This window comes from Paraburkholderia sp. (assembly GCF_028283785.1).
GTDB lineage: Bacteria > Pseudomonadota > Gammaproteobacteria > Burkholderiales > Burkholderiaceae > Paraburkholderia.
The window spans coordinates 692,058-856,049 of record NZ_JAPWKB010000005.1; the positions used below are offsets into that span (position 1 = coordinate 692,058).

Below are 163,992 nucleotides of genomic sequence, written 5' to 3' on the forward strand. Positions count from 1 at the left end.
GAAGGCACGATCGGCCAGATTCCGGGCAAAGTGCTGCTGGTTCAGAGCGAAGCCGAAGTGTCGACGCTCGACCTTCCCGTCGATACGCCGCTCGCGTACGTCACGCAGACCACGTTGTCGGTGGACGATACGCGCGGCATCATCGATGCGTTGCTGCGCCGCTTCACCAACATCGTCGGTCCTGACACGCGCGACATCTGTTACGCAACGCAAAATCGCCAGGCCGCCGTGCGCGAACTGAGCAAGCAGGTCGACGTGCTGCTGGTCGTTGGTGCGACGAATAGCTCGAACTCGAACCGGCTGCGCGAAATCGGCGGCGAAACGGGCGTGCCGAGTTATCTGGTCGCCGATGGTTCGGAAGTGAAGCCGGAATGGGTCGCGCATGCGGAAACCATCGGCATCACGGCGGGTGCGTCGGCACCGGAAGAAATGGTCAAGAACGTCATCGATGCGCTGCGCGCATTGGGAACCGTCGACGTCACGACCATGGCAGGCCGTGAAGAGAAAGTGGAATTCAAGCTGCCGGCAAAGCTGACACAGGCGCTCGCCGCACGCGCGGTGTGATCCTGTAGAGGTCGACGGAAAAAGGGCGACGGGTTAAACCGTTGCCCTTTTTTTATGGCGCGGGGGTTTATGGTGCCGCCACGGTTCTCGCCGCAGCTTTAGTTTTCATAAGCCTGCCAGCCGCCGAAGGCGAGAGACAACGAGCGGAACCCGGATTTGATCCATCGGATCAGGACGGAAGTGCCCGGGTAACGCATCGACGAAACGTCGATCGGCAAGCAGATCATCGAACTCCTCTCTCAGAAACGCGCGCAGGTGCGCCGGAACGGCGTCGACCTCATCCGCAAGCGACTCCCGGCCATCGATCACATTGACGATGTCTTCGATATCGTGATGCAAATAGTCGCCTTCGCCTCGTGCATAGAACGACTCCAGTTTCGTAGCGAGAAAAGCGGGTGCAGAAACGTGTCGAATGACCAGGCCATTACGCAGTGAGCGCGTCATCGCGGTTTGTACGGCGACGCCGTACCAGCGGTTGGAAAACCCAAGTACTGTTTCATCGACAGGCATGACGTCGATGATCAATCCCTCTCGTTCCCACCGGCAGATCAGGTCTGTGCTTTCGCGAAAACCAAGACCACGCAACCGGTCGCAGAACGGGTAATAGTTCGTCTTTGGGGCGACCTCCGTCACCAGGTCAACATCGATCGTTTGACGAATCGGAGGACGTGCAAGGTCGGTTATCAGCAGCCCAACCGCGCAACCGCCAACCAGCACCAGTTCGTCGAGTAGCGGACGAAGCGCGTCCGCCGCCTGCTCGAGAATCACCGCATTCGGATCAAAGGTGCCCGTCATAGATGTATTCCTTCAACGCCGCCGCAGCTGCTTCACGCTCTCGTGCGGCGCCGCCCCTTAACGCGTCGATCAACGCAAGTATTTCGTATAGACGCCGGTCAAGACGTGCGGCGGCCGGAACCGACGGGTACAACGGCACGAAGCTGATACCGCGGACCGTACCGTCCGCGTCCGGCCAAACGGGTGCCAGGTCCACCGTCTGATCGAATTGCTGGGCAAGTGGAGGAGCGGCTACGCCCGTCGGCATTCCTCTCGTCATCGGTCCCGTTTGCGCCGGGAATGCGTACTTGATTCCGTAGAGCAGGAATTCTTCAAAAGCTGCGCGTGAAACCGCGAGGCCTTCCTCGTCGTTGATGACAAGTTGCGAGCTTCGCGCGCGCTGAGCGGCAGCATGGACCTCAGACGCCGACATATACAACTCGCGCCCTAATTCCGCGAACGTGTACCACCGCTCACTGTTTGCAGACAGCTTTGCACACAAGACGACATCTTGTGGTTTAAGGACAGGCTGCCGTCCTCCAATTTTAGGCATATCACCCTTCATTCGTGATTCGCGAATCCAGAATTCTATCGCGTTTGCAGAAATTCCCCATGCATTCGCAATTCGCGAATTGTGAATAGTATCTGGAAAAGATTGATTCTAGCCATTTGAGCACGTAAATTCGGTCTCAAAAAATTTATGCTTTCCGGAAAGCTAAATTCCATCTACCGAGCACATGCTAAACTGATTCTGCAAACCGACTACTTCGCATTACGGAGGCTTGATGAACGAAGTCCCACGGAAAAAAAGCCCTCGGGCACCGTCACTCGCTCTCGACGAAGCGCTCGACCGCGCACTGAAAGCATATGGAAAGGAGCGGTTGCACGCCGCCCCGGCCGACGTCGTCGCGCAAAATATCGGCTACAAGAGCGCAAACAGCGGAGCCGCGCTCAGCGCGCTTGCATCGCTGCGCTACTACGGTCTACTCGCGCGCCCCAAAGAAGGCTCGTTGGCGGTAAGTAGAGAGGTGGAGTCCTACAAATTCGCGCCGGAAGAAGCCCTAAGACGCACGCTTCTGATCCGTTTTCTGCGTTGTCCGTCCCTTTACGCAGACTTGCTAGACAAATATGCGTCAGGTCTCCCTTCAGACGCGAATCTCAAATACGATTTGATCCAACGCGGGTTTATCGATCAGGCTGCGGACAACGCAATCAGTGTTTTCAAGCGGTCCGTAGACTTCGTTGATTATTTCAAAGAGGACAATCAGATCGCGGCGGAAGACACTTCGTTCGACCCAGTGGAGGATGCCGACGCAACATTCCGTTCGATGCCGGCAGACGTGCAGTCCAACACCAGCGATAACAATCGTCCGACTGCTTCCTTTGTGACTGACAGCGCTGACAATACCGAGCGCGAGCTGGACCGCATTCCGGTTCGACTTCCCGGCTCGCGTCGAGCCTGGCTCCTGATCCCGACGCCCTTTTACGCATCAGACAAAACCAGGCTCAAAGCCCAGATCGATCTCCTTCTGACAGAAGAAGACGAAAACGGTTAACACTCGTCGATCTACACGGGACGATATCGAATTCGATCCTCCGGCTAACGTTCCCCCATGAAACTCAAGGCGAAGATATTCCTGCTCGCGATCGTGCCGTTTCTGGTCGCGATCGCAGGCATCGGCATCGGCGTGCGCGAACAGGCCAAGGCGCTGGCCGACACGCAGCACGCCACGATGGAAGCCGCGTATCTCGCCAGCAAGGAACTGGAGTTGCGCCACTACGTCGATCTCGCCACGAGCGCCATCGCGCCGCTTTACGACGCGTCGCGCGACCGTCCGCAAGACGACGCCGCGTTGCGTGCACAGGCGCTCGATATGCTGGAGAAAATGGACTTCGGCAAAGACGGCTACTTCTTCGTGTACGACATGCATGGCCGCTCGCTGATGCATCCGCGCGAGCCTGCGCTGGTTGGGCAGGATCTGTGGTCGCTGCGCGATCCGCAAGGCGCGCTGACCATCCAGCAACTGATCGCGGCGGCATCGCGCGGCGGCGGCTATGTGCGCTACACCTGGCATCGGCCGTCCACGGGCAAGCTCGCGCCGAAGCTCGGCTATGTCGTGCCGCTCGGACGGTGGGGATGGATGATCGGCACCGGCATCTACCTCGACGACGTCGATACCGCGCTCGCCGGCATCGATCAGCGTGCCTCCGCGAACATCGATCGCACGATGATGTGGATCGCTGCCATCGCGCTGGCGGGGTTGGGCGTGATCGCACTGTGCGCGCTGGTGCTGAACGTCAGCGAATATCGCAGCGCCGACGCCAAGCTGAAACGTCTCGCGCAGCAAGTGGTGGAATCGCAGGAAAACGAACGCGCGCGTTTGTCGCGCGAACTGCACGACGGCATCAGTCAGATGATGGTGTCGGTCAAGCTGCTGCTCGAATCGGCGCTGACCCGCTTCGAACGCGGCGAGACCCGTGTGCCCGCCGCCGAAGCCGCGCTGTCCACCAGCCTCACGCGGCTGGGCGACACCTTGCGCGAAGTCCGTCGCATCTCGCACGCGCTGCGTCCGTCGATGCTCGACGATCTCGGTCTCGCGGCGGCGCTCGAACAACTGTCGCGCGAAATGGGCGAGCAGTCCGGTATCGAAATCGGCTTTACGCAGATCGCGCACACGTATGCCGCCGCGCTGCCCGACGCGGTCAACACGGTACTGTTCCGGATCGCGCAGGAAGCACTGACGAACATCGTCCGGCACGCGCAGGCCGATCGCGCGGCGTTGTCGCTGGAAGTGTCGAAAAACGAAGTCACGCTCGCCATCGCCGACAACGGACGCGGCTTCGATGTCGCGCGCGTGCAGGCCGATCCGCGCGCGGGCGTCGGCTTGCGCAACATGCGTGAGCGGCTCGACACCCTCGGCGGCGATCTGGCGTTAAGCTCGCAGCCGGGTCATACGATCGTCACCGCGCGTGTGCCGGTCAGGACGTCCGGCTCGCAACCGGCAAACGTGACGAAAGCGGCGAAATTGCAGGGAAGCGGACGATGAACGATATAACGCCAGGCGCGGCCCGGCTGATTCTGGTCGACGACCATCCGTTGGTGCGCGACGGTTTGCGCGCGCGGCTCGAAGCGGTGCCGCGGCTGACGGTCGTCGGCGAGGCGGGTAACGCGGACGAAGCGCTCGATCTCGCCGCGCGTCACGAACCCGACCTCGCGCTGATGGACGTCGGCATGAACGGGATGAACGGCATCGCGCTCGCCGGTCTGTTTCACGAACGTTTTCCGGCGATTCGCGTCCTCATGCTGTCGATGCACGACAACATCGAATACGTGACGCAAGCGGTGCGCGCGGGCGCGAGCGGGTACGTGCTGAAGGATTCGCCGTCGGCGGAAATCGTGCATGCCATTTCCGCCGTGCTCGACGGCCGCACGTTTTTCAGCGCGGGACTCGGCGCGCGGATCGTTCACGCATCCACGGTTCAGGCGCCGATCGAACGGCTGACACCACGCGAACGCGACGTGCTCGACGCGCTCGCCGAAGGTCTATCGAGCAAACAGATCGCGCAACGCAATGGCTTATCGGTGCGGACGGTGGAGACGCACCGGCTGAACATCAAGCGGAAACTCGATATCGAAGGACAGGCCGAACTGATCAAGTTCGCGGTCGAACATCGGCGCAGATAAAAGACAACGCGGCGCGATGGCAAAAAGCCATCGCGCCGCGCGGGTCAAACAGGAAAGAGCGGGAGAAGCGGGTAAAACGCGAGCCGACGTGCCCGCGATTCACGCGCTTAAACGCAGCCTCGATCAGCTACGCGCATTGTGCTCGGTCAGGAACTTGATCAGGCCGTCGATGCCGCCCTTGGCCAGCACGTCGGCGAATTGCGTCTGATACACCTGAATCAGCCACGCGCCCATCATGTTGATGTCGTAGATCTTCCAGCCGTTCGCCGACTTCGTCAGCCGGTAGCCGATCGCGTCGTCGCCGCCGTTGCTGATCACGTGCGATTGCACGACCACGTCTTTCGCGCCTGCGGCGGCGTCGGACGGCAGGAACTTGAACTTGACGTCCTGATCGCGCAATTGCGACAGCGAAGCCGCGTAGGTCTTTACCAGCAACAGCTGGAACTGCTCGTACAGCTGCTTTTGCTGATCGGGCGTGGCGGTGGTCCACGCCTTGCCGACCGCGATGCGCGTGGTGCGCTGGAAGTCGGTGGCGGGGACGAACTTCGTTTCCACCACCTGGGTAATCTTGGCCATATCGCCGCCGCGTGCTGCCGGATCGGCCTTCATCGCGGTGACCGTGCCTTCCACGGCATTTTTCACGATCGCGTCCGGCGCGCTCTGCGCGTAAGCCGTCGTGGAGAGGGCCGTGGACACCACGGCTGCCGCGATAAAAGCAGACAAGTAACGTTTCATACGCTCACCAAAACAGAAAGTTTCAACATTGGACCCGGCGCAAAAATTGCGCCGATCACGCGCCAGTCGCTCGACAGACAACCACCTGGTGAGCGGGAAGATGTCGCGGGGGCCACGCTGAAGGTCAGTATACCGGCTTTGTCCCCGTGGACCGCGTGGCCCGGACCACGCCCGGAGCGGCTCCGGCGGCCTGCCGGTGCGTGCGGAATGAGCCTGTTCACGCGGCGTCGGTATACTCACGGTCTTCTCCCAAAAATGCCATTCGTGACAAGGGCTCCCCCGCGTACATGCTGAAGTCATCTATCGTCCGCCTCGTCGCCCGTTCAGTGCGCCATCCATTGCAAGTCATCGGGATTTCTCTCGTGCTTGCCGTGTTGAGCGGCTACTACGTCGCGCACCATTTCAAGATCAACACCGATATCAGCCGCCTGATCGAGACGGACGCCAAATGGTCGTCGCTGTCCAGTGCGATGGATCGTGCGTTCCCGCAACGCGGACAAACCGTGCTGGTGGTCGTCGAAGCACGCGCGCCCGAATTCGCCGACGCCGCCGCGAACGCGCTGGCCAAAGGTCTGCAAGCCGATCCGAAGGAATTCGTCGGGGTCACGCAACCGGCCGGCGGCGAATTCTTCGAGAAGAATGGTCTGATGTATCTGTCGCTGGACGGCGTGCAGTCCACCACCGGACAACTCGTTCAGTCGCGCCCGCTGGTCAACGCGCTCGCCAAAGATCCGAGCCTGACCGGCCTGTCCAGCACGTTGACGACGAGTCTGCTGCTGCCGCTGCAGATCGGTCAGGTGAAGCTCGGCGACATGAGCAAGCTGCTGACGAAAAGCGCGGACACGCTCGACCAAGTGCTCGCCAACAAACCCGCGGCATTTTCGTGGCGCGGTCTGGTCGACAAGGACGCCGCGAAGCAACCCGCGCGCGCATTCGTCACCGTGCAACCGGTGGTCGATTACAACGCGCTCGAACCGGGCGCGCGTGCGTCGCAGGCGATCCGCGACGAAGCCGTCAAACTCGATATCGCCGGACGCTTCGGCGCCGACGTGCGCCTGACGGGCGAACAACCGCTCGCCGACGAAGAATTCGCGTCGGTGAAGCAGGATGCCGCGTGGACCGGCCTCGGCACGATCGTCGTCGTGCTGGTGATCCTGTGGCTCGCGCTGCGTTCCGGCCGGATGATCTTCGCGGTGTTCGTCACGCTGTTCGTCGGCCTCGCCATCACTGCCGCGCTCGGCCTGATGATGACCGGCGCGCTGAACATGATTTCGGTCGCGTTCATGGTGCTGTTCGTCGGGCTGGGCGTCGATTTCGGCGTGCAGTTCGGCGTCAAGTATCGCGAGGAACGTCATCGCGACGACCGTCTGGCCGCCGCGCTCGTCAACACCGCGCACAGCATCGGCGTGCCGCTGACGCTGGCCGCCGTCGCTGTCGCGGAAAGCTTCTTCTCGTTCATGCCGACCGCGTACAAGGGCGTGTCCGAACTCGGCCAGATCGCCGGGGTCGGCATGTTCATCGCGTACTTCACCAGCATGACGCTGCTGCCGGCGCTGCTGAAGGTGCTGAACCCGCCGGGCGAAGCAAGCTCGCCGGGCTTCAAGCAACTCGCACCCGTCGACGATTTTCTCGACCGCAATCGCAAGCCGGTGCTGATCACGACGCTGGTGATCGTGGTCGGCGCGCTGCCGCTGTTGACGCATCTGCGCTTCGACTTCAATCCGCTGCATCTGAAAGACCCGCATACGGAGTCGATGGCGACGCTGATGTCGCTGAACGACTCGCCGGTCGCCGCCGTGAATAACGTGCACGTGCTGGCATCGTCCCCGGCGGACGCGCAGCGAATCGCGACGCATCTGAAGACCTTGCCGGAAGTGGGCGACGTCACGACGCTGAACACGCTGATTCCGGCCGATCAGACGCAAAAGCTGGTGTTGATCAACGGCGCCGCGCAGCAATTGCTGCCCGCGCTGACGCAAGAACCCGCACCTGCCGCCACCGACGCGATCCGCGTCGCTGCGTTGAAGCGCGCCGCGAACCAGCTGGAACTGGCATCGGAAGATCATCCGGGACCGGGCGCGGCCGAAGCGAAGCGCTTGTCGGGCACGCTGAACAAGCTCGCCAGCGCCGACGTCGCGACCCGCGACCGCGCCGAAACCGCGATGTCGGCCACGCTGCGCATCGCGCTCGGCCAGCTCGCCGCGCTGCTGCAACCCGGCGAGATCACGCAAGCGTCGCTGCCGCCGGGCATGGTCCGCGACTGGCTCGCGCCGGACGGCCACGCACTCGTCGATATTTCGCCGAAGGTCGCGCCGGGCGCCGATCCGGGCGACGACGTGATGCTGCGCCACTTCGCGCGCGCGGTGAAAGCCGCCGAACCCGGCGCGATCGGCGGTCCGATTTCGATCCTCCATTCCGCCGACACGATCATCAAGGCGTTCCTGCAAGCCGCAGGCTGGGCGCTGCTGTCGATCACGATTCTGCTGTGGATTGCACTGCGCCGTTTCGGCGACGTGTTGCGCACGCTGATCCCGCTGCTGGTGTCGGCGGTCGTGACGCTGGAACTGTGCGTGGTCTTCGGCATGCCGCTGAACTTCGCGAATATCATCGCGCTGCCGCTGATGCTCGGCGTCGGCGTGGCGTTCAAGATTTACTTCGTGATGGCGTGGCGCAACGGCCAGACCGGCCTGCTGCAATCGAGTCTCACACACGCGGTGATGTTCAGCGCCGCAACGACCGCGACCGCGTTCGGCAGTTTGTGGCTGTCGCATCATCCGGGTACGTCCAGCATGGGACGCCTGCTCGCGCTTGCGCTGTTCTGCACGCTGATCGGCGCAGTCGTTTTTCAACCTGTTCTAATGGGCAAGCCGCGCCCAAAGCGCGCTAACAAGAAAATCCAAGGGATTGACCGATGATCAAGCGAACTGCCGCATTGGCACTCGTGACCGCCAGCCTCGTTTCCGGCTGTGCGAGCGGACCCGACCGCAAACCCGGCGATCCGCTGGAACCGATGAACCGCACGATCTTCAAGTTCAACGATGCGGTAGACCGGACGATCGCCGTACCGGTCGCGAAGGGATATCAGAAGGTGACGCCGCAGCCGCTGCGCACCGCGATCAGCAACTTCTTCTCGAACCTCGGCGATCTGGGCAACGCCGCGAACAACCTGCTGCAACTGAACATCACCGACGCCACCGAAGACCTGATGCGCTTCGCGATGAATTCGACCTTCGGGATCGGCGGTTTGCTGGACTTCGCGACGCCGGCCGGGCTGCCGAAGCACCATCAGGATTTCGGTCTGACGATGGGCCGTTGGGGTGTGCCGGCAGGGCCGTATCTGGTATTGCCGCTGTTCGGGCCGAGTTCGGTGCGCGACGGACTGGGACGCGTGGTGGACGTGCGTTTCAACGCGCTGAACTACATCGAACCGGCATGGCGTAATCCGTTGTACGTGTTGCAGTTCGTCAGCGTGCGATCGGATTTGCTCGGCGCAACCGACCTGTTGCAAGCGGCGGCGCTCGATCCGTATTCGTTCGTGCGTGACGCTTACACCCAGCAGCGTAAATCGCTGTTGCGCGGCAAGAGCGGCGGCACGAACGCGCCGCTGCCGGATTACGGCGACCCGGGCGCCGACGGCGACAACGCGCCGTCGGGCGCAACCGGTGCGTCCGGCGCGGCTGCGGCAGGCGTGCCGGATTACTCCGATCCGGGCGATGCGGCAGCGGCACCGGCACCGGCTGGCGCAGGGGCTGGCGCAGCCGCCGCAGGCGGTACGGCGGCGGCAACGACCGCTCCCGCAACGGCAGCGCCCGCGTCGTCGGCGCAAGGCACGAAAGCCGCGCCGGCGCCCGACGCTTCGGCACCGGCAGCGCAATAAACCCGTCCGTGCGAGCGCCCAGGCGCTCACGCAAAAAAGGCCCGGCAAGCTTCGCTTGCCGGGCCTTTTTCATTCCCCGCTATGTCGACACACGCCCGACAACGCAGCTCAGTGCATCGTGTCGGCTTCTTCGTTGACGACGTCCGCTTGCGGCACCGGCAACGACGTTGCGCGATAACGCTCGAACGCTTCGTCGGCGTAACGGATGCGCGTGCGGCCATGCGGCGCCGGCTCGCCGTTCGCGTCCGAGATTGACGAACACCATCTTCTCGACCGTCAGAATGCTCTTGCGCGTGATCTTGTTGCGGACTTCGCAACGCAGCGTGATCGACGTACGGCCGAAGTGCGTCGCGGTCATGCCCAGCTCGATGATGTCGCCCTGACGCGCCGAGCTGACGAAATTGATTTCCGACATGAACTTGGTCACCACGCGCTGGTTGTCCAGCTGGCAAATTGCATAAATGGCCGCTTCTTCGTCGATCCAGCGCAGCAGGCTGCCGCCAAATAACGTGCCATTCGGGTTCAAATCTTCGGGTTTAACCCATTTTCTGGTGTGAAAGTTCATTTTGGTTATGTCCTTGAGCGTGTGCGCGGTCCGAAGTCTTATATAAGAGCTAGGGTTAACGCTGACATTGTACCAAATAAGGGTTTTCCCCAATATTTCAACCGCACAAAAATTTTAGGTACGGCGGACGTGCCAATGCATCCGGCGCGCAACGCGCGTCCGGAGCATCTCGAACGGAGTTCAGGAAATTAAGCGGGGGAGAAACGCAAAGCGCCTGCGCGGCCGAGCGCGCGGCGCGCCGCCAGCAGCGTCTGGTTAGCCGAGCGGGCGTCGCCGGCAAGCTGGATCAGCGGCACGATCTGCGACGGCTGACGCAGCAATTCGCGAAGAATTGGCAGGATCGCCGTGCGGCCGTCGTCCTGCAAACCCGCTGTCGCCGCCGACGGCAACGAGCGCCACGCCGGATCGACGATCGCACGGCAGACGGCAAACGGCACGCCCAGTTCAGCGGCAACCGTCGCGGCCAGATGCGACTCCATATCGACCGCCAGCGCGCCCGTCGCGCGGTGAAGCGCGGCCTTGTCGTCCGCGCCGGTCAACGGCACGGCGACCGCTGCGATCGCGCCGCGTCGCAGCTTCGGCTTCAACGCAGGAAACGACGAACAGGCGTTCGCGATCCGCTCGGTCCATGCGGGATCGGTCGGAACGCGTCCTGCGGGACCCTCGACCGCGTCGGCGACGATCAGCGCGCCCGGCAGCAGATCGGGCGCAAGACCGCCCGCCGTGCCGAAACTGACGATGCCCGCGCAGCCGCGCGCGGCCAGCGCACGCAGCGCCGGTTCGAGCAACGCGCGACGCGCCGCAAAAACCGTCTCGACGCCGTCACGATCGGCGCCCTCGCCGGCTGCAATCCGCGCCTCGAACGCCATCCCGGTCACGAAGATCACCGGATGCCGTCCGTCCGCGCGCGCCGTCGTGCCACGCCCGGATGCAGCCATCACGCTGTCGCTCACGTCAAATCCCGACCGTGACGCGCTTCACGCCGTCACGCGTCATGTTGCGGTAGCGCGCAAGCGCCCACAGCGGGAAGAACTTGCGGTAGCCGTGGTAGCGCAGATAGAACACGCGCGGAAAACCGGTTGCCGTGAACAGCGTTTCGTCCCACAAACCGTGCTCTTTCTGTTCCCGCTGAAGATAAGCGACACCCCGCGCGACCGCCGGATGATTCACTTCGCCGGTCGCCATCAGACCCAGCAACGCCCATGCGGTTTGCGACGCCGTGCTGGCCGCCTGCTCGTAGCCGCGATACTCGAGCTTGTAGCTTTCGCCCGCTTCGCCCCAGCCGCCATCGACGTTCTGGATCGACAGCAGCCACTGCGCGGCGCGCTTCATACGCGGATCGTCATGCGGCAGACCTGCGGCGTTCAGCGAACACACCGCCGTCCACGTGCCGTACACGTAGTTCATGCCCCAGCGGCCGTACCAGCTGCCGTCGGCTTCCTGTTCCTTCAGCATGTAGTCGAACGCCCGGCGAGCTGGTTCGCTGTTCGACGGCATTTCGCCCAGTTGGGCGAGCATCGACAGACACCGGCCGGACACGTCGGCGGTCGGCGGATCGAGCAACGCGCCGTGATCGGAGAACGGAATGTTGTTCAGGTAGTACTGGGTGTTTTCGGGTTCGAACGCGCCCCAGCCGCCGTCGCTGCTCTGCATGCCGACCACCCATTCGCGCGCGCGGGCAATCGCCTCGCTATCGGCCGTGGACTGCGTCAGGCCCGCCGCGCGGTTCATCGCCATCGCGACGACAGCCGTGTCGTCGACGTCCGGGTAATGCGGGTTTGCGTACTGGAACGCCCAGCCGCCAGGACGCACGTTCGGGCGACGCGAGATCCAGTCGCCGCGCACATCGAGAATCTGCAACGGACGCAGCCAGTCGAGACCGCGCACCGCCGCGTCCTGCGCACGCGGGTCGCCGGTTTCGAGCAACGCGTGCGCGGCCAGCGATGTATCCCAGACAGGCGAAAGACACGGCTGGCAATAGGCTTCGTCGTCACCGATCACCAGCAGCTTTTCGATCGACTGACGCGCGATTGCGCGGTTCGGGTGATCGGCCGGATAGCCGAGCACGTCGTACATCATCACGGCGTTCGCCATCGCCGGGTAGATCGCGCCGAGACCGTCTTCGCCGTTCAGACGCTCATCGACGAACGCAACCGCCGAATCGATCGCGCGTTTGCGGGTGGCTTTCGGGAACAGTCCGTCGATTGCGCGCAGCACCACGTCGACACCACGGAAAAACGCGAACCAGTTCTTGTCCTGATGCTCGGCGCGCGCGTTCAGGCCCATGTTGACCGGAGCGGCACGGAATACTTCGTCGATCCGCACGCGACGCGGATTTCGCCCAACCGGGCGTTTCGCGTTCAGCACCAGCAGCGGCACGATCACCGTGCGCGCCCAGTACGACACCTTCGACAGATGGAACGGGAACCACTGCGGCAGCAGCATGATTTCGACCGGCATCATCGGCACCGCGCGCCACGTGGTCGCGCCGAACAGCGCGAGCTGGATACGCGTGAACACGTTGACGTTCTCCGCGCCGCCGACCGCGAGAATGGCGTCGCGCGCGCGGATCATGTGCGGCGCGTCGGCCGGATCGCCGATCATCTTCAGCGCGAAATAGGCCTTCACGCTCGCCGACACGTTCATCGCGCCGTCGGTGAACAGCGGCCAGCCGCCTTCCGGCAACTGGATGCGGCGCAGATAGCGCGCAATTTTCTGTTCGAGTTCGAGGTTCGGCTCCTCACCGAGGTAATGCACGAGCAGCACGTATTCGGCGGGAATCGTGGCGTCCGCTTCGAGTTCGTACACCCAGTGACCGTCCGGCTGCTGCGCGTCGAGAATCGCCTCGGTTGCGCGCGCGACGGCGGCGTCGAGCGCGGCTTGCGGCGCAGCATCGGCGGCATCCGGCGACATCGCGTTCAGCAGATCGGCCTGAGCGCGATCGATCAGGTCGGCGGGCGTGGCGATCGGCGTGACGCCATCAAGCGGCGGGGTATGGGATAAGTCGTTCATCAGCGTTCCATCGGTTCATTCAGCAGCGCGTCGACGGCCTTCTGGCCGGAGCGGATCGCGCCTTCAATCGTTGCGGGCAGGCCGGTGGCCGTCCAGTCTCCCGCGAGCATCAAGTTGTTCCAGCGCGTGCGCGTGCCGGGGCGGCGCATTTCCTGATCGGGCACGGCCGCGAATCCGGCGTGCCGGTCGATCTCGATCTGCCATGACGGCATCGGCTCGACCGGCAGATTCGCCGCTTTCGCGACGTCGGCCCAGATCGTTTTCGCGAGTGTTTCGCGCGGCGTATCGATCAGCCGTTCGGCCGCACCGACCGTCGCCGACAACCGTCCATCGAACGAGAACAGCCAGTCGGCGGTGCCGTTCAGCAAGCCGGTTACCGTCGGCAAGACCATCGGCGGATCGATTGCGAAATGCGCGCTGACGGTGGTTGTCGATCGGTTCGGCGCGGTCAATCCCGGCACCAGCGTTTGTGCGACATCGCCCGGCACGGCCAGCACGACCGCTTCGCCGGGTTCCAGCACGATCCGTTCGTCGCCGGCATGCAAGGCCGCGACGCGGCCGTTGTCGGCGAATTCAAGCTGCTTCAGCGGCGACTCGAGCCGGATCACCGCGCCGCCGTGCTGCAACAGCCGCAACGCGGGATCGATGAAAGCGCTGCTCAGGCCGTTACGCGCGACCAGCGGCCGGCACGCCTGGCCGCCCATCGACAGCGTGTCGCGAAATACCGCTGCGATCAATTCCGCCGTCGCGTCGCGCGGCTCGACATTGACCAGCGCGAGCAGAAACGGTCTCAGCAGACGATCCCACACCGGCCCGTTGCAGCGCATCGTCTCGGCGACCGTGCGGCCGGTTTTCGCGAACGGCAACGGCGCGAGCGCCAGGTAATCCGTGGGCAGCGTATTCGGCACGCGCACCGACGCATCGAAAATCCACCACGGAAAGCGCCCCGGCGACAGCTTGATGGTCCAGCGCGCGTTCGTGGCGAGATCCACGAACGGATAAACCGCCTGATCCGGGCCGGTCAGTTCATCGCCCGATCCGATGATCCGCGTGAAATTCAGCGTCGCCGAATTGCCCGACAACATCAGATGATTGCCGCTATCGATCGTCGCGCCGAGCGCGCGGTCGTAATACGTGCGGCACCGTCCACCCGCCTGCGAACCCGCCTCGTGAAGCACGACCTGCGCGCCACGCCGCTGCAGTTGCACTGCGGCGGACAGGCCGGCCAGTCCCGCGCCGATCACGTGGACGCGGCGCGGCATCAGAAGAACGCGTGCCGGGCGACGATCCACAACATCCGGACGCGCGGCTTGCGGACCTTCGTGCGCGGCAGATCGAAGCCACGATCGACCGTTTTCTCCAGCAGACAGCGATACACGCCGGACATGATGCGCGGCGCGCGCACATGCGCACGCGAGGCGGCGTCCATGATCCGGTCGGCGGCGGCGAAATGCTCGCGCGCCCGTTCGACCAGCGTCGCGCACACGCGCGGCAGCGACGGGTCGTCGGCGATTTCGGTTGGACTCGTCGTGGCGATGCCTTCGCGGGCCAGCAATTCGCGCGGCAGATAGCAGCGGTTGATACCGGCGTCTTCGTCGATATCGCGCAGGATATTGGTCAGTTGCAACGCGCGACCGAGATGATGCGCGAGCGCAATGCCCGGCGCCTCTTCCATCCCGAATATCCTCACCGACAGACGGCCCGCCGAACTCGCGACGCGGTCGCAATACAGGTCGAGCGTGGCTTCGTCGGGCGCGCAAATGTCTTCGGTGGCGTCCATCGCCATGCCGTCGATCATCGCGTGGAAATCGTCACGCTTCAGCTGAAACGTGTGAATGTGCCGCGTCAACGCGCGCAGCGACGCGCGCGGCGCACCGGCGTAGCACGCGTCGATGTCGGCGCGCCAGCGATCGAGCGCAGCGTGGCGTTCGGCGCGCGGCAGCTCGCTGTCGGCGATGTCGTCGACAGCGCGGCAAAACGCGTAAACCTCGTACATCGCATCGCGCTGCGCGGCCGGCAAAATGCGCATCGCGAGATAAAACGAGCTGCCCGAAGTGGCGGCAGCTGCGTCGGTGTCGGTATGTGTATCGTCCACGACAAGATTGGGAACAGCCAAGACGATCTCCGCTTAAGGCGTTGGGAAGCGGTCTGGAGTCATGCCTACGCAAGGCAGGCCGCCCGCGCGCGCGGCACGCGCGAAAAGACCGGCAGGGATGCCGGAAACGGCCAAAAGTATAACAATCTTTGCGAGACAGCGTCGATTTGGGGGCAGTTCTGCGCCTGATCCGTCGACGTTAAGCGGCGTTTCGCCCCGATCGCGACGGGCGTCGGATCGGGCGAAACGCGGTGCGAAAACTCAGGAAAACGCGACCGAGCGGTTGCGCCCTTGCCGTTTCGCGCTGTAAAGCGCAGCGTCGGCTTCGTTGATGAGCACGTCGTAGGCGGGCATGCCGGTGCGCGCGGACGCCGCGCCGACGCTGGCCGTCACCGGCACTTTCGCGTCCTGCACTTCGACCGGCAGCCCGCCGATGGTTTGACGGATCTTTTCCGCCACCAGCATCGCGTCGTCGAGCGGCGTGCACGGCAGCAGCAGCGCGAATTCCTCGCCGCCGAAGCGGCCGAACACATCCTGCGCGCGCACCACTTCCGCGACCCGCTGCGCCATCACGCGCAACACGGCATCGCCGACCAGGTGGCCGAATTGATCGTTGATCTTCTTGAAATGGTCGAGATCGAACAGCAAAACCGACAGATCGCCGCCGTAACGCTCCCAGCGAATATATTCGTCGCGCAGTCGCGCTTCGAAAAATCGGCGGTTCGCAATGCCGGTCAGGCCGTCGCGGTCGGCGTATTCCTGCAGCTTCGCGACCGCTTCCTCACGCTCGCGCTGAACGATGCTGACATGCGTCACGTCGCAAATCGTCACGCAAACGGCGACTACTTCGCGCTCGCGCGTCAGCGGCATGAAGGTGCAATCCTGCTGCATGAAATCGACGCCGCCGGTGATGGGCCGGTCGTGATCGAACTTGAACAGGTACGGACGCTGTTCCCACGAACTGAACGCGAAGCTGCCCAGCGTGAACACGCTCTCGATCTTGCGGGCCAACCACACGCGCGGCAGTTCCGGAAAACTCGCGAAGATCGACTTGCCGACCACCTGTTCCGGCGACAGGCCGCTGTGATCCTGCATGAAGCGGTTCCACATCACCACGTTCATATCGCGATCGAGCACGAAAATCCCAAAACCGACCCGCTCGACCACCAGATCGCTCAACGACGCTGAACCGACATTCATAGGCTGACTACTTCTCCATCAGATGCTGGCGAGCAGCGCGTCGAGCGCGCCGTTCATATGGCGGATCGATTCCTCGGCCATCAGCATCACGAGATGCGCGCGGAAGGTTTGATCTTCCAGCGCAAAATTGACTTCGACCAGCAGCGCGACTTCCCATGCAAGCACGCCCGGCTGGAACACTTCTTCGAGCGACATCTCCGAGCCCAGCAGACCCGGCGCCGAAAACACCGGCGTGCGGCCCAGCTGGTCGAGAATGCACGACACGCACGCGCCGGTCAGGATGTTCGCGACGTCGTAGATCAGTTCCTGCTCGTTGACGGCGTTGTAAGCCGAACCGGCATACGGATCGTTCACGAGCGCGCACAACTGGCCGATGCCGTCACTGCGGCAGATCACCAGCGCCTCGCCCTTGATATCCGAGCGAAACCCCTGTCGCACCGCGCTGACATTCTCGCGAATACCGGTCATTTCGCGCAGCGCCTGCGCCGCGCCGTCCACCGGCACGACCCGCACGCGCGGCACCGACAGTTCGATGAAAGTATCGAGCAGTTGTGCAAGCCGCGTCGCCGCCTGGCCCATCGCAAGATTCGCGACTTCCTGGAGCGCGTCGCGCTGATCTTCCGTCAGATTTGCCTCAGACATACAACCCGTACTCCTTGAGAATGGGCAGTACCGCCTCGGGAGTGACCGGCTTGCCGATAAACGCGGCAGCGCCGAGCGCGCGCACGCGCTCCTGCGCGATCGGCTGGACATCCGCCGACACGACGATCACGAACGTGTTGAGATCCTCGTGCTGCATCGCTTCCAGGACCTGAAAACCGGTCATGCCGGGCATCGTCAGGTCGAGGAACATTACCGACGCCTTGCCTTGCCGGTACAGCGCAAGCGCCTCGTTGCCGTTCTGCGCATACGAGATCTCGACATCCCAATCGGCCGGCAGCGCTTTGGTGAGCACCTTGCGGGCAAGCAGCGAATCGTCGGCGATCACAATGGGCAGGGGCATGAGCATTCGGTAAACGGAGTGGTCTCGTTCAGGTTAACGGCGGGGTTTCTGGAAACTTGAATGCGCGTCAGCAACTTTCCGTGCGAATTGTGGAAACGGCCAGGTCGACCGGCTGACGAGACGATGTGCGCGGGGAAAGCCGCATCGGCGGGAATGCGTATTGCAGGCGAGCGGACGGCGCGCGCACTGCGGTGCGAGCAATGACAACACTGGACGGGCGCGACGGCGCGCGTGTCCGTTGAACGATGATGACCGGCATATTCAAAACCTACCCCGTAGGTGAATCTGCGCGGCAATGACGCTGGTGACGTCTGCTGCCGCCGCGGCTCGATTCCGCGAACGGCGACTCCATCGCACATCGCGTGCGTTACTGGGTGGCCCTCGCGGCAGATACGTCCGGGCATCGCGGACGCAATATTTGTCGTGCGAGCGATTTTCAAAGCAAACAATCGAAAAGGCAATCCGCCAAAACTGTATCGATGAATAAAAAAACACCTCATTGTTAATCATAGCGAGAGAATTTAATCCAACTATCTGGATCGAATTATGTTTTTATCCTTTTGTGTACGTTTGCGCTACCTGATTTGTCGCTACTTTGCCGCCACTGACGGGAATAACTACCGCAGGAGAGAAGTCCGCCGCACACGCATCGCAAACGTTACGGCCCCTGGCGTGTCGTATGATGGTCGAACGCAGCTTTTTCCGTTCCAGACGATCGCAGCGGCATTTAAATGACACCTGAACGGTCCGAATCACTCCAATCGAGCCGCCTTGCTTCCGCCCGCCAGGACGAGGCGCTGTTCCCGGTCGTGCCGGAACAGAACTTTCACGTGCGCCGCATCACGCTGGTCGCGTTGCTGATCGCGGCGGTCGTGTTGCCTTGCGTGTACGTCGCGGCGATGGCGTTCACCGATCTGCGCGCCCGCGAAGCCGACGCCACCGATATGACCTTGCGCACCGTCCGCGTCGCCGAAGAGCACGCGCTCAAGGTGTTCGACATGAACGAAGCGCTCGACGCGCGCGTGGTCGATCTGGTCCAGAACTACGACGACGACGGCATTCGCGCGCAGGAAGGCTTTATCCACGACAAGCTGCGGCAGATGGGCGGCGGCTATCCGCAGGTCGCGGCGGTGTCCGTGTTCAGTCACGATGGCGTGCTGATCGCCAGCAGCCGGTTTTATCCGGCGCCCGCCGTGTCGATTGCGGAGCGCGACGACTTCACGGGCATTCGCGACGGCAAGGTGCTCGAACATGTGTCGAAAGTGATGGTCGGACACGTCGCCGGCGAACTCGTCTTCAATACCGGCGTGCCGCGTCGCGCGAACGACGGCTCGTTCAACGGCATCGTGTCGGTCGCGCTGCGTCCCAGTTATTTCAACGCGTTCTATCGCGAACTCCTCGGCGGCACCGAGTCGCCGATGACGATGAGCCTGACACGCACCGACGGCGCGTTTCTCGCGCATTACCCGTCCGCGCCCAATCAACCTACGATGGTCGACGCCCATTCGCCGTTCGCCGACGCGCTGGCGCAAGGGCGTCGCGCGGGCGTGGTCAGGCAGCGCTCCACATTCGACGGCGAAAACATGATCGTCGCGTTCCGGCGTGTCGGTTCGTATCCGGTCTACGTCGCGACGGGTTATCGCACGTCGGCGATCTGGGCCGGCTGGTACCGTCATCTGAGCGTGCTGATTCTCTCCATGTTCACGCCGTCGATCGTCCTGTGGTGCGTGATCTGGCTGTCGATGCGCCGTCTCGGCGCGGAAGAGGAAGCATGGGAACGCTGGCAGGCGGAAGCGTCGATGCGACGCTCGATCGAATCCGCATACCGCCAGTCGCGCAAGATGGAAGCGCTCGGCAATCTGGTCGGCAGCGTCGCGCACGACTTCAACAATCTGCTGATGATCGTCTCGACCAACGTGCAGATCGCGCGACGGCGCGGCGCGCCCGGCCTCGACCGCGAACTCTCGGCAATCGAACGGGCACTGAAGAACGGCCAGTCGCTGACGCGGCAACTGCTTGGCGTCGCGCGCAAACAGCCGCTACGCAACGAAACCGTCGCGGTCGAACGCTGGTTGCCGGGCTGCCGCGAATTGCTGCGCGCGTCGCTCGGCGCAAAAATTTCGCTCGTGATGGATCTCGGCACCGAAATGTGGTCGATGCGGATCGACGTCGCCGAACTCGAACTGTCGCTGATCAACATCGCCGTCAACGCACGCGACGCGATGCCGAACGGCGGCCGCTTCACCGTGCGCGCGAGCAACATCACGTTCCGCCATGAAGACGGCTTTCCGCTGACGGGCGATTTCGTCCAGCTTTCGCTCGAAGATACCGGCGTCGGCATGCCGCCGGACGTGCTGGCGCGAGCGTTCGAGCCACTTTTCACGACCAAGCCGAAGGGCATGGGCACAGGCCTCGGTTTGCCGCAGGTGTTTGCGTTCTGCGAGCGTTCCGGCGGCCTTGCCGCGATCGACAGCGCGATCGGCGCGGGCACGTCAGTGAGGATGTATCTGCCGCGCGCGGCCGGCGTGCCCGATGCCGAATTGCCCGCCGAACCGAACGTCGAGGACAACGCGCAACCGAACGGCCTGCGCATCATGCTGGTCGAGGACAACGACGAAGTCGCGGCGGGCACCGAAGCGTTGTTGCAGATGATGGGCCATCACGTCACGTGCATCTTCAACGCGGACACGGCGATGCGGATTTTCGACGACGCGCACGCGAAGCAGGCGCTGACCGGCGAGCCGCTGGGGTTCGACCTCGTGATCTCCGACATCCACATGCCGGGCATGATGAACGGCATCGATCTCGCGGAAGCGATCGAATCGTTCGAAAACCGGCTGCCGGTGATTCTCGTCACCGGTTATGCGGAAGAACTGGAACGCGCGCGCCACGTCGATGCGCGCGTGCTGTCCAAACCGTTCGATATCGCGTTGCTCGACAAGTTATTGCAGGGCATCCAGCGCGATCTTTCGCAAGCCAGCACGCATCCGGCGAGCTGAACGACGCTTTCCACACGTCGGCAACCCTCGTCATTTTGTAAAAGTGCGCCGTTCTGGTGCGTCTCCGACGCGAAAGCACGTCCGACAAACCCTGTTTTACAACGAAAGCGCTGACTGGCGGCGTTCGCGGCAAGCCCTGTCCGGCCGGGCGTCGCGCGGATTTTCGACGACGCGGCACGATCGTTGCGCGGGTGTTGTGCATGGAAGGCGGCGCGCCGTGCCCCGCCAGGCCAGCACAACGGAGACAGCCATGCGACACACCGTAATCGGTCTTTTCGACACGTACTCCCAAGCGGACGAAGCGCGCGACACGCTGGTTCAAACCGGCTTCGGGCGCGACACCATTGAATTGCAGGCCAACCCGGCGCACGCCGCTGGGACGATGCACGATCCGGCCGAACATGCCGGCGTCTGGGCGAATATCGAGCGTTTCATCTCCAGTCTGTTCGCACGTGAAACGCGCGTCGACGATGCCCGCCGTTATACCGATGCCGTGCGCGCCGGTGCGGTGCTGGTCTGCGTCAACGCGACCAGCGAAGCGCACGCGGAGCTCGCGCGGGACACGCTGCAACGTCTCGGCGCATCGGACATCGGCGAACGTCTGCCGGGCTGGGATGCGCCCGTCGAAGCGACACGCGAGCATTCGTTGCTCGATGAGCTGGGCTTGGGTGCGGTCACGCCGGTGCCGGGTGCAGCCACGCCGAGCGTGGTGCCGAACGAACCGCTGCAAGCCAGCCGTCCCGTGGACGCAGATCCGATGCTCGATGACGATCTGCTGAGCGGCGACCGTCTTGGATCGCGTCCGATGACAGCCAGCGAGCCGATCTCGCCGTCGAGGATCGACGACCCGATGGCCACGTCGCCGTTGATGGCCGACCCGCTGCGCGATCCGCTGGCGCCGATGACCGAACCGCTCGCCTCACGGCCCGCTGAGCCGGTTCCCGACGCCACTCCGGTCATCACGCCTGTGTCGCCCCTCGGCGATCCGCTGGTGGACCCGTACGCGCCCCGGATGGCGACCAACAATCCCGCTGCCGACGCAATTGCTGCCGGCAGCGTGCTGGGTGGCGGCGCGGTGATGCCGCCGCCGGTCGAAACCGTCCGCGAGACAGATCGTCCTTCGATGTCGATGGGATCGGCGAGCGCCGCGCGGATGGCAAACGCCGACACAATGCCGCCCGCCAGCACCGCGCCGAGCGGACGCGGCGCGACCTTGCCGGATGAATATCTGGAATACGAGGAAGACTTCCGCGGCCACTTCGACGATGCGTATGCCGCCGAAGGCTCGCGTTACGAAGACTACGTGCCCGCCTATCACTACGGCGCATCGATGGGCCACGACGCACGCTATAGCGACCGCGCGTGGGACGACGTCGAATCGGATGCTCGTCGCGACTGGGAAACCCGCGATGCAATGGGCACGGCTGGAGGCTCGTCGTGGGAACGCTTCAAGCTGGCCGTTCAGCACGGCTGGGAACGCGTGACCGGTCATCATCATCACGTGTAACGAAAACGCGGCGGCGTCCGACTGAAACCGGAAGCCGCCGCGTGGCACGTGCTTACTGCTTCGGACTCAAGCCGCCGTATGCATCTTGACCCAGGCCACGTATTTGTCGACGAAACCTTGCAGGAATTTGCGGGTGTCGTCGTTGATGATTTTGCCGGACGCGTCGATCGCGTCGGGATTGTGCTTGATGAACATCTCGGGCTGACCCAGCGTCGGCACATCGAGATAGGCGAGCACGTTGCGCAGATGCGACTGCGACAACGCCGTGCCGACCGCGCCGACCGACGTCCCCGCAACCGCGCCGGGCTTGCCACCCCATGCGCTTTGCCCCCACGGACGCGAACCCCAATCGATCGCGTTTTTCAGCACGCCGGGCATCGAACGGTTGTATTCGGGGGTTACGAACAGCAGGCCGTCGGCGGCGGCGATGCGCGCCTTGAAATTCAGCGCCACTTCCGGATAGTCGGCATCGTAGTCCTGGCTGTACAGCGGCAAGCTGCCGATGTCGAGAAACTCAAACGAGAAATCCGCCGGCGCGAGCGAGATCAGCGCCTGGGCAAGTTGCCGGTTGAACGAGTCGCGGCGCAGGCTGCCGACGACGACGGCGATGTGATAAGCCATGGTTCGTGTCCTCTGGTTGGGCGCGTGGCGCGCAGAAAGTACCGCCCGTTCATCATAGGCAATCGACACCAAATGCGCCCGTTCGCTGCTCGTGACGCGCCTGCGAGCCTTGATGCATGGGCCGCGGAGGCCGAACGGTGGATAACTTGCCCGATGCCAAAGTTATCCACAATTTTTCTGAATAACCTTGTGGATAAGTGGGAAATTTGTCTTGTCTATCAACACTGTTGTCGCAATTACGAGATTGTGAGCAATCGTCTGTTGGATAGCGCTCAAAAGCCACGACGGAAAGCGCTCCGCGCAATGCGTGGTTTTGCACTGAAGGAGGTGTGACGATGAACGATCCGAAAACCACTGGACGCACGCCCGACCACGCCGGGAAGGCACAGGACGAACGATTCGGCGCGCGCACGGGTGAAACACCGCGCTCGCTGGAGCCGCCCGGCGGAGAAATGGCGAAAGAAGGTACGCAAGCCGACGCGTCGCACGGCTCGGGCGAACTGTCCGCGCGTGGCAAGGAGGTCTGGCGAAAAGGTGCAGGACTCGACGGCGGCGGTCGCGAGAACGAGCGCAAGAAGTGACGGTAACGATGCGAGGTTTCGCGTGATTTTCAGCACGCGCAACCGCGTTTGACGCCGGTCGTTGCGCCGGAGTCCAAAGCAAAAAAGGGCGCCTCAGGCGCCCTTTTTCATGATGCTTTCGCTGCTGTTGATTCGGTTTGCTTAGTTACCGAAAAACACGTTGCAGTACGAAGCCGGGCCCGAGCACTTGTTCGAGTCGGCGGCGTGAGCGACGCCCGACACAGCGGCAAACAGGGCGGCGGTAGCGATCAGGGCGGTCAGAATGCGTTTCATGGTGTTGTCCTCAATTCGGCGTTTGTCTGCGATCGGTGTCGATCGGATGGGCGAAGAATACCGATCCGATGTGCTGACAAACATAGCGAAGTGCGGAAGACATCATCTCAATCGACGCAATAATGGTTTTCTCACCAGTTTTGCCTCGATCGCTACGGGCGAACGTACGTAGTAGCGTTGCCCGATATCCGCCGATCGGCGAATTTTTCATCTATATCGAAAATCGCAATAATGATTTACGCAAATCACGGCTAATCGCCGTGAGTACGGTTTATCGTTCGCCGGGCGGCGTCGAACGATAGCGCTCGAAAAACGATGCGTGCGACGAATCGTCGACGCCCTCGTGCGGCGTGGTACTGGCGGGATGTTTGGCGAGTTGCGCTCGCGGGCGGATCGGGCGTGACTGGAAGTTGCCGCCGCAATTCGGGCACACATTGCGCAAGCGCGTCAGCGCGCAAACCTCGCAAAAAGTGCATTCGTACGTGCAGATCATCGCGTCGGGCGCGTTCGGCGGAAGCGGCTTGCTGCACGCTTCGCACGACGGTCTCAGTTCAAGCATCACAGGCTCCGTGCAGGGTGACGCGCGCGGATGCGCGCGTCGGCTGAGCCAGTGTAATCAGACGGCGCGTCGCCGGGATGCCAGGTTGGCATCAATCCGTGCCAGCGCGCCGCTGCGACCTGCGGCGCTCAGGTGAGCATGCCCCACAGCACCAGCGTCAGCCCAAGTCCGACGACCGAAACAATGGTCTGCAAGATCGACCACACGAAAACCGTCTGCTTCAGTTGCAGCCCGAAGTATTCGCGGACCATCCAGAAGCCCGCGTCGTTGACGTGGCAGAAGAACACCGAGCCTGCGCCGATCGCGAGCGCCATCAGCGAGTTATGCGTCGTGCTCAATCCGGCGACGACCGGCGCGACGATACCGGCGGTCGTGGTGGTGGCGACCGTTGCCGAACCCGTCGCCTGACGCAACGCGACGGCGATCAGCCAGGCGAGCAGGATCAACGGCAGATGCGAACCGACGGCGATCTTGCCGATGGTGCCGCTGATGCCGGCGATCACCAGCGTCTGCTTCAGGCCGCCGCCCGCGCCGATCGTCAGCAGCAGCGCGGCGATCGGCGGCAAGCTCTTGCGCAGAATGCCGCCGACGCGATCGCGCGCCATCCCGCGCGACCAGCCCAGCGCGACGATCGCGAACAACACGGTCAAACCCAGTGCGATCAACGGTTCGCCGAGGAAGTTGAGCGCGTCGAACGCGAAGGTTTCCGGCTTCAGCGCCAGTTTCGCGACCGTGCGACCCAGCATCAACACGACGGGCAGCAGAATCGTAATCAACGAAATGGCAAAGCCGGGCGGCTCGGCGGCGTCGTCTTGCGTCGAAAACAGCTTCGACATTTCTTCCGGTTCGACCACGTGCATCCGCTTCGACAACCACATGCCGTACAGCGGCCCGGCGAGAATCACAGCGGGAATCGCGACCAGCAAACCGAGTCCGAGCGTCAGGCCGAGATCGGCATGCAATGCGCTGACAGCGATCAGCGGACCCGGATGCGGCGGCAGCAGTGCATGCAGCGTCGTCATCCCGGCCAGCGCGGGAATCGCGATGCGCAAAATGGGCTGTTTCGAGCGGCGCGCCATCACGAAGATGATCGGCACCATCATCACCAGACCCACTTCGAAGAACAGCGGCATGCCGATGATGATCGCGACCAGCGCCATCATCCACGGCAAGGTGCGAGGCGTCGAATGATCGAGGATGGTCGAGACGAGCCGGTCGGCCGCGCCGGATTCGGCCATCAGCGCACCGAGCATCGCGCCGAGCGCGATGATGATGCCGACGTCGCCCAGCAGCGCGCCCGCACCTTTGCTGAATGCGCCCGCGACCGCTTCGAGCGGCAATCCGGCAGCGAACCCGGCGGCGAACGTGCCGACCAGAATCGACAGGAACGGCGCAAGTTTCAGCGCACTGATCGCGACGATGATGATCACGAGTCCGAGGACGCACGACAGGATCAGTTGCGTGTCGTGGGGCGCCCACGGCATGAGTGTGGTGGTTGGATGCACGATGTTGTTTCGGTCCTTCTGTTCTGTTCGGGTGGCGAGCGCACGTCTCCCGCGCGCGGGTGCGGCAGATTGTAGCGGTGGCGGCGGCTCCGGCGCAGCGACATGAGCAAGCGGCCTCGCGAAACAACGTAGTCGAGCGTGATTTGCTTATGCGAATTTATCGGTTCGCGACACTGTGGCAGCGGCTTATCGTTCGATTCAACCGGTCCGCTCTAGCGACCGATCTTCTTTTATAGCTGCCACCATGTCCGATACTTTTACGTTGAATCGCCGTTCGTTCCTCGCGCTCGCGAGTGCTTCATTCGCCGCGCTCGCGGTGCCGTCGCTGCCGGCATTTGCCGCGTCCGATCCGACTTCGCGTCCGAAGGAATTGCGGATCGGGTATCAGAAAGCCGCCAGCACGCTGGTTCTACTGAAGGCGCACGGCACGCTGGAGAAGCGGCTTGCGCCGCTCGGGATCGCGGTTAAGTGGACGGAGTTTCCCGCTGGTCCGCAATTGCTCGAAGGGCTGAATGTCGGCGCGATCGATTTTGGCTACGTCGGCGAAGCACCGCCGGTGATCGCGCAGGCGGCCGGCGCGAATTTCGTCTACACCGCCTATGAAATTCCGACGCCGCACGCCGAAGGCATCCTCGTGCCACAGAATTCGCCGATCAAAAGCGTCGCCGATCTGAAGGGCAAGAAGATTGCGCTGAACCGAGGATCGGATGTGCACTGGTTCGTGGTCGCCGCGCTCGAAAAAGCCGGCGTTCAATACGCCGACGTTCATCCGGTATTTTTGCCGCCGGCCGATGCGCGCGCGGCGTTTGAAAGCGGATCGATCGATGCGTGGGCCGTGTGGGATCCGTTCCTCGAAGCGGCGAAACGACAGACCCAGGCGCGGCTGCTGACCGACGCAGAGGGTATCGCGAGTCATCATCAGTTCTTTCTGAGCGCGCGACCGTACGCGGAAAAATATGGCGACGTGCTGGCTGTGGTGATCGACGAGGTCGGCAGGGAAGGGGCGTGGGTTCGCGGGCATTACAGCGAAGCCGCCGCGCAACTGGCGCCGATTCAGGGTTTGGACGCGAGTGTGATCGAGACGGGCTTGCGACATTACGCGCACATCTACAAACCGGTCGATGCGACCGTGCTCGCGGAGCAGCAGCGAATCGCGGATGCGTTCGTGAATCTGCGGATCATCCCCGCGAAGATCGTGACGAAGGATGCGGTGCTGGTGGCGAAGGGGTGAGGGTGCTTTTTTGAGGCTGTTTTTACGCGCGCGCCTTTGACGACGCGGGCGCGTTGATGCGTTGCTTTGTGCGTTACGCGAAGAGCGCGTCGACGTTTTCCGGCGGCCGACCGATCACCGCACGTCCGTTGCGCACGACGATCGGTCGCTGCATCAGGATGGGATGACTGGCGATGGCTTCGTAGATTTCGGCGTCGGTGAGTTTCGGATTCGACAGGCCGAGTTCCACGTAGACGGTTTCAGTGTCGCGCACCATCTCGCGAACGGAACAGCCGAGAAGCGCGTTCAACGCTTCGAGTTGTGTAACGGTCAGCGGATGCTTCAGGTATTCGATGACTTCGACGGGCTCGTTGGCCTTGTTGTGTGAGGCGATGACGTCGAGTGCCCCGCGCGATTTCGAGCAGCGGGGGTTGTGGTAGAGGGTGATCATTTTTTGGTGGGTGCGGTTGGAGGTGTTTTGGGGATTGTAGCGGCGGGGGAGGGTGGATGTGGTGTGCGGTTTGATTGGGGGAGGGGCTGGGGTGATGTTTCTTATATATTTTTGTTTTTTGTGATGGTTTTTATGGTTTTTTTGATGAAGGGAGTGGGGGAGAGGATGTGTTGGTGGGTTTAGCGGGTGTGGGGCTCGGCGCCCGCGGGGGAGTGTGAGGATCTGTTCCAACGCCTGTCGAAACCTCAAGTTTGGTGGGTCAACGATGAGGCGGGCGAGTGTGGTCGGGGTTGTTGACGATGCCGATGGGTGCCTCGGAGCTTGTGTTGGTCCCGATCACGTAGTCTCTTGATTGCCGGGTTTTCAGTGTGAGGTCGAGGTGGCATCGGTGTGCTGATCGGCGGTAGCGTTAAACGAAGTCGCAGGCGGAGATTGAACCGGAGGCTCGGCGCCGGGAGGCGTGCGGTTAAGCAAGCACGCCGAATGCACGGACGGTTTATGAGCTGGCACCGCGTCCTATCGTAGCCGCGCTACTGTCGAATCGGCATCAGATCAACTTGTGATCGTTTGAACGCCTGAGTCCCAATGCGATCCGCTGTTGCCGCTGTTGCCGCTGTTGCCGCTGTTGCCGCTGTTGCCGCTGTTGCCGCTGTTGCCGCTGTTGCCGCTGTTGCCGCTGTTGCCGCTGTTGCCGCTGTTGCCGCTGTTGCCGCTGTTGCCGCTGTTGCCGCTGTTGCCGCTGTTCGAGCGCCCGGTCGCGCCCGGGGCGGGGCGCTCAGTTTATGCGCATAAAGACCACCTCACCTTCGGTTGGCAGCGAAGTGAATGTAGCGCAGGTCACGCCGTCACCCCCAAGTCCCAAAATTCAAAAAAACCGGGTGCCCAGACTCGGCGAGCCCAGATTTCCAAGAAAGAGATCGCTTCGCCGAATCCCGAGGCATAGCACGCAGGGCAAGTCCACGTTACAGCGCGTCGCACATCTTGCCGCGAACCACACCGTCAGCATTCAATGGATTGAGCTCATCGCCAGCATCCTCATCTGACTCAATAAGCGCGCACGCGCCTTATCTCCTTTCCCCTGCGCTCCCGCCCAGCTCACCACTCAAGCACCTTTATGCGCATAAACCTTAGCCGAACGGTCTAATTTAAACGCAAAGAAGACAATTCAATTGAATTTCAAATTCAGCAAGGTAAAATCCAGCAGCGGATAAAAAGAGGAGGTGAAACTTGGCTGCAGAAATCATCGCGGTAACGCAACAGAAGGGCGGGGTAGGGAAGAGCACGATCGCGATGCATCTCGGCGCCGCTTTTCACGAGCGCGGAAAACGCGTTCTGGTTGTCGACGCCGATGGCCAAAACACCTTGGTACATTGGGCCAGCGCGTCGTCGGACGGAGATTCGGGGATTCCGTTTCCTGTCGTCAATCTCTCCGAGGCTGGCGGCCAGATCCATCGCGAAATCAAGAAGTTCGTCGGGGACTATGACATCATCGTCGTCGACTGCCCGCCGTCTATCACCGAGAAGGTGTCAGGTGTTGTGTTACTCGCCGCAACCGTTGCCGTGATTCCGACGTCCTCGTCGCCCGCCGACTACTGGTCGAGCATAGGACTGGTGAAACTTGTTCAGCAAGCACAGGTCATGAACGAAGACCTTCGGGCCGTATTCCTTCTCAACAAAACGGAAGAGAAGCGCATGCTGACACGCGAACTTAAGCGCGCCCTCGAAGAACTCGGCTTCCCGCTTCTCAAAACCCAGATTCCCACGCGCGAAGCGTACAAGCAGGCGATGGCTCTCGGCCAGACCGTTTTGCAGATGAACGATCGCGGCGCGAAGCTGGCGAGTCTCGAAATTCGCGCGTGCGCGGAAGAGATCGCAGCCTTGCTCCCATGAATTTATGCGCATAAAGATAGGCCCCTGAATGAAACCCTCTCAATTTGCCAAAGGCTTCCAGGCGCGTCCGGACACCACGAGTAGCGAGAAGCGCACGGCGCTAGACCGCCTGAATGCCATCGATGGACTAGTTAAAGATGCGCCCGCACGCGCAGAGCCTACCGGCCGTTCCAGTCAGCCGGCGGAGCAAACCTCGGCACCGGAAAGCGATGCGCTCGATCTGCCGAACGAATCCGCTGAATATCGCGCGTGGCGTATCGAACATGGATATCGTCCCGGGCAGGTGATCGAACTTCCACTGAAGACCATTAAGGCAAGCCCGTTCAATCCGCGCCACTTTTACCTGAAATCGTCGATTGCCGAACTCGCGGTGAACCTCGCGAAGCAAGGCCAGCAGCAGGCGATTCACGTCATTCCCGATTACGAAAACCCGGGCACCTACTTCGTCAGCGACGGCGGCCGACGTGTCCGCGCGTTGAAGGAAGCCAACAACGAAACCGTCAAGGCGATCGTTATCGATCTTCCGATCGGTCTTCAGAGTTACAAGCTCGGCTACGACCTGAACGTCCAGCGCGATTCGCAGACGGTTTTCGATAACGCCGTCGTCTGGAAACGATTCCTCGAGGAGCGCCATTTCCAGAGCCAGAAGGAACTGGCCGAGCACCTTGGCCTCGATGAATCGACCGTCGCCGTTGCGATGTCCATCGCGAAGTTGCCTGAAACGGTGATGCAGGAAATGGTCGCTCGCACCGATCGATTCGGCTCGAACATGGCGTATCAGGTGGGCCGTTATCATTCGGCGCGCGGCGCCGACGCCACGCTACGGCTGATCAACAAGATCGTCTCCGACGATTTGAGCACACGCCAGGTCGCCGATATCGTCAAAGGCCGGGTAAGCGCGCAGGAAAGCGTCAAACCGGTTGGGCGTCAGCGTTACGCCCAACGCCTCGACATCAAGATAGAAGGGGTGTCGGTTGGTGATTTGAAGTCTTACGGCGATGACCGCATCGAACTGCGGTTGAAAGGACTGTCTCGCGACAAACGCGACGACATTCTGCGCCAGATCGAAAAGATGCTTTTGCCGAAGTAACGTTGCCAAAACAGGTCGGCGCCCATTGCAGGCGCCGACTTTCAACCGATTCAGACTGCGCGCGACTGGCTCAACGTGAACGAGAGCAGATCGCCGTCAGTCGGTTCACCCCACGTCTTCCGGGCCAGCCAGTCGAAGAATGCCGTTTCGGCCAACTTCGAATCAAGCCCGCGACGGCGCCAGTCATCGCGCATATGCGCGCCCAGATCCGGCAGTTCGTCTTCTTCGAACGATTGACGCGCCACATCGCGCTCTGCGTCGCCCTGTTCCTCATACAACGCGCGCGCCTCTTTGCGCCGATACGCCGAGTACTCGCCCAAAAGCCGCGCTTTCAGATCGTCGGCGGGCGCCGCCGGCGCACCGACTCGCGCGGCACCCGGTGCGGCAGGCAACGCTTCGACCGGCGGTGCGTAGCCCTTCTTCAGCGCGTCCTTGAACAACGCCGGCGCGCTTCTGACCGGCGGCAACGACGTGCTGCGCATCCGTTGCTCGGTCATCTGCAGCGCCGCGCGGATGCGATTCTCCTCACTGTCCGCGTAGAGCGTCTGCGCCTCTTTCAGCGGAATGCCGATCTTGACCATACGGTCGACCAGCGTGCTGTCGAACACGTTCGGATGCTCGTCGAGGGCGAGCATCGGCTGCTTGCGCTCAGTGACGCGAAACTGGATTTCAGCGACACGTCGACCTTCGCGATGCTCGATCAATTCGACGAAAATATTCGTCACCGCGTTCACTTCGGCGATCGCCGGACGCAAGTAATCGCGCTTGAAATATTTATATTCGCGCTTCGCTTCGTCGCCGGCTTCAGTGTCGGGCGTGCCGGACAGAATCGGGCGCCACCATTCCCACGCCTCGCGCATCGTCAGATGACTCGGATTGGTCAGGTATCGCACGCAGATTTCGTATAGCGCGAGGCCGGCGCTACTGCGCAGCTGGCTTTGAAACTGGAGGCTCAACCGCGCGTATTGGACCGGATCGAGCAACTTCTTTTTGATCTTCGGCGCGAACGAAAACTCCACCCAAACGCGGCGAGTGGTCGGATCTTCGAGAATTTCGGCGTCGGCGATCAGCGTGGAAATGCCCCACTTGCGCCCGGGTTTCTGGCTCGACGTGCCGGTACTCCACTCCACCTGGACCGACACCATGCGTCGCAAGTGTTCTTTGACGAGGGCCGTGTCGTTCGAATCGAACGCGGAGTTCGCGACGATGTCCGACAGAAGTGCTCTATAGGTGTCGCCGGATTCATCCGCCTGCTGCGCGACCGCCAGCAGCACGTTGAACAATTTCCGGGTCAACAATGTGATTTTGCCGCTCTTCGGCTGAATCGCAATCGCCTCGACGGCTTTGCGCAATTCAGCGGTGCTTGGCGTCACCACATCGGTTTTCTTTGCGCGTTTAGTAGCCATGCGTCAGGTCGAGGATGGATTTCGCGAAAGGATACCGGCTGCGGTGAAGCGCGTCTATAGCGTGGATCTCACCATCGCCGGTGATTGCGACTGACGAATCCCAGCTCACCTCCACTGACTCCCGAAAACCCTCACCCGTCATGTTTTACGCCAGGTTCGCGGCATCGTTGCCCATCGCGGGACACCCCAAAATGCCCCGATTTTGACGGCGCAGTTAACGGGGAGCTAAGTCTCCCGAATTCCCTCACCTTAAAAATTCCGATTTTCAGGACGTTTGATCGACGAAAGGACCCGACGTGGTCCGCGATGTCGATTTTTGCTCGTACGGAACATCGAAGGGCCGATCGGCGCTTGCTACATTGCCCCAATCCCAAACCAGGGATCTGGCGACTACGCGCAACAGCGTTTTCCTGGCAGCCGGGTCCTTCGACGCTCGGATCGGCTAGATCAGGGCCACAGCCAGCCCGCTAGCCTCTTGCATGACGATCCACAAGGCACGAACAGGGCCGAGCCGCCGCCGGCAGGTACACCGCCTCCGCACGCACGCCCATTGGGGGCACTCGATCTGCAGAATCCGAGTTCGCCGCTGTTCCAAGGGATCGCTGAGCCGCCACCAAACTACATGAGCGCGGTCACCCGAGATCATCCGGCGCATCGCGCCGTTCCGCTGAAGCCACTATTGGTCCCGAAAAGTCTCACCTTCGACGTCCACCAAGGCCCGTCCGACCATTGCTCAAGCCAATCCAGCCCGAAATCCGCCCGTTTTTCGTTCCCGAAAACCCTCACCTTTACCCCTCGAACCGCCTCGAGATCCTGTCCACAACGGGCGACCAACGCCTCCCGAAAACCCTCACCATTCGAATTCAACATGAGAATATCCAATCGTTTCAGCCACTTGGAAGGCACATCTCAAGCAGTGCGCAAAAAGATATGTCCCGAATTCTCTCACCTTAATGTCTGATCGATCGTCAGGTGAGTGTCCCTCACACGCGTTTCGCACTCTCCCGAATATCCTCACCTTCAGTCGCAGTTCCATTTGGTGTCTTCGGGCGGAGCGGCCCTAACCACGGGCGTTTCCGGGCAGCTGGAAGCTGAACCAACGCCAATTCACCCCGCAAAACGCTGCCAAAAACCTTCCGAATACGCTCCTGAAAAAGCTCACCTGAGGCATTCAAATGTCCCATCGAAGCCCGAATTCGTCGTCAGCAACCGCATCTCCCGAATTCCCTCACCTCATCACTTCGGGGCCAACCCCTCGCGCCGCACCCGCTACCGCGCGCCACTCAAGACAGACCTCAGCTCCCGAAAAACCTCACCTCAACCCATCGATATCGCCAAAACGTCGATAAAACGGCACTCGTGCCCCGAAAAACCTCACCTTCGAATGTCATTTCGTCCCGAGATCGCTCACCAATGCTCAAAAAAGCATCACTCCGACCGCCAAAACCACCTCAAAAGCCCTTCCCGAACCCTCTCACCCGCTCCGATTCATTGCCTGTCCCCCAAATCCCGCGTTCTCGGGGCTTAGCGCGACGCGAAGCCCCGAAAAACCTCACCTTTGCCAGGAGGGACTTTTTCAGCGGCTCCCGAACCCGCTCACGTTCTGTCCTGCACCCACTCACCGACGCCCCCGAACCCCATCACTGCACCATCCCGCACAATCTCACCACCCCTCCCGTAAACCTTCACCTGACCGCCCGGAATCCCTTACCAGGTAAGGCTGAGCGGTGGCGTTAACGTTTTTAACCTAGGTTCAAAGGTGTTTACTTTTACTACTCTCTACACGCGCCCCGCGAGCTCTCCGAGAAAAGCTCTCCACCCCCACCCATCTCTCCACCTCTCTTCGTGAAACAACTGCCAAAATTTGCTCACCAGCAAAAACTGCTTTGCAACCAGTTACTTACGTGCCATTCTTCGCTTTGTTTCACGAACGTTTGTCGCTTTGAACAGCTACGAGCGACGAAATCACCCCATGCGGCATCAATCCAGAACACGTCGCATCTGATTTCGATAAAACGTAGTATTTGATACGTAAATTGTTATGATTCGCCCAACTACGATCCGTATGAGGGAAAAATGAACCTGGACGATGAACGCCGCGCCATTCGGCAAGAACTCGAAGTCATGCGCGAAAACGGCGCGCGTCGACAGGAACTGTCGCAACACGCGTGCAAGCGCCTGTTTTTCGACCTCGGTATTCGTCCGTCGATGGCTGCGGTTCGCGATCTCACCCAAACCGGTAGCGCGAGCGACATTCCTAAAGACATCGACAATTTTTGGGAACGGATCCGCACCGCGTCGCGCGTAAGAATCGGCGCGGGAAATATTCCCAAAGTACTGGAAGACCGCGCGGGCGAATTGCTGGGTGCGTTGTTCGAGGAAGCGCTGAACCACGCGCGCACGACCTTCGACGACGACCGGTCGGATATGCAAAGACTCGTCGCCTCAGCCGACGAAGAAAAACGCGAAGCCGCGATCCGTCTTGAAGCATCGGATGAAGCGATCCGGCGCAGCGACGCGCGCGCCGACGCTGCGTGGGAAAAAGTCCGCCAGCTGGAAACCGAACTTGCGTCGATCCAGACTCACGGTTCGGCGCACCACGACGGCTTGCAAGCCAGCGTTCGTCGACTCGAGGCCGACAACGAGGCGCTGCGCAAGCGTTTGGATACCGAACAGGCGACCAATGCGACGCTGCGCGACCGGATCGACGGCTTGCACACGGAAATGCGCAAAGGCGCCGAACACTATGCGCAGCAGATCAAGGACGCCGTCGCCGAAGCCGAACGGCGCGTGAAGCCGATGCTTGTCGAACTGGATTCGTTGCGTGGTATGGCCGCGACCTATCAGTCGGGCGTGCGTGACGCGAGCCGCAAGGAATTCGACTTTATTCAGCAACTTGCCGCAGCGAAAGCGCGCGGCGATCGTCTGGATGCGCTGAACCGCGAGCAATCGGATGAACTCGACGCGCTGAGCAAGGAAGTCGTCGAACTGCGCGAGCAACAAGGCGTCGATCCGGACATCGCTACGCTGTTGTGCGAGTTGGCAGGATCTGGCCGCCTGAAACCGGACGAGTTGTCCGCGATCGGGACGACGCTCGACGGCCATGTCACGTTGCCGCTGCGGTGTCCGAAGTGTGAGGAAGGTGAGCCGGAGCTATCGACGGTCGATCACCAGTTTGAATTGCAATGTCCGGAATGCGAGCATTCGTCGGGCGCCGGGCAATCACGGCTGGAGGCTGTCACGCGTTTCCTGTCATCGCAGACCGCGTCTGCAACAGCGTAAAGACGTTTTGGCTTGCCGCATCATCAGACAGAATGCGGTGAGCCGATGCAGGATCACGAAGGTGAGTGTTTTCGGGGGGTGAATTGATCGCGTTTGCCGCCCGTCAACGCTGTGCGGGTTACGCGATGCCAGCGTTGAGATCTTCTTCCTCGGTCAGATCCTGCTGATCGTTCCAGGTTTTCCACGCCCGATGCAAGCGGTTCGACGACACGGGCTGAACGAATCCCAACCACTGTCCAACCTGTTCCGGTTCGACACCGTTCTCGAACAACTCGGCCGCAAATGTGTTGCGCAGTGTTTGCGGACTGGCGCGAGATTCCCGCAATTTCGTGACACCGGCTGCATCGACGAGCGCGTCGATTGAGCGAAGCATCGTTGCCTTGTGCATCGGACGACCGGACGGCGCTGCGGGAAAAACCAGATTGCCCGCCAGTTCGGTCAAACGACGTTCGGCCAGCCATGCATCCATGATCGCAATCGCAAATTGCGACAGTCGGGTCCGACGCGTCAACGCGGGATTCGCCGATTCCACCGTCACCCAAGCCGAACCCGGATTCAAGCAACTAACCGAGATCGACGCCGCTTCGCCGGTTTTCAAACCGCCGCCTAAAAAGACAGCAATCAGTGCACGGTCACGACGTTCGCGCCAACGTTGGCCGGGCGAAAGATTCGTCACGGGCGAGAACAGATGCGCGACCAGCAACGCGCGTTCGGCGCTAGTCAGAAAGCCGGTTGGCTCATTATCGCGAGCGTTGCGCCACGCGGCTTCGCCGTCTTGCGCGATAAAACGCGCGGGATTCGTCGACGCAAGTTCAATCTCGCGAACGTGATCGAGCACCCGCTCGATCAAGCGCAAGTATCTGACCCGTTGCGGTTTTTTTATCTCCAGTCCGCTGACGAAATCGGCGATCGTCGGCATGTCGACGCTGATCAGATGCTTGTTTCTCAGGGTTAGCCAATCGAGAAACTGACCCCACTGCGCGCGATAGACATCGGCGGACGATTGACGAAAACTCTGTTTCGAGAGCCAGGCGTCGAACGCGATGCGAGGATCGCGTCGCCAGTCTTCCCGTTCGCGATCGAACAGGTCGCCAGCGGTCGAAGTGGGCCCGGCAGGATTGGACGTGGACATCGGCATTTTCCCCGTTAGTTGCGACTAACGATTGTACTATCCGCCCCAGGCGCGCAGGCGACGTTCACCGCGATGACGCGAAGCAGCGTCCGATGCCGTGCGCGACGCAGCGGCCGCAGCAGCAATCTGCGCATCTTCATATGCGGATGCCGCGAACGAAAAAACCGCAGGCAGCGCATTCGACGCGCCGAAATCCACGAGCTCGTCCGTTTCCGGATAAGGAAGCGCCGAAGGCCGCTGAAACAGGCCGAGCATCGACGCTTCGTAGCGGCTGGCAAAGCCGAGATCCGCGAGTGCTTCGGCCTCGATTGCGTGCAGCAGACGCCAGGTCAGCGGAACCTGCTGCGAGATATAACGCCCGGCAATATCGCGGACAATTTGCTGCAGATCGCGCGCAGCGGTTTGGAAACGCCGCGCGGCAAGCGCCCGGTCGAGGGTCGGTTCGTACACGTTCGGCTCCGGTTTTGATCTGCGTATACTGTACAAACATACAGTGTTTGACGCAACCTCGTCCGTTCGGCCTACGTGCCGTTCATCGACGCTTCAGCCGTGAATCACCACCAGTAACGCCCGCGCTTCGCCTTTGCCCACATTGCGGATCGCATGCGGCTCGTCGGCGACATAGCGTGCGGTGTCCGCGGCTTTCAGACGCTTCGTCGTGCCGGCCGCCTCGACTTCGATCGATCCTTGCAGCACCGTCAGATGTTCACGCGTGCCCGGCTCGTGCGCGTTGGAGACCAGCGCGCCACCCGCCTGCAAGGTCAATTCGTACCATTCGAACTTGCCCGCCAGTTCGATCGGCCCCCACACGCGCAACTGATACTTGGCATCGTGTCCGCTCAAGGTCGGAATTTCGTGCGGCCCGGCGACGGCAATCGCTTCCGGCGCCTTTTGCGGCGCGAACAACGAATCGAGACTGACGCCGAGCGCATTCGTCAGTCGCCATGCCACCGCAATGGTCGGGTTCGCCTTGTCACGTTCGATCTCGGACAGCATCGACTTGGACACGCCCGCCGCGCGCGACAGATCGTCGAGCGTCATCTTGCGTTCGCTACGCAAGCGTTGAATCTGCTCGCCCACGCGCGGCGGCGCCGCCACTGCCGGCGTTACGATAGACGCAGCGCTTGCCGCGCCACGCCGGTTTTGTGAACTTGCCATTTCTCGACCCATCGTTTAGAGTTGTTCGTTATATCGAAATAACGTTCGATAAATCGAATAAATTCAATAAAACTGACAGCCGACTATAGCAGGCCGCCGCACCCCAAGCGAGGCGTCATGCGGGCCGGTCACTCACCTGGAGTGTGATTCATGCGTGATTCCTACCTCGCTCATCTGCGCGGCACGCTCGACCAGATTCGCGCAGACGGCTTCTACAAGACCGAACGCGTGATCGCGAGCCCGCAGTCGGCTGGCGTGCAACTGTCGAGCGGTGCAAACGTGCTCAACTTTTGCGCGAACAACTATCTCGGACTCGCGGACGATCGACGTCTGATCGACGCCGCGAAAGACGGTCTCGATCGCGATGGATTCGGCATGGCGTCGGTGCGCTTCATCTGCGGCACGCAGACAGTTCACAAGCAACTCGAAACCGCGTTGGCCGACTTCCTTCAGATGGAAGACTGCATTCTGTATTCAAGCTGTTTCGATGCGAACGGCGGTTTGTTCGAAACCTTGCTCGACGACGCCGACGCCATCATCAGCGACGAGCTGAATCACGCCAGCATCATCGACGGCGTGCGGCTGTCGAAAGCGAAGCGTTTTCGCTACAAGAACAACGATCTGGCCGATCTCGAAGCCAGGCTCAAGGAAGCGGACGCAGCCGGCGCGCGCTTCAAGCTGATCGCCACGGACGGCGTGTTTTCGATGGACGGCATCATCGCCAATCTCGCGGGCATCTGCGATCTCGCCGACCGCTACGGCGCGCTCGTGATGGTCGACGATTCGCATGCGGTGGGTTTTATCGGCGAACACGGACGCGGCACGCCGGAACATTGCGGCGTGCTGTCGCGCATCGACATTCTGACGGGCACGCTCGGCAAGGCGCTCGGCGGCGCATCGGGCGGTTATATCGCTGCTCGCAAGGAAGTGATCGAGCTGCTGCGCCAGCGCTCGCGTCCGTATCTGTTCTCGAACACGCTGGCCCCGAGCATTGCTGCGGCCACGCTGAAAGTGCTCGAACTCCTCGCCAGTGACGAAGGCGCGCAATTGCGCACTCGCGTCCGCGAGAATGGCGCACGCTTTCGCGACGCGATGAGCGCGCTCGGTTTCACGCTGGTTCCGGGTGAGCATCCGATCATTCCGGTGATGCTCGGCGACGCGCAACTTGCATCGAAAATGGCCGACGCGTTGCTTGCGGAAGGCGTCTACGTGATCGGTTTTTCGTTCCCTGTCGTGCCTAAAGGCCGCGCGCGTATTCGCACGCAAATGAGCGCCGCGCACACCGCGGAGCAGATCGATCGCGCGGTCGATGCGTTTGCGCGCGTCGGCCGAACACTTGGCGTGATCTGAACGGAGACGCAGATGAAAGCATTGGCAAAACTCGAACGTGCACCCGGCCTCACGCTGACCGATGTACCGAAGCCGGAAGTCGGCCATAACGACGTGATGATCCGCATCACGCGCACCGCGATTTGCGGCACCGATATCCACATCTGGAAATGGGACGACTGGGCGCAAAAGACCATTCCCGTGCCGATGCATGTCGGCCATGAATACGTCGGCGAGATCGTCGAAATGGGCCAGGAAGTGCGTGGCTTTGCGATCGGCGACCGCGTGTCCGGCGAAGGACACATCACCTGCGGATTTTGTCGCAACTGTCGTGCGGGACGTCGTCATTTGTGCCGCAATACCGTCGGCGTCGGTGTGAATCGCGAAGGCGCGTTCGCCGAATATCTGGTCATTCCCGCGTTCAACGCATTCAAGATTCCGCCCGAGATTTCCGACGATCTCGCCGCGATTTTCGATCCGTTCGGCAACGCGACGCATACGGCGCTGTCGTTCAACCTCGTCGGCGAAGACGTGTTGATTACCGGCGCGGGACCGATCGGCATCATGGCCGTGGCGATCGCGAAACACGTCGGTGCGCGCAATGTCGTGATCACCGACGTCAACGACTATCGCCTCGAACTCGCGCGCAAGATGGGCGCGACGCGGGCGGTCAACGTCTCGCGCGAATCGTTGCGCGACGTGATGGCCGATCTGCACATGACGGAAGGCTTCGATGTGGGCCTTGAAATGTCAGGCGTACCGAGCGCATTCACCGGCATGCTCGAAGCGATGAATCACGGCGGAAAGATTGCATTGCTCGGTATTCCACCGTCGCAAACCGCCATCGACTGGACTCAGGTGATCTTCAAAGGCCTTGAAATCAAGGGGATTTACGGTCGCGAGATGTTCGAGACCTGGTACAAGATGGTCGCCATGCTGCAAAGCGGGTTGGACTTGTCGCCGATACTCACGCACCACTTCAAGGTCGACGATTATCAAGCTGCGTTTGCAACCATGCTTTCCGGCGAAAGCGGAAAGGTGATTCTCGATTGGACCGTCTGATTCAGGTCGTATCCGAATTGATCAGGATGTCGGAATAAAAGGCGAAGCGCATGCTTCGCCTTTTTTATTGGCCGATCGCGAACATTACTGGGCCGCGCGCGGCTTGACGAATTCGGCTTGAATCCGGACGTGAACGTCGTCGCCGACCGCTGGAAACCACGTCGACAATCCAAATTTCGCGCGACTAAACGTGCCTTCGGCGGAAAAGCCCAAGGTGTCCTGCTTCGTCAACGGATCGGGTGCGAAACCGTTGAAGGTCACGTCAAGCGTGACCGGCCGCGTCACGTCGCGAATCGTCAGATTGCCGGTGAGCGTGCCGCGTGCGTTGCCAGTGCGTTGAAAACCGGTACTCACAAACCGCATTTGCGGATGGCGCTCGACGTCGAACATGTCCGCGCCTTTGACCAGCTTGTCGAGAATCGGCACATTGGTATCGACGCTCGCGGCATCGATCGCGACGGTGACCGTGCTGTTCTCCATGCCGCCCGCTTGCCAGCCGAGTTGTGCGGTCGCGCGATCGAAGCGCATCGTGAAGCGCGAATACTTCAGATGATCGACATCGAACACGATGCTCCAGTGATGCGGATCGAGCGTGTAACGCGCGGCCGGCACGCGCGCTTCATTCGCGTTGACGGAATGCGTGACCACGCGCAACGGCGTGCACGCGGCCGCCGTCAACACGAGCGTCAAACACGCCGCGCGCGCGACGCGTCGATGTAGTGCAATTGTCCTCATGTACGGCTCCATAAACGCGATTGACGAGACGATACCGCATGTGCCGGACGAACAACCGCTTCGTCGGGCGGCACGTTCGCGTTTGAGCGCGCGCCAATGCACCTGGAAAATAAATTTGACGGAGGAGAATGATCGTTCTACCATCGGCGGATGACTTCCTCCACTGACACGTCGTCGCCGGCCGGCGCGCGCGAACGTCTGCTCGACGCAGCCGAGGCGCTGATCTACGCAGGCGGGATTCACGCAACGGGCGTCGATGCGATCGTTCGCGAATCGGGTACGGCACGCAAGAGCTTTTATACGCACTTCGGTTCGAAAGACGCGCTGATCGCAGCCGCGCTCGAACGACGCGACGAACGCTGGATGAACTGGTTTATCGACGGCACGCACACGCGTGGCAAGACACCTCGTACGCGTCTGCTGGCGATGTTCGACACGCTGCGCGAATGGTTCGAATCCGCCGACTTTCACGGCTGCGCATTTCTCAATGCGTCCGGTGAAATTGCCGATCCGAACGATCCCGTTCGCGCGGTGGCGCGTTATCACAAGGAACGGTTGCTCGCGTTCGTGCTCGAGCAATGCAAGGAATTTGCCGCGACGAGCGGAGCCACGCGCGTTAATCCGGCGCGCACCGAACGGCTTGCACGGCAATGGTTGATCCTGATCGACGGCGCGATCGGCGTTGCGCTGGTCAGCGGCGACGCGCATGCCGCCGACGACGCGCGCCATGCCGCCGAGCAGCTGCTGTCCACTCATCCGGCGCACGCGCCAGACGCGGGCCATGTGAAACCCCGCCGCGCCGTCACCCGAAGCCGAACCTAGGAGTCTTGCCATGACCGATGCAGTCGAAACCCGTCCGCCGTTGCCGCCGTTCACGCGCGAAACCGCGATCCAGAAAGTGCGCGGCGCCGAAGACGGCTGGAACACGCGCGATCCCGCGCGCGTATCGCTCGCGTACACGCCGCAAAGCGTGTGGCGCAACCGTGCGGAATTCGTCACGGGCCGCGACGCGATCGTCGGTCTGTTGCAGCGCAAGTGGGCACGCGAACTCGACTACCGCCTGATCAAGGAACTCTGGGCGTTCACCGACAATCGCATCGCCGTCCGTTTTGCGTATGAATGGCACGACGATTCGGGACACTGGTTCCGTTCCTATGGCAACGAGAACTGGGAGTTCGACGAAAACGGTCTGATGGCGCGTCGTCACGCGAGCATCAACGACTTGCCGATCCACGAATCTGACCGGTTGTATCACTGGCCGTTGGGTCGTCGTCCGGACGATCATCCCGGCTTGTCCGATCTGGGGTTGTAAGCGCACAACACGCGCGCGCCGTGTCACGCAAAAGCCCGGATACGCGCTCCACAATGACGATGCCGCTTGAGGTACAGTGCCCGACGGGCGGCACTGCCTATTCAATCGTCATTCATTACACCGGCGCTCGACCGGTGACGGAGCGGACATGGCTTTACAACAGAACAAGACGATCCGGCGCGCGTTGACGGCCGGCGCAGTGCTGGTTGCCGGCATGAGCATCGCACCGGTTGCGCAGGCCGGATGGTGCGACGGCGGCGTCTGGGGCGATGCGATGCTCGCGTCGTATCACATCAACGCCGACGCCGATAAGCACTTCAACCAGTTCAATCCGGGCCTCGGTGTCGAATGCTGGATCAACGGGCAATGGGCGCTGACAGTCGGCGGCTTTCGCAATTCGCTCGACCGTCCGTCGTACTACGGCGGTGGCGTGTGGGCACCGGAATTCGCGCATTTCGGCGTGATCCGTATCGCGGCCATCGCCGGGATTATCTCGGGCTACAACTACGGCAACTGGGGACTCGGCAAGAATCACACAATCGGTCCCGTTGCCGCGCCGATCGTGATGTTCGAATACAAACGCGTCGGTGCAAACCTGATCGTGATCCCGCCCATTCCTTCCGACGATCTCCCGTTCACCATTGGTTTTCAGGTGAAGTACAAGTTCTAGCCGCACGCACCGACCGTCCAAGGTGAGCCTTCCCAGGATGGTGAGGAATTCCAGGAGATCACGCTCGCCGGTTCGAAGGTGAGGTGATCCAGGAGACGACACCGTTTACGTCAAAGGTGAGTTGTTCCAGGAGAACTCTGCGTGGGCTCGCAAGGTGAGCCGTTCCAGGAGACGCACTCACCTCAGCGGGCGGTGAGCGTTTCCAGGAGACTGCGCAGTCGCCACGCAACTTGTATCCTTCCTGCGATCCCTTTACCGACGATGCGCATCCAAGGAGCCGATTCCGTGGCAAATCTCGAACTCGACAATCCCTTTCTCGAAGACCTCGGCGCGTCGCTGACCGAATGGCGCGCGGGCTACGCCGAAGTCGCGTTGCCGATCAAACCATCGCATATGAACCGTCAGCGCATCCTGCAAGGTGGCGTCGTCGCGACCTTGCTCGATGCCGCATGCGGCTACGCGGGTCTGTTCAGCGAGTCGGACGAAAAAATTCATGGCTTCACGCTGTCGCTGACCGTCAATTATCTGGATCGCGGGATCGGCGATACGGTGGTCGCGAAAGGCTTTATCGAGCGTCAGGGCAAGTCGGTGTTCTTCTGTCGGGGGGAAGCGTGGATCGACGGCCGGTTGCTGATCGCCAGCGCGCAAGGCACCTTCAAATACGCCAGATCGCGTTGATATCGCATCGACGGTGAGCTTTTGCGGGAGCGACGCCGTCGACCGTTTCTGGCTTGCAAAGCGCTTACCACCGCTTACTGTGCATTTCACTTTGTGTGGTTTGCGCACGCCGCGGCGCCGCTCATATTCTCCGTAATCCCCGTCTGATAAGGCTTCGCGTACATCGAACGCGATCCGGCCCGCTACGACTTTTGTCGTCTTTGTAACCAGCCAGTTAAACGTCGATCGTCAGCCCTTGCTAAGGTGCCGCTAACGAACGGGCGATGGCCCGTTTGCAAAACCTGAGAAGGAGGATGCATGAAGAAGATCGCGATGCTGGCAGTGTTTGCCGCGCTGAGTGCTACGTTGAGCGGATGCTGGTGGGGTCCGCCGCCGGGTTGGGGTGGCGGTGGTGGCGGTGGCGGCGGTCCCGGTGGTGGCGGTGGTGGTGGCCCCGGCGGTGGCCCGCGCGGCGACGTGGTCGTCCCGCACAACACGGCTCAAGGCTGATCGACCGCTGATCCGGTTGTTCGCCGCTTGTCAAAACGCCCGCCTTGCGCGGGCGTTTTTTATTGTCGACCGACTTCGACCGACCGGCTGCCGGACTGCACCAGAAGTGCGTCCCGTCGCCGGGTAAGGTGAGGATATTCGGGAGCATCCAGATCGGTGTTGGCGGGTGGGTCGATGCAATCCGCCCGCCGTGTGGGCGATTCACGCCGCTTTGCGCGTCCAAAGGTGAGGTTTTTCGGGAGCCAGGACCGGTGATGCGCAACCACGACGTCCACGCACCGAAGCAGTGCCGTTCCACTGCGCCGCTCATTTGAAGCGGATATGTTCCATATAAATCAATGATTTAGATGGAATGTCGTAGGCGCATAACCGACGCCCGTGAACACACGCGCAGACCCACGCGATCAAAGGTGAGGGTTTTCAGGAGAGTGCGGACGGGTGCTGGATTGGTGAGAGACCGCATCACCTTCAGGGTGTTTTACCGCTGATTTGGCCGGATCGACGTCCTGATGCGGTTTCCAGCGATGTCCAAAAGACCGGATTGCGCCGCGCCCGAAGTCTCAAAGGTGAGGATTTTCGGGAGCGGTTCGGAAGCGCGACGACGCGTCGAACGGCGGCCGCGCGACGTGTCGGATATCACTTCGCCGGTACGACTTCCCGAATATCGGCAACGGGCGTGTCGCCGAATGCGTCGCTCATCGCATACGCAATCAGGTTCGCGGCGGTCTGTTCCGCAGTCGCGAGCTGACCGTTCTGCTTAAGTTGCTCGAAGCGTTCGCGCATCGGAAACGCGTCGATGCCGCTGCCGCGAATTTCCGCCTGCATGCCCGTATCGATGACGCCCGGCGCGAGGCTGCAGATGCGCAACGCGCGATTGGCGTCGAGCGCCACGGCACGCGCGTGATGATCGAGCGCGGCCTTGGTCGCGCAATAGATGCTCCAGCCGGCCATTGCGTTGCGGGCCGCGCCGCTCGAAATATGCACGATGCGGCGGTCGGTAGCATCGACGGCGGCTTGTGTTACGGCGCTGGCCAGCATCAGCGGCGCAGCGACGTTGAGCGCGACCGCGCTTGCGATCGCAACCGCGTCCTGGATCTCGAGCGGACCGACTGGTTGCACGATGCCCGCATTGTTGAACAGCACGACCGTCGCCGCGCCGCCGACGAAGCGGCTCAGCGCATCGGTGGCGATCCATTGCGCGAGGCTGGCGGTGTCGGCGAGATCGAGTTCGGTCTCTGTCAACGTGTCGGCGAAACGTTCGGCGAGCGCGGGATTGCGGGTGCGGCCGAGTCCGAGCACCGCGATGCCTTGCGACAGGAACTGTTCGGCGAGCGCTGCGCCGACGCCGCGCGAATGGCCGGTAACGATGACGCGAGTGGTAGACGTGGTCATGGCGATGAGCTCGTGAAAGGGTGTGAAAGAGGCGGGCATTTTCGCACGACGTGCAAAAATAGCCGTTCCCGACTTCGCCCACCCGGCATCCGGCGGTCCACGATGGTTCTGAAAAACCTGCTGCGACGACTCGATCTGACGACGCTGCATCTGTTCCTCGCGGTTCACGAGGAAGGCACGCTGACACGCGCCGCCGAGCGCGAAGCGATTGCCGTGTCGGCGGCGAGCAAGCGGCTGCTCGAACTCGAACAGGCGGTCGGCGCGACGCTGTTTCAGCGCACCGCACGCGGCATGACGCTGACGCCTGCCGGTGAAACGTTGCTGCATCACGCGCGGCGCGTGTTGCGCGATATCGAAAGCATCGGCATCGAACTGGCCGGGCACGCGAGCGGCGTGCGCGGCTACGTGCGGATGATGGCGAACCTGTCCGCGATCGTCGAATTTCTGCCCGAAGATTTGCGCGCGTTCCAGCACGACAACGAACGCGTGAAGCTCGATCTCGAAGAGCGTCCGAGCGGCGGCGTCGTCGAGGCGATTGCCGACAGTCTCGCGGACATCGGCATCTGCTCCGGCGATACCGACACCCGCGATCTGCACGTCGCGCATTACCGTCGCGACGCGCTCGTCGTCGTGATGCGCGACGACGATCCGCTGGCCGTGCGCGAGCATGTGATGTTCGCCGACACGCTCGATAGCGATCACGTCGGCTTGCACGCGGCCAGCACGATCAACATGCGCATTCACCTGGCCGCGCGCGAGGCCGGACGTTCGCTGCGCCTGCGCATCCACGTGCCCGGTTTCGACGCTGTCTGCCGGATGGTGCAGGCGGGGATGGGCGTCGGCGTGGTGCCGCGCAAGGTCTATCAGTTGATGGGCCGTCCGCTCGGACTGACGGCCGCCACGCTCGGCGACGACTGGGCGCAGCGCGACCTGATCCTCGTGGTGCGCGACGTCGACGCGTTGTCGCCCGTCAGCCGGCTTCTGTACGATCATTTGCGGCTGGCCGAAGCCGCTGAAGCCGCGGAATCGCCGGTCTCGCCGACGCCGTAAAGCGCGAGACCCGACGTCCGGCGAGCGTTCGTCAAACGCGAACGCCCGTTGGCGAATTGCGGTTGGACGCTGCCCCGACCCGCCTCATAAGCTGTCTCCAATACGAAACAGAGATGGAGACAGCACCATGAGTGGACCTCTTCAGGGCATTCGCGTGATCGAGATCGGCACGTTGATCGCCGCGCCGTTCGCCGCGCGGCTGATGGCCGAGTTCGGCGCCGACGTAATCAAGATCGAAGCGCCCGAAACCGGCGACCCGCTGCGCAAATGGCGCAAATTGCACGAGGGCACGTCGCTCTGGTGGTATCTGCAATCGCGCAACAAGAAGTCGATCTGCATCAATCTGAAGTCGCCGGAAGGCGTGGAGATCGTGAAGAAACTCGCCGCCGACGCCGACGTCGTCATCGAAAATCTGCGTCCCGGCGCGCTCGAAAAGCTCGGCATCGGCTGGGACGTCCTCCACGCGATCAATCCCAAACTGACGATGGTGCGCATCTCCGGTTACGGCCAGTCCGGCCCGTATCGCGACCGGCCCGGCTTCGGCGCGATCGGCGAAGCGATGGGCGGGATTCGCTACACGACCGGCGAAGTGGACGGCGCCCCGGCGCGCGTCGGCGTCAGCCTCGGCGATTCGCTTGCGTCGTTGCACGGCGTGATCGGCGCGTTGATGTCGCTGCTGCGCGTCAAGACCGGACAAGGCGACGGTCAGGTGGTGGACGTGTCGCTGGTCGAAAGCGTCTTCAACCTGATGGAAAGCCTCGTCCCCGAATACGACCTGCTCGGCCACGTGCGCGAACGCAGCGGCGGCGCATTGCCGGGCATCGCGCCGTCGAACACCTATCCGACCGAGGATCACGGCTACGTCGTGATTGCGGGCAATAGCGACCCGATCTTCCGTCGCCTGATGCAGGTGATCGGCCGCGCGGATCTCGCCGACGATCCCGCGCTGGCCCGCAACGACGGCCGCGCCGCGCAAAGCGCGATGCTCGACGCGGCGATTGCCGCGTGGACCTCGCATCATTCCACCGACGACGTGCTCGCCGCGCTCGAACGTGCGGAAGTACCTGCGGGACGCATCTATTCGGTTGCCGATATCGTCGGCGATCCGCATTACCAGGCGCGCGACATGTTGCTGAACGCGGATTTGCCGGGCGGAAAGTCGGTGAAGATGCCGGGCATCGTGCCGAAGCTGTCGGACACGCCGGGTCAAGTGATGTGGCAAGGACCGGAACTGGGCGCGCATACGGCGAGCGTGCTGACCGAACTCGGTTTCGCCGCCGACGATATCGCGCGGCTGCGCCGCGAAGGAGCCGTGCAATGAGCGTATTCGATCAAACCCAGCCGTACGACGCATTGCTCGTTCAGGAAGTCTCGCCGCGCGACGGCTTGCAGATCGAACCGACCTGGGTCGAAACCGCCGACAAGATCGCGCTGATCGATCAGCTGTCGACGTTCGGTTTTTCGCGTATCGAAGCGGGTTCGTTCGTGTCGCCGAAAGCGATTCCCGCACTGCGCGACGGCGAAGCCGTGTTCCAGCAGATCGCGCGCGATCCGGGCGTGATTTACGTCGCGCTCGTGCCGAATCTGAAGGGCGCGGAACGCGCGCTCGCGTCGCGCGCCGACGAGTTGAATCTCGTGATGTCGGCCAGTCAGACCCACAACCGCGCAAATATGCGGATGAGTTGCGAGGCGTCGCTCGCGGCGTTCGGCGACATCGTGCGTCACGTGCACGCCGGGGATTCGACGCACGACGGCGCGGTAGCAAAATCCGTCACGTTGAATGCATCGGTGGCGACTGCGTTCGGCTGTCCGTTCGAAGGCGCGATCGAAGAAGACCGCGTGATCGCGATCGTCGATGCGTATCTCGAAACGGGAATTCAGGGCATCACGCTCGCCGACACGACCGGCATGGCGAACCCGCGACAGGTCGCACGGCTCGTCAGGCGCACGCTGGAGCGGCTGCCGTCGAACGCGTTGACGCTGCACTTCCACAACACGCGCGGCCTCGGTCTCGCCAACGTGCTGGCCGCTTACGAAGCAGGCGCGCGACGCTTCGATGCCGCGCTCGGCGGACTGGGCGGCTGCCCGTTCGCGCCGGGCGCATCGGGCAACATCTGCACCGAAGACCTCGTCAACCTGTGCGACGAAATGGGCATTCCGACCGGCATTGATCTGGCGCGCCTGATCGCGCTGTCGCGCACCTTGCCCGCGTTGCTCGGTCACGAACTGCCGAGCCAGATCGCCAAGGCCGGGCGCAATGCCGACCTGCATCCGGTGCCCGGGTACGTGCGCGCGCTGTGATGCCCAAGGCGTGCTGAATCGCGTCTAAACCTCAAACCGAAACATACGACCGGACGGCACCGCCAGTCCGGCATGGAGACAATCATGAGCAACCTGAGCGCCGTCGCAGGCAGCACGCCGGATTCGACCGGCCACGCCAATCCTGCCGAAGCTGGCGAAGCCGATATGCGCGCGATCATTCGCAAGGTCGCGTGGCGGCTGATGCCGCTGATCATGCTGTGTTATCTGTTCGCGTTCTTCGACCGGATCAACATCAGCTTCGCGAAATTCCAGCTACAAAGCGACCTTGGATTTTCCGATACCGCGTACGGACTCGGCGCGAGTCTGTTCGTGATCGGCTACGTGCTGTTCGAGGTGCCGAGCAACCTGTTTCTGTACAAGGTCGGCGCGCGTCGATGGATCGCGAGGATCATGATTTCGTGGGGACTCGCGACGGCCGCGATGGTGTTCGTCAACAACGAATGGCAGTTCTACGGGCTGCGCTTCGTGATCGGCGCGATGGAAGCGGGCTTTGCGCCCGGCGTGCTGTATTACCTGACGCTGTGGTTCCCGGCCAGTTTTCGCGGACGGGTGACGTCGCTGCTGTTTCTCGCGTCGGCGTTCTCGGGCTTGGTCGGTGCGCCGCTGTCGGGTCTCGTGCTCGGTCATATGAACGGCGTGATGGGCATGCCCGGCTGGCACTGGCTGTTTCTGCTCGGCGGCTTGCCGTGCGTGCTGCTGGGAATTCTGGTGCTGCGTGTGCTGAAAGATCGCATCGAAGACGCCGGTTGGCTGACGAGCACCGAGAAAGCGACGCTCGCCAGTCAGATCACCCGTCAGACGCAACACACCGAGCATGGTCATTCGCTGCTCGGCGCAATCAGAACGCCGGGTTTTCTGACGCTCGGGCTGGTGTACTTCCTGATCCAGGTCGCGTCGTACGGGCTCAACTTCTGGGCGCCGCATCTGATTCGCGCCGCGGGCACGCAGAATCCGACGGTGATCGGTTTGCTGACGGCGGTTCCCTACATCACAGGCGCGATTTGCATGGTTGTCGTCGGGCGTCTGTCGGATGCGACGGGTGAGCGTCGCAAGTTCGTCTGCGGGTTGCTGGTGATGGCGGCGATCGGCTTCTTCGCGGCGGGTTTCTTCGACAAGCAAACCACGCTGCTGATCGTCGCGCTGGCGGTGATGGGGGCGGGCGTGGTCGCGTCGATCCCGGCGTTCTGGGCGTTGCCGCCGAAACTCGTGACGGGCGCCGGTGCGGCGGGCGGCATTGCGTTGATCAACACGTTGGGGCAACTGGGCGGCATCGTCAGTCCGGTGATGGTTGGGCGGGTGCGCGACCTCACCGGCAGCACGACGCCGGCGCTGTACGCGATCGGCGTCACGACCCTAATCTGCGCGGCGATCGTGCTGTACGGCTTGCCGGCCGCGTTGCGGCAGAAGGATGCGGCGGCCTGATCCGGGCCGATTGCAGCCAGAACATTGCGTGGCGCAGAGACGCAATCCGGACGCCGGCGAAAGCCGGCGTTTTGCATGGGCGGCGGCAATTGCGTGAAAGGTGAGGGTTTTCGGGATCGGTTGTGTCGCGCTAGGGAGGGGCGTCGGATTTAGCCAGAATCGTGCCAAAAGTGGCGGTTTTCGCCAGGATCGCCGCCTGGTTTGCGGTTCGCGACGGTGCTTTTTCGCGAGTGCGCGCCCGAAAGGTGAGGATATTCGGGGGTGACGGATTGTGCGAGACGGTGAGTGATGCGAGCGTCGTCGACTAACCGTGTGCGTGCCCAATTCCGGCCGTCAGTCGTATATGCGTTTTATTTCAAGCACTTGCCGCAGATCTGCTGTGGTTGTCCACAGACTTGCGAACAAAAACTGGGGATAAGTCGCGCGACTAAAACGGTTCGAATCGGCTGTCCGATGAGACGGCAGCGATGCCTGCCGCGAAACCCTTGCTGCATAACGCTGTCGGCTCAATGACTTGCGGTAGGTGCAAGCGGGTTGTCCACAGGCTTTCGCACAAAAACTGGGGATAAGTTCGAGATCGTTGCCCGCACGTGCACCCGTCGAAGATAAGCGTGTGCGCTCAAGCACTTGGCCAACGTGTGAGCCGCTTATCAACAGGCTTGCGAACAAAAACTGGGGATAAGTCGAGCCTGTGAAACCGGAACAAGGTCGCGCCTCGATGCGTGCATCGCCGTGCACCGCGACCCCATAAACCAAACAGATCAATGACTTATCCCGCTTGATCGATCGTTGTCCACAGCCTTGACCACAAAATATGGGGATAACCTCGGGATTTCGCGGGCGTCGAAAGCGCGCAAATCTCGCCGAACGCCTTTATCTGCACCGCGCACGACAATCCGTGCTGCGTCAGTGACTTGCCGCGTCTGTGCGCAGCTTCTCCACAGGCTTGGTCCCAAAAACTGGGGACAACTTTCGGGCTGACGCTCAACTCTCGAGCGTTCCCGCCGACGCATCTTCACGCGCCTGCACTTGCAGGACAGCATCGCGTTTATCGAGCAGATGCTGACGCAGAATCGACGACAGCCGTTTGCCGTCGCGTGCCTCCAGCGCTTTTAGCATTTCCTCGTGATCGTGGACTGCGCGATCCCACTTCGGCGTCTGAAAGTTCGAGCGGAACCGCAGCGCCTGCAAGCGTCGGTTGACGGCGATATAGGTTTGCCGCAACGCCGAATTGCGCGCTGCTTCGTTGATCTTGTCGTGGATCGCCTGATTGCGGCTGTAGTAGCCGGCGAGATCCTGTTGCACGCGGCACGCGAGCATTGCGTAATGCAGCGCCTTGATGTCGGCCAGTTCAGCGGCCGTGATGCGCTCGCACGCCAGCTCGCCCGCGAACGCTTCGAGGCCGCTCATCAACTCGAACGTCTCGCGCAATTCCGCCTCCGACATCTTCGATACCGATGCGCCGCGATTCGGCTCGATATCGATCAATCCTTCCGCCGCGAGCACTTTCAGCGCCTCACGCAACGGCGTGCGCGAAATGCCGAGCGTTTCGCACAACTCGCGCTCGTTCAGCTTCTTGCCCGGCGCGAGCACGCCCTCGACGATAAAGCGCCGGATGTGTTCCACCACCGTGTCGTGCAACCGCTGACGCTCGACCTTCGGCATCAATGTCGACGGCGCACCTGCGTCGAAGTCCGCATTTTGCATTCAAAAATCCTCCATAGCTCACGCTAATGAGTTTATCGGATGACCAAACGACCGGCTCTGTAGGGTGAATACGAGCGGGTAAACACCGGTCGTTTTCGGTCTTGGGATCGCCGTCGTTCGCTGATATAGTTTTTTGCATGCAAAATTCAATCGGAGAACGCGCAATGCTGAAACTCGATTTTCACCCCGCCGGCCGACACTTCCTGCAGATTCCCGGCCCGAGCCCGGTGCCCGATCGAATTTTGCGAGCGATGAGCTATCCGACCATCGATCACCGTGGTCCCGAATTCGGCGAACTCGGCCTGAAAGTACTCGACGGCATCAAGAAGATCTTCAAGACGCAGCAGCCCGTCGTGATTTACCCGGCGTCCGGAACCGGCGCATGGGAAGCGGCGCTGTCGAACACGCTCAGCCCCGGCGATGCGGTGCTGATGTTCGAAACCGGCCACTTCGCGACGCTGTGGAAGAAGATGGCGGAAAGCCTCGGTCTGAAGCCCGAGTTTCTCGGCTTGCCTGGCATCGAAGGCTGGCGGCGCGGCGTTCAACCGCAGATGATCGAAGCGCGTCTGCGCGACGACACCCAACACGCGATCAAAGCCGTCTGCGTGGTCCACAACGAGACATCGACGGGCGTGACGTCCGACATCGCCGCCGTGCGGCGCGCGATCGACGCTGCGGGTCACCCGGCGCTGCTGCTGGTCGACACGATTTCAGGACTCGCGTGCGCCGATTATCGCCACGACGAATGGGGTGTCGACGTAACCGTGTCCGGCTCGCAAAAAGGCTTGATGCTGCCGCCGGGCATCAGCTTCAACGCGATTTCGCCCAAGGCGATCGCGGCGAGCAAGCAGGCGACCTTGCCGCGCGCGTTCTGGGATTGGACCGACATCATCGAGATGAACAAAACCGGCTACTGGCCGTACACGCCGAATACGAATCTGCTCTACGGTCTGCACGAAGCGCTCGAGATGATCCTGGGAGAAGGGCTCGACAACGTGTTCGCCCGACACGAGCGACTCGCCGAAGCATGCCGGCGCGCGGTCACCGCGTGGGGACTAGAGATTCAATGCGCGGACCCGGCGGTCTATAGCCCGGTGTTGACCGGCGTGATGATGCCCGACGGCATCGATGCCGACGCCGTGCGCAAAGTCATCTACGAACGTTTCGACATGTCGCTCGGCACGGGCCTCGGCAAGATGAAAGGGCGCATGTTCCGCATCGGCCACCTCGGCGATTGCAACGACCTGACCTTGATCGCGACGCTCGCCGGCTGCGAAATGGGACTGCAACTCGCGGGCGTGCCGCTCGCCGGCAGCGGGTTGCCGGCGGCTATGGCGCACCTGAAAACGCAGGCATCGGAAGCCGGTCTGAAAGCGGCCGCCTGAGTTTGTGCCGATGTTTGACCGGTGTTGTGCGAGCGTTCGTGCGCAGCTGCAGGCTCGGACGCCCGACACCGGATCGCCCCGATCGGCGCTGAAACCGGCGACGACACCCGCAACAGCGGAAGCAACGAATTAGATGACGAAGTGAGTGGCGCAAAGAACGCCGCAGCGCATCTCGCGCACGACAAAAAGCATCACCGTGACACGCAGAATCACGCGGAACGAGGCAGAAAGCCCGACGTAGAGCCGGGTGGAGACACACGTAGCGGCAAGCGACAACGACATACAACAAACGCCACACGACCATACGAAGACACGCCCAGGTAGCGACGCACGACGCGCCATCGGCTGGCACGCCGGCGACATCATGCAACGGAGACTCACGATGAAGCGGTTCCGTATCAGCAGTGCGACCAGTATCGTCCTAGTGATGCTGTGCATCATGTACTTCATCACCTATCTTGATCGCGTCAACGTCAGTACAGCGGCGGCCGGATTCGGCAAGGAATTCCATCTTTCGCATACGCAAATCGGACTCGTGTTTTCCGCTTTTGCCTATCCGTATCTGATTTTTCAAATTATTGGCGGCTGGGTCAGCGACCGGTTCGGCGCGAAGCGCACGCTGATCGTATGCGGAGCGATCTGGGCCGTTGCGACCTTGCTGACCGGCTTCGCGGGCGGCCTGTTCTCGCTGCTCGCCGCGCGGGTGTTGCTCGGTTTCGGCGAAGGCGCGACGTTCCCCGCTGCGACCGCCGCCATGTCGCGCTGGGTCGCCAAAGAACAGCGTGGTTTTGCGCAAGGCATCACGCACGCGGCGTCGCGGATCGGCAATGCCGTTGCGCCAGGCGTGATCGTGCTGGTGATGGCGACCTGGGGCTGGCGCGAATCGTTTTATATCTGCGGCGTGCTCAGCCTTGTCTGGGTCGGCATCTGGTCGCTGACCTTCACTGAAAATCCGAAGGACCATCCGCGCATTACCCGCGAAGAACTCGAATCGCTGCCCACGCCGAAGCCCAAAGTCGCGAACGTGCCGTGGAAGCCGCTGTTCCGCCGGATGTGGCCGGTCACGATCGTCTACTTCTGTTATGGCTGGACGTTGTGGCTGTTTCTCAGCTGGATTCCGCAATACTTTTTGCACAGCTATCACCTCGAATTGCAGAAGTCCGCGATGTTCGCGTCCGTGGTTTTCTTTGCCGGCGTGATCGGCGATACGTTGGGCGGCATTGTCACGGATCGCATTTTCACGCGCACTCGCAGCCTGAAACGCGCACGTAGCTGGATGGTGTCGGTGTGCATGGCGTTCTGCCTCGCATCGCTGATTCCGTTGATGTTCACGCACAATCTCTATCTGTCGATGGCCTGCCTCGCGTCCGGCTTCTTCTTCGCCGAAATGACGATCGGCCCGATGTGGGCGATACCGATGGACATCGCGCCGGAATACTCGGGCACCGCGAGCGGCATGATGAACACCGGCTCGGCGGCGGCGGCGATCGTGTCGCCGGTGGTCGGCGGGTTCCTGATCGATTACTTCGGTAGCTGGGAGTTGCCGTTCGTCGGCAGCATGATCCTGATGGCCATTGGCGTCGTGCTCGCGTTTCGCATGCAACCCGAAAGCAAGTTCGCTCTCGACGAGACGCCGGACGCCGCCGCCGCGCCGAGTTTTCGCGCATAAACTCTCGCGCGCATCGGCGAGCGTCCGGATGGCGGCGCCGTTGCGCATCGCCATTCCGCCTGTTCATCCGCTTTTTCGCTGATTGATCTATGACCGACACCGTTAGCGCCACTTCCGAACTGAGCCGCCGTCTGGTTGACGCACAACGCACGAACCAGTTGCTCGACACATTGCCGCCCGAACAGATTCCCGCAGACGGCGACGCGGCCTACGCGATCCAGCATGAAATCCTGACGATGTCCGGCGCGCAGATCGGCGGCTGGAAGATCGGCGCGAAATCGGCTGATGGTCCGATCCAGGGCGCGCCGTTGCCTGCGAGCGGCGTTCACGCGGACGGCGTCAGCTTGCCGCGCAACGTGTTCTCGCCGCTGGGTCTCGAACTGGAGATCGCGTTCCGCTTCGGCCGACGCTTCGAGCCATCGAGCGAGCCTTATCTGGAAGCCGACGTGTTTGCCGGGATCGATGCGATCGGCGCGACCATCGAGATCGTCGCGAGCCGCTATGCCGCATGGCCTGACGTCGACAAACGCGCGCAACTCGCGGATCTGCAAAACCACGGTGCGCTGATCTGCGGCGAGTTCACACCGTATCGCAGCGAGTTTCCGTTCGTCGCACCGGCGTTGCGTTTCAGCTTCGACGGCCGTGACATCACTCCGACCGAACCCAGCGGCCGTGGGACCAATCCTGCCGGCGATCCACGCCGCTTGTTGACCTGGTTCGTGAACCATTGCACGCAGTATTGCGGCATCGCCGTGACGCCCGATCTGATCGTGACGGCCGGTTCCTACACCGGCATGTTTTTCCCGCAGACTGCCGGCACGGCCAGCGGCCGGATTGAAGGCCTCGCGCCCGTCAGCGTGACGCTGTTCTAGCACTTCGAAGGTGGACGAGATGGCGAATGCAGCGAGTGGTTCGGCGATGCTGGTCAAACCGATCCATCTGGTGCCGTCCGGCGCGCGACTCGCGACGCCGCTCGCGCAGCGATTGCGTCGGGAAATACGCGGCGACGTGTTGTTCGATGCGGCGAGTCGCGGACGTTATGCGACCGATGCGTCGATCTATCAAATCACGCCGATCGGCGTCGTCGTGCCGCGCGACCAGGATGATTTGCGCATTGCGCTGGAGGTTGCACGCAGCGAGCGCGTGCCGTTGCTCGCGCGCGGCGCGGGCACCAGCCAGTGTGGGCAGACGGTCGGCGACGCATTGATCGTCGATACGAGCAAATGGCTGAACAACATCGTGTCGTTCGATCCGGTCGCGCAGACCGTAACGGTCGAACCCGGCGTCGTGCTCGATCACCTGAACGCGTGGCTGAAAGCGCACGGCCTGTGGTTTCCTGTCGATGTCTCGACGGCGGCGCAGTGCACGATCGGCGGGATGGCGGGCAACAATTCGTGCGGCTCGCGGTCGATCGAATACGGCAACATGGTTCACAACGTCGACGCGATCGATGCGACGCTTGCGGACGGCACCGAAGCGCGCTTCGGCTCGCTGGTCACCGCGAATGCGTTGCCGGGTTCGAATCAGCGGCTGACCGATATCGTCGATGGCGTAAAGCGCATTGCGCTTCGCGAGCGCGACCAGATCATCGAACGCGTTCCGAAAGTCTTGCGGCGCGTCGCCGGTTACAACATCGATCTATTCGATTGTCAGAATCCGCGCGCGTATACCGACGACGGCAGCGCGAATCTCGCGCATCTGCTGGTTGGGTCGGAAGGGACGCTGGCGTTTAGCCGTCAGTTGACACTGAAGCTCGCGCCGCTGCCCGCGCATAAGACCTTGGGCGTCGTCAACTTTCCGACCTTCTGGCAGGCGATGGATCTGACGCAGCACATCGTCAAGCTAAAGCCGGTGGCGGTGGAACTGGTCGATCGCACGATGATCGATCTCGCGATCGGCAATCCCGCATTCAAACCGGTGATCGAGAAAGCGCTGGTCGGCACGCCGCAGGCGATTCTTCTGGTCGAGTTCGCCGGCGACAACCGCTACGCGACGCTCGGCGCGCTCAAGCAACTGAGTGAACTGATGGCGGATCTCGGCTTGCCGGATTCCGTCGTCGAAATGCCGGATGCGAACGAGCAGAAAGCGTTGTGGGAAGTGCGGAAGGCCGGTCTGAATATCATGATGAGCATGAAGGGCGACGGGAAACCGGTGTCCTTCATCGAAGATTGCGCGGTGCCGCTCGAACATCTGGCCGAGTACACCAGCCAACTCACCGAGGTGTTTCATCGACACGGCACCGAGGGCACCTGGTACGCGCACGCCAGTGTCGGCACGCTGCACGTTCGGCCGATTCTGGATATGCGTCGCGACGGCGCGCAAAAAATGCGCGCGATTGCCGAAGAAGCGGCTGCGCTCGTTCGGCAATACAAAGGCGCGTATTCGGGCGAACATGGTGACGGATTGTGTCGCGGCGAGTGGGTTGCGTGGCAGTACGGGCCGCGGCTGAATCAGGCGTTCAGTGAGATCAAGGCATTGTTCGATCCGGACAATCGCTTCAACCCTGACAAGATCGTGCGGCCACCGAAGATGGACGACACGCGCAACTTCCGGTTTGCGCCGGGCTATCGGGAGCGCGCGGTCGAAACGTCGCTCGACTGGTCGGCATGGAATGTCGAGCGCGATCCGTTGACGGGTCTCGAAACCGTGCCGGGTTCGGGTAACGATCTGAGCGGCGGTCTCGCGAAAGCCGTCGAAATGTGCAACAACAACGGGCATTGCCGGAAGTTCGACGCAGGGACGATGTGCCCGAGTTATCGGGTGACGAAAGACGAACAACACGTCACGCGAGGGCGCGCGAACACATTGCGGCTGGCGATCTCCGGTCAACTCGGCGACGAAGGCCTCGCCAGCGACGACGTGAAAAACACGCTGGATCTATGCGTGTCGTGCAAGGGCTGCAAACGCGATTGCCCGACCGGCGTTGACATGGCGAAGTTCAAGATCGAAGCGCGGGCGGCGCGCGTGAAAAAGCACGGCTTGCGGATGCGTGACCGTTTGGTGGCCTACATGCCGCGCTACGCCGCCATCGTGGAACGGGTGCCGGGATGGCGTGGCCTCGCCGCGTGGGTCGACAGCACGCCGATGGTGTCCGCGTGGTTCAAACGCGCAGTCGGATTCGCGCCGCAGCGATCGTTGCCGCGATTCGACAAGCCGTTTTTGTCCGGCGTCAGACAGCCGGAGAGCGGCTCGGGATTGAGCGCCAGTGCGAACGCCAGGCACGTGCTGCTGTTTGTCGATACCTTCAACAACAATATGGAGCCCGAGAACGCGCGTGCCGCGCAGCGGGTGCTCGAAGCGGCCGGTTACACCGTGCATTTCAATACGCGTTCGGGCGAGCGACCGGTCTGTTGCGGACGGACTTTCCTCGCCGCCGGTCTCGTGGACGAAGCGAAGCACGAGGCGCGGCGGATGCTGGCGTTTTTCAAACCGTTTGTAGATAACGGTGTGCCGATTGTGGGCCTGGAGCCGTCGTGTCTGTTGTACGTTGCGCGACGAGTTTTTGCAATACGGCTTCGGCGACGACGCGTTGCGTGTGTCGAAGCAGACATTTCTGTTCGAAGAGTTTCTGGTGCGCGAGGAAAAGGCCGGTCGTCTGACACTCGCATTGAAACCGTTGAAGACGCAAAAAGCGCTGGTTCACGGGCACTGTCATCAAAAGGCGTTCGACGCGTTCAAACCGGTGCAAACCGTGCTCGGATGGATTCCGGATTTGCAGGTCACGACGATCGAATCGTCGTGTTGCGGGATGGCGGGGAGTTTCGGCTACGAAGCCGAGCACTACGCAACCTCGCAAGCGATGGCGGAATTGTCGTTGCTGCCCGCCGTGCGCAAAGCGGACGACACAACGATTACGGTGGCCGACGGGACGAGTTGCCGACATCAGATTCACGATGGCGCGGCCGTTGAAGCGCTGCATGTCGCACGGGTTTTGGCGCAGGCTTTGTAGGAATTCGGCGTGGCTAATGTCAGGCATGCGACGACCTACTCGCTGAAGTAAGTGGTCGAGCGGGCGATGACGCGATTCGTGCCGCTCGAACAGTCGCACATCACGATATCGCCGTCGCAAACGCCGCGCGCATTGCCGAATCCAAGACCATGCGCGGTACCGAAAATCGGACCATTTTTGCCGCAATGTCCGCACGATGCCCGGTCCATATGGCGGGCGAGCGGTTGGCCATCGTCGAGCATCGACATGTCACCGGCAAGAACGACGCCGCCCGTTGTGGTTCGATTCCCTTTGATCGCGAGCATTTTCATCATTCAGGCGCGGTCGCGCGCGGCTTTTAGCAAGGTCAGGCGAGTGCGTCCGTCAGGCATGAAATGCGTGCCGAATCGCACCAACCCGGCGCGATAAAGTTGGCAGTCCAGCGTGAATGTCAGCAACATGCCCGGTTCAGTGGCCTCGATGACGATATCGATCGATTTGATGCGAGGTTCGTACTTCAGCAATGTCATCTCGATCTCGCGTCGCAATTGATGGGCGGACGACGGCAAATGCCGATAAATCTCCGACAGGTCGCCGAGCCCGTAGTCGGGCACATGCGCAAGCCCGCACCGACGGCTGTTCAAAATGCGTTGCAGATTGTCCTGCACGGACAGAAACATCTGCGTAGCCGCATCGAAACTATCGATCGACGCGCCGTTTGCAAAATGGCCGGTGATGGCTTCGAACAGACCCGGACCGTAGTCGGCGTCATCGGAAAAAGGCGAGTGATGCATACAGGCCTCGCGGTTCATTTGACGCACTCCATGCAGCGAAAACCGCGCTCGGATGGGTGACGCGAAGCGACCGGAACTGCACGTGGAGAACCGGTGCGTGGCGACTCGCGTAACCAGTTCCGGCAATCAGGTTGTTGAAACCTTCGCAATGCATCGATCACGCGCGTTCGTTCCAGCTATCCGCGTGGATGATGTTGCCGTCCTTGTACGACCACGTGATTTTTTCGTAGCGCAGTTCGATCTCTTCGAGATGGTTGTGCCGGTCGTAGGCGGGGTTCTTGATATCGAGCATCCGCGGCTTGACGGCGACCACCTTGACGTTGTCGAGCCGCGTGTTGAAGTACTCCTTCTCCTTTCCGGCATCGTCGATCCGGTACCACCGAATTTCCACCGACTGTAGCGTCTGGCCGCTCGTCACCGCTTTGTACAGATACGGCGTGGACGCGTCGGTCTCTTTGGTGAACGTGATCGGTTTGTGCACGCGCGCGCCCGTCAGTTTGCCGGTGTTGGCATCGGTCGGGATGCTCACGCCGTGATCCAGCGCAATGACTTCGACGCTGCCCTCGCGTCCGTTCACTGTGACCGAACCTTTGATGTCGGCGCCGCCGTCGTCCTTGATCCACATATAAGCCGGAATTGCCATGCTGATGCTCCTTGAAAGCGCTGCTTACTCGAATGAGCAGGGCGACGGGCCCTGCGAAATAGTGGCTACGTTGACGCTGGACGTTCCGTCGAGTCCGACGCGGCAGTCGGGTACGAGCGTGATCTCGACCCGACGGTTTTCAGCGCGACCCGCGACTGTGTTGTTGGATGCTTTCGGACGTGTGTCCCCGTAACCCTGAATGGCGAACCGTGCCGACTCGATTCCAGCGGACTGGACGAGCCAGTTCCGCACCGCTTCTGCGCGTGTCGTGGACAGCGCCAGATTGGCGACGGGGTCGCCGGTGGTGTCGCTGTGACCGGCGATCACAACGCGCTTGCCGGGATGGGTGTCGATCAGACGCAATACCTCGATGAGACCGCGCGCGGAACCCGGATTCAACGTTGCGCTGCCGGGCGCGAATAACAATGGACTGTCGAGTTCGATCGTCGACATTTGCGCTTCCGGCGGTTGGTAGTTTGCGATTGCCGCATGGAGCGGCGGCAGCAAGGCTGCGCCGCGATAAAAGCCCATGCCGAGCCGTGGCGGCACGCCCGACACCGCATACCGTTCGAGTTCGTCGCGATCACGCTGGACGGCACGAAGCGCATCGGCACGCGTCGTGGGTGGAAGCGCAGGGAGCGTATCGATGCGCCGGATATGACGCGTGATCTGATCGACGAGCGCGCGATTCTGTATCGCGGAAGCCGCCGATGCCGCGCAGAGGAACGCGGCAAGCAACGCGAGCGCATGACCGGTTGCACGCGCCCCAATGCGCGGCGGCGCTTGAAGCGGGATGCCGTCGAGCAGGTGCTGCGGTAGTGGTAGCGATAACGGCAGCGGCAGCGGCTGCGCGTGCGGTGAATGCATTTTGGCTTGGCGGGTTTGGTGTAGCCCCGTGGTGGTTCTGACGAACTGCGCGAACGCGGACGTTAGTGGCGGTGACTCGTTTATCAGTGTGACGCTGAATGCGTGAAGCAAGACGGAAGGCTGAGTGTTTCCGTGCGCCGGTCGCAGCAGGATCGGGAGCACGGAATCACGGCTCCATCGCGTAAGCGCGTCGAGAAATGCCGCCTGCAAACCGTAGTGTGCAAAGTGTGCTGCGATCGATGACGGCAGCATGTCGAGCCGAAGCGGAACGTCACCGCCGATGCTCGCCGACGACCGCTCGACTGACGCAAATGGACCCGCCTGCGCGACTCGCATCGCAACACACACCGGCACCGTATAGCCGAGCGCGCGATTGGTTTCGCGGATGGCCGAGTGCCAGTGTTGCAGCGATGCTTGCAACGTCTCGGGACTCGCATCGGCATCGATCGCGCAGACGATCGCGTCCGGTCCGCAGCCGTTGCGCCATCGCCGAAGCGCGTCTGCGAGGTGCGCCAGACGGGCAGGGTGGTCATATCGAATCCAGATCGCGTGATGGGTGGCCGTGGCCGATGCCGTGCCGAACATCGCCTCTGGCAGCGGCGAGGCGTTATCGCTTCCACCGGCGATACGCTCGCCCGTGCCATCGCCGACGACGATTACCATCGGCGTGTTTCTACGGTCTGCCGCAGGAATGGCGTCGAGCGTCTTTGAGATAGCTGGCAACACTTTCAACGATGCGCGTTCACCGGCGCGAATGGCCCGGGTCGCGCAAACCCATGCAAGCGATATGGCGAACACAGTCAACAGCGCGGCGACGACGTTCCACCCGCTCGTCCAGGGCGACCACCCTCCAAGCCATGCCAACGCGAGCAGCGTGATCCAGAGCAATTGCGTTCGATAGGGATATCGGGTCATACGCACCTTTGCTCAATGCGCCACGGAGATCACGTGTGCGATCTGCTCTAACTGAGCGATTTGCGCGTCTAGCCATAATTCGAGCGCGCAATAGATGAGCAGCGAGACGATGCTCGCAATCGCGACCCATCCTGCCAGCGTCGGATCGAACCACTTTCGATGTTGCGACTTTTGCGTGACCAGCCACGGCGTGCCACGGACGCTGTGATGCGCGTTTTCAGCGATTGGTTCGATGCCGAGACGGCTTTGGATCGCGTGCATCAGGGCAATGCGCGGCGCGGGTCCATCGAGAGCGAACCTACCTTTGAACCCGAGCGCGAGCACAGCGGAAAAGATCGCGAGCAGCGGCTCGACAGGCCGCGATGCAGCGACGCGTCGCTCGATACGCGCGATGAGTTCTTCTCCCGCGTTATGTGTTTGAAAATGCAAAACCTGCAACGGCTCGTGCTCCCACGCGGCGCGGTCGAACTCTGTCAGATGTTGAAGCGCTGCTTCGTCGAGCAATGCACATTGGGCGTAGGCCGCGTCTTCGATCACGTCGGGCGGATGTCCGGCCGCTGCCAACTCGCGACGAAGGCGAACGATCTGGTCGTCGCATTGCTGTCGGAACGTGTCGAAATCAGCGGGCGATGCGCTCGTCGCGAGGCTGGCGACGGTCAGCGCGGTGTCGCGGAGCGCCAACGGAAGCTCGACCGGTTCCGCTCCGCGTCGCGAGCGAGTAGGCGACTCAGTCGCCTTGCGATTCCACCACGGAAGGCGCGGCATCATTCCGGCAGCACCGCGTAAAGTTCCAGCGACGCATCGACAATCGACGCCGGCACGTAGATCTGACAAGCTCGCGCCGCGACCATCCGTGTGAAGGCGGCATGCGTGTTATCCAGCGCGAAGAAGTGGTCTTCGACCCGAACCGGGATAGCCGCCGGCAATCGAGGATGTGCGCGCAGTGGAATACCGGGTAGCGCGGAATTGACGATTTGTTCGACGTCGTCGGGCGCGCCCGCTTTGCACAGTCGCGGCAATTGGTCGGCCAACGTTTGCGCCGTTACCGATGCCCGGACCGACAGATAGAAGTCCGCACCTTCCGCGAGGCGTTCGTCGTTGATGAGACCCAGCCACATCGTCGGCCGCACACGTTCGAGCGCGACGGGTACGACGCGGGACGGAATCACGGTGTCGAGTAACGTCCTGATCAACGTTTCCAACGCCGCGAACACAGGTCCCGGCGATACGTGATCGTAGGCGGGGATGGACTGAAGCGTTTCCGTCGTTGAGAAAGTCAGCAGGGAGCCGGCCAGCCGCGAGAGCGCTCGGTACAAGTGATCGGGGTGCTGGTCCGGCGCGTTGCATAAGTGCGCTAACTCCGGCCATGCGCTATTGACGCTGTGCAACAACCAGAACAAGGAGACGTCCGACACCGCGTAGTCGGCGATCTGGTCGGCCCGCTCGCGTCGGCGCGCGGCAAGGCTTGTGCTCTTTGCGCCAAGAATGCTCGTGAGACGGTCCATCTGGGCGATCAGCGTTTCACTGGCCGAGAGCAACAGGCACGGTGGCACGAACTCCGGATCGACCTCGAAGCGTCCTTGAACGTTGCGGGCCAATCGCGCAATCGGGCATGTCACGAAAGCGTTCAAGTCTTCAAACTCAAATAGCAGCATGAGCGCATGTCGTTCGACGCTAAGTTCTTCTTCGCCTTCCCCGAGCAGATCGGTCACCTTCGAATATTCCCGGACAAAGCGCCGCGGCCGCGTTGGCGAGTCGTCCGGTTCCGCGCAATTGCCGCCTTGTGCGTCCATCAGCGGCAAGCCGATATGCACGATTAGCGAGTCAGCAATGTGTGCCGCGCTGGACATATCGCGCGCGGGCGGGAGACGGTCGGCGACGCGAGCGTCGATTGGCGTGCCGTCTGCGAAAACCATCGCCAGGTCGAGCAGTTGAAGACGCCCGATTGATAGCGACGACAAGTCGAAACTCACCCGACTGATTCCCCAAGGCTCCGAACTCCCGATTCGCGCAATAGGGTCGCGTGCAAACCGCTCCCAGAGCGATTGCTGTTGAAAGTGTTGGGGCGTCATGAAAATGCCCTGTGCCCATAGCGGCTTCGAAATTTTCATGGTGTCGGCGTTTAGGACGGTTGGAGATTCACGGATGAAAGTGACGGATAGGTGTTAGCTCTTCGCTTTAGGCATTTGCGACACCAGCGACAGGTTGACGTCCATTCCTTCCACCTGAAAATGCGGCACCACGAACAGCTTGATTCGAAAAAATCCGGGGTTGTCATTGATGTCTTCAACCGTGACCTTTGCTTCGCGCAACGGATGCGATGCCTGGAGATCATCACCAGGATCGGTCATCTCCGTGACCAGCGACTTGATCCAGCCGTTCAACTCAAGTTCGAGCAGCCGACGATCTTTCGTCATGCCGATGTTTTCGCGCTGAATCAACTTTAGATAGTGAGCAACACGTGAAAGCAAAAATATGTACGGCAGCCTTGCGTTGATCCGACTGTTCGCGCTCGCTTCTTTCGTGTCGAACATCACTGGTTTTTGGGCCGAATGCGCGGAGAAGAAGCACGCGTAATCGTGATTCTTGTAGTAGGACAGCGGTATGAATCCCAGATTGGCAAACTCGAATTCACGCGTTTCGGGGATCAGCACTTCGGTCGGAATCTTTGCCTGATTGCCGGTACCAAGGTCGTACAGATGGATTGGCATGTCTTCGACGAGACCGCCCGCCTGCGGTCCGCGAATCTGGACGCACCAACCATTGCGAATAAAGCTCTGGACGATGTTCACCGCGAACGCAAACGACGCATTCGCCCATAAATAGCGGCTGTGGTCCGGACCTTTGACGGCTTCGACGTAGTTGAAGCTGCGCACGGGCGTGGTCTCCGGCCCGTACGGAAGGCGCGCCAGAAAGCGCGGCAACGTCAGGCCGATGTAGCGGGCATCGTCCGTATTGCGGAAAGACTTCCATTTCAGGTATTCGGCACGGTCGAAGTAGTTGCCGATGTCCCGGATGCTCGCGACTTCCTCCATCGTTTCCTTGCCAAAAAACGCAGGCGACACAGCGCCAATAAAGGGCATATGCGCTGCCGCCGATACCTTGGCGAGATTGCGTAGCAGCGCGATGTCTTGCGGACCTCGATCGAACCAGAAATTCGAAATGATTGCGCCGATGGGTTGACCGCCCGGCGTGTCGTATTCCTGAATATAGGTGTGGTGATAAAGACCGCTTTGAATGAGTTCGGGCGCGTCGTCGAAGTCTTGTCGCAATGCGTCTTTAGAAACGTCGAGCACCTCTATTCTCACGTTCTGACGGAAATCGGTGCGATCGACAAGGAATTTCAGTCCGCGCCACGCCGATTCAATCTGTTGAAAAGTCTCGTGATGCATGATTGCGTCGAGCTGACGACTAATCTGCTGGTCGAGCCGATCAATATGAAAGTCGAGCAGGCTTTTATCGAGTCGATCCACCGGCTGCGATGATTCACCAATCATCTTTAGAAACACGTTCATTGCTTGAGTCACGCGTTCGCTGAATGATGACTCCGCGAGCGCATCGATACTCTGAAATGACGCGACAGGCCGTGCGACCGTAACAGGTGTCAGGTTAATTTTTGCGCATAAAGATTCATAGACACTGTGTGGCGGAGAATCGACAAGCATCGTGTCACTCTCGAATGAATCATCAATGTGCATTTCACTATTAGTCATTAAGCTGGCATCCGGTGTATAGCGATCAAACGTTGCGGGAAACTTCGGAACACGTGTCTGCGGCTTGTTCTAATAAATGAAGATCGGCGCTGAGACGCTTCGACAGCAATGCGTCTTTTAGAATGCTCTCAAGTTCTCTACGGAAAGTTGCGTTATCGAGCAGATTTGATTTCAGGTCGCGTATTAGATTGCGTGCGGCCACCAATGCACGCAATTCCGGGACAGCTGCCGCGATGGCCTCTGGCGTGAAATCGCTCATTGACTTGAATTCGAGATGCACTGGGAGCTCGCTACCATCGCCTGCCAAGGTGTTTTCAACGGCGAGCCGGGCTGTAGGCTGGTAGTCGGCCAACACTGAATCAAAATTGTGCCGGTTGATATTGAGCTTCTCTCGTTCGCCCACCAAACGCGTATCGCGACCATTGCTATAGTCGCCCACGACGAGCAGTTTCAGAGGCAGTTCTATCTTTTTCTGTGCACCACCGGTATGTAGATCAAGTTTTATGTTGATCCGGGCCTTGGGCACTTCGTTTTGAAAGCTCTCGGACATCGTGGATTTCCTCTTCAGGGACGGCACATTGGTATGACGAACGCCGTATGCAATTAGTATCACGAAGGGTATTGAGAATGGAATGAGACGATTCTAGTTTTCGTCCTAATCTGCTCTTATTTTTAAATTGGCCGTTTGGGGGAGTTCACAGCACTCCAAAATATGTTTACTGTGCGGCTTCGTCGTTGAAACGATTGGATCGCGAAGAGGCTGGCGGCAATGGAATATTTTATCGATAGACGGACTGAAAAAACTGAGCACATCAAGCTAAATGGTCGGCAATCTTATTTTGTAGATATGCCGTCCAATGAGTCCGCTAAATCGTGTTCCGTGATTTCTTTCGAGGTTGTCGAAAAAATAGGTGAGCCGTATCGCGTCACGATCCAGTTGAGCCATTCGCACGCTCTGCGCGGTGAAGATTATCTTGGTAAAGACGCTGCATTCGTTATCGCGTCGCCGCTGGACGACGTCTCGCATAGGCCACGGCGATTTTCCGGTTGCGTCACCTCATTTTCGAGAACCGCGGTCACGCGGGACGAAAGCCGCTACGAACTTGTGATCGAAGCGCACCTTGCTCGCCTGACGCTCACGCGCGCAAGCCGGATTTATCAGCATCAAAGCGCGCCGCAGATCATCGAGGCAATCTTGCGTCGGCACGGGTTCAACGGGCATCAGTTCGTCTTTCGGCTGCGACGCGACTATCCGCAGCACGCTTTCCGGCTCCAGTATCAGATCACCGACTGGGACTACATTCGCGTTCTGATGCAACAGGAAGGGCTGTTCAGTTACATCGTGCCGGGTGAGTCGGTCGGTGATGGCGATGTCGTCACCTTCGCCGACGATGTCGATCACTACCTGTATCAACCTGCGTTGTCGGCACCGTATCGTGAGCCGTCTGGCCTCGACGCGCACGTCGAGGCGATCCACTCGTTGCGGACCCAGAGTCGCACGGTCACCGCGTCGCAAGTGGTTGCGGATGTCAATCCTGATTTTGCGCATGAACGCATTAAAGGCGCGGCGGGTGAGTTGTCCGATGCGAGCGGATACGGCGCATCGTATGTGTATGGCACACATCATCGGGACCAACAGGGCGCACAGTGGGAGGCGTTGCTTCGTCACGAGGCTGCGGTCGCCATGCAAACGGTTCACGCGGGTGCCAGCAGTATTCGCGAACTGAAGCCGGCCCGCGTATTCCGCATAGACGATCCAGTTGACGGCTCTGATGACGGTCTGCTCATTGTCGAGGTCACGCATCGTGGCGCGCGCGACCAACCGTACCAGAACCATTTCAAGGCAATTCCCGCGAACCGGCGCTTCCGGTTGGCGATAGACGATCAATCGTGGCCGCGCGTCAACGGCACGTTGAGTGCGCGTGTGACGTCGCCGGGCGGTTACCGCTACGCCTATCTGACAAGTGACGGACGCTACACGGTACGTTTCGACCTTGATTTCGACACGTGGAATCCCGGTGGCGAGAGTGTGCCGCTGCGGCTCGCCAAACCCTTTGCCGGAAGCGGCAAGACGGGGTTCCATTTTCCGGCTCTCGACGGTACCGAGGCCGTGATTGCGTTTGAAAACGGTGACCCGAACCGGCCATATATTGCACAGTTTCATCACAACAGCCAGCAGCCCGACCTGATCGACAACCAGCAGCGGTGGTTGTCGCGCAACGTGGTCCGGACGCAGGGCAATAACAAACTTCGTTTTGAGGACTGGGCGGGAGAAGAGGGCATCAAGCTGTCCACCGGTCATTCCAGCAAGAGTCAGTTGAACCTCGGCTACCTCGTCGATGCAGAGCGGCGGAAACGCGGTGAAGGCTTCGAATTGCGAACATCGGACAAGGGGGCGATCCGCGCGGGCAAGGGCATTTTCATCTCTGCACATGATCAGCCACAAGCAGCAGGCGACCAGCTCGACATGCAGACGACCATCACGCAACTCGAAGACGCGCTGGCGCTTGCGCGCTCGCTTGCTGCATCGGCGGAGACGGCGCGAGGTATTCCCATTGACACGGCAGCGCAGCGGAAAACGCTCGAAGAACTGAAGGGTTTGGAGACGGCTTCCCTGCTTTTCAGCGCGCCCGCGTCGGTAGGTGTTGTCGCGGGGCATGGCGTTCAAATCGCTGCTCGGGACAGCATTTCTGCGGTAGCTGGCGGCAGCGCTGAAATCACGACGGCCCACGACTTCACGGTGGCTGCGGGCGATGCGGTATCGCTGTTCGCTCGAAAGCAAGGCATTGGCATTGTCGCGGGTGGCGGCGCCATCGACGTGCGGGCAAATAACGACGGCATGTCGCTGCGTGCATCGAAAGACTTAACGGTATCGAGCGAGAACGGTGTCGTGCGCGTCAAGGCCGCCCGGGAACTCGTCCTCGAGTGCGGCGGTGCCTTTATCCGCCTCGCGGACGGCAATGTGACGATTGGCGGTCCGCGCAATCTGTTGATAAAGACGATAGCCATGCAGAAGCAGGGCCCGGCGAGCGTCCAACTCGAGCAACAGAAATTTTTCGAGAGTCAGGCCGAGCGTGAATTCAGCGAGCAAGTGCGCGTTGACGAGGCGTTGTATTCGCTCGCCGCGCAGGCCGGCTCGGCGCTTCGCTACGAGGTCTGGGGCGAAGGTGGCACGCGGATCGGCGGCGGCGTGCTCGATGACAGCGGCAAGACGCTTCGGGCGTTCACCGACAAGCCCGAAGCGCTCACTACGGTGGTTGATCTCCATGAGGGCAAGTGGACTGCGCTGCATTTCGACGCGCCGTATCGCATGACAGGAAACATCAGCAACAACGACCTTGCGGGCGTTTTCGATTATCCGGATCACGACTCGCGTCCCGACGATGATGCGCGCGACGAAGCGCATAACGACATCACCGAAGAGGTGAGCGAATGAGCTGGCAACGCGTTGTTTCAATCACGTTGTTCGCGTTGCTTGGTGTGTTTGCAATACCGTCCGCGTCCTCGTCTTCATCGGGCGCCGGGACCACGCGCGAAGCCACGGATGTGCCGCTTCGCACGGCGGAGGGATTCGTTCCGAATTCGATTGGTCGACCGGTCGACGGGCGTTATTGCATTGCGGGCGCTGTTGTAGATGACGACGCAAGGAAAACGGCGGTCGTCATGATGGTTGATACGAGGCGACCGCGGCTCGAGTGGATGACGCCGATCAAACCGTCTCCGGACTACGCGGGCAATACCGCGATTCGTTGCGTCACGATTGGTGGCGACATCTATGCGGTACTGCAAGAGCACTCGCATACACAAGCCAGCCTCGATCAGACCCGCGTGGTCGCGGTGCGGTTGTCGTCCACCGGCAAGCTCGTGAAGCAACGTCCGTTGGCGGTAGGCTTCGACGAATGGTCATATCAGATCGACGCTAATGCAACGTCGGTGTCGATCGTTGGTGGAACGAATAGTGAACTCGACCGATCGGGTCATTCCAGTACGTTCGTCGCGCAGTTCGATCGTAGTTTGGCGCGCACCGCAACACTGAGGCAGCCTCAAGGCGCCTTCTGGACCGGGACGCAAGCGCGAGTCGATGGGGGTTACCTGCTTGTCGGCGGTCAATTCATGCCGAACGTGAATGGCTCGGGCGGCCGGGCGGCGTTCGCCGTGTCGAAGATCGATCTTGTCCGCGACAAGTACGTGTGGTCGAGCTATCCGCCGCCCGCCGACGCGCGGTCGAGCATGGCGGCGTTCGCGCCAGATGGTTCATCGTACGTTGCTGCAGTCGGCCCGGCTCATCTTGTGATCTCACATATCGATCCGGCCGGATCGCTGACCGACAGCTACGCGATCGAAAAATCCATGTGCCGTGTCAGCGCGGTGACGATCAATTCTTCCGTGTTCGGTATCTTGGGTGCGGCGTGTGAAGACCCTTCACTCGTTGTCGCGGTATTGATCGACGTCGCGAAAAAAGGCGTCGTCTCAACGCAGCCCATCGGACGCGGCATCAAAAGTCCAACTTTCGACGGGGACGGCTGGGCGGGCATTCAGCAAAGCGAAACCGGCGGCGTTGCCTTTAGACGCGGAACGCTGAAGGGGCTGCGATGACGTATAGCTACGAACAGAAAATAGCATTCATCAAAGGCCTGTATTGCCCGGCCCGTCAGGTTTCGGATGAATCCGGTTGTTCGTGGGAATTGATCCTCGCTCAGGCCGCGCAAGAGACCGGTTGGGGCGAGAAAGTCCTGCAAGGCACGAACAATGTTTTCAACATCAAGGCAGATGCGAGTTGGACCGGCGAATCTAAGGTGTTTCGTGTGTGGGAGAAAGTCGGTGGGAAAAAAGTGTGGGTGGATGCGGCGTTTCGTGTGTACGACTCCGTGCTCGACAGTCTGCGTGACCGTCAGGCCTTCCTTCGCGACAATTCGCGATACACGAAGGCAGGATTGTTCCGCGCCGACGTCAAGGGAAACCTGGTAAGGGAAGCGCTTGCGTTGCAAGACGCGCACTACGCGACCGATGAAGACTACGCAGACAATCTGGCGATCGTATTCAACGGGAAGTCGATGCGACGTGCTATTGCCGAGGCAAAGGCGGACGGTTGCAAGGGATGCTTGCCGATCGCCAATTTATATCTGCTCGACGCGGCACGGGTGCCGCTTGCGCGGGCCAAAGTCAAAGCGTCACAGGCGGCGACCACGGTTGAACTGGTGACGGATGCCGACGGGCATGTGCAAGTGCAGGCAGCGCTGTCGCGTGGGCCTGTGTCGCTGTCGATCTGGTCTGCGCACGATCGCCGGTGGATCGCTATTCCGTATCAGGTGACGCCCGCTTTGCCAGCGGTTGCCATCACGTTAATTGCACCGACGTTGTCGATCCATGGCTCGACGACGCTGCACCGCGTGCAAGATGACGAGAACGTATCGCCACCTTCAAGCACTTCGACGCCAGTTCAGTCGGTGCGGATGAATGCAGATACCTACACGATCAAGAAGGGCGATTCGCTATCCCGGATTGCCCGACTACATGGAACGAACTACCAGGCAATTGCGCATCTGAACGGCATTGCGTCGCCTTACTTTATTCAACCTGGTCAGGTGATCGCCGTCCCGAAGCGCCAATCCAATCGCGCAGTCGCGACACACCAGCGTGTTCAGCCGCCGCCGACGCAGCATGCTGCGTCAACGCCGCCGCCCACGTCAGCAACCCGGCAGTCGGGCGTGCACGCGATCCGTTTCCGCAACGATGCCGATCATCCGCAGACCGACGTTCACAGTGTTGGGCACGCGCCGTGGATGACCGTGGCAGAGCGGGAGTTTCGGTCCGGCGTGAAACGGCACGGCGGCGCGCATCCGGATGCGCATGTGATGGAGTACTTCAGCGCGACGTCGCTCGGGCGACAGAGCACCGATCAACTCGCGTACTGCGCGGCTTTCGTGAACTGGTGCCTGACGCGCGCGGGGTATCGCGGTAACAACAGCGCGATGGCCCGAAGCCTGGCTGCATGGGGGCGACCAACGGAGGGGAATCGGCCTGCGTACGGTGCGGTGGCGGTCGTGCGTTTTCCGGGAGGCGGGTTCCATGTGACTTTCGTGAATGGCGCGGCGGCGTTCGACGATGACGGATCGGTTCCTCGTCTGGCCACACTCGGCGGCAATCAGGGTTATGGGCACGAGGTGAGCCGGAGTTCGGTTCCGATTGGATGGGTGACGCATTTCCGCTTTCCAGCGCAGTACGAAGAGGTCGCCGACGATTACGCATTGAAACGGGTAGTGGTTGATGGCGCCCAGATGACTCACAGATCAACACATTGAAGATACCTGTCCACATTAAGGAGAAGCAGTGCCGGTTTATTTAAGACGTTTGTCTACATGGGTTGCATTGACGGCGTGCCTTTTTCCCGTTTCGCGCGCGGTGGCCGTAGATGGCGGAGCCACATTGACCACGCACAGCAAAAACCTGAAAGGGTCCATAACGTTGTCGGATGCCGGAAGAGATCGACACGGAATGAAGAAATACGCTTACCGGATCGAACTGTCATCGCCAACGTGTCGTTCCACGTTCACGGGATTTGCCGATTTTTTCAAAAGAAGCGGAGAGCTGACCGATTCAACGTATTTGCAAAATGGAAAAATTGTGAAAACCACGCTTTTCAAAGATTCAAACGCTGTGGGCACCGTCATCCTTGAGATAGACACCGATTCGCCTAAACCCGGATTCGCCGGTGCGAGCTTTTATACGCCGAAGCCTGTTCCGGGTTCCTGTGTAAAGGGTGAGGGCGGCGGTATCGACTTTTACACATGGTGACGGGATGACGGTGACGACTCCTAGCCTTGTCCTGCCTATCTACTGAAAAAGCGCTCTTACTATGCCGTGGCCAATTCCGACTCTAACCACCATCGCACGTCCGCATCCCATTTCATTTCGGAAATGGATCGCGGGCTTGCTGGTTCTGGTTGGAGCAAACGCGGCTGTCGTTCTGACAACTTGGCCAAAGGAGCAATCCACACATGTCATGTGGTTCTGGATAAAACTGATCGGTGTGCCCATCGGTATTTTCACGCTACTGATCGGCATGCGAATTCGACGCTGGACGTCTCAACGCGTGATCGCCGAAGAAAGCGAACGTGAGAAAGGACGAATCCAGGCGCTTTGGAAATCGTGGTGTTGCCGCAGCGTTTCTGTTTCCAGTGCTTTCGCGCTTTTGCCAATTGATATTTCCGCCGTAGAGCTTGCTGAAAGCAGTCTGGATCATCCGGTTAGCAGACAGCAATCGCTCACGTTTCAATGGGCCCATCACATGTCGTTCGACGCGAAGCGCGGGCGGATCGCACAACGTCTCACGGAGCGGCTTGCGAGTGGTGTTGTCGGTGAACGCTATTTGCAAATCGCGCTCGTGATCGACGCCACGTCGTCTTCAGACGAAGCGGCGTGGAAATCGGTGATGGACCGCGCATTGAAAACAGCGGCTCCGGAATTGAAGTTCAACATAATAGGGGGTCGTCCGCGAGAAAGCGCAACTTGGGTCGAATCGATCATCGATTCTGATTCGCCCTCAGGATGTGACGCGTGTGCGGTTATCGCTGTTCAACTTCAACCCGACGACACTCGCGTTATTGCAGACGATCAAGACGAACTGCTAGCGAGCAGCGAATGCGCCGCTGTCATCATCTTCGGTGGGAAAGATCCGGCCAAAGCCCGCGCATCCCTTCACCGGCCATTGTCATTTGACGGGGACTCGGTGGCGCGCAACCTGATACAGCTACGAAACACGCAGCTTACAGCGAATAACCCGTCCCACATCTGGCTAACGGGGTGCGACGACGCGTTTTCGTTTGACGTCCTCCAGGTATTCAATGGCGACGCGCATCGCGGATTGATCGAGCGCGATATCGATCATCTGATCGGCTTGCCGGGACCCGTCAGTCACTGGATTGCGCTTGCTATTGCAATTGAAAATGCCGCGCAAGCCACGACGTCGCAGATAGTCGCCTGGCGTGAAACCTCAACCTCGCAATATCACGTCTGCGTCGTCGCACCGGCAGAAAAGGCGGCGACGTGAAAGCGCGAGCGTGGGCTAATGGGTTGATCGTCGTGGCCATTCTGTCGGGAGTCGTCGCTTTCGTCGTTATGACCGTGGATAGCGGCCGTCTGCGTGAGTGGTCGATCGAGCATCGCTTTGCACTTGTCTGCGGTGGACTGGCGCTCTTGATTGCGATGGCTTTAATGGTTCCATTTCGGAAGCAGGCGCGGCTGATGTTCGAGCGTGGATCGAAAGAGAACGGCCTTGAGCCACCGGAACCGGGGCGTTGGCACAGCGTCGTCGCCTCGTCGACAAGCATGCGAGGCTTTGCGAACGATCTGCGTGACACGTTACGTCAAACGCGACGCATCGGCTGGGCTTACGATCGTCCGTGGTTGCTGCTTACCGGAGACGCAAAGGCGATGGCCGCGATTGCGTCGGTCTTTCCCGCGTTGGCCCAAACACCGTGGCTCGTTACACCTGATGTTGTGTTGCTGACGGATCGACTCGGCGGAGAGGCAATACACAACCCGCTTTGGATGAAGGCGCTGCGTCGGTTGCGCTGGCGGAAACCCGTTGACGCGTTGGTCTGGTTGCATAACGGCCGAAGCGACGCCACAAAAGTCTCCCGTGACATGTCCAGCGCGACTCTCGACCTCGCGCGAATCGGCGATGCGCTTCGATACGCGGCGCCGCTGTTCGTATTGACGGTGGGCGCGGCAGATTGCGGGGCTTTCCGCGATTCTCCACTGGCTGGTTGCGAATTGCCTTGTCACGCAGATGTCGCCGTCGTCGAACGCGCGTTGGCAGGCTTGCGCGATCGCCTCGCGGCTTATGGTGTCGCAGATCTCGCGCGTGACACAACTAACCGCTACGCGGCCGAACTATCGGCTTCGCTCGATCCAACTATTCGATCGCTCTCTGCGTGGCTTGCGCCGTTGTGCGCGAAGCGGCGTAGTCATCAGCCATTAAGCGCGGTGTTGTTCGCGCCGGGAACGCCGCCGCGCACAGACAGCGCACTCGACGCGCAGTCTCCAATCGCGTTGCGACACGGCGCATGGCGGTATATTGGCGTGGCGTCGATGCTGGCGCCGAGCCGTCGAATGCTCAGTCATCCGTTGCATGTGATGTTGATTGCCACGTTGTTCGTGGTTGGATTGTGGACAACGCTTCTGTCTGTTTCAGGTATCGCGGCCACGCGAGATCTGGCGCGTTCTGTTCGTGTCGTGCGTGAGTTGCGGGCCGCAGCGAACGCGACTGTCAGGATTCGTTCGCTATTGGCGTTACAACGCGAGATCGTGCATGGCGAATCGAACGTCGGATCGTCAAGATGGTCGGATTACGTTGGACTGAATCACGACCGTCGAACGCTGGCCGCGTTATGGCCAGCCTATGCAAATACGAGTCGCCGCGAGGTGATCGCGCCCATCCAGCAGTCGCTTGAACGCGAACTGACGGCGCTTATTTCGCCGCAACCGCGTCAGGCCGATAACCAATCCGTGCAACGTATCGCGGGTAATCGCGACACGCTCAAGTCGTATTTGATGATGGCGGAGCCAGCGCGCGTCGATGCTTCCTATCTCGCCTCATCTCTCGCAGCGCGTTGGCGCACCCAGGCGCAATTGACGGATGGCGAAAAGGCCGACATCGCGAATCGACTTGCGGATTTTTACGCGAATCACCTGTCGGTTCACGCAGAACTTCGGATCGAACCACGCGCGTCACTGATCGCGACGGCGCGTCAAACCTTGCTGCTCGCGATGGGTGCGCAGACTTCCGAGGACACGATTTATGCGCGCGTCCTCGATTCGGTCAACGGGCAGTATCCCGATGAAACACTCGTCTCTTTGACATCAGGCACTGATCCGCGCGGTGTGTTGCACGCGTCGTCTACGGTGCCTGGAAACTTCACGCGGCGCGCCTACGAAGAACGGATCGCAACGGCGATCGAAGCGGCGTCGCGGCACGACGCGCCTGTCACGGATTGGGTGTTGAACGGCACACGCCGCGCGAACGCCAGCGAAATGCGGACCGGTCAGGAATCCATTCAGGCGGTACTGACCGCGCGCTATTTCACCGACTACGCGCAGCATTGGCAACACTTCATGAACACGTTGCAATGGGACGCGGCCGCTACGTTGCCCATCGCAATCGCTCAACTCAAGCTGATTTCCGACGCCCAACAATCGCCGGTGATTGCGTTGTTGAAGTCGCTCGAGTATCAGGGCGGCGCGGGGCGCTCGCGGGAATCGCTGTCCGACACGCTCGTGACGAAGGCGCAAAACCTGTTCGGCGCGAAGCAGAGGCGCTCGGACGGCTTGACCGAGACGTCGCGCTATGCCACCAGTGGACCGCTCGATGCAACATTCGGGCCGGTCTTGCGGTTGATCGCACAAGACGACGCGGCCTTGTCCGCGAATGGCGACGTGAGTTTGTCTCGCTTCATCGAACGTGTCACTGCATTGCGGTTGACGCTGCAACAGATCACCGACGGTCCCGACGCCGATGCGAACGCGCGTCGGATTGCGCAGGCGTGGTTTCAGGGCAGAAGCTCGCCGCTGGCCGAGTCGCAAACCTACGCGCAACTCGTCGCTGCGAGCGTGGGTGCGCAATGGTCGGGCATGGGTGATGCGCTATTCGTGCATCCCGTCGCGCGCGCGGCGCAACTGGCGCTTCAGCCCGCGCAGGCGAGTCTGAACGATGCGTGGCGGCGCACCATATTGAGCGCGTGGAACCGGGCGTTCGTCGGCCGCTATCCGTTCTCGCCGACAGCCAACGATGCGTCGCTACCGGAGCTCGCGCGCTTCATTCGTCCTCAAGGCGGCGTGATTGCGACGTTTCTTGCCACGCAGTTGGCTGGTGTTATCGAATTGCAGGGCGATCAGTGGCTACCTGTAGCTGGCGACGCAACGCTCGCGTTCGATCCGGCTTTTCTGAAAGCCGTCAACACGCTGCAACGGGTGTCCGCGCATCTGCTCGCGCAAGGCGAGCCGATATACCGTTTCGAGTTGCGGCCCGTGCCGACGCCCGGCGTGACCGACACGCTGCTGACGCTCGATGGGCAAACCCTTCACCACTACAACCAGCCGGAAACATGGCATTCGCTGACGTGGCCATCGCGCGATCTTCAGACGCCGGGCACGCGGCTCCAGTGGCAAACCGAGCACGCCGGCACCAGCAAGAATGTCGAATACGCAGGGCGCTGGGCATTCGTGCGGATGCTGGAACGGGCGCGCGTCGAGCCGATCGACGGCGCGACGTATCAACTTACGTGGCAAGCGTCGCCGGACACGCCCGGTCACCCTTTCCACGACGAACTCGCGCCGCAATCCACTGAAGGCCAGATCGAATCCGCCGAGCCTGACGACGTTCCATTGATTGCACGCGGACCACTCGCGACGGCGCCCACTGAACTAGCGTTTCCGTTGACTTATCTGATGCGCACCGAGGTCGGTCAAGGGCCGCTCGAATTGCTTGCGCTAAGGGGGTTCGTGATGCCGTCGAGGATTTTTTCGACCGCGTCCAACGGGTCCAATGCGTCGGAAGCGCGACCAGGAGAGCGCACGCAAACAGCAGGGCCGCCGCCGCTGCCGAAAGCCGTCATCGACGCAGCGCGACACATCGATGTGCCGCTTCCCGCAGGCCAGCCACTTTGATCGACCGCAGACGCCCATGCTGAGTGAATTCCTGAACACCGTGTTGACGCCGCATGTCGATCCCGCGCGTGCGAGCGAAACCGACTTGAACGTCCACCCGCAATCGATCAGGTCAGACTGGTCGGATTGGTGTGCGCCTGTTTCGACGGAATCGCCGTGTGGTGCCGATTGCTCGTACGACGACGACTTTCTCGGGTTGAAAGACGAGGTGGCCAAACTTTCCGATATCGACGAGACCTTGATTATCGATACGGCTGACCGGTTGCTGCGTGACGTCACGAAAGACGTGCGCGTCGCGGTCTACTACGTCTATGGACGCATGCGTCGCGATGGCGCGGCGGGCGTGTCGGATGCAATCGAGAGACTCGCTGCGCTGGTCGAACGGTTTGGCGACGCGTTGCTGCCCGCGCGTGCCGAGACGCGCAAGGCCGCGTTCGAATGGCTATCGGGCGCGACTTTCGGTGCGCGGTTCGAAACCGTTCAGGATCAGTCCGGGAAGCATCTGGCGCAAATGCGGGCGGCGCTCGCGAGAATCGTCGCTGCCGTCGAAACGTGGCCGGATAGCGCGCGGCCTGATATGTCGGCACTCTTTCGACGCGTTGATCTGCGCGAGCAAGCGGCCGACGGATCGATCGTCGCGGCGTCCGGTGTGTCACCTGCAAATGAAAACCGCGCATCTGTTGCGGCAGAAGCGAAAGCGGAAGCGGCTGCGTCGGAATCCATCGCGTCGAATGCGGACCTGCTCGAACGCAGCCGTCAACTCGCGCAGTACTTGCGCTCACGGCCCGATGGCACGCTCGCCGCATCGCGCTTGCTGCGCTGCGTCCGCTGGGACACGTTGACAGTTCCGCCGCCGCACGACACGACCGGACGCACGCGGCTCGCTGCACCGCGCGACGAATTGCGCACGCAGTTATCGCGGCTGGCAGCGCAGCGGCAATGGTCCGAATTGACCGGGCGCGTCGAAGCGGCGTTCGCGGAGGGCGCAAACCATTTCTGGCTGGATTTGCAACGTTACGCATTTCTCGCGTGGCAGGCTGAATCGGCGGGGGCGTTGTGCGAGCGGCTCGCCAACGACTGCGCATTGCTGATGGATCGCGTGCCCGATCTCGATCGCCTGTCGTTCAGCGACGGTACGCCGTTCGCCGACGCGGCTACCCGCGAATGGATCGCCACGCATGCCAGCGTCCGCGATGTCGAACGCGGTGCCGAATGGGCGCCGGTTGCCGTGGCGTCGCCGGTCACGGATTGGGCGGAAGCCGAAGCGCAGGCGCAGGCATTGGCCACGCACGACAGCATCGACGCGGCGCTCGGCTGGCTTCAGCGCTTGTCCGTGCCCGATGGCGAGCGTGAGCGCTTTGTCCGGTATCTGCTGATGGCGCGTGTCGCCGAGCGGGCCGGACGCGCGGATACCGCGTTGCATCTGCTGACGCGGCTCGACTCCGACGCCCGCCGCTTCGACCTTGCCGCGTGGGAGCCGTCGCTCGCGTTCGAGGCGTGGCATCAACTGCTGCGGTTGTTGCGCTGGCGTGCCGGTCGGAAGGATGCGGATCGCGTGGCGCTCGCCGTCCGTATCGACGGCTTGTTATGCGACCTGACTTCGCTCGACCCGACGCGCGCGTTCACGCTCGCTGCGTCCTGACGAAACGTGTCCCTTTCTCCATTCCGCACACGCCAGATGACTCAACCGACACGTGACAACGACATTCTTCGTTACTACGAAGCCGAGATGCGCTATCTGAGCGAGGCGGGTGAGGAATTCGCGCGCGCGTTTCCCGATCGCGCGCGTCGGCTTGGAATGAATGGCCCGGGCGAGCGCGATCCGCACGTCGAACGGTTGTTTCGAAGGGTTTGCGTTTCTGATGGCGCGTTTGCGGCACAAACTCGACGACGAATTGCCCGAGTTGACCGAAGGCGTCGTCAGCATGCTGTGGCCGCACTATTTGCGCATGATTCCGTCACTCTCGATCCTCGAAATCACGCCGGCGAGCGGGGCGCTTCAGTGCCACGAACGCTTGCCGGCCGGACTGGAAGCGCTGTCGGCGCCGCACGGCGAGACGCCGCGATCCACTCGCGGCGAGCGTGCCGAAGCGCACATCGAATGTGTTTATCGGACTACGCAACCGGTCGATCTGTATCCGTTGAGCCTCGACGAAGCGAAGGTCTTTGTTCGTGACGACGGTCGCCCGGTGCTACGAATCCGTTTTCAGTGGCAGCCGCAGGCGCGTCGCGAGCAACTGAACGTGCCGCGTTTGCGGATCTATCTGCATGGCGAGCGCCCCGTTTCGCGCGCGCTATACGGGGCGCTGGTGGCGTCGCCGGTTGCGATCCATGTGCGGGTGCCGGATAGCGCTCCGGACCTCGCCAGTGCGCCGCTGGTGTTGTCCGGATTGCGGATCGAGCCTGCCGGTTTCTCCGCCGATGAGCGCTTGTGGCCCAAGCCCGATAACGCGTTCGGCGGCTATCAACTGTTGCTCGAATATTTCACGTTCGCCGAAAAGTTTATGTTCGTCGATCTGCTCGGACTCGATCTGCGCGAGATAGCAGCCGCTGCGCCGGGCGTGTCGCGCTTCGATGTGGAAATTGCGCTGGCGCACGCGTTGCCCGACGGCATGCAGATCTCCGCGGACAACTTGAGACTGTTCTGCACGCCGGTCATCAACCTGTTTGCATTGGAGGCCGATCCGGTTTCCGTCACGCAATTCGAAACGGAATACCGCGTGCAGACTGGCTTGCATGGCGGTCATGCGCTCGAAACGTATTCGGTGGATGCGGTGCACGGCTTCGAGTCGGCTACCGGCAAGCGTTTCGAGTATGTGCCGTTCGCGGCGTTCCGGCATCGTGGCGGCATGCTGCGTCATGAGACGCCGGAGCGCTATTTTCATACGCGAGCGCGGCGTGGACCGTCCGGGCGGATCGACACCTGGCTGGTGCTTGGCGGCCGGCGCTGGGAATCGTCGCAGGCGCAAGCGCAAACGCGGCATCCGGAAGATCAAGCGTTCGCATCGGCCGCGCTCCCGCGCGAGACGTTGTCGCTGACGGTGACGGGCACTCACGGCATGCTGCCGCGAAAGGCGTTGCGCGATCAGTCGATCGCGCGAATGCGCAGCGGCTTCGCCAACGTCGCGTCGATCCGCAATCTGACCGCGCCGACTTCGCCGGTTTATCCACCCACCGGCGACCGGTTTCACTGGCGTGTGCTGTCGCACCTTGCGCCCAATTATCTGTCCTTGCTCGATGCCGACATCTTGCGCGGCACGCTCGCGTTGTACGACTGGACCGACGACCTGTTAAACCGCCGGAAGATCGACGCGATTCGCGGCGTGCGGCATCGTCCGGTGAAAACGCTGACGAAAGGCTGCGTGCTGCGAGGGGTCGAGATCGAAGTCACGCTCGACGCGACGCAGTTCGCCGGAGACGGTGACATCGAGTTATTCGGCGCGGTGTTGAACCGCTTCATGGCCATGTACGCAACGTTGAACGTGTACACGAAGCTGATCATCGTCACGCAGCCCGACGGCAGGCGAATCGCGTGGCCCGAAGCGAAAGCGGAAGGAGCGCCATTTTGACCGCCACGCTATCCGCTTTGCTCAACGAGGCGCAGGACTTCAATTTTTTCCGGTTTTGCGAGTTGCTCGAACTGGCTTCGCCGGAGCGTCCGCCGCTCGGTTCGACGGATTCGCACGCCGACGATCCGCTGCGTTTTCGCTCGACCGGGCAACTGGGTTTTCCGGCGCGCGAGCTTGGCGCGATCGAATACGATCAACGGCATCCGCGCACACCGCCGACGGTGCGCACCGCATTTCTCGGCTTGTATGGCGTCGATGCACGTCTGCCATCCTATTTCGGAGATGAGATTGCGCAGCACCGCGATGGCGCGGAGCCGCTGGCCGCGTTTCTCGATCTGTTCCATCACCGAACCGTCACGCAGTACTACCGCGTCTGGCGAAAATACCGGTATCCGGTCGGTTTTCGCGCTGACGGAACGGACCCGATGTCTCGCTATCTGTTGAGCCTGGCGGGATTGGGAATCGGCGGCGGCGCGACGACACGGGCGTTGCGTCCGCGAAGCGTGTTGTCGATGCTGGGTCTCGTGAGTCAGAAGACACGAACGGCCGAAGGTCTCGCCGGTGTGTTGCGGCATGCCGTGGCGGACGCTCACATCGAGGTAAGCGAGTTTTATCCCGTGTGGATTCGACTCGATCCCGATCAGCGGTTGCGCGCGGGTGGGTCCGGCAATCCGTTGGGCGACGCTTGCGTGCTTGGGCGCGGCTTTTTCGACCGAAGCCACGCGGTATGCGTCGTGATCAAGCCGGATACGCGCGAAGAGTTGAACGAACTTTTACCAGGCGCGTCGATGCACGGCGAACTGATGTCGATCTTGCGTTTTTATCTCGGCTATAGCGCGTTCGCATGTCTGGCGTTGAGTGTGCGGCGCGATCTGATGCCGCCGCCCGTTCTCCGCACGGGGCAGACACGGCTTGGACTGACGTCTGTCTTATTCCACCGGAACGTGAGCGGGACGGCGAAGCGGTCGCACAACGTGCGCGTGCGAATCGGCGCATGGAACGGTCACGACATATCCGGTCACTCGATATGATCGCGGCGATCCGGTTGACGTCGCGTCTGCGCGCGCTGGTGGCACTGGTCGCATGTGTGTGCGTGTCGGGATGCGGCGTCGCGCATGCGATCAAACAGAGCGCGAACGACGTCGCGCGATGGACTTTTATCAAGCCGGTTTCGACGATGAATATCGATCTTGCCGGTCGTGCGTCGTTGAATCCAACCGGCTCGGGGCAATCGCTTTCCACAGTGGTGCGTCTCTATCAGCTGAAATCGACGCAGACATTCGATCAACTCGACTATGCGCAACTTCAGCGCAACGACGTGGCGTCGTTGAAGCCGGATCTGCTGGCAACGTTCGACGCCGTGTTGCGCCCCGACGAACGCGCGAGCATCAGCCAGCCAATGGAGCGGGAGACGAGTTATGTAGGCGTAGTCGCGTTTTTCCGCGATCCGGCGCAGGACGGATGGAAGGTGGTCGTGCCGCGTCAGCAGTGGCGCAGCTCGGACCCCGTGCGGATAGAACTACGCGGCAATACGCTCGAAGTGACCGGTCTGCGGGCGGGGCCGTAGACCGGGGATGCGCGAATGCCCGAACGCAATTTCACTGTCCGAATTTGCGCAAAAACGCCGATACGCGGATCAGCCCGGCATCGAGCACGTCGGGATTATTCGCGTAGCCGATGCGAACGTAGCCTTCCATATCGAGCGCGCTGCCGGGCGTGAACATCACGCCGGTCTTTTCCAGCAACGCGACACAAAAGTCGCGGGAACTGACCGCTGTGTCGATGCGGACGAGCGCGGTGGTCCCTGACGCCGGTTTGACGTAAGACAGCGCGGGCTCGCTTTGAATCCATGCGTCGAGGCGCGCGAGATTGGTGCGGAGGATCCCGTGGTTGCGTTGCAGGATGGCGTCGCGATGTTCGAGCGCCAGCGACGCAAACAGGTCGTTGAGCAGACCGACGCTGATGGTGTTGTAGTCGCGATGCACGCGAACCCGTTGCAACAACTCGCCCGCCGCGACGATCCAGCCGACCCGCAAACCGGCGAGCGACCACGTCTTCGACATGCTGCCCGTGCTGATGCCTTTTTCGTAGAGATCGGCGACGGACGCGGTAAAGCCGTCGCCGTGTTGATCGGTGCCGCGATACACCTCGTCGCAGAGAATCCACGCGCCGCATGCGCGCGCAATCTCGACGAGCCGTGCGAGATACGCGCTGTCCATCAACGAGCCGGTTGGATTATTCGGATTGTTGATCGCGATCAGGTGAGTTTTGTCCGTGACGATTCGCTTGAGTTCATCGAGATCGGGAAGGAAGCCGTTCTGTTCGCGCAACCACAGCACATCGACATTCGCGCCGTAGCTTTCGGGAATCGAATAGTGCTGTTGATAGGTGGGCAGCACCGAAACCACGTGGTCGCCGGGTTCGACGAGCGTTTCGTAGACGAGCGCATTCGCGCTGATGGCGCCGTGCGTGATCAGCACGTTCTCCGGCGTTTGCGCGGTATAGAGCGACGCGACGTTCGCGCGAAGGCGCTCCGATCCATCGATCGCGCCGTAGGTCAGTTTGATCGGCAACAACTCGCTGAGAATGGTGTCCTGCTGGCCTGCGAGCGTGAGCAGTTGCGCGACCGTCAACGACTCGACGCATGTTTCAGCGAGATTGAGCTCGCAATGGTCCTCGTAAAGATCCATCCACCGCTCGACGCCGAATTCCCGAATCTTCATAGCTACCTCTCACAAAAGCGCGCTCAACGAGCCTAAAGCCAGCCAGCGCTTAGTCAGCGAATGTGTTTCATTATAGACTTATTTGTCTCGTTTGGACTGTTGTTGTTCGGGCCGCCGAAACCATTCCGCCCACTTCTGCCCGTTAAGGTGAGTGTTTTCGGGAGCATGGGAATTGGCCACCTGGATCGCATCTCATATCGACCGGACTGAACGTGCAACGACACCCGGCAGTCAAACGGAAAAGCCTGCAAACATAAGGCTGCGCGGGAAGTTTGCCGCGCGCCGGAGCGTTGATGTGAGGTAATAGATCGACATCATTCGAGCGAGGCGGCGCGTCGTTTTAGCCCGTAAGGTGAGGATTTTCGGGAGACTTGCGATGGGTCGACCCGGCGCATGGACGATCGGTGTCGATCGGTATATAACATCATTACAGTCTCATTCATGGCCTGACCGGGCCACACGATTTCAACCCGCTACACACGGAGAGATTGTCGATCATGACGCGAGATGTATCGCAGGAAAAGCAGGAACCGGAGCAGCAATTTGGCGAGACGGGCAGTGTCCGTCCCGATCTTGCGCATCTGGACGCAGCCGTCAGTCACGTCGATCAGATGGTGACGTCCGGCAGCATCGCGACAAGCGCCGCGAAGGGCATTCTGTATAGCTTGATCGAGACGCTGGGCGCATTCGTCGGTGATCCGGATTTGCCGGAACATGCGCGCTCGGGCTACGAGGGTTTGCTCGAAAGCGCGCGGGAATTGCGGGCGCGGATCGATCGGTGAAAGCGAGGGGGAAGGCCGACGGCGTTCGACAGTGAGTCGATTCACCGCCTAATCGACTCAAATCATGAGTCGATACCGGTCCACCCTTTCCAGCTCAGGCCGACGACCCACCCGACATCAAACAAAAAAGCCCCTGTCAGACTTTCACCGACAGGGGCTCATGCAGAATCCAAAACTCGTCTCAACCAAACCTCTCACGCACCCAGCGCCATCACCTCGCCGGGGTGGTCGGCATGCTCGGCAATGAACTGGTGGATCTGCGACACCACCGCAGCGCCTTCGCCAACGGCCGCAGCAACCCGCTTCGTCGAACCCGCTCTCGCGTCGCCGATAGCGAATACGCCTTCGACCGTCGTGGCCAGGTCGCATGTCGACGAATGACCGCTTCCGGAACCGGTCAGCACAAAACCCTTTGAATCGAGTTCGACGCCGCATGTGTCGAGCCATCCGGTGTTCGGGTCGGCGCCGGTGAACAGGAACAGATGCCGCGCGTCGAGCTTGGTCGTGCCATCCGGTAACGGCGCTTTCAGGACGACGGACGACAACACGCCGTCTTCGCCTTCGAGGCGTTTGATCTCCGAATGCGGATGCACGAATACATTGGGCAACGACGCGATCCGGTCGATCAGATAGCGCGACATCGTCGATTCGAAGCCGCTTCGGCGGATCAGCACGTGAACGTTGCGCGCGTGCGTCGCGAGATAGACGATGGCCTGGCCTGCAGAATTGCCGCCGCCGACCAGCACGATGTCCTCGCTCTTGCACAGTTTGGCTTCGACGGGAGACGCCCAGTAATAGACGCCGCGTCCATCGAAGCGGTCGAGTCCTTCAATTGCCGGACGCCGGTAGACCGCGCCGCTGGCGATCACGATGGTCCGTGCGCTGACGCTGCCGCCGTTCATCAGTTCGAGCCGGTTCGGCGACTCGCCGCAATGCAGGCGCTTGACCTTCACCGGAATCGCGACGTGCGCGCCGAATTTTTGCGCCTGCACGAACGCGCGACCCGCCAATGCCTGCCCGGAAATGCCGGTCGGGAAGCCGAGATAGTTTTCGATCCGCGAACTCGCGCCCGCTTGACCGCCAGGCGCGCGCGCATCGAGCACGATCACCGACAAGCCTTCCGACGCCGCATACACGGCCGTCGCGAGACCTGCCGGGCCCGCGCCGACCACCGCGATGTCGTACACGCGCGACGCGTCGAGATCGGGCAGCAAGCCGAGACAGGTCGCCAGTTCGGCGTCGCACGGATGGCGCAGTACCGTGCCGTCCGGACAGATCACCAGCGGCAGGTCTTCCGGCTTCGCGCTGAACTGCTCGATCACCCGCAACATATCTTCGTCACGTTCATCCAGCACCGAATGAGGATGACCATTTCGCGACAAAAACCCTTGCAGCCGAACCAGCCGCGAATCCGTGCTCTTGCCGACCAGAATCGGGCCGCCCGCGCCCTTTTCGATCAGCCCGACGCGCCGCAGAATCAGCGCGCGCATGATGCGCTCGCCCAGTTCGGCTTCGGCGACGAGCAAGGCACGCAACCGGTCGGGCGGAATCAGCAGCGATTCGACCGCTTCCATGGCCATGCCGGACACGAGCGCCGGCCGGCCGGAGAGTTGCCCGACCTCCGCCAGAAAATGCCCCGCGCCGTGCTCGACGACCAGCAACTCGCGACCGAGGCCGTCACGCTGATACACCTGCACGCGTCCCTTCAAGGTCACGAACATCCCCGGGCCGGGACGGCCCGCCTGGAACAGCAACTCACCGGCCTCGAACTGGCGGACCTCGCCGAACCGGCGCAGCCGTTCGATTTCCTCTTTCGTCAGTTCGGGGAACATCTGATGTTGCCGCGTCGAGAGCGACGAATACGGCGCGTCCGCCACGATGACCTGCTGTTGTCCTTCGACATCCTGGGTTGAAGCCATCTACACGCTCCTTCTTGCAATTCGAAAATCGGCAATCTGGCAATGCGGAAACTGGCAGTCCGGCGATGCGGAAAACACGCATTCAACGGACGGTGGACGATTCATCGCGCAATCACACCGCGTTCGGTGCAATGCCCATATCCACGATCTGACCGGATTCGACCGGCAGTTTTTCGACCTGACGCCCCGCTTCGCGCCAGGCATCGAGGCCGCCGCGCAACGGCAGCACATCGGCAAAACCGGCTTCGCTGAGCTTGCCCGCCATCCATACCGCCGAAATCTCGTTCGGACACGAGCAGTAAATCACCAGTTTTTGCGTCGGCGGATACGACGCGATGATCTGGTCGAGCTGCCGTTCGTCGGCGGAAATCGAGCCGGGAATGGCTTCGGGGTCGAGCTTGCGCTTTTCGTCCGAACGGATGTCAAACACGACCGGCGAATGATTTTCGGCCATCAGCGTCGCGAGTTCTTCCACTTCGATGCGCGCCGTGTCGAGCTTCTTGATCAGTTGACGACGCCGATACCAACGATACGTCGCATACAGCAACAGCAGCGCGACGACCACCACGGCAGCCGTGCGGCCGAGGCGGCTCGCGGCCGCGAACAGCATGTCGATCTGCTGCGCGAACAGCGCGCCGACGATCAGCCCGGTGCCCGCCCACAACGCCGCGCCGATGCCGTCGTAAGTGAGGAAGTTGCGATACGGCGTGCGCATCGCGCCGGCCATCGGGATCGAGACGATCGACAGGCCCGGCACGAACTTGGCGACGGCGAGCACGCGCACGCCCCAGCGCCCAAAAAAACGCTCGGTCTTTTTCACGCAGCTATCGCGCGATAGCGACAGTTTGCAGATAGTTTTCAGCGTATTGCCGCCGTATATGCGCCCGGCGAAATACCAGGCGCTATCGCCGATCAACGTGGCGAATACCGACAGCACCAGCACCGGCGCAATCTGCGAGCCGACCGAGCCCGGATGCATCGCGGCCATCGCGCCGAACAGTACGAGCGACGGCAGCGCCGGCACCGGCAGCCCAAGCGACGCGGCGAGCACATTGGCGAAGATCAGCGCAGGCCCGTAATGCGCGACGAGATCATGTAGCATCGGCTTACTTGCGCAGCCGTTTCCGGCGGCAAGCGGGTAGGGAAGTCAATGATTATGGACGCATTTTCAAGACGTGCAAGCGTCCGGAAAGGCGATGCGGGGCACCTCGCGACGACGAATCGAACGCGTTGACACCGCCTGCCGCGGAAGCTGCTTACATGGTGTCGGGCGCGGCGGTTTCAAGCGCCAGGTAGAAGCGCGGGATGCCTAACGATACCTGCTGCGGCGCGACCACGCTGGGACGACGGCCGAAGCGTCGAACCCGATCGAACGGCAACGCGCGAACGGCGGGCCATTTGCGCGACTATCTGGGACATCGTGCTTCGACAGGGCGGCCACGTGAGGCACGGCGATGGACGCCGCGAGCCGCAAAAGCAGAACCGGCGGCCACGGACGAAAGCCGTGCCGCCGGTTCGAGGCATCACATCAGGTGCGATGCGTATGCGTGGTGTGATTGTGGTTGTGCTGTTCACCCGGCAGCTCTGCGCCGTGCGCGCGGATTGCCGCGATCAGCTCGGCCGGTGTGATTTCGTAACGCACTTCGCGGTGAATCCCCGGCTTGCGTTCATCGACTTCGATCAGAAGTATGCCTTTACCGTCTTCTGTCGATTCGAGGCGCAGCGAGCGGAGTTCGCGCGCCGTTGCGTCGTCGTATTCGGTGAGCAGGGCCATTGACCCGGAAGACCCGGTAGTGCGCATCGAAGTTGTCCTCGTTTCGTTGTTCATGACCATTGTACGGGCAGTGCGCGCGCCGTGTTTTCGCGCAACGCGAACCGGCGGCATTCGCCCGAGAGGCGCATGCAGCGCCAGCCTTGCCGTCCGATATCAGTCAGTTTAACGCGAGTCAGTGTTTCGCCGAGGGCATTTTTCGCACGTCGCGCACGACTTTTGTCGTGTCTTTCCGACGCCACGCGTTGTCATGGGCGTGTCACGCCGATGCGCTGTACCGCATGCCCGTTATGCCGCACGATCGTGCGTAAAAACAGGCTATTTTGACCGGTGACTGGAAGCGACCAAGGTATTTTTTGCCGCGAAGGGCAGATGTCGAATGACGATGGAAGAAATGCAAACTGCACACGTCGCGCGGCTTCAAGGGAAGTCGCGCGACGTGTCCCCGGCGGGCTGCAAAAAAGTAGCCCGTCCATCAGAATGGCCGGGCTGCTAAACGCCGTTGTTACTCGGGTCAGCCAGCCCACACAAACGGGCGGTGACGGAATTTATGTTGGGCTGACGCGCCCGCTTTGTCGAGGTGGGAGTAACGCCGATTTATCTGACGATCAGATGACTTCGGCTTCGCTGTCCCGTTCGACGCGTTGGGTGGCAGACGTCTTGTGCGTGTCGTAAGACGGCGCAATGGCAGCCGCGCCCGCATCGACACGCGCGGTCGCACGAACCGGCTTCGCGCGACGCATCGGTTCGCCGTTCGCCACCGTGAACAGACGCACGGCTTCGTCGAGCACATCGGCCTGTTCGGCGAGGCGTTGCGCCGTGGCGGCGGCCTGCTCGACCAGCGCCGCATTCTGCTGCGTCGCGCCGTCCAGATGCGAGACCGCCTGATTCACCTGGCGAATGCCTTCGGCCTGCTCGCTGCTGGCGTTCGCCACTTCGACGATGATCGACGACACGCGGCCCACCGCAGCGTCGATCGAACGCATTTGCGCGGTCGTGCGCGACACGAGTTCGGTGCCTTGCTGCACTTCGGTGACGGTCGCCTCGACCACGGTCTTGATCTCTTTCGCCGACGCCGCGCAGCGTTGCGCGAGCATCCGCACTTCGCCCGCGACCACCGCGAACGAGCGGCCGGCTTCGCCTGCGCGGGCAGCCTCGACGGCTGCGTTCAGCGCAAGGATATTGGTCTGGAAAGCAATCCCGTCGATCACGCCGACGATATCGGTGATCCGTCGCGATGCCGTGGTGATGCCGGCCATCGTCTGTTCGACCTGTCCGACGATATTGCCGCCGACCGCCGCCGCTTCCTGCGCGTCTTTCGCGAGGTCGAGCGCGCGTACCGATGCGTCGGCGTTGGCCTGCACGGTGGTCGTCAGTTCTTCCATCGTCGCGGCGGTTTCTTCGAGCGAGGCCGCCTGCATTTCGGTGCGGCGGGCCAGATCGACGTTGCCGCTCGAAATCTCGCGGGCTGCGTCGAGCATGCCGGTGATCTGCGAGCGCACGTCGGAGACGATCGCGGCGAGATTCGCCTTCAGTTGGTTCAGCGCCTGCAAGACGTCGCCGAGATCGTCGTGACGCACGATCGTGAGATCGGCGGTCAGGTCGCCGGCCGCCATTCGCGTCGCGAACGCCGACATATCGCCGATCGGGCCGGCCATCTGACGCGACATCATCGCCCACGACACCGCGCTGATCGCAGCGGTGACGCCGAACGCGAGCCAGAACGGCGCGGGCGGCGTGCCGCCCCATGCAGCCAGACCGGTTGCCAGCAGCGCCAGCGGCGTCGCCGCGTAACCGAACGCCGCGCGCGTCCCAACCGGCAGACGCATGACAGCCTGCAAGCGTCCGGCGAGACCCGTGCGCACGACCACACCGCGACGCAACTTGTACGCGTGCGACGTGCCTTCACGCAGTTGCGCATACAGCGCGTCGGCGTGGCGCACTTCGTCGCGCGACGGCTTCACGCGCACGCTCAGATAACCGACCACCGTGCCGCGTTCGACGACCGGCGTCACGTTTGCACGCACCCAGTAGTGATCCCCGTTCTTGCGCCGGTTCTTCACCAGCGCCGTCCACGGACGACCTTCGCGGACCGTGTTCCACAAGTCGGCGAACGCCTCACGCGGCATATCCGGATGACGGATCACGTTGTGCGGCTGGCCGATCAGCTCTTCTTTCGAAAAGCCGGACACGGCGATGAAGGCCGGATTGCAGTACTGGATGCGGCCGGTGAGATCGGTCGCCGACACCAGCATCTGGGCCGACGAATATTCGTATTCCTGCTGTGAAACGGGCTGATTGTTACGCATGGCATTCCTTGCTGGCAGGCGCTCGAATGATGCGCGCCCCTCTATTTCCTCCACGCATAACGGCATCCAGATCAAAAAGCTTTAGGGTTTCCCCAGTATTCCACTCAGGTTTGCGGTCCAATTTGCCGTTAATGCAGAGTTTTGCCGACGCGCCCGATAACTGTTCAGCAAAGGAAAACGCGCCGCGCGACTATGCGAAAAATGTGCGGTGCAAGCGTCGGCGCAGCGTCGGAAGATGCATTTCACGGCGTTACACTGAGCCGATCGCCGCTTTCTTTTTAAAACGAAGCCGACCGATGCAGACACCTCTCGATCACACGCAGGCGTCGCTGTCTCAGGCTTTTGCGACGCTCGCGGAGAACACCCGGCGGCAGCGCGTCGTTTATCTCGTGACCATCGCGTCGTTGATGGCGGTCGTCGCGATTGCGGCGCTGCTGCTTGTCGTGCTTACCGCATCGACTCATCTCGACTATCGCGCCGCGCTGGTCAATCAATACGCGTCCGACGTGGCGCTGAAGCTGAATCTCCAGGTGTCGTTCCTGCGCCGCACGGCGCTCAGTCTCGCGCACGAGCGCGAGCACGGCGGCGTGTCGCGCGATACCGGCTGGCCGCCTGCTAGCGTTGAAGCCGCGATCCGTCGGACCGGCGCAGCCAGCGTCGATACGGCCACCGGCGCGGCGCGTTTCGATCTGCTGATCGGGCCGTCCACGCAGCGCGAGTGGAGCCCGTCGCTGCGACCGCAGTTGCAGCGGCTGGTGGACGTCGGCGAGTCGGCGGTCGAAACCCAGCGCGCGTTCAATCTCAACTATCGCGCGACGATCGTGGGCTTGACCGAGGATTACGCACTGTTGACGCCGTCGGTGGGCATGTCGTTCGACGCCGCGCAAACCATCGAGAGCCTGCGCGGCACCTTGCTGCGCGAGTTCCTGAAGCAAACCGGCCGACGCGTGCCCCGGCCCGGCGAATATGTATCGCTGGGCCCTTATATCGATCCGCTGCTGAAGGTGCCGGTGATGACGGCGGTCACTGCGGATTACGGCAACGACGACGGCAATCCTGATGGCCAACCCGTCGCCCACGGCGAGCCGCTCGCGCTCGTCGCGATGACGATTCCGGTCAGCGTGTTTGCCGCACAGCTATCGCGCCCCGCATCGGGCGGGAGCCTGTTGTTGATCGCGCCGTCGCAGCGTCTTGCGCTGAGTTCGCCGCCGCTCGCGCCCGACGTCGAACGCCGTTTGCTCGCCAACGCGCTGGATGCGCACGCCACCACGAGTCAGTCGCGCAGTCATCGCTATACGCGCGACGGCGCCATGCAGATCGCTCCGCTCGCGCCCGGTTTCGGCGCGCTGGCGGGCGTGCTGCCGTGGCCCGCGCTGTTCGCCGCGCTCGCGTGGCAGCTGGCGGTGATCGGCGCGCTGGCGCTGTGTCTGCTGATGGCAATCGTGGTGATGGCGCGCGTGTGGGGGTTGCGTCTGCTGCATCGAACCCACGACGAAACCGCGCGCGCGCTCGAAAGCGAGACGATCAATCATGTGCTGGTCAGCGCGACGCCGATCGGTTTGTGCATCGTGCGGCGGCGCGATTATTCGGTGCTGACCGCGAACGCGAATGCCCGTGCGCTGTTGCATCTCGGGCCCGACGCGCAACGCCTTCCCGCGCATATCGTGGGCGCGCTCGAAGGCCAGTTGCCGTCCGCCGACGACGCGTCCGCGCTGGCGAAAATCGCGGTGGCGACCGTGCGTGCGCTGCCCGATTCGCCGGTCGCAGAGACTCCGGGTCTTCCGTCCCGCGAGGCCGCGAGCACCATCGCCGATGCGCAATATCTGCAACTGACCTGCGCCGTCGCGCGTCATGCGGGCGAAGACGTGCTGTTCTGCGCGATTCTCGACATCAGCGCACAGCACGCGCTGGAGCAAAGCCTGCGCGATGCGCGTGCGGGCGCGGAAACGATGATCCGGGTGCGCTCGACGTTTTTCGCGGCGATGAGCCATGAAATCCGCACGCCGCTGAACGCGCTGCTCGGCAATCTGGAACTGCTGCAACGCGCGCCCGGCCTCGACGCGCACGAAACGCGGCTGCGTTCGCTCGGCGTTGCGGCGGATGCGCTGAGGCGCATCGTCAACGACATACTCGATTTTTCGAAGATCGACGCGGGCGAAATGAAGCTGATCGACGAGACGTTCCGTCCGATCGACGAACTGGAAAACCTCGCGCTGTCGTATGCGCCGATGTCGGCGGACCGGCCGGTGCGGTTCTACGCGCACTTGTCGCCGACGCTCGACAGTGCGGTGCGCGGCGACCGGACGCGAATCGCGCAGATCGTCAACAACCTGTTGAGCAACGCATTCAAATTCACGCCGACCGGCAAGATCACGCTGAACGCCGAGCTAGCGCCCGGCGTTGGCGGACGGGCCGTGCTGACGTGTCGGGTGCGCGATACGGGAATCGGGATGGACCCGCCGCTGGTCGCGCGCATCTTCCGGCCTTTCGTGCAGGGCGACAGCGTCAAAAGCGGCGACGATGCGTCGGGCGATGCGGCGCAAGCTGTGCCGCGAATCGGCGGCACGGGACTGGGCTTGTCGATTTGCGCGCGATTGAGCGAACTGATGGGCGGCCGGATCGACGTGGAGAGCGTCGCGGGTGTCGGCAGCGCGTTTATCGCGTCGATTCCGCTCGATCTCGCCAGCGCGTCAGACAACGCTTCGGACAACGCTTCGGACAACACGTCCGACGCCTCCGTTGCGCCGCTTGAATCGTCGCCGCAGACGCGCGGTCGTGTGCTCGCGCTGTGTCAGGAGCGCGAATCGGGTCAGATACTCGCGGCGTGGCTGAGTCGCGCAGGCTGGCGTGTCGATGGCGTCGGCACGCCGGACGCGGCATCGGAGCGGTTGCGCGTCGGCCGTCCGGATGCGTTGGTCGTCACCGGCGAATTTCCGCTCGATGTCGTGACCGGCTTGCGCGAAGCGGGCGCGGTCGGCGCGGTCTGGATCACGCGCAACGGACCGCTGCGTCCGGCGGCGTGCCGCGACGGCGTGTGGGAAACCGGCGAATTCAGCCATCGCGCGATTCTGTCTGCGGTCGATCTGGCTGCGTCGGGCGCGGGTCCGTCTACGGCCGCAGCGTTGCCGGAAAGCGAGCGGCGCAGCGACGCAACCGCCATCCCAACCCCGGCCGCGACCGACGATAGCGCATCGTTGCCGCTGCGCGGCCTCGCGGTGCTGGTCGCCGAGGACAATCCGCTGAATCAGGCGTTGATCGCCGAGCAACTGGCGGCGCTCGGTTGCGAATCCACGGTGGTCGGCGATGGACAGCAGGCGCTCGTCGCGCTGGAACGGATCGAAGTGGATCTCGTGCTGACCGATGTCCACATGCCGGTGATGAACGGCTACGCGTTGCTCGACGCATTGCGCGACACGCATCCCGGTTTGCCCGTGTTCGCGTATAGCGCCGTCAGCGATCATCTTCAGCCGGGCGAATGGCGTCAGCGGGGATTTTCCGGCTATGTCGCGAAGCCGGCGTCGCTGAAGGAACTGGAGAACGCGCTCGGCGCGCTCGCGCTCGACGCCGACAGCGGCGATCCAGGCGACGTGGAAAACGTGGAAAACACCGCGCAAGCGCCCGACGCAAAACCTGCGCCGCCGATCGTCGCGGACAAGGCGCGCTATGTCGAGATGCTGAAAGCGCATCTGACCACCGACCTGCCGAGGCTGTCCGGCATCATCGACGCGCACGACCGTGCGGCGTTACGCGATTGGGCGCACAGCGCGGGCGGCGCGTTCCTGATCGTCGATGAGCCGGATTTCGCGCGACGGTGCCGCGATCTGCAACGCCTGAGTCAGACCAGCACGCAATGGAGCACCGCGATCGAAGCCGATGCGGTCGGATTGCACGACGCCTTGCGCGCGCATTTCAGCATCGACACCGCGTCGCTCGATTGATTGCTCATACGAAAAGCCACGCCCGTTGTGGGTTTGCGCCAGGCATCGGTAAGCCTTGCGCTATAAACAAAACCCGCTGATCGTCCGTAAACCCATGAAGCAGCGCTGTGGGACCGCTTTGGACAATTTCGCCCCGGCGCATGCGGCAACATGAACGGCAGGACTTTTTTTCATCACGCGATTCTCGCGACGCCGGCTGTCGGCGACATCGGGATGACGCCGGCTATCCGCGCGTCGCTGTTGTCACGGCTGTTCGAAGACCGGCAATCGCTGATCATGGCGGCGGCTGCGAGCGCGTTCGTCTCGCTGATCGCGCTGATCCGTCTGCATCAAGCGTGGGCGGCAGCGTGGTTCGCGATCGATGTCGGCTTGACGGCGGCGCGGCTCGGACTCGTGCACGCGTATTGGGAACAACGCGCGCAATCGGGCGCAGAGCAGGCGGCCACGAGTGCCGCGCGCTATGCGCCGCTCGCGCTGGCGGCAACCGTGTTGCTGGGCCTGGGTGCGTGCGCGTGCGTGATGTCCGGCGATTCCGGACTCGACACGGTCGCGATCATGGTCGCGGCCGGCACGTTGGGCGGCATCGCGTCGAAAAACGCGGCGTTGCCGCGTCTCGCGAAGACGCAGATTTGCCTCGGCGCGATCCCGATCGCGCTCGGCGCACTGTTCGCGCCGCACACCACCTACTGGATTCTGGTGCCCCCGTTGTTTCTGTACGTCGCCGGAATGGTGTCGATCGTGCGACGGCATTACGAAAGCCTGGTCGCGCTGATGACCGCCGAGCAGAAGCACGCGCGACTCGCCGCGCAGTTCGACGCCGCGCTGACGCATATGCCGCAAGGCTTGTGCACCGTCGACGAAAGCGGCTACGTGCAGATCGCCAACTCGCGCACGGCCGAACTGTTCGGCGCGAGATCCGACGCGATGCGGCTGAACACGCGTTTCCCCGAATTCATCGGACAGCTCGCGCGGACCACACTGGGCGGTACGCTGCGATTGCAACTCGTCGCGCGATGCGCGGCCTGGCTCAGCGGACGGTTCGCGCCGCTCGACGTGCAGCTCGACGACGAGCGCCAACTGGAAATGACGCGCAATCCGGTGCCGGACGGCAGCACGGTGATCATCATCGAGGATGTCACCGAGCGGCGGCGGGCAGAACAGAAAATGTTGCACTGGGCACGGCACGATCCGCTGACCGGCCTGCCGAACCGGCGCGACTTGAGGGGACGCGTCGAGCGTTTGTTGTCGCTGGAGGCGGCGCACTACGATCCGCAACTCGCGTTGATGTATCTCGACCTCGACGGCTTCAAGAACGTCAACGACACACTCGGCCACTATGCCGGCGACGAGGTGCTGAAAAGCGTCGCGGGGCGTTTGGCGAAGACATTGCGCAAGGACACGACCGCCGCGCGGATCGGTGGCGACGAACTCGCTGTGGCGATGGAGCAGGCCACCGGACAGGCGTGCATCGCGCTGGCCGAGCGGATCATCGCGCGGTTGTCGGCGTCGTACACGCTGTCGGATGGCGCGACGGCGCGAATCGGCGTCAGTATCGGGATTGCGTTCGCGACGCGCGGCGAGTCGTTCGAATCGCTGCTGAAGCGGGCCGACGAAGCGTTGTATGCAGCAAAAGCGGCAGGAAAGGGCACCTACCGGTTCGCATCGTCGGAGGCGTTGGACGAAGCGGACGAACCAAGACTTCCATAAGATCAAAAGCATGAAAATGAACCTGGGGCGCCTCAAACATCTGTTCGACGATGCGTCGACGGGCGGCGCGCGATCGTCGAATCGCGACGCGCCGCGCAATCGCCGTTTCCTCGCTTTCTTCGTCAACTGGTATGCGGGCGGCCGTTCGATCGGCACGCTCGGCGCGGTGCTGACGGCGTCCGGCGCGTTCGTTGCGGGCGCGCTGTGCGTCTGGCTGCAACTGTGGACGAAGTTTCCATCGACCGTGCCGCACGGCGTGCGCGTCACCGGCATCGCGGTGCTCGCAGCGGGCACTTTTCTGGCGGCCTATTACCGGCATGTCGGCGAACGGATTCGTCGTACCGCCGCGATGACGCTCGCGAGCGCGCTGCTCGACACCAACCGCGAATGCATGAAGCTGCTCGATCTCGACGGCCGGATGCTGCGCATTTCCGAGCACGGCGCGAAGCTGATGGATGTGGCGTCGCCGCAAGACATCACGGGCGCCGACTGGCTGGGTTTCTGGCACGGCGTGGACAGCGTCGCCGCGCACGCGGCGTTCAACGGCGCGCTGGCTGGCGAGCGCACCGCGTTTCGCGGCGTCTGTCAGACCATGCGCGGCACCGCCAAAACGTGGGAGTCGCGTCTGAGCCCGATCGAGGACGAAAACGGCACGGTGATCGCGGTCGTGTGCGCGTCGTCGGATGTGTCGGCGCAGGCCGCGCTGATCGACCAGTTGCGCTCCAAAAGCGAGTTGATGTGCGAAATGGAATTGCACATGCCGGTGGTGTTCTATTCGTACAGCGCGAACTACGATCACTTCCACTACATCACCGCCGGCTGCGAGCGCCTGTTCGGACTCACGCAAAAGGTGTTTCAAACGACGCCGTCGGCGTGGCTCGATCTGGTGATGCCGGACAGCGTGTCGCCGGTTTTGCGCGAAATGCACCGGATCGTCGCGGAAGGCACCGACGGCAAGGTGCAGTACTGGATCAAACGTGACGGCGAGGAACGCTGTCTGCGCAGCACGGGTTTTCCGATTCGCGATGCAGCGGGCAAGGTGCTGCGCGTGGTCGGTATCACGCAGGACGTGACGGGCGAGCAGCAGCGGATCATCGAGCTGGACCGGCTTGCCTATACGGATTCGCTGACAGGACTGGCGAATCGCGCCGCGCTGTTGCGCGATATCGAGCGGCGCTGCGCCGCCGGGATTCCGTTCGGTTTGCTGTTCGTCGATCTCGACCGCTTCAAGGTGTTGAACGACACGCTCGGTCACGTGGCCGCCGATCATCTGCTGAGGAAGGTCGGCGACGTGATCAAGGCCGCGCTGCCTGCCGATGCGTTTATCGCACGGCTCGGCGGCGACGAATTCGCCGTGCTGGTCGATTCCGCGACCGATCGGCCCGGCTTCGAGCAGATTGCGCAGACCTTGCTCGCGGAACTCGCGCGCACCCGTCTCGAAGACCGGACGGGTGTGTACATGACGGCGTCGATCGGGATTTCGCAATATCCGGAACACGGCGCCGATCACGAAGCGTTGCTGAGCAGCGCCGATGTCGCGATGTACGCAGCGAAGAAAAACGGCCGCAACGGCTTTCGTTTCGCGGGCAAGGAAGCGGCCGAAACCATCGGCGATTTCGAACTCGAACGCGACTTGCCGGAAGCGCTCAATTCGAACCAGTTCCTGTTGCACTTCCAGACGATCCACGAGACCGGATCGCTGTGCGTGCAAGGCACCGAGGCGCTGATCCGCTGGAATCATCCGACTCGCGGGCTGATTCCGCCCGGCGTGTTCATTCCGATTCTCGAAGAGACCGGCTTCGTCGCGGATGTGGGCGTGTGGGTGCTGAACAGCGCGTTGCAGCAACTGGCGGCGTGGCGGCGCGCGGGCGCGATGGAACTGGGCATTTCGGTGAACGTGTCGGCGCGGCAACTCGGCGGCGACATGATCGTGCGACAGGTCGAACGTGCGTTGCACAAGCACGGCATTCCGCCCGGCAAGCTGGAAATCGAACTGACCGAAACGGCGCTGATGCAAAACCCGCAGGAAGCGCGCAAGGCGATCGTTGCGCTGAAACGGCTTGGCGTGCGGATCGCCATCGACGATTTCGGCACCGGCTATTCGAGTCTCAAATATCTCGCGGATTTTGCGCCGCATACGCTGAAGATCGACCGGCATTTCACGTCGAAAGTCGCGCACGATGCGGCGACCCAGTCGATCGTCGAAGGCATCGTCGGACTGTCGCACCGTCTGGAGATCAAGGTGATCGCCGAAGGCGTCGAGGAAGAGGCGCAACTCGACATCTTGCGCAAGGTAAATTGCGACTATGTGCAGGGTTATCTGCTGAACCGGCCGCAACCGGCCGCGCATCTCGACGAACTGATCGTCGCGCGCGATTACGCGGGCCTGCTGACGCGCCGGGATTGAGCCCGGACAGGCGGCGTTGCGGCGGCGCGGCCTGCGCGTGAGCGAAGTTCGCGAAACAGGAAGCCGCTATGATGTCACTGCGGCAAGCGCGGCAATTCGACGCGCATGCCGCGATCCGATAACCGGCCCGACGCGCGATCTGTGAGCAGGAAGGCGTCTCGGGCTTTCGTGCATGGCCAGACAATGAACACTGATTTTGATGCAGTCTCGATTCAGCAACTGATGCTCGCAGACGTTGCGCAACTCGATGAACTGCCTTTCGGCGTGATCGGATTTGCACCGGACGCGATCGTGACCGTCTACAACGCGACGGAATCGAAGAACGCGGGCTTGAGTCAGTCGCGCGTGGTCGGCAAGCACTTCTTCGACGAAGTCGCGCCTTGCATGAACAACTTCATGGTCGCCCAGCGTTTCGACGACGAACCCACCATCGACGCGGTGATCCCGTACGTGCTGACGCTGCGTATGCGACCCACGCCGGTGCGTCTGCGTCTGCTGAAAGCACCGGACGCCGGCACGCGCTACGTGCTGGTCGAGCGGCGGGTGGCAGGGTGAGCGAGTCGGCGGCCGAAGCGGACGGCATCGACGGCGAGTCGGATTACGAGTCGCTGCTGTCGTTTATGTATCTGTCGCCGGTCGGCATCGTGCGCAGCAACCGCGCGGGTCAGATCGACATGATGAATCCGCTCGCCGCGCAGTTGCTGATGCCCATCGCAAGAGCCGGCAACATCCTGAACCTGTTCGACGGGCTGGCGTCGGTCGCGCCGGAATTGCGCAATCTCGTCGATAGCTTCGGCGCGCCGCGTGGCCGGATCTGTCAGAACCATCGCGTCTATGTGACGCCGGACGAGCGTCGCGTGTCGGTGCTCGCGTGCTCGATCATCAAGATCAACGCCGACATGCTGATGACGGTGCTGACCGATATTTCCGAAGAAGTCGCGGCCGAGCGGCGCGCCCGTCAGACCGAATCGTGGCTGTCGGGCATCTACGCGACCGTCAACGATTTCGCCTTTTTCACGCTCGACGCGAACGGCTGCATCGATACCTGGAACGTGTCTGTCTCGCGGATGACCGGCTTTACCGAAGCCGACGTGATCGGCCAGTCGCTGAACCGGTTTTACGTGCCGGAAGAGGCGGCGCAACATCCGTTGCCCGAGCATATGGCGCTGACGCGTGACGAAGGCTGGCACGTCGAGGAATGCTGGTGCGAAACCAAAGGCGGACGGCGTTACTGGGCGCAGATTCTCGTGTCGGTGCTGAGCGAGGACGACGACGATTTCTCCGGTTATTCGGTGGTGATTCGCGATGTCACCGAGCGCAAGGTCACGAGCGACAACCTCGCGCGGCTGTTGAGCACCGATCATCTGACCGGCGCGCGCAATCGCGCGCATTTCTTCGAGACAGCCGAAGCCGAAGTGGCGCGTGCGCGGCGGCGTGACCGGCCGCTATCGGTGGTGATGTTCGACGCCGACCACTTCAAGCGCATCAACGACACGGCCGGGCATCAAGCCGGCGACGACGTGCTGAAGCGGATCGTCGCCGAGGCGAAAGGCGTGCTGCGCGCGTCGGATATGGTCGCGCGGCTGGGCGGCGAGGAGTTCGTGCTGTTGCTGCCGGGCACCACGGTCGGCGAGGCGGCGGTGATCGCCGGACGGCTGCGGGCGGCGATCCACCATGCGCAGTTCGAAACGGCCGCGGGACCGCAACGGGTGACGATCAGCGCGGGCGTGTCGACGCTGCGCGGCGAGCGGATGACGGTGGAAGGCATGCTGGCGGCCGCCGATCGCGCGCTGTACGACGCGAAGCGCGCGGGGCGCAATTGCGTGCGGATCGGGAGCGATGACGCGGGCGATGCGCGGTAGCGTGCGTGGTTGCGGTTGCGCTGTGCGTGACGATCGCGGCTGCGGGTATCGGCGTTATTGCGACGGCGACTGGCTCGACGGCTGAAGCGACGGCCCGCTGCAAATGATTGCGGTCATCAGAAGCGGGGTGACTTCGCGCGTGTCGGCATCGATGCCGGCTGATTTCACCCGCTGCGTCACCTTGTCCATCGACCCCGACACCACCACGCCATAGACCGGATGCGAGAGCGGCTCGCCCGAGCCGGGTTTGAACATGTCGTCGCCCTGTTCGTAACCGACGACCGCATACACACGAAATCCGAACGCGGTCAGCTTCGTGCCGCGCACCGGCCGGAATGCATTCACCGAGTTCTTTTCGACGCGCATCGGTTTGGGCTCGATCACCGCGTCGGTCAGCAGCGAGGAAATGAACGTGTGCGCGTTGGATTTGCAATCGAGATGGGCGTCGAGTTCCTGGGCGTCTGCAGCGGCAGGACACGTGCCGAGGCCGATGAGCGCGGCCGCCGCGAGCGTGGAGGGGAGGCGTTTTTTCATGGCGTTGGCCGGCGGCCGCTCCGGACGGAAGGCTGTGATGTGGCGAGGCGGCGGGATGCATGCCGGGGGAGCTGGGTTAATCGTAGCAGAGGTGGAGGTGGGGTGTTTGCTGGATGTTCGGGCCAGGTTAAGTGTTCTGTTGGGAACGGTTTTAAGATTTAAATGTTCTAATCGGACCGGTTAGAGCTTATTTAATTGATTGCCTGAAATGTTGCCTATAATCATTCTTATGGGAACGAAATCAACAGATAATCGTGCTGAACAGACCGTTCAGAAACCTGAAACGCGTGCTTCGTTCGACGCGCCGCTGCCGGTGGCTCGCGCTATGTCCAAGCTTGGCGCTGATCTGTCGCTCGCGCGTCGGCGACGCCGCATCTCGCAGGCGTCGATGGCGGCCCGAATGGGGGCCTCGGTTTCAACGGTCCGACGGATGGAAAAGGGAGATCCGCGTATCCCGGTTCATTTCATCGCGCGCGCGTTGTACGTGCTTGGCGAAATCGACTCCCTCGCGGGCTTACTCGATACGACACGTGACGAAATAGGACTGACCTTGATGGACGAACAGGTTCCAAAGCGCGCACGTCGCAAGAAGCCCAAAGGCGACGACACACCAGGTGCGTTATGACGGCGACGAAGCCCACGCGAGCCGCGCAAGGGGCAGTCTCGGTCCAGGTGGCGGTATCGTTGGGGCAGGCGGGCATTCCGGTGGGACAGCTCTCGTACGTCAAACAGAACGCGCGTGAACATACGAGCTTCGTCTACGAGACGACGTGGCTCAACGACACCGGCCGCTTCGAGATTTCGCCCGACTTGCCGCTCACACCGGACCGTCGGTTTCGCAAAGCGCCGACGAAAGCCGATTCCCCGTTTCCATTCGCGCTCGCCGATACCGAACCCGATGCGTGGGGGCGACGGGTCATCATGCGGGCGCACGCGAAGCGTCGCAAGAAAGACGCGACGCTTGCCGCGCTCAACGCGCTTGATTTTCTGCTGGCGGTCGACGACTTCAGCCGACTCGGCGCGCTCCGGCTTCACAACGGCAAGGGCAGCTACTACCAGACCATCGAGGAAGGCCGGCGCAAGACACCGCCCATCGTCGAACTGGAGAAAATGTATGTGGCCACGCGAGCCGTCGAGAAAGGCGAGGAGTCCGAGCAGGACCTCAAGTATCTGATGGGCAAGGGCACATCGCTCGGCGGAATGCGGCCCAAATGCACGCTGCTGGATATCGACGGCACGCTCGCGTTGGGCAAATTTCCGAGCGTGACGGACGAGCGCGATGTAACCCGCGGTGAAGTGCTTGCGCTCAAGCTGGCGAAAGCGGCGAGCATCACCACGGCCGAGGCGCGGATCGTCGAACTCGATTCGACGCCGGTGGCGGTTATCACGCGTTTCGATCGCGGCGTCAAAAATGGACGAATTCCCTATTTGTCGGCGAGCTCGATGCTCCAGGCATCGCGCCATGACGAGCATAGTTATTTCGAAATCGTCGACGCTATCCGGGCACGCGGCGTCCGGCCCGTAGAGGACATCGTGGAGCTATGGCGCCGGTTGGTGTTCAATCTGCTGATCACCAATACGGACGACCACCTGAATAACCTGGGTTTCCTGCACGTCGCAGATGGACTGTGGCGGCTCGCCCCCGCATTCGACGTCAATCCATTTCCCGACCGTGATCGGGAATCCAGGACGTGGTTATCCGAGGAAACCGGCCCGATCACCGATGTCGACATGTTGCTCGACCATGCCCAGTATTTCGGCCTCACCAATGAAGCCGCGCGCGCGATCCTCGGCGAAGTGCGGCAGGCGGTCCGGAATTGGCGTGCTGTCGCGTTGGGCCCCGAAGTGGGTATGTCGCACAGGCAGCTTGCCGCGTTCGCACCCGCCTTCGAGCACGACCAAACGTAACGCGGCCCGGCTTTTATCCCAAAGCCGGGCCGCGTCGTGACTGCTCAACACTTCGTTACGTCACCAGCGTCAAACAATCCCGGTCGCGTAATACACACCAATCACAAAGAACACCGCCATCGTCTTGATCACCGTCACCGCGAAAATATCGCGGTACGACTCGCGGTGCGTCAATCCCGTCACCGCCAGCAACGTAATCACCGCGCCGTTGTGCGGCAGCGTATCCATCCCGCCGCTGGCCATCGCGACCACGCGGTGCAGCACTTCCAGCGGGATATGCGCGGCATCCGCGCCTTTGATGAACAGGTCCGACATCGCCGCCAGCGCGATACTCATGCCGCCCGACGCCGAGCCGGTAATCCCCGCGAGCGAGCTCACCGAGACAGCCGCATTGACGAGCGGATTCGGAATGCTCTTCAACGCATCGCTGACGACGATAAAGCCCGGCAGCGCGGCAATCACGCCGCCAAAACCATATTCCGACGCCGTATTCAGCGACGCCAGCAACGCGCCGCCGACCGCCGCTTTCGTGCCCACGGCAAAACGCTCGCGCACACGACCGAAGGCCGTCAGCACCACCAGCACGATACCGAGCAGCAACGCGCCTTCGACGGCCCAGATCGCGACCACGGTTTTGATCGGCGTCGTGACCGGCGCATGGATGCCGGGCAAGACGTCGGACGATACCGTGTACGACGCGCCGTACCAGACGGGAATCATTCGGGTCAGCACGAAATTCGCGACCCCGACCAGAATCAACGGTGCGACCGCCAGCAGCGGATGCGGCAGATTCGTCGATGCGACGCGCTCCGGTTCGTTCACCAGCGACGTGCCGTAGCCTTCACCGGTAGCCATCGCCCGGCGACGTCGCCATTCGAGAAACGTCAGGCCGACCACGATGATAAACACCGAACCGATCACGCCCAACCACGGCGCGGCCCATGACGTCGTCTTGAAAAACGTCGTCGGGATGATGTTCTGGATTTGCGGCGTGCCCGGCAACGAATCCATCGTGAACGAGAACGCGCCGAGTGCGATCGCGCCCGGCATCAGCCGCTTCGGAATGCCGCTCTGGCGATACAGCTCCGCAGCGAACGGATATACCGCGAACACCACGACGAACAACGACACGCCGCCGTAGGTCAGCAACGCGCACACCGCGACGATCACCGCGTTCGCCCGCGAGCGTCCGATATAACGGATCGCAGCCGCGACGATCGACTCGGAAAAGCCCGACAGTTCGATCACCTTGCCGAAGACCGCGCCGAGCAGAAACACCGGGAAATACAGCTTCACGAATCCGACCATCTTGTCCATGAAGATGCCGGAAAACACCGGCGCAACCGCCGACGGCTCCGTGAGCAACACCGCGCCGAGCGCGGCGAGCGGCGCGACCAGAATCACGCTGTAGCCGCGATACGCGGCCAGCATTAGAAACGCCAGGGCGGCGAGGACGATGACAAATGACATTGAGTCTCCATGCTTGGTTGTTCTACGTTGTCCCTACGTTGCAGCAGTGCTGCGGCGGCATGTCTTATGTTTAGCTCGCGCTGCGAACGATTGTACATAAATGTCTCAATAACGGGACGAGCGACGCTTCGCATTCCATCATAACTAGAGAAAACCCCTACGTTTCAAGGCTGATTTGACGTGTCGAACGTCTCCACATTGAGATAAGCTGTCTACAAAACGAGACAACACCATAACGATAAAACGGAGACGAAGTCAGGATGATGAATGACTGGGCGGGGCTGCCTGCCGCTTACAGCGACGTGCTGCGGCGCGCGATGGATTCGTTGTTTCGAACGTTCGAGAATTTCAGCGAAGGCACATTCATCGTCGATGCGGATGCGCGCGTCGTGTGGATCAATAAACGCTATGCAGCGCGTTTCGGTTTCGCCGATCCGCAGCAGGCGATCGGTCGAGATTGCGAAGCGGTCATTCCAAACAGTCTGATGCGCGAAGTCGTCAAAAGCGGCAAGCCCATTTTGCTCGACATCATGGAAACGGATCGCGAACCGCTGGTCGTCACGCGTCTGCCGCTGAAAGACGATGCGGGCGCGACGGTCGGCGCGGTCGGCTTCGCGTTGTTCGATGAACTGAAAGCGCTGACGCCGCTGTTTTCCCACTATTCGCGCGTGCAGCAGGAATTGATCGCGACGCGGCAATCGCTTGCGCAGGCGCGTCGGCCGGGGAAATCGTTCGCGAGTTTCGTCGGCACCAGCGCAGCGAGCCTCGAAGTAAAACGCCAGGCGCGACGCGCGGCGCAACTCGATTCGCCGGTCCTGCTATCGGGCGAAACCGGCACCGGCAAGGAATTGCTGGCACACGCGATTCACGGCGCGTCGTCGCGCGCAACGCAGCCGCTCGTCGTCGTCAATCTCGGGACGATTCCCGAGGCATCGCTCGAAGCGGAGTTGTTCGGCACGGCGTCGGGCGCGCTCGACAGTGCCGCGCGAATCGGCAAGTTCGAACGCGCAGCGGGCGGCACGCTGTTTATCGATGAAATCTCCGACATGTCGTTGCCGTTGCAAGGGAAACTACTGCGCGTCCTGAACGACGGCGAATTCGAATTGCCGGACTCGAACCGGCGCGTTCGCGTGGACGTGCGGATCATCGCGGCCACCACCGTCGATCTCCACGCACGCGTCGCCGACGGACGTTTTCGCGCGGATCTGTTCTATCGTTTGAATGTGTTGACGATTCACGCGCCGCCATTGCGCGAACGCCTCGCCGATATCGAATCCCTCGCTTACGCGACGCTCGAAGAGCTGGCCGCGCGCTCCGGCGTCAACAGTCATGTCGAATTGCAGGATGACGCGGTGCGTTTGCTGTGTGCCTATTCGTGGCCGGGCAACGTCCGCGAGTTGCGTAACACGCTGGAACGGGCGGTGATGTTGTCCGATAGCGAGCGGATCGACGCCAGGGCGTTGGCCACGTTTATCGGACCCACGCGAGGCGCCGCGCGCGATGCGGTGCTGGCGGCCGCGCGGCGCGGCGAGCTCAATCCCGGCGCAGAGGGTGACGCTCTCGTTACCAGTTTCGCTCACGCTCCCGCTGGGACGATGAGCGCGTCGGCGGCGTTGGACGATGCGAGACCGGTCGAGGTCGATTCGCCGCAATCGTGGTCGGATGCGATGGCGGCGTTCGAAAAACGCTTTATCGACGATGCGTTGCGGGCGTGTGGCGGACGCGTTGTCGAAGCGGCGGCGCGCATCGGCATGGGACGTGCGACGCTTTATAAGAAGATCGCTGCATACGGAATCGAAGTCTGATTCGCGATGCGGCGCGGTTTTCGTCGGAGGCGACGCATGAAAACCTGGGCGATAGCGGGCGTGCTGCTGGTGGCGAGCGCGGGAGTTTATGCGCAACAACTCGCGGCGGGGGCGGGGACGGGGGCGGCTCCGGCTTCTGCTTCGGCTTCTACGGCGGTCGAGCGCAAGAACTGGTTCAACGATCCATTCTTCGCTGTGTCGCGCGATATCGCGGGTTGTCCGGTGCCGCTCGGGCCATTGATGACCAAGGCGCAAATGGACGACGACGCGCACTATCGCGTCGAACGCGGCACTACGTGCTGGCTCGCGCATGAGTGCTCGAAGCCGAATTCGTATCTGTACGACGCGCCCATCGCCGACGCGATCCGCGCGCACTTCGACGCACAACATGCATTCGCCGGCACCAGTCTATGGATCACCATCCAGCGACGATTCGTCTACGTGGAAGGCTGCGCGCCCAAAGCCTTCGATCAGGCCGAACTGCACCGTCAACTCGAAGCGATTCCGGACGTCGAGCAGATTTTTATCCGCATCACCGACGATCCGCATGGCGGCGCCGGCAAGCCGCTGCCCTATAAAACGCTGGCCGCGCCCGATTGAGCGCGGCGCGACTGCGCTATTGCTTTGGTCGTTCAAACGCCGCGTGTACGTCCGTTGACTGCCCGTAAGGCGAGCGTGGCACAATCGCTTTCGTCGAAAAAACAAGAAAGCGATCGGGGTATTCAATGAAACGCAGTTATTCCTTCGCCTTGCGCACGGGCTTCGTGGCGCGATCTTTCGCGGTTGCCGCACTGGCGGCAATGGGTGCATGCAGCAGTGCGCCGCCGCTGTTTCTGCCGGACGGCCGGGCGACCACGCTCGTCCAGTGCCCGAACGGATCCGATTCCTGTCAGCAACAGGCGCGCGCCAAATGCGGCGGCGATTATGACGTTATTCAGCAATCGACTGAAAATGGCACGATCAGTCTTATTTACGCCTGCCGCGCAAAATAAGATTATCCGGCTGAATTATCGGCTAAATAGTCAGCGTAATAGAAATGGCGTTCGGCTCTGCTGAACGCCATTATTATTTGTGGTGCATCTGCTCCATAGCTCGCGCGCAGAAAATGCCCATTTCCGATCGTCGTTTGATGCGCGTTTGAACAGCAATTCATCTGATGAAACGACACGCAGTATTTGATAAATGGCTGCAGCGTTTTACGATTTATCGTACTCGCCGTTTATTTAATTGAAAGCCCCGTGGCGCAAGGCTGCGCGGCCTGTCGGTGCGCTGGCACACAGACAGCATGTTGCACTGGCTTTACCGTGTCACTCGCGATGTAACTAAGTTTATCGGAGTATGAAAAATTTTCCGAAGCAACAGTTATAATCAAGTGCGCAGGCAATAATTTCCCATAATAAAATGACCGCACATTAGCGGCACGATTTATGCTTTTCAACAAGCTCAAATGCGCGTTTCCCGGGGAGACTGATGAATCACCATCAACTGGAAAAAGATATTGAACATCTGGAACACGTAATCTCGCATCTCAGCGCTGAAGACCGTATTCCTTTGTCGTATTGGCGTGGGCGGATTGAATCCGTGCAAGGCGCGAGTCTGGTGCCGTCGCAGGCGCAACGCGTCAAACGTCTGAATGAAGCTTTGCGGGCGCTCGAAGCCACCCGCAGTCGTAGTCCAGTCAGCATGGGCGTCCGGTAACGTTCGGGCTTTAGTGTTCGCACGTTACGTAGCATCGCTGCTAGTGGTATTGGGGCTGCGCGTAAGTCGTCTATGGCCGTCGGCAGGTGCCGGCGGTCGTGAGTGTTGCGAGCCGGCATTCGTCGGCGTGACTGGACCCTGCACGCCACCCTCAGGACAACCGATGCAGACAGCAGGCTTCTCGCCGACGCGGCTCACCGCGTTGAATCATGCAATGCAACGCTATGTCGATAGCGGCGCGGTATCCGGTGTCGTGACGCTGGCCTGGCGGCGCGGCGAGATCGGCCATTTCGACGCGCTCGGCTGGCGCGACGATATCGAACGTCTGCCGATGGCGCGCGACACGCTGTTTCGCATCGCGTCGATGACCAAGCCGGTCACCAGCGCCGCCACGATGATGCTGATCGAGGCAGACAAACTCGCGCTCGACACGCCCATCGCACAATGGCTGCCCGAACTCGCGTCGTTGCGCGTGCTGAAAGAGCCGGCCGGCCCGCTCGATCAAACCGAGCCGGTGCGCGTGCCGCCGACCATTCTCGATCTGCTCACACATCGCGCCGGTTTCGCCTACCACTTCACGTCAACCGGACCGATCGCCGAAGCGTATTCGGCGACCTTCAACGGCATCGAATCCGACGGCGGCAACGACGCGTGGCTGCAACGCGTCGCGGCGTTGCCGCTGTTGTTCCAGCCCGGTTCGCGCTGGCACTACGGCATTGCAACCGACGTGCTCGGTCTGTTGATCGAGCGCGTCAGTGGATTGTCGCTGGGCGAGTTTTTCCGCACGCGCATTTTCGAACCGCTCGGTATGCGCGACACCGCGTTCTGGGTGCCGTCCACGCATCTTTCGCGGCTGGCCACCGCGTACGGCATCGCGCCCGGCACCGAACGGCGCGTCATCGAAGACCATCCCGCGCAGAGTCGCTGGGCGAATCCGGCGCGCTTCCAAAGCGGCGGCGGTGGACTCGTATCCACGGCGTACGACTATCTACAATTTGCGCAGATGTTGCTCGGGCGCGGTCGGGTCGGCGCGGCGCGATTGCTGTCGCATCGCTCGGTCGACCTGATGCGCACCAACTTCCTGAGCGCCCGCCATCGCCGCGTGCCGGCGTTCGGGTACAGAGTGTGGGCCGGCCAGGGTTTCGGACTCGGACTGTCGATCGTCGACGATCCCGCGCAGCAGTTGCCGCTCGGTTACCGGTCGATGGGATCGTTTGGATGGCCGGGCGTCTTCGGCACGAGCTGGTTCGCGGACCCGGTCGAGCAGATGATCGGATTGATGATGATCCAGCGCCGCTCGATCGAACCGTTTCCGATGGCGCGCGATTTCGAACGGCGTCTATACGATGCCATTGACGACTAGGCCGCAATGAATCAGACCACCCAACCGATCTCCGAGCCCATGCCGGTCCCCACAGCACTTTTCGAAACTGTCCTGGAGACACCATCTATGGCCACTTACAAGCAATTGACCGCGCAGCTTGAAAAGCTGCAAAAGGAGATGGCGTCGGCACGCGAACGCGAGGTCGCGCAGGCGATCGCCGACATTCGCCAGCAAATCGATGAATACGGCATCACGGCCGAAGAACTCGGCTTTGTCGAGAAACGTCCGGCGCCGCGCCGGGCGGTGTTGCCGCCGAAGTACCGGAATCCGAAAACGGGCGAGACATGGAGCGGGCGAGGCCGCGCGCCCGGCTGGCTGGCGGGCAAGAATCGCGAGCGGTATCTGATCAATGGCTCGGGCGAGCAGTGAATCGAGTAGCTGGGCGGCGCGTGCAACGCGCGTCGTTCCGGGTATCGGTGATGCCGCGCATGTGATGCTGGGCACCGTTGGCCGGGCTCCCGAAAATGCTCACCTTTGACGCCGAACGTGACGTTCGGATCGCTCGTTGCGCCCGATCCCCGTCGTGAGTGGTTCGATTGTCGAGATCCGCTGAAGATGCCTTCCGACGCTTGCGCCGACAGAGGCATCGCAACCTGGTGCGACGTCCACGGGGTTGCCGCGTTATCGAAAAACCCTTTGTAGACAAGGCCTGCGCTGCGCAGCGGGCCGGACTGTCAGCCCCTTTAGTTCGCTCGCGTGAACCAGACGCGATCCATTGCCCGACGCATCGATGCCCTTCCGCTTCCGTTCATCGACGGCTGAACGCGCGAGCGTATTCGGCTCGTCGGCGCATTTGAAACCCTGCTCCTGAAAACCCTCACCTTTGATTCCGCACAGCATCAATGCTGTGCCGGTCATGCTTCCGCGCGCTCCCGACGAACGCCAGATCGGTCTTCATTTCGATAATCGAAATCCTCAATGGCAGTCGGAAAACCCCTACGCATTTAAGACTCATCCTAAGGACCGCGGAAGATGGGGTTACTAGTATTTAAGCGTGTCCTGAACGTTGTATGAGCCTCTCGAAACGGGCGACTGGTTATCGAATGCGTCTGGCATTCGAATAGCCACGGACACACGACGTTCGGTGAATTGACCGAGTCGTCGTCCACATTGAACAGCATTTTTTTGATACGGAGCAATCACTATGAAGTCTCTTTTCCCCTCGATCGCTGTCGTTGGTTTGATGAGCCTTGCGTCGGTTGCGGCGCATGCGTCAGACGGCACGATCACTATTACTGGCACGGTGTCGGATTCGACGTGCTCGATCAATGGCATAGCGAGCGGTGACCATTCCGACAAGACGGTCGTTCTGCCGACGGTTACCGCTGGTTCTCTGGCATCGGCTGGCGCGGTTGCCGGTAAGTCGGGCCCATCCGATATCGTGTTTTCGCTAAGCGGCTGTACCGGTTCGGCAACCAAGGCCGTTGCACGTTTCGAGAACGGTCCCACTGTCGATCAAGGATCGGGCTATCTGAACAATCAGGCAGAGACGGGTGGCGCGAAGAATGTGCAAGTGAGTTTGCTGAATGCGTCGATGCGACCGATCAACATCGCGACCGGCGAGAACAACGACCTCGCTTCGAACGGCGCGACCATCACCGGCGGCGCCGCTGAGGTGAAATATTTTGCCCAGTACTACGCAACCGGCAAGGCCGAAGCCGGCGCAGTCGAAACATGGGCTCAATACTCGATGCAATACCAGTAATCAGCAGTCTGAGGCGTTCGCTCGGGCGAACGCCTCTTAAACGGCCGTATTTCTAGAATGGAATAAAAGGTGGATGTCATGAAGGTGCTTGGACGAATGGCGGTAAGTGTTGGTTTTGCATGTGCGCTGCTGGTCGGCAACGCACATGCAAGCGTGACGATCGGCGCAACGCGTGTTGTCTACCCCCTCGACCAGCGGGAAGTGACGATCAAACTGAATAACGATAGCCGGGAGCCGTCGCTGGTGCAGGTCTGGATGGACGAAGGCAACGCCGATGCGAAGCCAGGCGAAGTGAAGGTGCCGTTCGTGATCACGCCGCCGATTTTCCGAATGGAGGCGCAGAAATCGCAGACATTGCGCGTGATTTACAGCGGCGAAGCCGTACCGCAGGATCGCGAATCGGTTTACTGGCTGAACGTGCTCGACATTCCGCCGAAGGCTGCGGCAAAGGCTGAAGTCAACACGCTGCAGATGGCGTTTCGCACGCGGATCAAAGTATTCGTGCGGCCGGCGAAGTTGCCCGGCAAGCCTGAAGAGGCACCGTCGCGGCTCAGCTGGAAGATCGTGCCGTCGCCGGACGGCAACGGGCATGCGCTGAGCGTAACGAATCCCACGGCTTATCACGTTTCGTTTAGCGAAGTCGATGTAGTCGGTAGCGCGAACACATTCCGGAACGAAAAGGGTGGAATGGTCGCGCCGCACGCGACGGAAATCATTCCGGTCGCCACATTGACGACCGTCCCGCAAGGCGCGACGGTGCATTACACCGCCATCAGCGACTACGGCGGCCAACTGGCCGGCGACGCACCTCTCGGTCAATAGCGGACACACCCTCACGGGTCAGTTTCAGGGCCGCTGCGCCCTGTCCGTCTCTCCCTCAACGCCCTCCCGCGCGCGTCGCTTTCGCCACGCGCTGGGCCAAGTCGCGCCTGCTGTTCGTCCACGAGAAACCGGTCGGATCATGAAACGCTCAACTGAAGTCCTCACGCACCGTCGAGCCAGTAGTCAGGCTTTATCGTGCGGACTGAGTCCTGTGTCCCTCGTTGTCATGGCGGCTTTCGGCACGATGGGCGGTGTGCACGCGGCGGAGATCGCGCCACAAACGGCGCCTGTTGCGTTCAATACGACGTTCTTGCAGACCAGCGGCGTGGGGAGCGTCGATTTCGCGCGGTTTGCACGCGGGAATGTCGTCTCGCCGGGTGTCTATCCGGTGGATATCTGGCTGAATGGCGTGCGCGTTGCGCAAGAGGACATCCGCTTTGTCGCGCCGCGTGAAGGCGAATCCGCCCGGGCCTGTTTGCCGGATGCGCTGCTGAGGCGTCTCGGCGTGGATTTCGCGAAAGTATCGCTGGACAGCCCGCAGGCGGCGGCAGATCGCACGACGCGCCACGATGTTGAAAACGGGGCGAACCGACGCGATGCCGACCTTGCCGGCAGCGCATGCGTCGATCTGACTTCGGTTGTGCCGGACGCATCGGTCGACTTCGACTTCGGCGAGCAGAAGCTCAACCTCAGCGTGCCGCAAAAGTACATGACCACGGCTGCCCGTGGTTACGTGCCGCCGGAAATGTGGCAAGACGGCGTGAATGCGGGCTTTATCAGCTACAACGCGAACGCCTATCGTACGGCAGGGGCCGGCGTTCATTCGACGAACAGCTATCTCGGCTTGAACGCGGGCCTGAATCTCGGCGCGTGGCATTTTCGGCATCAATCGTCGGTGTCGGCGGGGACTGGCCAGAAGACGCAGACCGACAATATCGCGACGTATCTCCAGCACGATCTGACGAAGCTGCGTTCGCAGGCAACGCTGGGCTATGCGAACACCACCGGCGATGTCTTCGACAGCGTGGCGTTTCGCGGTGCTCAGATTGCCACCGACGATCGTATGCTGCCGGAGTCGTTGCGTGGCTATGCACCGATCGTGCGTGGCGTCGCGGAATCGAACGCACGCGTCACGGTTCGTCAGAATGGCCAGGTGATCTACGAAACGAGCGTGTCGCCGGGTCCATTCGAAATCAAGGATCTTTACGCAACCGGTTATAACGGCAACCTCAACGTCACTATCACCGAGGCGGATGGCCGCACGAAGACGTTCAGCGTACCGTACGCGTCGGTGGCGCAGTCGCTGCGCCCGGGCACCACCCGTTTCTCGGTGACGGCCGGTCAGTTACGCAATCAGAACCTCGAAGACAATCCAAACTTCACGCAGTTCACCATCCAGCGCGGCCTCACCAATCTGTTGACAGGGTACGGCGGCGCGGTCGCAGCGAACGGTTACATGGCCGCCAACCTCGGCGTTGCCTTGAATACACGATACGGCGCATTTTCGACGGACGTGACCGGCGCGCAAACGCAAGTGCCGGAACACGGCTCGATGCGCGGTACGAGTCTGCGAATCGGTTACAGCAAGTTCATCGATCCGACCAATACGAACGTGGCGATCGCTGCGTACCGGTTCTCCACGGCCGGTTACCTGAACCTCGCGGACGCGGCGTCGGTACGCGACATCGCGAAGCGCGGCGGCGACATCGATTCCGTGTTTCGCGAGCGTGCCCGCGTTCAGATAACGGTCAATCAAAACTTCAAATCCGCGGGAACGGTGTTTCTGTCCGCGTCGACACGGCAGTACTGGAATCGCGGCGGGAGCGACACGTTTTATCAGGCCGGGTACACGAACAGTTTCAAATACGGCACTTACAGCCTGACCGCGAGCCGCACGCGCGACATGAACGGTCGGCCGTCGAGCGAATACTTCGTCAGCACGACGATTCCGCTAGGCCACAGCCAACACGCACCGCTGTTGACGACCACTCTGTCGCACAGCACGAACGGCAGCAGCACTGCTCAGGCAAACGTCAGCGGTTCGCTCGGCGCCGACAATCAGTTCTCTTACAACGGCTACGGCTCGTACGCGCACAGCGGCGGCGATAGCGGCAATATGGGTGTGAGCGGCGTGTATCGATCGCCGTATGCGCAACTGAGCGCGTCTGCAAGCGGCGGCTCGGGATCGAGCCAGGTGTCGGTTGGTGTCAGCGGGAGCGTAGTCGCCCATCCGGGCGGCGTGACTTTCTCGCAGACCGTCGGCGATACGTTCGGCATCGTGGAGGCGCCGGGTGCAGCGGGCGCGAAGATCAGCAGCGCGGCGGGGGTGAAGGTGGACGGCCGGGGTTATGCGGTAGTGCCCTATCTGACTCCTTACGGGATGAATACCGTCGACATCGACCCCAAGGGCACGTCGACGGACGTGGAGTTCGTGTCGACGTCGGAGCAGGCCGTGCCGCGTCTCGGCTCGGTGGTGCTGCTCAAGTACAAAATGGTGAGCGGTCGCGCCGCGCTGGTTCGCGCGCCGTTGCTGGGCGACCAGGCGCTGCCGTTCGGCGCCGACGTGACTGACGAAGCGGGTCATACCGTCGGCGTGGTCGCGCAGGATAGCCGGATCTTCGCGCGCGGGCTGGAAAACAAGGGCTCGCTATTCGTGACGTGGGGCGAGGCGGCGTCGGAGCAATGCAGGATCGATTACGTGATGCCCCGGAAAGCCGCGAACGCCGCCGACGTCTATACGTCGATTGAAGGACACTGTCTGACGGGCGACGCCGCCCACGCCGTGAGCCCCGCAGGTTCCAGCCAGGCTGATGACGCTTCGCGGGCACGCGCAAATTAGGGCGCGGACGGGGAGGGGCCGCGACGCGTCGGTCCAGGCGTGCCGCTCGAAGTGGCTCGCCGCCGCCGACGCCACCTTTTTCGCCGTACGTCGGCGATCCGGATTGCCCGAGCGCAGCGGGGATTGCTCAGGATTCAACGGTCAACGGTTTCCGACGACTGTCCCCATGACGTGTATCATTCGTGTCCTGCGCTGTTCTGCGCCGGCAATTCCCGCTTTTTCGAACGCTTGTGCGTAACCTGCTCCTCGCGTGGCGCCGCCACTGCCTCAGCCGGGTTCACGTTGCGATCCTGCAATTCGCCGTCGCTTCGCGCCACGCGCGGTCAACTGGAACACGCCGTTCCGCCGATCGCCCGATCCTCTATTCGTGACCGCCAGTATCGATGTCAGTTTCCGAACTCAAACGCCGCCGCACGTTCGCGGTCATTTCCCACCCGGACGCGGGCAAAACCACGCTTACTGAAAAGCTGCTGCTGTTCTCGGGCGCGATTCAGATCGCCGGTACCGTGAAGGGCCGCAAGAGCAACCGCTACGCGACGTCCGACTGGATGGAGATCGAAAAGCAGCGCGGCATTTCCGTGGCCAGTTCGGTGATGCAGTTCGAATACGGCAACGCGGTGATCAACCTGCTCGACACGCCGGGCCACGAAGACTTTTCCGAAGACACGTACCGCGTGTTGACGGCGGTCGATGCCGCCGTGATGGTGATCGACGGCGGCAACGGCGTCGAAGCGCAAACGCTCAAGCTGCTCGAAGTGTGCCGCAGCCGCAAGACGCCGATCGTCACCTTCATCAACAAGCTCGACCGCGAAGTGCGCGAACCGCTCGATCTGCTCGACGAAATCGAACAGCATCTGGGCGTGGCCGCGATTCCGTTCACGTGGCCGATCGGCATGGGCAAGGACTTCCAGGGCGTCTACGACATCCAGCGCGACCAGGTTCGCGTGTTCCGCGCCGGTCAGGACACCGCTGGCGGCGAGGTCGAAACGCTGCACGCGTTGACCGACGAGGAAGGCGAGCGCCGTTTCGGTCCGGCCTGGGTCAAGGCGAAGGAAGAGATCGACCTGATCACGGGCGCCACGCCGGCATTCGATCGCGACCAGTTCCTCGCGGGTCAGCAATCGCCGGTGCTGTTCGGCTCGGCAATCAACAACTTCGGCGTGAAGGAAATTCTCGACGCGCTGGTCGATCTCGCGCCGCCGCCGTCGGCGCGCATGACCGTTCAGCGTCCGGTATTGCCGGAAGAGCCGAAATTCACCGGCGTCGTGTTCAAGGTCCAGGCCAACATGGACCTCGCGCACCGCGACCGCGTTGCGTTTATCCGCGTGTGCTCGGGCCATTTCGAGCGCGGCATGGCGCTGAAAGTCACGCGTTCGAACAAGACGTTCCGCGCAAACAACGTCGTGACGTTCCTGTCGCAGCGCCGTGAAACGGTCAGCGAGGCGTATCCGGGCGACATCATCGGTATTCCGAATCACGGCACGCTGAGCCTCGGCGACACGCTGACCGAAGGCGAACTGCTGCAATTCGTCGGTCTGCCGTTCTTCGCGCCGGAAATTTTCCAGACGGTCGAAGTGGTCGATCCGATGCGCTCCAAGCAACTCGGCGAAGCGCTGAAGCAACTCGGCGAAGAAGGCGCGATTCAGGTATTCCGCCCGGACGGCGGCGGCCTGACGATTCTCGGCGCAGTCGGTCAACTGCAGTTCGAAGTCGTGTCGCACCGGCTTTCGACCGAATACAAGGTCGACGTGCGCATGGCGTCCGCCCGCTACCGCATGTCGCGCTGGGTCACCTGCGACGACGCAGGCGAATTGCGCCGCTTCCTGAACTCGTACGCCGCGCGTATCGCGTTCGACGCGTCCGACGCGCCGACGTACCTCGCGTCGCACGTTTCGGAAATCGAAGTCGCCCAGAAAGCGTGGCCGAAGATCGTCTTCAACGAGTTGCGCGAGCATTCCGGCGCGCCGTTCAAGAAAGCCATGTAAGCGACAGGACGCGCGAGCTGCGACTCGCCGTGCGTATCGTGTTTGACGAAAGGCCGCGTTGAAAAACGCGGCCTTTTGCGTTTTCGGGCTTACGTCTGTCGCGCGTTTCTCCAACCTGACATCCGCAGACGCATCCGCCCGCCATTCAGCCTTCCGTCGATGCCGCCGACGCCTCCGTCAACGCGACCGCATCCGTCATCCGCATCACTTCTTCGCGCAACCACGCGGCGAGCGCCTGGACCGGCTCGAACGCGACGTGCCGCGGCGCGATGTCGAGCCAGTAGCCGTAAGGCCCCGTCACCTCGATGTCCGACATTCTCGCCAGCGAGCCGTCCGCCAGTTCGTCGACGATCATGTTGCGGTCCACCACGGCCAGCCCGACGCCTTTGCGCGCCGCATGGATAGCCTGTTCGAGCGTGGAGAACTCGATGCCGTTGTCCGCGTATCGGGCAGGCAGACCGGCAGTGGCGAGCCAGTTCGGCCACAGATCGAGCCGCGCGTTGTCATGCAGCACGTGCAACGCGGGCATCCGTTCGAGCAGGTTGTCCAGCGGACGATCGCGCAGGCGCGGCGCACCCACGAGCGTGTGCCGCTCGATCATCAGCAGCTCCGAATGTCCGTCCGTCAACGCTTCCCGGCCGAAGCGAACCGTGCAATGACATTCCTCGGTGGACAGCGTGCGGACCGACAACTCGACATCCGGCAACTCGATGGCCAGCGAGCCCAGCCGCGCCGAAAACCATTGCGTTGCGAAGGTGGGCGGCACGGCCAGCACGAGCCGCCGACGCCCATGCGAGGCGGCAATCTGCCGCGTGCCGCGCTCGATCATGTCCAGCGCGTCCGACAGACACGGCAGCAACTGCGCACCCGCCTGCGTCAGCCGCACGCCCTTGTGGTCGCGCTCGAACAGCTTCGCGCCGAGTGCTTCCTCGAGGATCCTGATCTGTCGGCTGACCGCGCCCTGCGTCACGCACAGCGCGATCGCCGCGCGGTTGAAACTCATGTGTCTCGCCGCCTCTTCGAAGAAGCGCAATGCAATCAACGATGGCAGGCGACGCATATCTTTACCTTCAGAATTTCTAACTTGAGCGAGCTTCGATTGTCGCATTTGCCCTGCGTTTGAACAGCTAGCCAGATGGCCTAGGGCAAACGCTTAAAGGCAAACCCGGAGTTGAGCTGGACTCATACCCGAGATGACGAATCGTCGTTTCTGCCTTTCGGATCCCAACTTGCACAATCGGTCATCCACTCTCAACTCCAGCTGGAACAGACCATGAGCGACTCGTCAGGCAAGCAACTTTTCATCGGTGAAGGTTTTGAAGGGCCGGGTGTGAATCTGGCGCATATCAACGTGCTGGTCGGTCCGCGTAGCGGTCCGGCCGGTCAGGCGTTCGCCACAGCGCTGGCCACGCCGTCCACCGGTCATGCACCGTTCGTCGTGATCGCACAGCCAGGCGTGCCCACCAAGCCGCTTACCCTCTACGTGAACAAGGCTCAGATCGACGGCGAGTTCCACGGCAATGCAACGTGGGGCGCATCACAAGCGGGCATTGCAAGAGCGGTCGCGGAGTCATTGGAAAACGGCACCTTGCCGCCTGAAGCGGAGAACGATTGGGTCGTCGTATCGGCCAACTGGGTCAACCCCAAAACCGACAACCTCGACGCCGTTTATCTGAATAACTATCGCGCATGCAAGAACGCCATCGTCGCGGCCATGAAGGGTCTGCCGCATCGCGACGAAGTGTTTGCCGCCGCGCGCGAGGTATTCAACCCGTTCTACACGCCGAAGCAACGCTGAGCGTCGTCGCTGCACATCAACCGCGCCGCAATCAGGAGACAAACACAATGGAATACGTTCGCCTCGGCCAATCCGGTCTGAAGGTTTCGCGACTGTGCCTCGGCACGATGAACATGGGCACGCCGCAGTGGAAGCCGTGGATTTTCGACGAGGCGCAAAGCGAGCCGATCGTCCGCCATGCGCTGGAAGCCGGTGTCAATTTCATCGACCTGGCCGACTTCTACTCGACCGGCGTCGGGGAGGAAGTGGTCGGGCGCATCCTGAAGCGGCTCGCGCGGCGGGAGGAAATCGTCGTCACCACCAAAGTGGGTTACGACATGGGTGCTTATCAGAACGCGGGCGGTCACTCGCGCAAACACGTCATGGACAGCATCGACGCATCGTTGAAGCGGCTGGGCATGGATTACGTCGATATCTACATGCTGCATTTCTTCGACGTCAACACACCGGTCGAAGAAACGATGGGCGCGCTCAACGACATCGTCTGTTCAGGCAAAGCGCGTTATATCGCCGTGTCCACGATGTACACGTGGCAGTTCGCCAGGATCATCCAGGTCTGTGAGCGGAACGGCTGGCACAAACCGGTGAACATGCAGCTTCAATTGAATCTCGCGTATCGGGAAGAAGAACGCGAAATGATTCCGTATTGCCAGGATCAGGGCGTTGGCGTGTCGGTATTCAGTCCGCTGGCGCGCGGGTTGTTGACCTGCGAGCCCAAATCTACGCGCAACCAGACCGACGTTTTCACCGCGCAGATGTACGGCGACGCGGCATCGTATGAAATCGCGGCATCGGTGGCGCGGGTTGCAGCACGACGCGGCGTGTCCGCGGCCCAGATTGCGCAAGCGTGGGTGCTGAATCACGGCGGTGTCGCCAGCATGCTGGTCGGCGCGGATACGCCGGCGCAGTTCGATAGCGCCCTCGCCGCACTGGGCACGCGGTTAAGCGAAGACGAAATGCACGAGTTGGAGCGCAACTACACGCCGTGCGATTTGATCAACGACTACACATCGGGCAAGCGCGTCGCCCGTGAGGCTCGCGCGGCGCAAGGCGTGTTCGTCGATCCCCAAATGAACCTGGAAAAAGCAGCATGAGCGAATTCTTGCGCACCGGACATTACATCGCCGGAGAGTGGTATGAAGACTCGCGCGGCGAGACCTATGCCGTCGTCAATCCGGCGACGGGCGAGGTCGTCGCTAATGTCGCAAAGGGTGGCGACGCGGAAGCCGCACACGCCATCGACGCTGCCGCACGCGCTTTCCCCGCGTGGCGGGCGTTGACCGCGAAAGAACGGAGCGCGCGGGTCAGGCGGTGGGGCGAACTGATGCTCGAAAACCGCGATGCACTCGCCGAGTTATTGACCCGCGAGCAAGGCAAACCGCTCGCCGAAGCGCGGGGGGAAGTGGCCTACGCGGCAAGTTTCCTCGAATGGTTTGCGGAAGAAGCAAAGCGTAACTACGGCGATGTGATTCCAAGTCCCAAGCCGGATACGAAGATCATCGTGACGCGCGAGCCGGTTGGTGTGGTGGCGGCCATTACACCGTGGAACTTCCCATTGGCCATGATCACGCGTAAAGCCGGACCTGCGCTCGCCGCTGGTTGCACGATGGTGCTGAAGCCATCGGAAGAGACGCCGCTGTCGGCGTTTGCACTGGCGGTGCTTGCCGGGCAAGCGGGCATTCCTCCGGGCGTGTTCAACGTCGTGTCGGGTGATGCGGTGGCAATCGGCAACGCGTTGACCGCCTCGCCCGTCGTGCGCAAGCTGTCCTTCACGGGATCCACGCGAGTGGGCAAATTGCTCGCGAAGCAATCCGCCGATACCTTGAAAAAGCTGTCGTTGGAATTGGGTGGAAACGCGCCGTTTATCGTATTCGACGACGCAGATATCCACGCGGCCGTCCAGGGTGCACTGGCGTCGAAGTTCCGCAACACCGGGCAAACCTGCGTTTGCGTGAATCGTTTCTACGTCCAGGACGGTATCTACGACACGTTCACCGCCGCGCTTACGGAGGCGGTTAAAAAGATGCGCGTCGGCAACGCGCTAACCGGCGATGTCGATCAAGGGCCGTTGATCAACGCGACCGCGTTGCAAAAGGTACAGCGTCATGTGGCGGACGCCGTCGAAAAGGGCGCTTCCGTGCTGACGGGTGGCAAGCCGCACGCGTTGGGCGGCACGTTCTACGAGCCGACTGTCCTTGGCAACGCAACAAGCGCAATGGACATTGCAGAAGAGGAGACCTTTGGGCCGGTCGCCGCCTGCTTCCGCTTCAAAACGGAAGAAGACGTGATTCTGGCCGCTAACAACACGCCCTTCGGCCTGTCCGCGTATCTGTACACGCGCGATCTGGGCCGAGCATGGCGCGTCGCCGACGCGTTGGAGAGCGGCATGGTCGGCATCAACGAAGGAATTATCTCCACAGAAGTCGCGCCGTTTGGCGGCGTCAAACAATCGGGGCTGGGACGTGAAGGCTCGAAGTACGGCCTTGATGAATATGTCGAAATGAAATACATGATGATGGCCGGCCTTGCGCGTTGATGTGCTGACCATCGTTTGACGTGATCCGCGCTGCATGTGCGGCGTGGGTATAGCAGCCGCTGTGCGACCTGGCGAGACAGCCAGTGCACAGCGTCAAATCGCTGCCTTGGCGACAGAGGAGACACCATGAACAATCAGGACACCGAGACCGCCGCGCTGCGGCTGGCGTTGCCGCGGACACCTTCTGGCGTGCGCACCGGCGCGCCGTCGGCCCACGGTCCGATTCCTTTGGACGACGTTCCGTTGAATGCGTTTCACATCAAGATTGCCGGGCTGACTTTCGGTGCGCACTTCACTGAGGGTTATGCGCTCGGCACGATTGGCTACGCGCTCGCGTCGTTGAATCAGCAGATGCCGCTCGACGCGTTCTGGATGGGCATGGTCGGCAGTTCCGCGTTGTTGGGCATTTTTATCGGCAGTCTGATTTTTGGGTGCCTGTCCGATCGCCTCGGGCGGCAGAAGATTTTCCTGTTGAGCTTCGTCATCATCACGCTGGCGGCTTTCGCGCAATTTTTTATTACCTCACCGTTTGAACTATGTCTGCTGCGTGTGTTGATCGGTGTCGGGATGGGTGGCGATTTTGCGGTTGGGCATGCCATTCTCGCGGAGTTTTCGCCACGTAAGCATCGCGGCACCTTGCTCGGCTCGTTCAGCGTCGTTTGGACAGTCGGCTATGTCGTCGCAAACCTGCTCGGCATGCATTACGGTAGCGCGTCGCCGGATGCGTGGCGCTGGTTGCTGGCGTCGGCGGGCGTGCCCGCGCTGGTCGTTTTGCTACTGCGCGTGGGTACACCTGAATCGCCGCGCTGGCTTTACGGCAAGGGTCGAATTGCGGAGGCGAAGGCTATCGTGCTGCGCCACTTCGGGCCGAATGTATCGTTGGAGGGCGGTGATGACGAGCATGTGGCAAACTCGAAGCGAGGTGGGTTTGCCCGCCTGTTTAAGCCGGATCTGATCACGCGGACATTGTTCAACTGCCTGTTCTTTGTCTGCCTCGTGATTCCCTATTTTGCGATCTACACCTTCCTGCCGACAATTCTCAAAGCGATCCATTTGAGCGATGGTTCGGGCGCGGATTTTCTGCTGAACGGCTTTCTGGTGTTGGGTGCGCTGATTGGTATCTGGTTGACCATCAAGTTACCGCGTCGCACTTTCCTGATCGGCTCTTTTGCGGTGACGTGTCTGTCGTTGGTGGCGCTGAGTATGCTTCCTGATTCGGCGGTCATGCCGATCATCGTAGCGTTTGCCATTTTCACGCTAACCATGTCTGCGTTCTCGAATCTGGTCGGCGTGTTTCCACCGGAATGCTTTCCCACGGAAGTGCGTGCGAGCGGTGTTGGTTTGGCAATCGCATGCAGCCGGCTGGGTTCGGCGGTGGGTACGTTTCTGTTACCACTTGGCATCGTCGGAATCGGCTTTCATTCGACGATGATGGCGTTGGCGGGCGTGTTGCTGGTGGGGATGGTGGTGTCGATCGCCTGGGCGCCAGAGACGAAACATCTGACGCTGAACCAGGCGAGTCGGGGGTAGCGCGGCATGCTTACTGATACGACATGGTGAATGTCGCGAGTACTTTCACTTGTCCGGGGGAAACAGTGCCAGTCCGGATATATCTTGCGGTCAGTGGGATTTCGATGGTGCCGTTCGGTGCATCGCCGATCACCCAATGATTTGCGTTATTGGGATTCGCAGAGTCCGCCCCGAATAAGACGGGGGAACCCGTGCTGTTTAGAACCTGCACGCCGATCCCAGTGGTCGTTGAATCGTGTGTCACTGTGAGCCGGTCCGTCCTGTTTGACGGATCGACCGCGTCGGTGAGCGTGATCAGAATTTTGGCTCCGCTCACGCAACTGAGTGACAGGGAGAAAGCTTGCGGCGCTGCGACCGCTCCGATGCCGGATTGAAATGCGCGTGTGTCGGCGGTAGGAAGCGATACAACGATATTCGATTGATTGACGGAGCAGGTCGCGCGAACCAGTGTTCCACTCGCACTGCCTGTATAGAGCGGTTCTTGTTGCCAATAACCTGATCCGCCATCCGACGTCGCATATCCGATCGTGATTTTCGGCGTTGTGATTAACGACGACGCTCCTGCTGCAATCGCGGCTGTTACGACGAAAGTTGCAGTGACGGTCACGTCTCTATAGATGTATGAGCCGCCCAACGGACCCGCGTACGGACAACTCAATCGTATGAGACCATTTGCCATAATGGCATTCGCTGCCGAGCAACCCGATGAATTAAAGGTATAGCGAATGCCGAGACCCGCAATGTTGGTTTTGTAGACGTCGTTAAATCCAGGAGCGAGCGCTGTTGTTGTTGCAAAGTCGCTGTACAGCGTGGCTGACGTTGTGTGAGTGCCGCTGTTTGGAAAGAAGCAGGGAAGCTGAAATGACTCAGGGGGAAGTGTCGCGACTGTAGTCCCCGCCTGAGCGGCCGCAGGTACTGAGATCGTTGCGGCGGTGAGCGTTTTGTTGACGTTGGACGTCGTGCATGACAAGTTTGCACGTGCCGAGACGGGTAACAGAATCAAAACAAGTAGCAGCATTACGACGCGAGCTACGAGTGACAGATGGCACCGGTCACTTTGCTGTTTTGGTTGGAGCACTGATGACCGGCGATAGCTTGGCGCAGCACAAACCACGCAAGATGTTTGCGGAGTATGAAGTGTTTTTTTCATGGAGGTTCTCACCATGTCTGTACAACCGTTGCTCGAAAGTATCTGGGCGAAATAATGGAGAGCAGTTCATCGCGAGGACGAATATTTCTGTGTCCCGTCGTATTGCGACGTACGTAAAGAACGACGTTGTTGCGGCTAGTGCTCGTGCCACTTTCACGTAAAACTTTGTCAATCATTGGGTCGTTGCTGTCATGATTAAATCGGAAAATTCCGAATTGAATTCAGAATTTCCTCGTCTTGATTGCAAGCGATTCCCCGAATGAAAAAGATGAACGCCACGTTCATTCACGAACGCTAGTCTTGAAAGGTGGAACGTTTTTGGAAATAAATCGAAGACGCATTGTGGTGCAGTGTTTCGATTGAGTTGTCCGTGCGCCGGTCATGTCCACCCGGTGTGGTCTATTCTGCGAAGGCACGTTGATTTACCGAACTTCTCATCTCACATCCACGGAGCCACCATGACCGTTCGCAACCTCGACGCGCTGTTTCGCCCCACATCCGTCGCCGTGGTCGGTGCTTCAAAGCGTCCTGGCAGCATCGGCGCAATGGTCTGGGCGCGGGTCAGCGAAGGCGGTTTCAAGGGCGCGCTCTATCCGGTCAACCCAAAATACGACGTGCTCGACGGCCACGCGGTAGTCCGCGATCCGGGGGACTTGCCGGAAGCGCCCACCGTCGCGGTGATTTGCACGCCGCCCGACACGTGGCCGTCCATCGTCCACAAGCTCGGCGGGTTGGGAACGCGCGCGGCGATCATCGTCGGTGAGGTGCGGAGCGACGAAGATCGCGTGCATGTGCGGCATGCGTTGTCGGCAGCCCGGCCGCATTTGCTGCGGATCGTCGGGCCGGGCAGCCTTGGCGTCGTGTCGCCGGCGCTGAACGCCCATCTTGGCGCGCCGTCGTGCACGGTGAAGGCGGGCGGCGTCGCGTGGGTGTCGCAGTCGAACGCGTTGACGAACGCGGTTTTGGGATGGGCCCACGCACGCGGCCTCGGTTTTTCGCATGCGATAGCGCTCGGCGACGAAGCCGATGTCGATGCCGGCGATGTGCTGGATTACCTCGCCGGTGATCCCAGTACGCGGGCGATTTTGCTTGAGCTGGATACGGTGCGTTCGGCGCGCAAATTTATGTCGGCGGCGCGGGCGGCCGCGCGCAACAAGCCGGTGCTGGCGTTGCGCTCGAACCGTGCCGATCCGGCCGACGCGCTTTACACCGCGGCTTTCCGGCGCGCGGGGATGGTCCGGGTCGACGCTTTGGACGACCTGCTCGACGAGATCGAAACGCTCGGCGTCGGTCGGGTGGCGGCAGGGGCTACCGCTACATTGATCACGAGCGATCGTGGTGTGGCGACGTTGGCTTGCGACGCGTTCGCGGCAGCGGGCGGCACGCTTGCGCAATGGCCGCAGGCGGCTGTGGAGAGCATCGGGCAGGCGTTACCGCACGCCGTGCCGGGCAATCCGCTGCTGCTTGGCGACGACGCCAGACCGGAGCATTTCGGCGCGGCGCTGCAAGCGCTGGCCGCGCATCGCGATACGGGAACGGCGTTCGTCGTGCATGCGTCCACTCACAACGCCCCGGTCGGTGAAGTCGCGCAAGCGCTGATCGCGCATCAGCGATTTGCGTATCGCGGCTTGCTGGCGTGTTTCTTCGGCGGAGTCGATTCGGCGACGCGCGACGCGTTGCACGCGCACGGCATTCCCGTCCACACGACGCCGCAGCGGCTGGCACGCGGATTCGCGCGCCTGGTCGATTACCGGCTCGGACGCGAATTGCTGATGCAGACGCCCGAGGGATTGCCGGCGCGCGTGCCCGAATCGATCGACGCCGCGCAGGCGCAAGCGCGCGCCGCACTTGCCGCCGGTGAGTCGCAACTCACCGGCATCGCGGCGGCGCAACTGTTTGCGCACTACGGCCTGACGACGATCGATGTACAGCAGGCGTTGGAAGACGCTGCCGACGCCGTCGTCGATTTCACGGTCGAGTTACACGACGATGAGAATTTCGGCCCCGTGTTTCGATTTACGGCACCGTCATTCGACGGTGTGGCTGCGCCGCTGCGCCTTTACGGGTTGCCGCCGCTGAATGCGATGCTCGCGCGCGACCTTATCGCGAGTTCGCCGTATTCGCGGCGTGTCGAGCCTGAGCCGGCGCTGGCTGCGTTGACGGCGCTCTCGCAGGTGGTGTGTGACGTGCGCGAGATTGTCGGCATGTCGCTGAGCGTGCGTGTGTGGCGGGATCGCGTCGCGTTGGTTGGGCCGCGTTTGACGCTCGGCGCGAATCGCAGCCGTCTCGCGATCATGCCGTATCCGCGACGGTTCGAAGAGACGCTCGACTGGCACGGGCAACGCATTACGGTGCGTCCCATTCGTCCCGAGGACGAGACCGCGCATCACGATTTCGTCACCGCCATGACGCCTGAAGATTTGCGTTTGCGTTTTTTCGGAGCAGTCGGCGCGTTCGATCACTCGCAACTGGCGCGGATGACGCAGATCGATTACGACCGCGAGATGGCGCTGATCGCGACCGCCGTCGATGAGCAGGGCGCGACGCGCACGCTGGGCGTCGTCCGCGCGATTGCCGATCCTGACAATGACACCGCCGAATTTGCGGTCGCCGTGCGGTCGGATCAGAAGGGGCGTCGATTGGGGCGTCTGTTGATGGAGAAGATCATCGCTTATGCGCGGGCGCGAGGCACACGCTGGCTGGTTGGCGAGGCGTTGCGCGAGAACGCGCCAATGATTGCGCTCGCAAAACTGTGCGGCTTTACGGTCAGTACGACGGAAGACCCGGGCGTGGTCGGATTCAGGTTGGCGCTGGAGGCGTCGGCGGAGTGAGGATGTTGCCGAGGCTTGCGCGTTGTCGCGGGCACTTCGTCGGACTCGGACTTCGGGCGCGTCGCAGAGAATACGGCGGTTTTTTGCGTGGGTGTTGGACGGGGATTTGCGTGTCGGCGCGATGCGGGATGTGCGTGCGCCGACACAAAAGCGGAACGGCGAAGCCGTTTCGCTGACAGTGGCCGCTATAGCGCGTAGCGGCTGGCCTTAGGCCGGCAGTTTTGCCAATGCTTCTTCGACCATGGTTCGCGTGAGGGACAGTTCTTCGAGCCACGCGTCCGCGTAGACCGTACCCGTTTCGCGTTCGAGGCGTGCGATCGTATTAGCGCAGCGGATTGCGTCTTTCGGCGTCGCGATGAACGACTTGACGGATTGTCCGGCGGTGAACGCGTCGAACAGCGGCACGCGGATATCGTCGGGCAGCGCGCGGGTCCATTGATACGGCTTGCCGTTGAACGTGAACGACGGGGGCAGCACGCGTTCTTTCTTGGCAGCGGGAATCAAGCCGAACGTGCGGGCGGCTTCGGCGATCTGTTCCGACGAGAACAGCTCATCGGGCGTGATACCGAATTGCTGGATATGCGTCTCGATGGATTGCATCGCGGCGGCGCGGTCGTCGCGTTTTTGCTGCGCGCGGGCGACGATATCGCGGAGTTCGTCGGCTTCTTCGGTGGTGATGGTGAAGCTTGCCTGCTTCTGTTGGAGTTCAGAAAAACGCTGGAATTCGGAATCGGTCAGAAGTTTAGCCATAAGGGTCGGAGCTGCGCGCCAGGCGGGTGTGGGTCGCCTGGCGGCTAATTGGGAGGGGGCGTATTTTAGCTGATTTTGCTTTTGGTGGTTTCGGGGTGGTTGGGTTGGTTTGGTCTGGTTGTCCCGTTTTCATGCTGGTCTGCCTGGATCGTCCCTGTGCGGGACCGCACCTACTTTTCTTTGCTCGCGCAAAGAAAAGTAGGCAAAAGAAAGCGCGTTTACCTCGCGCTTCGTAGCGAGTGGCGTCTAGTATTTTTCGGGTAGTGGACCGCGCACGTTTTGAGCGACCGGTCGGTTTGGCGTGGTGGCCCGCATCCGCACATCCCGCCCGCTGCGCGGCGGTAACCTACTTCAAAGCCTCGTTTGCGCCACGGCATTCGCTCGCCGTTTCGACGGTTCCGACGTTCGGCCCGAAGTGCGGTTGACGTCACAGCATCCGCTCGTCCGTGGGACGGTTCCGACGCCCGGTCCAATGTGAGGCTTGCGCCACAGCATCCGCCCGCTCCTGGGACGGTTCTGACGTCCGGCCCAAAGTGCGGTTTGTGCCATAGCATCCGCCCGTCCCTGGGACGGTTCTGACGTTCGGACCAAAGCGCGGTTTGCACCACAGCTTCCGCCTGTCCGTACGACCGTTCCGGCGTCGGGTCAAAGTCCGGTTTCCGTCGCGGCATTCATCCGCTTTCGCGATGGTTTCGGCGCTCTGCGTGATCTAGAGTTTTGCGCGCAAGGTCAGACCGGCGCATGCCAGGAAAGTGGGTATTGTGACGAACGGAGTGCAGCGCGCGAAGAGCGCCAAGAGATAAAGACGGGGCTGTGCCCGACGGCTGTCGCGGAGCGAACAGCCGGAACGACTGACTGCCTTGTCACCAAGGCAAGCGGCGCGGCAACTCAAATCGTGCGCGGTCCACTACCCGAAAAATACTAGACGCCACTCGCTACGAAGCGCGAGGTAAACGCGCTTTCTTTTGCCTACTTTTCTTTGCGCGAGCAAAGAAAAGTAGGTGCGGTCCCGCACAGGGACGATCCAGGCAGACCGACGTGAAAACGGGACAACCACAACAAACCACAACAACCCAACCCAAGCAAACCCAAGCAAACCCAAACCCCATTCATCTCCCCTGATACAAAGTCCTCCCCCCCACCCGAATCGCATCCGCCAGCAACATCGCCGCAGGCGACAACAACCTGTCCGTACGAGTAATAATCCCAAAGTCATCCATATGACAGGGCAACGGCAGCGGCAAAACCGCCACCATCCCATACGAAGCGTAATACTGCGCAACATCGGAAGTCAGCACTGCCAGCATATCCGTTTGCGTCAACATCCGCGTCACCACCAATAATGCCGCCGTCTCAACAACATTAGTCGGTGGCATTAAACTTTCACGCTGAAACATCAAATCAAACCGATGCCGCAACACGCTGCCCGCCGGCGGCACAATCCACGCCGAATGCTCGACATCGCGTAACGTCAATCCCGGCATATTCATTAACGGATGCCCCGGCCGCGCAACCGCACAAACCGGTTCGCCCGATAACGGCTCATATCGCAATTGCAATTTGTCATGCTCGGCGAATAACCGGGCAATCACGAGATCCAGTTTGTTTTGCGCAAGTCGCTCCAGCAAAACATTACTGTTCTCAATCTCTACCGAAACCCGCAATCCAGGATTCTCCAGCTTCAATTGCGCGACCGTAGCGGGCACTAACTTCACGCCAGGCGACGTGATCGCGCCAATCGCCACATGCCCCGCGCGCCCGGCCCGGATCGCCAGTACCTCTTCGCGCGCCTGATCGAGGCTTCCCAGCGCCGCGCGCGCGTGCCGGATCATTGCCAGGCCGTACGGCGTTGGACGCATCCCGCGAGGCAGGCGCTCAAATAGCGAGACGTCGAGCATCTCCTCCAGCTCTCGCAGCAAGCGCGACGCAGCCGGCTGCGTCATGCTCAGCAGTTCCGCGACGCGGTGAATATTGCCCTCTTCCGCCAATGCGACGAGCAGCAGCAATTGACGGGTTTTCAACCGCGTCCGGATATACCACGGGCTCGCGTCGGACATAGGGAACACGCTGATATTGAAATTGGTATCGAAACTAGCGGATTCGGTTCACGGTGTATATCGGCATTAGCGCTACGCAATCGGGTCGGCGAAAGCAAGCAAAGGCGAAGCACCTGATTCGCCGGACTGCGAAGCGTCGAGTGGCGGGTTATTACCTATACCAGGAACGGTATCACCCGCCCGAAATTATTGATTGGACCGGCATGCCAAGCCGCGTTAGTCTTCAGTTCGATACGTCACCCAATTGACGTAGCCGAGCGCGGACTTCGAACCGCGCCAGACAATGAGACAGGAGACAGTTATGAATAACGCTCGACGCACGGCGCTCGGTGCAATTGTCGGTTCCGCTCTACTCGTCGCTTTCGGTATGAATGCACATGCCGAGGACAAGAAAATCACGCTAGGGTTTGCCCAGGTCGGCGCGGAAAGCGCTTGGCGTACCGCGAATACCGTGTCCGTGAAAAGCGCTGCCAAAGATGCCGGTATCAATCTGAAATTCTCGGACGCGCAGCAAAAGCAGGAAAACCAGATCAAGGCGATCCGTTCATATATTGCACAAAAGGTGGATGTAATCGCGTTCTCGCCCGTCGTCGAGTCGGGTTGGGAACCGGTTTTGACCGAAGCGAAAAACGCCAAAATCCCCGTGATCCTGACGGACCGCAACATCGACGTGAAAGACAAGTCGCTTTACGTGACCATGATCGGCTCGGACTTCCTCGAAGAAGGCCGTCGCGCGGGCAAGTGGCTCGAAGATCACTACAAGAACGACAAAGGCCCGATCAATATCGTCGAACTGCAAGGCACGGTCGGTTCGGCACCCGCCAACGACCGTCACGGCGGTCTGATGGAAGTCATCAAGAACGACCCGAAGTTCAAGATCATCGCGTCGCAAAGCGGCGACTTCACGCTCGCTGGCGGCAAACAGGTGATGGAAGCGTTCGCGAAGACCTACGGCAAGCAGATCAACGTGGTCTACGCGCATAACGACGATATGGCGCTCGGCGCGATCCAGGCTATGGAAGAAGCCGGTATCAAGCCCGGTAAGGACGTCAGCGTGGTGTCGTTCGACGCAACCAAGGGCGGCTTCGAAGCGATGGTCGCGGGCAAGATCAATGTGGACGTCGAATGCAGCCCGTTGCTCGGACCGCAACTGATGACCGCGGTGAAGGACGTCGTAGCCGGCAAGCAACTGCCCAAGCGCATCGTGACCGACGAAACCGTGTTCCCGATGAGCGTCGCGGCCCAAGTGCTGCCGCAACGTAAATACTGACCCATGAGCGGCGCTCCGATCCTCGAAACGCTCGGTATCAGCAAATCGTTTCCTGGCGTCAATGCGCTTCAGCGCGTGGATTTTCGGCTGTTTCCGGGCGAAATCCACACGCTGATGGGGCAGAACGGCGCGGGTAAATCGACGCTGATCAATGTGCTGACCGGTGTACATACGCACGATGCCGGCGAGATCCGTCTCGGCGGCGAGCCGGTCAATTTCGCGGCGCCGCTCGATGCGGAAGCTGCCGGCATTCGCACGCTGTATCAGGAAGTGAATCTGTGTCCGAACCTGTCGGTCGCGGAGAACGTGTTCGCCGGGCGACAGCCCAAAAAGCGCGGCGCGATCGACTGGAAAACCATCCACGCGAAAGCCGCCGACGCGCTCGCCGAACTGAACGTGTCGCTCGACGTCACGAAATCGCTCGACGCCTATCCGATCGCGGTCCAGCAAATGGTCGCGATCGCCCGTGCGGTGTCGGTCGATGCACGCGTGCTGATCCTCGACGAACCGACATCGAGCCTCGACGACGGCGAGGTCGCGCGGCTGTTCGACGTGCTGCGCAACCTGAAGGCACGCGGCATCGCAATCCTGTTCGTCACGCACTTTCTGGAACAGACCTACGCCGTGTCGGACCGGATCACCGTGATGCGCAACGGCGAGCGCGAAGGCGAATATCTCGCCAACGATTTGCCGGTCGAATTGCTGGTGTCGAAGATGGTCGGTCATGAGCGGATGACCGAGCGTCTGAAGCGCGCGGCGAGCGAACCGCCCGCGCAGAAAGCGGCGGTGCCGCCGTTCGTGGAAATGCGCGGCGTCGGTCGGCGCGGCGTGATGAATCCCGTCGATATCGACGTGCAGCCGGGCCAGATTCTCGGCCTCGCCGGTTTGCTCGGCTCGGGGCGCACGGAAACCGCGCGTCTGCTGTTCGGCGCGGAGCGCGCGGACGAGGGCGCGATGCAGATCGACGGTAAGCCGGTCAAGATGCGGTCGCCGCGCGACGCGGTGCGGCAAGGCATCGGTTATTGCCCGGAAGACCGCAAGAAGGAAGGAATCGTCGCCGATCTGTCGATCCGCGAAAACATCATTCTGGCCTTGCAGGCGCGGCGCGGCTGGTGGCGCGTGATCGGCAAGGCGCGGCAACGCGAGATGGCCGACAGCTATATCAAGTTGCTCGGCATCAAGGCGCGCGACGCCGAACAGCCTATCGGCTTACTGTCCGGCGGCAATCAGCAGAAGGCATTGCTGGCGCGCTGGCTCGCGACCGAACCCAAAATGCTGATCCTCGACGAACCGACGCGCGGCATCGACGTCGCCGCGAAGTTCGAGATCATGGACCGCGTGCTCGCGCTGTGCGCGAAAGGGCTCGGCATCCTGTTCATTTCGTCGGAAGTCAGCGAAGTGGTGCGCGTGAGTCATCGGATCGCCGTCTTGCGCGACCGTCGGAAAGTGGCCGAAGTGGCGGGCAACGCGGCGTCGGAAGATCAGGTGTACAAGCTCATCGCGGGAGGCGGCCCATGACAACGGAAGCGACCGATTCGACTCAGGCGCTGTCGCCGTCGCCATTGAAAACGGCGTTGCAGCATCCGTTGATCTGGCCGGCGCTGACGCTGGTTCTGCTGATCCTGCTCGACCTCACGCACAACCCGCACTTTCTGTCGATCACCACGCTCGACGGCCACCTGTTCGGCGCGCCGATCGACATCCTGAATCGCGCGGCGCCGCTGGTGCTCGCGTCGCTCGGCATGACGCTGGTGATTGCGACGCGCGGCATCGATATTTCGGTCGGCGCGATCGTAGCGATTGCGGGCGCGGCAGCGGCGACGATCCTCGCCGACAACCCGTCGAACGTCGGTCTGGCGATCGGCGCGGCGTTAGGTGTCGGCGTGCTGGCGGGCATGTGGAATGGCTTGCTGGTGGCGTTCGTCGGCATGCAGCCGATCATCGCGACGTTGATCCTGATGGTCGCGGGACGCGGCGTCGCGCAGTTGCTGACGGGCGGCCAGATCATCCCGATCGGCTCGCCGGGCTATCTGTTCGTCGGCGGCGGTTATCTTGCGAAGGTTCCGTGTTCGGTGTGGGTCGCGGCCGGTGTCGCGCTGGCGACGGCCTTGCTGATGAACCGAACCGCGCTCGGCCTGTTCATTCGCTCGATCGGGATCAATCCGGTTGCGACGCGGCTGGTCGGCTTGCGCTCCAGCGCGATCGTGTTCAGCGTCTATGTGTTCTCGGGTTTCACGGCGTCGATTGCCGGCGTGCTCGCCAGTTCGAACGTGCGCAGCGCGGACGGCAACAACGCTGGCCTGCTGCTCGAACTCGACGCGATTCTCGCCGTCACGCTCGGCGGCACGTCGTTGCTCGGCGGACGCTTCAGTCTCGCGGGCACGGTGCTCGGCGCGCTGATCATCCAGACCTTGACGTACACGACGTATTCGATCGGCGTGCCGCCCGAAGCGACGCTGGTCGTGAAAGCCGCCGTGGTGTTGCTGGTCAGCGTGATCCAGTCCGCGACAGCGCGCGCCATGCTGATGCGCAACCTGAAACGGGTGTTGCCGTCGGCGAATCCGAAGTCACTCAGCGGGGCTGTCAAATGAGAAACCTGTTCGGCCGTCTGGTCGATCCTCGCACGCTGCCGATCGTCGTCACCGTCGTGCTGTTCGCCGCGTTGTTCGGATTCGGTTCGGTGATGTACACCGGCTTCTTTTCGTTGCAGGTGGCAATCGGTTTGCTGGTGGACAACGCGTTCCTGCTGATCGTCGCCATCGGGATGACCTTCGTGATCGTATCCGGCGGGATCGATCTGTCGGTCGGGTCGGTGGTGGCGTTGACCACGATTCTGTGCGCGGTCGGTGCGGAGCGTCTGCACTGGCCGGTCTGGGTGATCGTGCCGCTGGTGCTCGCGTTCGGCGCGCTGTACGGCGCGGCGATGGGCGCGCTGATCCACTTCTTCCGGCTGCAGCCGTTCATCGTCACGCTGGCCGGAATGTTCCTCGCCCGCGGCGCGTGCTTTCTGATCACCACGCAATCCATCACGATCAACGAACCGGTGTTTCACGCGATCGCCGCGTTCAGCATTCCGGTGGGCGGCGGCACGCTGAACGCCGGGTCGTTGATCGCGCTGCTGACGCTGGCCGTCGCGATCTTCGTCGCGCATTTCACGCGCTTCGGGCGCAACGTGTACGCAGTCGGCGGCAACGAGCGGTCGGCGTTGCTGATGGGTTTGCCGGTCGCACGGACGAAAGTCGGCGTGTACGCGCTGAGCGGGTTCTGTTCGGCACTCGGCGGCGTCGTGTTCACGTTGTACGTGTTGTCGGGATACGGTCTGCAAGGGCAGGGCATGGAACTGGACGCGATCGCCGCGACGGTGATCGGCGGGACGTTGCTGACAGGCGGCGTCGGGTATGTGATCGGATCGGTGTTCGGCGTCGGCATTCTCGGCACGATCCAGACGCTGATTACCTTCGACGGCACGCTCAGTTCCTGGTGGACGCGGATCGTGATCGGCGCGTTGCTGTGTGCGTTCTGTCTGCTTCAACGCGTGATCGAACGTCATGCGGCTCGCCGGAAGTCGAACGGTACCGGCATGGGCGCAGGCGTCAAGCCGGCGAAGCGTCGCCCGTTGACCGACGATCCCGCGCTCAAGACGCTACGCAACGCCGACGGCCCGGTCGCCGGCAGCGGCGCGGGTCATGCGTCCACCTTCGGACGCTGATCGTCGCAGGCGCGAACCTCTGGCAGGTCTAGCGGGAATACCGGTTGCTGCTCTCCTGACGAACCTGTCAGGAGAGCGACCATGACCCCGAACCAGAATACGATGGATGAGCCCGGCGGCCCGGAACAGACCGGGCCGGATGCATCCCAGGCCAAGCCGGCCAGCGACGACAGCAAGCCGGAATCGCGCCCGCCGCCCGCGCCTCAAGGCATCGACCCCGACTTCAAACCGCCGATCGAAACCGATACGTCGAAGCGGTGACCGTACGCGTGCCGTGCCCGAGTTTCATGCCTGAACAGCCGGACTGCCGATGCTAGGTCGGCTGTCCGGCATCGTATTGCTCGCGACGATTGCAGCGGCACTCGTATTCACGTGGCTGGTCGCGAATGAACGCGTATCTATTCCCGAGCGATGGAATCCCTTCACGCCGCTCGACGTGCAGGCGCCGCCGGGACCGTTGACGTCATGGAAACTATGGCGTGTAACCCGCGATCCGGCTGCGTGCAAACTCGCGCTGAAGACCGCCGATCTCACCTATACGAACGTGCCCGACAGCAACGCCGCTGGCAATTGCGCGCTGACCAATGCCGTACGCGTGCAGCGTTTCGCGGATATGCGCGTGAGCAGCAGCTTTGTCGCGAGTTGTCCGCTGGCACTCGGCCTTGCGATGTTCGAGCGTCACGCGTTACAACCGACCGCGCAATCCATCTACGGCGAACGCGTACGTGAACTCGATCACGTCGGCAGCTACGCGTGTCGCAACGTCAATCACTCGTCGGACGGCGCGCTGAGCCAGCACGCGTCTGCAAACGCGATCGATATCGAAGCCTTCGTGCTCACAGACGGCACGCGCATCTCGATTGCGCGCGACTGGTCCGCCGATTCTCGCGCGGGCCGCTTTCTCGAACAAACGCGCGACGGCGCGTGCGGCCTTTTTCACGCGGTGCTCGGCCCGGACTACAACGCGCTGCATCGCGCGCATTTTCATCTCGACATGGGCCCGTACAACGTGTGCCGCTAGTCACATCTGACGCCTAGCCGTCTTCGCCGACTTCCGTCGGATCGGGCAATTCTGGCAAGTCTTTCTGCGACGGCTTTTGCGGTTGCACGGGCTCGCGCGGCGCGTCGTGTTTGATGTCGTCGTCGGATGCAGCGTTGCTCATCGCGGAAGTCACATTCATCACGAATCTCCTAAATAGTGAAACGCCTGAAACTACGTGGTCCAAAACACACGCGCAGGTCGTGTGCCTGCCCGGCGCCGCGACATTTTTAGTGAAGCTTTGGCATACTGCGAGCTTGCCGTGCTTCGCCGCAGCGCCGTTCGTCGAACCCGTCGACGCTCATGCGCGCATCGCACGCCGCTGTTGCCAGCCGCTGCATACGCGTCGAATCGCTCGCGATGCATGCAGTCAGCCATCCTCTCGCGCCCCGATGAATTCTCGATTCGCCAGTCTCTCGCGCATTCCGTCGTTCATGCCGCTGGCCGCCGCGACCCTGATGCTAGGTGTCGCGATGTCGTTCACGGCTCCCTATCTCTCACTATTCGGCGTCGAACAGGCCGGCATGACGCCGCTTCGGCTTGGGCTCTTCATGACGTTGATCGCCGCGAGCGGCGTCGGCGCGAGTGCGTGGGCAGGTAAATGGTCCGACCGGCACGGCCATCACCGCACGCTATTGCTGGCCGCATTGATTGCGGCCGCGCTCGGCTTCGTGTGTCTATGCTTTGTCCGCGATTACCGTTTGCTGCTGGTGATCGGCGTGCTGTTTCTCGGCGCGGGCGGCTCGGCGATCTCGCTGGTGTTTTCGTTTGGACGTGCGGCCTTGCTCGTCAAGGACGAAGCGGAACGCGCGTTCGCGACGGCGTCGTTGCGGACGGTGCTGTCGGTAGCGTGGGTGTTCGGGCCGTCGGTCGGTGCGCTGGTGCTGGCCGCGTCCGGCTTCTACGGATTGTTCCTGTTCGCCGCGGCAAGTTTCGCCGCATGCGGCGCGATCATCTGGCGCATGCACGAAGCGCCGGGCGGCGCGATGCACAGCGCGCCGACCCACGTTGCCGGCGATCCCGCGTCGCCGCTCGAAGTGACGACCGTCACCGAACCCGAAACGCCGGTTCCACATCCGGCGCTCGCTACGCCTACGCCGCAGCGTTTGATCTGGCGCGCGATTGCCGCGTTGACGCTGCTCGGCCTCGCGGCCAATGCAACCATGATCGTGTTGCCCTTGTACGTCGTACATGGCTTGCAAGGCACGCGAATCGACGTATCGATCATGCTCGGCCTCGGCGCTTTCCTCGAAATTCCGATGATGCTGGCGCTCGGCGCACGCGGCGCGCAGCTGACGAAATCGCGCTGGCTCGCCGCGAGCGCGGCGGTGCATATGGCGTATTTCATCGGCGTGGCGGCGGTGAATTCCGTCAACGTGCTGATCCCGATGCAGGCATTGAACGCGTTCGTGGTGGCGGTGACATCGTGCCTCGGCATGGTCTATATCCAAGATCTGATGCCGCGCGCGCCGGGTGCCGCGACCGCGCTGTTTTTCAATTCGGCACGGGTCGGCTCGATCCTGTCGGGCGTGTTGTCCGGCTTGCTGGTCGCAGGTGTCGGCTATAAAGGCACGTTTCTGTTTTGCGGTTGCCTCGCGCTCGGCGCGTTGATTCTGTTCGCCGATCCACCGTGGACGAAGATGTATCGCGGCACGCGGGCCTGGTGGGAGAACCGTTAGCCGCCCGCGCTTCGCTCAGGTTTGTGTTTCGACTTCGCGTTCGACGACCGCCTGTTTGCCGGGCACCGCCAGCCCGGCCTTGGCGAGCGCATCGCGCGCATGGCTGCGAAGATCGTTCGACGCATGCGGTGCATCCGGCTCGCGCACCCATGCGGCAATCCGCAGCCGGACACCACCCGCGCCCGGATAATCCGCCACCGACACCACCGGCGACAGCGTATTGCCCGTCAGCACGCGCGGCTCGTCGGCGATCATTTTCTTCAGTTCGGCAATCGCGGCATCCACGTCTTTGCGCTGCGAGATATCCACTTCGAGTTCGACGCGCTGCGTGCCGCCGCTGCTGTAGTTGATCACCGGATTGCTCCAGATCTGGCTATTCGGCACGAACACGGCATTGCCGTCGCTGCGTTCGATCCGCGTCGTGAACAGGCCCACTTCGCGGACGATCCCCGCTGCCGCGCCGCTGCCTTCAATCACATCGCCCGCACGAAATGGTCGAAGCATCAGCAGCATGATGCCCGCCGCGATATTTTGCAGCGTGCCCTGCAACGCGAGTCCGATCGCGAGACCGGCGGCGCCCAATGCCGCGAGCACACTCGCCGTCGCGATACCCACCTCGCTCAGCGCTGCGACGATCACCAGCACGCGCACCGCCCATGCGCCGAACGCGGCGAGCATCGGTGCGAGCGTCGGGTCCGCGTGCGTCCGCGCCAGCGTTCTGGCAAACAGCATCCCGATCTTGTTGGAAATCCACCAGCCGACAACGAGAATCAGCGCAGCGACGACCAGATGCACGACGTCATGCGTGACAGTTGCGAGCAGCGATGGTTGAAGGTGAAGCACACGGTTGAAAAAGTCATCCATCGTGAGAGCGTCCGGCAAATGAGAATGTCTCTGTGCCAGCAGGACGCGTGCCGCCGTGACCCGTCAATGCTGATGGAACGGGTTTTGCGTGCCTTAGTGACTTTGCATGCGCTGTGCGCATGCATCGACGCTCGCATGCGCACAGCGCATGGCCGGTGCGTTGCCCGCGCGCAGGGTGCTTATTTGCGCACTGAATCGCTTACGTATTCGCTCAATACCCGCCGCGTGCTGCGGGTGCAACTGGGACGGATGCCGCCTGTTCCTTGACGCGTGCGGCGAGGTCGGCGGCGGCGCGACTCAGCAGACCGGTATCGGTGCCTACCGCGACAAAGCTGGCGCCCGCAGCCAGATAGTCGTTTGCGATGGCCAGATCGGGCGCGAGCACGCCGCTCGCCTTGCCCGCATCGCGGACGATCGCCATGCCTGCGCGGATTGCATCGCGGACCACTTGCGCGCCTGGCTGACCCAGATAACCCATCGACGCACTCAGATCGGACGGCCCGAAAAACACGCCGTCCACGCCGTCGACTGCGGTAATTCCTGCAAGATTCTCCAGCCCGATTGCACTTTCGACCTGCACGAGCACGCACAATTCGTCTTCGGCGGTGGTCAGATAATCGCCGATCCGGTTCCAGCGCGACGCCCGCGCGAGGCCGCTTCCGACGCCGCGAATGCCGCGCGGCGGATAGCGCGTAGCGGCGACGGCTTCGATGGCCTGTTCGACGGTATCGATCATCGGCAACAGCAGCGTTTGCGCGCCGATATCGAGCAACTGCTTGATCAGCGCCGCATCGCTTTTGACGGGCCGCACGATCGGATGCGACAGATAGGGTGCGACCGCTTGCAATTGCGCGAGCGTGCTGCGGACATCGTTCGGCGCATGTTCGCCGTCGATCAGCAACCAGTCGAAGCCCGCTGTGGCCAGCAGTTCCGTGACATACGGATCGGCCAGCGCGGCCCATAAGCCGAATTGCCGCCGATTCTCAGCGATCGCGTGTTTGAAAGGATTGCGCGGCGTAGGCATATCGGGTTGTCCGTGTGGTGTCGGGGGGATTCAAACGAAGTTCAGCGCGATACCGCCGAGCGGTCCGTAGTCGACGTGGAACGTATCGCCGGCGCGTGCGGGAATCGGCGCGGTGAACGAGCCGCTCAGAATCACGTCTTTCGCGTTCAACGATTCGTCGTAAGGCGCGATCTTGTTCGCAAGCCACGCGACGCCCGTTGCCGGATGATTCAGCACGGCGGCCGCGAGACCGCTTTCTTCGACGGCGCCGTTCTTGTAGAGCAACGCGCCGACCCATCGCAAATCGACGTCATGCGGCCGCACCGGCCGACCGCCGAGCACGATGCCCGCGTTCGCCGCGAAGTCCGAAATCGTGTCGAATACTTTTCGCGGCGCTTTGGTTTCGCGATCGAACTGCTCGATTCGCGCGTCGATGATTTCGACGGCGGGCGTCACGTAAGCGGTCGCGTCGAGCACATCGAACAATGTCACGCCCGGGCCTTTCAGCGGCTTCGCGAGCACGAACGCGAGCTCCACTTCCACACGCGGTGCGATAAAGCGATCCGCGCGAATATCCTGCCCGGCTTCGATAAACATGCTGTCCAGCAGCGGCGCGTAATCGGGTTCGTCGATCTGTGACGAACGCTGCATGGCGCGCGACGTCAGCCCGATCTTGCGCCCCTTGATCACGTGTCCTTCGGCGAGTTTCAGCTTGACCCATTCACGCTGGATCGCGTAACCGTCCTGCACCGTCATCTGCGGATACGCTTTCGAAAAATGCCGTAGCTGCTTGCGGGTTTTTTCGGCGTGATCGAGTTGTGCGGCGAGATCGCGGATGATCTGTTCGTCGAGCATGATCAGCCTTCCTTCTTCAGACGCGCATGCAGATTGTTGTGCTTCAACGCACCGGCGTCGCTGAACTCGTTGACTTCGAGCGACAACGCCAGACCGTTCGCTTCGAAATACGCCGCAAAATGCGCCTTTATTGCATCGAATAGCGCGTTGGCCGCCGCGGTCTTGACGGCTTCCGGGCGGCCTGCGGCGATCCTCACGTTCGCGTGCAGGAACGCGGCGTCGGCGCGGCCGTCGGCGATGCAGTACGCATCGCAGCGCACTGCGCGCACGCGAATGCCGCCAATCGGAAACACATGCTGCGCGTTGTCGCCGGTGCCGTCGCGTTGGGCGTCGAGACACTTCGCGAGCGTGTTGCACAGGCGCTGGATGCTGTCGCCTTCGTCGAGATTGGCGCTGTATTCAAGGGTGATATGCGGCACGGTGTGTACTCCGGAAATCGTCAAAGACTCAAACGGTCAGCGGTGTGACCGGGAAAATGGCGTTGATCTGGCCCGTTCCCGAACTGCCGAAATACGGCGTGACGACTTCGGCTTTTCCTTCATAACGGTCCCAGCCTAACGCGCCGAGCAGCATCGCCGTGTCGTGCATGCCGCCTTCGCCCCAACATTTTTCGTTATACAGCGGCAGCATTTCGCAGAACGTGGACCAGTCGCCCGCTTCCCACAATTCGACGACCTTGCGATCCACCTGTTCGAGAAACGGGCTCCAGACCTTGTGCATGAATTGCTCGGCGGTGCCGTTATCGGCGAAGTGATGACTCAGCGAACCGCTTGCGAAGATCGCGACTGTTCCGTCGTAACGTTCTTCGATCGCTTTGCGCACTGCCAGTCCGAAGCGCGCGCTGGTTGCGAGGTCGTGCCACATGCACCAGCCGGAAACCGAAACCGTCTTGAAGTGCTGATCGGCGTTCATGTAGCGCATCGGCACCAGTGTGCCGTATTCGAGTTCGAGTGTGGTCTCGCTGTGCGCGCGGCTTTTGACACCCATTTCATTCGCGACTTCCGCGATCAGATGTCCGAGTCCGACGTTGCCGGGATACGCATACGGCATGTTCTTGATGAAGTGCGGCAGTTCGTTGCTGGTGTAGACACCTTCGAAATGCGGCGCGCAATTGATGTGGTACTCGCTGTTGACGAGCCAGTGCACGTCGAAAACGACGATCGTATCGACGCCGAGTTCGCGGCAGCGCCGGCCGATTTCACGGTGTCCGTCGATGGCGGCTTGCCGGCAGCCTTTGTGCGGACCGTCGAGTTCGGACAGATACATCGACGGCACATGAGTGATTTTTGCTGCCAGCGCGAGCGTGCCCATCGCGGTCTCCTGAAGTGTTTTGATTCCTTACGGAAGGGGTTTTCTGCGCGTCGGGCCCGCGGTCAGACACCCCACCGCGGGATATGATGCGAGCCCATCGACACGCAGACGTTCTTCGGTTCGAGAAACACTTCGTAGCTCCACGTGCCGCCTTCGCGTCCCACACCCGAGGCTTTCGTGCCACCGAACGGTTGTCGCAGATCACGCACGTTCTGGCTGTTGACGAAGCACATGCCGGCCTCGACCGCCGCGGCGACACGCAACGCGCGACCGGTGTTTTCGGTCCAGATATAGCTGGAAAGACCGTATGAAATGTCGTTTGCGAGTTTGATTGCGTCGGCTTCGTCGTCGAACGGAATCAGGCAGGCGACTGGCCCGAAAATCTCTTCCTGTGCGATGCGCATCCGGTTGTCCACATTGACGAAAACGGTCGGCGTCACGAAGTTGCCTTTGCGCAATGCGTCCGGCAAAGCGGGCATATCGAGTCCGCCGCACGCGAGGGTCGCGCCTTCCTTCGGCCCGAGTTCGATATAGCTGCGCACTTTCGCGAGATGATCGCGGCTGATCATCGGGCCGACGATCGTGCTGTCGCTCAATGGATCGCCGACACTCAGATTTTTAGCGCGTGCGATGAACCGCTCGGCGAATCGTGCGTAGATCGTTCGTTGGACGAGGATCCGCGAACCGGCCGTGCAGCGCTCGCCGTTGTTCGAGAAGATCATGAAAACGGCGGCGTCGAGCGCGCGTTCGAAGTCGGCGTCGTCGAAGATCACGAACGGCGATTTACCGCCCAGTTCCATCGAAAACTTTTTGAGTCCGGCTGTCTGCACGATGCGATTGCCGGTTGCCGTGGATCCGGTGAACGACACCGCGTGCACATCCGGATGCGCGACGAGCGGTTCGCCGGTTTCTTTGCCGAAGCCATGCACGACATTGAGCACGCCTGCCGGAATGCCCGCTTCGAGCGCGAGATTGCCGAGCATCGATGCGGTCAGCGGCGACAGTTCGCTCATCTTCAGCACCGCCGTATTGCCGAATGCGAGGCACGGCGCGACCTTCCATGTGGCTGTCATGAACGGCACGTTCCACGGCGAAATCAGCGCGCATACGCCGACCGGATGAAACAGCGTGTAGTTCAGATGTGTGTCTGTGGGATACGTGTGACCGTCCACGCGCGTGCACATTTCCGCGAAATAGCTGAAGTTGTCGGCGGCGCGCGGCACGAGTTGCTTGCGCGTTTGCGAGATCGTCTGACCGGTATCGTTGGTTTCGGCTTCGGAGATTTCCGGTACATGCTTCGCGATCAGCTCGCCGAGCTTGCGGATACGTTTTGCGCGGTCCGCAGCGGGCGTTGCGGCCCACGCCGGGAATGCATCTTTCGCGGCGCGCACGGCTTCGTTGATGTCGTCGGCGGTGCCGCGCGCGACTTCTGCAAGCACGTCCTGGTTCGCGGGGTTGACGGTTTCGAAGTAGTCGCGTGCCGCGCTGGATTTGCCGTTGATCAGATGGTCGATTCGCATTGCATGTGCCTTTACCGATGTTTGAGCGCGTCCGTGATCGGGGTGTGTCGATCCGGTTGGGGTGGTCGCGGATAGTCGTGGGTCGTCAGGCGCGTCCGAAATCCGCGTCGGTGCCGATGGTGTTGACGAGTCGTCCGAGGCCGTCGATCTCGCAGACCACTTCGTCGCCGGCGTTCACGTTGACGACGCCTTCGGGCGTGCCGGTGAGGATCACGTCGCCGGGTGCGAGCGTCATGAAGCTGCTCAGGTATTCGATCAAGGCGGGGATGTCGGTGACGAGATCGCGGGTGTTGCCGTGTTGATGCAGCGTGCCGTTCACGAAGGTGCGCAATTCGAGTTGCGTCACATCGGCCACATCCGATGCATCCACGAACCACGGACCGAGCACGGTGCCGCCGTCGCGATTCTTCACGCGCAGATTCGGGCGATAGTAGTTTTCGAGGTAGTCGCGAATCGCGTAGTCGTTGGCGATCGTGTAGCCGGCGACGTATGACATTGCGTCGTCACGCGAAACGTCTTTCGCGTGACGTCCGATCACCACGGCGAGTTCGCATTCGTAGTGCATGAAGGTCACGTCGGCGGGACGTCGCGTGACGCCGCGATGCCCGATCACCGCACCGCTGCCTTTGAGGAAGACGAGCGGTTCTTCCTGCTTCGAGAATTGCAGTTCTTTGGCGTGTTCGGCGTAGTTCAGACCGAGCGCGAAGATCGTGCCGAGATCGAACGGCGCGAGCCATACGACGTCTTCTTCGCGATAGAGGCGTCCGTCGGCGAGACGCACGCCGCGCGGGTCCGGATAGGCTTCGTGGATCGCGCCGGAACAGGCAACGCGGGCGCGCATCATCGTGTTTCTCCTGCGGTTTTTGCCGTGCCGACGAACGAGATATGCAGCGGCTCGAACGTGCCGATTGCAATGCGAACTTCATCGCCGACGTGAGCAACCGGCGAGCCGTGCGGCACGCCGAGCGTGAGCACGTCACCTGCCGAGAGCGTCATAAAGTCGGTGACGTCTGCGATCAGTTGCGCGACGTTGCGCATCGTCGTGGACGTGTTTGCATCGAACGGCGCGCGACCTGCGATCTGCACGTTGATGGGCAGATCGTCCGGATGTTCGACATGACGACGCGCGACGATCGTCGGTCCGACGACGCAAAAACCGTCCCTCGCGCGATACCGCACCGACGGACGATAGACGCTTTCATGCGGCACGCAGAGATCCGCGACGATCGTGAAGCCCGCGACGAAATCGAGCGCGCGTTCGACGCTGACGCGCGTTGCCGTGCGTCCGAAAACGATACCCAGTGACGCGCCGACCTGCACGCCGTCACGATCGTCCGGCACGTCGATACGCGCGCGATGACCCGCGAGCGTGTTGCGTGGTTTGACGTAGAGAATGGGGGCTTTCGGCGGGGCTTTATACGGTGGCGCGTTGACTGCATCGCCAAGTGCGGCGAGCGCGGCGCGGTCGTTCAGCAGACAGCCGTAGACCATGCCGGAAACCGGCGCGCGGCACGCGGCACCGGACGTTAGCAACGCGCTTGCAGCGGATGCGGAAAGATCGCGCGGCAACGGTTCGGCTTCGAGATGAATCAGGTGATCGGCAAGTGCAAACATGAATTTGGCAACGCTCGACTAAATCACTAACATGTGAGTAGTATTGCGCTGTCGAAGATTCACGGTCAAGAGTGCATCGGTGGGATCGCGGGTAATCCCCTAAAAGCTTTACCGATGGGTTTTCGTTTCGATGGGTCCACGTTACTTTGGTTTTGACATGTCTACACCAGCTGCCACACGAGTGTTACACCGCAATCTGCCGATGCTGTTGCTGCGAGCGCGGGAGAAGATGATGGAGCGGTTTCGTCCGTTGATTACTGCGCACGGTTTGACTGAGCAGCAGTGGCGGGTGATACGCGCGTTGAACGAGCATGGTCCGATGGAGCCGCGTCACATCTCCGATATTTGTACGATATCGAGTCCGAGCATGGCGGGCGTGCTGGCGAGGATGGAGAGTATGGATCTCGTGACGAAGGAGCGGTTCGCGGAGGATCAGCGTCGGGTGTTGGTGTCGTTGACTCAGAGCAGCGGGGAGTTGGTGAGGGTGATTTCGCGGGAGCTGGAGGCGCATTATCGTGCGCTGGAGAAGAAGGTTGGGGTGGAGATTGTGGAGAGGGTTTATCGGGCGGTGGATGATTTGATAGCGGGGTTGGAGGAGTGATTGGTTTTGGGTTTCTTGTTGCGGTTTGTTTTGGTTTGTTGTGGTTGTCCCGGTTTCGCGGTGGTTTGCCTGGATCGTCCCTGTGCGGGACCGCACCTACTTTTCTTTGCTCGCGCAAAGAAAAGTAGGCAAAAGAAAGCGCGTTTACCTCGCGCTTCGTAGCGAGTGGCGTCTAGTAATTAACGGGTAGTGGACCGCGCACGTTTTGAGTGGTCGGTCGGTTTTTCGTGGTGGTCCGCGCCCGCACATCCCGCCCGCTTCGCGGCGGTAGCCTGCTTCAAAAACCCATTTTCGCCACGTCACTTGCATACCGTTTCGACGGTTCCGGTGTCCGGACCAAAGGCCGGTTTTCGCCACGCCATTCGCCCGCGTTCACGACCGTTCCAGAGTCCGACTCAACGCCCGGTTTGCGCCACGGCATTCAACCGGCTTGACGCTGGTTTCGACGTTCCGAGTGGCCAGGAATTTTGCGCGCGAGAACCGGCCAGCGCATGCCAGGGAAATGGGTGTTGTGACGGACAGAGTGCAGCGCGCGAAGGGCGCCGAGAGAAAAAGACGGGGCTGTGCCCGTCGGCTGTAGCGGAGCGAACAGCCGGAACGAATGACTGCGTTGTCACCAAGATATGCGGTGCGGCAACTCAAATCGTGCGCGGACCACTACCCGAAAAATACTAGACGCCACTCGCTACGGAGTGGCGGTGTAAACGCGCTTTCTTTTGCCTACTTTTCTTTGCGCGAGCAAAGAAAAGTAGGTGCGGTCCCGCACAGGGACGATCCAGGCAAACCACCGTGAAAACGGGACAACCACAACAAACCAGCCAAAACCAAAAACCAAAAAAACCAAAACCAAGCAAAAACCTTTTATACCCCCACCCTCCGCATCTTCCCCAACGGCAAAGCCGGAATAACCATCGCCGACCCCAACACCGCCACCGCGACCACAAAAATCGCCACAAACGTCGCATGCAGCGACTGATGCAACGCCAACCGGATCGCGTCCGCGCCAGCAACCGCAACGCTGCCAGGCGTCCCCTCCAGCAACGGCTTCAACTCATCGAGCGTCACAACGCCAAGATGCTTCGAATGCGTCAGCCCATAATTCAACACCGCGCCAAACACCGTCGCCCCCAACGTGCTTCCCAGATTCCGCGAGAAAAGATTGGACGCGGTCGCGCTGCCTCGCTGCGAAGGATCGACCAGCTCCTGAATCAGCACCAGCGAACTCACGCTCGCCATCCCCATCCCAAGCCCCATGAACAACGATCCCATCGCCGCAACCACCGGCGAACTCTCCGGATTCAGCACCACGAATAAAATCGCCGCAACCGGGATCACGCCGCTACCGGTCACGAGAATGCGCCGCAATGTGAAACGATGGAAGTTGCGCGCCGATAACGTCGCGCCAAGCGGCCAGCCGACCATCATCATCGTCAGCGCAAGTCCGGCAACCACCGGCGTGCGATGCAGCACGCCCTGCACGTACATCGGCAGAAACGTCGTCAATCCCATCAACGCCATGCCGGAAAAGACGGTCGCGGCATTGGCCGCGGCAATCGGACGATGACCCCACAGCGAGAACGAAATCATCGGGTCGGGCGCGCGGCGCTCCTGTAGCACGAATAGCACCGACGACACCACGAACACGCCGAACGCAATCCATGCCGACGTCTGATGCGCGGTGCCGATGTCGGTCAGCGCGAACATCAACGCGCCGATCGCAAGCGTGAACAACGCCGCGCCGGGGATGTCGATCGACGGCTGTGAATGGCGCTCCTGCTCGTGCAGGAACGAGATGAACCCCGCCGCCGATGCCAGCCCGATCGGTATGTTGATCCAGAAAATCCACGCCCACGACAGGTCGCGAATGATCAGGCCACCCGCCATTGGACCCACCACTGCGGAAATCGCCCACACGCTCGCCAGATAGCCCTGGATCTTGCCGCGCTCCTTCGCCGGATACAGATCGCCGACGATGGTCAGCGTCACCGGCTGGATCGCGCCCGCACCAATGCCCTGAATCAGACGGAACACGATCATCGCGGGCATCGACCACGCAAAGCCCGCCAGCACCGAACCCACCAGAAAGATTGCAATGCCGGCCAGGATGACCGGCTTGCGCCCATAGAGATCCGCTAGTTTGCCGAACACCACCGTCATCGCGGTCTGCGCAAGCAGGAACGACGAGAAAACCCAGCTATACAGCGTCAACCCGCCAAGCTGGGTGACGATTTGCGGCATCGCGGTAGATACGATCGTCGCCTCGATTGCGACCATTGCCATCGACGCCATCACCGATGCGATCACAAGCGGGCGTCTTGTTTTTGGATGTGTAGACATGGAAGGTGTTCTTGAAGGGAAGCGGCATTATCGACCTGCTCACGAAACCGTGCTCACATTGAATGGTCGTCGCACCATTCGATCGCCCAGCTTCGCGCACAGGCAATGGCGTCGGATTCGCTGACGAACGAGTCGATCTCGCCGGAATCGTGACAACGAAAATGCGCTTCGCCCGACGGCACGACGGTGATGCGTGCTTGTGCGCAATAACGGCCGTCTTCGTCATGGTGCGCGCGACAATCGATGTGATAGGTCTTGTAGTCGAACTGCATGGCGTCTCCTCATCAATACGGAAATCATACCGCGCTAAAACGCGCTATGCTGTCAGGTCTTTCCGGCGCAAATCCGCGTCGTCCTTCGCTTACGCGTCATCGGCCGCACGTGCGGCCAGCAGTTCCAGCCATGTCCAATAGCCGATTCATTCCCAGTATTCCCGCGAAATCGGAAGACGATTTCGATGTGTCCGCCGCGTCGAAACTCGCGGGTTATCGCCGTTACTACGGCGTGTTGAAGGTCGTGCGCCGCACCGACGGACGCCTGCTGTTCCCGTTCGACGGCGCGCCCGAACTCGGCCCGTTCGAAACCCGCATCGAAGCCATTGCCGCCGCGCAGGTCTACGGCGAACAACTGGTTGCCGGTGATCTCGCGCATCCGGAGATGTAAGACCGCAGTGCCCATGACAGTCTCCGTGGTGGTGTTTAACCTCATACCGCCGCGAGACAGGGTATTGAAGAATGTCCGTTAGACGTTTGCAAGCGTCGGCGGCGTGACGCATTCCTGTGATTGCGCGATCCTCGTGCCGCTTTGTCCAGTTCCGTCGAATGCGTTTAAGCGGGACATATCACGCAAGGGAAAGGGTGCGAGTCGTTGTCTGACGGCTGATTGACCCGCCGGCCCGGCATCGCTCGCGAACAATGTGTCGCACACGCGGCCCGAGAGCCGTGCGCCAGCCAGGTCAGGAGACGTCATGGAATCGAATCCGCATTCAACCGGTGCAAGCGATGCCGCAGGTGCCGACGCACTGCACCATCGCACCCAGACAAAAAAAGCGACCGCCAGCGGCTGGATCGGCTCCGCGCTCGAGTACTACGACTTCTTCATCTACGCGCAAGCCGCGGCACTGATTTTCCCTCAGCTGTTCTTCCCATCCGGCAATCCGAAAGTGGCGATCGTCGCGTCGCTGGCGACTTACGGTGTCGGCTATGTCGCGAGACCGATCGGCGCATTCGTGCTCGGTCACTGGGGCGACACGCACGGCCGCAAAACCGTGCTCGTGCTGTGCATGTTCCTGATGGGTTTCTCGACGATGGCCGTCGGCCTGCTGCCCACTTATCACCAGGTCGGCATGCTCGCGCCGACATTGCTGGTGGTCCTGCGACTGGTCCAGGGCTTTGCGGTCGCCGGCGAAATCTCGGGCGCGAGTTCGATGATTCTCGAGCACGCGCCGTTCGGGCGACGCGGCTACTACGCCAGTTTTACCTTGCAAGGCGTGCAGGCCGGTCAGATTTTCGCGGCTGCGATCTTCTTGCCGCTGGCCTATTACATGCCGGAAGACGCGTTCAATGCGTGGGGCTGGCGCATTCCGTTCCTGCTGAGCGCCCTCGTGCTGGTCGCGGGTTACATCATCCGCCGCGAAGTGCATGAAACGCCCGCGTTTGCCGTCGAAGGCGAGCACAAGGACGTGCCGCGCTCGCCGATCGTCGATGCCTTCAAGTACAGCTGGCGGCAAATGCTGATCGTCATCTGCTGCGCGCTGATGAACGTGATTCCGGTCGTCACGACGATTTTCGGCGCGGCGTATGCGGTGCAGAAGTCGTACGGGATCGGCTTCCATAAATCGGTGTATCTGTGGATACCGGTAGCGGGGAATATCCTCGCCGTGCTGGTGATTCCGTTGGTCGGCAATCTGTCGGACAAGATCGGGCGCAAGACGCCGATCATCATCGGCGCACTCGGCGCGGGCGCGTTGTCGTACTTCTATCTGTATGCAATCAGCATTCAGAACGTGGCGCTTGCGATCTTCGTGTCGCTGCTGATGTGGGGCGTCGTCTATCAGGGCTATAACGCGATCTTCCCGAGCTTCTATCCGGAACTGTTCCCGACCCGGATGCGCGTGTCGGCGATGGCGATCGCACAGAACATCGGTACGACGATTACCGCATTGCTGCCCGCGTTGTTCGCCACGGTGGCGCCGCCGGGATCGTCGAATATTCCGCTGACCATCGGCGCAATCACGTTCGGCGTGACGATCATCGCGGCGGTCGCGGCGGCGTTCGCGCGAGAGACGTATCGCGTCAGGCTCGACGATCTCGGCGATCCGAACGCGGTGCCGGTGGCGAAACCCGAGTACGAGCAACTGCGCGCGCAAACCTTCCAGGACGACCGGACCGCGCGGGCATCGGCGATGTGATCCTGCGCGTCTTGCGCACGCGGCGGCTGACGGGGGAGTGCACTTGAACACGACACGCATCGCGGTGGCCGGCGCGGGCTACATCGGACTTGCGCATATCGGCGTATTGCAGACCAGCCCGACCTGTACGCTCAGCGCAATCGTCGATCCGTCGCCCTCCGCCGATGCCGTCGCGGCAAAGGCGGGCGTGCCGCTGTACCGGTCGCTGGACGAACTGTTCGCGCGCGATCGTCCCGATGGCGTCGTGCTCGCGACGCCGAACCCGATGCACGTCGCCCACGCGCTGCGCTGCATCGACGCGAAGCTGCCGATCCTGCTGGAAAAGCCGGTTGCGCCCACGGTGGCCGACGCGCAGATCATCGCGGCCGCTGCGGCGCGCGCGGGCGCGACGATCCTGATCGGCCATCATCGCGCGCACAGCCCGATCATGGCGCGCGCAAAGCAGCTGATCGACGAAGACCAGATCGGCAAGATCGTCGCGGTGATGGGCAGCGCCGTGTTCTTCAAACCCGATGCGTATTACATCGACGCGCCGTGGCGCAAGGAACCCGGCGCCGGTCCCGTCTTGCTGAACATGATTCACGAAGTGCACAATCTGCGGATGCTGTGCGGCGATATCGTCGCGGTGCAGGCGTTCGCGTCGCACGCCGCGCGCGGCTTCCCGGTCGAAGATACGGTGGCGATCAATTTGCGCTTCGCAAACGGCGCGCTCGGCAGCTTCATGTTGTCGGACACGGCGGCGTGTGCGCGAAGCTGGGAGCAGACGTCGCGGGAAAATCCGGCGTATCCGAGCTATCCCGACGAAGATTGCTACGTGATCGCCGGGACATTCGGCTCGCTGTCGGTGCCGACGATGCGGCTCAAGACCTATGCGCGGCCGGAAGATCGTTCATGGTGGAAACCGTTCGACGTTGCCGTCGCCGAGACTGCGCATGCCGACCCGCTGGCGCGCCAGATCGAGCATTTCGGCGAGGTGGTGCGCGGTGAAGCGATGCCGCTGGTCAGCCTCGACGACGGCCTGCAGAACCTGCGAATCACCGAGGCAATCGTGACCGCGGCCAGGAGCGGCGCTATAGTCGATACGACGCCGACGTGAATCGCGCCAGGAACCGCGCCCGATTACGCTGCATGGATGTTTAGCTTCGACCTGTTTATCCGTTTAACCGAGGACCTGCATGAAAAAGATTGTTGTGCTTCACGGCGTTAACCTGAACATGTTCGGCAAGCGCGATCCGAAGCAATACGGCACCGCCACGCTCGACCAGATCGACTCGCAACTGAAAGCGCTCGGTCAGGAACTGGGCGCCGACGTGGAAAGCTATCAGACCAACCTCGAAGGCGAGATGTGCGAGCGTATTCATCGCGCGTTCACCGAAAAAGCCGACGCGATCGTGATCAACGCGGGTGCGTGGACGCACTACAGCTATGGCATCCGCGACGCACTCGCGATCCTCACCGTGCCGATCATCGAAGTGCATATGTCGAACGTGCATGCACGCGAAACCTTCCGCCATACGTCGGTATTCGCGGAAGTCGTCAAGGGGCAAATCTGCGGTTTCGGCGTGGACAGCTATCTGCTCGGCCTGCGCGCCGCGATGTCCGCCATCCAGTGAGCATCGGCGCGTGACGCCTGGCTGTCTGTCTGTCACGCGCACCGTAACCACGCGGCGGTCCGATCCGGCCGCCGCCGACCGAGTCACCCTCATCGATGCGATCCGCCTCCTTTCCTTCCGCGTTGCCGTCCGGTTCCGACTTCGACGCCGAAGCCGACGACACGGCCACGTCCGCGCCAATCGCCGATCCGCTGTTGTCGCAGTTGATCAGTTACAACGCCCGCCGCGGCTGGCTGGCCGTTCAGGACGCATTTGCGCGGCGGATGGCCGAGCATGAACTGACGCAGCCGGAATTCAGCGTGATGGCGGTCGTGAAGGCCAATCCGAAGATCGCGCCGGCTGCGCTGTCCGATGCGCTGGCCATTGCACCGCCCAACCTGCTGACCATTCTCGACCGGCTGGAAAAGCGCGAACTGCTGCGTCGCGACCGGGATCGCGACGACAAACGGGTGCAGGCGCTCAAGCTGACCGCCTCCGGATCGCGTCTGTTGCAGAAGGCGACCAAGACGGTGATGTACGCGGAAGCCGATGCGACCCACCGTCTCGACGAAGCCGAATGCGAAACGCTGAACCGGCTGCTGATCAAGCTGTATAGCTGACCGGCACGGCCGCAATCGCATCGGCAACCACGGTCTTCAAGCCGCCAGGCCCAGCACGTCGATTGCGTTCTGCTTGAGGATCAACGGATGCACGTCCGGCTTGAAACCGGCCGTCTGGAAGTCTTCGAGCCACCGGTCGGGCCGGATCAACGGGAAGTCCGACGCGAACAGCATTTTGTGTTTCAGCAGCGTGTTCGCGTACTTGACCAGCTCCGGCGAGAAATATTTCGGCGACCATCCGGACAGATCGATATACACGTTCGGCTTATGCAGCGCGATCGACAGCGCCTGTTCCTGCCACGGCCACGACGGATGCGCGATGATGATCTTCATCGCCGGAAAATCGACCGCGACGTCGTCGAGATAGATCGGCTCCGAATACTTCAGCCGCAAGCCGCCGCCGCCCGGCATGCCCGCGCCCATGCCCGAATGGCCGCTGTGGAATACCGCCGGCAAACCGTATTCGGCGATCACTTCGTACAGCGGATACGCAAGCGGATCGTTGGCGAAAAAGCCTTGCATCGTCGGATGAAACTTGAAGCCGCGTACGCCGTATTCCTCGATCAGCTTGCGGGCTTCGCGCGCGCCCATCTTGCCCTTGTGCGGATCGATGCTGGCGAACGCGATCATGATGTCGCTGTTGTTCTGCGCGAATTCCGCAATTTCTTCGTTCGGAATCCGGCGTCGGCCGAGGTTCGATTCGCAATCCACCGTGAACATCACGAAGCCGATCTTGCGCTCGCGGTAATGGTCGATGGTTTCGGGAATCGTGGGCCGTCGGCCGAGTTTCAGCACGGTGCCGAAGTATTTGTCGGCGGCATCGTCGAATGCCTTGCCGAACAGGTCGGGAGGCTGGCAGCACGACACTTCGGCGTGAACGTGCGTGTCGATCGCGATCAGGTTGTGAAGGTCCAAGCCGGTCTCCGGGTTTGAGCGCGTCGCGATCAGCGTGGTGCGTGCAGCACGTCGGGATGATCGTCGTCGGCTGCGTGCAAGGTATCCACGTGTTGCGCACGATGCTTCAGCACGACACGCTGATTGATCGAGCCTTTATCTGTGATCTCGCCGATTGCCAGCGACGGCGGCTGTTCGAGCAGACACAGCCGCGCGACATACGTGGCGCTGCCGGTTGCGCGCTGATTCAGTCGTGTCAGCAGGTCGGCGAAAAACGCCTTTACGGCAGGCGCGCGTATCACGTCCGCGACACTGGCTTGCGGCGGCAAACCGGCCAGCGCACGACATTCGTCCACACGCGGAAACACCATCAAACCGATATCCGCCCGGTCCAGCCCGGTGACGACGACGTCCTGCACATACGGCGCGCCTTCCGACACCACGCGCGCGCGCAACGGCCCGACGCTGACGAACGTGCCCGTATTCAGCTTGAAGTCTTCCGCGATGCGACCGTCGAACATCAAGCCCCATTCCGGATGCTCGGGATTCGCGAAGGTGGCGGCGTCGCCGGTGCGGTAATAGCCTTCGTCGTCGAAGGCGTCGCGCGGATCGCCTTCTTTCAGACGCCAGTAACCGGCCATCACGTGCGGACCGCGAAAACGCATTTCGAGCTTGCCGTCGACCGGAACCAGCTTCGTCTCGCAACCGGGCGCGGGCAGACCGAGATAACCGGCGCACATCAGCGGACCCGTCGTGAACAGACTGCTGGGCGAGGTTTCGGTCATGCCGAGTCCGGCCATGATGCGAATCCGCGTGCCGCAATATTGCTCGGTCACGCGTTCGAGCCGGTTCCATGCCGCTTGCGACAACCCCGCGCCCGCGAAGAAATACAGTTTTACGTTCGAGAAAAACGTGTCGCGCAGGGTCTGATCGGTTTCGAGCGCGGCGGCGAGTTCTTCCCAGCCTTTCGGCACGTTGAAGTACACGGTCGGCGCAACCTCGCGCAAGTTGCGCAGCGTTTCGGGGAATTGCTGCGGCGTCGGACGGCCGTCGTCGATATACAGCGTGCCGCCGTTGTAAAGCACGATGCCCACGTTATGACTGCCGCCGAACGTATGGCTCCACGGCAACCAGTCCACCAGCACCGGCGGCTCGACCGCGAATTGCGGGAAGGTCTGACGCAGCATCTGCTGATTGCTGCACAGCATCCGCTGCGTAGTCGGCACGGCTTTCGGCAGGCGCGTCGAGCCCGACGTAAACAGGAATTTCGCCAGCGTGTCCGGTCCGAGCGATGCGTGATGCGCATCGATGGTGGTCGGCACGGTTTGAAGCAGCGCGGCGAACGGCGTGGTCGTGCGGCCGTCGTCGAGCGTGGTCGCATCGGCGTCCGACGTGACGATTTCGACGTCCGCGCCGGTGGTCGCCGTCAAGGCCGCGCGATACGCGGCGAGGTCGGACACCAGCACCAGTCCCGGCGTCAGCGTCTCGACCGCATGGCGCAGCTTGCCGAAATCGGACGACACCAGTGCGTAAGCGGGCGAAACCGGCGCAAACGGCACGCCCGCCATCAATGCGCCGAGCGTCAGTTGCAGATGATCGAGGTCGTTGCCGGACAGCACCATCACCGGACGGTCCGCGCCGAGATTGCGTGCCAGCAATGCCTGGCCGATCGCGCGGGCGCGCGTCAGCATCTCCGCATAGCTGATGCCGAACCAGTTTCCGTCCGCGTTGCGGCGTGCGGCGAGCCAGCGGTCCGGATGCGCGTTCGCGCCGTCGATCAGCCGGTCGGTGATGCGCGCGGGATACGGATCGAGCGTTTCGGTGGATTTCAGATACCAGACGTCACCGTCCCGCGTGATAGCGGGCGGTGCGCTGCCGAGTGCGACGGGCCGGTAGCGCGGCTGACCGACGTGCGCGACGGCGGCCTCGCCCTGCGTGGCGATACTGTTCACACTGTCTCCTTGTCTTGTTCTGATACGAGCGACGCACCGCGCGTCTGCGCGATGCGTGTTCCGTGACCCGCACGCATGGCGCGCGTCGTGGCGCGGCGCCATCCTCGTGCGGTGCGGGTCAGATCGGGTAGTGCCGTTCGCCGGTTTGAATCGTGATCCAGCGCAGTTCGGTGAATTCGCCGATCGATGCCTTGCTGCCGAAGCGGCCGTAGCCGCTGTTCTTCACGCCGCCGAACGGCATTTGCGCTTCGTCGTGAACGGTCGGGCCGTTGATATGACAGATGCCCGCTTCGATCCGCTTCGACAGCGCCAGCGCGCGCGACACGTCACGGCTGAAAATCGCCGACGACAAACCGAACTCGCTGTCGTTCGCGACGTGCACGGCTTCGTCGTCGCTATCCACGCGTTGCACGGTGACGACCGGTCCGAACGATTCCTCTCGATACAGCCGCATGTCGGGCGTGATGCCGTCCACGATGGACGGCTGCATGATCGCGCCGTCCACCTGACAACCGACCGGCAGCGTCGCGCCGTGCGCACGCGCATCATCGACCAGCGCAGCGACGCGCGCGGCGGCGTTCGCGCCGACCATCGCGCCCAACTGGCAGTTTTCGTCGCGCGGATTGCCGGCCTTCAGCGAGCGCGCCTTCGCTGCGAGCCTGTCGACGAACGCATCGGCGATCTTCCGATCCACGATCACGCGCTCGGTCGACATGCAGATTTGCCCCTGATTGAAGAACGCGCCGAACGCGATGCCATCGACGGCCGCGTCGAGATCCGCATCGTCGAGCACGAGCACCGGCGCCTTGCCGCCGAGTTCGAGCAGCGCGGGCTTCAGATGCGCCGCCGCGAGCTGCGCGATGATGCGTCCCACATGCGTCGAGCCGGTGAAATTCACGCGACGCACGGCTGGGTTGGCGATCAGCCGCTCGACGATCGCCGCCGCATCGTCCGGCGCATTCGTCACGACATTGACGACGCCCGCGCCGAGACCGGCGTCGTTCAGCACCTGGCCGATCAGCGCATGCACGCCCGGGCACAACTCCGACGCTTTCAGCACGACCGTGTTGCCGCACGCGAGCGGCATCGCCAGGGCACGCGTGCCGAGGATCACCGGCGCATTCCACGGCGCGATGCCGAGCACGACGCCGCACGGCTGGCGCACGGCCATCGCGAGGTTGTTCGGCACATCGGTGGGAATCACGCTGCCGTCGATCTGCGTGGTCATTGCCGCGGCTTCGCGCAGCATGTTGGCGGCCAGCATCACGTTGAAGCCCAGCCAGTTGGGCTTCGCGCCGGTTTCCGCGACGCCGGTCGCGATGAACTCGGCGGTGCGCTGATCCATCAGATCGGCGGCTTTCGACAGGCGTTTGCGTCGCTCGCCGGGCGACAGCGCGGCCCATGCGGGGAACGCGGCCTGCGCGGCGGCCACCGCCGCGTCGGCGTCGGCGAGACCGGCGGCCGGCGCGCGCGACGCGACGTCATCCGTCGACGGATCGCGCCGCTCGTAAGTCGCGCCATCGGCGGCAGCGCGCAATTCGCCACCGATCAACATCCGTACATCGATCATCGTGTGTCTCCGTATTGACGACGGTTCGCCCGCGCCATCACCGTTTGTACGCTTGCAGGCCCGGCTTGATCGCCTTGTCGTCGAGGAACTGCTTCAGGCCTTGTTCGCGACCGTGTTCCGGATCGCGCAACTGCGCCTGGTCGAGCTTCGCGTACAGATAATCTTCGCCCTGTTCCCACGTCAGTTCGCGGGCGCGCTTGAAGCCGTGCTTCGCGGCGCGCAACACGACCGGGTTCTTTTCCAGCAATTTTGCAGCAAGCGCGACGGTTTCCTCGCGGAGTTGCGACAGCGGCACGCTCTTGTTGACGAGGCCCATGTCGGCCGCTTCGACGCCGGTGAAGGTGTCGCCGGTCATGATGTAGTGCAGCGCGCGACGATGTCCGACGGTATCGGCCATGGCCTTGCTGACGAGATTGCCCGGCGGAATGCCCCAGTTGATCTCGGACAGGCCGAATACGGCTTCGTCCGCGGCGATCGCGAGGTCGCACGCGACCAGCGGCGAGAAACCGCCGCCGAAGCACCAGCCGTTGACCATCGCGATGGTCGGCTTCGCGTACATCCGCAGACGGCGCCATTGCCAGTCGGACGCGTCGCGGCGAATCCGTTCCTGCAGGATTTCCGGACCGCCGTCGATTTCGCGGAAATACTCTTTCAGGTCCATCCCGGCCGTCCACGCGGAGCCCGCGCCGGTCAGCACGACGACTCTCGCGTCGGCGTCGAGTTCGACGGCGTCGAGCACCTGAATCATTTCGGTGTTCAGCGTCGGGCTCATCGCGTTGCGCTTTTCCGGACGGTTGAACATCACCCATGCAATGCCGGCTTCGACTTTCACATCGACCGTTGTCCAGCGACCTTCGTACTTGCTCATCGTCGTGTTCCTGAAATTGTCTTGAGAATGCACCCGGACGTCGCATCGCCGCGCGCCGACATCGGGTGAACAGACTTTATTTAATATCAGGTGGCCTGATAATACAAGCGGGTTTTGCCCCGGTAAAACCCTGATCCACCGGGTGGCGGGCGGCAGGACCGGCAATGGACGATGCACTTCATTATGTGGGATGCAGTCCGACTAATTGCCGGCAAATTCGGGTAAACAGCCGTGTTTCTCCGGTGAAGTCGCGGCATATAGTGTGACTATCTTGTAAGAAATAGACCGCGAAAACGCGATAAAAGCGAGGAGACAACCCGTGACCGACAAGTTCACAGGCGGCGCCGGCGTGGCGAACGCATCTGCAAGCCAGCCCGCAACCGCGACGCATATGAATCTGCGCTGGCAGGTGCTGATCTGGCTGATGATTGGCGGCGTGATCAATTACATCGACCGCGCGAGCCTGTCGATCGCCGCGCCGGAAATGATTCGCGAGCTGGGGTTGTCGCGCACGCAGATTGGTCTGCTCGGCACGGTGTTCGCGTGGACCTACGCGGTGATGCAATTGCCCGCAGGCTGGATCATCGACCGCTTCGGCGCGAAAAAGGCGTACGCGATCGGGATGATCTGGTGGAGCGTCGCGACTTATATGACGGGCGTGGTCGGCACGATTTCCGGGCTGATCGTGATGCGCGCGCTGCTCGCCGTCGGCGAAGCGCCGTGCTGGCCGACCGCGGCGAAGATCACGGCCGCGTGGTTTCCGGCGAAGGAGCGCGGTTTCGTCACCGGCATCTGGGATTCGTCGTCCAAGTGGGGCCCGGCGCTGGCGCCGGTCGTGCTGGTCGCGTTGATGGTGACGTTCGGATGGCGCTCGCTGTTCCACGTTGCCGGCGTGGTCGGGATTGTGTTCGCGGTGCTGTTTTTGCTGCTGTACCGCAACCCGAAAGAGAGCAAGCGGCTGTCCAGGGAAGAGTTCGCCTATATAGAAGCGGGCGGCGGCGGCCACGAGATGTCGATCGGCAGCTCGAAGCGCGAGTGGCTTTCGCTGTTCTCGCACCGCAGCGTGTGGGGGATGATTCTTGGCTATTTCTGCGCGATCTGGCTGTGGAACCTGTTTCTGGTGTTCCTGCCGCTGTATTTGCTCGACCGTTTCCATATCTCGCTCGGGGCGCTCGGCGTCTATGCGGCGATTCCGTGGATCGGCGGCGCGGTGGGCGAGATCGTGGTCGGGTATGTGACGAAGAAGATGGTCGATCGCGGCATCGCCCAACCGATCGACGCCAAACGTCTGATGATCGTGGTCTGTGCGATCGGCGCGGCGGTGTCGGCGGTGGCGCTGCCGTTTTCGTCGTCGCTGGCGGTGACGGTCACGTTGATGACGTTCGGGCTGGCGTTCCTCGCGGCGATCATCGGCGCGGCGTGGGCGCTGGCGTCGGATGTCGCGCCGAAGTCGGCTGTGGCGTCGGTCAGCGCGATCCAGAACTTCGGCGGGTACTTCGGCGGCGCGTTCTCGCCGGTGGTCGCAGGATTTATCGTGGATCGCACTGGATCGTACGAACTTGCGCTGGTGAGCGGCGGGGTGATCGCCGGTTGTTCGGCCTTGTTCTACTGGTTCATGGTGCGCAAAGTAGTGACGACAGCCTGAGTGGTTTTCCTTAAGACGCTTGGAGCAGTACTGAGACAAGCACGACGGCGCTTCTATGAATCGCGCCGTCGTGCTTGCTTTTTTCCTTTAGCGACAACGGCTTAAGATCGCTTGCCGGACTAGCGACGCTTAGCGATCAGACTTGGCGTTTGCATTGCGACCGACGCTTAAGAAGTCCGCTGCGAAATCTCTATCGACGAATTCAAATTATTTTCACGAAGGTGCTTGACCACGTGTCGCTTCCCCGACATAATCTCGCTTCTCTGCTGCAGATGCAGCGACGCAGAACGAAGCGGTGCCGGGTAGTTTGAAGTACGGCGGCTGCGAGTGACGCGAATTGATCTTTAAAAATTAACAGTCGATAAGTGTGGGCGCTTGATGGCGACGCTGGTCGGGTTCTTCGGAATCTGGCGTAAAAGCGAAAGTATCAAGTCTCACACAGTAATGAAAGGAAGGTTTAGTCATCGCAAGATGGCTGGATCATTCGTCAGTACGTTGAGTGAGCGACCGGTTCTTAACGGAACCGAAAAACAGTAACAGGTTTGAACTGAAGAGTTTGATCCTGGCTCAGATTGAACGCTGGCGGCATGCCTTACACATGCAAGTCGAACGGCAGCACGGGGGCAACCCTGGTGGCGAGTGGCGAACGGGTGAGTAATACATCGGAACGTGTCCTGGAGTGGGGGATAGCCCGGCGAAAGCCGGATTAATACCGCATACGCTCTACGGAGGAAAGGGGGGGATCTTAGGACCTCTCGCTCAAGGGGCGGCCGATGGCAGATTAGCTAGTTGGTGGGGTAAAGGCCTACCAAGGCGACGATCTGTAGCTGGTCTGAGAGGACGACCAGCCACACTGGGACTGAGACACGGCCCAGACTCCTACGGGAGGCAGCAGTGGGGAATTTTGGACAATGGGCGCAAGCCTGATCCAGCAATGCCGCGTGTGTGAAGAAGGCCTTCGGGTTGTAAAGCACTTTTGTCCGGAAAGAAAACCATCTGGTTAATACCTGGGTGGGATGACGGTACCGGAAGAATAAGCACCGGCTAACTACGTGCCAGCAGCCGCGGTAATACGTAGGGTGCAAGCGTTAATCGGAATTACTGGGCGTAAAGCGTGCGCAGGCGGTCCGCTAAGACAGATGTGAAATCCCCGGGCTTAACCTGGGAACTGCATTTGTGACTGGCGGGCTAGAGTATGGCAGAGGGGGGTAGAATTCCACGTGTAGCAGTGAAATGCGTAGAGATGTGGAGGAATACCGATGGCGAAGGCAGCCCCCTGGGCCAATACTGACGCTCATGCACGAAAGCGTGGGGAGCAAACAGGATTAGATACCCTGGTAGTCCACGCCCTAAACGATGTCAACTAGTTGTTGGGGATTCATTTCCTTAGTAACGTAGCTAACGCGTGAAGTTGACCGCCTGGGGAGTACGGTCGCAAGATTAAAACTCAAAGGAATTGACGGGGACCCGCACAAGCGGTGGATGATGTGGATTAATTCGATGCAACGCGAAAAACCTTACCTACCCTTGACATGTACGGAACCTGGCTGAGAGGTCGGGGTGCCCGAAAGGGAGCCGTAACACAGGTGCTGCATGGCTGTCGTCAGCTCGTGTCGTGAGATGTTGGGTTAAGTCCCGCAACGAGCGCAACCCTTGTCCCTAGTTGCTACGCAAGAGCACTCTAGGGAGACTGCCGGTGACAAACCGGAGGAAGGTGGGGATGACGTCAAGTCCTCATGGCCCTTATGGGTAGGGCTTCACACGTCATACAATGGTCGGAACAGAGGGTCGCCAACCCGCGAGGGGGAGCCAATCCCAGAAAACCGATCGTAGTCCGGATCGCACTCTGCAACTCGAGTGCGTGAAGCTGGAATCGCTAGTAATCGCGGATCAGCATGCCGCGGTGAATACGTTCCCGGGTCTTGTACACACCGCCCGTCACACCATGGGAGTGGGTTTCACCAGAAGTAGGTAGCCTAACCGCAAGGAGGGCGCTTACCACGGTGGGATTCATGACTGGGGTGAAGTCGTAACAAGGTAGCCGTATCGGAAGGTGCGGCTGGATCACCTCCTTTCCAGAGCTTCAGCATCAAAGTTGAGCGCTCACGCTTATCGGCTGTGAATTTGAAAGACAGACTCAGGGGTCTGTAGCTCAGTCGGTTAGAGCACCGTCTTGATAAGGCGGGGGTCGATGGTTCGAATCCATCCAGACCCACCAATGTCTTGTCTGGTGTGGCTGATCGGCGAAGTTCCCCTGTGTGATGTATGTGACTGGGGGATTAGCTCAGCTGGGAGAGCACCTGCTTTGCAAGCAGGGGGTCGTCGGTTCGATCCCGTCATCCTCCACCAATCTTCAATGCTGGTTTATCTGGCGCAGGCATTTAAACGTGCTGGCGGTTCAGTGAAACAAGCATTGGCGATTGAGCCAGTCAGTAAAGATAGGCGGTTATAGCAACCGCATTATCGGCTGTCGTTCTTTAACAATCAGGAAGAAGTAGTAAAGAGATTCACGAAAGGACATCTAGAGATGGGTGGCCGAGTAGGTGAATCAGGGTTGTGATTGTATCAATGTATGAAAAGGTGATCGAAAGATTGCCTTGGAATACGGCGCAACACGAATACTCAACCTGTAACGATGTGGCTCGCGCGGTCTTCCCAGTGAAGACGGCCAGAGACGCACCCGTTATAGGGTCAAGCGAACAAGTGCATGTGGTGGATGCCTTGGCGATCACAGGCGATGAAGGACGCGGTAGCCTGCGAAAAGCTACGGGGAGCTGGCAAACGAGCTTTGATCCGTAGATGTCCGAATGGGGAAACCCACTCCGAATGGAGTATCCATGACTGAATACATAGGTCATGCGAAGCGAACGCGGTGAACTGAAACATCTAAGTAACCGCAGGAAAAGAAATCAACCGAGATTCCCAGAGTAGTGGCGAGCGAAATGGGACCAGCCTGTACTCTTTATCTTCATTGTTAGTTGAACGCTCTGGAAAGTGCGGCCATAGCAGGTGATAGCCCTGTAGACGAAAACAGCGAGGAAGAACTAGGTGTACGACAAGTAGGGCGGGACACGTGAAATCCTGTCTGAAGATGGGGGGACCATCCTCCAAGGCTAAATACTCGTGATCGACCGATAGTGAACCAGTACCGTGAGGGAAAGGCGAAAAGAACCCCGGGAGGGGAGTGAAATAGATCCTGAAACCGCATGCATACAAACAGTAGGAGCCTCCTTGTGGGGTGACTGCGTACCTTTTGTATAATGGGTCAGCGACTTACATTCAGTGGCAAGCTTAACCGATTAGGGCAGGCGTAGCGAAAGCGAGTCCGAACAGGGCGATTCAGTCGCTGGGTGTAGACCCGAAACCAGGTGATCTATCCATGGCCAGGATGAAGGTGCGGTAACACGTACTGGAGGTCCGAACCCACTAACGTTGAAAAGTTAGGGATGAGCTGTGGATAGGGGTGAAAGGCTAAACAAACCTGGAAATAGCTGGTTCTCTCCGAAAACTATTTAGGTAGTGCCTCGTGTATCACCTTCGGGGGTAGAGCACTGTCATGGTTGAAGGGTCCATTGCGGATTACTTCGCCATAGCAAACTCCGAATACCGAAGAGTGCAATCACGGGAGACAGACATCGGGTGCTAACGTCCGGTGTCAAGAGGGAAACAACCCAGACCGCCAGCTAAGGTCCCCAAATATTGCTAAGTGGGAAACGAAGTGGGAAGGCTAAAACAGTCAGGAGGTTGGCTTAGAAGCAGCCATCCTTTAAAGAAAGCGTAATAGCTCACTGATCGAGTCGTCCTGCGCGGAAGATGTAACGGGGCTAAGCAATATACCGAAGCTGCGGATGCACATTTATGTGCATGGTAGGAGAGCGTTCCGTAAGCCTGCGAAGGTGCATTGAAAAGTGCGCTGGAGGTATCGGAAGTGCGAATGCTGACATGAGTAGCGATAAAGGGGGTGAAAGGCCCCCTCGCCGTAAGCCCAAGGTTTCCTACGCAACGTTCATCGGCGTAGGGTGAGTCGGCCCCTAAGGCGAGGCAGAAATGCGTAGCTGATGGGAAGCAGGTTAATATTCCTGCACCATTGTTAAATGCGATGGGGGGACGGATCGCGGAAGGTTGTCCGGGTGTTGGGAAGTCCCGGTCCTTGCATTGGAGAAGGCGCTTAGGCAAATCCGGGCGCGGAATTCAAGGGTGTGAGGCCATTCACCTAGGTGAAGAAGCAACTGGAAGTGGTTCCAAGAAAAGCCTCTAAGCTTCAGTTTAACAAGACCGTACCGCAAACCGACACAGGTGGGCGAGATGAGTATTCTAAGGCGCTTGAGAGAACTCGGGAGAAGGAACTCGGCAAATTGGTACCGTAACTTCGGGATAAGGTACGCCCCTGTAGCTTGACTGGCCTGCGCCAGGAGGGTGAAGGGGGTTACAATAATCTGGTGGATTCGACTGTTTAATAAAAAAACAGCACTCTGCAAACAAGAAAGTGGACGTATAGGGTGTGAGGCCTGCCCGGTGCCTGAAGATTAAATGATGGGGTGCAAGCTCTTGATTGAAGTCCCGGTAAACGGCGGCCGTAACTATAACGGTCCTAAGGTAGCGAAATTCCTTGTCGGGTAAGTCCGACCTGCTCGAATGGCGTAACTATGGCCACACTGTCTCCTCCAGAGACTCTGCGAAGTTGAAGTGTTTGTGATGATGCAATCTCCCCGCGGCTAGACGGAAAGACCCCATGAACCTTTACTGTAGCTTTGCATTGGACTTTGAACCGATCTGTGTAGGATAGGTGGGAGGCTATGAAGCGTGGACGCCAGTCTGCGTGGAGCCGTCCTTGAAATACCACCCTTGTTTGTTTGAGGTTCTAACCTTGGTCCGTAATCCGGATCGGGGACAGTGCATGGTAGGCAGTTTGACGCCGGGGCGGTCTCCTCCCAAAGTGTAACGGAGGAGTACGAAGGTACGCTAGGTACGGTCGGAAATCGTGCTGATAGTGCAATGGCATAAGCGTGCTTAACTGCCGAGACCGACAAGTCGAGCAGGTGCGAAAGCAGGTCATAGTGATCCGGTGGTTCTGTGTGGAAGGGCCATCGCTCAACGGATAAAAGGTACTCTAGGGATAACAGGCTGATACCGCCCAAGAGTTCATATCGACGGCGGTGTTTGGCACCTCGATGTCGGCTCATTCTCATCCCGGGGCTGTAGCCGGTCCCAAGGGTATGGCTGTTCGCCAGTCTAAAGGGAGGTACGTGAGCTGGGTTTAAAACGTCGTGAGACAGTTTGGTCCCTATCTGCCGTGGGCGCTGGATATTTGAAGGGGGCTGCTCCTAGTACGAGAGGACCGAGTGGACGAACCTCTGGTGTACCGGTTGTCACGCCAGTGGCATCGCCGGGTAAGCAGTGTTCGGAAGAGATAACCGCTGGCTTAGCTCCAAGCGGGAAACTCGCCTTAAGATGAGATATCCCCGGGGCTTCGAGCCCCTTGGAAGGGTCGTTAAAGACCAGGACGTTGATAGGTCAGGTGTGGAAGCGCAGTAATGCGTTAAGCTAACTGATACTAATTGCCCGTAAGGCTTGATCCTATAACAGGTGTGTGTCGGCAGCCGTTAGTGCTTTAGCACTTATGGATGCCCCATCCTGCGCCAAGCGCAGGGTCTCGACGAGAGCACACAGGTTGAGATCAGTGTTGTGCACTACAAGCACAGCCCAAAGTAATACCGAGAGGCATCCTCTCAACTACTTCTTCCAGATTGGTTGTGCCGCCCACAGGCGACACGACAACAAGTCATGCCTGATGACCATAGCGAGTCGGTACCACCCCTTCCCATCCCGAACAGGACCGTGAAACGACTCCACGCCGATGATAGTGCGGATTCCCGTGTGAAAGTAGGTAATCGTCAGGCTCCCCAGCAGCAACAGAAACCCCACCC

At 61.4% G+C, this 163,992-nt stretch carries 130 protein-coding genes, 2 tRNA genes, 3 rRNA genes and 3 pseudogenes (1 of these 138 cut by a window edge); 81 read left to right on the top strand and 57 right to left on the bottom strand.

Annotated features, from left to right (window positions below; all coding sequences use genetic code 11):
• Window positions 1–564, top strand: the 3' portion of a protein-coding gene (gene ispH / locus PW947_RS07120) for a 4-hydroxy-3-methylbut-2-enyl diphosphate reductase (protein WP_299630406.1). The gene continues 381 nt to the left of window position 1, outside the view; the window shows 564 of its 945 coding nt (coding positions 382–945); the start codon falls outside the window, past its left edge; the stop codon is at window positions 562–564.
• A gap of 105 nt (window positions 565–669) precedes the next feature.
• Here the strand turns inward: ispH and PW947_RS07125 are convergent, their stop codons facing one another.
• Both PW947_RS07125 and PW947_RS07130 read right to left on the bottom strand, forming a co-directional pair.
• A complete protein-coding gene (locus PW947_RS07125; protein ID WP_299630407.1) occupies window positions 670–1,359 on the bottom strand; it encodes a hypothetical protein in 690 nt (229 codons plus the stop codon).
• Window positions 1,343–1,903 (bottom strand): hypothetical protein, encoded by a 561-nt coding sequence (locus PW947_RS07130; protein ID WP_299630409.1) that lies wholly within the window; start codon window positions 1,901–1,903, stop codon window positions 1,343–1,345. The genes PW947_RS07125 and PW947_RS07130 overlap by 17 nt, the downstream gene beginning before the upstream one ends.
• A gap of 220 nt (window positions 1,904–2,123) precedes the next feature.
• Between PW947_RS07130 and PW947_RS07135 the strand changes: the two genes are divergently transcribed.
• The 3 genes from PW947_RS07135 to PW947_RS07145 are packed head-to-tail and all read left to right on the top strand — an operon-like array spanning window position 2,124 to window position 5,023.
• Complete coding sequence (locus PW947_RS07135; RefSeq protein ID WP_299630410.1) at window positions 2,124–2,894, top strand: hypothetical protein; 771 nt, start codon at window positions 2,124–2,126, stop codon at window positions 2,892–2,894.
• A gap of 57 nt (window positions 2,895–2,951) precedes the next feature.
• Window positions 2,952–4,385, top strand: a complete 1,434-nt coding sequence (locus tag PW947_RS07140; protein ID WP_299630411.1) for a cache domain-containing protein — start codon at window positions 2,952–2,954, stop codon at window positions 4,383–4,385.
• A complete protein-coding gene (locus PW947_RS07145; protein WP_299630412.1) occupies window positions 4,382–5,023 on the top strand; it encodes a response regulator transcription factor in 642 nt (213 codons plus the stop codon). Before PW947_RS07140 ends, PW947_RS07145 begins: the two co-directional genes overlap by 4 nt.
• A 123-nt stretch (window positions 5,024–5,146) precedes the next feature.
• Here PW947_RS07145 and PW947_RS07150 read toward each other — a convergent pair whose 3' ends face one another.
• Window positions 5,147–5,758 carry a phospholipid-binding protein MlaC gene (locus tag PW947_RS07150; protein ID WP_299630413.1) on the bottom strand — a complete coding sequence of 204 codons (612 nt, stop codon included), beginning with the start codon at window positions 5,756–5,758 and terminating at the stop codon, window positions 5,147–5,149.
• Window positions 5,759–6,045: 287 nt separating this feature from the next.
• On the opposite strand from PW947_RS07150, the gene PW947_RS07155 reads away from it, so the two are divergent.
• Together PW947_RS07155 and PW947_RS07160 are read left to right on the top strand one after the other, a co-directional pair.
• Window positions 6,046–8,673 (top strand): MMPL family transporter, encoded by a 2,628-nt coding sequence (locus PW947_RS07155; protein ID WP_299630414.1) that lies wholly within the window; start codon window positions 6,046–6,048, stop codon window positions 8,671–8,673.
• The gene (locus tag PW947_RS07160; RefSeq protein ID WP_299630415.1) at window positions 8,670–9,635 is read left to right on the top strand and encodes a VacJ family lipoprotein; all 966 of its coding nucleotides are present in this window, start codon (window positions 8,670–8,672) and stop codon (window positions 9,633–9,635) included. The genes PW947_RS07155 and PW947_RS07160 overlap by 4 nt, the downstream gene beginning before the upstream one ends.
• A gap of 108 nt (window positions 9,636–9,743) precedes the next feature.
• On the opposite strand, the pseudogene PW947_RS07165 reads toward PW947_RS07160, so the two are convergent.
• From PW947_RS07165 to PW947_RS07200, 8 genes and pseudogenes are all read right to left on the bottom strand, one after another.
• Window positions 9,744–10,200 (bottom strand): annotated as a pseudogene (locus tag PW947_RS07165) (hotdog domain-containing protein).
• Window positions 10,201–10,388: 188 nt separating this feature from the next.
• Window positions 10,389–11,138, bottom strand: a complete 750-nt coding sequence (locus tag PW947_RS07170; RefSeq protein WP_299630621.1) for a phosphorylase — start codon at window positions 11,136–11,138, stop codon at window positions 10,389–10,391.
• Between the two features lie 16 nt (window positions 11,139–11,154).
• The gene (shc, locus tag PW947_RS07175) at window positions 11,155–13,212 is read right to left on the bottom strand and encodes a squalene--hopene cyclase (RefSeq protein ID WP_299630416.1); all 2,058 of its coding nucleotides are present in this window, start codon (window positions 13,210–13,212) and stop codon (window positions 11,155–11,157) included.
• Entirely contained in the window at window positions 13,212–14,474 is a 1,263-nt protein-coding gene (gene hpnE, locus PW947_RS07180) for a hydroxysqualene dehydroxylase HpnE (protein WP_299630417.1), read from the bottom strand. The genes shc and hpnE overlap by 1 nt, the downstream gene beginning before the upstream one ends.
• Window positions 14,474–15,328 (bottom strand): presqualene diphosphate synthase HpnD, encoded by an 855-nt coding sequence (gene hpnD, locus PW947_RS07185; protein WP_299630418.1) that lies wholly within the window; start codon window positions 15,326–15,328, stop codon window positions 14,474–14,476. Before hpnD ends, hpnE begins: the two co-directional genes overlap by 1 nt.
• A 240-nt stretch (window positions 15,329–15,568) precedes the next feature.
• Window positions 15,569–16,507, bottom strand: coding sequence for a diguanylate cyclase (locus tag PW947_RS07190; RefSeq protein WP_299630420.1), 939 nt, complete (start codon window positions 16,505–16,507; stop codon window positions 15,569–15,571).
• An 18-nt stretch (window positions 16,508–16,525) separates the two neighbouring features.
• A complete protein-coding gene (locus PW947_RS07195; protein ID WP_299630421.1) occupies window positions 16,526–17,149 on the bottom strand; it encodes a chemotaxis protein CheC in 624 nt (207 codons plus the stop codon).
• A complete protein-coding gene (locus PW947_RS07200; protein WP_299630422.1) occupies window positions 17,142–17,510 on the bottom strand; it encodes a response regulator in 369 nt (122 codons plus the stop codon). The genes PW947_RS07195 and PW947_RS07200 overlap by 8 nt, the downstream gene beginning before the upstream one ends.
• A 731-nt stretch (window positions 17,511–18,241) precedes the next feature.
• On the opposite strand from PW947_RS07200, the gene PW947_RS07205 reads away from it, so the two are divergent.
• Both PW947_RS07205 and PW947_RS07210 read left to right on the top strand, forming a co-directional pair.
• Window positions 18,242–20,509 carry a hybrid sensor histidine kinase/response regulator gene (locus PW947_RS07205; protein WP_299630423.1) on the top strand — a complete coding sequence of 756 codons (2,268 nt, stop codon included), beginning with the start codon at window positions 18,242–18,244 and terminating at the stop codon, window positions 20,507–20,509.
• Window positions 20,510–20,759: 250 nt separating this feature from the next.
• Window positions 20,760–22,016, top strand: a complete 1,257-nt coding sequence (locus PW947_RS07210; RefSeq protein ID WP_299630424.1) for a hypothetical protein — start codon at window positions 20,760–20,762, stop codon at window positions 22,014–22,016.
• Window positions 22,017–22,082: 66 nt separating this feature from the next.
• Here the strand turns inward: PW947_RS07210 and PW947_RS07215 are convergent, their stop codons facing one another.
• Complete coding sequence (locus PW947_RS07215; RefSeq protein WP_299630425.1) at window positions 22,083–22,637, bottom strand: NADPH-dependent FMN reductase; 555 nt, start codon at window positions 22,635–22,637, stop codon at window positions 22,083–22,085.
• Window positions 22,638–22,972: 335 nt separating this feature from the next.
• On the opposite strand from PW947_RS07215, the gene PW947_RS07220 reads away from it, so the two are divergent.
• Entirely contained in the window at window positions 22,973–23,218 is a 246-nt protein-coding gene (locus PW947_RS07220) for a hypothetical protein (RefSeq protein ID WP_299630426.1), read from the top strand.
• A gap of 141 nt (window positions 23,219–23,359) precedes the next feature.
• Here the strand turns inward: PW947_RS07220 and PW947_RS07225 are convergent, their stop codons facing one another.
• From PW947_RS07225 to PW947_RS07235, 3 genes are all read right to left on the bottom strand, one after another.
• Window positions 23,360–23,491 carry a hypothetical protein gene (locus PW947_RS07225; protein WP_299630427.1) on the bottom strand — a complete coding sequence of 44 codons (132 nt, stop codon included), beginning with the start codon at window positions 23,489–23,491 and terminating at the stop codon, window positions 23,360–23,362.
• Between the two features lie 271 nt (window positions 23,492–23,762).
• The gene (locus PW947_RS07230; protein WP_299630428.1) at window positions 23,763–24,050 is read right to left on the bottom strand and encodes a DUF1272 domain-containing protein; all 288 of its coding nucleotides are present in this window, start codon (window positions 24,048–24,050) and stop codon (window positions 23,763–23,765) included.
• A 128-nt stretch (window positions 24,051–24,178) separates the two neighbouring features.
• Entirely contained in the window at window positions 24,179–25,555 is a 1,377-nt protein-coding gene (locus PW947_RS07235; RefSeq protein WP_299630429.1) for a gluconate:H+ symporter, read from the bottom strand.
• A gap of 244 nt (window positions 25,556–25,799) precedes the next feature.
• On the opposite strand from PW947_RS07235, the gene PW947_RS07240 reads away from it, so the two are divergent.
• On the top strand, window positions 25,800–26,786 hold the full coding sequence (locus tag PW947_RS07240) for a sulfonate ABC transporter substrate-binding protein (protein ID WP_299630430.1): 987 nt from the start codon (window positions 25,800–25,802) through the stop codon (window positions 26,784–26,786).
• A gap of 73 nt (window positions 26,787–26,859) precedes the next feature.
• Here the strand turns inward: PW947_RS07240 and arsC are convergent, their stop codons facing one another.
• On the bottom strand, window positions 26,860–27,216 hold the full coding sequence (arsC, locus tag PW947_RS07245) for an arsenate reductase (glutaredoxin) (protein WP_299630431.1): 357 nt from the start codon (window positions 27,214–27,216) through the stop codon (window positions 26,860–26,862).
• Between the two features lie 598 nt (window positions 27,217–27,814).
• On the opposite strand from arsC, the gene PW947_RS07250 reads away from it, so the two are divergent.
• From PW947_RS07250 to PW947_RS07260, 3 genes are all read left to right on the top strand, one after another.
• Window positions 27,815–28,159 (top strand): hypothetical protein, encoded by a 345-nt coding sequence (locus tag PW947_RS07250; protein ID WP_299630432.1) that lies wholly within the window; start codon window positions 27,815–27,817, stop codon window positions 28,157–28,159.
• Between the two features lie 284 nt (window positions 28,160–28,443).
• Complete coding sequence (parA, locus tag PW947_RS07255; protein WP_299630433.1) at window positions 28,444–29,106, top strand: ParA family partition ATPase; 663 nt, start codon at window positions 28,444–28,446, stop codon at window positions 29,104–29,106.
• 28 nt (window positions 29,107–29,134) lie between these two features.
• Complete coding sequence (locus PW947_RS07260) at window positions 29,135–30,196, top strand: ParB/RepB/Spo0J family partition protein (RefSeq protein ID WP_299630434.1); 1,062 nt, start codon at window positions 29,135–29,137, stop codon at window positions 30,194–30,196.
• A 50-nt stretch (window positions 30,197–30,246) separates the two neighbouring features.
• Here the strand turns inward: PW947_RS07260 and PW947_RS07265 are convergent, their stop codons facing one another.
• Window positions 30,247–31,602 (bottom strand): replication initiation protein, encoded by a 1,356-nt coding sequence (locus PW947_RS07265; RefSeq protein ID WP_299630436.1) that lies wholly within the window; start codon window positions 31,600–31,602, stop codon window positions 30,247–30,249.
• 2,076 nt (window positions 31,603–33,678) lie between these two features.
• Between PW947_RS07265 and PW947_RS07270 the strand changes: the two genes are divergently transcribed.
• The gene (locus PW947_RS07270) at window positions 33,679–34,884 is read left to right on the top strand and encodes a DNA-binding protein (protein ID WP_299630438.1); all 1,206 of its coding nucleotides are present in this window, start codon (window positions 33,679–33,681) and stop codon (window positions 34,882–34,884) included.
• A 118-nt stretch (window positions 34,885–35,002) separates the two neighbouring features.
• Here the strand turns inward: PW947_RS07270 and PW947_RS07275 are convergent, their stop codons facing one another.
• From PW947_RS07275 to PW947_RS07285, 3 genes are all read right to left on the bottom strand, one after another.
• Window positions 35,003–36,016 (bottom strand): site-specific integrase, encoded by a 1,014-nt coding sequence (locus PW947_RS07275; protein ID WP_299630440.1) that lies wholly within the window; start codon window positions 36,014–36,016, stop codon window positions 35,003–35,005.
• A gap of 36 nt (window positions 36,017–36,052) precedes the next feature.
• Window positions 36,053–36,466: a DUF2471 family protein gene (locus PW947_RS07280; RefSeq protein WP_299630442.1), complete on the bottom strand. Its 414-nt coding sequence runs from the start codon at window positions 36,464–36,466 to the stop codon at window positions 36,053–36,055.
• Window positions 36,467–36,559: 93 nt separating this feature from the next.
• The gene (locus PW947_RS07285; protein WP_299630443.1) at window positions 36,560–37,186 is read right to left on the bottom strand and encodes an XRE family transcriptional regulator; all 627 of its coding nucleotides are present in this window, start codon (window positions 37,184–37,186) and stop codon (window positions 36,560–36,562) included.
• A 138-nt stretch (window positions 37,187–37,324) separates the two neighbouring features.
• Between PW947_RS07285 and PW947_RS07290 the strand changes: the two genes are divergently transcribed.
• Together PW947_RS07290 and tdh are read left to right on the top strand one after the other, a co-directional pair.
• Window positions 37,325–38,524: a glycine C-acetyltransferase gene (locus tag PW947_RS07290; protein WP_299630444.1), complete on the top strand. Its 1,200-nt coding sequence runs from the start codon at window positions 37,325–37,327 to the stop codon at window positions 38,522–38,524.
• A gap of 12 nt (window positions 38,525–38,536) precedes the next feature.
• On the top strand, window positions 38,537–39,565 hold the full coding sequence (gene tdh, locus PW947_RS07295; RefSeq protein ID WP_299630445.1) for an L-threonine 3-dehydrogenase: 1,029 nt from the start codon (window positions 38,537–38,539) through the stop codon (window positions 39,563–39,565).
• A gap of 84 nt (window positions 39,566–39,649) precedes the next feature.
• Here tdh and PW947_RS07300 read toward each other — a convergent pair whose 3' ends face one another.
• Window positions 39,650–40,300, bottom strand: a complete 651-nt coding sequence (locus PW947_RS07300; protein WP_299630447.1) for a YceI family protein — start codon at window positions 40,298–40,300, stop codon at window positions 39,650–39,652.
• Between the two features lie 150 nt (window positions 40,301–40,450).
• Between PW947_RS07300 and PW947_RS07305 the strand changes: the two genes are divergently transcribed.
• From PW947_RS07305 to PW947_RS07325, 5 genes are all read left to right on the top strand, one after another.
• Window positions 40,451–41,122, top strand: coding sequence for a TetR/AcrR family transcriptional regulator (locus PW947_RS07305; protein WP_299630448.1), 672 nt, complete (start codon window positions 40,451–40,453; stop codon window positions 41,120–41,122).
• Window positions 41,123–41,132: 10 nt separating this feature from the next.
• A complete protein-coding gene (locus PW947_RS07310) occupies window positions 41,133–41,612 on the top strand; it encodes a nuclear transport factor 2 family protein (RefSeq protein WP_299630449.1) in 480 nt (159 codons plus the stop codon).
• Between the two features lie 148 nt (window positions 41,613–41,760).
• Window positions 41,761–42,282, top strand: a complete 522-nt coding sequence (locus tag PW947_RS07315; protein ID WP_299630450.1) for a hypothetical protein — start codon at window positions 41,761–41,763, stop codon at window positions 42,280–42,282.
• A gap of 285 nt (window positions 42,283–42,567) precedes the next feature.
• A complete protein-coding gene (locus tag PW947_RS07320) occupies window positions 42,568–42,960 on the top strand; it encodes a PaaI family thioesterase (RefSeq protein WP_299630451.1) in 393 nt (130 codons plus the stop codon).
• Window positions 42,961–43,257: 297 nt separating this feature from the next.
• On the top strand, window positions 43,258–43,449 hold the full coding sequence (locus PW947_RS07325; RefSeq protein ID WP_299630453.1) for a hypothetical protein: 192 nt from the start codon (window positions 43,258–43,260) through the stop codon (window positions 43,447–43,449).
• Between the two features lie 636 nt (window positions 43,450–44,085).
• Here PW947_RS07325 and PW947_RS07330 read toward each other — a convergent pair.
• Window positions 44,086–44,841: an SDR family oxidoreductase gene (locus PW947_RS07330; RefSeq protein WP_299630454.1), complete on the bottom strand. Its 756-nt coding sequence runs from the start codon at window positions 44,839–44,841 to the stop codon at window positions 44,086–44,088.
• 102 nt (window positions 44,842–44,943) lie between these two features.
• Here PW947_RS07330 and PW947_RS07335 point away from each other — a divergent pair, with 102 nt between their 5' ends.
• The 4 genes from PW947_RS07335 (at window position 44,944) to PW947_RS07350 (ending at window position 49,635) form a co-directional block, all read left to right on the top strand.
• The gene (locus PW947_RS07335; RefSeq protein WP_299630455.1) at window positions 44,944–45,891 is read left to right on the top strand and encodes a LysR family transcriptional regulator; all 948 of its coding nucleotides are present in this window, start codon (window positions 44,944–44,946) and stop codon (window positions 45,889–45,891) included.
• A 127-nt stretch (window positions 45,892–46,018) separates the two neighbouring features.
• Window positions 46,019–47,212 carry a CaiB/BaiF CoA-transferase family protein gene (locus PW947_RS07340; protein ID WP_299630456.1) on the top strand — a complete coding sequence of 398 codons (1,194 nt, stop codon included), beginning with the start codon at window positions 46,019–46,021 and terminating at the stop codon, window positions 47,210–47,212.
• Entirely contained in the window at window positions 47,209–48,192 is a 984-nt protein-coding gene (locus PW947_RS07345) for a hydroxymethylglutaryl-CoA lyase (protein ID WP_299630458.1), read from the top strand. The genes PW947_RS07340 and PW947_RS07345 overlap by 4 nt, the downstream gene beginning before the upstream one ends.
• A gap of 165 nt (window positions 48,193–48,357) precedes the next feature.
• Window positions 48,358–49,635 carry an MFS transporter gene (locus tag PW947_RS07350; protein ID WP_299630623.1) on the top strand — a complete coding sequence of 426 codons (1,278 nt, stop codon included), beginning with the start codon at window positions 48,358–48,360 and terminating at the stop codon, window positions 49,633–49,635.
• Between the two features lie 984 nt (window positions 49,636–50,619).
• Here the strand turns inward: PW947_RS07350 and PW947_RS07355 are convergent.
• Window positions 50,620–51,342 carry a GntR family transcriptional regulator gene (locus tag PW947_RS07355; RefSeq protein WP_299630460.1) on the bottom strand — a complete coding sequence of 241 codons (723 nt, stop codon included), beginning with the start codon at window positions 51,340–51,342 and terminating at the stop codon, window positions 50,620–50,622.
• A 164-nt stretch (window positions 51,343–51,506) separates the two neighbouring features.
• Between PW947_RS07355 and PW947_RS07360 the strand changes: the two genes are divergently transcribed.
• The 4 genes and pseudogenes from PW947_RS07360 to PW947_RS07375 all read left to right on the top strand — a co-directional run bounded on the left by PW947_RS07360 (window position 51,507) and on the right by PW947_RS07375 (window position 58,345).
• Entirely contained in the window at window positions 51,507–52,727 is a 1,221-nt protein-coding gene (locus tag PW947_RS07360; RefSeq protein ID WP_299630462.1) for an aminotransferase class V-fold PLP-dependent enzyme, read from the top strand.
• A 382-nt stretch (window positions 52,728–53,109) separates the two neighbouring features.
• Window positions 53,110–54,396, top strand: a complete 1,287-nt coding sequence (locus PW947_RS07365; protein WP_299630464.1) for an MFS transporter — start codon at window positions 53,110–53,112, stop codon at window positions 54,394–54,396.
• Between the two features lie 89 nt (window positions 54,397–54,485).
• On the top strand, window positions 54,486–55,268 hold the full coding sequence (locus PW947_RS07370; RefSeq protein ID WP_299630466.1) for a 2-keto-4-pentenoate hydratase: 783 nt from the start codon (window positions 54,486–54,488) through the stop codon (window positions 55,266–55,268).
• A gap of 19 nt (window positions 55,269–55,287) precedes the next feature.
• Window positions 55,288–58,345, top strand: a pseudogene (locus PW947_RS07375) (FAD-linked oxidase C-terminal domain-containing protein).
• 35 nt (window positions 58,346–58,380) lie between these two features.
• Here PW947_RS07375 and PW947_RS07380 read toward each other — a convergent pair.
• The 8 genes from PW947_RS07380 to tssB all read right to left on the bottom strand — a co-directional run bounded on the left by PW947_RS07380 (window position 58,381) and on the right by tssB (window position 65,806).
• Entirely contained in the window at window positions 58,381–58,659 is a 279-nt protein-coding gene (locus PW947_RS07380) for a PAAR domain-containing protein (protein WP_299630467.1), read from the bottom strand.
• A complete protein-coding gene (gene tssE / locus PW947_RS07385; RefSeq protein ID WP_299630468.1) occupies window positions 58,660–59,136 on the bottom strand; it encodes a type VI secretion system baseplate subunit TssE in 477 nt (158 codons plus the stop codon).
• 139 nt (window positions 59,137–59,275) lie between these two features.
• Window positions 59,276–59,761 (bottom strand): Hcp family type VI secretion system effector, encoded by a 486-nt coding sequence (locus PW947_RS07390; RefSeq protein ID WP_299630469.1) that lies wholly within the window; start codon window positions 59,759–59,761, stop codon window positions 59,276–59,278.
• Window positions 59,762–59,785: 24 nt separating this feature from the next.
• The gene (locus PW947_RS07395; RefSeq protein WP_299630470.1) at window positions 59,786–61,291 is read right to left on the bottom strand and encodes an OmpA family protein; all 1,506 of its coding nucleotides are present in this window, start codon (window positions 61,289–61,291) and stop codon (window positions 59,786–59,788) included.
• Window positions 61,292–61,555: 264 nt separating this feature from the next.
• Window positions 61,556–62,311 (bottom strand): DotU family type IV/VI secretion system protein, encoded by a 756-nt coding sequence (locus PW947_RS07400; RefSeq protein ID WP_366146098.1) that lies wholly within the window; start codon window positions 62,309–62,311, stop codon window positions 61,556–61,558.
• Window positions 62,308–63,654: a type VI secretion system baseplate subunit TssK gene (gene tssK, locus PW947_RS07405; protein WP_299630473.1), complete on the bottom strand. Its 1,347-nt coding sequence runs from the start codon at window positions 63,652–63,654 to the stop codon at window positions 62,308–62,310. The genes PW947_RS07400 and tssK overlap by 4 nt, the downstream gene beginning before the upstream one ends.
• A gap of 54 nt (window positions 63,655–63,708) precedes the next feature.
• Window positions 63,709–65,256, bottom strand: a complete 1,548-nt coding sequence (gene tssC / locus PW947_RS07410; RefSeq protein WP_299630474.1) for a type VI secretion system contractile sheath large subunit — start codon at window positions 65,254–65,256, stop codon at window positions 63,709–63,711.
• Window positions 65,257–65,281: 25 nt separating this feature from the next.
• Window positions 65,282–65,806, bottom strand: a complete 525-nt coding sequence (gene tssB / locus PW947_RS07415) for a type VI secretion system contractile sheath small subunit (RefSeq protein ID WP_299630476.1) — start codon at window positions 65,804–65,806, stop codon at window positions 65,282–65,284.
• Window positions 65,807–66,025: 219 nt separating this feature from the next.
• Here tssB and vgrG point away from each other — a divergent pair, with 219 nt between their 5' ends.
• The 10 genes and pseudogenes from vgrG to tssJ all read left to right on the top strand — a co-directional run bounded on the left by vgrG (window position 66,026) and on the right by tssJ (window position 82,059).
• The gene (gene vgrG, locus PW947_RS07420; protein WP_299630478.1) at window positions 66,026–68,692 is read left to right on the top strand and encodes a type VI secretion system Vgr family protein; all 2,667 of its coding nucleotides are present in this window, start codon (window positions 66,026–66,028) and stop codon (window positions 68,690–68,692) included.
• A complete protein-coding gene (locus PW947_RS07425; RefSeq protein ID WP_299630480.1) occupies window positions 68,689–69,852 on the top strand; it encodes a hypothetical protein in 1,164 nt (387 codons plus the stop codon). Before vgrG ends, PW947_RS07425 begins: the two co-directional genes overlap by 4 nt.
• A complete protein-coding gene (locus PW947_RS07430) occupies window positions 69,849–71,558 on the top strand; it encodes a glucosaminidase domain-containing protein (protein ID WP_299630482.1) in 1,710 nt (569 codons plus the stop codon). The genes PW947_RS07425 and PW947_RS07430 overlap by 4 nt, the downstream gene beginning before the upstream one ends.
• A gap of 28 nt (window positions 71,559–71,586) precedes the next feature.
• Window positions 71,587–72,051 (top strand): hypothetical protein, encoded by a 465-nt coding sequence (locus tag PW947_RS07435; RefSeq protein WP_299630483.1) that lies wholly within the window; start codon window positions 71,587–71,589, stop codon window positions 72,049–72,051.
• Window positions 72,052–72,187: 136 nt separating this feature from the next.
• Window positions 72,188–73,306: a hypothetical protein gene (locus tag PW947_RS07440; protein ID WP_299630485.1), complete on the top strand. Its 1,119-nt coding sequence runs from the start codon at window positions 72,188–72,190 to the stop codon at window positions 73,304–73,306.
• Between the two features lie 596 nt (window positions 73,307–73,902).
• Window positions 73,903–76,923: an ImcF-related family protein gene (locus tag PW947_RS07445; protein WP_299630487.1), complete on the top strand. Its 3,021-nt coding sequence runs from the start codon at window positions 73,903–73,905 to the stop codon at window positions 76,921–76,923.
• 16 nt (window positions 76,924–76,939) lie between these two features.
• Window positions 76,940–78,565: a type VI secretion system protein TssA gene (gene tssA / locus PW947_RS07450; protein WP_299630489.1), complete on the top strand. Its 1,626-nt coding sequence runs from the start codon at window positions 76,940–76,942 to the stop codon at window positions 78,563–78,565.
• 36 nt (window positions 78,566–78,601) lie between these two features.
• A pseudogene (gene tssF / locus PW947_RS07455) lies at window positions 78,602–80,492 on the top strand (type VI secretion system baseplate subunit TssF).
• Window positions 80,489–81,523 carry a type VI secretion system baseplate subunit TssG gene (tssG, locus tag PW947_RS07460; protein WP_299630490.1) on the top strand — a complete coding sequence of 345 codons (1,035 nt, stop codon included), beginning with the start codon at window positions 80,489–80,491 and terminating at the stop codon, window positions 81,521–81,523. The pseudogene tssF and the gene tssG overlap by 4 nt, the downstream one beginning before the upstream one ends.
• Window positions 81,520–82,059 (top strand): type VI secretion system lipoprotein TssJ, encoded by a 540-nt coding sequence (gene tssJ / locus PW947_RS07465; RefSeq protein ID WP_299630491.1) that lies wholly within the window; start codon window positions 81,520–81,522, stop codon window positions 82,057–82,059. Before tssG ends, tssJ begins: the two co-directional genes overlap by 4 nt.
• Window positions 82,060–82,090: 31 nt before the next feature.
• Here tssJ and PW947_RS07470 read toward each other — a convergent pair whose 3' ends face one another.
• The gene (locus tag PW947_RS07470; protein WP_299630492.1) at window positions 82,091–83,215 is read right to left on the bottom strand and encodes an aminotransferase; all 1,125 of its coding nucleotides are present in this window, start codon (window positions 83,213–83,215) and stop codon (window positions 82,091–82,093) included.
• A 497-nt stretch (window positions 83,216–83,712) separates the two neighbouring features.
• Between PW947_RS07470 and PW947_RS07475 the strand changes: the two genes are divergently transcribed.
• Window positions 83,713–83,997: a hypothetical protein gene (locus tag PW947_RS07475; RefSeq protein ID WP_299630494.1), complete on the top strand. Its 285-nt coding sequence runs from the start codon at window positions 83,713–83,715 to the stop codon at window positions 83,995–83,997.
• 194 nt (window positions 83,998–84,191) lie between these two features.
• On the opposite strand, the gene PW947_RS07480 is transcribed toward PW947_RS07475, so the two are convergent.
• The 4 genes from PW947_RS07480 to PW947_RS07495 form a co-directional block, all read right to left on the bottom strand.
• Entirely contained in the window at window positions 84,192–85,916 is a 1,725-nt protein-coding gene (locus tag PW947_RS07480) for an FAD-dependent oxidoreductase (RefSeq protein ID WP_299630495.1), read from the bottom strand.
• A gap of 112 nt (window positions 85,917–86,028) precedes the next feature.
• Window positions 86,029–87,018 carry a DedA family protein/thiosulfate sulfurtransferase GlpE gene (locus tag PW947_RS07485; protein ID WP_299630496.1) on the bottom strand — a complete coding sequence of 330 codons (990 nt, stop codon included), beginning with the start codon at window positions 87,016–87,018 and terminating at the stop codon, window positions 86,029–86,031.
• Between the two features lie 426 nt (window positions 87,019–87,444).
• Window positions 87,445–87,717, bottom strand: coding sequence for a hypothetical protein (locus PW947_RS07490; RefSeq protein ID WP_299630497.1), 273 nt, complete (start codon window positions 87,715–87,717; stop codon window positions 87,445–87,447).
• Window positions 87,718–88,295: 578 nt separating this feature from the next.
• A complete protein-coding gene (locus PW947_RS07495) occupies window positions 88,296–89,996 on the bottom strand; it encodes a PAS domain-containing methyl-accepting chemotaxis protein (protein WP_299630498.1) in 1,701 nt (566 codons plus the stop codon).
• Between the two features lie 296 nt (window positions 89,997–90,292).
• Here PW947_RS07495 and PW947_RS07500 point away from each other — a divergent pair, with 296 nt between their 5' ends.
• The 5 genes from PW947_RS07500 to PW947_RS07520 all read left to right on the top strand — a co-directional run bounded on the left by PW947_RS07500 (window position 90,293) and on the right by PW947_RS07520 (window position 99,910).
• Complete coding sequence (locus PW947_RS07500) at window positions 90,293–93,934, top strand: ATP-binding protein (protein WP_299630499.1); 3,642 nt, start codon at window positions 90,293–90,295, stop codon at window positions 93,932–93,934.
• A 150-nt stretch (window positions 93,935–94,084) separates the two neighbouring features.
• Window positions 94,085–95,641 carry a sensor domain-containing diguanylate cyclase gene (locus PW947_RS07505; protein WP_299630501.1) on the top strand — a complete coding sequence of 519 codons (1,557 nt, stop codon included), beginning with the start codon at window positions 94,085–94,087 and terminating at the stop codon, window positions 95,639–95,641.
• Between the two features lie 10 nt (window positions 95,642–95,651).
• Complete coding sequence (locus PW947_RS07510) at window positions 95,652–98,048, top strand: EAL domain-containing protein (protein ID WP_299630503.1); 2,397 nt, start codon at window positions 95,652–95,654, stop codon at window positions 98,046–98,048.
• A 183-nt stretch (window positions 98,049–98,231) separates the two neighbouring features.
• On the top strand, window positions 98,232–98,603 hold the full coding sequence (locus tag PW947_RS07515) for a PAS domain-containing protein (RefSeq protein WP_299630504.1): 372 nt from the start codon (window positions 98,232–98,234) through the stop codon (window positions 98,601–98,603).
• Complete coding sequence (locus tag PW947_RS07520) at window positions 98,600–99,910, top strand: sensor domain-containing diguanylate cyclase (protein ID WP_299630505.1); 1,311 nt, start codon at window positions 98,600–98,602, stop codon at window positions 99,908–99,910. The genes PW947_RS07515 and PW947_RS07520 overlap by 4 nt, the downstream gene beginning before the upstream one ends.
• A 54-nt stretch (window positions 99,911–99,964) precedes the next feature.
• On the opposite strand, the gene PW947_RS07525 is transcribed toward PW947_RS07520, so the two are convergent.
• Complete coding sequence (locus PW947_RS07525) at window positions 99,965–100,444, bottom strand: hypothetical protein (protein ID WP_299630506.1); 480 nt, start codon at window positions 100,442–100,444, stop codon at window positions 99,965–99,967.
• 325 nt (window positions 100,445–100,769) lie between these two features.
• Between PW947_RS07525 and PW947_RS07530 the strand changes: the two genes are divergently transcribed.
• Together PW947_RS07530 and PW947_RS07535 are read left to right on the top strand one after the other, a co-directional pair.
• Window positions 100,770–101,069, top strand: coding sequence for a helix-turn-helix transcriptional regulator (locus PW947_RS07530; RefSeq protein WP_299630624.1), 300 nt, complete (start codon window positions 100,770–100,772; stop codon window positions 101,067–101,069).
• On the top strand, window positions 101,066–102,352 hold the full coding sequence (locus PW947_RS07535) for a type II toxin-antitoxin system HipA family toxin (RefSeq protein ID WP_299630507.1): 1,287 nt from the start codon (window positions 101,066–101,068) through the stop codon (window positions 102,350–102,352). The genes PW947_RS07530 and PW947_RS07535 overlap by 4 nt, the downstream gene beginning before the upstream one ends.
• A 69-nt stretch (window positions 102,353–102,421) precedes the next feature.
• On the opposite strand, the gene PW947_RS07540 is transcribed toward PW947_RS07535, so the two are convergent.
• On the bottom strand, window positions 102,422–103,822 hold the full coding sequence (locus PW947_RS07540; RefSeq protein WP_299630508.1) for a GntP family permease: 1,401 nt from the start codon (window positions 103,820–103,822) through the stop codon (window positions 102,422–102,424).
• 260 nt (window positions 103,823–104,082) lie between these two features.
• On the opposite strand from PW947_RS07540, the gene PW947_RS07545 reads away from it, so the two are divergent.
• From PW947_RS07545 to PW947_RS07590, 10 genes are all read left to right on the top strand, one after another.
• The gene (locus tag PW947_RS07545) at window positions 104,083–105,627 is read left to right on the top strand and encodes a sigma 54-interacting transcriptional regulator (protein ID WP_299630509.1); all 1,545 of its coding nucleotides are present in this window, start codon (window positions 104,083–104,085) and stop codon (window positions 105,625–105,627) included.
• Between the two features lie 36 nt (window positions 105,628–105,663).
• A complete protein-coding gene (locus PW947_RS07550) occupies window positions 105,664–106,227 on the top strand; it encodes a BON domain-containing protein (protein WP_299630510.1) in 564 nt (187 codons plus the stop codon).
• Between the two features lie 125 nt (window positions 106,228–106,352).
• Window positions 106,353–106,619, top strand: a complete 267-nt coding sequence (locus PW947_RS07555; RefSeq protein WP_299630511.1) for a hypothetical protein — start codon at window positions 106,353–106,355, stop codon at window positions 106,617–106,619.
• Window positions 106,620–107,097: 478 nt separating this feature from the next.
• Window positions 107,098–107,325 carry a hypothetical protein gene (locus tag PW947_RS07560; protein WP_299630512.1) on the top strand — a complete coding sequence of 76 codons (228 nt, stop codon included), beginning with the start codon at window positions 107,098–107,100 and terminating at the stop codon, window positions 107,323–107,325.
• 163 nt (window positions 107,326–107,488) lie between these two features.
• Window positions 107,489–108,688, top strand: coding sequence for a serine hydrolase domain-containing protein (locus PW947_RS07565; RefSeq protein ID WP_299630513.1), 1,200 nt, complete (start codon window positions 107,489–107,491; stop codon window positions 108,686–108,688).
• 87 nt (window positions 108,689–108,775) lie between these two features.
• A complete protein-coding gene (locus tag PW947_RS07570; RefSeq protein ID WP_299630514.1) occupies window positions 108,776–109,078 on the top strand; it encodes an H-NS histone family protein in 303 nt (100 codons plus the stop codon).
• Between the two features lie 775 nt (window positions 109,079–109,853).
• Window positions 109,854–110,414 carry a fimbrial protein gene (locus tag PW947_RS07575; RefSeq protein ID WP_299630515.1) on the top strand — a complete coding sequence of 187 codons (561 nt, stop codon included), beginning with the start codon at window positions 109,854–109,856 and terminating at the stop codon, window positions 110,412–110,414.
• A 96-nt stretch (window positions 110,415–110,510) separates the two neighbouring features.
• On the top strand, window positions 110,511–111,236 hold the full coding sequence (locus PW947_RS07580; protein ID WP_299630516.1) for a fimbria/pilus periplasmic chaperone: 726 nt from the start codon (window positions 110,511–110,513) through the stop codon (window positions 111,234–111,236).
• A 211-nt stretch (window positions 111,237–111,447) separates the two neighbouring features.
• Complete coding sequence (locus tag PW947_RS07585; protein WP_366146099.1) at window positions 111,448–114,075, top strand: fimbria/pilus outer membrane usher protein; 2,628 nt, start codon at window positions 111,448–111,450, stop codon at window positions 114,073–114,075.
• Window positions 114,076–114,458: 383 nt separating this feature from the next.
• Entirely contained in the window at window positions 114,459–116,060 is a 1,602-nt protein-coding gene (locus PW947_RS07590) for a peptide chain release factor 3 (RefSeq protein ID WP_299630518.1), read from the top strand.
• Window positions 116,061–116,205: 145 nt separating this feature from the next.
• On the opposite strand, the gene PW947_RS07595 is transcribed toward PW947_RS07590, so the two are convergent.
• Window positions 116,206–117,120, bottom strand: a complete 915-nt coding sequence (locus PW947_RS07595; protein WP_299630519.1) for a LysR family transcriptional regulator — start codon at window positions 117,118–117,120, stop codon at window positions 116,206–116,208.
• A gap of 213 nt (window positions 117,121–117,333) precedes the next feature.
• Here PW947_RS07595 and fae point away from each other — a divergent pair, with 213 nt between their 5' ends.
• The 4 genes from fae (at window position 117,334) to PW947_RS07615 (ending at window position 121,924) form a co-directional block, all read left to right on the top strand.
• Complete coding sequence (fae, locus tag PW947_RS07600) at window positions 117,334–117,858, top strand: formaldehyde-activating enzyme (protein WP_299630520.1); 525 nt, start codon at window positions 117,334–117,336, stop codon at window positions 117,856–117,858.
• A gap of 47 nt (window positions 117,859–117,905) precedes the next feature.
• On the top strand, window positions 117,906–118,952 hold the full coding sequence (locus tag PW947_RS07605) for an aldo/keto reductase (protein ID WP_299630521.1): 1,047 nt from the start codon (window positions 117,906–117,908) through the stop codon (window positions 118,950–118,952).
• Complete coding sequence (locus PW947_RS07610; protein WP_299630522.1) at window positions 118,949–120,394, top strand: NAD-dependent succinate-semialdehyde dehydrogenase; 1,446 nt, start codon at window positions 118,949–118,951, stop codon at window positions 120,392–120,394. The genes PW947_RS07605 and PW947_RS07610 overlap by 4 nt, the downstream gene beginning before the upstream one ends.
• Before the next feature lie 126 nt (window positions 120,395–120,520).
• Entirely contained in the window at window positions 120,521–121,924 is a 1,404-nt protein-coding gene (locus PW947_RS07615) for an MFS transporter (protein ID WP_299630627.1), read from the top strand.
• Between the two features lie 10 nt (window positions 121,925–121,934).
• On the opposite strand, the gene PW947_RS07620 is transcribed toward PW947_RS07615, so the two are convergent.
• Window positions 121,935–122,942 carry a fimbrial protein gene (locus PW947_RS07620; RefSeq protein ID WP_299630523.1) on the bottom strand — a complete coding sequence of 336 codons (1,008 nt, stop codon included), beginning with the start codon at window positions 122,940–122,942 and terminating at the stop codon, window positions 121,935–121,937.
• Between the two features lie 590 nt (window positions 122,943–123,532).
• On the opposite strand from PW947_RS07620, the gene PW947_RS07625 reads away from it, so the two are divergent.
• Window positions 123,533–125,905: a GNAT family N-acetyltransferase gene (locus tag PW947_RS07625; protein WP_299630524.1), complete on the top strand. Its 2,373-nt coding sequence runs from the start codon at window positions 123,533–123,535 to the stop codon at window positions 125,903–125,905.
• Between the two features lie 207 nt (window positions 125,906–126,112).
• On the opposite strand, the gene PW947_RS07630 is transcribed toward PW947_RS07625, so the two are convergent.
• Both PW947_RS07630 and PW947_RS07635 read right to left on the bottom strand, forming a co-directional pair.
• A complete protein-coding gene (locus PW947_RS07630; RefSeq protein ID WP_299630525.1) occupies window positions 126,113–126,655 on the bottom strand; it encodes a hypothetical protein in 543 nt (180 codons plus the stop codon).
• 1,109 nt (window positions 126,656–127,764) lie between these two features.
• Window positions 127,765–128,712, bottom strand: a complete 948-nt coding sequence (locus tag PW947_RS07635; protein ID WP_299630526.1) for a LysR family transcriptional regulator — start codon at window positions 128,710–128,712, stop codon at window positions 127,765–127,767.
• Between the two features lie 301 nt (window positions 128,713–129,013).
• On the opposite strand from PW947_RS07635, the gene PW947_RS07640 reads away from it, so the two are divergent.
• From PW947_RS07640 to PW947_RS07665, 6 genes are all read left to right on the top strand, one after another.
• Window positions 129,014–129,982: an ABC transporter substrate-binding protein gene (locus tag PW947_RS07640; protein ID WP_299630528.1), complete on the top strand. Its 969-nt coding sequence runs from the start codon at window positions 129,014–129,016 to the stop codon at window positions 129,980–129,982.
• Between the two features lie 3 nt (window positions 129,983–129,985).
• On the top strand, window positions 129,986–131,500 hold the full coding sequence (locus PW947_RS07645; protein WP_299630530.1) for a sugar ABC transporter ATP-binding protein: 1,515 nt from the start codon (window positions 129,986–129,988) through the stop codon (window positions 131,498–131,500).
• A complete protein-coding gene (locus PW947_RS07650; RefSeq protein ID WP_299630532.1) occupies window positions 131,497–132,573 on the top strand; it encodes an ABC transporter permease in 1,077 nt (358 codons plus the stop codon). The genes PW947_RS07645 and PW947_RS07650 overlap by 4 nt, the downstream gene beginning before the upstream one ends.
• Complete coding sequence (gene yjfF / locus PW947_RS07655) at window positions 132,570–133,691, top strand: galactofuranose ABC transporter, permease protein YjfF (protein ID WP_299630533.1); 1,122 nt, start codon at window positions 132,570–132,572, stop codon at window positions 133,689–133,691. Before PW947_RS07650 ends, yjfF begins: the two co-directional genes overlap by 4 nt.
• Before the next feature lie 81 nt (window positions 133,692–133,772).
• Entirely contained in the window at window positions 133,773–133,952 is a 180-nt protein-coding gene (locus tag PW947_RS07660; protein ID WP_299630534.1) for a hypothetical protein, read from the top strand.
• Between the two features lie 49 nt (window positions 133,953–134,001).
• Window positions 134,002–134,712 carry an extensin family protein gene (locus PW947_RS07665; RefSeq protein WP_299630535.1) on the top strand — a complete coding sequence of 237 codons (711 nt, stop codon included), beginning with the start codon at window positions 134,002–134,004 and terminating at the stop codon, window positions 134,710–134,712.
• Between the two features lie 13 nt (window positions 134,713–134,725).
• Here PW947_RS07665 and PW947_RS07670 read toward each other — a convergent pair whose 3' ends face one another.
• Window positions 134,726–134,872, bottom strand: coding sequence for a hypothetical protein (locus PW947_RS07670; RefSeq protein ID WP_299630536.1), 147 nt, complete (start codon window positions 134,870–134,872; stop codon window positions 134,726–134,728).
• On the opposite strand from PW947_RS07670, the gene PW947_RS07675 reads away from it, so the two are divergent.
• The gene (locus tag PW947_RS07675) at window positions 134,826–136,409 is read left to right on the top strand and encodes a sugar efflux transporter (RefSeq protein WP_299630537.1); all 1,584 of its coding nucleotides are present in this window, start codon (window positions 134,826–134,828) and stop codon (window positions 136,407–136,409) included. The two genes, PW947_RS07670 and PW947_RS07675, sit on opposite strands and share 47 nt — an antisense overlap.
• Window positions 136,410–136,424: 15 nt before the next feature.
• Here PW947_RS07675 and PW947_RS07680 read toward each other — a convergent pair whose 3' ends face one another.
• From PW947_RS07680 to PW947_RS07715, 8 genes are all read right to left on the bottom strand, one after another.
• Window positions 136,425–137,273: a mechanosensitive ion channel family protein gene (locus tag PW947_RS07680; RefSeq protein WP_299630538.1), complete on the bottom strand. Its 849-nt coding sequence runs from the start codon at window positions 137,271–137,273 to the stop codon at window positions 136,425–136,427.
• Between the two features lie 211 nt (window positions 137,274–137,484).
• On the bottom strand, window positions 137,485–138,297 hold the full coding sequence (gene hpaI / locus PW947_RS07685) for a 4-hydroxy-2-oxoheptanedioate aldolase (RefSeq protein WP_299630539.1): 813 nt from the start codon (window positions 138,295–138,297) through the stop codon (window positions 137,485–137,487).
• A 30-nt stretch (window positions 138,298–138,327) separates the two neighbouring features.
• Window positions 138,328–139,131, bottom strand: a complete 804-nt coding sequence (hpaH, locus tag PW947_RS07690; RefSeq protein WP_299630541.1) for a 2-oxo-hept-4-ene-1,7-dioate hydratase — start codon at window positions 139,129–139,131, stop codon at window positions 138,328–138,330.
• A 2-nt stretch (window positions 139,132–139,133) separates the two neighbouring features.
• Complete coding sequence (locus PW947_RS07695) at window positions 139,134–139,550, bottom strand: 5-carboxymethyl-2-hydroxymuconate Delta-isomerase (protein WP_299630542.1); 417 nt, start codon at window positions 139,548–139,550, stop codon at window positions 139,134–139,136.
• Between the two features lie 28 nt (window positions 139,551–139,578).
• Complete coding sequence (gene hpaD, locus PW947_RS07700) at window positions 139,579–140,442, bottom strand: 3,4-dihydroxyphenylacetate 2,3-dioxygenase (protein ID WP_299630543.1); 864 nt, start codon at window positions 140,440–140,442, stop codon at window positions 139,579–139,581.
• 62 nt (window positions 140,443–140,504) lie between these two features.
• Window positions 140,505–141,962 carry a 5-carboxymethyl-2-hydroxymuconate semialdehyde dehydrogenase gene (gene hpaE, locus PW947_RS07705; protein WP_299630545.1) on the bottom strand — a complete coding sequence of 486 codons (1,458 nt, stop codon included), beginning with the start codon at window positions 141,960–141,962 and terminating at the stop codon, window positions 140,505–140,507.
• An 85-nt stretch (window positions 141,963–142,047) separates the two neighbouring features.
• Window positions 142,048–142,806: a fumarylacetoacetate hydrolase family protein gene (locus PW947_RS07710; RefSeq protein ID WP_299630547.1), complete on the bottom strand. Its 759-nt coding sequence runs from the start codon at window positions 142,804–142,806 to the stop codon at window positions 142,048–142,050.
• Window positions 142,803–143,576: a fumarylacetoacetate hydrolase family protein gene (locus PW947_RS07715; RefSeq protein WP_299630549.1), complete on the bottom strand. Its 774-nt coding sequence runs from the start codon at window positions 143,574–143,576 to the stop codon at window positions 142,803–142,805. Before PW947_RS07715 ends, PW947_RS07710 begins: the two co-directional genes overlap by 4 nt.
• A gap of 202 nt (window positions 143,577–143,778) precedes the next feature.
• On the opposite strand from PW947_RS07715, the gene hpaR reads away from it, so the two are divergent.
• Complete coding sequence (hpaR, locus tag PW947_RS07720; RefSeq protein WP_299630629.1) at window positions 143,779–144,177, top strand: homoprotocatechuate degradation operon regulator HpaR; 399 nt, start codon at window positions 143,779–143,781, stop codon at window positions 144,175–144,177.
• An 861-nt stretch (window positions 144,178–145,038) separates the two neighbouring features.
• Here the strand turns inward: hpaR and PW947_RS07725 are convergent.
• Together PW947_RS07725 and PW947_RS07730 are read right to left on the bottom strand one after the other, a co-directional pair.
• The gene (locus PW947_RS07725) at window positions 145,039–146,514 is read right to left on the bottom strand and encodes an MDR family MFS transporter (protein ID WP_299630550.1); all 1,476 of its coding nucleotides are present in this window, start codon (window positions 146,512–146,514) and stop codon (window positions 145,039–145,041) included.
• A gap of 53 nt (window positions 146,515–146,567) precedes the next feature.
• Window positions 146,568–146,786: a hypothetical protein gene (locus PW947_RS07730; protein WP_299630551.1), complete on the bottom strand. Its 219-nt coding sequence runs from the start codon at window positions 146,784–146,786 to the stop codon at window positions 146,568–146,570.
• A 130-nt stretch (window positions 146,787–146,916) separates the two neighbouring features.
• Here PW947_RS07730 and PW947_RS07735 point away from each other — a divergent pair, with 130 nt between their 5' ends.
• From PW947_RS07735 to PW947_RS07755, 5 genes are all read left to right on the top strand, one after another.
• On the top strand, window positions 146,917–147,177 hold the full coding sequence (locus tag PW947_RS07735; protein WP_299630552.1) for a DUF6723 family protein: 261 nt from the start codon (window positions 146,917–146,919) through the stop codon (window positions 147,175–147,177).
• A gap of 304 nt (window positions 147,178–147,481) precedes the next feature.
• Window positions 147,482–148,924: an MFS transporter gene (locus PW947_RS07740; RefSeq protein ID WP_299630553.1), complete on the top strand. Its 1,443-nt coding sequence runs from the start codon at window positions 147,482–147,484 to the stop codon at window positions 148,922–148,924.
• Window positions 148,925–148,967: 43 nt separating this feature from the next.
• Window positions 148,968–150,020 (top strand): Gfo/Idh/MocA family oxidoreductase, encoded by a 1,053-nt coding sequence (locus PW947_RS07745; protein ID WP_299630554.1) that lies wholly within the window; start codon window positions 148,968–148,970, stop codon window positions 150,018–150,020.
• Window positions 150,021–150,099: 79 nt separating this feature from the next.
• Entirely contained in the window at window positions 150,100–150,537 is a 438-nt protein-coding gene (gene aroQ, locus PW947_RS07750) for a type II 3-dehydroquinate dehydratase (RefSeq protein ID WP_299630555.1), read from the top strand.
• A 95-nt stretch (window positions 150,538–150,632) separates the two neighbouring features.
• Window positions 150,633–151,136 carry a MarR family winged helix-turn-helix transcriptional regulator gene (locus tag PW947_RS07755; protein ID WP_299630556.1) on the top strand — a complete coding sequence of 168 codons (504 nt, stop codon included), beginning with the start codon at window positions 150,633–150,635 and terminating at the stop codon, window positions 151,134–151,136.
• Between the two features lie 36 nt (window positions 151,137–151,172).
• Here PW947_RS07755 and PW947_RS07760 read toward each other — a convergent pair whose 3' ends face one another.
• The 4 genes from PW947_RS07760 to PW947_RS07775 all read right to left on the bottom strand — a co-directional run bounded on the left by PW947_RS07760 (window position 151,173) and on the right by PW947_RS07775 (window position 156,420).
• Complete coding sequence (locus tag PW947_RS07760) at window positions 151,173–152,051, bottom strand: amidohydrolase family protein (RefSeq protein WP_299630557.1); 879 nt, start codon at window positions 152,049–152,051, stop codon at window positions 151,173–151,175.
• Between the two features lie 29 nt (window positions 152,052–152,080).
• Complete coding sequence (locus PW947_RS07765; RefSeq protein WP_299630559.1) at window positions 152,081–153,982, bottom strand: feruloyl-CoA synthase; 1,902 nt, start codon at window positions 153,980–153,982, stop codon at window positions 152,081–152,083.
• A 118-nt stretch (window positions 153,983–154,100) separates the two neighbouring features.
• Window positions 154,101–155,552 carry an aldehyde dehydrogenase gene (locus PW947_RS07770; RefSeq protein ID WP_299630562.1) on the bottom strand — a complete coding sequence of 484 codons (1,452 nt, stop codon included), beginning with the start codon at window positions 155,550–155,552 and terminating at the stop codon, window positions 154,101–154,103.
• Between the two features lie 37 nt (window positions 155,553–155,589).
• Window positions 155,590–156,420 (bottom strand): p-hydroxycinnamoyl CoA hydratase/lyase, encoded by an 831-nt coding sequence (locus tag PW947_RS07775; protein ID WP_299630564.1) that lies wholly within the window; start codon window positions 156,418–156,420, stop codon window positions 155,590–155,592.
• Between the two features lie 319 nt (window positions 156,421–156,739).
• Here PW947_RS07775 and PW947_RS07780 point away from each other — a divergent pair, with 319 nt between their 5' ends.
• The 6 genes from PW947_RS07780 (at window position 156,740) to rrf (ending at window position 163,965) form a co-directional block, all read left to right on the top strand.
• On the top strand, window positions 156,740–158,065 hold the full coding sequence (locus PW947_RS07780) for an MFS transporter (RefSeq protein ID WP_299630566.1): 1,326 nt from the start codon (window positions 156,740–156,742) through the stop codon (window positions 158,063–158,065).
• Window positions 158,066–158,609: 544 nt separating this feature from the next.
• Window positions 158,610–160,140, top strand: a 16S ribosomal RNA gene (locus tag PW947_RS07785).
• 66 nt (window positions 160,141–160,206) lie between these two features.
• Window positions 160,207–160,283: transfer RNA gene (locus PW947_RS07790), tRNA-Ile, on the top strand.
• 55 nt (window positions 160,284–160,338) lie between these two features.
• Window positions 160,339–160,414 (top strand) — tRNA-Ala (locus PW947_RS07795).
• A 340-nt stretch (window positions 160,415–160,754) separates the two neighbouring features.
• Window positions 160,755–163,644, top strand: a 23S ribosomal RNA gene (locus PW947_RS07800).
• A 208-nt stretch (window positions 163,645–163,852) separates the two neighbouring features.
• Window positions 163,853–163,965 (top strand): 5S ribosomal RNA (rrf, locus tag PW947_RS07805).
• Together the 16S, 23S and 5S rRNA genes with 2 tRNA genes alongside form the textbook arrangement of a ribosomal RNA operon.
• Window positions 163,966–163,992 lie beyond the last annotated feature (27 nt).

What these genes read in the sequence shown, in the direction of transcription:
- PW947_RS07125 (WP_299630407.1), bottom strand. Translation starts at nt 1,359, where the DNA reads ATGACGGGCACCTTTGATCCGAATGCGGTGATTCTCGAGCAGGCGGCG.
- PW947_RS07130 (WP_299630409.1), bottom strand. Translation starts at nt 1,903, where the DNA reads ATGAAGGGTGATATGCCTAAAATTGGAGGACGGCAGCCTGTCCTTAAA.
- PW947_RS07135 (WP_299630410.1), top strand. Translation starts at nt 2,124, where the DNA reads ATGAACGAAGTCCCACGGAAAAAAAGCCCTCGGGCACCGTCACTCGCT.
- PW947_RS07140 (WP_299630411.1), top strand. Translation starts at nt 2,952, where the DNA reads ATGAAACTCAAGGCGAAGATATTCCTGCTCGCGATCGTGCCGTTTCTG.
- PW947_RS07145 (WP_299630412.1), top strand. Translation starts at nt 4,382, where the DNA reads ATGAACGATATAACGCCAGGCGCGGCCCGGCTGATTCTGGTCGACGAC.
- PW947_RS07150 (WP_299630413.1), bottom strand. Translation starts at nt 5,758, where the DNA reads ATGAAACGTTACTTGTCTGCTTTTATCGCGGCAGCCGTGGTGTCCACG.
- PW947_RS07155 (WP_299630414.1), top strand. Translation starts at nt 6,046, where the DNA reads ATGCTGAAGTCATCTATCGTCCGCCTCGTCGCCCGTTCAGTGCGCCAT.
- PW947_RS07160 (WP_299630415.1), top strand. Translation starts at nt 8,670, where the DNA reads ATGATCAAGCGAACTGCCGCATTGGCACTCGTGACCGCCAGCCTCGTT.
- PW947_RS07170 (WP_299630621.1), bottom strand. Translation starts at nt 11,138, where the DNA reads ATGGCTGCATCCGGGCGTGGCACGACGGCGCGCGCGGACGGACGGCAT.
- shc (WP_299630416.1), bottom strand. Translation starts at nt 13,212, where the DNA reads ATGAACGACTTATCCCATACCCCGCCGCTTGATGGCGTCACGCCGATC.
- hpnE (WP_299630417.1), bottom strand. Translation starts at nt 14,474, where the DNA reads ATGCCGCGCCGCGTCCACGTGATCGGCGCGGGACTGGCCGGCCTGTCC.
- PW947_RS07190 (WP_299630420.1), bottom strand. Translation starts at nt 16,507, where the DNA reads ATGAATGTCGGTTCAGCGTCGTTGAGCGATCTGGTGGTCGAGCGGGTC.
- PW947_RS07195 (WP_299630421.1), bottom strand. Translation starts at nt 17,149, where the DNA reads ATGTCTGAGGCAAATCTGACGGAAGATCAGCGCGACGCGCTCCAGGAA.
- PW947_RS07200 (WP_299630422.1), bottom strand. Translation starts at nt 17,510, where the DNA reads ATGCCCCTGCCCATTGTGATCGCCGACGATTCGCTGCTTGCCCGCAAG.
- PW947_RS07205 (WP_299630423.1), top strand. Translation starts at nt 18,242, where the DNA reads ATGACACCTGAACGGTCCGAATCACTCCAATCGAGCCGCCTTGCTTCC.
- PW947_RS07210 (WP_299630424.1), top strand. Translation starts at nt 20,760, where the DNA reads ATGCGACACACCGTAATCGGTCTTTTCGACACGTACTCCCAAGCGGAC.
- PW947_RS07215 (WP_299630425.1), bottom strand. Translation starts at nt 22,637, where the DNA reads ATGGCTTATCACATCGCCGTCGTCGTCGGCAGCCTGCGCCGCGACTCG.
- PW947_RS07220 (WP_299630426.1), top strand. Translation starts at nt 22,973, where the DNA reads ATGAACGATCCGAAAACCACTGGACGCACGCCCGACCACGCCGGGAAG.
- PW947_RS07225 (WP_299630427.1), bottom strand. Translation starts at nt 23,491, where the DNA reads ATGAAACGCATTCTGACCGCCCTGATCGCTACCGCCGCCCTGTTTGCC.
- PW947_RS07230 (WP_299630428.1), bottom strand. Translation starts at nt 24,050, where the DNA reads ATGCTTGAACTGAGACCGTCGTGCGAAGCGTGCAGCAAGCCGCTTCCG.
- PW947_RS07240 (WP_299630430.1), top strand. Translation starts at nt 25,800, where the DNA reads ATGTCCGATACTTTTACGTTGAATCGCCGTTCGTTCCTCGCGCTCGCG.
- arsC (WP_299630431.1), bottom strand. Translation starts at nt 27,216, where the DNA reads ATGATCACCCTCTACCACAACCCCCGCTGCTCGAAATCGCGCGGGGCA.
- PW947_RS07260 (WP_299630434.1), top strand. Translation starts at nt 29,135, where the DNA reads ATGAAACCCTCTCAATTTGCCAAAGGCTTCCAGGCGCGTCCGGACACC.
- PW947_RS07265 (WP_299630436.1), bottom strand. Translation starts at nt 31,602, where the DNA reads ATGGCTACTAAACGCGCAAAGAAAACCGATGTGGTGACGCCAAGCACC.
- PW947_RS07270 (WP_299630438.1), top strand. Translation starts at nt 33,679, where the DNA reads ATGAACCTGGACGATGAACGCCGCGCCATTCGGCAAGAACTCGAAGTC.
- PW947_RS07275 (WP_299630440.1), bottom strand. Translation starts at nt 36,016, where the DNA reads ATGTCCACGTCCAATCCTGCCGGGCCCACTTCGACCGCTGGCGACCTG.
- PW947_RS07285 (WP_299630443.1), bottom strand. Translation starts at nt 37,186, where the DNA reads ATGGGTCGAGAAATGGCAAGTTCACAAAACCGGCGTGGCGCGGCAAGC.
- PW947_RS07290 (WP_299630444.1), top strand. Translation starts at nt 37,325, where the DNA reads ATGCGTGATTCCTACCTCGCTCATCTGCGCGGCACGCTCGACCAGATT.
- tdh (WP_299630445.1), top strand. Translation starts at nt 38,537, where the DNA reads ATGAAAGCATTGGCAAAACTCGAACGTGCACCCGGCCTCACGCTGACC.
- PW947_RS07300 (WP_299630447.1), bottom strand. Translation starts at nt 40,300, where the DNA reads ATGAGGACAATTGCACTACATCGACGCGTCGCGCGCGCGGCGTGTTTG.
- PW947_RS07305 (WP_299630448.1), top strand. Translation starts at nt 40,451, where the DNA reads ATGACTTCCTCCACTGACACGTCGTCGCCGGCCGGCGCGCGCGAACGT.
- PW947_RS07310 (WP_299630449.1), top strand. Translation starts at nt 41,133, where the DNA reads ATGACCGATGCAGTCGAAACCCGTCCGCCGTTGCCGCCGTTCACGCGC.
- PW947_RS07315 (WP_299630450.1), top strand. Translation starts at nt 41,761, where the DNA reads ATGGCTTTACAACAGAACAAGACGATCCGGCGCGCGTTGACGGCCGGC.
- PW947_RS07325 (WP_299630453.1), top strand. Translation starts at nt 43,258, where the DNA reads ATGAAGAAGATCGCGATGCTGGCAGTGTTTGCCGCGCTGAGTGCTACG.
- PW947_RS07330 (WP_299630454.1), bottom strand. Translation starts at nt 44,841, where the DNA reads ATGACCACGTCTACCACTCGCGTCATCGTTACCGGCCATTCGCGCGGC.
- PW947_RS07335 (WP_299630455.1), top strand. Translation starts at nt 44,944, where the DNA reads ATGGTTCTGAAAAACCTGCTGCGACGACTCGATCTGACGACGCTGCAT.
- PW947_RS07340 (WP_299630456.1), top strand. Translation starts at nt 46,019, where the DNA reads ATGAGTGGACCTCTTCAGGGCATTCGCGTGATCGAGATCGGCACGTTG.
- PW947_RS07345 (WP_299630458.1), top strand. Translation starts at nt 47,209, where the DNA reads ATGAGCGTATTCGATCAAACCCAGCCGTACGACGCATTGCTCGTTCAG.
- PW947_RS07350 (WP_299630623.1), top strand. Translation starts at nt 48,358, where the DNA reads ATGCGCGCGATCATTCGCAAGGTCGCGTGGCGGCTGATGCCGCTGATC.
- PW947_RS07355 (WP_299630460.1), bottom strand. Translation starts at nt 51,342, where the DNA reads ATGCAAAATGCGGACTTCGACGCAGGTGCGCCGTCGACATTGATGCCG.
- PW947_RS07360 (WP_299630462.1), top strand. Translation starts at nt 51,507, where the DNA reads ATGCTGAAACTCGATTTTCACCCCGCCGGCCGACACTTCCTGCAGATT.
- PW947_RS07365 (WP_299630464.1), top strand. Translation starts at nt 53,110, where the DNA reads ATGAAGCGGTTCCGTATCAGCAGTGCGACCAGTATCGTCCTAGTGATG.
- PW947_RS07370 (WP_299630466.1), top strand. Translation starts at nt 54,486, where the DNA reads ATGACCGACACCGTTAGCGCCACTTCCGAACTGAGCCGCCGTCTGGTT.
- PW947_RS07380 (WP_299630467.1), bottom strand. Translation starts at nt 58,659, where the DNA reads ATGATGAAAATGCTCGCGATCAAAGGGAATCGAACCACAACGGGCGGC.
- tssE (WP_299630468.1), bottom strand. Translation starts at nt 59,136, where the DNA reads ATGAACCGCGAGGCCTGTATGCATCACTCGCCTTTTTCCGATGACGCC.
- PW947_RS07390 (WP_299630469.1), bottom strand. Translation starts at nt 59,761, where the DNA reads ATGGCAATTCCGGCTTATATGTGGATCAAGGACGACGGCGGCGCCGAC.
- PW947_RS07395 (WP_299630470.1), bottom strand. Translation starts at nt 61,291, where the DNA reads ATGGTAATCGTCGTCGGCGATGGCACGGGCGAGCGTATCGCCGGTGGA.
- PW947_RS07400 (WP_366146098.1), bottom strand. Translation starts at nt 62,311, where the DNA reads ATGATGCCGCGCCTTCCGTGGTGGAATCGCAAGGCGACTGAGTCGCCT.
- tssK (WP_299630473.1), bottom strand. Translation starts at nt 63,654, where the DNA reads ATGAAAATTTCGAAGCCGCTATGGGCACAGGGCATTTTCATGACGCCC.
- tssC (WP_299630474.1), bottom strand. Translation starts at nt 65,256, where the DNA reads ATGACTAATAGTGAAATGCACATTGATGATTCATTCGAGAGTGACACG.
- tssB (WP_299630476.1), bottom strand. Translation starts at nt 65,806, where the DNA reads ATGTCCGAGAGCTTTCAAAACGAAGTGCCCAAGGCCCGGATCAACATA.
- vgrG (WP_299630478.1), top strand. Translation starts at nt 66,026, where the DNA reads ATGGAATATTTTATCGATAGACGGACTGAAAAAACTGAGCACATCAAG.
- PW947_RS07425 (WP_299630480.1), top strand. Translation starts at nt 68,689, where the DNA reads ATGAGCTGGCAACGCGTTGTTTCAATCACGTTGTTCGCGTTGCTTGGT.
- PW947_RS07430 (WP_299630482.1), top strand. Translation starts at nt 69,849, where the DNA reads ATGACGTATAGCTACGAACAGAAAATAGCATTCATCAAAGGCCTGTAT.
- PW947_RS07445 (WP_299630487.1), top strand. Translation starts at nt 73,903, where the DNA reads ATGTCCAGCGCGACTCTCGACCTCGCGCGAATCGGCGATGCGCTTCGA.
- tssA (WP_299630489.1), top strand. Translation starts at nt 76,940, where the DNA reads ATGCTGAGTGAATTCCTGAACACCGTGTTGACGCCGCATGTCGATCCC.
- tssJ (WP_299630491.1), top strand. Translation starts at nt 81,520, where the DNA reads ATGATCGCGGCGATCCGGTTGACGTCGCGTCTGCGCGCGCTGGTGGCA.
- PW947_RS07470 (WP_299630492.1), bottom strand. Translation starts at nt 83,215, where the DNA reads ATGAAGATTCGGGAATTCGGCGTCGAGCGGTGGATGGATCTTTACGAG.
- PW947_RS07475 (WP_299630494.1), top strand. Translation starts at nt 83,713, where the DNA reads ATGACGCGAGATGTATCGCAGGAAAAGCAGGAACCGGAGCAGCAATTT.
- PW947_RS07480 (WP_299630495.1), bottom strand. Translation starts at nt 85,916, where the DNA reads ATGGCTTCAACCCAGGATGTCGAAGGACAACAGCAGGTCATCGTGGCG.
- PW947_RS07485 (WP_299630496.1), bottom strand. Translation starts at nt 87,018, where the DNA reads ATGCTACATGATCTCGTCGCGCATTACGGGCCTGCGCTGATCTTCGCC.
- PW947_RS07490 (WP_299630497.1), bottom strand. Translation starts at nt 87,717, where the DNA reads ATGCGCACTACCGGGTCTTCCGGGTCAATGGCCCTGCTCACCGAATAC.
- PW947_RS07495 (WP_299630498.1), bottom strand. Translation starts at nt 89,996, where the DNA reads ATGCGTAACAATCAGCCCGTTTCACAGCAGGAATACGAATATTCGTCG.
- PW947_RS07500 (WP_299630499.1), top strand. Translation starts at nt 90,293, where the DNA reads ATGCAGACACCTCTCGATCACACGCAGGCGTCGCTGTCTCAGGCTTTT.
- PW947_RS07505 (WP_299630501.1), top strand. Translation starts at nt 94,085, where the DNA reads ATGAACGGCAGGACTTTTTTTCATCACGCGATTCTCGCGACGCCGGCT.
- PW947_RS07510 (WP_299630503.1), top strand. Translation starts at nt 95,652, where the DNA reads ATGAAAATGAACCTGGGGCGCCTCAAACATCTGTTCGACGATGCGTCG.
- PW947_RS07515 (WP_299630504.1), top strand. Translation starts at nt 98,232, where the DNA reads ATGAACACTGATTTTGATGCAGTCTCGATTCAGCAACTGATGCTCGCA.
- PW947_RS07525 (WP_299630506.1), bottom strand. Translation starts at nt 100,444, where the DNA reads ATGAAAAAACGCCTCCCCTCCACGCTCGCGGCGGCCGCGCTCATCGGC.
- PW947_RS07530 (WP_299630624.1), top strand. Translation starts at nt 100,770, where the DNA reads ATGTCCAAGCTTGGCGCTGATCTGTCGCTCGCGCGTCGGCGACGCCGC.
- PW947_RS07535 (WP_299630507.1), top strand. Translation starts at nt 101,066, where the DNA reads ATGACGGCGACGAAGCCCACGCGAGCCGCGCAAGGGGCAGTCTCGGTC.
- PW947_RS07540 (WP_299630508.1), bottom strand. Translation starts at nt 103,822, where the DNA reads ATGTCATTTGTCATCGTCCTCGCCGCCCTGGCGTTTCTAATGCTGGCC.
- PW947_RS07545 (WP_299630509.1), top strand. Translation starts at nt 104,083, where the DNA reads ATGATGAATGACTGGGCGGGGCTGCCTGCCGCTTACAGCGACGTGCTG.
- PW947_RS07550 (WP_299630510.1), top strand. Translation starts at nt 105,664, where the DNA reads ATGAAAACCTGGGCGATAGCGGGCGTGCTGCTGGTGGCGAGCGCGGGA.
- PW947_RS07555 (WP_299630511.1), top strand. Translation starts at nt 106,353, where the DNA reads ATGAAACGCAGTTATTCCTTCGCCTTGCGCACGGGCTTCGTGGCGCGA.
- PW947_RS07560 (WP_299630512.1), top strand. Translation starts at nt 107,098, where the DNA reads ATGAATCACCATCAACTGGAAAAAGATATTGAACATCTGGAACACGTA.
- PW947_RS07565 (WP_299630513.1), top strand. Translation starts at nt 107,489, where the DNA reads ATGCAGACAGCAGGCTTCTCGCCGACGCGGCTCACCGCGTTGAATCAT.
- PW947_RS07570 (WP_299630514.1), top strand. Translation starts at nt 108,776, where the DNA reads ATGGCCACTTACAAGCAATTGACCGCGCAGCTTGAAAAGCTGCAAAAG.
- PW947_RS07575 (WP_299630515.1), top strand. Translation starts at nt 109,854, where the DNA reads ATGAAGTCTCTTTTCCCCTCGATCGCTGTCGTTGGTTTGATGAGCCTT.
- PW947_RS07580 (WP_299630516.1), top strand. Translation starts at nt 110,511, where the DNA reads ATGGCGGTAAGTGTTGGTTTTGCATGTGCGCTGCTGGTCGGCAACGCA.
- PW947_RS07590 (WP_299630518.1), top strand. Translation starts at nt 114,459, where the DNA reads ATGTCAGTTTCCGAACTCAAACGCCGCCGCACGTTCGCGGTCATTTCC.
- PW947_RS07595 (WP_299630519.1), bottom strand. Translation starts at nt 117,120, where the DNA reads ATGCGTCGCCTGCCATCGTTGATTGCATTGCGCTTCTTCGAAGAGGCG.
- fae (WP_299630520.1), top strand. Translation starts at nt 117,334, where the DNA reads ATGAGCGACTCGTCAGGCAAGCAACTTTTCATCGGTGAAGGTTTTGAA.
- PW947_RS07605 (WP_299630521.1), top strand. Translation starts at nt 117,906, where the DNA reads ATGGAATACGTTCGCCTCGGCCAATCCGGTCTGAAGGTTTCGCGACTG.
- PW947_RS07610 (WP_299630522.1), top strand. Translation starts at nt 118,949, where the DNA reads ATGAGCGAATTCTTGCGCACCGGACATTACATCGCCGGAGAGTGGTAT.
- PW947_RS07615 (WP_299630627.1), top strand. Translation starts at nt 120,521, where the DNA reads ATGAACAATCAGGACACCGAGACCGCCGCGCTGCGGCTGGCGTTGCCG.
- PW947_RS07620 (WP_299630523.1), bottom strand. Translation starts at nt 122,942, where the DNA reads ATGCTGCTACTTGTTTTGATTCTGTTACCCGTCTCGGCACGTGCAAAC.
- PW947_RS07625 (WP_299630524.1), top strand. Translation starts at nt 123,533, where the DNA reads ATGACCGTTCGCAACCTCGACGCGCTGTTTCGCCCCACATCCGTCGCC.
- PW947_RS07630 (WP_299630525.1), bottom strand. Translation starts at nt 126,655, where the DNA reads ATGGCTAAACTTCTGACCGATTCCGAATTCCAGCGTTTTTCTGAACTC.
- PW947_RS07635 (WP_299630526.1), bottom strand. Translation starts at nt 128,712, where the DNA reads ATGTCCGACGCGAGCCCGTGGTATATCCGGACGCGGTTGAAAACCCGT.
- PW947_RS07640 (WP_299630528.1), top strand. Translation starts at nt 129,014, where the DNA reads ATGAATAACGCTCGACGCACGGCGCTCGGTGCAATTGTCGGTTCCGCT.
- PW947_RS07645 (WP_299630530.1), top strand. Translation starts at nt 129,986, where the DNA reads ATGAGCGGCGCTCCGATCCTCGAAACGCTCGGTATCAGCAAATCGTTT.
- PW947_RS07650 (WP_299630532.1), top strand. Translation starts at nt 131,497, where the DNA reads ATGACAACGGAAGCGACCGATTCGACTCAGGCGCTGTCGCCGTCGCCA.
- yjfF (WP_299630533.1), top strand. Translation starts at nt 132,570, where the DNA reads ATGAGAAACCTGTTCGGCCGTCTGGTCGATCCTCGCACGCTGCCGATC.
- PW947_RS07660 (WP_299630534.1), top strand. Translation starts at nt 133,773, where the DNA reads ATGACCCCGAACCAGAATACGATGGATGAGCCCGGCGGCCCGGAACAG.
- PW947_RS07665 (WP_299630535.1), top strand. Translation starts at nt 134,002, where the DNA reads ATGCTAGGTCGGCTGTCCGGCATCGTATTGCTCGCGACGATTGCAGCG.
- PW947_RS07675 (WP_299630537.1), top strand. Translation starts at nt 134,826, where the DNA reads ATGTCGTCGTCGGATGCAGCGTTGCTCATCGCGGAAGTCACATTCATC.
- PW947_RS07670 (WP_299630536.1), bottom strand. Translation starts at nt 134,872, where the DNA reads ATGAATGTGACTTCCGCGATGAGCAACGCTGCATCCGACGACGACATC.
- PW947_RS07680 (WP_299630538.1), bottom strand. Translation starts at nt 137,273, where the DNA reads ATGGATGACTTTTTCAACCGTGTGCTTCACCTTCAACCATCGCTGCTC.
- hpaI (WP_299630539.1), bottom strand. Translation starts at nt 138,297, where the DNA reads ATGCCTACGCCGCGCAATCCTTTCAAACACGCGATCGCTGAGAATCGG.
- hpaH (WP_299630541.1), bottom strand. Translation starts at nt 139,131, where the DNA reads ATGCTCGACGAACAGATCATCCGCGATCTCGCCGCACAACTCGATCAC.
- hpaD (WP_299630543.1), bottom strand. Translation starts at nt 140,442, where the DNA reads ATGGGCACGCTCGCGCTGGCAGCAAAAATCACTCATGTGCCGTCGATG.
- hpaE (WP_299630545.1), bottom strand. Translation starts at nt 141,962, where the DNA reads ATGCGAATCGACCATCTGATCAACGGCAAATCCAGCGCGGCACGCGAC.
- PW947_RS07710 (WP_299630547.1), bottom strand. Translation starts at nt 142,806, where the DNA reads ATGATGCGCGCCCGCGTTGCCTGTTCCGGCGCGATCCACGAAGCCTAT.
- PW947_RS07715 (WP_299630549.1), bottom strand. Translation starts at nt 143,576, where the DNA reads ATGTTTGCACTTGCCGATCACCTGATTCATCTCGAAGCCGAACCGTTG.
- hpaR (WP_299630629.1), top strand. Translation starts at nt 143,779, where the DNA reads ATGCTGTTGCTGCGAGCGCGGGAGAAGATGATGGAGCGGTTTCGTCCG.
- PW947_RS07725 (WP_299630550.1), bottom strand. Translation starts at nt 146,514, where the DNA reads ATGTCTACACATCCAAAAACAAGACGCCCGCTTGTGATCGCATCGGTG.
- PW947_RS07730 (WP_299630551.1), bottom strand. Translation starts at nt 146,786, where the DNA reads ATGCAGTTCGACTACAAGACCTATCACATCGATTGTCGCGCGCACCAT.
- PW947_RS07735 (WP_299630552.1), top strand. Translation starts at nt 146,917, where the DNA reads ATGTCCAATAGCCGATTCATTCCCAGTATTCCCGCGAAATCGGAAGAC.
- PW947_RS07740 (WP_299630553.1), top strand. Translation starts at nt 147,482, where the DNA reads ATGGAATCGAATCCGCATTCAACCGGTGCAAGCGATGCCGCAGGTGCC.
- aroQ (WP_299630555.1), top strand. Translation starts at nt 150,100, where the DNA reads ATGAAAAAGATTGTTGTGCTTCACGGCGTTAACCTGAACATGTTCGGC.
- PW947_RS07755 (WP_299630556.1), top strand. Translation starts at nt 150,633, where the DNA reads ATGCGATCCGCCTCCTTTCCTTCCGCGTTGCCGTCCGGTTCCGACTTC.
- PW947_RS07770 (WP_299630562.1), bottom strand. Translation starts at nt 155,552, where the DNA reads ATGATCGATGTACGGATGTTGATCGGTGGCGAATTGCGCGCTGCCGCC.
- PW947_RS07775 (WP_299630564.1), bottom strand. Translation starts at nt 156,420, where the DNA reads ATGAGCAAGTACGAAGGTCGCTGGACAACGGTCGATGTGAAAGTCGAA.